The sequence below is a fragment of the Paenibacillus terreus genome (assembly GCF_042138595.1).
Lineage (GTDB): Bacteria > Bacillota > Bacilli > Paenibacillales > Paenibacillaceae > Paenibacillus > Paenibacillus terreus.
On the sequence record NZ_JBHIRX010000001.1, the window covers coordinates 288,357 to 519,042 of the forward strand.

229 protein-coding genes and 1 pseudogene (2 of these 230 only partly in view) are annotated in these 230,686 nt (G+C 51.4%); 197 read left to right on the plus strand and 33 right to left on the minus strand.

Features of this window, described 5'->3' with window-relative positions; genetic code table 11:
* On the plus strand, positions 1-2,302 hold the 3' portion of the coding sequence (gene yicI, locus ACE5KN_RS01300) for an alpha-xylosidase (RefSeq protein WP_375528282.1). It extends 17 nt beyond the left edge of the window; only the last 2,302 of its 2,319 coding nucleotides appear in the window; its start codon lies beyond the left edge, outside the window; it ends in the stop codon at positions 2,300-2,302.
* 85 nt (positions 2,303-2,387) lie between these two features.
* Here yicI and ACE5KN_RS01305 read toward each other — a convergent pair whose 3' ends face one another.
* Positions 2,388-2,915: a TetR/AcrR family transcriptional regulator gene (locus tag ACE5KN_RS01305; protein ID WP_375528281.1), complete on the minus strand. Its 528-nt coding sequence runs from the start codon at positions 2,913-2,915 to the stop codon at positions 2,388-2,390.
* Between the two features lie 181 nt (positions 2,916-3,096).
* On the opposite strand from ACE5KN_RS01305, the gene ACE5KN_RS01310 reads away from it, so the two are divergent.
* Complete coding sequence (locus ACE5KN_RS01310) at positions 3,097-4,398, plus strand: MFS transporter (protein WP_375528280.1); 1,302 nt, start codon at positions 3,097-3,099, stop codon at positions 4,396-4,398.
* Between the two features lie 109 nt (positions 4,399-4,507).
* Here ACE5KN_RS01310 and ACE5KN_RS01315 read toward each other — a convergent pair whose 3' ends face one another.
* The 3 genes from ACE5KN_RS01315 to fsa all read right to left on the minus strand — a co-directional run bounded on the left by ACE5KN_RS01315 (position 4,508) and on the right by fsa (position 6,989).
* Positions 4,508-5,698, minus strand: coding sequence for an MFS transporter (locus ACE5KN_RS01315; protein WP_375528279.1), 1,191 nt, complete (start codon positions 5,696-5,698; stop codon positions 4,508-4,510).
* Position 5,699: 1 nt separating this feature from the next.
* Entirely contained in the window at positions 5,700-6,155 is a 456-nt protein-coding gene (locus ACE5KN_RS01320; protein WP_375528278.1) for a MarR family winged helix-turn-helix transcriptional regulator, read from the minus strand.
* Between the two features lie 183 nt (positions 6,156-6,338).
* Positions 6,339-6,989 (minus strand): fructose-6-phosphate aldolase, encoded by a 651-nt coding sequence (gene fsa / locus ACE5KN_RS01325; RefSeq protein WP_375528277.1) that lies wholly within the window; start codon positions 6,987-6,989, stop codon positions 6,339-6,341.
* Positions 6,990-7,324: 335 nt separating this feature from the next.
* Between fsa and ACE5KN_RS01330 the strand changes: the two genes are divergently transcribed.
* Positions 7,325-8,038: a TraX family protein gene (locus tag ACE5KN_RS01330; RefSeq protein WP_375528276.1), complete on the plus strand. Its 714-nt coding sequence runs from the start codon at positions 7,325-7,327 to the stop codon at positions 8,036-8,038.
* Between the two features lie 80 nt (positions 8,039-8,118).
* Here ACE5KN_RS01330 and ACE5KN_RS01335 read toward each other — a convergent pair whose 3' ends face one another.
* Complete coding sequence (locus ACE5KN_RS01335) at positions 8,119-9,591, minus strand: methyl-accepting chemotaxis protein (RefSeq protein WP_375528275.1); 1,473 nt, start codon at positions 9,589-9,591, stop codon at positions 8,119-8,121.
* Between the two features lie 226 nt (positions 9,592-9,817).
* Here ACE5KN_RS01335 and rpiA point away from each other — a divergent pair, with 226 nt between their 5' ends.
* The 6 genes from rpiA (at position 9,818) to ACE5KN_RS01365 (ending at position 13,266) form a co-directional block, all read left to right on the plus strand.
* Positions 9,818-10,486 carry a ribose-5-phosphate isomerase RpiA gene (rpiA, locus tag ACE5KN_RS01340; RefSeq protein WP_375528274.1) on the plus strand — a complete coding sequence of 223 codons (669 nt, stop codon included), beginning with the start codon at positions 9,818-9,820 and terminating at the stop codon, positions 10,484-10,486.
* Entirely contained in the window at positions 10,483-10,929 is a 447-nt protein-coding gene (locus tag ACE5KN_RS01345) for a VanZ family protein (RefSeq protein WP_375528273.1), read from the plus strand. Before rpiA ends, ACE5KN_RS01345 begins: the two co-directional genes overlap by 4 nt.
* A gap of 58 nt (positions 10,930-10,987) precedes the next feature.
* Positions 10,988-11,437, plus strand: a complete 450-nt coding sequence (locus tag ACE5KN_RS01350) for a MarR family winged helix-turn-helix transcriptional regulator (protein WP_375528272.1) — start codon at positions 10,988-10,990, stop codon at positions 11,435-11,437.
* A gap of 99 nt (positions 11,438-11,536) precedes the next feature.
* A complete protein-coding gene (locus ACE5KN_RS01355; protein ID WP_375528271.1) occupies positions 11,537-12,082 on the plus strand; it encodes a nucleotidyltransferase family protein in 546 nt (181 codons plus the stop codon).
* Positions 12,083-12,126: 44 nt separating this feature from the next.
* Positions 12,127-12,555: a GNAT family N-acetyltransferase gene (locus tag ACE5KN_RS01360; RefSeq protein ID WP_375528270.1), complete on the plus strand. Its 429-nt coding sequence runs from the start codon at positions 12,127-12,129 to the stop codon at positions 12,553-12,555.
* 93 nt (positions 12,556-12,648) lie between these two features.
* Entirely contained in the window at positions 12,649-13,266 is a 618-nt protein-coding gene (locus tag ACE5KN_RS01365; protein WP_375528309.1) for a GDSL-type esterase/lipase family protein, read from the plus strand.
* 79 nt (positions 13,267-13,345) lie between these two features.
* Here ACE5KN_RS01365 and ACE5KN_RS01370 read toward each other — a convergent pair whose 3' ends face one another.
* The 3 genes from ACE5KN_RS01370 to ACE5KN_RS01380 all read right to left on the minus strand — a co-directional run bounded on the left by ACE5KN_RS01370 (position 13,346) and on the right by ACE5KN_RS01380 (position 17,473).
* Entirely contained in the window at positions 13,346-14,020 is a 675-nt protein-coding gene (locus ACE5KN_RS01370; protein WP_375528269.1) for a tetratricopeptide repeat protein, read from the minus strand.
* Between the two features lie 117 nt (positions 14,021-14,137).
* Positions 14,138-15,346: an MFS transporter gene (locus ACE5KN_RS01375; RefSeq protein WP_375528268.1), complete on the minus strand. Its 1,209-nt coding sequence runs from the start codon at positions 15,344-15,346 to the stop codon at positions 14,138-14,140.
* Between the two features lie 99 nt (positions 15,347-15,445).
* Entirely contained in the window at positions 15,446-17,473 is a 2,028-nt protein-coding gene (locus tag ACE5KN_RS01380) for a beta-galactosidase (RefSeq protein WP_375528267.1), read from the minus strand.
* Between the two features lie 115 nt (positions 17,474-17,588).
* Here ACE5KN_RS01380 and ACE5KN_RS01385 point away from each other — a divergent pair, with 115 nt between their 5' ends.
* The 3 genes from ACE5KN_RS01385 to kimA all read left to right on the plus strand — a co-directional run bounded on the left by ACE5KN_RS01385 (position 17,589) and on the right by kimA (position 21,246).
* Positions 17,589-18,416 (plus strand): AraC family transcriptional regulator, encoded by an 828-nt coding sequence (locus ACE5KN_RS01385; protein WP_375528266.1) that lies wholly within the window; start codon positions 17,589-17,591, stop codon positions 18,414-18,416.
* A 131-nt stretch (positions 18,417-18,547) separates the two neighbouring features.
* Complete coding sequence (locus ACE5KN_RS01390; protein WP_375528265.1) at positions 18,548-19,201, plus strand: SGNH/GDSL hydrolase family protein; 654 nt, start codon at positions 18,548-18,550, stop codon at positions 19,199-19,201.
* A 230-nt stretch (positions 19,202-19,431) separates the two neighbouring features.
* A complete protein-coding gene (kimA, locus tag ACE5KN_RS01395; RefSeq protein WP_375528308.1) occupies positions 19,432-21,246 on the plus strand; it encodes a potassium transporter KimA in 1,815 nt (604 codons plus the stop codon).
* Between the two features lie 63 nt (positions 21,247-21,309).
* On the opposite strand, the gene pssA is transcribed toward kimA, so the two are convergent.
* Positions 21,310-21,864 (minus strand): CDP-diacylglycerol--serine O-phosphatidyltransferase, encoded by a 555-nt coding sequence (gene pssA / locus ACE5KN_RS01400; protein ID WP_375528264.1) that lies wholly within the window; start codon positions 21,862-21,864, stop codon positions 21,310-21,312.
* 401 nt (positions 21,865-22,265) lie between these two features.
* On the opposite strand from pssA, the gene rsmD reads away from it, so the two are divergent.
* Both rsmD and coaD read left to right on the plus strand, forming a co-directional pair.
* Positions 22,266-22,901, plus strand: coding sequence for a 16S rRNA (guanine(966)-N(2))-methyltransferase RsmD (rsmD, locus tag ACE5KN_RS01405; protein WP_375528263.1), 636 nt, complete (start codon positions 22,266-22,268; stop codon positions 22,899-22,901).
* Positions 22,894-23,421: a pantetheine-phosphate adenylyltransferase gene (gene coaD, locus ACE5KN_RS01410; RefSeq protein WP_375528262.1), complete on the plus strand. Its 528-nt coding sequence runs from the start codon at positions 22,894-22,896 to the stop codon at positions 23,419-23,421. The genes rsmD and coaD overlap by 8 nt, the downstream gene beginning before the upstream one ends.
* On the opposite strand, the gene ACE5KN_RS01415 is transcribed toward coaD, so the two are convergent.
* Complete coding sequence (locus ACE5KN_RS01415; RefSeq protein ID WP_375528261.1) at positions 23,384-24,607, minus strand: nucleoside recognition domain-containing protein; 1,224 nt, start codon at positions 24,605-24,607, stop codon at positions 23,384-23,386. The genes coaD and ACE5KN_RS01415 overlap by 38 nt on opposite strands.
* Before the next feature lie 369 nt (positions 24,608-24,976).
* Between ACE5KN_RS01415 and ACE5KN_RS01420 the strand changes: the two genes are divergently transcribed.
* Positions 24,977-26,014 (plus strand): SepM family pheromone-processing serine protease, encoded by a 1,038-nt coding sequence (locus ACE5KN_RS01420; protein WP_375528771.1) that lies wholly within the window; start codon positions 24,977-24,979, stop codon positions 26,012-26,014.
* Here the strand turns inward: ACE5KN_RS01420 and ACE5KN_RS01425 are convergent.
* Positions 26,001-27,233, minus strand: coding sequence for a nucleotidyltransferase (locus tag ACE5KN_RS01425; RefSeq protein WP_375528770.1), 1,233 nt, complete (start codon positions 27,231-27,233; stop codon positions 26,001-26,003). The genes ACE5KN_RS01420 and ACE5KN_RS01425 overlap by 14 nt on opposite strands.
* A gap of 181 nt (positions 27,234-27,414) precedes the next feature.
* On the opposite strand from ACE5KN_RS01425, the gene ACE5KN_RS01430 reads away from it, so the two are divergent.
* The 29 genes from ACE5KN_RS01430 (at position 27,415) to ACE5KN_RS01570 (ending at position 55,021) form a co-directional block, all read left to right on the plus strand.
* Entirely contained in the window at positions 27,415-27,927 is a 513-nt protein-coding gene (locus ACE5KN_RS01430; protein ID WP_375528769.1) for a YceD family protein, read from the plus strand.
* Positions 27,928-28,053: 126 nt separating this feature from the next.
* Positions 28,054-28,227, plus strand: a complete 174-nt coding sequence (rpmF, locus tag ACE5KN_RS01435) for a 50S ribosomal protein L32 (protein WP_036645943.1) — start codon at positions 28,054-28,056, stop codon at positions 28,225-28,227.
* Between the two features lie 594 nt (positions 28,228-28,821).
* Positions 28,822-29,418: a transcription factor FapR gene (fapR, locus tag ACE5KN_RS01440; protein ID WP_355317469.1), complete on the plus strand. Its 597-nt coding sequence runs from the start codon at positions 28,822-28,824 to the stop codon at positions 29,416-29,418.
* Positions 29,402-30,394, plus strand: coding sequence for a phosphate acyltransferase PlsX (plsX, locus tag ACE5KN_RS01445; protein WP_375528768.1), 993 nt, complete (start codon positions 29,402-29,404; stop codon positions 30,392-30,394). Before fapR ends, plsX begins: the two co-directional genes overlap by 17 nt.
* Positions 30,395-30,402: 8 nt before the next feature.
* Positions 30,403-31,392 (plus strand): beta-ketoacyl-ACP synthase III, encoded by a 990-nt coding sequence (locus ACE5KN_RS01450; RefSeq protein WP_375528767.1) that lies wholly within the window; start codon positions 30,403-30,405, stop codon positions 31,390-31,392.
* A gap of 85 nt (positions 31,393-31,477) precedes the next feature.
* Positions 31,478-32,413: an ACP S-malonyltransferase gene (fabD, locus tag ACE5KN_RS01455; RefSeq protein WP_375528766.1), complete on the plus strand. Its 936-nt coding sequence runs from the start codon at positions 31,478-31,480 to the stop codon at positions 32,411-32,413.
* Between the two features lie 29 nt (positions 32,414-32,442).
* Positions 32,443-33,192, plus strand: a complete 750-nt coding sequence (gene fabG, locus ACE5KN_RS01460; RefSeq protein WP_375528765.1) for a 3-oxoacyl-[acyl-carrier-protein] reductase — start codon at positions 32,443-32,445, stop codon at positions 33,190-33,192.
* Positions 33,193-33,283: 91 nt separating this feature from the next.
* Positions 33,284-33,517, plus strand: a complete 234-nt coding sequence (acpP, locus tag ACE5KN_RS01465; protein ID WP_025334828.1) for an acyl carrier protein — start codon at positions 33,284-33,286, stop codon at positions 33,515-33,517.
* Between the two features lie 200 nt (positions 33,518-33,717).
* Entirely contained in the window at positions 33,718-34,956 is a 1,239-nt protein-coding gene (fabF, locus tag ACE5KN_RS01470) for a beta-ketoacyl-ACP synthase II (RefSeq protein WP_375528764.1), read from the plus strand.
* Between the two features lie 12 nt (positions 34,957-34,968).
* Positions 34,969-35,667 (plus strand): ribonuclease III, encoded by a 699-nt coding sequence (gene rnc, locus ACE5KN_RS01475; RefSeq protein ID WP_375528763.1) that lies wholly within the window; start codon positions 34,969-34,971, stop codon positions 35,665-35,667.
* A 152-nt stretch (positions 35,668-35,819) separates the two neighbouring features.
* Complete coding sequence (smc, locus tag ACE5KN_RS01480) at positions 35,820-39,389, plus strand: chromosome segregation protein SMC (protein WP_375528762.1); 3,570 nt, start codon at positions 35,820-35,822, stop codon at positions 39,387-39,389.
* 47 nt (positions 39,390-39,436) lie between these two features.
* Entirely contained in the window at positions 39,437-40,447 is a 1,011-nt protein-coding gene (gene ftsY / locus ACE5KN_RS01485; protein WP_375528761.1) for a signal recognition particle-docking protein FtsY, read from the plus strand.
* Between the two features lie 238 nt (positions 40,448-40,685).
* Positions 40,686-41,336: a PAQR family membrane homeostasis protein TrhA gene (trhA, locus tag ACE5KN_RS01490; protein WP_375528760.1), complete on the plus strand. Its 651-nt coding sequence runs from the start codon at positions 40,686-40,688 to the stop codon at positions 41,334-41,336.
* Between the two features lie 377 nt (positions 41,337-41,713).
* The gene (locus ACE5KN_RS01495) at positions 41,714-42,091 is read left to right on the plus strand and encodes a putative DNA-binding protein (RefSeq protein WP_375528759.1); all 378 of its coding nucleotides are present in this window, start codon (positions 41,714-41,716) and stop codon (positions 42,089-42,091) included.
* Positions 42,092-42,137: 46 nt separating this feature from the next.
* Positions 42,138-43,514: a signal recognition particle protein gene (gene ffh / locus ACE5KN_RS01500; RefSeq protein WP_375528758.1), complete on the plus strand. Its 1,377-nt coding sequence runs from the start codon at positions 42,138-42,140 to the stop codon at positions 43,512-43,514.
* Between the two features lie 54 nt (positions 43,515-43,568).
* The gene (gene rpsP, locus ACE5KN_RS01505; protein ID WP_355317373.1) at positions 43,569-43,841 is read left to right on the plus strand and encodes a 30S ribosomal protein S16; all 273 of its coding nucleotides are present in this window, start codon (positions 43,569-43,571) and stop codon (positions 43,839-43,841) included.
* Positions 43,842-43,864: 23 nt separating this feature from the next.
* On the plus strand, positions 43,865-44,095 hold the full coding sequence (locus tag ACE5KN_RS01510) for a KH domain-containing protein (protein WP_375528757.1): 231 nt from the start codon (positions 43,865-43,867) through the stop codon (positions 44,093-44,095).
* 104 nt (positions 44,096-44,199) lie between these two features.
* Entirely contained in the window at positions 44,200-44,715 is a 516-nt protein-coding gene (gene rimM / locus ACE5KN_RS01515) for a ribosome maturation factor RimM (protein ID WP_375528756.1), read from the plus strand.
* Between the two features lies 1 nt (position 44,716).
* Positions 44,717-45,526, plus strand: a complete 810-nt coding sequence (gene trmD, locus ACE5KN_RS01520) for a tRNA (guanosine(37)-N1)-methyltransferase TrmD (RefSeq protein ID WP_375528755.1) — start codon at positions 44,717-44,719, stop codon at positions 45,524-45,526.
* A gap of 1,035 nt (positions 45,527-46,561) precedes the next feature.
* Positions 46,562-46,906 (plus strand): 50S ribosomal protein L19, encoded by a 345-nt coding sequence (rplS, locus tag ACE5KN_RS01525; RefSeq protein WP_355317365.1) that lies wholly within the window; start codon positions 46,562-46,564, stop codon positions 46,904-46,906.
* Positions 46,907-47,081: 175 nt separating this feature from the next.
* Positions 47,082-47,714 (plus strand): signal peptidase I, encoded by a 633-nt coding sequence (gene lepB, locus ACE5KN_RS01530; protein ID WP_375528754.1) that lies wholly within the window; start codon positions 47,082-47,084, stop codon positions 47,712-47,714.
* A 41-nt stretch (positions 47,715-47,755) separates the two neighbouring features.
* Positions 47,756-48,616: a ribosome biogenesis GTPase YlqF gene (ylqF, locus tag ACE5KN_RS01535; protein WP_375528753.1), complete on the plus strand. Its 861-nt coding sequence runs from the start codon at positions 47,756-47,758 to the stop codon at positions 48,614-48,616.
* 305 nt (positions 48,617-48,921) lie between these two features.
* On the plus strand, positions 48,922-49,548 hold the full coding sequence (gene rnhB, locus ACE5KN_RS01540) for a ribonuclease HII (RefSeq protein ID WP_375528752.1): 627 nt from the start codon (positions 48,922-48,924) through the stop codon (positions 49,546-49,548).
* A 75-nt stretch (positions 49,549-49,623) separates the two neighbouring features.
* A complete protein-coding gene (locus tag ACE5KN_RS01545; RefSeq protein ID WP_375533022.1) occupies positions 49,624-51,606 on the plus strand; it encodes a TP0910 N-terminal domain-containing protein in 1,983 nt (660 codons plus the stop codon).
* Positions 51,603-51,911 (plus strand): EscU/YscU/HrcU family type III secretion system export apparatus switch protein, encoded by a 309-nt coding sequence (locus tag ACE5KN_RS01550; protein WP_375525697.1) that lies wholly within the window; start codon positions 51,603-51,605, stop codon positions 51,909-51,911. Before ACE5KN_RS01545 ends, ACE5KN_RS01550 begins: the two co-directional genes overlap by 4 nt.
* 18 nt (positions 51,912-51,929) lie before the next feature.
* Positions 51,930-52,292: a YraN family protein gene (locus ACE5KN_RS01555; protein ID WP_375525696.1), complete on the plus strand. Its 363-nt coding sequence runs from the start codon at positions 51,930-51,932 to the stop codon at positions 52,290-52,292.
* A 173-nt stretch (positions 52,293-52,465) separates the two neighbouring features.
* Entirely contained in the window at positions 52,466-53,020 is a 555-nt protein-coding gene (locus ACE5KN_RS01560) for a nitroreductase family protein (protein WP_375525695.1), read from the plus strand.
* Positions 53,021-53,115: 95 nt separating this feature from the next.
* The gene (locus ACE5KN_RS01565; RefSeq protein WP_375525706.1) at positions 53,116-54,720 is read left to right on the plus strand and encodes a YifB family Mg chelatase-like AAA ATPase; all 1,605 of its coding nucleotides are present in this window, start codon (positions 53,116-53,118) and stop codon (positions 54,718-54,720) included.
* A gap of 217 nt (positions 54,721-54,937) precedes the next feature.
* Positions 54,938-55,021, plus strand: a complete 84-nt coding sequence (locus ACE5KN_RS01570; RefSeq protein ID WP_375525705.1) for a putative holin-like toxin — start codon at positions 54,938-54,940, stop codon at positions 55,019-55,021.
* Positions 55,022-55,178: 157 nt separating this feature from the next.
* On the opposite strand, the gene ACE5KN_RS01575 is transcribed toward ACE5KN_RS01570, so the two are convergent.
* Positions 55,179-55,805: a hypothetical protein gene (locus ACE5KN_RS01575; protein WP_375525694.1), complete on the minus strand. Its 627-nt coding sequence runs from the start codon at positions 55,803-55,805 to the stop codon at positions 55,179-55,181.
* Positions 55,806-56,017: 212 nt separating this feature from the next.
* Here ACE5KN_RS01575 and ACE5KN_RS01580 point away from each other — a divergent pair, with 212 nt between their 5' ends.
* From ACE5KN_RS01580 to ACE5KN_RS01595, 4 genes are all read left to right on the plus strand, one after another.
* A complete protein-coding gene (locus tag ACE5KN_RS01580) occupies positions 56,018-56,962 on the plus strand; it encodes a hypothetical protein (RefSeq protein ID WP_375525693.1) in 945 nt (314 codons plus the stop codon).
* Between the two features lies 1 nt (position 56,963).
* A complete protein-coding gene (locus ACE5KN_RS01585) occupies positions 56,964-57,602 on the plus strand; it encodes a hypothetical protein (protein ID WP_375525692.1) in 639 nt (212 codons plus the stop codon).
* A 92-nt stretch (positions 57,603-57,694) separates the two neighbouring features.
* A complete protein-coding gene (locus tag ACE5KN_RS01590; RefSeq protein ID WP_375533023.1) occupies positions 57,695-58,531 on the plus strand; it encodes an imm11 family protein in 837 nt (278 codons plus the stop codon).
* A 35-nt stretch (positions 58,532-58,566) separates the two neighbouring features.
* Positions 58,567-58,965 (plus strand): hypothetical protein, encoded by a 399-nt coding sequence (locus tag ACE5KN_RS01595; RefSeq protein ID WP_375525690.1) that lies wholly within the window; start codon positions 58,567-58,569, stop codon positions 58,963-58,965.
* Positions 58,966-59,063: 98 nt separating this feature from the next.
* Here ACE5KN_RS01595 and ACE5KN_RS01600 read toward each other — a convergent pair whose 3' ends face one another.
* Complete coding sequence (locus ACE5KN_RS01600; protein WP_375525689.1) at positions 59,064-59,576, minus strand: helix-turn-helix domain-containing protein; 513 nt, start codon at positions 59,574-59,576, stop codon at positions 59,064-59,066.
* Here ACE5KN_RS01600 and ACE5KN_RS01605 point away from each other — a divergent pair.
* The 4 genes from ACE5KN_RS01605 to ACE5KN_RS01620 all read left to right on the plus strand — a co-directional run bounded on the left by ACE5KN_RS01605 (position 59,519) and on the right by ACE5KN_RS01620 (position 61,597).
* Positions 59,519-60,001 (plus strand): magnesium chelatase subunit ChlI family protein, encoded by a 483-nt coding sequence (locus tag ACE5KN_RS01605; protein WP_375533042.1) that lies wholly within the window; start codon positions 59,519-59,521, stop codon positions 59,999-60,001. The genes ACE5KN_RS01600 and ACE5KN_RS01605 overlap by 58 nt on opposite strands.
* Positions 60,002-60,496: 495 nt before the next feature.
* Positions 60,497-60,667 carry a hypothetical protein gene (locus ACE5KN_RS01610; RefSeq protein ID WP_375525687.1) on the plus strand — a complete coding sequence of 57 codons (171 nt, stop codon included), beginning with the start codon at positions 60,497-60,499 and terminating at the stop codon, positions 60,665-60,667.
* Positions 60,668-60,670: 3 nt separating this feature from the next.
* Positions 60,671-60,859 carry a PIN domain-containing protein gene (locus tag ACE5KN_RS01615; RefSeq protein WP_375525686.1) on the plus strand — a complete coding sequence of 63 codons (189 nt, stop codon included), beginning with the start codon at positions 60,671-60,673 and terminating at the stop codon, positions 60,857-60,859.
* 246 nt (positions 60,860-61,105) lie between these two features.
* A complete protein-coding gene (locus tag ACE5KN_RS01620; protein WP_375525685.1) occupies positions 61,106-61,597 on the plus strand; it encodes a hypothetical protein in 492 nt (163 codons plus the stop codon).
* 223 nt (positions 61,598-61,820) lie between these two features.
* Here the strand turns inward: ACE5KN_RS01620 and ACE5KN_RS01625 are convergent, their stop codons facing one another.
* The gene (locus tag ACE5KN_RS01625) at positions 61,821-62,249 is read right to left on the minus strand and encodes an organic hydroperoxide resistance protein (protein ID WP_375525684.1); all 429 of its coding nucleotides are present in this window, start codon (positions 62,247-62,249) and stop codon (positions 61,821-61,823) included.
* Between the two features lie 144 nt (positions 62,250-62,393).
* Between ACE5KN_RS01625 and ACE5KN_RS01630 the strand changes: the two genes are divergently transcribed.
* The gene (locus ACE5KN_RS01630) at positions 62,394-62,861 is read left to right on the plus strand and encodes a MarR family winged helix-turn-helix transcriptional regulator (protein ID WP_375525683.1); all 468 of its coding nucleotides are present in this window, start codon (positions 62,394-62,396) and stop codon (positions 62,859-62,861) included.
* 342 nt (positions 62,862-63,203) lie between these two features.
* Here ACE5KN_RS01630 and psiE read toward each other — a convergent pair whose 3' ends face one another.
* Positions 63,204-63,596, minus strand: coding sequence for a phosphate-starvation-inducible protein PsiE (psiE, locus tag ACE5KN_RS01635; RefSeq protein WP_375525682.1), 393 nt, complete (start codon positions 63,594-63,596; stop codon positions 63,204-63,206).
* A gap of 345 nt (positions 63,597-63,941) precedes the next feature.
* Between psiE and sucC the strand changes: the two genes are divergently transcribed.
* The 98 genes from sucC (at position 63,942) to ACE5KN_RS02125 (ending at position 165,320) form a co-directional block, all read left to right on the plus strand.
* A complete protein-coding gene (sucC, locus tag ACE5KN_RS01640) occupies positions 63,942-65,102 on the plus strand; it encodes an ADP-forming succinate--CoA ligase subunit beta (RefSeq protein ID WP_375525681.1) in 1,161 nt (386 codons plus the stop codon).
* 57 nt (positions 65,103-65,159) lie between these two features.
* Positions 65,160-66,089, plus strand: a complete 930-nt coding sequence (gene sucD, locus ACE5KN_RS01645; protein ID WP_375525704.1) for a succinate--CoA ligase subunit alpha — start codon at positions 65,160-65,162, stop codon at positions 66,087-66,089.
* Between the two features lie 194 nt (positions 66,090-66,283).
* Positions 66,284-67,396 carry a DNA-processing protein DprA gene (dprA, locus tag ACE5KN_RS01650; RefSeq protein WP_375525680.1) on the plus strand — a complete coding sequence of 371 codons (1,113 nt, stop codon included), beginning with the start codon at positions 66,284-66,286 and terminating at the stop codon, positions 67,394-67,396.
* A gap of 93 nt (positions 67,397-67,489) precedes the next feature.
* Complete coding sequence (gene topA, locus ACE5KN_RS01655; protein WP_375525679.1) at positions 67,490-69,595, plus strand: type I DNA topoisomerase; 2,106 nt, start codon at positions 67,490-67,492, stop codon at positions 69,593-69,595.
* 44 nt (positions 69,596-69,639) lie between these two features.
* Positions 69,640-70,980, plus strand: a complete 1,341-nt coding sequence (gene trmFO, locus ACE5KN_RS01660) for an FADH(2)-oxidizing methylenetetrahydrofolate--tRNA-(uracil(54)-C(5))-methyltransferase TrmFO (RefSeq protein WP_375525678.1) — start codon at positions 69,640-69,642, stop codon at positions 70,978-70,980.
* Between the two features lie 161 nt (positions 70,981-71,141).
* Positions 71,142-71,684: an ATP-dependent protease subunit HslV gene (gene hslV, locus ACE5KN_RS01665; RefSeq protein ID WP_375525677.1), complete on the plus strand. Its 543-nt coding sequence runs from the start codon at positions 71,142-71,144 to the stop codon at positions 71,682-71,684.
* A gap of 43 nt (positions 71,685-71,727) precedes the next feature.
* The gene (hslU, locus tag ACE5KN_RS01670) at positions 71,728-73,128 is read left to right on the plus strand and encodes an ATP-dependent protease ATPase subunit HslU (protein ID WP_375525676.1); all 1,401 of its coding nucleotides are present in this window, start codon (positions 71,728-71,730) and stop codon (positions 73,126-73,128) included.
* Between the two features lie 426 nt (positions 73,129-73,554).
* Positions 73,555-74,004, plus strand: coding sequence for a flagellar basal body rod protein FlgC (flgC, locus tag ACE5KN_RS01675; RefSeq protein WP_375525675.1), 450 nt, complete (start codon positions 73,555-73,557; stop codon positions 74,002-74,004).
* Between the two features lie 37 nt (positions 74,005-74,041).
* Positions 74,042-74,356, plus strand: a complete 315-nt coding sequence (gene fliE / locus ACE5KN_RS01680; protein ID WP_375525674.1) for a flagellar hook-basal body complex protein FliE — start codon at positions 74,042-74,044, stop codon at positions 74,354-74,356.
* 36 nt (positions 74,357-74,392) lie between these two features.
* Positions 74,393-75,976 carry a flagellar basal-body MS-ring/collar protein FliF gene (gene fliF, locus ACE5KN_RS01685; protein WP_375525673.1) on the plus strand — a complete coding sequence of 528 codons (1,584 nt, stop codon included), beginning with the start codon at positions 74,393-74,395 and terminating at the stop codon, positions 75,974-75,976.
* Positions 75,977-75,990: 14 nt separating this feature from the next.
* Positions 75,991-77,007, plus strand: a complete 1,017-nt coding sequence (gene fliG / locus ACE5KN_RS01690; protein WP_355317314.1) for a flagellar motor switch protein FliG — start codon at positions 75,991-75,993, stop codon at positions 77,005-77,007.
* Positions 77,000-77,842 carry a FliH/SctL family protein gene (locus ACE5KN_RS01695; protein ID WP_375525672.1) on the plus strand — a complete coding sequence of 281 codons (843 nt, stop codon included), beginning with the start codon at positions 77,000-77,002 and terminating at the stop codon, positions 77,840-77,842. Before fliG ends, ACE5KN_RS01695 begins: the two co-directional genes overlap by 8 nt.
* Complete coding sequence (gene fliI, locus ACE5KN_RS01700) at positions 77,829-79,148, plus strand: flagellar protein export ATPase FliI (RefSeq protein WP_375525671.1); 1,320 nt, start codon at positions 77,829-77,831, stop codon at positions 79,146-79,148. The genes ACE5KN_RS01695 and fliI overlap by 14 nt, the downstream gene beginning before the upstream one ends.
* 9 nt (positions 79,149-79,157) lie before the next feature.
* A complete protein-coding gene (gene fliJ, locus ACE5KN_RS01705) occupies positions 79,158-79,601 on the plus strand; it encodes a flagellar export protein FliJ (RefSeq protein ID WP_375525670.1) in 444 nt (147 codons plus the stop codon).
* Positions 79,602-79,640: 39 nt separating this feature from the next.
* Positions 79,641-80,582, plus strand: coding sequence for a MotE family protein (locus tag ACE5KN_RS01710; protein WP_375525669.1), 942 nt, complete (start codon positions 79,641-79,643; stop codon positions 80,580-80,582).
* Positions 80,583-80,626: 44 nt separating this feature from the next.
* Positions 80,627-81,940 (plus strand): flagellar hook-length control protein FliK, encoded by a 1,314-nt coding sequence (locus ACE5KN_RS01715; protein WP_375525668.1) that lies wholly within the window; start codon positions 80,627-80,629, stop codon positions 81,938-81,940.
* 19 nt (positions 81,941-81,959) lie between these two features.
* A complete protein-coding gene (locus tag ACE5KN_RS01720; RefSeq protein ID WP_375525667.1) occupies positions 81,960-82,511 on the plus strand; it encodes a flagellar hook capping FlgD N-terminal domain-containing protein in 552 nt (183 codons plus the stop codon).
* Positions 82,508-82,885 carry a TIGR02530 family flagellar biosynthesis protein gene (locus ACE5KN_RS01725; RefSeq protein WP_375525666.1) on the plus strand — a complete coding sequence of 126 codons (378 nt, stop codon included), beginning with the start codon at positions 82,508-82,510 and terminating at the stop codon, positions 82,883-82,885. Before ACE5KN_RS01720 ends, ACE5KN_RS01725 begins: the two co-directional genes overlap by 4 nt.
* A gap of 92 nt (positions 82,886-82,977) precedes the next feature.
* Complete coding sequence (locus tag ACE5KN_RS01730) at positions 82,978-83,796, plus strand: flagellar hook-basal body complex protein (protein WP_375525665.1); 819 nt, start codon at positions 82,978-82,980, stop codon at positions 83,794-83,796.
* Positions 83,797-83,851: 55 nt separating this feature from the next.
* On the plus strand, positions 83,852-84,076 hold the full coding sequence (locus ACE5KN_RS01735) for a flagellar FlbD family protein (RefSeq protein ID WP_355317299.1): 225 nt from the start codon (positions 83,852-83,854) through the stop codon (positions 84,074-84,076).
* Entirely contained in the window at positions 84,073-84,537 is a 465-nt protein-coding gene (locus tag ACE5KN_RS01740) for a flagellar basal body-associated FliL family protein (protein ID WP_375525664.1), read from the plus strand. The genes ACE5KN_RS01735 and ACE5KN_RS01740 overlap by 4 nt, the downstream gene beginning before the upstream one ends.
* A gap of 36 nt (positions 84,538-84,573) precedes the next feature.
* Complete coding sequence (gene fliM / locus ACE5KN_RS01745) at positions 84,574-85,572, plus strand: flagellar motor switch protein FliM (protein WP_375525663.1); 999 nt, start codon at positions 84,574-84,576, stop codon at positions 85,570-85,572.
* A complete protein-coding gene (gene fliY, locus ACE5KN_RS01750; RefSeq protein ID WP_375525703.1) occupies positions 85,562-86,818 on the plus strand; it encodes a flagellar motor switch phosphatase FliY in 1,257 nt (418 codons plus the stop codon). Before fliM ends, fliY begins: the two co-directional genes overlap by 11 nt.
* Before the next feature lie 27 nt (positions 86,819-86,845).
* Complete coding sequence (locus ACE5KN_RS01755; RefSeq protein ID WP_355317291.1) at positions 86,846-87,211, plus strand: response regulator; 366 nt, start codon at positions 86,846-86,848, stop codon at positions 87,209-87,211.
* 37 nt (positions 87,212-87,248) lie between these two features.
* Positions 87,249-87,770 (plus strand): flagellar biosynthetic protein FliO, encoded by a 522-nt coding sequence (locus ACE5KN_RS01760; protein ID WP_375525662.1) that lies wholly within the window; start codon positions 87,249-87,251, stop codon positions 87,768-87,770.
* Positions 87,767-88,525 carry a flagellar type III secretion system pore protein FliP gene (gene fliP, locus ACE5KN_RS01765; RefSeq protein WP_375525661.1) on the plus strand — a complete coding sequence of 253 codons (759 nt, stop codon included), beginning with the start codon at positions 87,767-87,769 and terminating at the stop codon, positions 88,523-88,525. Before ACE5KN_RS01760 ends, fliP begins: the two co-directional genes overlap by 4 nt.
* A 38-nt stretch (positions 88,526-88,563) precedes the next feature.
* Positions 88,564-88,833 carry a flagellar biosynthesis protein FliQ gene (fliQ, locus tag ACE5KN_RS01770; RefSeq protein ID WP_355317285.1) on the plus strand — a complete coding sequence of 90 codons (270 nt, stop codon included), beginning with the start codon at positions 88,564-88,566 and terminating at the stop codon, positions 88,831-88,833.
* A gap of 10 nt (positions 88,834-88,843) precedes the next feature.
* Positions 88,844-89,635 carry a flagellar biosynthetic protein FliR gene (gene fliR, locus ACE5KN_RS01775; RefSeq protein ID WP_375525660.1) on the plus strand — a complete coding sequence of 264 codons (792 nt, stop codon included), beginning with the start codon at positions 88,844-88,846 and terminating at the stop codon, positions 89,633-89,635.
* Positions 89,636-89,656: 21 nt separating this feature from the next.
* Positions 89,657-90,739, plus strand: coding sequence for a flagellar biosynthesis protein FlhB (gene flhB, locus ACE5KN_RS01780; RefSeq protein WP_375525702.1), 1,083 nt, complete (start codon positions 89,657-89,659; stop codon positions 90,737-90,739).
* A 23-nt stretch (positions 90,740-90,762) separates the two neighbouring features.
* Positions 90,763-92,796 carry a flagellar biosynthesis protein FlhA gene (gene flhA / locus ACE5KN_RS01785; protein ID WP_375525659.1) on the plus strand — a complete coding sequence of 678 codons (2,034 nt, stop codon included), beginning with the start codon at positions 90,763-90,765 and terminating at the stop codon, positions 92,794-92,796.
* Complete coding sequence (gene flhF / locus ACE5KN_RS01790; protein ID WP_375525658.1) at positions 92,793-94,160, plus strand: flagellar biosynthesis GTPase FlhF; 1,368 nt, start codon at positions 92,793-92,795, stop codon at positions 94,158-94,160. Before flhA ends, flhF begins: the two co-directional genes overlap by 4 nt.
* Positions 94,157-95,044 carry a MinD/ParA family protein gene (locus ACE5KN_RS01795; RefSeq protein WP_375525657.1) on the plus strand — a complete coding sequence of 296 codons (888 nt, stop codon included), beginning with the start codon at positions 94,157-94,159 and terminating at the stop codon, positions 95,042-95,044. Before flhF ends, ACE5KN_RS01795 begins: the two co-directional genes overlap by 4 nt.
* Positions 95,045-95,076: 32 nt before the next feature.
* Complete coding sequence (locus ACE5KN_RS01800; protein ID WP_375525656.1) at positions 95,077-96,507, plus strand: protein-glutamate methylesterase/protein-glutamine glutaminase; 1,431 nt, start codon at positions 95,077-95,079, stop codon at positions 96,505-96,507.
* Between the two features lie 33 nt (positions 96,508-96,540).
* The gene (locus ACE5KN_RS01805) at positions 96,541-98,631 is read left to right on the plus strand and encodes a chemotaxis protein CheA (protein WP_375525655.1); all 2,091 of its coding nucleotides are present in this window, start codon (positions 96,541-96,543) and stop codon (positions 98,629-98,631) included.
* A gap of 45 nt (positions 98,632-98,676) precedes the next feature.
* Positions 98,677-99,138 (plus strand): chemotaxis protein CheW, encoded by a 462-nt coding sequence (locus ACE5KN_RS01810; protein WP_375525654.1) that lies wholly within the window; start codon positions 98,677-98,679, stop codon positions 99,136-99,138.
* Between the two features lie 31 nt (positions 99,139-99,169).
* Positions 99,170-99,751 carry a chemotaxis protein CheC gene (locus tag ACE5KN_RS01815; RefSeq protein ID WP_375525653.1) on the plus strand — a complete coding sequence of 194 codons (582 nt, stop codon included), beginning with the start codon at positions 99,170-99,172 and terminating at the stop codon, positions 99,749-99,751.
* Positions 99,752-99,754: 3 nt separating this feature from the next.
* A complete protein-coding gene (locus tag ACE5KN_RS01820; protein WP_375525652.1) occupies positions 99,755-100,252 on the plus strand; it encodes a chemotaxis protein CheD in 498 nt (165 codons plus the stop codon).
* 2 nt (positions 100,253-100,254) lie between these two features.
* Positions 100,255-100,680: a hypothetical protein gene (locus tag ACE5KN_RS01825; protein WP_375525651.1), complete on the plus strand. Its 426-nt coding sequence runs from the start codon at positions 100,255-100,257 to the stop codon at positions 100,678-100,680.
* Positions 100,681-100,695: 15 nt separating this feature from the next.
* Complete coding sequence (locus ACE5KN_RS01830; RefSeq protein ID WP_375525650.1) at positions 100,696-101,484, plus strand: FliA/WhiG family RNA polymerase sigma factor; 789 nt, start codon at positions 100,696-100,698, stop codon at positions 101,482-101,484.
* Between the two features lie 34 nt (positions 101,485-101,518).
* Positions 101,519-102,928, plus strand: coding sequence for a flagellar assembly protein A (locus tag ACE5KN_RS01835; protein WP_375525649.1), 1,410 nt, complete (start codon positions 101,519-101,521; stop codon positions 102,926-102,928).
* Between the two features lie 65 nt (positions 102,929-102,993).
* Positions 102,994-103,317, plus strand: coding sequence for a hypothetical protein (locus ACE5KN_RS01840; protein ID WP_375525648.1), 324 nt, complete (start codon positions 102,994-102,996; stop codon positions 103,315-103,317).
* 81 nt (positions 103,318-103,398) lie between these two features.
* Entirely contained in the window at positions 103,399-103,932 is a 534-nt protein-coding gene (locus ACE5KN_RS01845; protein ID WP_375525701.1) for a DUF6115 domain-containing protein, read from the plus strand.
* Complete coding sequence (locus ACE5KN_RS01850) at positions 103,925-104,530, plus strand: endolytic transglycosylase MltG (RefSeq protein ID WP_375525647.1); 606 nt, start codon at positions 103,925-103,927, stop codon at positions 104,528-104,530. Before ACE5KN_RS01845 ends, ACE5KN_RS01850 begins: the two co-directional genes overlap by 8 nt.
* A gap of 181 nt (positions 104,531-104,711) precedes the next feature.
* Positions 104,712-105,410, plus strand: a complete 699-nt coding sequence (rpsB, locus tag ACE5KN_RS01855; RefSeq protein ID WP_375525646.1) for a 30S ribosomal protein S2 — start codon at positions 104,712-104,714, stop codon at positions 105,408-105,410.
* A gap of 146 nt (positions 105,411-105,556) precedes the next feature.
* Positions 105,557-106,207, plus strand: coding sequence for a translation elongation factor Ts (gene tsf, locus ACE5KN_RS01860; RefSeq protein WP_355317461.1), 651 nt, complete (start codon positions 105,557-105,559; stop codon positions 106,205-106,207).
* Between the two features lie 180 nt (positions 106,208-106,387).
* Positions 106,388-107,116, plus strand: a complete 729-nt coding sequence (gene pyrH, locus ACE5KN_RS01865) for a UMP kinase (protein WP_355317257.1) — start codon at positions 106,388-106,390, stop codon at positions 107,114-107,116.
* Entirely contained in the window at positions 107,116-107,670 is a 555-nt protein-coding gene (frr, locus tag ACE5KN_RS01870) for a ribosome recycling factor (protein ID WP_375525645.1), read from the plus strand. Before pyrH ends, frr begins: the two co-directional genes overlap by 1 nt.
* Before the next feature lie 85 nt (positions 107,671-107,755).
* The gene (gene uppS, locus ACE5KN_RS01875; RefSeq protein ID WP_375525644.1) at positions 107,756-108,526 is read left to right on the plus strand and encodes an undecaprenyl pyrophosphate synthase; all 771 of its coding nucleotides are present in this window, start codon (positions 107,756-107,758) and stop codon (positions 108,524-108,526) included.
* A gap of 15 nt (positions 108,527-108,541) precedes the next feature.
* Complete coding sequence (locus ACE5KN_RS01880) at positions 108,542-109,336, plus strand: phosphatidate cytidylyltransferase (protein ID WP_375525643.1); 795 nt, start codon at positions 108,542-108,544, stop codon at positions 109,334-109,336.
* A 54-nt stretch (positions 109,337-109,390) separates the two neighbouring features.
* Complete coding sequence (locus ACE5KN_RS01885) at positions 109,391-110,530, plus strand: 1-deoxy-D-xylulose-5-phosphate reductoisomerase (RefSeq protein ID WP_375525642.1); 1,140 nt, start codon at positions 109,391-109,393, stop codon at positions 110,528-110,530.
* A 112-nt stretch (positions 110,531-110,642) separates the two neighbouring features.
* Complete coding sequence (rseP, locus tag ACE5KN_RS01890) at positions 110,643-111,914, plus strand: RIP metalloprotease RseP (protein WP_375525641.1); 1,272 nt, start codon at positions 110,643-110,645, stop codon at positions 111,912-111,914.
* Positions 111,915-111,964: 50 nt separating this feature from the next.
* Positions 111,965-113,413, plus strand: coding sequence for a proline--tRNA ligase (gene proS / locus ACE5KN_RS01895; RefSeq protein WP_375525640.1), 1,449 nt, complete (start codon positions 111,965-111,967; stop codon positions 113,411-113,413).
* Positions 113,414-113,541: 128 nt separating this feature from the next.
* Complete coding sequence (locus ACE5KN_RS01900; protein ID WP_375525639.1) at positions 113,542-117,858, plus strand: PolC-type DNA polymerase III; 4,317 nt, start codon at positions 113,542-113,544, stop codon at positions 117,856-117,858.
* Between the two features lie 195 nt (positions 117,859-118,053).
* On the plus strand, positions 118,054-118,515 hold the full coding sequence (gene rimP, locus ACE5KN_RS01905) for a ribosome maturation factor RimP (protein WP_375525637.1): 462 nt from the start codon (positions 118,054-118,056) through the stop codon (positions 118,513-118,515).
* Positions 118,516-118,648: 133 nt separating this feature from the next.
* Positions 118,649-119,746, plus strand: a complete 1,098-nt coding sequence (gene nusA, locus ACE5KN_RS01910) for a transcription termination factor NusA (protein ID WP_375525636.1) — start codon at positions 118,649-118,651, stop codon at positions 119,744-119,746.
* A gap of 24 nt (positions 119,747-119,770) precedes the next feature.
* The gene (gene rnpM / locus ACE5KN_RS01915) at positions 119,771-120,079 is read left to right on the plus strand and encodes an RNase P modulator RnpM (protein WP_355317241.1); all 309 of its coding nucleotides are present in this window, start codon (positions 119,771-119,773) and stop codon (positions 120,077-120,079) included.
* Positions 120,072-120,395 (plus strand): L7Ae/L30e/S12e/Gadd45 family ribosomal protein, encoded by a 324-nt coding sequence (locus ACE5KN_RS01920; RefSeq protein ID WP_375525700.1) that lies wholly within the window; start codon positions 120,072-120,074, stop codon positions 120,393-120,395. The genes rnpM and ACE5KN_RS01920 overlap by 8 nt, the downstream gene beginning before the upstream one ends.
* Positions 120,388-122,916: a translation initiation factor IF-2 gene (gene infB / locus ACE5KN_RS01925; RefSeq protein ID WP_375525635.1), complete on the plus strand. Its 2,529-nt coding sequence runs from the start codon at positions 120,388-120,390 to the stop codon at positions 122,914-122,916. The genes ACE5KN_RS01920 and infB overlap by 8 nt, the downstream gene beginning before the upstream one ends.
* A gap of 20 nt (positions 122,917-122,936) precedes the next feature.
* Positions 122,937-123,287, plus strand: coding sequence for a 30S ribosome-binding factor RbfA (rbfA, locus tag ACE5KN_RS01930; RefSeq protein WP_355317238.1), 351 nt, complete (start codon positions 122,937-122,939; stop codon positions 123,285-123,287).
* A 25-nt stretch (positions 123,288-123,312) separates the two neighbouring features.
* Positions 123,313-124,290, plus strand: coding sequence for a DHH family phosphoesterase (locus tag ACE5KN_RS01935; RefSeq protein WP_375525634.1), 978 nt, complete (start codon positions 123,313-123,315; stop codon positions 124,288-124,290).
* On the plus strand, positions 124,287-125,210 hold the full coding sequence (truB, locus tag ACE5KN_RS01940; protein WP_375525633.1) for a tRNA pseudouridine(55) synthase TruB: 924 nt from the start codon (positions 124,287-124,289) through the stop codon (positions 125,208-125,210). The genes ACE5KN_RS01935 and truB overlap by 4 nt, the downstream gene beginning before the upstream one ends.
* A 300-nt stretch (positions 125,211-125,510) precedes the next feature.
* Entirely contained in the window at positions 125,511-126,461 is a 951-nt protein-coding gene (locus tag ACE5KN_RS01945; protein WP_375525632.1) for a bifunctional riboflavin kinase/FAD synthetase, read from the plus strand.
* Between the two features lie 136 nt (positions 126,462-126,597).
* On the plus strand, positions 126,598-126,867 hold the full coding sequence (gene rpsO / locus ACE5KN_RS01950; RefSeq protein WP_305755093.1) for a 30S ribosomal protein S15: 270 nt from the start codon (positions 126,598-126,600) through the stop codon (positions 126,865-126,867).
* A 253-nt stretch (positions 126,868-127,120) separates the two neighbouring features.
* A complete protein-coding gene (gene pnp, locus ACE5KN_RS01955) occupies positions 127,121-129,220 on the plus strand; it encodes a polyribonucleotide nucleotidyltransferase (RefSeq protein WP_375525631.1) in 2,100 nt (699 codons plus the stop codon).
* A 150-nt stretch (positions 129,221-129,370) separates the two neighbouring features.
* Entirely contained in the window at positions 129,371-130,360 is a 990-nt protein-coding gene (locus ACE5KN_RS01960; RefSeq protein ID WP_375525630.1) for a polysaccharide deacetylase family protein, read from the plus strand.
* Positions 130,361-130,627: 267 nt separating this feature from the next.
* Positions 130,628-131,893: a M16 family metallopeptidase gene (locus ACE5KN_RS01965; RefSeq protein WP_375525629.1), complete on the plus strand. Its 1,266-nt coding sequence runs from the start codon at positions 130,628-130,630 to the stop codon at positions 131,891-131,893.
* Entirely contained in the window at positions 131,871-132,320 is a 450-nt protein-coding gene (gene dut / locus ACE5KN_RS01970) for a dUTP diphosphatase (RefSeq protein WP_375525628.1), read from the plus strand. The genes ACE5KN_RS01965 and dut overlap by 23 nt, the downstream gene beginning before the upstream one ends.
* A gap of 136 nt (positions 132,321-132,456) precedes the next feature.
* Positions 132,457-133,356: a dipicolinate synthase subunit DpsA gene (gene dpsA / locus ACE5KN_RS01975; RefSeq protein ID WP_375525627.1), complete on the plus strand. Its 900-nt coding sequence runs from the start codon at positions 132,457-132,459 to the stop codon at positions 133,354-133,356.
* Positions 133,353-133,949 carry a dipicolinate synthase subunit B gene (locus tag ACE5KN_RS01980; protein WP_375525626.1) on the plus strand — a complete coding sequence of 199 codons (597 nt, stop codon included), beginning with the start codon at positions 133,353-133,355 and terminating at the stop codon, positions 133,947-133,949. The genes dpsA and ACE5KN_RS01980 overlap by 4 nt, the downstream gene beginning before the upstream one ends.
* 190 nt (positions 133,950-134,139) lie before the next feature.
* Positions 134,140-135,357, plus strand: coding sequence for an aspartate kinase (dapG, locus tag ACE5KN_RS01985; RefSeq protein WP_375525625.1), 1,218 nt, complete (start codon positions 134,140-134,142; stop codon positions 135,355-135,357).
* Between the two features lie 29 nt (positions 135,358-135,386).
* Complete coding sequence (dapA, locus tag ACE5KN_RS01990; RefSeq protein WP_375525624.1) at positions 135,387-136,256, plus strand: 4-hydroxy-tetrahydrodipicolinate synthase; 870 nt, start codon at positions 135,387-135,389, stop codon at positions 136,254-136,256.
* A gap of 514 nt (positions 136,257-136,770) precedes the next feature.
* Positions 136,771-138,450: a ribonuclease J gene (locus ACE5KN_RS01995; RefSeq protein ID WP_375525623.1), complete on the plus strand. Its 1,680-nt coding sequence runs from the start codon at positions 136,771-136,773 to the stop codon at positions 138,448-138,450.
* A 380-nt stretch (positions 138,451-138,830) separates the two neighbouring features.
* Complete coding sequence (locus ACE5KN_RS02000) at positions 138,831-139,649, plus strand: ClpP family protease (protein ID WP_375525622.1); 819 nt, start codon at positions 138,831-138,833, stop codon at positions 139,647-139,649.
* Positions 139,646-139,855, plus strand: a complete 210-nt coding sequence (locus ACE5KN_RS02005) for a YlzJ-like family protein (protein ID WP_375525621.1) — start codon at positions 139,646-139,648, stop codon at positions 139,853-139,855. The genes ACE5KN_RS02000 and ACE5KN_RS02005 overlap by 4 nt, the downstream gene beginning before the upstream one ends.
* A 96-nt stretch (positions 139,856-139,951) precedes the next feature.
* Positions 139,952-142,570, plus strand: a complete 2,619-nt coding sequence (locus ACE5KN_RS02010; RefSeq protein WP_375525620.1) for an FtsK/SpoIIIE family DNA translocase — start codon at positions 139,952-139,954, stop codon at positions 142,568-142,570.
* A 156-nt stretch (positions 142,571-142,726) separates the two neighbouring features.
* Positions 142,727-143,599, plus strand: coding sequence for a spore cortex-lytic enzyme (gene sleB, locus ACE5KN_RS02015; protein ID WP_375525619.1), 873 nt, complete (start codon positions 142,727-142,729; stop codon positions 143,597-143,599).
* A 130-nt stretch (positions 143,600-143,729) separates the two neighbouring features.
* Complete coding sequence (gene yfmF, locus ACE5KN_RS02020) at positions 143,730-145,010, plus strand: EF-P 5-aminopentanol modification-associated protein YfmF (protein WP_375525618.1); 1,281 nt, start codon at positions 143,730-143,732, stop codon at positions 145,008-145,010.
* A gap of 2 nt (positions 145,011-145,012) precedes the next feature.
* Complete coding sequence (gene yfmH, locus ACE5KN_RS02025) at positions 145,013-146,293, plus strand: EF-P 5-aminopentanol modification-associated protein YfmH (protein ID WP_375525617.1); 1,281 nt, start codon at positions 145,013-145,015, stop codon at positions 146,291-146,293.
* A gap of 1 nt (position 146,294) precedes the next feature.
* Complete coding sequence (gene ymfI / locus ACE5KN_RS02030) at positions 146,295-147,065, plus strand: elongation factor P 5-aminopentanone reductase (RefSeq protein ID WP_375525616.1); 771 nt, start codon at positions 146,295-146,297, stop codon at positions 147,063-147,065.
* Between the two features lie 114 nt (positions 147,066-147,179).
* Positions 147,180-147,437, plus strand: coding sequence for a DUF3243 domain-containing protein (locus tag ACE5KN_RS02035; protein ID WP_355317199.1), 258 nt, complete (start codon positions 147,180-147,182; stop codon positions 147,435-147,437).
* Positions 147,438-147,658: 221 nt separating this feature from the next.
* Complete coding sequence (locus ACE5KN_RS02040) at positions 147,659-148,405, plus strand: DUF3388 domain-containing protein (protein ID WP_355317197.1); 747 nt, start codon at positions 147,659-147,661, stop codon at positions 148,403-148,405.
* A 30-nt stretch (positions 148,406-148,435) separates the two neighbouring features.
* Positions 148,436-149,482: a RodZ domain-containing protein gene (locus tag ACE5KN_RS02045; RefSeq protein WP_375525615.1), complete on the plus strand. Its 1,047-nt coding sequence runs from the start codon at positions 148,436-148,438 to the stop codon at positions 149,480-149,482.
* A 158-nt stretch (positions 149,483-149,640) separates the two neighbouring features.
* Entirely contained in the window at positions 149,641-150,132 is a 492-nt protein-coding gene (locus ACE5KN_RS02050; RefSeq protein ID WP_375525614.1) for a YajQ family cyclic di-GMP-binding protein, read from the plus strand.
* Positions 150,133-150,580: 448 nt separating this feature from the next.
* Entirely contained in the window at positions 150,581-151,168 is a 588-nt protein-coding gene (gene pgsA / locus ACE5KN_RS02055) for a CDP-diacylglycerol--glycerol-3-phosphate 3-phosphatidyltransferase (protein ID WP_375525613.1), read from the plus strand.
* A gap of 105 nt (positions 151,169-151,273) precedes the next feature.
* Positions 151,274-152,539: a competence/damage-inducible protein A gene (locus ACE5KN_RS02060; RefSeq protein ID WP_375525612.1), complete on the plus strand. Its 1,266-nt coding sequence runs from the start codon at positions 151,274-151,276 to the stop codon at positions 152,537-152,539.
* Positions 152,540-152,764: 225 nt separating this feature from the next.
* On the plus strand, positions 152,765-153,826 hold the full coding sequence (gene recA / locus ACE5KN_RS02065) for a recombinase RecA (RefSeq protein WP_375525611.1): 1,062 nt from the start codon (positions 152,765-152,767) through the stop codon (positions 153,824-153,826).
* A 93-nt stretch (positions 153,827-153,919) separates the two neighbouring features.
* Positions 153,920-154,657, plus strand: a complete 738-nt coding sequence (locus ACE5KN_RS02070; protein WP_375525610.1) for a regulatory protein RecX — start codon at positions 153,920-153,922, stop codon at positions 154,655-154,657.
* 299 nt (positions 154,658-154,956) lie between these two features.
* Positions 154,957-156,498 carry a ribonuclease Y gene (gene rny / locus ACE5KN_RS02075; protein ID WP_375525609.1) on the plus strand — a complete coding sequence of 514 codons (1,542 nt, stop codon included), beginning with the start codon at positions 154,957-154,959 and terminating at the stop codon, positions 156,496-156,498.
* Between the two features lie 89 nt (positions 156,499-156,587).
* Positions 156,588-157,382, plus strand: coding sequence for a TIGR00282 family metallophosphoesterase (locus ACE5KN_RS02080; RefSeq protein ID WP_375525699.1), 795 nt, complete (start codon positions 156,588-156,590; stop codon positions 157,380-157,382).
* Positions 157,383-157,501: 119 nt separating this feature from the next.
* Positions 157,502-157,762, plus strand: a complete 261-nt coding sequence (locus tag ACE5KN_RS02085; protein WP_019005392.1) for a stage V sporulation protein S — start codon at positions 157,502-157,504, stop codon at positions 157,760-157,762.
* Between the two features lie 86 nt (positions 157,763-157,848).
* Positions 157,849-158,820: a dipeptidase gene (locus tag ACE5KN_RS02090; RefSeq protein WP_375525608.1), complete on the plus strand. Its 972-nt coding sequence runs from the start codon at positions 157,849-157,851 to the stop codon at positions 158,818-158,820.
* Positions 158,821-159,048: 228 nt separating this feature from the next.
* Positions 159,049-159,621 carry a phosphate propanoyltransferase gene (gene pduL / locus ACE5KN_RS02095; protein ID WP_375525607.1) on the plus strand — a complete coding sequence of 191 codons (573 nt, stop codon included), beginning with the start codon at positions 159,049-159,051 and terminating at the stop codon, positions 159,619-159,621.
* A gap of 210 nt (positions 159,622-159,831) precedes the next feature.
* Positions 159,832-161,385, plus strand: a complete 1,554-nt coding sequence (gene miaB, locus ACE5KN_RS02100) for a tRNA (N6-isopentenyl adenosine(37)-C2)-methylthiotransferase MiaB (protein WP_375525606.1) — start codon at positions 159,832-159,834, stop codon at positions 161,383-161,385.
* Positions 161,386-161,411: 26 nt separating this feature from the next.
* Positions 161,412-161,864, plus strand: a complete 453-nt coding sequence (locus ACE5KN_RS02105; protein ID WP_375525605.1) for a YlbF/YmcA family competence regulator — start codon at positions 161,412-161,414, stop codon at positions 161,862-161,864.
* Between the two features lie 79 nt (positions 161,865-161,943).
* Positions 161,944-162,354, plus strand: coding sequence for a PaaI family thioesterase (locus ACE5KN_RS02110; protein ID WP_375525604.1), 411 nt, complete (start codon positions 161,944-161,946; stop codon positions 162,352-162,354).
* A 67-nt stretch (positions 162,355-162,421) separates the two neighbouring features.
* Positions 162,422-163,213: an NUDIX domain-containing protein gene (locus ACE5KN_RS02115; RefSeq protein WP_375525603.1), complete on the plus strand. Its 792-nt coding sequence runs from the start codon at positions 162,422-162,424 to the stop codon at positions 163,211-163,213.
* 24 nt (positions 163,214-163,237) lie between these two features.
* Entirely contained in the window at positions 163,238-163,798 is a 561-nt protein-coding gene (locus ACE5KN_RS02120; RefSeq protein WP_375525602.1) for a cysteine hydrolase family protein, read from the plus strand.
* A gap of 61 nt (positions 163,799-163,859) precedes the next feature.
* Positions 163,860-165,320, plus strand: a complete 1,461-nt coding sequence (locus ACE5KN_RS02125; protein ID WP_375525601.1) for a nicotinate phosphoribosyltransferase — start codon at positions 163,860-163,862, stop codon at positions 165,318-165,320.
* A gap of 110 nt (positions 165,321-165,430) precedes the next feature.
* Here the strand turns inward: ACE5KN_RS02125 and ACE5KN_RS02130 are convergent, their stop codons facing one another.
* Entirely contained in the window at positions 165,431-166,783 is a 1,353-nt protein-coding gene (locus ACE5KN_RS02130) for a nucleobase:cation symporter-2 family protein (RefSeq protein ID WP_375525600.1), read from the minus strand.
* A gap of 152 nt (positions 166,784-166,935) precedes the next feature.
* Positions 166,936-167,451 carry a MogA/MoaB family molybdenum cofactor biosynthesis protein gene (locus tag ACE5KN_RS02135; protein ID WP_375525599.1) on the minus strand — a complete coding sequence of 172 codons (516 nt, stop codon included), beginning with the start codon at positions 167,449-167,451 and terminating at the stop codon, positions 166,936-166,938.
* Between the two features lie 196 nt (positions 167,452-167,647).
* Here ACE5KN_RS02135 and ACE5KN_RS02140 point away from each other — a divergent pair, with 196 nt between their 5' ends.
* Entirely contained in the window at positions 167,648-168,682 is a 1,035-nt protein-coding gene (locus tag ACE5KN_RS02140; RefSeq protein WP_375525598.1) for a CobW family GTP-binding protein, read from the plus strand.
* A 108-nt stretch (positions 168,683-168,790) separates the two neighbouring features.
* Positions 168,791-169,120, plus strand: a complete 330-nt coding sequence (locus tag ACE5KN_RS02145) for a four-helix bundle copper-binding protein (protein ID WP_375525597.1) — start codon at positions 168,791-168,793, stop codon at positions 169,118-169,120.
* Positions 169,121-169,128: 8 nt separating this feature from the next.
* Here ACE5KN_RS02145 and ACE5KN_RS02150 read toward each other — a convergent pair.
* Positions 169,129-169,299, minus strand: a pseudogene (locus ACE5KN_RS02150) (short-chain dehydrogenase); the annotation flags it as partial.
* Positions 169,300-169,525: 226 nt separating this feature from the next.
* Between ACE5KN_RS02150 and ACE5KN_RS02155 the strand changes: the two are divergent.
* From ACE5KN_RS02155 to ACE5KN_RS02200, 10 genes are all read left to right on the plus strand, one after another.
* A complete protein-coding gene (locus ACE5KN_RS02155; RefSeq protein ID WP_375525596.1) occupies positions 169,526-170,503 on the plus strand; it encodes a LacI family DNA-binding transcriptional regulator in 978 nt (325 codons plus the stop codon).
* Between the two features lie 171 nt (positions 170,504-170,674).
* Positions 170,675-172,003: an ABC transporter substrate-binding protein gene (locus ACE5KN_RS02160; RefSeq protein ID WP_375525595.1), complete on the plus strand. Its 1,329-nt coding sequence runs from the start codon at positions 170,675-170,677 to the stop codon at positions 172,001-172,003.
* Positions 172,004-172,061: 58 nt separating this feature from the next.
* A complete protein-coding gene (locus ACE5KN_RS02165) occupies positions 172,062-172,946 on the plus strand; it encodes a carbohydrate ABC transporter permease (protein ID WP_355317155.1) in 885 nt (294 codons plus the stop codon).
* Complete coding sequence (locus ACE5KN_RS02170; protein ID WP_375525698.1) at positions 172,946-173,773, plus strand: carbohydrate ABC transporter permease; 828 nt, start codon at positions 172,946-172,948, stop codon at positions 173,771-173,773. Before ACE5KN_RS02165 ends, ACE5KN_RS02170 begins: the two co-directional genes overlap by 1 nt.
* 292 nt (positions 173,774-174,065) lie before the next feature.
* On the plus strand, positions 174,066-175,529 hold the full coding sequence (locus tag ACE5KN_RS02175) for a glycoside hydrolase family 32 protein (RefSeq protein ID WP_375525594.1): 1,464 nt from the start codon (positions 174,066-174,068) through the stop codon (positions 175,527-175,529).
* A 772-nt stretch (positions 175,530-176,301) separates the two neighbouring features.
* On the plus strand, positions 176,302-176,658 hold the full coding sequence (locus tag ACE5KN_RS02180) for a nucleotidyltransferase domain-containing protein (protein WP_375525593.1): 357 nt from the start codon (positions 176,302-176,304) through the stop codon (positions 176,656-176,658).
* Complete coding sequence (locus ACE5KN_RS02185) at positions 176,648-177,070, plus strand: HEPN domain-containing protein (protein ID WP_375525592.1); 423 nt, start codon at positions 176,648-176,650, stop codon at positions 177,068-177,070. Before ACE5KN_RS02180 ends, ACE5KN_RS02185 begins: the two co-directional genes overlap by 11 nt.
* 464 nt (positions 177,071-177,534) lie before the next feature.
* The gene (locus tag ACE5KN_RS02190; protein ID WP_375525591.1) at positions 177,535-177,666 is read left to right on the plus strand and encodes a hypothetical protein; all 132 of its coding nucleotides are present in this window, start codon (positions 177,535-177,537) and stop codon (positions 177,664-177,666) included.
* Positions 177,667-178,119: 453 nt separating this feature from the next.
* Entirely contained in the window at positions 178,120-179,859 is a 1,740-nt protein-coding gene (gene argS / locus ACE5KN_RS02195; RefSeq protein WP_375525590.1) for an arginine--tRNA ligase, read from the plus strand.
* Positions 179,860-179,960: 101 nt separating this feature from the next.
* Positions 179,961-180,950 (plus strand): protease complex subunit PrcB family protein, encoded by a 990-nt coding sequence (locus ACE5KN_RS02200; RefSeq protein WP_375525589.1) that lies wholly within the window; start codon positions 179,961-179,963, stop codon positions 180,948-180,950.
* A 230-nt stretch (positions 180,951-181,180) separates the two neighbouring features.
* Here the strand turns inward: ACE5KN_RS02200 and ACE5KN_RS02205 are convergent, their stop codons facing one another.
* The 4 genes from ACE5KN_RS02205 to ACE5KN_RS02220 all read right to left on the minus strand — a co-directional run bounded on the left by ACE5KN_RS02205 (position 181,181) and on the right by ACE5KN_RS02220 (position 187,420).
* Positions 181,181-181,795, minus strand: a complete 615-nt coding sequence (locus ACE5KN_RS02205) for a TetR/AcrR family transcriptional regulator (RefSeq protein WP_375525588.1) — start codon at positions 181,793-181,795, stop codon at positions 181,181-181,183.
* Complete coding sequence (locus ACE5KN_RS02210) at positions 181,767-183,308, minus strand: phytoene desaturase family protein (RefSeq protein WP_375525587.1); 1,542 nt, start codon at positions 183,306-183,308, stop codon at positions 181,767-181,769. Before ACE5KN_RS02210 ends, ACE5KN_RS02205 begins: the two co-directional genes overlap by 29 nt.
* Before the next feature lie 245 nt (positions 183,309-183,553).
* Complete coding sequence (locus tag ACE5KN_RS02215) at positions 183,554-185,662, minus strand: ABC transporter ATP-binding protein (RefSeq protein ID WP_375525586.1); 2,109 nt, start codon at positions 185,660-185,662, stop codon at positions 183,554-183,556.
* Positions 185,663-187,420 carry an ABC transporter ATP-binding protein gene (locus ACE5KN_RS02220; protein ID WP_375525585.1) on the minus strand — a complete coding sequence of 586 codons (1,758 nt, stop codon included), beginning with the start codon at positions 187,418-187,420 and terminating at the stop codon, positions 185,663-185,665.
* Between the two features lie 483 nt (positions 187,421-187,903).
* Between ACE5KN_RS02220 and ACE5KN_RS02225 the strand changes: the two genes are divergently transcribed.
* A complete protein-coding gene (locus tag ACE5KN_RS02225; protein WP_375525584.1) occupies positions 187,904-188,197 on the plus strand; it encodes a HesB/YadR/YfhF family protein in 294 nt (97 codons plus the stop codon).
* A 93-nt stretch (positions 188,198-188,290) separates the two neighbouring features.
* On the opposite strand, the gene ACE5KN_RS02230 is transcribed toward ACE5KN_RS02225, so the two are convergent.
* The 3 genes from ACE5KN_RS02230 to ACE5KN_RS02240 all read right to left on the minus strand — a co-directional run bounded on the left by ACE5KN_RS02230 (position 188,291) and on the right by ACE5KN_RS02240 (position 190,505).
* Positions 188,291-188,797 carry an ADP-heptose synthase gene (locus tag ACE5KN_RS02230; RefSeq protein ID WP_375525583.1) on the minus strand — a complete coding sequence of 169 codons (507 nt, stop codon included), beginning with the start codon at positions 188,795-188,797 and terminating at the stop codon, positions 188,291-188,293.
* Between the two features lie 243 nt (positions 188,798-189,040).
* Positions 189,041-189,484, minus strand: coding sequence for a DUF441 domain-containing protein (locus ACE5KN_RS02235; RefSeq protein WP_375525582.1), 444 nt, complete (start codon positions 189,482-189,484; stop codon positions 189,041-189,043).
* A gap of 25 nt (positions 189,485-189,509) precedes the next feature.
* A complete protein-coding gene (locus ACE5KN_RS02240; RefSeq protein WP_375525581.1) occupies positions 189,510-190,505 on the minus strand; it encodes a YpdA family putative bacillithiol disulfide reductase in 996 nt (331 codons plus the stop codon).
* A 197-nt stretch (positions 190,506-190,702) separates the two neighbouring features.
* Here ACE5KN_RS02240 and ACE5KN_RS02245 point away from each other — a divergent pair, with 197 nt between their 5' ends.
* From ACE5KN_RS02245 to ACE5KN_RS02260, 4 genes are all read left to right on the plus strand, one after another.
* Positions 190,703-191,299 (plus strand): DUF2087 domain-containing protein, encoded by a 597-nt coding sequence (locus tag ACE5KN_RS02245; RefSeq protein ID WP_375525580.1) that lies wholly within the window; start codon positions 190,703-190,705, stop codon positions 191,297-191,299.
* Positions 191,300-191,688: 389 nt separating this feature from the next.
* A complete protein-coding gene (gene rsgA, locus ACE5KN_RS02250) occupies positions 191,689-192,771 on the plus strand; it encodes a ribosome small subunit-dependent GTPase A (RefSeq protein ID WP_375525579.1) in 1,083 nt (360 codons plus the stop codon).
* A gap of 49 nt (positions 192,772-192,820) precedes the next feature.
* On the plus strand, positions 192,821-193,159 hold the full coding sequence (locus ACE5KN_RS02255) for a L,D-transpeptidase (protein WP_375525578.1): 339 nt from the start codon (positions 192,821-192,823) through the stop codon (positions 193,157-193,159).
* A 112-nt stretch (positions 193,160-193,271) separates the two neighbouring features.
* Positions 193,272-193,424, plus strand: coding sequence for a hypothetical protein (locus tag ACE5KN_RS02260; protein WP_355317122.1), 153 nt, complete (start codon positions 193,272-193,274; stop codon positions 193,422-193,424).
* Between the two features lie 91 nt (positions 193,425-193,515).
* Here ACE5KN_RS02260 and ACE5KN_RS02265 read toward each other — a convergent pair whose 3' ends face one another.
* On the minus strand, positions 193,516-193,755 hold the full coding sequence (locus tag ACE5KN_RS02265; protein WP_355317121.1) for a hypothetical protein: 240 nt from the start codon (positions 193,753-193,755) through the stop codon (positions 193,516-193,518).
* A gap of 345 nt (positions 193,756-194,100) precedes the next feature.
* Here ACE5KN_RS02265 and ACE5KN_RS02270 point away from each other — a divergent pair, with 345 nt between their 5' ends.
* From ACE5KN_RS02270 to ACE5KN_RS02320, 11 genes are all read left to right on the plus strand, one after another.
* Entirely contained in the window at positions 194,101-194,421 is a 321-nt protein-coding gene (locus ACE5KN_RS02270) for a hypothetical protein (RefSeq protein ID WP_375525577.1), read from the plus strand.
* A 77-nt stretch (positions 194,422-194,498) separates the two neighbouring features.
* Complete coding sequence (gene essC, locus ACE5KN_RS02275; RefSeq protein ID WP_375525576.1) at positions 194,499-198,488, plus strand: type VII secretion protein EssC; 3,990 nt, start codon at positions 194,499-194,501, stop codon at positions 198,486-198,488.
* Between the two features lie 16 nt (positions 198,489-198,504).
* Positions 198,505-199,335 carry a hypothetical protein gene (locus tag ACE5KN_RS02280; protein WP_375525575.1) on the plus strand — a complete coding sequence of 277 codons (831 nt, stop codon included), beginning with the start codon at positions 198,505-198,507 and terminating at the stop codon, positions 199,333-199,335.
* Positions 199,335-199,874, plus strand: coding sequence for a WXG100 family type VII secretion target (locus tag ACE5KN_RS02285; RefSeq protein ID WP_375525574.1), 540 nt, complete (start codon positions 199,335-199,337; stop codon positions 199,872-199,874). Before ACE5KN_RS02280 ends, ACE5KN_RS02285 begins: the two co-directional genes overlap by 1 nt.
* A gap of 182 nt (positions 199,875-200,056) precedes the next feature.
* Entirely contained in the window at positions 200,057-200,332 is a 276-nt protein-coding gene (locus ACE5KN_RS02290) for a WXG100 family type VII secretion target (RefSeq protein WP_375525573.1), read from the plus strand.
* Positions 200,333-200,508: 176 nt separating this feature from the next.
* Positions 200,509-202,509 (plus strand): serine/threonine-protein kinase, encoded by a 2,001-nt coding sequence (locus ACE5KN_RS02295; RefSeq protein ID WP_375525572.1) that lies wholly within the window; start codon positions 200,509-200,511, stop codon positions 202,507-202,509.
* A 29-nt stretch (positions 202,510-202,538) separates the two neighbouring features.
* Positions 202,539-203,291, plus strand: coding sequence for a vWA domain-containing protein (locus tag ACE5KN_RS02300; RefSeq protein WP_375525571.1), 753 nt, complete (start codon positions 202,539-202,541; stop codon positions 203,289-203,291).
* A 12-nt stretch (positions 203,292-203,303) separates the two neighbouring features.
* The gene (locus tag ACE5KN_RS02305) at positions 203,304-204,143 is read left to right on the plus strand and encodes a hypothetical protein (protein ID WP_375525570.1); all 840 of its coding nucleotides are present in this window, start codon (positions 203,304-203,306) and stop codon (positions 204,141-204,143) included.
* Between the two features lie 133 nt (positions 204,144-204,276).
* Positions 204,277-204,645, plus strand: coding sequence for a winged helix-turn-helix transcriptional regulator (locus tag ACE5KN_RS02310; RefSeq protein WP_375525569.1), 369 nt, complete (start codon positions 204,277-204,279; stop codon positions 204,643-204,645).
* 293 nt (positions 204,646-204,938) lie between these two features.
* The gene (locus ACE5KN_RS02315) at positions 204,939-205,748 is read left to right on the plus strand and encodes an SDR family oxidoreductase (RefSeq protein ID WP_375527005.1); all 810 of its coding nucleotides are present in this window, start codon (positions 204,939-204,941) and stop codon (positions 205,746-205,748) included.
* A 27-nt stretch (positions 205,749-205,775) separates the two neighbouring features.
* Entirely contained in the window at positions 205,776-206,144 is a 369-nt protein-coding gene (locus ACE5KN_RS02320) for a DnaJ family domain-containing protein (protein WP_375526902.1), read from the plus strand.
* A 1-nt stretch (position 206,145) separates the two neighbouring features.
* Here ACE5KN_RS02320 and gluQRS read toward each other — a convergent pair whose 3' ends face one another.
* Positions 206,146-207,159, minus strand: coding sequence for a tRNA glutamyl-Q(34) synthetase GluQRS (gene gluQRS, locus ACE5KN_RS02325; protein ID WP_375526903.1), 1,014 nt, complete (start codon positions 207,157-207,159; stop codon positions 206,146-206,148).
* A gap of 210 nt (positions 207,160-207,369) precedes the next feature.
* Here gluQRS and hrpB point away from each other — a divergent pair, with 210 nt between their 5' ends.
* Both hrpB and ACE5KN_RS02335 read left to right on the plus strand, forming a co-directional pair.
* Positions 207,370-209,874 carry an ATP-dependent helicase HrpB gene (hrpB, locus tag ACE5KN_RS02330; RefSeq protein WP_375526904.1) on the plus strand — a complete coding sequence of 835 codons (2,505 nt, stop codon included), beginning with the start codon at positions 207,370-207,372 and terminating at the stop codon, positions 209,872-209,874.
* A 121-nt stretch (positions 209,875-209,995) separates the two neighbouring features.
* Positions 209,996-210,547 (plus strand): general stress protein, encoded by a 552-nt coding sequence (locus ACE5KN_RS02335; RefSeq protein WP_375526905.1) that lies wholly within the window; start codon positions 209,996-209,998, stop codon positions 210,545-210,547.
* A 95-nt stretch (positions 210,548-210,642) separates the two neighbouring features.
* Here ACE5KN_RS02335 and ACE5KN_RS02340 read toward each other — a convergent pair whose 3' ends face one another.
* Entirely contained in the window at positions 210,643-211,035 is a 393-nt protein-coding gene (locus ACE5KN_RS02340) for a YidH family protein (protein WP_375526906.1), read from the minus strand.
* A gap of 166 nt (positions 211,036-211,201) precedes the next feature.
* On the opposite strand from ACE5KN_RS02340, the gene ACE5KN_RS02345 reads away from it, so the two are divergent.
* The 4 genes from ACE5KN_RS02345 (at position 211,202) to ACE5KN_RS02360 (ending at position 214,748) form a co-directional block, all read left to right on the plus strand.
* On the plus strand, positions 211,202-212,386 hold the full coding sequence (locus tag ACE5KN_RS02345) for an acyltransferase (RefSeq protein ID WP_375526907.1): 1,185 nt from the start codon (positions 211,202-211,204) through the stop codon (positions 212,384-212,386).
* Between the two features lie 257 nt (positions 212,387-212,643).
* On the plus strand, positions 212,644-213,066 hold the full coding sequence (locus ACE5KN_RS02350; protein WP_375526908.1) for a VOC family protein: 423 nt from the start codon (positions 212,644-212,646) through the stop codon (positions 213,064-213,066).
* A gap of 293 nt (positions 213,067-213,359) precedes the next feature.
* Entirely contained in the window at positions 213,360-213,719 is a 360-nt protein-coding gene (locus ACE5KN_RS02355; protein WP_375526909.1) for a replication termination protein, read from the plus strand.
* 24 nt (positions 213,720-213,743) lie between these two features.
* A complete protein-coding gene (locus tag ACE5KN_RS02360) occupies positions 213,744-214,748 on the plus strand; it encodes a Gfo/Idh/MocA family protein (RefSeq protein WP_375526910.1) in 1,005 nt (334 codons plus the stop codon).
* A 113-nt stretch (positions 214,749-214,861) separates the two neighbouring features.
* On the opposite strand, the gene ACE5KN_RS02365 is transcribed toward ACE5KN_RS02360, so the two are convergent.
* Positions 214,862-215,428, minus strand: a complete 567-nt coding sequence (locus ACE5KN_RS02365) for a TraR/DksA C4-type zinc finger protein (RefSeq protein WP_375526911.1) — start codon at positions 215,426-215,428, stop codon at positions 214,862-214,864.
* Positions 215,429-215,618: 190 nt separating this feature from the next.
* Between ACE5KN_RS02365 and ACE5KN_RS02370 the strand changes: the two genes are divergently transcribed.
* The 4 genes from ACE5KN_RS02370 to ACE5KN_RS02385 all read left to right on the plus strand — a co-directional run bounded on the left by ACE5KN_RS02370 (position 215,619) and on the right by ACE5KN_RS02385 (position 217,399).
* Complete coding sequence (locus ACE5KN_RS02370) at positions 215,619-215,996, plus strand: DivIVA domain-containing protein (RefSeq protein WP_375526912.1); 378 nt, start codon at positions 215,619-215,621, stop codon at positions 215,994-215,996.
* A gap of 7 nt (positions 215,997-216,003) precedes the next feature.
* Positions 216,004-216,504: a metallophosphoesterase family protein gene (locus ACE5KN_RS02375; RefSeq protein ID WP_375526913.1), complete on the plus strand. Its 501-nt coding sequence runs from the start codon at positions 216,004-216,006 to the stop codon at positions 216,502-216,504.
* A 120-nt stretch (positions 216,505-216,624) separates the two neighbouring features.
* Positions 216,625-217,095, plus strand: a complete 471-nt coding sequence (locus tag ACE5KN_RS02380; protein ID WP_375526914.1) for a DUF6376 family protein — start codon at positions 216,625-216,627, stop codon at positions 217,093-217,095.
* 85 nt (positions 217,096-217,180) lie between these two features.
* Positions 217,181-217,399 carry a YczO family protein gene (locus ACE5KN_RS02385; RefSeq protein ID WP_375526915.1) on the plus strand — a complete coding sequence of 73 codons (219 nt, stop codon included), beginning with the start codon at positions 217,181-217,183 and terminating at the stop codon, positions 217,397-217,399.
* Between the two features lie 114 nt (positions 217,400-217,513).
* Here the strand turns inward: ACE5KN_RS02385 and metE are convergent, their stop codons facing one another.
* Positions 217,514-219,808, minus strand: a complete 2,295-nt coding sequence (gene metE, locus ACE5KN_RS02390) for a 5-methyltetrahydropteroyltriglutamate--homocysteine S-methyltransferase (protein ID WP_375526916.1) — start codon at positions 219,806-219,808, stop codon at positions 217,514-217,516.
* A gap of 248 nt (positions 219,809-220,056) precedes the next feature.
* Between metE and ACE5KN_RS02395 the strand changes: the two genes are divergently transcribed.
* Entirely contained in the window at positions 220,057-220,986 is a 930-nt protein-coding gene (locus tag ACE5KN_RS02395) for an NAD(P)/FAD-dependent oxidoreductase (RefSeq protein WP_375526917.1), read from the plus strand.
* Positions 220,987-221,042: 56 nt separating this feature from the next.
* Here the strand turns inward: ACE5KN_RS02395 and ACE5KN_RS02400 are convergent, their stop codons facing one another.
* A complete protein-coding gene (locus ACE5KN_RS02400) occupies positions 221,043-221,387 on the minus strand; it encodes a DUF3243 domain-containing protein (RefSeq protein WP_375526918.1) in 345 nt (114 codons plus the stop codon).
* 170 nt (positions 221,388-221,557) lie between these two features.
* Positions 221,558-221,860: a hypothetical protein gene (locus ACE5KN_RS02405; RefSeq protein WP_375526919.1), complete on the minus strand. Its 303-nt coding sequence runs from the start codon at positions 221,858-221,860 to the stop codon at positions 221,558-221,560.
* A gap of 368 nt (positions 221,861-222,228) precedes the next feature.
* Between ACE5KN_RS02405 and ACE5KN_RS02410 the strand changes: the two genes are divergently transcribed.
* From ACE5KN_RS02410 to ACE5KN_RS02435, 6 genes are all read left to right on the plus strand, one after another.
* On the plus strand, positions 222,229-222,801 hold the full coding sequence (locus ACE5KN_RS02410) for a cupin domain-containing protein (protein ID WP_375526920.1): 573 nt from the start codon (positions 222,229-222,231) through the stop codon (positions 222,799-222,801).
* A gap of 294 nt (positions 222,802-223,095) precedes the next feature.
* On the plus strand, positions 223,096-224,421 hold the full coding sequence (locus ACE5KN_RS02415) for an extracellular solute-binding protein (protein ID WP_375526921.1): 1,326 nt from the start codon (positions 223,096-223,098) through the stop codon (positions 224,419-224,421).
* 78 nt (positions 224,422-224,499) lie between these two features.
* Positions 224,500-225,381 carry a carbohydrate ABC transporter permease gene (locus ACE5KN_RS02420; protein ID WP_375526922.1) on the plus strand — a complete coding sequence of 294 codons (882 nt, stop codon included), beginning with the start codon at positions 224,500-224,502 and terminating at the stop codon, positions 225,379-225,381.
* A 22-nt stretch (positions 225,382-225,403) separates the two neighbouring features.
* Positions 225,404-226,285, plus strand: coding sequence for a carbohydrate ABC transporter permease (locus ACE5KN_RS02425; RefSeq protein WP_375526923.1), 882 nt, complete (start codon positions 225,404-225,406; stop codon positions 226,283-226,285).
* A gap of 295 nt (positions 226,286-226,580) precedes the next feature.
* A complete protein-coding gene (locus ACE5KN_RS02430) occupies positions 226,581-228,362 on the plus strand; it encodes a cache domain-containing sensor histidine kinase (RefSeq protein ID WP_375526924.1) in 1,782 nt (593 codons plus the stop codon).
* A complete protein-coding gene (locus ACE5KN_RS02435) occupies positions 228,343-229,920 on the plus strand; it encodes a helix-turn-helix domain-containing protein (RefSeq protein ID WP_375526925.1) in 1,578 nt (525 codons plus the stop codon). Before ACE5KN_RS02430 ends, ACE5KN_RS02435 begins: the two co-directional genes overlap by 20 nt.
* An 84-nt stretch (positions 229,921-230,004) precedes the next feature.
* Here the strand turns inward: ACE5KN_RS02435 and ACE5KN_RS02440 are convergent, their stop codons facing one another.
* Entirely contained in the window at positions 230,005-230,322 is a 318-nt protein-coding gene (locus ACE5KN_RS02440) for a winged helix-turn-helix transcriptional regulator (RefSeq protein WP_375526926.1), read from the minus strand.
* A 275-nt stretch (positions 230,323-230,597) separates the two neighbouring features.
* Here ACE5KN_RS02440 and zwf point away from each other — a divergent pair, with 275 nt between their 5' ends.
* Positions 230,598-230,686, plus strand: partial view of a glucose-6-phosphate dehydrogenase gene (zwf, locus tag ACE5KN_RS02445; RefSeq protein ID WP_375526927.1) — the start only. Its footprint extends 1,405 nt past the window's final position; the window shows 89 of its 1,494 coding nt (coding positions 1-89); it begins with the start codon at positions 230,598-230,600; the stop codon falls past the right edge of the window.

Sequence of the window (230,686 nt, forward strand, 5' to 3'; positions counted from 1 at the left end):
CTATTGGATGGTCCGTAAAGGCTATGAAATTCAAAACCCGGAGGATGTACGCGATATTGTCACGAACGGCGCTTCCATTACGGCGTATGCCGCTACCAGACGTATTGAACGTAAAGGAGACACCTTGAATGGAACTCTCCTGAAGGCAACCTACAGCTCTCCGATGCCCAACGTCATCCGGGTAAGATTGAATCACCATAAAGGACTTGTGAAAAAAGGACCTGAGTTCGATATCCGTACGCTGCCTACAGAAGTGCAAATTTCCGAGCAGGAGGAAGAGGTTGTTCTGCAAAGCGGCAAGCTCAGTGTCCGTGTTGGACGAGGCAAGGGCTGGAATGTCGGCTTTTATTATGACGGCAAGCGGATGACCGGCAGCGGCTACCGCGGGCCGGGTTATATCAAGGATCCTTCCGAAAAAGCGTACTTCAGGGAGCAGCTGGAGCTTGGGGTGGGCGAATATGTCTATGGCCTGGGCGAACGCTTTACACCATTTGTGAAAAACGGGCAGATCGTGGATATATGGAATGAAGACGGGGGAACAAGCAGTGAGCAGGCGTATAAAAATGTTCCTTTTTACCTGTCGAGCAAGGGATACGGCGTGTTCGTCAACCATCCTGAGCGCGTCTCCTACGAGATCGCATCCGAGAACGTATCCAAGGTACAGTTCAGTGTGGAAGGCGAAACGCTGGAATATTTCATTATCGGCGGCAAAGATCCGAAAGAGGTGCTGGATAATTATACGAAGCTGACCGGCAAGCCTGCGCTTCCGCCTGCATGGACGTTTGGTCTGTGGCTGACAACCTCCTTTACAACGGATTACGATGAAGCGACCGTAAACCATTTCGTGGACGGCATGGCAGAGCGTGATCTTCCGCTGTCTGTCTTTCACTTCGACTGTTTCTGGATGAAGGAGTACCAGTGGTGCGATTTTCAGTGGGATAAGGATATGTTCCCCGATCCGGAGGGCATGCTGCGCCGGCTGAAGGAGAAAGGCCTTAAAATCTGCGCCTGGATCAATCCGTACATTGCGGAAAAATCAATTCTGTTCGATGAAGGCATGGAAAACGGGTATCTGGTAAAAAGAGCCGACGGCAGTGTATGGCAGTGGGATATGTGGCAGGCGGGCATGGGACTTGTGGATTTCACCAACCCGGATGCGGTGGCGTGGTACCAAGGCAAGCTGGCAGCGCTGATTGACCAGGGCGTCGACTGCTTCAAAACGGATTTCGGCGAGCGTATCCCGACCGATGTTGTTTATTATGACGGCTCCGATCCTTATAAAATGCACAATTATTATACTCATTTATACAATAAAGCTGTTTTCGAGCTGTTGGAGCAGAAGCTGGGCAAAAATGAAGCCGCCCTGTTTGCACGCTCCGCTACCGCCGGAGGCCAGCAGTTCCCCATTCACTGGGGCGGCGATTGCTCCTCCACCTATGAATCCATGGCTGAATCCCTGCGGGGAGGGCTGTCGCTGGGCTTGAGCGGATTTGGCTTCTGGAGTCATGATATCAGCGGTTTTGAAAATACGGCAACACCTGATGTCTACAAGCGGTGGGTGCAATTTGGCTTGCTGTCCTCCCACAGCAGGCTGCACGGCAGTTCTTCCTATCGTGTGCCATGGCTGTTTGATGAGGAAGCGGTGGACGTGGTGCGCGTGTTTACGAAGCTGAAATGCTCTCTGATGCCGTATCTGTACAGCTCGGCTGTTGAATCCTCCGTACGCGGGCTGCCTATGATGCGGGCGATGCTGCTGGAGTTCCCGGACGATCCGACGACACATGCGCTTGACCGCCAGTACATGTTCGGCGACTCGCTGCTGGTCGCGCCGATCTTCAACGCGGAAGGCAGCGCGCAGTATTACCTGCCGGAAGGCCGCTGGACGAACCTGCTTACAGGGGAGGTCGTGGAAGGCGGGCGCTGGCGCACGGAAAATCACAGCTTCATGACACTGCCGCTGCTGGTGAAGCCGAACGGCCTGATCGCGATCGGGCGTGAAGACAGCCGCCCGGATTACGATTATGCCGATGGCGTACAGCTTCATCTGTTCGAGCTGGAAGACGGTGCTTCCGCCGAGAGCGTTGTGAGCAGCACAGCCGGAGAAGTAGAGCTGACTGTGTCCGTCAAGCGTGAAGGCGGAAAGCTGTCCATCGTGTCCGAAGGAGCCGGCAAGCCTTGGAGCGTCGTGCTGCGCGGAATCAGCGGGCTGTCAGGTATTGACGGGGGAAGCAGCGAGCAGGGAACCCAAGGGGTTGTCATCACACCGGCCGATCCGAATGGATCTGTAACAGTAACTCTTTAATACCGGATGTATGGAAATGGCCGTCCTGTTATCATGGATAACATTGGACGGCCATTTGTTCATCATCATGTAATTTCCTCAATCATCAATCATCTGTCTTCATTAATTCCGGCATATCCAATGCCATGGAAATGTTGCACAGCATCCCTCTTGCCAGAAAAAGCATCGTTCTTTCGGCAGGCTCGGGAATGCCTGCTTCCACAAAAGCATTAAGCACGATCTGTCTGATGTTGTCAAAGCCTTCCCGCATTACCTCAACGATCGGTGCATCCATAATCGTCTGGGCCTGCATTTGCAGCAGCACTTCATTGCGGTGTTCATACATAATCTTCTCATAGGCAGTTATGAGTTCTTTCTCCAGCAGTTCAGGCGGAACAGTACTCACAACCTGGTTGAAGGAATCTGCGATCCGAGTCCAGGATGTCTTCAATGCCGCACGCAGCAGCTCCTCCTTGGTAGAAAAAAACTTGAAAATGTACGGTTGTGAAATATTTGTCCGTTCCGCTACTTTCGCTGTGGTAGCCCTGTAAAACCCCATTTCCGCAAAAACTTCGATGGCTGCAGAAATGATTTCATTCTGGCGGCTGACGGAAACTGCTGAATTTTTGGCCATAGGCTGAATCATCCTTATCCTTGGTGTATAGTAATTAATCGATCACTAACTAAACTATACATGAGATTCATCCCAGATGCAAACAGTCATTATTCGCAAACAAAGGCAAGTTGCTGCCCTGTATAATAAAGACGTCGCCCAACCACAATAACTTTATTCTGTGCAAAGGTGGTTTTTGGGGATGCGTCATAACCAACTGAATTTGATTGCCCTTGGCTCCATCCCGCTCATGGCAACACTCGGGAATTCCATGCTTATTCCCGTTCTGCCCGAAATCGGCAGGGAATTGCATGTCGGCTCCTTGCGGGTAAGCATGCTGATTACGGTGTATGCGGTTGCGGCGATTGTGCTCATTCCTTTTGCAGGTTATTTATCCGATAAATTTGGTCGGAAAGCTGTGATTGTTCCTAGCCTGATTATTGCTATCGCGGGAGCGGGTGTTTCTGCCGTAGGTGCCTGGCTCCTGAAGGATGGCGCGGCGTACTGGACCATTATCGGGGGACGGTTGTTGCAGGGGATTGGCGCTGCAGGCGCTTTTCCGATTGTCATTCCTTTGGTCGGTGATCTGTATGAGGACGAGGAAGCGGCCAGCCGCGGCCTTGGAGTTATTGAAACCTACAATACGTTTGGGAAAGTGTTAAGCCCCATTCTGGGAGCAGCTTTGGGGGTTCTGCTCTGGTATCTTCCGCTGCTCGTGATCCCTGTATTGTTTCTCATTTCCATGCTGCTTGTGCTGTTCATTATCCGAGCTCCGAAGCGAAAGAAGGATTCTACAACCATCAAGGAATTTGCAGTAGGGATAAAAAACATCCTGGCTGAAAAGGGAAGATGGCTTTATGCCATTTTTGCTGTTGGCTGCATATGCATGCTCATTATTTTTGGAACGCTTTTTTATCTGTCGGAGACACTGGAGTCGGACTACGGGCTTCATGGTATTCTGAAGGGGCTTGTGCTGGCCATCCCGCTGGCAGCCCTATGTCTGTTCTCGTATCTTGGAGGGAAAGCGGCGGGGAAAAATAAGAAACGGATGAAATGGCTCAGCTTCGCAGGGCTTGCGCTTATGGCCGGAAGCCTTGCCGTTATCGGCTTGTTCCGCAATATTTATGCAGTTACAGGCCTGTTTGCCCTGGGAGGGGCTGGTATTGGCCTCGTGCTTCCCTGCCTGGATGCGCTGATTACGAAAGGAATCGGCAAGAAGGAGAGGGGGACCATCACCTCCATATACAGCAGCATGCGTTTTCTGGGAGTCTCCCTGGGTCCGCCGGCTGTATCGCTGCTGCTTGCAGGGGGGCACAGCCTCCTCTTCGGCGTGCTGGCCGGGATGGGCTGCGCTGCTGCACTGCTGATGCTGATGGCTGTCAAGCCAAAGCAAGGTGATCCGGAGAGGGGAGACAGCGGAGACCGCAGGAAAAGAAGGAGTCGTTTCCCCCATGGATCTGTCAACGCTGTCCCGGGAATGCGGCGCAAAACGTCGGTAAAATAACGAAAGCCCAGGTCTCCATTTGCTGGAAACCTGGGCTTTACTCGCAACAATTAAAATCGCTCACTCAGTGCGTCTGACTTCAGTGAATGTTCCTCGTTAGGCGTGTTTCTTATATGGTGCTTTTTTGCGGGGATGTCTGCTTGGAAGCTCCCAGAACGTAAATAACGATCATGATTACAATGGCAATGGCCGAAAAGCGGTACATGGCCGCGTAATCGGAGGCTTTGGCAATGACCCCCAGGATGAGTGCGCCTATGGCCACACCCAAATCAAGCGAGTTAAGAAACATGCCGTTAGCCATGCCCCGCTGCTTGGGAGACACAACCTGGATCATCCAGGTCTGCAAGGCCGGCTGCATCGCTCCGAAGCCAATGCCGTAACAGAGGGCGGATAGATACATCCAGGCATCCGTATGGGCAAAGGAGAGCAGCACCAGGCCACCGATCAGGAACAGGGAGCCGGGCAGCAGCAGTGCTTTATGACCGTAGCGATCATAGATTCGTCCGGAAAATGGTCTGACAAGCAGCACCGCCAGCGCATTAAATAAAAAGAAAAAGGCCGGATGAGCCAAATGGGCCTCTTCACCGTACAAGGCCATGAAGCCTATCAGGCCGCCGTAGGTGATGGACATCAAAAAATTAAGGGCCCCGGGGATGAGCAGGCGGCGGTTAAAGCCCGGCTTTTTCCCGTCTTCAAGCGGTACCATTGGCGGCTCGATATGCCCTTTTGGAAGCTTTCTAACTAGCCACAACGCGAGCGGGAAGATCACGGCAATGACAAATGCGGTCGAAAATACAAGCGTGTTAAATCCGCTGTATTGAAGCAGTGAAATCCCGATGGTCGGGCCGATGGACATCGCAAGGCTTGTGGACAGTCCGAAGTATCCCATGCCTTCTCCCAGGCGCTTTGCGGGAATAATATCGGAGGCCATCGTCGGAAAAGCGGTGCTGCTCATGCCAAAGCCGATGCCAAACAGCATGCGCATGGCCAGCAGCATAGCGATAGCAGGAGCCACACTGTAGCCCAGCGTTCCGACCAAGGCAAGCAGCAGGCCTATAAATATAAGCTGACTGCGGTGTCCTTTTTCAAGGAGCCGTGCGGAGAAAAGTCTCGCGATAATGGCACTCAGGGCAAATAGCGTGGTGACAAGACTGACCTGAACGGAGTTGGCGTTAAAGGCGGTTTTTACATAAGACGGAATGGAGGATACGATCATTTGCAATTCCAAAAATAAAAAAAGATTCGATACCGTCAGAACAATAAAACCCTTTGTCCACAACGGTTCTTTCACTTGCTGCATATTATTGTTTCTCTCCTTGTTGTTCTAACTCGGTGATGTTGGCTTGAATCTGGCGAAGGATGGTCATAAAGTGCTCAAAATTACGTTCGTCAATACCTTTCAGAAACTCGCTGCTGATCTGCTTTTCAATGGGCAAAGTCTCTTCTATCAGCTTGCGGCCGGCGTCGGTCAGGTACAACAGATACGCCCGGCGGTCCTGTGCGGACGGGGCACGGCGCGCCCAGCCCTTGCGGTCTAGAACATCCATCAACCGCGCGGTCGTCGGCTGATCCTTCGCCGAACGGTGGGCGATCTCCTTCTGATTCAGACCTTCTTCCCTGTAAATCTGATGCAGTACGGACCACTGTTCAGGTGTAATATCATAATCTTTCAATCTGTTCATTAGAAGCTGGCTCATGCGGCGGTAGGTTAAGCCAAGAATGGCGCCAATCGAACGTTCATGAGGAGTGATATACATAGCTGCTCCTTTCTGCTGGGGAAAATACTTGTCTTAACAAGTATATATGGAAGTTTATTCTTTTGTCAAAGAAAAAAAGAAAATAAAGAGTTGGGCTGTGAAAATTTTCATCGTATTACAGATAGGAAAGGTGATTTACAAAGAAAAAAAGGCTGCATGAAATGCAGCCTTGCTGATTATAAGTTACTTCGTTTGCGGAACTTTTTCCCAATCCTTCAGGAAGCGTTCAATTCCGATGTCCGTAAGCGGATGCTTCCAGAGGGAAGGAAGAAGGGAGCCGGGGATCGTTGCGATATGTGCTCCGGCCAGGGCGGCGTCCTCCACATGCTTGATATTGCGGATGGAGGCGGCAATGATTTCAGACTTGAGATCATGGAAATCGAGAATTTGTCTCAGATCACGGATCAGCTGCATGCCATCTACAGCAATATCATCCAAACGTCCGACAAACGGGCTGATAAAGGTAGCGCCGGCTTTGGCGGCCATCAGGCCCTGAGCGGCGGAAAAGATCAGTGTCACATTGGTCTTGATTCCGTTCTTGGTCAGCTCATTGCAGGCATACAGACCGTCCTCGGTCATCGGCAGCTTGATCACCACGTTGGAGGCCCATTTTGCGATTTCGTAAGCTTCCTCCAGCATCTGTTCCGCCTTAAGGCCGATCACCTCAGCGCTTACCGGCCCTTTGACGATGCCGCAGATTTCCTGAATGACTTCCTTGAACACTCTTCCTTCCTTGGCAATCAGGGAAGGGTTGGTGGTCACGCCGTCAACCAGGCCAAGACGCTCAATGCGTTTGATTTCCTCGATATTACCGGTGTCCAAGAAAAACTTCATGAAAGAACTCCTCCTCAGTGTTTGTGCTCGGTTTAGATTTTGCAAAATACCCGGAAAACAACCTACAATTCAGCAAAAATACTTAAAGTAGCAGTGTACAGGCTTAAAAACTATAATTTAGTATGTACCATATCTTAAATTGTGACATACTTTAAATTCCAAAACAAGATATGGTGATCTGCTTAGATGTAATTTAATATTGATTTTACATACATTTTCAGAAACCTTTGGCAACGTTATATTACCCATTTGGACAAGGAGGTAATCACCATAATGCTGCTGAAACGGCAGATTATAATTTAGGATATCCGAATAAGAAAACGGGAGGCATGCTATTGCACTGGATTGCGATGATCACGATGCTGATTGACCACATTGGAGCGGTGTTTCATCCAGATGAACTTGCTCCATGGCGAATTATAGGAAGGATTGCCTTCCCGATTTACACTTTTGCATTGTACCTGGGGTATCTGCACACCAGGAATATGAAACGCTACATGTTTCGTTTATTTGTGCTCGCTTTGCTGTCACAGCCGCCCTTTATGTTTGCGTTTGGTACAGCCGGGTTGAACGTTATTTTCACCCTGCTCGTGTCACTGCTTGCGCTGGCGGGTGCTGACAGGCTAAAGAGTCCGGGACTGATGATTCCTTTTTATGTTGTTGTCGGGGCATTAATGGAATGGTCCAATATGGATTACGGCGCATATGGGCTTGTGCTTGTGCTGATCTTCCGCTATACGCGGGGAGTGTGGATGGTGATCGCGCATTTTATACTGAATCTTCTGTATGAGCTATGGAATTATCGATATATCGGCTACATGTATTATCAGCCATTTACGATGGTTCAGCATTACAGCATTATCTCCACCGTTGTGATCAGTCTCTTTCAGTCAAGTCCAGGGGTGTTCCGCAGGACGGTTCCACGCTGGCTGTGGATCAGCTTCTACCCCGTTCATCTGGCAGTTATTGCGCTTGTTGTTATTTACCAGTCCGGTTTTGATCCGGTGCTGCAGAAAATTGCCAACGATTTCTATGCCGAGTACAGGTAGCATCGGGCGTTTTACCGCAAATGAAAAGAGCGCCTCAGGTCAACAGACCTTTTAAGGCACTCCCTTCTTCTGCAAACGGTTTATGTTTTTGGCGGCTCTTCCTCGGCGACCATGAAATAAGAGGTAAGTTCCTGCAGCTCTTCAGCCATCATGCTCAGTTTATTGGACGAAGCGGTGATGGCCGCGATGGATGCCCATTGCTCCTCCACGGACCGGGAAATTTGGCCACTGCTGGCCGCCGTACTGGTGATCATGGCAGACAGGTGATCGGATGAAGCCTTCATTTCCTGTATGCCGGCCGAAATTTCGGCTGTTGCCGCCCACGTATGCTGAACCTGCTCCGCCACCTGTGCGATGGCTTGCTGCATGTTCATAAAAACGTCGGTGGCCCTTTTTACCATTTCCGGCGCATCGTCCGCCGTTTGAACACTTTCTATCAAGCGGTGAACGATTTCCATGCCTTCCTCAGACCGCTGCCGCAGGAGCTCCGCTTCTCTTGCCAGACTGGTGGAATTTTCGGTTACGGACTGAATCACGGCGGCCATATCGGACATGGCGAGCGCACTGTCGGCAGTGGCTTTGGCCTGTACTCGCAAATTATCGGAAATTTCATTAATGTTCCGGTTGATAATATTGGCATTGCTGTCGTTTTGCTCACAGATCACCGACAGCTCCTTGGCCGATTCGCTTACTTCATCAGTGGTTTGTTTTACCTTTGCCATAATTTCGTTCATTCTGCAGATCATATGGTTAAATCTTTCATTCACCCGGCCAAGGTCATCCCTTCCGGTCTGAATGCGGATATCCAGCCTGCCGCGGCTGACCTCCTCAATGCCCGAGATCAGGGCCTTGACGGGAGCGAGCGTTCCTTTGACGACAAGATACTGCAGCAGCAGACAAATGACGAGGAAGCCCGCAAGAATAAGGATATTATGGACAAGCAGCCTCTGCAGGCCGTCGCGAATGGCGCTGGCATCGGCGTCTACGGCAAAATAGGCGAATTTTTTGTTCGTTTCGTCCATGATCGGATAGATAATGGTGGTGAATTCACCGAAGCTGTCCTGATAAATGTCGGTAAACACAGGCTGGCTCGTATCGAGCATTTTGCCCAAGGCCTGCGCTACTTCGGCCGGCTGCTGGTACATATCACCGACACCCAGTTTCCATTTCCGCTCCATATCCTGTCTCAAGGGGGTTGGCATGGCTACAATGGACGTACTGAGACGGTTTTTCCCGCCAAGCTCTGTGCCGAAAATATAAGCATGCTCGATATTGGGATTGTGCTCGGACACGGCATCCAGAAAGGCCCGCAGCTTTGTCTGGGCAGGACCGTCATAGCTTTGTTCCTTCACGGCTTTGCGGACAAGACCGGCATCCAATCCTGAAAACCATTCCGCCGTGTTTTTTTCAATTTGATTGCGCAGCTGATCCGTGAGCACGCTTCGCTGGTTAAAATAGCTTGAGCATATGAGCGCCGTACCGATCAGGATGATATTCATGAACGACAGCAATAGATTTTTGTGAAAAAAAGAAAGCGTACGCCAATTAAACACGAAATTCACTCCTAAAATTGCGATGAATCGACAATGGCCGACAAATTTATCATAATCGATCTTGACCAAAAAAACATCAATAAATGGTGGATAATTCTATGAAACACGCTATAATTAGCCTGAATCTAAAAGAAGACCAATAATATGTAGCAGAATGCTTGATGAAGGAACGGCAATAAACTAAGCTGTGTATTGATTGTACTCAATAAGCTCGGGAGTTGATAAGATGAATTTGAAAAAAACGGCCGCGGAAAAAGCGGTGGAAGCGATCAAAGACGGCATGTGCATCGGGCTTGGAACAGGCTCAACGGCATATTGGGCGATACAGAAAATCGGGGAACGGGTCAGAGAGGGATTGAAAATTGAAGCTGTTGCGACGTCTGTAGCTTCGGAAGAGCTGGCGGTTCAGCTCGGTATTCCCATCGTCCCCTTTGAAAATATTACGAGACTGGATATTACGATTGATGGAGCCGATGAAGTTAGCCCGCAGCTGCATTTAATCAAAGGCGGCGGCGGAGCGCTGCTGCGCGAGAAGATTGTCGCGGCCAATACGGATTATTTTATCGTAGTTGCCGATGAAAGCAAGGCCGTGGATACGCTGGGGAGCTTTGCGCTTCCGGTTGAGGTTGTGCCTTTTGCCAGCGAATGGACAAAGAGAAGGCTGGAGGCTTCCTGCCCGGACGTACAGTGGCGGGTTAAGGACGGTGTGAAGTATATTACCGATAATGGTAACTACATCGCCGACTGCAGGTACGGAGAGATCCATGATCCGGCGGAGCTGGAAGCCATGCTGAACAGCATTCCTGGTGTGGTGGACAACGGATTGTTCGTCGGGATGGCTGATAAAGTCATTATCGCCAAGTCCGACGGAGAGCTGGATATTCGGGTAAAATGAAAGCAGGCAGCTCCAAAATAGCGGCGGTGCTCCTGCTCGTCTATGTGATTCTGCTGATGTACTGGATGTTTCTGGGCTTTGGCAGGACATGGGATTTTTCAGCGCCTTACAGATACAATTTACATCCTTTGCGAACGATTCACAGCTACATAAGGTCGGCTGATATTCTCCCGTTCAGTGTATGGGGAGTTAATTTGCTGGGTAATGTTGCTGTATTTATTCCGGTCGGAGCGCTGCTTGCTGTCATGATGCGCCGCCGTCTGCGCCTGCTGCATATGCTGGCCGGTTTTCTTCCGGCCTTGCTTTTGCTTGAGCTGCTGCAAATGCTGCTCAGGGCAGGCAGTTTTGATGTGGATGATGTGCTGCTCAATGCGGCAGGGGCATGCTTGGGCTGGATTCTCGCGGCAAGAGTTTTTTCCGGGAAGAGACAGCGGCAAACTTGACAACTACATGCAATTGAGATATCTTCGAATGAAGATAATTGTATGGAGGATTTCTGATATGTCAAAAACTCTTGATGAACATGAATTAGCTCTCAATTTATTTGTCGTGCTCGCCCGGGCCTATAACTCGGTCACCTCCCGCACGAACCGTGATATTCAAAGCCATGGCCTGAACACGACGGAATTTGGTGTACTGGATCTGCTCTATCATCGGGGGCCGCAGCCTCTGCAGAAGATCGGGGAGAAGGTTCTTATTTCCAGCGGGAATATAACGTATGTTGTGGATAAACTGCAGAAGAAGAATCTGCTTAGACGGCGCGCCTCTCAGGATGACCGCCGGGTTATTTTTGCAGAGCTGACGGAAGAAGGCAGACACTTCTTTGAGCAAATTTTTCCGCAGCACAAGCAGGTTATTTTTGACACTGTCAGCGGTCTTTCGCCAGAGGAGAAGGAGCAGGCTGTGGCTCTACTGAAAAAGCTGGGGCTTTCAGCCGAAGGCTCTCTTTAAGGGTATCTGTCATATAACGTTTTTCTACCGTACCGGTTTGCATGACCGGTACTTTTTTTGCCAAACGGATTTGTGTGCCGCAATTGGAGGGGGATGGTCATGAAACATGAGGAGCTTCTGTATTCATATATGGATGATCCGCAGGTGATTGAGGATCTGAAGCGGGTCAGAGAACTTGGCCTTCCGCAGAGCTGCATCGCCGCCGGTTATGTAAGGAATCGGGTCTGGGACAAGCTGCATGGTTATGTAGCTCTGACGCCCTTGAATGATATTGATGTCATTTATTATGACCCCGACAATACGCTGGAGGAGAGGGATCATCATTTGCAGCAACTGCTGAACCGGGGGCAAATCAACCGCCACTGGTCCGTTAAAAACCAGGCACGCATGCATGAACGCAACGGCGATCCCCCTTATACTTCCGCAGAGGATGCCATGCGGTATTGGCCCGAGACGGCGACTGCCATAGGGATATACTTGGATGTTCAGGATGTTATGCATACTGTTGCGCCATTCGGCCTTGACGACTTGTTTGAGATGAGGGTCAGAAAAAGCCCATATTTCCGAAATACGACCGCGTTCCGTGTGCGTGTGTTTCAAAAGGAATGGCTTGACACCTGGCCGCTGCTCATTATGGATGTATAGAGATGAGTCAATTAGGAAGCACGATGAAAGGGGTTAAAGTACGAATGTTAAAAAATATTAAATCCGAAACGGACCGGCCCGAAGTGCGGGAGCTGCTCGGTTATGCCGATGTAGCGGGCAGAGTGGATGAAGATGAGCTCATCAACCGCTACAAGACGGATGACCGTCTGTATTTATATGGTTATGAGGATGACGGGCTCATTGTAGGATTGCTGGGGTTCGAGCGCAAGGAAGAAAGGATTATTCACCTGCATCATATCGCGGTGCTGCCGGAGAACCGGCTTAAGGGTTACGGGCGGGGAATGCTGCTGCAGGTGATCAAGGATCTTGATCCGCAGCAAATCATTGCGGATACTGACGAAGAGGGTGCGCAATTTTTCCGGAATCTCAGCTTTACTGTATACGGATCAGCGGACCCTTTGACAGGCCTGGAGTCTTTTCACTGTGTCTATAATATGGTGGACGAAGAATAAGCATATACCGTGCCGCAACTGTCTCTCATCTCATAAGCTAGGATATCGGGAATGAAAATCTGATGATCCGCCGGCCAGGAGGTGAGAGAGTTGGTGTACCGCTATACGGCCATTGGCGATTCACTTACAGCTGGGGCAGGGGCTTTGCCGGGAAATGGTTTTGCACCGTTATATTGGAGGTCCATTGAGAGATATTCGGGCCGCCGGGTTCTCTATCAAAATTTGGGCGTCAATGGAATGACTTGCCCTGAGCTGCTGCGGAATGTAACAAGCTCCCCTGTCTACAGAACCGCTCTGGCACAGGCTGATATTATAACGGTCTCCATTGGGGGAAATGACCTGATTCGTCTGGCGAGATCCTCCGGGGGCATAAATATCCGCTCCGAATTGGCTCGGCTGCAGGGATGCTTGCGTCAGACCCTTGCCGTATTATACAGCATAAAATCAGGCAGCCGTTCACCGTTTCTGATTCGCTTCGTCGGCCTGTACAACCCATTCCCGGGGCTGCCTGCAGCCGTCTGGGGAGTTCGCAGCTTCAATGCGTCTTTAAGCTCCTTGAGTGGTCCATACTGCCGTGTGGCTCATATTTATGACGAATTTGAGGGCAGGGAGCGGCAGCTGCTTTCGGTTGACAGGGTTCATCCTAATGGGCGCGGCTATCGCGTGATTGCTGCCCGGCTTGATAAGCTCGGCTTTGCGCCGTTGTTTTGAGGGGAACATAGTGAAGCACGGAAAAAAGGAAGTTCTTGCACAATGGCGAGAACTTCCTTTTTTTCGTGTTGCACACAGGTCAGCCTGTCAGCTTGCGGTACCAGCTGCGCAGCGCCCATTTGCGTTCGCTGCGCCGCCGGTATTTGGGCAGGGAGCGATAGACGGCCAAGGATTGCGCAAATGCCTCGGCCGCTTCGGGTTTCATGCCGAGGGAGCGGTACAGCATGCCTGACAGATAATAACCTTCGCTTGAGGAGCTCTGTATGTCCTGAAACTGCCCCAGGTAAGCGAGAGCCTTGTTATGGTCTGTGCCCCTGAATGCGGCTGCCAGGCGCAGGTAAGGCTCGCCATATTGTACACGCGGATTAATTTCGAGAGCTTGCAGCAGATGCGCTTCCCCCTGCTCCTTGTCGCCGTCCATCAGCTCGGCAGTCCCTACAGCGCACCAGTAATCTGCAGACTGCTCGTAACTTGAACGAATGTCATGCAGCAGCCTGAGCGCTTCGCCATGCTTCTTCCTCTCAAGCAGGCTGCGGGCAAGATCAAAACGGGCTGATACATCATTTGCGTTCAAGGCGATCTGCTGGCGCAGTTTGCTCTCATTGCGTCTTCGTTTCCAGGGCCGGGTCAGGCTCGGGAATATCCCGACAAATCTCCGGTCCAGCGCATAAATGACCACGACTAAAATCAGCAGCGCCAGAAAGGGATTGCCCACAAGCCACCATAACAGTGAGAACAGAATAAATTTGCTCATTTTTCTTGTTTCAGCTCCTCAGACCGGGTCAATAATACCAAATCGTTGGCTTCCATATTATAGCACAAGATTCTAGCATCTGGCCGGACTGAAAGAACGGACTGGATAGAAGAAGAACTAGCTGCTTTTGTTGAGCAATGTATGTTTGTTCGCGCTGCTGTTCCGCCGATGGATGGCAAACAGCACGATGCCCAGCAGGCACAGCGCGCCGCCGAATACGGCCAAGAGCCAGGCTGATGAGGCAGCTCCGCCAAGATCCATGCTTCTGCCCGTCCAGAGCGGAAGCAGCGCTCCTCCGACGCCGCCTGCCGCAATCAGCAGACTTGTCGTCATATCCTCGGTACCCGGCAGCATTCTGCTGGCAAACACGAGGGCAATGGAGAAAATGCCGGACATCCCCAGTCCCAGCAAAATGATGAGGGCAAAGGTGCCTGCGGTTCCGTTCGCAAGCGGAAACAGCAGAAACAGCAGTGCGGCGGCAGCAGAACTGATGACCACATAACGCCCGTATCCGTAGGCATCCGCAATTTTCCCCGAAAATACACGTCCCACCGACATGGCAAGCCAGAAGCAGGTCACGCTCAGGGCGGCCTGGGCTTCGCCAAGCTCCAGTCTTTCAAGCAGCATGGAAGGCAGGAAGTTGGCCAGACTCATTTCCGTACCGACATACAGAAAGAAAAACAGAATGAACAGCGCAAGCAGCGGCAGCATTCGCGATGTATATATGACCTTGCGCTCAGAGGCAGCAGCTATGGAAGACTGCCGTTCATTGAGTACAGGGTCAAGCTTCCCGAAGGATGCCGTCAACCAGAATACGGCCATGACCGCCGCCATCAGGGCGATGATCGGGAAAGAGAATCTCCACATGCCCAGCACGATCAGCCAGCCGGCAAGCGCAGGCATGGCCAGTGCCCCCAGACCGAAAAACACTTCAAGACGGCTCATCACCGAACCGGTGCCTTCCTTGACACCGCCAATGACAATGGTGCCGATAACGGCTTCGACCATGCCGAAGCCAAATCCGGACGCCGCGCCTATCAGGTACATCCAGCCCCATGGCGGAAGCAGGGCGTACAGCAGCTGCGCGGCGCAGAGCAAAAACAGAGCCAGCACGAGAGCGGGACGCTTCCCGTATCTGGCTGCGAGGGAAGGGGAAATGAGCACGCCGATCAGAAAGCCGGCAAATTGTGCAAATATAAGGGTTCCCCCATCCGTATAATCTCTGCCGTAATGTGTGAGCAGCACAGGCAGCAGAGATCCGATAATCACATGGGCAAGACCGATCAGCAGGTAGGAAAACCCGCCGATCCACAATAATCGTTTCAAAGAAGTTCAGCTCCTTTAATGATAATATCCCGCGCCATGGCAATGCTTGGCACGGGATACATAAATCAGCACTGGTTCACAGCTGTATTTCAGTGCTTGTTACGCAAGCTCCAGTATTTGCACATCTCTTCCGTTGATCGTGACTGAACCGGTTATTTCCGTGCCGCTAAGCAAATCACGGGCGCTTCTATTTCCAAAATGATAGGTTTGCGCTTCGGCGTTATGGTTCATGACGAACAAATACTGCTTGCCGTTCTTGGTCCGCATGCTTGCTTCGACGCCTGCCGGAGCTTCAAGCAGCGGATGAATGCCTTTTTCCTCACAAATTTCACCCAGCAGCCTGTCAAGGAACTCCTTGTCGGGATCGGTGGCCACATACCATGCACTGCCTTGGCCAAACCGGTTGCGGGTCAGCGCCGGCATGCCTTGATAGAAATCCTCGCCATATTCCGCGAGAACTTCGGCCCCTTCACTATGCAGCAGGTCGCACAGCATGCCGCATTCGTATTCGCCTTTGAGCAAACCGTATTCCTGAGTCACGACTATACGATTTTTCTGTTCAGGCAGGAGGGCGTCAATCTCTTCCACCCATATTCCAAGCAGCTTCCGCAGTTTTCCAGGATATCCTCCAAGTGTAACGAGATCGTTTTCATTAACAATACCGCTGAAGAAGGTCGTCAGGAAGCTACCGCCTCTCTCAACAAAGCGTTCCAGCCTTTCCGCTACCCCGGGCTTTACCATGTACATGACAGGGGCGATGACAAGGTCATATTTCTCAAAGTCAGTGTCGGTCCCGATCATATCTACTTGTATATTACGGTTGAAGAGGGCGGCGTAGTACTTATGAACCTGATCGACATATTTCAGCGCGACGGTTGGTCCGCTGGATTTTTCGACCGCCCACCAGTTATCCCAGTCAAAGAGAATCGCCACTTTGGCTTCCACAACCGTGTCCAGCGTCTGATCCCCCAGCTGCTGCAGCTCTTTGCCGAGCTGTGCGACTTCCCTGAATACTCTCGTATTCTCATGTCCGGCATGCTCAATGACCGCACCATGGAATTTCTCGCAGGCTCCCACTGACCGCCGCAGCTGGAAAAACATGATCGTGTCCGCACCGCGGGCAACGGATTGATAGCTCCAGAGGCGCATAACCCCCGGCCGCTTCAGTGAATTGTAAGGCTGCCAGTTTTGCTGGCTTGGCGTTTGCTCCATCAGCATGAACGGCTGCCCGTCCTTCAGTCCGCGCATCAGGTCATGGGCCATGGCCGTGTAGCTGTATGGCGTGTTAAGTCCAGGATAGCTGTCCCAGGAGACGATGTCCATATGACGGGCCCATTTGAAGTAATCGAGCTGCTTGAAAAAGCCCATCAGGTTGGTGGTCACGACAGCATCCGGAATATGCTTCTTGATTGCGTCATGCTCCAGCAGGTAGCATTCCAGCATGCTGTCCGAGTTAAAGCGCGCATAATCGAGCGAAATGCCCTGGAAGGAGGACTTGTTGTCTCCCCAATGCTCGCTGAGATTGCTGGGAAGCACAATTTCGCTCCAATCATAGAAGGTATGCCCCCAGAAGGCGGTGTTCCATGCCCGGTTGACTTCTTCAAGCGAGCCGTATTTGTTTTTTAGCCAGACTCGGAAGGCCTTTTCGCAATTGTCGCAGTAACAATCACCCCCGTATTCGTTGGAGACATGCCATACCAGCACGGCAGGATGATTGCGGTAGCGCTCAGCCAATTGATCGGCAATCCGTTCGGAATATTTGCGGTAAGTCGGGCTGTTCGGGCAGGAGTTATGGCGGCCGCCGAATTTGCGCTTGCGCCCGTCCGCGTCGACCCGCAGAACATCCGGGTATCTTGTCGCCATCCATGCGGGATGGGCGGCGGTGCTTGTAGCCAGGCAGACAAAGACACCGCTTTCATAAAGACTGTCGATCAATTCATCCAGCCACCCGAAATTATACGTATTTTCGTCCGGCTGATTTTTGGCCCAGGAAAACACGTTGATTGTGGCTATATCGATTCCGGCGAGCTTGAACAAACGAAGATCCTCTTGATGTGTCGCCTGATCCCATTGCTCGGGATTATAGTCGCCTCCGTAGAACATTTTTGGCAGTTTGCTGCTGATCACAATCTTCACCTCATCATATAAGAATAATTCCATGGTATATCAATTCAACATCTTTTTAAATATAATAAAAGTAATGATCAGTATAAAAATACGGAACTTACTAAGGAGAACCTTCATGGAGCCTGTGCATAAAAGATATTTTCTGGCCCACAGGGAGCAGCCCCTCCCTTTATATATGGAAAGCATCGGCTGGAACGGGGGACAGGAGGAGGTTGACCGTCCGGAGGGATATCCGCTGTATCATTGGCTGCAGACGGTGAAGGGGGAAGGACGCTTCCGGTTCGGAGGAGCTGAAGTGCAGCTTATTCCCCATACCGGAGTGCTGCTTCCTCCCGGCGAAGCGCATGCTTATCTCAGCACAACGCCGAATTGGCAGACACTTTATATTACTTTTGGGGGGCCTGCGGCAGCGGCTGTGCTGTCCTCGCTCGGCCTGAACCACGCCTCCTGGTATCATTGGGATGCAGGGAGCGGATTGGAAAGCTTCGGCATGGACATTGTGAATACAGCTGCTCCGGAGCGTGATTTGTCAGGGCTTGACGCTTCCGCAGATCTCTACAGATTTTTGACCCTGCTCAAAAAACACGGCCGGACCGGCTCGCTGCCCTCCTTGTCCGAGCACGTGGAGCGGATTTCGCCGGTGCTCGATTTTATGCAGAAGAATTACAGCCGGCCCGAGATCGGGCTGGAGGATATGGCGGCCGTTCTCAATATAAGCGTCCGGCATCTGAATACCCTTTTTAAGCAGTCGCTTGGGGTTACCGCCTACGCATATCTGATTGCGCTTCGTCTGCGCAAGGCCAAGGAGTTGATGACGAGCGACACCTCCTTGCCCGTCAAGGAGACGGCACGGCAGGTCGGCTTCCGTGACGCGAGCCATTTCGTCGCCACCTTCCGCAAAATGGAGGGGCTCACACCGCAGCAGTTCAGAACGCTGTATTAAACCTTTGTTTTGCCCACTTAAAATATGAAGAAAATCGCTTGAACATCTGCCGCCACTGTGCTTATATGTTATTTGGATTGATTTGTAATTAAATGATATACATTGGAAGATTTCGGGGAGGGACCAGAATCATGAAGCTGGGAAACAATGAAAAACTGATTTTTATCGGTGACTCGATTACAGATTGCGGACGGCAGCATCCTGTCGGTGAAGGCTCCAGCGGCGCGTTGGGAACGGGCTATGTGGCTCAGGTGGATGCGCTTATACGGGCGGTTTATCCCGAACTTGGCATCCGGGTTGTCAACATGGGCATCAGCGGCAATACCGTACGTGATCTGAAGGAACGCTGGAGTGGCGACGTTATCGCCCAGGAACCGGATTGGCTTTCGGTGAAAATTGGCATTAATGACGTGTGGAGACAATTTGACGCTTTCAGCCGTCCTGAGATTCATGTATATCTTGATGAGTACAAGCGCACGCTGCGGGAACTGCTTGCTGAAGTCCGTCCCATGGTGAAAGGGCTTGTGCTTATGACCCCTTATTATCTGGAGCCCAATCTTGAAGATCCGATGCGGGCGACGATGGACGTCTATGGTGCGGCTGTTATGGACATCGCCAATGAGTTTGATGCGAGCGCCGTAGATACGCAAAAGGCGTTCGACAGGCAGTGGGAGCATGTGTATCCGGCATCCCTGGCATGGGATAGAGTACATCCTGACCAGGCGGGCCATATGATCATTGCGCGGGCGTTTCTCAATGCCCTGGATTTCGACTGGAACAGATAACCTGAGGCCCTGCGCCGACCAGAATGATCCGCCATTTACGTGGCGGATTTTTCAGGTCCGGATTTTTTGGAATGACACGTGTAACGTAATTTTTTTCACAGTTTGATCCCCCTTAAAAAGGTATAAATAATAATTGTCCATTCGGAAAAAACTCGTATTAGCTGTCAGGATGAGACACGGCAGGGCGGGAATGGCGGCCGTTACTTCACATGAGAAGGCAGATGATTAGCATGTACAGCACGTTTAAACGGATTTTGATCGGGAAGCCAAGAAAGTCAGCCGACATCGAAGGGGAGAAGCTGGGCAAACTGAAAGCGCTGGCCGTTCTTTCATCTGACGCGCTGTCCTCGGTGGCGTACGGGACCGAGCAGATTTTGCTCGTGCTCATTGCGGCCGGCGCAGCTGCACTTTGGTATTCCGTCCCCATATCGATGGCGGTATTGGGGCTGCTCGTTATTTTAATCATTTCTTACCGGCAGACGATATTCGCTTACCCGAGCGGCGGTGGAGCATATATAGTAGCCAAAGACAATCTGGGCAGAGCGCCAAGCCTCGTCGCAGGCGGCTCACTGCTGGTCGATTATATTTTAACGGTGGCGGTCAGCTCATCTGCGGGCACGGATGCTATTACATCGGCGTTTCCTTCTCTGCATGAGCACCGAATCGCAATCGCACTGGTCATGATCATTTTTCTGACGATTATGAATTTACGCGGGGTAACCGAATCCGCTACCGTACTGGCAGTTCCTATTTATTTATTTGTGGTGGCCATCTTTGTGCTGATTATCAGCGGTGTTTTTCACTATGTTGTATACGGCGGCGGGGCTGCAGCTTCTCACCTGGAGGCAGCGGCATCGAATGTCAGTCTGTTTTTGGTGCTGAAGGCATTCAGTTCAGGATGCTCGGCGCTGACGGGAGTGGAGGCGGTATCTAATGCCATCCCCAATTTCCGCGACCCGGCTCCGCGCAATGCGGCGGCCACGCTCATGATGATGGGCATTATCCTGGGTTCCATGTTCATCGGGATCAGTCTGCTGGCATTCTGGTACGGGGTAAGGCCAAGCGCGACGGAAACGGTCATTTCGCAAATCGCAGCCACCACATTCGGCAGAAGCACGATGTATTACCTGATTCAGGGGGCAACGGCACTGATTCTGTTTCTGGCGGCCAATACCGCATATTCAGCCTTTCCGCTGCTGGCTTTCATGCTCGCCAAAGACAAGTTTATGCCGCATATGTTTATGGTCCGCGGAGACCGGCTCGGGTATTCCAACGGAATCATCTTTCTGAGTGTAATGTCGGCCGTTCTGGTCATTGCGTTTCACGGAAATACCGAAAATCTGATTCCCCTCTACGCCGTCGGTGTATTCATTCCGTTTACCCTGTCACAGCTTGGCATGATGCTGCGCTGGCTCAAACACAAGCCTGCAGGCTGGACCGTCAAATTGGCCATCAATACGGTAGGTATGCTGACAACCATGTCCATCACCCTGATTTTCATATTCACCAAGTTCAGTCAGGTATGGGTGGTGTTCATTTTCCTGCCGATTGTGCTGTATCTGTTTACACAGATCAACCGGCATTACAACAATACGGCCGAGCAGCTGCGTGTGAATCTCGATTCCGAGCTGGTGATTAAGGGCAATACTGTCATTATTCCAGTGGCCGGGCTAACCAAGGTGGTCGCCAATACGATCAGCTATGCCAAAACGATCTCTGACCAGGTCGTTGCGGTGTATGTCGGCTTTGACGATGAATCCATTGCGAAGATGGAGCGGAAATGGGAAAGGTGGAATCCGGGCATCAGGCTGGTGACCATCAAATCGAGCTATAGAAGCATTATCGGGCCTCTGCGCAAATTTATCGATACGGTGCAGTGGAAAAAAGGGAAGGAAGACCATATTACTGTTGTTATCCCGCAGTTTGTTACCAAGCACTGGTGGGAAAATATCCTTCATAACCAGACCAGTCTGCTGATTCGGGCCTACTTGATCAACTATAAAGATGTCATTGTTACTACAGTTCCTTTTCACTTGAATAAATAGTGCCGCAGGCAAAATTATAAATATGGCCAGCTCTTTCACAGGTTTGGAAAGGGCTGGCCTTGTTCATTTCCATTTACCGGACTCGGGGTCCCGGTAAGCTGCCGATGGTTTTTTCAGGGACGGAAACGGAAGACGGCTGATCATAAGCACGGAAAAAGCGAGCATGACGGCGGCAAAAACAATCTCCGACACACGGCTGCCGGCAAAGGAAAACAGGGCGAGCAGACTGCCTGCCGCGGTAATCGGCATGCCTGTGAAGGTTGTGCTGAAGGAGGACAGATTATAGCGAGCCAGTCTTAATGCGCCGCATAACGTAAACATGATTACAAGCACGGCTCCGAGCGCTTCGTTCCATCTATGGAAGATGGAGAGATAGATCAGGAAGGAAGGGGCCAGCCCGAAGGATACGATGTCGGCAAGGGAATCCAGCTGCTTGCCGAATTCGGCGTCTGCGCCGATCCGCCGCGCGAGCAGCCCGTCGAGCAGATCGAACAGCACGGACGCAAAAATGAGCAATGCGGCTGCTGCGTACCAGGACTGGGATATCGCGAGTACAGAACAGACGCCTGCGGCCAGATTGCATGCCGTAAGAAATGACGGAGTCCAGCTCAGCTGCATGACAGATTCTCCTTTTCTACGAAATTAATAAGGGCTTCAAAAGTCCTCTTGTATATATGTCCAAAAGTTTTATAATCTAATCCGGCTGGCTTGGAACACAAAAAAATTAGGCGCCTCATACGAGACGCCCATTGATGGGAGAGGAGAAACCGGACGAAGAGCTTATGGGGAAACGTAAGCCTTCTCCGCGGTTGTCTACGGCATTGGTTAAATGCCGATACTTCAATTGTGACCCGATTGCGAAAGGAATATACATGCAATGCGGGGGTTTTTGTGAAAAATCTTTTCGGCGGGCAGATATGAGCTATTTTCCATATAGATGTGCTATATGTTACGATAACGTCATATCGGTCTGTCAGGGACAGACGGTCAAGACTACATAGAGAATGGGTGAACATAGGGTGAGAGTCGTATCGGGCAGTGCTAAAGGCAGACCGCTTAAGGCAGTTCCCGGAACGGGAACGAGACCGACAACCGATAAGGTGAAGGAAGCGCTGTTTAGCATGATTGGTCCATACTTTGACGGGGGAACCGCACTTGATCTGTTCGCGGGCAGCGGAGGACTCGGCATTGAAGCGCTGAGCCGCGGCATGGAGAAAGCGGTTTTTATCGATATGGAGCCGAAAGCCATTGAGGTGATCAGAGAGAACCTCCGCAAAACCGGCCTGGACAGTCAGGCTGAAGTGTTCCGCAATGAGGCTGGGCGTGCCCTCAAGGCCCTAGCCAAGCGCGGGGCTGTTTTTGATGCCGTTTTTCTGGACCCGCCTTACCGTATGAAAAACGGGGATGAGCTGATGGGAAGGATGGACGAGCTCGGCCTGCTGCGGGACGAAGCCGTCATTGTCCTTGAATACGAATCCGGCTATAGCTATCCGGAGCAGTTCGGAGCCTTCAGCGGGATCCGCAAAGCCGTATACGGTGAAACGGCCGTGTCCATCTACAGGTATGAACGGGTACGGGAGCAGACAAGTGAACAAACAGAGGCCGCAGTTGAACCACACAGAGAGGCGGCAGACGAGGAGGAGCAGCATGAGTGAGCCAGCAAACAAAAAAAGGATCGCCGTCTATCCAGGGACGTTCGATCCGGTGACAATGGGGCATATGGACATTATTCAGCGGGCGTCCAAACAGTTCGACCACCTGATTGTGGCAGTGCTGAACAATATAAGCAAAAATCCGCTGTTCAGCGTGGAGGAGCGGATCGCCCTTCTGCGGCAGGCGACGGAGGATATGCCTAACGTTGAAGTCGATTCCTTTCGCGACTTGACGGCCAATTATGTCAGGCAGAAGGGGGCGCAGGTCATTGTCAGGGGCATTCGGTCCGTAACGGATTTTGAATACGAGCTGCAGCTGGCTTCCACCAATCATAAGCTGAACCCGGAGGCGGAGACGATCTTCATGATGACCAATCCGAAATATTCCTATTTAAGTTCGAGCATGGTGAAGGAGATTGCGCATTTCAACGGCAACGTCATCGACCTGGTGTCGCCTGAGGTGGAAGAAGCGCTCAGACGCAAAATCAGCGAGAAGAACGGCGGGTCCGCCAACGAATCATAAATGAAGCTGCCAGCAGCACTCCCAGAATTGCGATCAGTAAGGCGAACGGTGTTGCGGCAAGCGTGAGCAGCCGGTCGATGGAATGGTCAACAGTCCCTTCCCGAACGGGGAGCAGCTCCAAATAGGCAGGGACGGCAAACGAGGTGAGCTGCTGCCATGGCTTCCACAGAAGCAGCATAACCAGAAACGACATGCCTGCATGCAGAAAGCGCGTAACGGCAAAGGAAAAGCCTCTGTCAGCGGGCTTTGTTATGGCAATGATCTGCATAAGTCCGCTCATTCCTCCCCAGCCGAGGATGGCCCCGATCGCCGCAGCCTGCATGCGGGGATCGCTGAAAAAACGGACAGCTGCGTGGGCGCCAAGATGCTGCTCCAGCAGCGCCGGCCACAGCAGCATGGGAGCCTGTGGTGTCAAATAGACATTCAGAAGCCGAGTCATCACGGCGAAAAATATAATAAAACCGCCGATAAGCATCAGGGTTTGAACGGCGTTCGATACCGTTTCACCCAACAATCGGCCGAAGCTGCGTCCGTCCCTTTGCCGGGCGGCGGACATTTCAGCGTATAAAGCACGCAGCATGGAAGGGTGGAGGCCGGAGCCGCTGGAGGAAGCTGCGGCTTGTGTGCCCTGCTGTGCTGCTTTTTCTTTTGTCCCGAAAAGGCGGACGGAAACCATACCCGCGAGCATGCCGGTAATCCAATGGACAAGCAGCAGCATATAACCTGTGGAAGGGCTGTGCAGGAAGCCGGCTCCGATGACAAGCACAATTGTCATCGGATTGCAGAAGCTGGCGGTTCCTGCCAGCAGGCGGACCTGCCGTTCCCCGAGTCCGTCCCGTCCGCCCAGCTGTCTGGCTGCTTCCGCTGCTGCCTGCCCGCCTGCGGTCATACCAAGCGCAATCACCCATCCGCTGCGGCCCGGAAGGTGAAAGCAGGCGCGCATCAAAGGGGCCAGCAATACGCCCAGCCCATGTACAAAGCCGGAGGCAATCAGCATTTCGGACAGCATCAGGAAAGGGAGCAGGGCGGGGAAGACGATGCTCCACCACAGCTTCAGCCCTTGTCCTGAAGCCTCATACACCTGCTCGGGGGCGGCCACGACGGCGGCCACCAGCAGCAGCGAGCAGGCTCCGAGCAGCCAGGTCGCCCACAACCGGCCGGGTTGTTTTTCCTGTATTGTCTGCATATTCCTCCTCCTTTCCGGATGGATTCTTATAGAGGTAGTTCAAAAAGTCATCTTTTGATCACGAAGGAAGTCAGGAAGCGGACTCGACATCGAATCTTGAATTCAGCCGGGCCTTCCGGGGCTCACGTACCCCAAGTACGCTCCGCTCCTCAGTCCCTGGCTTCATCCAACTCCAGCGTTTTGAAAAAACGCACATCGGAAGCATAGGCTTCGGTGCTGAAAACCTGACTTTTTGAACTCTCACTATTATTCTAAAAGAACAAGCCAGTAATAAGGATATGCGGCCGAGGGCAGGGACAGACCGTGCTTGTCAGCATTGGCTGTTCTGCTGCCGGATTTACTGAAGTGATATCGAAGGGGGAAGTATATATGAAGAGGGCGGGAAACCGGCAATTATGGTTCACTCTGCTGTATGCCGCCGTGATCGCGGTATTGGCCTATGTGCTGATTTATATGCCGACCCCGTATATGATCTATCGTCCGGGCAGCGCCGAAGCAGTCAAGCCCATGGTATCCGTCAGAAATGGCGATCCTGCGGAAAGTGGAACCTTTATGATGACGACCGTATCGGGCAGTTACGCCAATCTGCTGATGCTGGGGCTGGCGAAGGCCGACAGCAATGCGGAAGTGCAGACCAAAGAAAGCCGTCTGCAGGGAAGCAGTGAAGACGAATATGCGGCCAGGCAGGTATATTATATGGACAATTCGCAATCCTCCGCCATTGAAGCGGCATATAAAAAGGCAGGAGTAGCCTACAGAATCGTTCCGCAGTACATTTATGTGCTGGAGACGGCTGCAGGGGCGGATCCGTTTTTTCATCCTGGAGATAAAATTGTGGAGGTTAACGGCGAAGCCGTGGCGGACAGCGATGATCTTCAGCATATTCTGGAAGGCAAAAAGCCGGGGGACAGTGCAGACGTCAAGCTGGACCGCAAGGGTGACACGGTGAGCGGAAAGGTGAAGCTTACGACAGTCAAGGACACGGCGTCCGGGGAAGAGCGTACAGGCTTCGGGGTAGGCATAGCTACACTCCAAAAAATCGTGCCAGAGGAAGCGGGGCATGAAATCACCTTCTCCTCAACTGATGTCGGAGGCCCGTCGGCAGGCCTGATGTTCACATTGGAAATCTATAATCAGCTTACGCCGGGAGATTTGTCCAAAGGATACCGCATCGCGGGCACGGGCACGATCGACGAGAACGGCAAGGTAGGTCCGATCGGCGGTGTTGTCCACAAAATCGTCGCGGCGGACAGGGAGCATGCGGACATTTTCTTCGTGCCTGTGGACAATGCGGAAGCGGCAGAAGCAAAAGCGAAGCAAATCGGGACAGGCATGAAGCTTGTGCCTGTCCGCACGCTGGAAGATGCCTTGAGCTATCTGGAGCAACTGCCGGTCAAGGCCAAATGACGGGAGGCCTGTAATAGTCCTCGTACAGGCTGCGCACGTCCGCCGCAGGCATGCCCGCGGTGTATACGGCCGCTGCGTTGATGTCCATCTGCAAATGCGGATGCTCAAACCCCGCAGGACGGGTCAGGACGGGAAGGGATGCGGCCTGCTTCATTTCGGCCAGCATGGCCTGGCCCGTCCGGTTAAAGCCGAGCACTCGGATGTAAGCGGGGCCCTCCGCAAGCCGGGCCGGAGACAGCTCGGACTTGGCATGGTTGAGCAGGATATGCGCCAGCATCCGCTGCAGCTTCACATGCGTATAGCGCTTCGTCTTCAGCGCTGACAGCAGGGCTGTGACCGAGGGCTGAGGCAGCGCTGGAAGCAGCTTCTTCAGCCTGTGCTCCAGCCCCTCGGTCACCTCGTGCAGCCCGGCCAGCTCGGCGGGGCTGCGTGTGATCAGGGCGTTCAGCAGCGGACGGCTGAACGCCTCCCATGTCTGCGGCGCACGGCCGGAGGCCCATTCACGCCGCAGAATGTCCAGTACGGCGCCCGGCACATAGGGCGCCGCGGCATCCGGTCCGCCCGCCAGCAAAAGGCGGCGGACCGCGGTGGCGCTGGCGATGCTGCCCGCCGCCAGCGTATCGTGATAGCCCGCGCCGGTGCGGGCTATCGTGAAGGGCTCGATCGCGCTCTGCAGCCGCTGCAGCGCGATCAAATAATGCAGCCCAAGCGTATTGTTGGGCTGCTGCATGAGGGCGGACAGCTCCGCGCCGTCCGCCTCTCCGCCGGCGAGCGCAGCCACCGCCCCCGCGTAAGCCGCGGGGTAGCTGGCGCCGCTCGCCAGCCGCGCGGCGATGCCGGCCTTGAGCTCGGCCGGCTCCGCCGCCAGGACGCGCGCGAGCCTGCGCAGCGGCGCGATGTCGCCGCTCTCGCTGCCGAAGCAGAGCGCGTCCACGATGCCGGTCGCGTGCAGCAGCGCGACCGCGCCGTAGGCGAACCACTCGGCCGCCTGCACGGCGTAGGCGGCCGGCAGCTCGATTACGAGGTCAACGCCCATGGCCAGGGCCATCTCGACGCGCGACCACTTGTCCGCAATGGCCGGCTCGCCGCGCTGCAGAAACGGGCCGCTCATGACTGCGACGGTCCGGTCCGCGGAGGTCGCGGCCCTGGAGGCGGTCCAGTGGTGAACATGACCGTTGTGGAGAGGATTATATTCCACGATCATTCCCAGCGTTTTCATGGTATCAGGCCAACTCCCTTGTCAATCGGGGTATAATAGTTGTATAACATTGTACACGAACATCGGCGCTTTTGCCCGCGCCCCGATAGGCACAATGCTCTCGAAGGTGTAAAGGAAAAGGTGTTGACAAACATCTCGTTCAATCGGTATAATAATTTTTGTTTGTTTGGAGTGATATATTATGCATTTGCACTTTCGCAAGATTGCCATGAATGACGGTCCGGTTTTGATCCGGGAGAGCTTGAATGTCGAGTCGCTGATTACACACCGCAAGGATATCACTTCTGTTTCACCGCTGACTGCAGACCTTGCAGCCGTGAGCGAGGGAGAAGGAAGGATTGATGTGAGCGGAACGCTGGCAGCCGAGCTGGACACGCTGTGCTCCCGCTGTCTGACTCCGGTTCACGAGCATATGAACATTCCTTTTTCGGAACGCTTCGAGCAGGGGCAGGAGCAGCCGGATGCCGAGGACGAAGATATGGAGTCCATTATGATCGAAGGGGAGTCGTTCGACACCGTTCCCTATTGTGAGGAATCATTCCTGTTGCATCTTCCGTTTGCACCGCTGTGCCGGCCTGATTGCAAAGGGCTGTGCCCGACCTGCGGCCAGAACTGGAACGAAGGCTCATGCAGCTGCAATAATGAGCGGATAGATCCGCGCCTCGCGGGCCTCAAAGATTTTTTTAAGAAATAAAATATTGAAATAACCGATGAGTTATTCACCGGCTGCGGTAGGATTGGCCATGAGTCGTCCTGCCCGGTCTTGAATGAGATAACACATATGCCCTTCGGGGTTGATCTCGATAAGGAGGTGGGAATGATGGCAGTACCACAACGCAGAACGTCCAAAACGCGCCGCGACAAACGTCGTACTCACTTTAAGCTGGCTGTGCCAGGCATGGTGAAATGTGAACAATGCGGAGAATTGAAGCTTGCTCACCACGTGTGCAAAGTTTGCGGAACATACAAATCTAGAGAGATTATCTCTCAATAACATTCGAAGCAGCGTGCTATGAGTTCGTGTTCAAAAAGTTAGGTTTTCAGCACCAAAGCGTATGCTTCCGAAGTGCGTTTTTTCAAAACGCTGGAGTTGAATGAAGATAGGGACTGAGGAGCGTACTTAGGTACGTGAGCACCTGAAATGTTTCCGTAGGAAACATACTTCGGAAGCATCCACTTAGTCCCGGCTGAATTCAAGATTCGATGTCGAGTCTGCTTCCTGACTTACTTCGTGATCAAAAGATGACTTTTTGAACAACCTCTATGATTAACAGCATGTCGTCTTGATGTTGAAAAGTAGTGCTTCACCCCGGTGAGGCGCTATTTTTTTTGCGGCCCGGCTTTCTTTTTGACGGGCGATGCTATATACTGGCTTAGTACCTGGTTCTAAGAAAAGGCGGGCGAGCGCCGCTTATACATATATTTCTATTAAAAAATGTCTATCGAAGCTTTCATAGAAGACAGGCCGCATTTGACAGAAGTTTTTCTGCGATTAAAGAAAACTGCAGCTCCGCTAAAACTTATACGTTCTTTAAGCCGGATGCTTTGCAATTGTGTGGGAGGAAGGAGGTGCTTGGCTATCGAGCGGCTGCCGAAGAGACTAAGACAGCAGAGACTGTCCCAATTAATTGAAGACAATCCGTTCGTCACGGATCAGGAATTGACGCGCCAGCTCAAGGTCAGCATTCAGACGATCCGTCTGGACCGGATGGAGCTGGGCATTCCCGAGCTTCGTGAACGGATGAAGCTGATGGCCGAGCGGTCCTACGATCAGGTCCGGTCGCTGCCTCTGCATGAGGTCATCGGGGATATCGTTGATCTGCAGCTGGATAAGAGCGGCATATCGATATTTGAGATCCGTGACGAGCATGTGTTTTCACGGACAGGCATCGCACGGGGACACTATGTATTTGCCCAGGCCAACTCACTGGCCGTCGCTGTCATCAATGACGAGATTGCGCTGACCGCTTCAGCCGATATCCGGTTTGTGCGGCCCGTACATTTGGGCGAGAAATGTATAGCCAAGGCCTATGTCCGCTCTCAGCCGGAGCAGAAGGGCAAGGCGAAGGTAGAAGTATTTACTTATGTGGGAGAAGAGATGGTCTTCCAGGGGAACTTTGTCATTTACCGTTCCACCGGGGAAGGATACAGCGAAGGAGGAAACCAGCATGCGGATCGCCATTGATGCGATGGGAGGAGACAACGCGCCGGAGGTTACAGTTGAGGGCGGCCTGGCCGCTGCGGCTGAATGGAAGGATACGGAGATCGTGCTTGTCGGTGACCAGAGCAGAATTGAGCCGTTGCTGGAGGGGAAGCAGGTGCCGGCGAATCTGACGATTCGACATGCTTCCGAGGTGATCGATGCGGAGGATGAGCCCGTACGGGCCGTTCGCCGCAAGAAGGACTCCTCCATGGTCGTTGCTGGACGGATGGTGAAAGAGCAGGAAGCGCATGCCATGATCTCCGCCGGCAATACGGGAGCGCTGATGACGACCGGACTGCTTGTTGTAGGACGGATGGAAGGGATTGAGCGCCCTGCGCTGGCGCCGATGATTCCGACGCTCGACGACCTTGGTGTGCTGGCTCTCGATCTGGGAGCCAATATGGACGCGAAGCCCGAACATCTCGCGCAGTATGCCCAGATGGGAAGCCTCTACCGGCAGAAGGTGCATAATATAGCCGAGCCGCGCGTCGGGCTGCTCAATGTAGGTACGGAGGCCGGCAAGGGCAATGAGCTGACCAAGCTGGCCTATCCGCTGCTGGAGCAGCTTCCGATTCGCTTTGTAGGCAACGTGGAAGCCAGGGATGTATTGACAGGCAACTGCGACGTACTCGTCTGTGACGGCTTTGCGGGCAATATTCTGCTTAAGGCGATGGAAGGGACGGCAGGAGCTGTTTTTTCGCTGCTCAAGGAGCAATTCACCAAGTCGCTGAAGACGAAGCTGGCGGCCGCCATGCTGATGCCTGAGCTGCGAGGCTTGAAGGGCAAGCTTGATTATACGGAGCATGGCGGAGCACCGCTGCTCGGACTTGGCGGTCTTGTTGTCAAAAGCCACGGTTCGGCGGACGCGAATGCCGTTAAAAACGCGGTGAGACAGGCGCGGATTGCATTGCAGAACCGTCTTGTCGAAAGCATATCGAAGGAAATCAGCGGGAAGTGAGTGACGAAATGAATACCTTGAAACCAGTCGGTATTATCGGTACCGGCAAATATGTACCAGAGAAAATATTGACCAACAGCGATTTGGAAAAAATGGTGGAAACAAGCGACGAATGGATTGTCAGCCGTACCGGCATCCGCGAGCGACATATCGCGGCCCCGGAGCAGGCGACCTCCGATCTTGCATATGAGGCGGCTATGAAGGCCCTCGCATCCGCTGGCATGACTGCCGAAGAACTGGATCTTATTATCATAGCCACAATTACACCTGATATGGCTTTCCCTTCAACGGCATGTATTCTTCAGGATAAGCTGGGAGCCAAGGGAGCGGCGGCATTTGACCTTTCGGCAGCCTGTTCGGGCTTTGTATACGGGCTGGCGACCGCCACGAGCTTTATCCAGGCTGGCATGTATAAAAATGCGCTGGTGATCGGAGCGGATTGCCTGTCACGGATTACGGATTACACGGACCGCAACACATGCGTGCTGTTCGGAGACGGGGCAGGAGCGGTCGTGGTGGGCGAAGTGCCGGAAGGCAGAGGGTTCAAATCCTTTGACCTTGGCGCCGAGGGCGCAGGCGGCCCGCTGCTGAAGCTGGAGGCGGGCGGTTCAAGACTGCCGGCATCAGCACAGACGCTTGAGAACAAGCTTCATTACATTTACATGAACGGACGGGAGGTATTTAAATTTGCCGTTCGTGTCATGGGTACGGCGACGGACGTGGTGCTGGAAAAAGCCGGGCTGGACAAGAGCGACATCGACGTGTTTGTGCCGCATCAGGCCAACATTCGTATTATTCAGTCCGCCATGCAGCGTCTCGATCTGCCTGAAGAGAAAGTAGTGATTAACGTGGATAAATACGCGAACACTTCGGCAGCGTCCATTCCGCTTGCACTTGTCGAGGCGGCAGAGGAAGGTCGCATGAAAGAGGGCGACCGGGTGCTGATGGTCGGTTTTGGCGGCGGCTTGACCTGGGGCGCCTCCGTACTTGTCTGGTAACGGGCATTATACTTTGATATTATCTGGCAATGGACATTTTACTTTGTTATGATCAGTAAACATTACAGAAGCGAGGTGAATACGAATGGGCAAAACGGCATTCGTATTTCCGGGACAGGGATCCCAAAGTGTAGGCATGGCAAAAGACGTATATGAAGCGTCCGAGGCAGCCAGGGAGGTATTCCGCCAGGCGGACGAGCGTTTGGATTTTTCGCTGAGCAAGCTTGTATTTGAAGGTCCTGATACGGAACTGAAGCAGACCTCCAATACGCAGCCGGCGCTGCTCACGGCCAGCACGGCCTTATATGGAGTTTTTAAAGCCAGCGGCATCAAGCCTGACTTCGTTGCAGGGCACAGTCTCGGGGAATACAGCGCCCTTGTTGCGGCAGAGGTGCTCTCCTTCGCGGATGCGGTCGAATTGGTTCGTTCCCGCGGCCTGTTCATGGAAGAGGCTGTCCCAGGCGGGCAAGGCGCGATGGCGGCTGTGCTTGGAGCTGACCGCAGTCTGCTTTCCTCTCTCTGCAGCGATATTACGGCTGGCGGACAGACGGTTGAGCTTGCAAATGTCAATTGCCCCGGGCAAATTGTCGTATCCGGAACGAAGGAAGGCGTGGCACAGGTGGCTGAAAGGGTGCAGGAGGCAGGCGGGAAGCGCGCCATTACTCTTGAAGTCAGCGGGCCTTTCCACTCATCCTTAATGAAGGGAGCGGCGGACAAGCTGTCAGCCAAGCTCGGAAAAGTGGATTTTGCAAGAGCTTCCGTTCCCGTGGTTGCGAATGTTACAGCCTCTCCGGTACAGGACGGCGCGGAAATCCGTACCTTGCTGGTTGAGCAGGTATACTCCCCAGTGCTGTGGGAAGACAGCGTGGCTTGGCTCCTTGGCCAGGGAGTGGATACTTTTGTGGAATTTGGTCCCGGCAAAGTGCTGACTGGCCTGATCAAAAAAATAGATAAAACGTTGACACTGATCAACGTAAGTGATATGGAATCGTTAGAGAGTGCAATTAAGGCGCTTTCCTGAACGGTGAGAGAATTGAAGGAGGGTAAATCATGTCCAAGCCTTTAAGCGGCAAAACGGCGCTGGTGACGGGGGCGTCCCGCGGGATCGGGCGCAGCATTGCCCTTGCCCTGGCGGAAGCTGGAGCAAATGTGGCTGTCAATTACGCCGGCAGCGAGCAGGCGGCAGCCGATACGGCTGACCTGATTCGGGCCAAGGGTGTGGAAGCCATTACGGTGCGTGCCAATGTAGGCAAAGCTGATGAAGCCGAGCAGATGGTCAAACAGGTGACCGACACGTGGGGCCGTATTGATATTCTGGTGAATAATGCCGGAATAACAAGAGATAATTTAATCATGCGCATGAAAGAAGAGGAATTCGATCAGGTGATCGAAACGAATCTCAAAGGTGTGTATAACTGTCTTAAAGCCGCCACGCGGCCGATGATGAAGCAGCGCTCCGGGCGCATTATCAATATCTCATCCGTCGTTGGCGTGCTTGGCAATCCGGGGCAGGCCAATTACGTTGCAGCTAAGGCCGGGGTGATCGGTCTGACCAAATCCGCGGCAAGGGAGCTGGCCTCCAGACAGATTACGGTCAATTGCGTAGCTCCGGGCTTCATTGATACAGATATGACGCAGGTTTTGCCGGATGAGCTGCGTGAAAAGCTTCTTGGAGATATTCCGCTGGCCCGTCTTGGACGGCCTGAGGAAGTAGCCGAAGTCGTGCTGTTCTTGGCGTCCGACGCTTCCTCATACATGACAGGCCAGACTCTGCATGTGGACGGCGGCATGTATATGTAGCCGGACGCATGTCCGTTTAGAAGAGGGAAATGTCTCTTCTATGGCATTTTTATTGTGTTTTTCGTATAATACCAAAGAGGAGGTGAGCCGGATGTCCGACGTATTGGAGCGTGTAAAGCGCATTGTCGTTGACCGTTTGGGAGCCGACGAAGCAGAAGTTACCCTCGAAGCATCTTTCAAAGATGATTTGGGCGCTGATTCTCTCGATGTAGTTGAATTGGTTATGGAATTGGAAGATGAGTTTGATATGGAAATCTCTGATGAAGATGCAGAGAAAATTACAACTGTAGGTGAAGTTGTAAACTACATACAATCTCATACCTAAGTCAACACAAGTCCCGTTCTGATTCAGGCGGGACTTTCTCCTAATTTAGGATTTTGCCATGGATGGCACAGCCATACAGACTGAACTAAAGCTCGAATTTTACGGTAATGATGAATTACTGACTTTAGTTGATTCTATATACATGCAGGCCAAGAGATTGTGACACTTACATTGCAGCTAAACTATTGAGGTGAATATCGTTGAAACAACGTGTTGTTATAACAGGAATGGGCGTAGTCACCGCACTCGGACAGGATTTGAATACGCTGTGGGACAACCTTATGGCGGGAAAATCCGGAGTCAGCACCGTAGACTCGTTTGATGTCAGTGAATACCCTACGAAAATCGCGGCTTCCATCAAGGACTTCAATCCGGAGGACTATATGGACCGCAAGGATGCACGCAAAATGGATCGTTTTGTTCAGTTTGCGGTGGCAGCAGGCAAGATGGCTATGAAAGACAGCGGAATTGAAATCGGAACCAACGCCGAAGCCGAGCGTGTCGGTGTATCGATCGGTTCCGGCATCGGTGGACTGGGCACCTGGGAGGATCAGCACAATACCCTGCTGGAAAAGGGCCCTAAACGGGTCAGCCCGTTCTTTATCCCGATGATGATCGCCAACATGGGATCGGGCCAGCTGTCCATTACTCTGGGCGCAAAAGGACCGAATACAACACCAGTTACGGCTTGCGCGACAGGAAGTCATGCGATCGGAGATTCATTCAGAATGATTCAGCGTGGGGATGCCGATGTCATGGTTTGCGGCGGAGCCGAGGCGACGATCCGTCCGACGGGCATGGCCGGCTTCTGCTCCATGCGGGCGATGTCGACCCGCAACGACGAGCCTGAGAAGGCGAGCCGCCCATTTGATACCGGGCGTGACGGGTTTGTTATGGGAGAGGGTGCCGGTGTGCTTATTCTCGAATCCCTGGAGCATGCGCAAAAACGCGGTGCTCACATCTATGCCGAAGTGATCGGCTATGGACTTTCCGGCGATGCCCACCATATGACGGATCCTGATCCGGACGGAGCTGCACGCTGCATGAAAATGGCGATCCGCGATGCGGGCATTTCCACGGCGGACGTGGACTATATCAATGCCCATGGCACATCCACTCCGGCCGGGGACAAGTCCGAGACGGAAGCGATCAAGAAGGCCCTGGGCGAGGATGCCTACAAGGTGGCCGTCAGCTCCACCAAGTCCATGACGGGCCATCTGCTCGGAGCAGCCGGCGGCGTGGAAGCGGTCATCTGCGGCCTTGCACTGAAGAACCAGACTATCCCTCCAACCATTAACCTGGAGAACCAGGATCCGGAGTGCGATCTCGATTACGTGCCTAACGAGCCCCGTCAGGCGGAACTGGATGTCGTTATGTCGAATTCCTTTGGGTTCGGCGGTCACAATGCTACGGTAATCTTAAAAAAATACGAAGCGTAAGGGGTCAGTTCGTTGAGTGGAGATTTGAAGCAGTTACAGCAGAAACTTCATATTCAATTCAACAACCGGCAGCTGTTAAAACAGGCCTTTACTCACGCTTCCTATGTGAACGAACACCGTTTCAGCCAGCACCAGGATAACGAACGTCTGGAGTTTCTGGGCGATGCGGTCCTGGAGCTGACCGTTTCGGAGCAGCTCTACAATCAGTACCCGAACAGGCCTGAAGGAGAGCTGACCAAGCTGCGCGCGGCCATCGTCTGTGAACCGTCGCTGGTGAAATTTGCGGTCGGTCTGGATTTCGGCCGGTATGTGCTGCTCGGCAAAGGCGAGGAGCTGACGGGCGGAAGAAGCCGCCCGGCCCTCCTTGCCGATGTGTTCGAATCTTTTATAGGGGCGCTGTATTTGGACCAGGGTCTGGAGGCCGTCCGGTCGTTTCTGGAGCGTCACATTTTCCCGCAGATCGCGGTGCAGGGCAAGCTTCAGATCAGTGATTATAAAACAGAGCTCCAGGAACTTACTCAGCATCATAATATGGGCATGTTGGAATATCGTATTGTCGAAGAACGCGGTCCCGCGCATGAGCGGGAATTTGTAGCCGAGGTGCATATGGGAAGCGAACGGCTTGGAACCGGTACGGGACGTTCCAAGAAAGAGGCCGAGCAGCAGGCGGCGGCCGTCGCTTTGAGCAAGCTTAAGCTTTCGGAATCCTGATGCTGCAGCATAAACCGCCAAGGACAAAGCAAGAGCAAAGAGCAGCCCGCGGGCTCGTCCCGGCCGAACGCTTGGACCGGACTGCTTTTTGCTCTTTTTTCGTTCAAGGGCTGACAGGGTGAAGATATTCAGTATTTAGAGGTGAGGCATACATGTTTTTAAAGCGCATTGAGCTGGCGGGTTTTAAGTCGTTCGCAGATAAGACGGAGATGGAGTTTGTGCGCGGCATCACCGCTGTGGTCGGGCCGAATGGCAGCGGAAAAAGCAATATTTCCGACGGCATCCGCTGGGTGCTTGGCGAACAGAGTGCCAAATCGCTTCGCGGCGGCAAAATGGAAGATGTTATTTTTGCGGGCAGTGACGCACGTAAAGCCGTCAATTACGGGGAAGTGTCATTAACGCTGGATAACGAGGATCAAGCCCTGCCGCTCGATTTCGGCGAAGTAACGGTAACCCGCAGGGTGCACCGCAGCGGCGAGAGCGAATATTTTATAAACCGGCAGGCATGCAGGCTGAAAGATATTACGGAGCTGTTCATGGATACCGGGATCGGCAAGGAGGCTTACTCCATTATCGGTCAGGGGCGCATCGAGGAAATATTGAGTACCCGCTCCGAAGACCGGAGAGGCATATTCGAGGAAGCATCCGGAATTGTAAAGTATAAATCCCGCAAGCGGGAAGCCGTGCGCAAACTGGACGATACCGAGCAAAATCTGCTGCGCATCCATGATCTGCTGACCGAGCTTGAGGACCAGATCGGGCCTTTGAAGGAGCAGTCCGAGAAGGCGATCCATTATAAAGAGCTGCGCGGCGAGTTGAAATCGAAGGAAATTTCGATGTATGTGCATCAGATCGAAAACATTCACTCTTCCTGGAGCACGGCGAGTGAAAAGCTGAAAACCCTGCAGGAAGAGCAGCTTCAGCTCTCTACCGTCGTATCCCGGCATGATGCCAAGCTCGAAAATGACCGCAATGAGCTGCGCCGGCTGGAGGAGGAAATAGAACAGCTGCAAAGCGAGCTGCTTCAGTACATCGAGGCGACGGAAAAAAGCGAAGGCTATGGCCAGCTGCTGAAAGAGCGTTTGCGCAATCTTGAGGCCAACCGCGAGCAGCTGCAGCAGGCCCTGGCCGCGAATGAAGCCCGCAGCGGAGAACGTAATACGGAGCTGGAAGCGCTGGAGGACAAGCTGGACCGGGTTACCGACGAGTTGGAACAGCTGCGGTCGCTTTTATCTGCCGAGCAGGCGAAACTGGAAGGCGTGACCGGCGGGATCAGCCAGGAGCAGGAGGAAAGTCTTAAGGGCAGCCTGCTGGAGCTGATGAACCAGATGGCCCAGGCGCGCAACGAGATCCGGTATGCCGATCAGCAGAAGGAGTCCATTGAGCGGCGGATGAACCGGGTCAGCGACGAGTCCGGGAAATGGGAGATCCGCAAAGCGGAGCTGGAGAAACGCAAGCAGGAAGTCGAAGCGGATACGGCCAGGATCGCAAAGGAAATCAGCGGGCTGCGTACGGGATACATCACGGAAAGCGAGCGCTATCAGTCGCTGCAGAAGCTGCAGGAGGAAAGCCTGTCTGCCGCGCGCAAATGGGAGCAGAAGCGTGAGGCACTCGTCTCCCGCCGGGATACGATGAAGGAAATGCAGGAGGACTTTGACGGCTTTATACTTGGCGTTAAGGAAGTTCTGAAGGCGTCCCGCAAAGGACAGCTGCAGGGTGTGCATGGAGCGGTGGCCGAGCTGATCCGCGTGCCGGAGAAGCTGGAGCAGGCGATGGAGACGGCACTTGGCGCTTCCGTTCAACACATCGTCATGGAGAACGAAGCCGTATCCAGACAGGCGATCGGCTTCCTGAAGCAGCGTCAGCTGGGCAGAGCGACATTTCTGCCGATGGACGTCATCCGCCCGCGCCAGATTGGCCCCGGAGAGCGCCAGATTATCGAAGGAGCGGAAGGTTTTGTTGGCATCGGCGCGGATCTGATCCAATACGACGAGCGTTATGCGGGGATCATCGGCAGTCTGCTTGGCAATGTCGTCATTGCCCGGACACTTGAGGATGCAAACCGGATTGCGGCCCGCTGCCAGTACCGCTACCGAGTGGTCACCCTGGACGGCGATGTCGTCAACGCCGGCGGTTCCATGACCGGGGGCAGCCAGTTCAAGAAAAATGCCAACCTGCTTGGGCGCAAGCGGCAGCTGGACCAGCTGGATCAGGAAATTGCCGATGCTGAACAGCAGGTGGAGAAGCTTCGTCGTGGCGTGCTGGATATCAAAAAGCAGCTTGAAGAGGCCCAGCTCCGGCTGGACGAGCTGCGGCAGGGCGGCGACATCAAGCGAGGCGAGGAGCAGCAGGCCGCCTCGGAGCTGAAGCAGATTGAGCATGAGCTGCGGCATGTGCTGGAGCAGGTTGCGGCTTCTGGCCAGGAGAAAAAAGGATTCGACCAGGAGCTCAAGGAGCTGGAGACGGCACGTGCGGAGGCTGTGCGCAAGCTGGCGGAGCTCGAAGAGGAAGAGAAGAAGACACATCAGGCCATTCAGGCGGCTGAATTCGCCCGGAAAGCAAACGAGTCGGCGAAGGAAGAGCTGCAAAGCCAGTTGACCGACTTACGGGTTAAGGAAGGCAAGCTTGAGCAGGAACGCTTCTCGCTGGAAGAGCAGGTTAAACGTCTGCAAGGGGACTACAATTCTCTATACAAGGATGCGAAGCAGAACCGTTCCCTGCTCGCCTCCGTCGAAGCTGACCTCCGCATCAATCAGGAGGAGAGCGTGAAACAGACGGAGGATTTGAATCGCTACCGCATTCTGAAGGATGAAACGGCGGCAAAGCTGGAATTCAAACGGGCCGCCCGCGCCCAGCTTTCCAAAAAGCTGGAGCTGGAAGAAAACGAAACGAGGGAGCAGCGCGTACAGCTCAAGTCGGTGGAAGAGCAGCTCAGACAGACGGAGATCGGTGTAAACCGGCTGGACGTGGAGCTGGAAAATATTTTGCGCAAGCTTGCGGATGACTATGAGATGAGCTACGAACTGGCGAAGCAGCGCTATCCGGTGCCTGAAGACGTGGAAGGCACACAGGCGGAGGTACAGAAGCTCAAACGGAGCATTTCCGCGCTGGGCGAGGTCAACCTTGGCGCCATCGAGGAATATCAGCGGGTGAACGAAAGGTTCACCTTTCTGAACGAGCAGAAGGCCGATCTGGTGGAGGCCAAGACGACCCTGTATGAGGTCATCAAAGAAATGGATGACGAGATGTCCAAGCGCTTCAAAACGACCTTTGACGCGATTCGTTCCCGCTTCGGAACCGTATTCTCCAAGCTGTTTGGCGGGGGACGGGCGGATCTGGTGCTGCTGGAGCCGGACAAGCTGCTGGAGACCGGGATCGACATCGTCGCCCAGCCTCCGGGCAAGAAGCTGCAAAATCTGCAGCTTCTCTCCGGGGGGGAACGGGCGCTGACGGCGATGGCGCTGCTGTTTGCCATTCTGCATATCAAGCCGGTGCCTTTCTGCGTACTGGATGAGGTGGAAGCGGCGCTTGACGAAGCGAATGTGGTAAGGTTCGCACAGTATTTGCGTGAATTCTCCGAGCAGACGCAGTTCATCGTGGTTACCCACCGGAAAGGCACGATGGAAGAATCGGACGTGCTGTACGGGGTAACGATGGAAGAGGGCGGCGTGTCCAAGCTGGTGTCCGTTAAGCTGGAGGATGATGAAGCGGAAATTGCCTGAAATCCGTAATTTATTTTGAATCAGGCTTACTATAGGAGGGAACGGACTTGAGTTTTTTCAGAAAGCTGCGAGAGAGCATTGCGAGCAAAACCGAATCGGTGACAAAGCAGTTCAAAGATGGGCTGGAAAAAACGCGTAAAGGCTTTGTGGAAAAGGTGTCAGATCTGATGATCCGGCGCAAGAAGATCGACGAGGAATTTTACGAGGAGCTGGAAGAAATTCTGATTGGCGCCGATGTCGGTGTGAATACGGTCATGAATTTGATTGATGAGCTGCGTGACGAGGTGCGGAAGCGCAAAATCGAAAACGCCGCCGAGCTGCAGCCGGTTTTGTCGGAGAAGCTGTCGGAGCTGCTGCGCGGGGAGGAGAACTCCGGTCTGAAAACAAATCCGGACGGTATTACCGTGATCCTGTTTGTCGGTGTCAACGGAGTTGGCAAGACGACTACGATCGGCAAAATGGCTCACCGTTTTAAGCAGGAGGGCAAGAAGGTGCTGCTTGCCGCAGGAGACACATTCCGTGCCGGCGCCATCGAGCAGCTCGAAGTCTGGGGGCAGCGCGCAGGGGTTGAGGTGATCAAGCAGCAGTCCGGCTCCGATCCGGCTGCCGTGATGTATGATGCGGTGCAGGCGGCCAAGCAGCGCAAGGTGGATGTGCTGCTGTGCGATACGGCCGGACGTCTGCAGAACAAGACGAACCTGATGGAGGAGCTGAACAAGATTTTCCGCGTCATTCAGCGTGAAATTCCTGACGCTCCGCATGAGGTGCTGCTCGTGCTGGACGCTACAACAGGCCAGAATGCGCTCAACCAGGCGAAGCTGTTCGGAGAAAAGAGCGGCGTTACAGGCCTTGTATTGACAAAGCTGGACGGTACGGCCAAAGGCGGTATTGTCATTGCCATCCGTCAGGAAATGAACCTGCCGGTCAAATTTGTGGGTCTCGGCGAGAAAATCGACGACCTGCAGCCGTTTGATTCCGATCAGTTTGTGCACGCGCTCTTTGCGGGTTTGATACAGGAAGCCACGGTCGAAGAGGGTGGAGCGGAACGGGCCGAATAACGAAAAGTAATTACAGCCAGCTAAATCTGGGGGTAATCACGAACAGGACTTTTCAGGTACTGTGCGCAACAACGACAGGACCGGGTCCTGTTCTTTTTTGTACACAGGCCTTTTCGACATCAAATTATGTGTTTAAGCTGCAGGCATAGTATAATGAGCATAGGCTAATATACAAAGTCTGCACGGGAAGAGCTGACGGCAAGACTTTATAATTTTGCGAAAACACAGGAGGAATGTTATGGCTAATACCTACACGTACAGCCGGAGGGAAGAAGTGGCCAATGCCATCACCCATGGAATTGGCGTGCTGCTGAGCATTGCCGCATTGGTTCTGCTCATCGTTGTATCCGCCACGGAAGGAACGGCATGGCATGTCGTCAGTTTTACGGTGTACGGGGTCACCATGCTTCTCCTGTATACGAATTCTACGCTTTTGCATGCCCTCAAAGAGGGTAAAGCCAAGGATCTGTTTGAATTTCTTGACCACTCGTGCATCTATCTCTTTATTGCCGGTACCTATACCCCGTTCTTGTTAACAGCAATCCGCGGTACGCTTGGCTGGAGCCTGTTCGGCGTCATTTGGGGGATTGCAGTGCTCGGTGTGGTATTTAAAGCTTTCTTCACCAAAAAATTTCTGTTCATGTCGACGATCTTCTATCTCGCCATGGGCTGGCTCATCGTCATTGCCTGGAATCCGCTGACAGCTGTTCTTCCGCATACCGGTATCGTGCTGCTTGTCGCGGGCGGAGTGCTTTATACGCTGGGCACCGTGTTTTATGTGTGGAAGGCGTTTCCCTACCATCATGCGGTTTGGCATGTGTTCGTTCTGGGGGGCAGCATATTGCATTTCTTTGCCGTCCTGCTGTATTTGACACCGCTGAAAATTTGAAAAAAGCTGCTTCAAGTGTGTGTTCAAAAAGTCAGCTTTTCAGCACCGAAGCGTATGCTTCCGAAGTGCGTTTTTTCAAAACGCTTGAGTTGGATGAAGATAGGGACTGAGGAGCGGAGCGTACTTAAGGTACGTGAGCACCTGAAATGTTTCCGGAGGAAACATGCATCGTAAGCATCCGCTTAGTCCCGGCTGAATTCAAGATTCGATGTCGAGTCCGCTTCCTGATTTGCTTCGTGATCAAAAGATGACTTTTTGAACTACCTCTTAAAATGTGACAAGGTTTAATGCTTGACATACGTTTTCCTTTTAGGTATGATAAGGAGCGTTGAAAAGAACTGTAAAGTGTTTTTCCTTGACGATGGGGGTTGTAATGAATGAGTCAGGAGAACCGGCTCGAGAAGACCAACCGCATCAACCTGCTGTTTGATTTTTATGAACCATTGCTCACTGAAAAGCAGCAGACATTTCTCAAATATTATTTCCATGACGATTTTTCACTTGGGGAAATCGCCTCGGAATTTGAAATTAGCCGCCAGGCGGTATACGAGCATATTAAACGGGCTGAGCAGATGCTTGAAATGTATGAAGACAAGCTCGGTCTGCTTGACAAGCATGAACGGCGCGACCGCGAGCTGGAGCAGCTGTCCGGGAAGATTGCGTTTTTAATGAACGGGCAGGAGCGTCCGGATCCGGATGTGCTTCAACAGATTAAGGATATTGTCGACCGGCTGCAGAGCATGCAGCGGTCCTGATTTGATACAATAGAGTCACAACATAGGTACAGGGAGGTGTGACTGCATGGCGTTTGAAGGATTGTCCTCAAGGCTGCAGAGCGTATTCAGCAAGCTCAGAGGCAAAGGGAAGGTATCCGAGGAGGATGTGTCCCAGGCGATGCGCGAGGTTCGTCTTGCGCTGCTGGAAGCGGACGTTAACTTTAAGGTTGTTAAAGATTTTATTGCCAAGGTGAAGGAGAAATCCGTCGGCAAGGAAGTGATGGACAGCTTCACTCCCGGCATGGTCATCATCGACATCGTCAACAAGGAACTGACGGAGCTGATGGGCGGGAGTCAGGCGAAGCTCGCCAAGGCCAACAAGCCTCCTACCGTCATTATGATGGTCGGTCTGCAGGGTGCGGGTAAGACGACAACTACCGGCAAGCTGGCCAAGCTGCTGCAGAAACAAAACCACCGTCCATTGCTGGTAGCGGGTGACATTTACCGTCCGGCTGCCATCAAGCAGCTGCAGATTTTGGGGGAGCAAATTAAAGCCCCTGTATTCTCGCTGGGAGATCAGACGAGTCCCGTTGAGATCGCACGGCAGGGCCTGCAACATGCCAAGGAAAACGGTAACGATTATGTGATCGTCGACACGGCCGGCCGTCTGCATGTGGACGAAGAGCTGATGGAAGAGCTGCGTCAGATTCATGAGGCGGTCAATCCGGATGAAGTGCTGCTTGTCGTGGACGCCATGACAGGCCAGGACGCCGTGAACGTGGCCGAGCATTTCAACAACCAGCTTCAGCTGACTGGTGTGGTCCTGACCAAGCTGGACGGGGATACACGCGGCGGTGCTGCGCTGTCGGTTAAAGCTGTTACCGGCTGTCCGATCAAATTCGCTTCACTCGGCGAGAAGCTGGACGCGCTGGAGCCGTTCCATCCGGAACGAATGGCTTCGCGGATTCTGGGCATGGGCGACATGCTGTCCCTGATTGAGAAGGCACAGTCGAACATCGATGCCGAAAAGGCGAAAGAGATGGAGCGCAAGATGCGCAATGCCGAGTTCACGTTCGAGGATTTCCTCGAGCAGATGGAACAGGTGAAGAAGCTGGGGCCGCTTGACCAGATTCTCGATATGATTCCGGGTATGGGTAATATGAAGCAAATGAAGGACATCAAAGTGGATGACAAGCAGATGGGCCGGATTGAGGCCATCGTACACTCGATGACGAAAGAAGAGAAGCAGCATCCCGAGCTGATCAATCATAGCCGCCGCAAGCGGATTTCCGCAGGCAGCGGAACCTCGATTGCAGAGGTGAACCGCCTCATCAAGCAGTTTGACGAGATGCGGCGCATGATGAAGCAGTTTTCGGATATGATGGGGCCGAAGGGCGGCAAGAACAAAGCGCTCAAGCAGCTTAAAGGCATGGGCAAAGGTTTGCGTTTTCCTTTCAGATAAGGCTTCGGCCTCATGTTTGAATATTCAGTCTATTTCTTGAAGGAGGTGAATTTCGTGGCAGTTCGTATTCGTCTGAAACGTATGGGTGCGCATAAAGCGCCTTTCTATCGCGTGGTGGTTTCTGATTCCCGTTCCCCTCGTGACGGCCGTTTTATCGAAGAAATCGGTTACTACAACCCTGTTGAAGTTCCTGCAGTGGTGAAAATCGATGAAGATAAAGCGCTGAAATGGCTTCAAAACGGTGCGCAAGCATCCGATACCGTCCGCAACCTGCTCAGCAAGGCTGGCGTATTGAAGAAGTTTCATGAGTCTAAATTGCAGAAATAAGCTGCTGATTCGGAGGGTCAACCATGGAAGAATTAGTAATTCATATTGCTAAGGCTTTAGTCGATCATCCGGAAGATGTGACCGTGAAGACTGTGGAGAAGGACCGGCTTGTCGTATATGAGCTTAGCGTACATCCTGATGATGTGGGCAAGGTGATCGGCAAACAGGGACGCATTGCCAAAGCGCTTCGCATTGTGGTTACATCGGCAGCTGTTAAGATGGATAAACGGGTAACCGTAGATATCATATCTTAAAAATATACGAAAGGGGGTTAGGATGAATGTCCTAGCCCTTTTTCGTACATGCTGATACATTGTATCCGGCTCTCATGAAACGTACCAAATGTAGGAGGAGCAATATGCACAAACTGTATAATGTCGGCAAGATCGTCAACACGCACGGCATTCGCGGAGAGTTGAAAATACTGCCGTCCACGGATTTTCCCGAGGACCGGTTTGCGAAAGGCAGCGAGCTCCTGATCATCCCGGAAAAAGGCGGGGCTCCGCTGCCCGTTACGGTGGAGCAAGCGCGCTTTCAAAAGAACGTCGTTATCGCTAAATTCAAGGAATATGGCAATATTAACGATGTGGAAAAATATAAGGGCAGCATGCTGAAGATTTCCGAAGAGCGGCTGGGTGAGCTCGAGCAAGACGAGTACTACTATCATGAAATCGTCGGCTGTGCCGTTGTTACGGAGGACGGGGAGGAGCTTGGCGAGATTAAGGAAATACTGAGTCCAGGCGCCAATGACGTCTGGGTCGTAAAAATGCCGAAGGGCAAGGAGCTGCTGCTACCGTACATCGATGATGTCGTGCTGTCCGTGGATGTGCAGAATAAAAAAGTGACAGTTCGCCTTATGGAAGGACTTCTTTAATATGAAAATCGATGTATTGACGCTTTTTCCGGAAATGTTCGATGGTGTCTTCGGCACCAGCATTCTAGGCAAAGCCCAGGAAAAGGGCATTGTCTCGCTCAGAGCGGTCAACTTCCGGCCTTATGCGGGCAACAAGCATAACACGGTTGATGATACTCCTTACGGCGGGGGAGGGGGCATGGTGCTCAAGCCTGATCCCATTTTTGCCGCCGTGGAGGACCTGTTAGGGGGACAAGTCAAGGAAGCGGTTGGCAGCGAGCCTGGTCAGAGCATGGATGAACAGCCAGAAAAGACGGCTAAACCGCCACGGGTTATTTTGATGTGCCCGCAGGGGGAGACTCATACCCAGAAAAAAGCGGAGGAACTCGCACGTGAGAAGCATCTGATTTTTATATGCGGTCATTACGAAGGCTATGATGAGCGGATTCGCGAGCATTTGGTGACCGATGAGCTGTCCATTGGGGATTATGTCCTGACCGGCGGAGAACTGCCGGCTATGACCGTTATAGACAGCGTCGTACGGCTTCTGCCCGGCGTGCTTGGCAATGAAACGAGCGCGGTGGCTGACTCGTTCAGCACGGGTTTGCTTGAGCACCCGCATTACACGAGACCGCTTGATTTTCGCGGGTGGAAGGTTCCAGATATTCTGCTTTCCGGCCATCATGCGAATATTGAGGAGTGGCGGCGCCGCGAATCGCTGCGGCGTACGCTGGAAAGGCGCCCCGATCTGCTGGAGCATGCTGAATTGACCGCCAAGGAAAAGGAATGGCTTCAATCCCTGCGCGATCAGACCGCTTCCAGGAGGATATAGATGCAAGACTGAAGACGGCTTCCCTCCGAGCTTATCGGGGTTGGGGCGGTCTTTTTGGGCTTGTCTGCCCTGCTGTCTTCTGAGAATTTACATCGGTGGACGTTTTTCTTAACTCAACTTCCGCAGCATGAAATCAGCAAACAGGCCTTGACGTAACTGGACAAAACAGGGATCCACTGTTGTCTCTCCATACAGCCTTGCATGATTATCCCTTTGACTCAGACTCTCGGGCAGTTTCACATCACCTAAACGCTCTGCTATTTCCTGAGATCGCCTCATGATCTCGAACCGATCTGTTTCTCCATAAGGCACGATCTCAAAAATAATAGACCCATTTGGTAGTCTTGAATAGCGTAACAACAGGCATTTTCGCGCCTCACTTGATCCGTTATTTTGTTTTACCCGCCTTAGAGCATATATTTTCGGTTCCCGGTTTCCTGTTTTTCTTTACCTGATCCAATGGGATAATGGTGCAAAGCTCCCGGCAGCGAGTTCACATGTCTTGCTACGATTGACGGGAAGCTTGACTGCCAGGCACGGACGATTAGGTGGAGTCCATAAAATGAGTTCACTTCACTCTCGCAGCATGAAATCGGCAAACTGGCAAGGAGGGAATCCGAATTCCTCAGAACCCAGCAGCTGCAAAGGTTTAATTGGATATGTGCTTTGGAAAAGTTGAGTTCTTAAGATTGCAGAAAATACAAACTTCTTCAGTGAATTTACATCGATAGATGTTTTTCTTTAGATTGCAGAAAGTATAAGCTTCTTGGTGTAGGATTCCTGGAATCGCAAGAAAAACTTCCGCTAAACGCGGTCTGTCTGCTGTGAATTTACATCGATAGATGTTTTTCTTATAATTAGATATAATTCAATATTTAAATGGTCAAGTCCCTTAATTTTTGTTGCGCAAACCAACTAATCCATGTTATAATTCTTTCGTTGTGTGTAATACGGTGGTCCTCTGTTGATGATGAAGGAAGCAGACGAGCTTCCGGAAGAGGCATGAACACCTGTAGCGGAAGGAGGGAGTCCTAGATGAATATCGTCCAAGCGATTACTCAAGAGCAGCTGCGCAGCGATCTGCCAAGCTTTCGTCCCGGTGACACTTTGAAAGTGCACGTTAAGGTTATCGAGGGTTCGCGTGAGCGTATCCAGCTGTTCGAAGGTGTTGTAATCAAGCGCCGTGGCGGTGGAATCAGTGAGACCTTTACAGTTCGTAAAGTTTCTTACGGTGTAGGTGTGGAAAGAACTTTCCCGCTTCATTCCCCGAAAATCGATAAAATCGAAGTGGCTCGCCGTGGTAAAGTGCGTCGTGCGAAGCTTTATTATCTTCGTGAACTGCGCGGTAAAGCAGCGAGAATTAAAGAAATTCGTCGTTAATACACGAATGGCGGAAGGGGCTTGTTCAGCAAGCCCCTTTTGTTGTTTCACTGAAGCTGCTCCGCGTGAGAACCGCAATACGGTTATCTGTGCTCACCGGAGGAAGAGACTGGATGTTTCTACATGAATTACATAGGGATCGTAGAAACTTGACCATAAGAGAGGACAGTGAACGATGGATCACGATTTGGAGCAGAGCTCTGCACAGCAGCCTGCTGATCAGGGCGGCGGAGCAAAAAAGAAAGAAAAAAACGAAGTTTGGGAATGGGTAAAAGCGATCGTCATTGCTTTGGTGCTGGTATTTCTCATCCGCTGGCTTCTCTTCAAGCCGTTTATCGTTGACGGACCGTCCATGCAGCCAAATTTTCATACCGGCGAGCGGGTGATCGTAAATGAAATCTTGTACAAGATTCGCCAGCCGGAGCGCGGCGAGGTTATCGTGTTCCATGTGCCTGAAGAGAACCGTGACTTTATTAAACGCGTGATCGCTGTCCCGGGTGATACGGTCACTGTCGATGGGGATGTTGTGAAGGTAAACGGCAAGCAAATTGAGGAGCCGTACATTCAAAACGCTATTCAGGAGGCGCATGCCAAAGGCGAGGAATACAATTCGTTGATGGATTTCCCGAATGGCATGAACGAGGAAACGAAAGTTCCAGAGGGCAAAATATTTGTCATGGGGGACAACCGTTCAAACAGTACGGACAGCCGCAAGCTGGGCTTTATCGATTTGAAAGAGGTCATTGGCCGGGCTGATGTCATTTTCTGGCCTGTCAACGATATGAAATGGATTAACCATGACGAATAGAGCATTCTAAAATAAATGCTTCTTTAGAGTGAGGTGATACGGTGACGATACAGTGGTTCCCCGGGCACATGACCAGAGCCCGGCGCCAGATACAGGAGAAGCTGAAGCTGATCGATCTGGTGATAGAGCTCATCGATGCGAGGCTTCCGCTGTCAAGCCGCAATCCCATGATCGACGAGATTTTGCAGGGCAAACCGCGGATGATTATTATGAACAAAGCGGACCTTGCGGATGCTGCGGTAACGCAGCAGTGGATTGCTTATTTTAAAGAGCAGGGGCATACGGCGCTGCCGGTCGACGCCCAGACCGGCACGGGCATTAAGGATATCCCGGTTCAGGCCAAGGTACTGCTCAAGGAGAAGATTGACCGCCAGATTGCGAAGGGCATGAAGCCACGGCCCATCCGCGCTTTGATCGTCGGCATCCCGAACGTAGGCAAATCGACGCTGATCAACCGTATGGCGGGACGAAGCGTGGCTGCGACCGGTGATCGGCCCGGCGTAACCAAGGCGCAGCAGTGGATCAGAATCGGAGAAATTGAGCTGCTTGATACACCGGGAATATTGTGGCCGAAATTCGAGGATCAGAATGTCGGTTACCGGCTTGCGGTTACAGGTGCAATCAAAGAGGAAATACTTAATGTTGAAGACATTGCCTTTTTTGCGGTAAAATACTTGGTAAGCTATTACTGGGATGCTTTGGCGGAACGCTTTGAGCTGACGGAAAGACCCCAGGATACCGAGAATCCTGAAGAAATTGTCGGCGTTATGGAAGCGATCGGACGGAAACGGGGCTGCATCGTCAGCGGCGGACGGGTTGATCTGGAGAAAGCGTCCAGTGTGCTGTTGCGTGAGCTGAGGGCAGGCAAGCTGGGACGTTTTTCGCTGGAAGCACCTTACTGAAGATTACAGAAAATTTACAATAGAGATGCACAATTCTGTAATCGCAAGAGCTTGCGTCGATGATGTTTTTCTAGTTTGAAAGAGCGGGCAAAGGCCCTTCTATGAACGGAAAGGAAGAACCTTCCGTGTCTCTGGTGGAGATGCGGGAGGTTTTTTTGTGGAGAAATCTGGTTTCGCCGAAATGCGGACTCCCCCTTTTTGACGAAGCAGCCGGTATGATAAGCTTAAGGATATGTCGTTATTCGTTACATATGGAAATCGTCCGGTATGGATGGAAGACTAGAGTGAAGCGGGTGTTGAATACAATGACGGAGATGCTTCGTTATGAACAGGATTGCTGGCAGCAGAATTATAAATATGTCGCGGGGATCGATGAGGTAGGCAGGGGCTGTTTATTCGGGGATGTCGTGGCTGCCGCGGTTATTTTGCCTACAGGGCTGGTGCTGGAAGGAGTGACAGATTCCAAAAAGCTGACCGACAAAAAGAGAGAGGCCTGTTATGACTTGATTATGGAAAATGCTCTTGCGGTCGGCATTGGCACTGTCGATGCGAAGGTGATCGATGAGATCAATATCAAGCAGGCCGCGCGATTGGCGATGAAAAAAGCGGTACAGGCCCTGGAACTGCAGCCGGACTATTTGCTGGTCGATGCGGAAAAGGTGGAACTTCCTTTGCCACAGCTGGCGATTATTAAGGGGGATGCGATGAGCCAATCCATCGCCGCGGCATCCATTATCGCCAAGGTGACAAGAGACCGGCTGTGCCGTGGAGAATGGGAAGCCAAATATCCGGAATACGGAATTGCCATACATAAGGGCTATGCCACCAAGCTGCACCGTGAACAGATTTTAGCCCTCGGGCCGACAGATATGCACCGGCGCAGCTTTTTGGGAAATCTGCTGGTTCAGCAGCCAACGCTGTTCGATCTATGAGCCTGGTCACGCTCATCGGGAAGCGGTCATGCGCCGATATATTATAAATAGAAGAAGGACAGGAGGATGGGCGGCATGAATATCGGGTCAGTGATCCGGGGACTGCTCGGGGATGCCAAGGCAGGAGAGACGAAAAAGCTGGAGCTGCAAACCGGACAGGTCGTCCGCGGAACGGTGGTGAAGGTCTCGGAGGACGGTGGAGAGGCTCTGCTGCAGATCCAGGGCACACAGGTGCGGGCTAAGGTGGAGACTCCGCTTCAGGAGGGGCAGAAGGTGCTGCTGCAGGTGCAGCCGCCGAGTGAGGATGGCACCACCGTATTAAAGCCGCTGTCCCAGCTGCCTGGCCAGCCGCTGCCTGCCATTGACATGGCTGAGGTGCTGCAAACGGTAAAGCTGCCGGATACGCCGCAGAACCGTGAGCTGATCCAGATGATGCAGCGCAGCGGCATTCCACTGACGGCGGAAAATGCGGCGATGGTGCGGGAAGCGGCAGATTACCTGCTGCCAAGTGGAGCCAAACCGGAGACGATTGTGCAGGCGGCCGGGGTGGCTTTCCAGCGGGGGCTGCCGGTCACACCGGAAGCGGTGGCAGGTCTGCATCAGGCCATTTTTGGTCCCCCGCTGGATGAGCTGCTCTCTTCTCTGGAGAAGCTTGTGGAGCAGGCTTTACGGCAGGGAAGCGGCGGGAGTGCTGGCGGGCAGTCTGCCATCGATACATTACCAGCGAAGGGGCAAGTAAACTCCGCCGGGCTACCGAATACAGCAAATGCTGCTGCAGGGACGGGGACAGCCGGAACTATCGCAGGAGATGAGGGCAAAGCCGGATCGGCCTCGGCTGTGGGGGTGGCGCTTGGTGCCGCAGCACAGCAGGTTACTGGAACGGAGGCAGGGGAAGCAGAGGGAGCTCCAGGGGCTGCAAGCGTGAAAATAACGAAGTCTGATGCGGAGGCAGGATCAGGCCAGGGAGCAGCCCGTTCTGCGGTTTCCGGGCAGAACGGTGGAGCGACTGCAGCGGCTGGCCGGGGGGGCGTGAGCACCCCAGAGGGCGGGTTGGCTGACGCGACGGAAAGAAGCGACGGTCAGAAGCGTGCAGGGGATGCTCCCATGGCAGGCAGTGCGGCGGGCGCGGCGGCCGATGCTGCATCGCGGCAGGACGCGCTGCCGAAGCTGCGCGCGCTGCTGCAGGAGCTGCGCGGCCTTGTGGCGCAGCAGGCCTTCCCGGTCCAGGCTGATGGACCGGGTGCGGGGCAGGCGCTTGCGCTGGCAGCTCCGCGGGAAGCGGCTGCTCCAGCGCAGGCCGCCCCGCCAGCCGCGGCATCCGCTGCACAGGCGGACGCCGCGGCGGCACCCGCAGCCACCCACCGGGAGGACCCGTGGGTGGGGCGGGTGCTGAAGCTGCTCGGTGCGGAGCACGAGCAGCAGGCGCTGCGCGCGGCAGCCGGGCTGGCGCCGGCGCGCGGGGAGCTGCCGACAGGGGCGGCGTCGGCAGGGCAGGGGGCGGTGGCGCAGGCGGAAGCCGCCACCGTCAAGGGGCTGCTGCTGCAGCTGATGGACAGCAGCAGCGTGCCGCCGGCCCTGAAGGAGGCCGCGCAGCAGGTCGTGCAGCAGCTGACCGGACAGCAGTTGCTGCTGAATACGGACCGGACGGCCCCTTTTGCGCAGGTGCACATGTTTATCCCTTTTGTCGGACCGGACGGCCGCGAGACGGCCTCCGTTCAGATTCAATCCAGAAGGGGAAAACGCGGGGAGCTGGACTCGTCCAATTGCCGGCTGTGGTTTGATCTTGATATGAAAGCTCTGGGGCTGACGATGGTCGATGTGCAGGTTGCGAACCGGATCGTCAGTGTTAAAGTGCATAATGACAGCGAGTGGACGGAAGCTTTGCTGGACAGCACACGCGAATCCATAACGGAGGCTTTGGATGGTATCGGTTATCAGCTGTTGACACTTAAAGCGGAGCCGCTCCCGGTCCGTTCGCAGACGGAAAACGGCATGCCCGCCAATATCGTCGGCGATTACAGCCCGCAGGTGTATAAAGGAGTCGATATCAAAGTATGAAAGAACGGACGGATGACGCTCCTTCCCTATCGCAAAAAAAAGTGGTCGCCCTTAAATATAACCCGGGTGAAAATGACGCGCCTGTTGTAGTAGCCAAAGGTCGCGGCAAAGTGGCGGAAACCATTTTGGAAAAAGCCAGAGAGCATGGAGTGCCGGTACAGGAGGATCCGTCGCTCGTGGAGGTACTGTCCAAGCTTGATTTGAACGAGCAGATTCCGCAAGAGCTATATCTGCTTGTTGCCGAGGTGCTCAGCTATGTGTATCGTATGGATCAGCTGGCGGGGGGCGGTTCGTATCCGGAGTGAGGAGGCAGGTGATCCGAATTGTCTGATAACCGCAGACGCAAAGGCGCGCTGGGTGAGGAAACGGCCGTACAATATCTAACCGCTAAAGGCTGGCGAATTATAGAACGCAATTGGCGCTGCCGCAGCGGTGAAGTGGATATTATTGCCAAGAAGGACGGAACACTCATTTTTATAGAGGTGAGGAGCAGAACGGGGGCTACTCACGGAACGGCTGCCGAGTCTGTAACTGCCCGCAAAATAGCCCAGGTTCGTCATATCGCTCAGATTTATTTGCATATGCACGGCGTGGCGGATACTCCGGTACGGTTTGACATGATAGCGGTCAGGCTGCTGCCGGACCAAAAAGCAGAGGTTATGGAGCATATCGAGGCTGCATTTTAGAAAAATTCAATAACAAGCGCGTGAAGAACACGGGCTGCTTCTCATATACTTGGTGGGGAGCAGTCTGTTTTGCTTTTCCGCATTTGACATGGAGACATGGAATGGGTATATTTAATTGAGAAATATTCTCATTTACTTACAATGCTGCAGGCTTACATAAAGGAGGAACTGAAATGAACGAATCAGCGGTATTTTCTAAAAATGTAATAGATGTCATTCAGGAACGCAGAACAGTCAAGAAATTCAAAGCAGACCCGGTACCGGTGGAGACCGTTACCAGGCTGCTGGATGCCGCCGTATGGGCTCCCAACCACAAGCTGCGTGAACCATGGCGCTTCCTGCTGTTCACGGGAGACGGGCGCCAGAAGCTGGCTGACGCGGTAGCAGCAGATCTCGGAGAGGATAATAAATTTGCCCCAACCATTTTGCATAATCCGGTGTCGTTGATTGTCGTAATGAAAGAAGATCCGCGCCAAGCCATTTGGGATGAAGATTTCGCCGCTGTCAGCGCCTTGATTCAAAACTTCATGCTTGCCGCCTGGAGCGAAGGAATCGGTACCTTCTGGATGACAAAGCCGTTCTTTTATTCCCCGGTGTTCCGCGAGCAGCTTGGCATTCAGCCTGGTGAAAAAATTGTGGGATTGGTGTACGCCGGGTATCCGGAGGTTGTGCCAAAAGCCCAGCAGCGCACATCCGCTGCCGAGAAACTGACCGTGTTTGATCGCTAAAACTGAAATATTGAAAAAGAGGAAGCACCCTTTTCGACCGATAAACCGCTGCATGAGGCATGTGGTATTTCAAAGGTGAAAGAGGTGCTTTTTTGATGTATGGAAAACTGAACAGCGCTTGTCTGTACGGGATTGACGGCGTGCTGATTGAAGTAGAGACGGATTTGTCCAATGGTCTGCCACAGACTTCGATCATCGGGCTGCCGGATTCGGCTATCCGCGAGGCGGTTGAACGGGTGCGTGCGGCCATTAAAAACTGCGGCTTCAAGTATCCTTCCCAGCGCGTGACCATCAACCTGGCCCCGGCCGATTTGCGCAAGGAGGGTTCTTCGTTCGATTTGGCGATTGCGGTCGGATTGCTTGCCGTGAGCAGCCAGATTATACTTCCTCAAGCTGAAAGAATATTATTTATCGGCGAGCTGGCCCTGGACGGCAGTGTGCGGCCGGTAAACGGTGTGCTGTCCATGGTTGATCTTGCCAAGCGGGAGGGTTTCGATTCGGTGATGCTGCCTTGGGAAAACGTGCAGGAAGCCATGCTGATCAAAGGGATACGGGTGTATGGTGTCAGACATCTGCAGGATATTATCCCTCAAGCTGATGGCTATTTACCGCTTAAACGGAAAGGAGCAGAAACTGAAAGAGCTCTGGTCCGTATCGAAAGCTTCGAGCATCTGCTGCCGGATAAAAAGGGGGTATTGTTGCTGAAAGACAAGGACAGTCTGTCCCTGTTTGGAAAGACGATTGAGGACTACGCCGATGTCCTGGGACAGCAGCATGCCAAACGCGCCCTGGTTATTGCTGCGGCGGGCATGCATAATATTCTGCTGATCGGCCCTCCGGGTACGGGCAAAACGATGCTGATCCGACGGCTGCCAACCATCATGCCAATGCTGGAAGAAGGGGAGGCACTTGAGGTGACCAAAATATTGAGCGCAGCGGGGAAACTGAAGGAATCCGCCTCCGGCCTGATTCGAAACAGGCCTTTCCGCGCTCCTCATCATACAATTTCTGCCGCAGGGCTGATCGGAGGTGGCGCGATTCCGAAACCGGGGGAGGTTAGTCTCGCGCATCGCGGAGTGCTTTTTCTCGACGAGCTTCCTGAGTTCAGCCGCCAGGTGCTGGAGGTGCTCAGGCAGCCTCTGGAGGACAAGCATGTGACGATCAGCCGCTCAAGGGCGGTGTTTACCTATCCGGCTCAATTTTTACTTGCAGGTTCAATGAATCCTTGCTATTGCGGATATTATGGGAGTGAAACGGACTCGCAGCGCTGTACATGCAGTCCGGGAAGAATAGCCCATTACCGGTCGCGGATTTCGGGACCGATGCTAGACCGGATTGATCTGCAGCTTGAGGTGCCGCGCCCCAAGGAGTGGTATCAGGAACAAGCTTCGATCAGCTCCGCCGAGATGAAACAGCAAGTTCTGGAAGCCCAAGCCATTCAAGCGGAAAGATATCACGAACTGCCGCTGTCCTGGAACAGTGAGCTTTCAGGCTCACTGCTGCGCAAATTTTGCAAAATGGAGCCGGGGGCATACAAACTTCTACAGCAAACAGTAGAAGTCCTGGGGCTCAGCATGCGATCCTATGACCGCATTTTAAAGCTGGCCCGCACGATTGCCGATCTGAGCAGCGCAGAGCAGATTGGCGTGGAGCATATGGCAGAGGCTATTCAGTATCGTAAATTGGATGTGAAAATATAGACAACAGTTGGGATTACTTGTGAAAGATATTTCGGGCCCCGTAGAGGTGTTTCGGGGCTTGTATATTTACATAGAATTTTTATAAAAGCATGTGCTATATTTATCCCAATACTAAAAGACTTAGTAATACCATAAGCAGAGCTTGTCTGATATATTATCCAGTACAACATAAACTAACAAGGGCGGTAGTCAAATCTCCCGGAAGGGAGATGAGGCTATGACAGTGTATGGAGCATTATCTTTAATGCTCGCATCTGGCATGTTTGTAGTTGCCGTGCTGTCTTTCCATAAAAGGAAATGAGCCGCCCTGTGGTTAGGATAACGGCTCATTTCTTTGAGTACTTCCTGGCTGGCCGCTCTTTTAGCGGTTGTTGTACAGGGGACCGGCGGCAACCGGTCCTTTTTCTATTTTTATGTTACCACATCGGAAATATTCAGGCAAACGGATTGCCAAATATTTAAGGGTTGTCTCCTAATCCGAGAACTATTGCAAATACCCCTTGTGCCTGATTCGACTTGAAAATAGCAATGAAAGTCCCAGGTTCAGCGTCTCCAAATGCTGTTTGGTCAAAACTTTTGCTTAGAGTATCACTGTTATAGACCACAACTGTCCTCAAATAATCTGTACTATTATCTTTTAATTCATATCTTTTAACTTCCTTGGCGTCAGGAGGGCTCATTGTTTTCACTTCATTTATGGTTTCATCGATGCTACCTGCATCGGTATTAATCGTAAGATTAGTACACTTGTTATCAAGTACCATACATAGATATTTCTCGTTGCTGTAACTAATAAAGATATCATCAGGGTCACTGCTTGAGGCTCCGTACGCTTGCTCAAATGAGGACAGATCAGTTCCTATACCAACCCAAGCTAATCTTGGTTTTGTTTCTGTAGACGGCTCTGATGTTACATCTACGCCTGTTGAATTCCCTGTCTCCTTAAATTCATTTTGTTCTACCACATTTTGAGAGGATGATTGTGTAGTTGTTACAGTTTCATTTTTGTTAAGATTTGCGATGACGCCAATCACTAAGATAACTATGAGCCAGAACCACCACTTTTTATGGATCGGTTTTTTCATTAACTTTTCCCTTCATGATTTTATTTTGTTAGTTCATATGTACTGTTATCGGTCACTCGAGATATAGAATTTAGCCGATTTAATTCAAGTCTATGTAGTTAATTCTGATTTTCAAGAGAATAATATAGTGTTTGGTAATCGGAAGTGGTATATTTATCCTAAATACTAAGCCTTTCTTACTAATCGTGGAATGAAAATAGGAGTGAGTTCATATGAAAGAAAAAAAAGTGCTTAACATTGCCAATTTTAATCTTACATTTGGGAAAGAAAATAAACCAATGTTGGAGTATTTGGAGGAAATTGTATTACCTGCTTTTAAGTCCAAAATAGAGAGGGAAGATGATGGGAACAGATATCTTTTTGATGATGTGCAGATTGTCGAGTTAAGAGGTTATTATTTTATCGTAGGTGAATTTATTAAACGAACTACTTTAGAAATTAGATCAAGATATAGCGAGAAAGATGGAATCAGAGATACAAATGAAAGAGTGCCATCAGACCCGTATTCTCTCTTTATTATATCATTAAACAATCACAGAATGATTTTAATTAAAAATCAAAAAGGAAGTCCTGACATTAGGAGCTTCAATACTACAGCTAAAATAATAATAGGGCAATATGTGAAAAACATGAACAAGGAGATTACTATACATAAAGATAAACTTCCTAAACCCAATCTGAACGTTGTAGCGATTCCATTTTCAGAGACAATTCAACAAGAGTTAAGAAAAGTCAAGAAGGTTAAATATATAAAATTAAAGTTCTATCCTCTGAATGGTGATATTCCTGTTAATAGTATATTTAACGCACTTAGAGAGGAAATGATTGAGGTGGGTAGTAAATCAGCTAGTACAACCATTAATACACCAAAAGACCATAAGAAATTAAGTAAATTAATAAGTGAGACTCAGGGAACTGTTCAACCTGTGTTGAGAGTAATTGATAAGAATGGAAGTGAGAAAACTTTAAATGATAAATCATTCACTGAGAATATAACAGTTGAAATCGATAATGAGAAGGATATTATCGAAAACATGGATACTGCACTTGGTAAAGTTATTAATAATAAGGACTTTAATGAAACTAGCGAAGAAAATAAAAGACTTTATGATAAATTTCTACATGTAATTAAAAAATTAAAAGGGCAGCAGGTATAAAATGAATGGAAATGATAAAAATGAAGCTCAAAAAAACGTTGAACAAATTTTAAATACGAGTACCTTTGACAGTGCTGTAAAGCTTTCAATAGGTGAATTGAGATTATCTGTAAAGCGAAAATGGATATTGGTTGTTTTTGGTTTGGTAGTTTTTTTATTGCTATACTATATAATATTCACAACGGGAATCATCTCCAAAACAATAATATTTGTTGAATTAATAAATACAATTGTTATTGCTCTACTAGGTAGTGTGATAACAGGGTACGCTATTTTTCAAGCGCTTGCTACAGGGAGTACCCTGAGAAGGCTTATTATAGCAAAGCATGAAGAAAAATCACTACTTATTAAATATAATGGTTTTTTTCTTGTATTAGCTGTTATGTATTTGTTTATCATATTCACGAATTATTTGATTTTGCTTTTCTTGAAAACTGTTCCTACAGACTGGTTCTTTCCTTTTTTACCATTGAAAACAAATAGGGTTGTATGTGTAGTCTTAGTTACTTTGTATCTTACAATAGTAGCAAATTCAATAATAGAGTTTAAATCTTTTATATACAATCTATATCAATGTTTCAATATTAACTCTGCAACCAATGTTTTGGATAGCATCAAAGAACAAAATAAAGATACTTAATGCAGAGTACCCTATGTCCTTTTATTATGTTTCTGTCTTCTTTTAATTCTTACTAAAATATTCTTAAGTTTGGCACCTATATAAGCCTAGCCATGATTAAAGGTGATGATCTTGATATGAAAATCTGGAAAATTAGTGCTGGTTATAAAACATTAAATATTGATGTTATAGATGAGCTAGCTCCTGAAATAGATGATATACTCCGAAGCATTTCATTTGCCCGCGAGATCAAGCATGAATGGGAACCACTCGGTATTCACTATGAAAAAGACAAAGGGAAACACACTGATTTTCCAAGATATGCCCCTGGCAGACTGGTCTTTAGTGATAAATCAATATCAGTTCTATCGCTTTTAATAAGTGAATTAGTAGAATTTTTACCGTTGAAGGATGAGAAATATAATTTTAGCTTCTGTAATGTTTTAAATGTACTGGATTGTGTAGATCAGTCCCTATCGGTCCCTATCATAAAATCTAATCGTGTGTTCGATTATAGCAAGATGTATCTTCATGAGGATATGCTAAAAGAACATAAAAGGCATATTTTCAAAATACCTGAGCTTATACGCACCAAGGTTTATGTCTCAGATGAATTCCGGAATGCTGTAATTGATGCCGGTCTGAAGGGTTTGGATTTTGATCTAGTATGGGACTCAGAGTTCACGAAAGAAGACGAGCTCGAGCAGCAGCAGAAGTATGAGCAGTATCTAGCGGATCTTGAGCGAAACAAGGGCCCAGAAATGGGCTGGAACACGGCCATGAATTTGCTCGACGAGGGAAAAGAAGTGGCTAGTGCTCACTGGAAGCTCAAAAAGGATAATAAAGGCGAACTTCTTGTTGGACAACTTACTCTTAACTGCGAATATGAATTTGCCGAACTGATCTTTATACCACCCTTACTTTTGGATCTAAAATGGCATGAAGCTTAAGGAACAAGGTATTAGTCTGGAGAGGGAGTTTGCTAATGAATTTTTCGGGAATCTTCGAAATAGCTCTTATTGCCTTTTATGTTATTGTAGGAGTGATTTGGCTTAGTTTTATGGTTTATCACATTAGAGACAAAATTAAAAGCCGCCGTGCCAAAAAAAGAAAAAGAGGCGGTTCTCGTGGAAGTTCCCGTTATTCTCGAAAAACATCATCAAGCAATTCATCCTCAAATAATTACAATAGCAATAACTATTATTATGATAATTCGTATGTAGCAGGGGCTGGGGTGGCAGCAACAGAATTTAACGATTACTGTGAAGATAATGAGATTGACGAGATAGATGATTATGAAGAGTATAATGATACCGAATATGACGATGATAATTCCGATTATAGTGACAGTAATGACAGCAGTGACAGTAGCAGTAGTGATTAATGTGATTTGGTTAGACATTAAACAGGTATCAGATAATTGATAACTTGTACATGCTCAGAAATTACATATACAAGTTATCAGAAATTTATTAAGTGAAATTAAAACTGTAGCACTTCTAAATACTCCTTCAGTAAACTCATGTACTCATCAGATATCCGAGTTCGGTTGCTTTCCCAGTTCCTCACCGTTTTTTCATTCACCTTTATCAATTTACTTAGCTCCAGCTTGGTCAGACCATGATAATGTCTGGCCTTTTTTATTTTATCTCCGATTGTGGTTTCTGGCATATTTTCATAACAGCCTAAATGAGAAATGGGCCTTTGCAACACTTTTGATAACTCATGAAGAATTGGAAGACTCGGAGGGTGTATGTTGCGCTCGATCATTCCCAATCCTTCGGGAGTCATTGAAACTCGGGAAGCCAGCTCACGAATGGTCATATCCATCTCTATACGGGCTTGTCTGATTCGTTCACCCGGGGTAGCTGCTGATTGGTCTTTTTTAATAGAAGAAACGCGTTCCCTCTTCGTTATGCCAATCCCAACGGTATTCTCTGCACGGTTGCTATTGCGGATACTATGGGAGCGAAACGGACTCACAGCGCTGTACATGCAGTCCGGGAAGAATAGCCCATTACCGGTCGCGGATTTCGGGACCGATGCTGGACCGGATTGATCTGCAGCTTGAGGTGCCGCGCCCCAAGGAGTGGTATCAGGAACAAGCTTCGATCAGCTCCGCCGAGATGAAAAAGCAAGTTCTGGAGGCACAAACCGTTCAGGAGGAAAGATACCGCGAACTGCCGCTGTCCTGGAACAGTGAGCTTTCAGGCTCACTGCTGCGCAAATTTTGTAAAATGGAGCCGGGGGCATACAAACTTCTACAGCAAACAGTAGAAGTCCTCGGACTCAGCATGCGATCCTATGACCGCATTTTAAAGCTGTCCCGCACGATTGCCGACCTGAGCAGCGCAGAACAGATTGGCGTGGAGCATATGGCAGAGGCGATTCAGTATCGGAAATTGGATGTGAAAATATAAACAACGGCTGGGACTACTTGTGAAAGATGTTTGGTTTCTGAACCAAAAGGGTTATGATGAGAGAAACTTGACGCTTTCTGTTTGATTTACGGGAAACAGACGGGGACAGTTTGGTATTCAAGCAGGGAAAAAGATGTAGGTGTGGTGTACGCCGAGTATCTGGAGATCATTAGCAGAGTACGTCGGCTGCCGAAAGGTTGACCGTGTTTGATAGATATAATGTAATTTTTGTCCCCTCTATACCTATTCCCTTGTGTGATTTTGAAGAGGTCCCTGAAGATTAGTGGGGCAAACTGTGATTGTAGAATCGCAAGCGGCAAAGAGTCTAAATATCACCGAGAGGTTTAATTTACTATAGAAACGGTATAATCCCACTGGTATAATATTCCTAGGAGACTTTAAGCGAACATTCAAAAGTTACTCTCTGAGTTTCTAGAATTTTCCTGAATAATCTATCATATATTTCCTTATCTTAATGGATAGGGAGTGATAGAAATGGCTGGGAAAAAAGGAGTGAAAAAGATGACTACAGTAGCTAATAAAAGCGCTAAGGTTACTGGTTGGAGACAAATGAAGCAAATTGCTGAAAACTCAATGAAGAAAAATGGAATTACTATTGATGATGTGAGAAATGAACTAAAGAAAATTAGAGCTAGTCGTGATTAAAGTATGGATTTGGTCGTTGTTGATACAAATGTTTTCGTTAATGCAATATTCTCTGATTATTTTAAAGACGACGAACGGATAATTGACCTGGAGGAAAACGAGCAGTTTAGATTTGCTTTCTCTGAGATTACAAAGAATGAACTATATAAAATCTTTGCCCGTACTATTGATCAGCAGAATGTTCGTACTTAATAACAAACGATTTCAGCAATGGCTTGGTCAAGTTGAAAACTTATAACAACGTAGAAGTACTAACCCCATCAAGCTATATAAAGAAATACATAAGAATGAATCGAAAAGCTAAATAGTTTGTAATTTAGAGTCGCAATTATGATAAGCGGCTCTTTTATTTAATAGTGCCTGTTCAGTGACTAATATTGCAAAAAGCAGTTAACAGGGATTATTTAGGGCAACGAATTGTCCACAAAGGAGGCTGAAATGAGGCGGTACATTGGTTTTTTTGTGCTTATTGCTCTGGCTCTTTTTACGCTCGGCTGCAATCAAAGAGAAGTGGCCGGCGATGAAAAAACAGCAAAAGAATTCATTGAGGGCAAGGGCTATAGAGTAACTTCACTTTTAGGGCAGCTTGATCAGTATAACCTCACTAAAAACATGCTTTATGGACAAGATACATTGATTTATCGGCAAATCTGGGGTGTTCAGGCATCGGAGCCCGATCGTTATTTTGGTAAAGAAATCTCGGTATATGGATTCATCGTCTCAAAACACCCTTTGGAAAAGCAATACAATGCCAAAACAAGATTGTATATCATGCTTACTGATGGGAAGGTGATTGGCGGTTATTCCTTTCCGGATATTGAGGGGCTGGTGGGCAGTGTGTACTCATTAGAAGGCAAAACACTGGAGGAAGTGACAGGCTTGACTTTCACGGAATGGAGAGAAAAATGGATCCAGAAATATGGCGATTAGCTGTTTCAAAAGCCATCCATGGTTACGATTCGGGATTGTTCCATAACTAAATATAGCCAATGGACGAAAGAACCCTCCATCCAACGGATGTGAGGGTTCTTTCGTCCATTATATATAAATGAACTGAGGCCGCGCTGCCTGAATTGTGGAGTGAGGGGGGGACAGTACGGCGCATTCAGGAATTTTTTAGTTCAAGTCAGGACAGATATTGAAGGAACATGGATTAAAGAACGTTAAATTCAACCACAATATTACCACGTGTCGCGCGGGAATAAGGGCACACCTGGTGGGCTTCTTCGACCAGTTTGGAAGCTGTTTCGCGGTCAACTCCCTTCACCAGCACATCCATTTTAACGGCGATGCCGAAACCTCCATCTTCAACTTTGCCAAAAGAGACGGTAGTGTTAATTTCTGTGCCTTCGTGTTTGATCCGCTGTGTGCGTGCTACCAGATTAAGGGCACTGTCGAAGCATGCGCCGTAGCCTGCGGCGAACAACTGCTCAGGGTTGGTGCCGTCCCCGCCAGCACCGCCCATTTCTTTTGGAGTACGAACATCAAGCCGGAGCTCAGGGGAAGAAGATTCTATGTAGCCTTCGCGGCCGCCTACAGCTTTTACAGTGGTTTCATACATTTTTTGTTGGATTGTCATCATATCAAGTCAACTGCCTCTCAAATATATTTTACACAACTTAAATTAACACAATAAAAATATGTTGTAAATATATTTTTTGAAATTTATATGCTTCTTTTTTTAATTTTGTGATAAAATAATGACGAAAGTAGGTGAATGACAGACATGGAAAGCAACACTGCAGATCAAGCTTTGAAATTGGAGAATCAGCTTTGTTTTACCATATATGCCTGCTCACGTGAGATTACGAAGCTGTACCAGCCTTATCTCGAGCAGCTGGGCGTTACTTATTCGCAGTATCTGGTGCTTATCGTTCTCTGGGAAAGAGGACAGTGTACGGTGAAGGAACTGGGGGAGGCTCTGTATCTGGATTCGGGTACCTTGACTCCGCTATTGAAGAGACTTCAGACAGCAGGTCTTATTCATCGTGAACGGTCAGCCCAGGATGAACGCAAGGTGCTGATTACTTTGACGGATGCTGGCAGCCAGTTAAGACATGAGGCGTTGAGCATCCCTGATTCAATCGGTGGTAAAATCTGCAAAGACACCGAGGAGTTCAGATCACTGCTGGAGCAGTTCAACAATCTGCTGGACAGAGTGCACCAATACAATAAGGACAACTGCAACAAGTAATCTCTGTATTAGATGAAGTTCAAAAAGTCATCTTTTGATCACGAAGGAAGTCAGGAAGCGGACTTGACATCGAATCTTGAATTCAGCCGGGCCTAAGCGGATGCTTCCGAAGCATGTTTCCTGCGGAAACATTTCAGGTGCTCACGTACCCCAAGTACGCTCCGCTCCTCAGTCCCTGGCTTCATCCAACTCCAGCGTTTTGAAAAAACGCACATCGGAAGAATAGGCTTTGGTGCTGAAAACCTGACTTTTTGAACACGTACTATTAGGTATCTGATTTGATCAGTCCCGGATGAGCCGGGACTTTTTTGTGTTCGCGTAAGTTACTCGTCAGCTCCCGCCTTATTTGCGGAGATCTGCAATAAATAATGTGACCACCATGATCAGGATGGCCCCTGAGTATAGAATGGTGTCCGTCGGATTTTTATGATCCACAATGATGAGCCGTACAATGGCTGTAATGCCGATATAGATGAAATAACGAAGCGGAAAATGAAAGCGGGCTTCAAAATATTTAATGATCAAGGCTATAAATTCGAAATACAGGAAAAAGTTAAGTATGCTTTCCAGCAGCTTGATCGTCGCGGCTCCGTCAGAGTTGAAAATAATCTGGTAAATGGTAAAGGTCTCTTTTACGAGAAAGACGGAGAGGATGAGAGCCAGCAGAGTTAAAAGGACATTGAGCACCCATTGCAGAAACAGCGGCACATAGCTGAATTTGCTATCCATTTTCATAACAAGTACCCCTCCGATCAATTGAAAGCCTTTATGTTAATATTGAATTTTTTCAGCGATAACATGTAAGCATCAGAAAAATTCCGTCCCGAACGAAAAAATTTCATTAAACGGGTAAAATACCAGGGCAGTATGAATAAAATGAAACTGTAAAGGGTTCATGAGCCGTTTTACATATTTATCCAAATATTCGCTTTTAGGAATGATACTGATATAAAAATGCTTGCATTTCATCTGTCTATTTTTAAGGAAAGCGTTTTAAAAACATGTTACAATAATGTGGGTTTATATCAGATTTCCTTGTAAACCGCCTTGCTGCAGTCATGTTGATAGGAGGATTCGAGAATGAATATCCATGAATATCAAGGTAAAGAAGTTTTAAAACAGTACGGGGTAGTGGTTCCGAACGGCAAAGTAGCCTATACGGTGGAAGAAGCGGTAGAGGCCGCCAAGTCCCTTGGAAGCGCTGTTACAGTAGTGAAGGCTCAAATCCATGCCGGTGGACGCGGTAAAGCCGGCGGCGTGAAGGTGGCGAAAAGTCTTGATGAGGTGCGGACCTATGCTTCCGAAATTCTCGGTAAAGTGCTGGTTACTCATCAGACAGGCCCGGAAGGGAAAGAGGTTAAGCGTCTCTTGATTGAAGAAGGCTGTGACATCCGCAAGGAATACTACGTGGGCGTTGTGGTTGACCGGGCTACCGGACGTGTCGTCATGATGGCATCCGAGGAAGGCGGTACGGAAATCGAAGAGGTGGCGGCAGCCACTCCGGAGAAAATTTTCAAGGAAGTCATCGATCCGGCCGTCGGCTTGCAGACGTTCCAGGCCCGGAAGCTGGCTTACAGCATCAATATTCCGAATGAGCTGGTGAACAAGGCTGCCCAGTTTATGATGGGATTGTATGCAGCATTTGTCGACAAGGACTGCTCCATTGCCGAGATCAACCCGCTGGTGGTTACCGGCGACGGCAACGTTATGGCGCTGGATGCCAAGCTGAACTTTGACTCCAACGCGTTGTTCCGCCATAAGGACATTCAGGCGCTGCGCGATCTGGACGAGGAAGACGAGAAGGAAATTGAAGCTTCCAAATTCGATCTGAGCTACATCGCCCTTGACGGCAACATCGGCTGTATGGTTAATGGTGCAGGTCTGGCTATGGCGACGATGGATATTATCAAATATTACGGCGGCGATCCGGCCAACTTCCTTGATGTAGGGGGCGGCGCCACAACGGAGAAGGTTACGGAAGCGTTCAAGATCATTTTGTCCGACCCTAAGGTGGAAGGCATCTTCGTCAACATCTTCGGGGGCATTATGCAGTGTGATGTCATTGCAAATGGTGTCGTGGAAGCAGCGAAGCAGGTCGGTCTGAACCAGCCGCTGGTTGTCCGTCTGGAAGGCACCAACGTGGATCTCGGCAAGCAGATTTTGTCTGAATCCGGCCTGAATATCGTTTCCGCGGATTCGATGGCGGACGGGGCACAGAAGATTGTTTCGCTTGTGAAGTAAGTTATATACATTTTTGCATTCCGGATGAAAGAATAATAGATAGGGGATGTGAGCAGCGTGAGTATTTTGGTCGACAAAAATACAAAGGTCATTACGCAAGGGATTACAGGGAAAACGGCATTGTTTCATGCCAAGGGTGCCCTTGATTACGGAACACAGATGGTCGGCGGAACCTCGCCGGGCAAAGGCGGCACGGAAGTGGAAATTACGCTGGAAAACGGCAGCACGGTAAAGCTGCCTGTCTTCAACACGGTTGAAGAGGCCAAAGCAAAGACTGGAGCTACTGCCAGTGTTATTTATGTACCACCGGCTTTTGCCGCGGATTCCATCATGGAAGCGGTAGACGCGGAGATGGATCTTGTGATTTGTATCACCGAGGGAATTCCGGTAATGGATATGATCAAGGTAAAGCGGTTTATGGAAGGCAAGAAGACCGTTCTGATCGGACCAAACTGTCCTGGGGTTATTACACCTGGTGAGTGCAAAATCGGCATTATGCCAGGATATATTCACATGCCTGGCCACGTGGGTGTCGTCTCCCGCAGCGGTACCCTTACCTATGAGGCTGTACATCAGCTGACTACCCGCGGTATCGGCCAATCCTCCGCGGTAGGTATCGGAGGGGACCCGGTGAAAGGGTCGGAATTTATCGACATTTTGCGCCGCTTTAACGAAGATCCGCAGACACACGCCGTCATTATGATCGGTGAAATTGGCGGAACGGCGGAAGAAGAAGCGGCAGAATGGATCAAAGAAAATATGACCAAGCCTGTTGTCGGCTTTATCGGCGGCGTCACAGCTCCTCCAGGCAAACGGATGGGCCACGCGGGTGCGATTATTTCCGGCGGCAAGGGTACAGCGAAGGAAAAGATCGAGAAGCTGGAGTCCTGCGGCATTAAAGTCGCTCCAACTCCATCCGAAATGGGCTCTACTCTGGTCAGCGTACTGGAAGAGCGGGGTATTCTCAACCTCTGCACTACCCATTAATAGACTTGAACAATCGGGTTATTGCTGGTATATAATGTAGTAAAGGTAAGCAACCTTTTTGTTTCCGCATGCGGGAATGAAAAGGTTGCTTTTTTGGCGTTTTCATTTTTTTGGATAGGAAACGCTTGCAAAAAAATGATCTCTGTCACAAAATAGGGAGGGCACAGCCTTCCCTTTTAGGGAGGAAACGGAAAATGGATGAACGTCAGGTATTGGTCGGGCTGACCATGCTGCAGGGGGTGGGCCGCAGAACGGTTGGCCGCATTTTTTCCAGCGGAATCAGGCTGCATGATCTGTTTGATTTCGGAGAGATGGAGTGGGCGGGGCTTGGACTTGCGGCGGAGCTGGCACGCCAAGCCTCAGCCCTGTTTACAAAGGATTGGGTCTCACAGCAATGGTTAAAGGTTCAGCAGGAGGGTATTGGTGTTATTACTTATCTGGATGATGATTATCCTATATTAATGAAGGAAACTTCCGATCCGGCATGGGTTTTGTATTTCCTTGGCGACAGATCATTGCTGGGTTCCGTATCGTTGGCAATGGTGGGTACCCGCGTGGCTACTGCCTACGGCCGGAAAATGGCTGAGATGCTGGCTGAGGAGCTGTGTGCGAACGGATATACCATCGTCAGCGGAATGGCGCGAGGAATCGACAGCATCTGCCATGAAGCCGCGCTCCGCTGCGGCGGCAGCACACTTGCTGTGCTGGGCACGGCGATCGACGTTGCATATCCTCCGGAAAACTCATCATTATATAGAGAGATTATCCGCAGGGGGCTCGTCATCTCCGAGTATCCCCCTGGGACGAAATCGAATCCCGGCTTGTTTCCGCAGCGCAACCGCATTATTGCCGGATTAACCCGGGGAACGCTCGTTGTGGAAGCAGATATCCGCAGCGGTTCGCTGATTACGGCCGATTTTGCCCTGGAGGCGGGCAGGGATGTCTTCGCGGTGCCTGGACCCGTTACATCGCCGAAAAGCCGGGGAACCTTGAATTTAATCAAGCAAGGAGCTAAGCTGGTTACTGAAGCTTCCGATATCATCGTGGAGTACGGCACGTGGCCTGCTGCCGTTGTGGAGTCAGATCCGACGTCTGTGTTTGCTCCGGGGCCGGACGCTCTTTTGCGCCAGATCTTTTCTTCTGATGAAGAACGGATTATTGTACTTCTGGAGCAGGGAACCCTTACGGTGGATGAGCTGCTGACGATGACTGGATGGGATTTTGGACTTTTGCACTCAGTTCTGTTATCGTTAATCATAAAAAAAAGGGTCGCTCAGCTTCCGGGTCTGAAATATGAGTTAATTTAATCAGCCTTAACGATATTAACTATAAATGGATAGGCACTGCTGAATAACGCCTAAATGAAAAAGCAAGACCAGTAATTGAGAGGAGGATGGTTTGTGGCGGATTCACTCGTCATCGTAGAATCGCCTTCCAAGGCGAAAACGATCGGCAAGTATTTAGGCAGCAAATATATCGTCAAAGCCTCAATGGGGCATGTCCGGGATTTGCCTAAAAGCCAGATCGGGGTTGAAGTGGAGAACGACTTCAATCCAAAATATATAACCATTCGCGGTAAAGGTTCTATTTTGAAGGAATTAAAGGATGCCAGTAAAAAAGTGAAAAAAGTCTATCTGGCAGCTGACCCTGACCGCGAAGGAGAGGCCATCGCATGGCATTTGGCACATGCGCTGGAGCTGGATGACAAGGCAGATTGCCGCGTCGTATTTAATGAAATAACCAAGCAGGCGGTCAAGGATGCGTTTAAAACACCGCGTAAAATCAATATGGACCTGGTGAACGCCCAGCAGGCACGGCGGATTTTGGACCGTCTTGTCGGTTATAAGATCAGCCCGCTGCTGTGGAAAAAAGTAAAGAAGGGTCTGTCGGCCGGGCGTGTGCAGTCCGTTGCGGTCAAGATCATCCTGGACCGGGAAAATGAAATCAGCGAGTTTGTACCGGAAGAGTACTGGACGATCACAGCCCGTTTGTCTGTAAACGACAGCAGCTTTGAAGCTAGATTTCACAAGCTGAACGGGGAGAAAAAGGAGCTTGCGAGCGAGGCGGATGTCAAAGAGGTATTGGCAGCCATCGAGAATGCTTCCTTCTCGGTCATTAGCGTGAAAGAGAAAGAACGGCTCCGCAACCCGTCGCCGCCCTTTACGACCAGCTCGCTGCAGCAAGAGGCGGCACGCAAACTGAATTTCCGCGCTTCCAAAACGATGTCCGTTGCCCAGCAGCTGTATGAAGGTGTGGATCTCGGCAAGGAAGGCACGGTCGGTCTCATTACCTACATGCGTACCGACTCCACACGTATCGCGGCTTCGGCGCAGGATGAAGCCAAAGAATACATTACAGGCAAATTCGGAGAGTCTTATGTTCCTGAAAGCCCGCGTCAATATTCGAAAAAAGCGGCCAATGCGCAGGACGCCCATGAAGCGATTCGTCCAACTTCCGCGCTGCGCGACCCGGACTCCATGAAACCGTATTTAAGCAGGGACCAGCTGCGGCTCTACAAGCTGATATGGGAAAGATTTATGGCAAGTCAGATGTCATCGGCCATTATGGATACTCTTTCGGTAGATATCGAGGCAGGTTCGGCCGTTTTCCGTGCAGCTGGCTCCAAAGTACGGTTTCCCGGATTTATGAAGGTATACGTCGAGGGCAATGATGACGGGAACACCGAAGAGGAGAAGCTGCTGCCACCGCTTGCGGAGGGCGATAAGCTGAGGACGGAAGAGATCGAGCCGAAGCAGCATTTTACACAGCCTCCGCCCCGGTATACGGAAGCACGGCTCGTAAAGACGCTTGAAGAGCTTGGGATCGGACGTCCGAGCACATATGCTCCGACGCTTGAAACCATTCAAAAGCGGGGTTACGTAGCTATAGAAGAGAAGAAATTTATGCCTACCGAACTCGGAGAACTGGTCATTGAGCAGATGGAGCAGTTTTTTCCCGAAATTCTGAACGTGGAATTCACCGCCAATATGGAGGAGGATCTGGACCATGTGGAGGAAGGGGAAGAAGACTGGGTCAAGGTGCTCAACGATTTCTATGAATCCTTTGAGAAACGGCTGGAGGTAGCCGAGGAAGAAATGAAGGAGATTGAAATCGAGGACGAAGTGTCTGATGAGGTATGCGATAAATGCGGCAAGCCTATGGTATACAAGCTCGGAAGATTCGGGAAGTTTCTTGCTTGCTCAGGATTCCCGGATTGCCGTAATACGAAGCCGATCGTAAAAGATATCGGTGTAACATGCCCGACCTGCAAGGAAGGCAGTGTCGTTGAACGACGCAGCAAGAAGGGGCGTATTTTCTATGGGTGCACACGTTATCCGGAATGTGACTTCGTGTCCTGGGATAAGCCTTCCGTCAAGCCTTGCCCGAATTGCGGCAGTCTGATGGTGGAGAAACGGAACAAACAGGGAACGAAGCTGCAATGCACGTCCTGCGATCACACGGAAATGGTTGAAGAGAACGACGATGCTGTAGAAGAAACGATGTAATCAGCATAGGAAAATGGAAGACAACAAAGCAGGGGGATATTGAAGTGGAGGATGTACAAAAGGTAACCGTTATCGGCGCAGGTTTGGCCGGAAGCGAAGCTGCCTGGCAAATCGCAAGCCGTGGCGTGCCTGTCAGATTATACGAAATGCGTCCGGTCGTCAAAACACCGGCTCATCATACGGATAAATTCGCCGAGCTGGTCTGCAGCAATTCGCTGCGGGCCAACGGCTTGACCAATGCGGTCGGTGTGCTGAAGGAAGAGATGAGAATGCTGAACTCGCTCATTCTGGGTGCGGCTGACCGCAATGCTGTCCCTGCTGGAGGAGCGCTTGCCGTGGACCGTGACGGCTTTTCCGGGGAGATTACGCGCACGCTTCATCAGCACCCGCTGATTGAGGTCGTGAATGAGGAACTTCAGGAAATTCCGCAGGAAGGGATTGTCGTTGTAGCGACAGGACCTTTGACCTCGCCAGCCCTTTCCGAGCAGATTAAAGCAATGATGGGTGAAGAGTATTTTTATTTCTATGACGCTGCAGCCCCGATCGTGGAGAAGGACTCCATTGATATGAGCAAGGTATATCTTGCCTCACGCTACGATAAGGGCGAAGCAGCTTATCTCAATTGCCCGATGAATGAAGAGGAGTTTAACGCTTTTTATGATGCGCTGATTACGGCAGAAGTGGCGCAGGTGAAAGAGTTTGAGAAAGAGATTTATTTTGAGGGCTGCATGCCGATTGAAGTGATGATGAAGCGCGGGAAACAGACCGCACTGTTCGGGCCAATGAAGCCGGTCGGCCTCGTCAATCCGCATACGGGGACGCTGCCCTACGCGGTTGTACAGCTGCGGCAGGATAATGCGGCAGGAACACTTTACAACCTGGTAGGATTCCAAACCCATCTCAAATGGGGGGAGCAGAAGCGTGTGTTTTCCATGATTCCGGGTCTTGAGAACGCTGAATTTGTTCGCTACGGGGTCATGCACCGCAATACCTTTATCAATTCCCCCAAGCAGCTGGAAGCCACCTATGAGTTTAAGGGACGCCGCGGGCTGTTCTTTGCCGGCCAGATGACAGGTGTTGAAGGTTATGTGGAGTCTGCAGCCTCCGGTCTGCTTGCCGGAATCAATGCAGCCCGCTCGGCACTGGGACAAGAGCTGCTTGTTTTCCCGGCGGATACGACCCTTGGAAGCATGGCCCGTTATATTACGACAGCCGATTTCAAGCACTTCCAGCCGATGAACGCCAACTTCGGCTTGTTGCCAAAGCTGGAAGCACGCATCCGCAACAAGAAAGAGAAAAACGAAGCTTTGGCCCAGCGTGCGCTGAACAGCAGCAGAAGCTATATCCGGGACACATACGTCATGCCTGCGGGCCAGGAAGCATAAAACATACATTCAAAAGAGGACAGACCACAGTTAGGGGAAGTTTTTCTTGCGATTATAGAATGGTTCAGCTTCGCTGAAAATATATAAGTTCTATAATCCTAATATACGGGGGGCTGCTGCATGGATTGTGCAGCGGCCTCAGCCATAAAGGAGGGCACCACATGGACATGTCATTTCATGCGACTACGATTTGTGCGGTTCGCCATAACGGCAAGGGGGCGATTGCCGGAGACGGTCAGGTGACATTCGGCAACAACGTAGTGATGAAGCAGACAGCCAAAAAGGTAAGAAGATTATACCGGGGACAGGTGGTCGCCGGTTTTGCCGGCTCGGTTGCCGACGCTATTACCCTTTTTGAAAAATTCGAGGGCAAGTTGGAGGAGCACCACGGGAACCTGCAGAGAGCTGCTGTTGAACTGGCCAAGGATTGGCGGCAGGACCGTATTCTGCGCAAGCTTGAAGCTCTTATGATTGTTATGGATAAAAGCGGAATGCTGCTCATATCCGGTGGCGGCGAAATCATCGAGCCTGACGACGATGTGCTTGCCATTGGTTCAGGAGGCAACTTTGCGCTTGCTGCCGCCCGCGCCTTGAAGCGTCATGGAAGTGGCCTTGAAGCCGTGGATATGGCGCGGGAAGCGCTGCAGGTGGCTTCAGAAATTTGTGTGTACACAAACAGCAACATCATTGTGGAAGAGCTTTAATATAGATATCGGCTTTGAGTACTCAGGGGCTGGAGGAATGGATATGAATAATCATGCTTTAACACCGAGACAGATTGTCGCTGAATTGGATAAATATATCGTTGGGCAAAAGCAGGCCAAAAAGTCGGTCGCCGTGGCGCTGCGTAACCGCTACCGCCGCAGTAAGCTGGCCGAGGACATCCGGGATGAAATTGTGCCGAAAAATATCCTGATGATCGGACCGACAGGCGTTGGCAAGACGGAGATTGCCCGCAGGCTGGCCCGGCTGGTCGGGGCCCCTTTTGTCAAGGTGGAAGCCACGAAGTTTACAGAGGTCGGTTATGTGGGACGTGACGTGGAATCCATGGTGAGGGATCTGATCGAAACCTCCATACGCATGGTTAGGGTAGAACGCACCGAAAAGGTGAAGGATAGAGCGGAAGAGCTGGCCAATGATCGAATTGTGCAAATTCTTGTGCCAGGCAGCCGCAGCAGCAAAAACCAGCGCAATCCGTTCGAAATGCTGTTCGGCGGCAATACCGGCCAGTCCCAGGAAGAGGAGCCGGAGCAGCAGGATGGAACGGTGCTGGAGAGACGGCGTAAGGTGAAGTTTGATTTGCTGTCCGGAAATCTGGAGAATGAAGTGATTGAAATCGAAGTTGAAGATACCGCTCCCAATATGTTTGATATGTTCGCCGGTCAAGGCAATGAGCAGATGGGAATGAACATGCAGGAGATGTTCGGCAGCCTGCTGCCGAAAAGAATGAAGAAGCGCAAGCTGACCATTAAAGAGGCGCGCAAGGTGCTGACTCAGGAAGAAGCAGCCAAGCTGATCGATATGGACGATGTCGTTCAGGAGTCTATTACCCGTGCCGAGCAGTCCGGAATTATATTTATTGATGAAATCGACAAAATCGCAGCCCAAGGCAAAGGTAACGGCCCGGATGTATCCCGTGAAGGGGTACAGCGTGATATTCTTCCGATTGTAGAAGGTTCGACGATCATGACGAAATATGGCCCGGTAAAAACGGACTATATTCTGTTTATCGCCGCTGGCGCCTTCCATGTGGCCAAACCTTCGGATCTTATTCCCGAGCTGCAGGGCCGCTTCCCGATCCGGGTAGAGCTGAGCAGCCTGACACTGGAGGAGTTTGTCTCCATCCTGACGGAACCGCAGAATGCATTGACGAAGCAGTATGTGGATCTGTTGCGCACGGAGGATATTGAAATTGAATTCTCTGAAGATGCGATTAGAGAAATTGCGAAAATTGCGGAATCTGTCAATAAAAACACTGAAAACATCGGTGCCCGCAGACTGCATACCATACTGGAGAAGCTGCTTGAAGACCTTTCCTTTGAAGCGCCGGAATTAACGCTGGACCGAATGGTTATAACCCCGGAATATGTGAAGGAAAAGCTGGGGAATATTGCGGAGGACCGGGACTTAAGTCAGTATATCCTGTAAAGCAAATGGTTTTCATGCTTTGTTTGGGACCAACAAGCCGGATTTTGCGGGATAACGAAGTTGCGTTGATCAGCAAAAACGAGAAAAATGACCCGATTCTCTGGTAGGAAAAATGAGCTTGTAAAGATGTTATGCGATAAAAACATTCGATTGATTTCACTAAAAAAGAACAAAATTTAACAAAATATCCTTCAAAAGCCCACTTTTTTCGAAAAGATAGGGCTTTTTTCTTATTGTAATTAGTCCCAAGTTCTACGAAACTTAGAATATACAAAAACATGGTAAATGTATCTACTTAAGTCCTAAAGAGGCATGTGTAAAAGCGAAAAAACTGGCACCTGGAAAAGCAAAATAAGCGGAATTTGTTGAAAATGCTTTTTCTTAGACATAAGAAGACATTTTCTGATATGGAAGGGAGAGGACAAGATGAAAATCAGCAACAGTTTTAGTATTAGTTCTTCAGCCCTAACTGCACAGCGTTTGCGGATGGATGTCATTTCGAGCAACATTGCGAATGCAGAAACCACCCGGGCGCAGGTAGTCAATGGGCAGGCGGTTCCGTATCGCAGAAAAATGGTAGTTCTTGAGCCTAATCAACCCAGATTTGCCGATATGCTGAATGCGCAGATGAACGGCGGTACAACGGCATCGGGGGTGAAGGTGGCAGAGATTCGGGAAGACACGTCGCCGCTCAAGCCTGTCTACAACCCTGAGCATCCGGATGCGGATGCTAACGGTTATGTATATATGCCGAATGTGGATATTGCAAAAGAAATGGTCGATATGATCTCCGCGTCAAGGTCCTACGAGGCGAACGTCACGGCGCTGAACGCTTCAAAGGCCATGATCAGCAAAGCATTAGAGATAGGAAAATGATCGCTAAGATCGTTTTATTAATGGAGGAGAGAAATACATGATTCAAAACACAATGTTCAATATCCAGTCCCCATCAGTTCAACAGACGGCAACTATGAACAATTCGAAGACAGGGGCGACTCCTGCGGAATCACTGCGTCAGTTTGGCGACTATTTGGGGGATGCGCTGAATCAGGTGAACCAGCAGGAAATCAATTCACAGGAAATGTCCAACAAATTCCTGACAGGTCAGGTGGATGTTGACCAGGTTATGATTGCTTCTCAAGAGGCTTTGCTGTCATTGCAGTTCACTACCCAAATACGGAACAAAGCGATAGAAGCCTACCAGGAGATTATGCGTACGCAGCTTTAATCACAGAATTAGCAAAGTTTCGGATGGGGTGACACAGTGAACGAGAGAATAGCCCAGTATCGCGACAGGCTAGTCGGATATTGGACCAATTTCAGCAAAAAACAAAAAATACTGCTCATTTCGACATTCGCATTTATCGTGCTTGCTGCCGCGGTACTGACCATGCAGTTCACAAAAACGGAATACGAGGTCGCTTTCCGGGATTTGAACGCCAATGATGCTGCGGCTGTTACTGAATATTTGAAATCGTCGGGCATCCCTTACCGGTTGAGTGCCAGCGGGACGGATATATCCATTCCGAGCGCTTCCGCGGCGGAAGCCAAAGTTGCTGTCGGATCACAGGGGCTTATTCAGAACGGGTCGATTGGTCTAGGGGCGTTCGACCAGTCCTCAAATGCCATCGGCATGACCGAGAACGAATTCAATGTGAAGTACAACAACGCACTGAACGGGGAAGTACAGAAGCTGCTGGAACAGATGGAAGGTGTCAAGAGCGCCAAAGCCGTTATCAATCTCCCGAAGGAGAATATATTTGCGGGTCTGGAAGAGGAAGACAAAGCGTCTGCCTCCATTGTCATGCAGTTTGAGCCGGGGTTTCGGCCTTCTCAGGAAGCGATAGACGGTTACTTTAATTTGGTGAAAACGGCAGTTCCGAATCTGCCAGTCGAAAATATTACCATCACGAATAACGAATATGAGCTGATACCGACCGTGAAAGGCGGTCAGGGCGGCATTTCCAACGGTGTTCAGGAAAATATGGCATTGCAGAAAAAATTTGAAAGTGATGTCAGAACAAAAGTTGAGCAATTTTTATCCCAATACGTAGGTGCTGACCGGATTCATGTGCTGGTCGCTTCCCAACTGAATTTCGACAAGATCACTTCCAAGGAGCAGCTGGTCACGCCTGTGGATCAGGACCGGATGAAAGGCATCGAAATCAGTACGCAGCAGACCTCGGAAACGACGTCAGGCTCAAGCGGCCAGACGGGAGGGGTTGCCGGTACGGGCCAGCAGGACGTTCCGGGTTATCCGGGCGGGTCTGCCTCGGGCACGAGCGAATCCGAGAAAACTTCCAGCACGATCAACTATGAAGTCAACAGAATCGCTAGGGATATTATCTCCAGCCCTTATACTGTAAAAGATTTAACCATTAATGTGGCAGTTGAAACAGGTTCGGGACAAACGGCTTTATCGCAGACTCAAATTGCTGACATGGAAACCGTACTTACGAATATTGTCGGCGCCTCATTGGCGAATTCCGGAACGCAATTCACACAGCAGCAGCTGGCGGCCAAAGTTAAAGTTATTAGTCAGGCGGCTGCGCCTGCACAACAACCGGCGACATGGCTGTCGCTTTCCAACCCATGGGTATGGGGGATCGGAGCGGCCGTGCTTGCACTGGTGGCCACTGCCATCATTCTGATTGTGCGGAACCGCCGCAAACAGGCAGAGGAAGAGTATGAAGATGATCTGATCCTGCCTCCACCGACGGAATTCCCGTCCATCAGTCTGGAAAGTGTGACAAGTGAAGATCAAGTACGCAAACAGCTTGAAAGTCTGGCCAAGAAGAAGCCTGATGATTTCGTCAACCTGCTGCGTACATGGTTGGCTGACGAATAGAAGAGGTGAATGCATTGGCGAAGTCAAGCGGACATGGATTATCCGGAAGGCAGAAAGCAGCGATCCTGCTGATCACACTTGGGCCGGAGGTATCCGCGCAAATATTCAAACACTTGAGAGATGATGAAATAGAGCAGCTGACCCTGGAAATTGCCAATGTGAGGACGGTAGCAGCATCCGAAAAGGATGCCATTATGACGGAGTTTCACCAGATTTGCTTGGCCCAGGAGTATATTTCGCAAGGCGGCATCAACTATGCCCGCGAGATTCTGGAGAAGGCGCTCGGCTCGCAAAAAGCGGTTGAGGTGATCAACAGGCTGACAGCGACGCTGCAGGTCAGACCGTTCGATTTTGCCAGAAAGGCTGATCCGAATCAGATTCTGAACTTTATCCAGAACGAAAACCCGCAGACCATTGCTCTGGTGCTTTCTTATCTGCAGTTTGAGCAGGCTGCTGCCATCCTCTCCTCTCTCCCGCAGGAGAAGCAGGCGGATGTGGCAAGAAGAGTGGCGGTAATGGACAGCACTTCGCCGGAGGTTATTGCCCAGGTTGAAAGAGTGCTGGAGCAGAAGCTTTCTTCCACAGTAACCCAGGATTACACGAACGCGGGCGGCATCGAGTCCATTGTGCAGATTCTGAACGGGGTGGACCGCGGTACCGAGAGAACCATTCTGGATTCCCTGGAAATACAGGATCCCGAGCTTGCCGAAGAGATTAAAAAGCGGATGTTCGTATTCGAGGATATCGTCAATGTGGACAACCGTTCCATTCAGCGTATTGTGCGTGATGTGGACAACGCCGATCTGCAGCTTGCACTCAAAGTATCAAGCGAAGAAGTGCGTGACGCTATTTTCCGCAATATGTCGAAACGAATGGCGGAAACCTTCAAGGAAGAAATGGAATTTATGGGCCCTGTCCGGCTGCGCGATGTGGAAGAGGCTCAAACACGTATCGTGGCTATCATCCGCAGACTTGAAGAGGCCGGAGAAATTATAATTGCCCGCGGCGGAGGAGATGACATCATTGTCTAATGTGATCAAGTCATTCCAGTATACCCCTGTCGAAACATTGAAGAAGCTTGAGCTGGCGCAGGCTTATCAGTCAACAGAAGCTGCCCATGAGGAGGAAGAAACAGCCTATGTGGAGCACCTTGAACCGCAAATCGACCGGGAAACCGAAAAGCTGAGAGACGAGATCCTTTCGGATGCCAAGGAATTTGCCGAAAAGCAGATCAGAGATGCAGCGGAGGAAGCGGAGCGCCTTCTCCAGGAGGCCCAGGAACAAATCAATGCCTGGTGGCAGGAAAAACGCGAGCAGGATGAACATCTGACGGAGGCTGTTAAGGCAGAAGGCTTTCAGCAGGGATACGAGGAAGGGCAGCGGCTTGCCGAAGCGGAATGGCAGGCCAGATCGGATAAGATGATGGAAGAAGCGCAGGAGGTGCTCCTTCATGCTTATGGGGTGAAAGAGCAGCTCATCCTGGAGGCAGAGCCTTTTCTGGTGGAGCTCAGCTGCGGGATTGCGGAAAAGGTCATTGACAGGCAGCTCAGCATCGAGCCGGATTACATGCTTGAACTTATCCGCAAAAACCTGGCCCGCAAACGGGAACAAGGGACGATCACCCTATGTGTTGCGCCCGCTCACTTCGCTTTTGTGAACGCCGCGCGCGAGGAGCTCTCCTTGGTGGTAGATTCGCAGGCCGAACTGCAAATTATCCCCGATGGAACGGTAAAAGACAGGGGAGTGGTCATTCGTTCCGCTTTCGGAAGCGTGGATGCCCGTATAGATACACAGCTCGCAGAAATCAAGAAAGAATTGCTGCGAGTAGCATTAGATAACGAGGAGCAAAGGCATGAAGGAATTTAATTCCGGTCGTTATCTGGACCATTTAAGAAGTTTGGACCCCGTAAGGGTAAATGGAAAAGTCACACAGGTCATAGGTCTGATGGTGGAGTCGGAAGGTCCTGACGCAAGCATCGGAGATGTCTGCTACATTTACCCGGGGAAAAGTGCCCAGCCTCTGCAGGCCGAGGTTGTAGGCTTCAGGGATAATAAAGTGCTGCTGATGCCGCTTGGCGAGCTGCACTCCATCGGTCCCGGCTGTGATGTCGTTGGAACGGGAAAACCTTTGAACGTTCAGGTGGGTTCTGAGCTGCTGGGCAAGGTTCTGGACGGTCTGGGTCAGCCTTTGGACGGGTCCCTGATTCCTTCGCGCATGGCCAGATATTCGACATTCAACACCCCTCCAAATCCGTTGAACCGGCCGCGAGTTCAGGAGCCGATCAGCATCGGTGTTAGAGCGATTGATGGTCTGCTGACAGTGGGCAAGGGACAGCGTGTAGGTATTTTTGCAGGCTCCGGGGTTGGAAAAAGCACACTGATGGGCATGATCGCGCGCAATACGGCTGCTGATGTCAATGTCATTGCGCTTGTTGGCGAACGGGGGCGTGAGGTGCTGGATTTCATTGAACGGGATCTCGGTCCCGAAGGCCTGGAAAGGTCTGTTGTCATTGTGGCCACCTCCGACCAGCCTGCCCTGATCCGCATTAAGGCGGCACTGATTGCCACTACGGTTGCGGAATATTTCAGGGACCGGGGGCTGAATGTGATGCTCATGATGGACTCTGTTACCCGTTACGCCATGGCGCAGCGTGAAGTCGGATTGGCTGTCGGCGAGCCGCCAGCGATGAGGGGCTATACACCGTCAGTATTCGCAAGCCTGCCCAAGCTTCTGGAGAGAGCGGGGACCGGTCCCGCGGGCTCCATTACCGCTTTTTACACCGTGCTGGTGGACGGGGATGACATGAATGAACCGATCGCGGATGCGGTGCGCGGTATTTTGGACGGCCATATTGTGCTGAACCGCGCCATTGCCAACAAGGGCCATTTTCCAGCCATCGATGTGCTGGCCAGCATCAGCCGGGTTATGAAAGATATTGCGCCCCGGGAGCAAATTGAAGCGGCTGAAAATGTAAAAAGGCTGATGGCCGTGTACAAAGATTCGGAGGATTTGATCAACATCGGTGCCTACCAGCGCGGTACGAACGCCGAAATTGATGAATCGATCGACCGGATCAAGGATGTGTGGGATTTCACCCGGCAAAGAACAGATGAAAAGGTCGAATTGCAGGAAGTGCAGGAGCGATTGATTTCCGAGTTTATGAGGAGTTGACCCTGAAAGATGAAGTTCCAGTATTCATTCCAGAAAGTCGTTGATCTCAAGTCGAATGAAAAGTCGCAGGCTGAATGGATGCTGTCAAGTGCATTAGGCAAGCTGCAATCCGAAGAACAAACGCTTCAGCAGCTCATCTCCGAAAAGGAGCGGGTATCACATGCCATCCAGAGCGCGGCGGAAGCCTGTGTCCCGCTTTCCTCCATCCAGCAATTACAGGCATATATCGGACATCTGGAGCAATGCATTGAACGAAAAAACAAGGATGTTGAGCATGCGCAGATGAATGTGCAAAGCAAACAGAGCATTTTGACCGATAAAATGATGGATGAGCAAGTTTGGCTTAAGGCAAAGGAGAAGGCGAAGGCAAGGTTTCAAAAGGAACTGCTGCTTCATGAACAGAACGAACTGGATGAGCTGGCTTCCGTTCGTTATGCAATGAGAGCCCGCTAGAACGCTCTGGGATGATGGTTCTGCTTGAGGAGGAAGAAAATGCCACAAAATGAAATGGAGCTTGATAAGGAATCGGCCAGCGGGGTTGAACGATTGTTATTCTTTCTGATTCCGATCGTTTTTACCATTGTGCTTATTGTCGTTCTGCTTACATTGTTTAACACAGACTTTAAGAATGGTCTGCTAAAGACAGCCGACAAAATTCCGCTGGTGAAGAATTGGGTTCCCGCCCCCGATTTGACGCCTGAAGAGCAAAAGGCCGCAGACAAGAAAGTCCAGACCGAAAGCTCTGAGGCCACTATTGAAAAGCTGAAAAGTGAATTGTCCCGGCAGGAGGCGGAATTGAAGCAAACCGCCGCAGCGAAAGCCGATCAGGACAAGAAGATGCAGGAGCTTGAGGCACAGCTTCAGAATGCAAAAGCTGAGCAGGAAGCGGCAGCCGCCGCTGCGGCCGCAGCGAATTCGGGTACGGATCAGGATCCGTATTTGAAACAGATCAAGAACCTGTCTTCGATGTATGAGACGATGAGCCCGAGCAAGGCAGCTCCCATTTTATCGAATCTGACCAATCCGGAGATCGTGCAGCTGCTGACGTATATGGCACCGGAGAACCAGTCGAAAATTCTCGCTAAAATGGACCCGCAGAAAGCTGCTGAAATTACAATGGACTTGAAGAATGCAACCAATTCCAGCGATCTGAAGGTAGCTGCGCTTCAGGCACGGCTGCAAAAGGATGAGCAGTCTCCGCCGGCGGCTGCAGGTGCCATTGATGACAAGGCGCTTGGCAGCACCTTTGCATCCATGAATCCGGCAGAAGGCGCCAAGCTCATATTGGAGACCTACAAGATCAGTCCGGATAAAGCGTTAAACATTTTGCGCACGGTGGATGACTCTACCCGTTCCAGTCTGCTTGGAGAGATGTCAAAAAGCAATTCGGCACAGACAGCCAAAATTTTGAACAAGCTGCTGGCCGGCAAATGATTTGTGTATGTGATACGCATGTCTGAGAAAGGGGGTGAAAACAAATGTCTACGATACCAATTAGTTCGAGTGCTCCTTCAACGGTCCAGACTGGTGCAACAGCAGGCTCATCACCAGCTTCTTCGGCTCAGGGAAACCCGGGATTTAACGAGGCCCTTGTGCAGGTTATGGGAGCAGAGCAGAATGCAGCTGCGGCGCCAGGCCTTGCGGCTTCGCCTCTTCAGATGCTGGCAGGTAACGGCGGTGGGCTTGAAGAAGGAACAGGAGACGAACTGCTTGACATTCTGCCTGATCTGGTCAAAGACCCTGATCAACTGGATGATCTGTTGGAAAGCAATCCGGAGCTCTTCACTGCTCTCCAGGCGTGGTTGGCCGAGGTGCAGCAATTTCTAAACGGAGCTAAGGGTAGTTCAGATGGGAGCTCTGATATCAACACTGCGTCCGGCCTGTCCGAAAACCCTGCGACCATTCGTTTTGCCCTGCAGGACAGCTTGGCTCAGCTGTTGGATGCTTCAACTGCGGGTGAGGATAAAGCACAGGTAACGAAGCTTTTGCAGTCCTTGCAATCGGTTATTGATCCGTCACAAGCGTCCAAGAATGGAGCAGCACCTTCGCTGGCAGCAGATCCATCCGATTCTGTACCTTTGTTCCAGCAAAAGATTCAGCAAAAGATTCAGCAAACCGGGCAGCAGACGGGACAAAGCGGCGACAGAGCTAATGGCAACGCCCAATCCGGACAGGCGAATGACGCAGCAGTTTCGGGACCGGCCGATACAGCTGCCGATAATTTCCCGGTGAACACCGTAACTACCGCCGGACAATTGACGGTGCAAAATAACGGTACAGCGCCAGTATTACATGAGAGTCCTGTGGTGCATATGAGGCATTTTGCCAAGGAAATGACGGAATTTATCGTGCAAAAGCTGGATATTGTCAAGCAAAACGGAATGTCTGAAGCGACCATCATGCTGCGTCCGGAGCATTTGGGCCATCTTGAAGTCAAGCTGAGCATGTCGAACGGCCAGCTTGTCGCCCAGTTTATGACTGAGCATGGCGGGGCAAAGGATCTGCTTGAGCAGCAGATGTCACATCTCCGTGCCAGCTTACATAACCAGGGCATCCAGGTGAACAAGGTGGAAGTCACGCACAATGAATCCTTGTCCTCCCATTTATACCAGCAGGGTCAGGGATCTGGAGCCAATCAGCAACAGCAGCAGGAGCGGCGTTCCAGAGCACACGGTAAAGAAGATAATGACGATGCCTTGAAAGCGGCGGAAATGGCGGAAGAGCTTCGCACCTGGACGAAGGAACAGCGTCTGAGCGATGCAGGCCAAAGCTCGTTTACCGCACAGGCATAAAAATGGAGGTGAACAACGAATGGCTGCGGACAGCATAGCATCAACTCCAAATGTTTGGCCGAACTATACCGAGCAAAACGTGAATAGGGCTGCAAGCAAAACAAAAGGCGACAGTACCGGCACAAGCTCGCTTGGCAAAGACGAATTTCTGAAGCTGCTGATTACCCAGCTGCAAAACCAGGACCCGATGCAGCCGATGGAGGATAAGGAGTTTATTGCACAGATGGCGCAATTCACATCCGTAGAACAGCTGACGAATATTTCCTCCCAGCTGACGGCGATGAGTGAGTCGCTCAGTGCATCTTCCGCCATGATCGGCAAGGAAATTACCTGGATCAATGAAGGCAAGACGGATCCCATTACTGGCGAAAAGCCGGAAGGCACTGTACAAAGCGGAATTGTTGATTCCATTGTAATACGGGATGGAAAACAGTATGCGACTGTAGGGAAAGAGAAAATTGCCCTGACGGATATTACCTCTATTAAAAACCCTGCAAGAGAAGAACCGGAAGAATCAACACCGGAGAAGCCGGCGGGTGAGCCCGAAGCGGAAAGCAGTGTAGCGCCATGAATGAATCCATCATCGTTGGGCGTCTATTCCCTGCCAACGTGCCCCCGGGAGCAGTATCAAAGCATAGTAGAACCCCCGTAGTCAACGAGGGCAAATCCTTCAAGCAGATGCTGCAGGAGCAGGTTCTGACATTAAGTAACCATGCAGCCAAACGTCTTGAACAGCGAGGCATTGAGCTGGGCCCCGAGCAAATGGCCAAGATTAATTCCGCAGTGGATAAGGCGGCAGCCAAAGGAGCAAAGGAGTCGTTGATCCTTATGCAGGATATGGCTCTGATCGTTAATATCAAAAATCGTACTGTCGTCACTGCAATGGACAAGCAATCCATGAAGGATAATGTGTTCACCCAAATCGACAGCGCCGTCATTATTTAACCGGCTGGCCCGACAGGAAGCCGGAAGCCCAACCGCGGATCGACGGAAGCGGTTGTGAGTCAACACCACCTATCTAGGAGGAATTCATACTCATGTTAAGATCCTTATACTCTGGCGTCTCCGGCATGAAAGGCTTTCAGACCAAACTGGATGTCATAGGTAACAACATCGCCAATGTGAATACGACAGGTTTTAAATCAAGCCGGGTTATGTTTAAGGATATGTTAAGCCAGACAACTGCCGGGGCGAGTGCTCCTGGCGATGCTGGCGGCGGTATCAATCCCAAGCAAATCGGTCTGGGAGTAACAGTTGGTTCTATAGATACGCTCCATTTGCCCGGCAGCGCGCAGACGACCAATAATCCGACAGACCTGCGCGTTAACGGGGACGGATTTTTCCTCATCAAAATGACGGGGGATCAAGAAATGCCTTACCTGACACGTGCCGGTGATTTCCATGTTGACGCTAACCGCAATCTGGTCACTTCGGATGGTATGTATGTATGTGATGTCGCTGGCGAGCCTATCCAAATCGGAGACACCACTACCTCCTTCACCATTCAGCAGGATGGATTCATTGCAGAAACATTGGATGACGGAACGATTGAGCTGAACACGCAAATCGGTCTGGCGAAGGTTCCCAACACCGAAGGACTTGAGAAAATTGGCGGTAACTTATATCGGCTTACCAATAATGCGATTGAAGGTGCCACAATTGATGAGTTTTTTGGCGGCAATGATGCTGCGGTTGGAACCGGTGCTATTGTTGCCGGCCAGCTTGAAATGTCCAACGTTGAGCTTACAAGCGAATTCGCCGAAATGATTATAGCCCAGCGCGGATTCCAGGCGAACTCCCGGATCATTACAACCGGAGATAGCATTCTTGAAGAAGTTGTAAATCTGAAACGTTAATTTTTGAACAGCGGGGGAGCCTGGCTCCCCTGTCAATCAGGAGGTAGAAGCAGCGATGATTCCTGTAACGCGGCTTAACGGTTCACCGATGTGGCTGAACGCATTGTTGATAGAAACCGTGGAAGAAACGCCTGATACGTATGTCACCCTGGTGACGGGAAAAAGGCTGATTGTGCTGGAGAAAGCGGCTGATGTAGTAGCCTTGATCAAGGATTACAGCCGTGAAATCGGCATGCATGCAGCCACCATAAAAGTGCAACAAACGGAGGAAGAAAAATGAAAAGAATGCTGCCTTGGCTCACAACAATGCTGCTAGGGATTACATTAATCGTAGTAGCCGCCTTTTTGCTCCTGCCCCAGCTGACAGGCGGGGAATCATCAAAAGCTGCTGCCGAAGAGCGCCCCGCTCCGAAGCTCTCTGCTGATGAAATTGTTGAAGTGACTTCTGAAATTACAGAAATCCGCACCAACCTGGCGGATTCGGATTATGTTGTTAAAGTCAATTTTGCTTTCCAATTAAATAACGGCAAGGCCAAGGAATCATTTGAAAAAATCAAGGAAATCAGCATTAAACCGATTGTGATCCAAACCTTTGCAGACACCAAACCGGAGCAGCTCAAAACGGCCAAAGGGCGTGAGGAGTTCACGGACAGGCTGACGGCCCTGATCAACAAGACTCTCCCTGAAGGCCGACTGACCAGCATCAAATTTACTGATTTTATGCTGGCCCCACTACTTTAATTTTGCGGCCGGTGAACATGCAAGGGGGTGAAAATATTGGTGGATGTACTTTCGCAGGGTGAAATTGACGCCTTGTTAGCTGCTCTCTCTTCAGGGGAGATGGATGCGGAGGAACTGAAGAAGGAAGAAACGGAGAAAAAGATCCGCTCCTATGATTTCAAACGGGCTGTCCGTTTTTCCAAGGATCATATCCGCAGCTTGACACGAATTCATGAAAATTTTGCACGTTTTCTGACAACCTACTTTTCTGCACAGCTTAGAACATTTGTACAAATCAGTGTCGTTCAGGTTGAACAGCTTCCTTATGACGAATTTATACGTTCCATTCCGAAAATGACGATACTGAATATCTTTGAAGCAGAGCCCCTGGAAGGCCGCATGGTGCTCGAGGTGCATCCGAACGTGGCCTTTGCGATGCTGGACCGCTTGCTGGGAGGCGTCGGGACCACACCTTCCAAAATCAATACGTTGACCGAGATTGAGACGACGATTATGGAGCGGATTTTCAGCAGGGCATTTCAAAGCTTGCAGGAAGCATGGAAAACGGTGCTTGATATAACACCAAGGCTTGAAGCAATGGAGACCAATCCCCAGTTTATGCAGATTGTGTCTCCTAACGAGACGATCGCCCTCATTTCGCTCAGCACCAAAATTGGCGATACCAGCGGCATGATCAACCTGTGTATTCCGCATGTTGTTCTTGAGCCTATCATGTCTAGGTTGTCCACGCATCAGTGGTTTACCTCGGAGAAAAAGTCCAGGGCGCCGGAGGAAGTGGATGCGCTAAAACAGCGCGTGAGCAAGGCAAAGCTGCCGATTGTAGCTGAATTGGGCGAGTCAAGTATTTCTGTTTCCGAATTTTTGGGCCTTTCTGTCGGTGATGTGATTTCTCTGAATTCATCCGTGAAAGATGGTCTGGCCATTAAGGTGGGGGACAAATTAAAATTCAAAGGAAGCCCCGGTGTGCTGAAGGAACGGGTTGCCGTCCAGATTGACGAAATCGTCAGCGAAGGAGTTGAAGAAATTGACGAGTAAGGATTATTTATCTCAGGAGGAAATCGACGCTCTCCTGAAGCAGACCGAAATGGGGGCAGGGACATCCTCAGCCGCGGATCAAACGGTTGACGATCTTCTCACTCCTTTGGAGCAGGACGCTCTCGGAGAAATCGGCAACATCACGTTCGGCAGTGCCGCTACGGCACTTTCAACACTGCTTGGCGTTAAGGTGGATATTACTACACCAAAAGTGTCCATTATTACACGTTCTGAATTCGAGTCGACATTCCCCAAGCCGCATGTGGCTGTGCATGTCAATTATGTTGATGGCTTTGAAGGGATCAACTCGCTCGTTATCAAGAAGCGGGACGCACAGGTCATTGCTGACCTGATGCTGGGCGGGGAAGGAAATCCGGCGGATGAAGAGCTGAATGAAATTCATATCAGCGCCGTTCAGGAAGCAATGAATCAAATGATGGGCTCCTCGGCCACCTCCATGTCGACCATATTTAACCGGTTTGTCAACATATCACCGCCAGGCATCGACATTCTCGATCCTACCCATGGAGATGGGGTGTCAAGCCTACCGGAAGATGCAGTTCTCGTGACAGTATCCTTCCGGCTTTTGATCGGAGATTTGATTGACTCCACCATCATGCAGCTGCTGCCTGTGCCTTTTGCCAAGGAGATGGTTCATACGCTGATCAGCGGCGGTGACGAGCCTGCTCCAGACCCAGCGCCAGCGTCTGCATCAGCACCACAGCAGAGCGCGCCGCCAGAGCCTCCTGCACCGCCTGTTCAACCGCAGCCGCAGCAGCCTGCACAAGCTGCTCCGCAGTATGCACAGCAGCCGATGGCGCCGCAGGATATGGGCTATATGCAGCCTCCGATGCAAGGGGCAATGCCGCCACAGCAAATGCCGTATGGAGCACCTCAGCATTACGGTTCTGCTCCAGGGCGGAATGTAAATGTGCAGCCCATTCAATTTGCGAATTTGCAGTCCGGCGGCTACGCCCAGGTGGATGAAAACAATCTGGGGCTGTTGATGGACATCCCGCTGAAGGTGACTGTAGAGCTGGGAAGAACCCAGAAGCAGATCAGGGATATTCTGGAGCTGTCCCAGGGCTCGATTATCGAGCTGGACAAGCTCGCCGGCGAGCCCGTAGATATACTGGTTAACAATAAGCTGATCGCAAAAGGCGAAGTCGTCGTTATCGATGAAAACTTCGGTGTGCGCGTAACGGATATTGTGAGCCAATGGGACCGGATTCAAAAAATACAATAAGCATAATTTAGGGAGGATTTATTTTACATGGCTAACCGAATTTTGATCGTTGACGACGCAGCATTTATGAGAATGATGATCCGTGACATCCTGACGAAGAACGGTTACGAGGTTGTTGGGGAAGCTCAGGATGGCGCGCAGGCTATCGAGAAATTCAAGGAGCTTCGTCCGGACCTGATTACGATGGATATCACCATGCCGGAAATGGACGGCATTGCCGCTCTGAAGGAAATTAAGAAAATTGACGCCAACGCCAAGGTCATTATGTGCTCTGCGATGGGCCAGCAGGCTATGGTTATCGATGCCATTCAAGCAGGGGCCAAGGACTTCATTGTGAAGCCGTTCCAGTCTGACCGCGTAATTGAAGCGATCAGCAAAACTTTGGGAGCTTAAAATTACAGCGATGAATGCAGGACAGGAGGGGACGGTAATGAATGGCGGCGGAGGGATTGAAGGCTTCAGTGCTTGGAACGCGGCAACGGTTTTCATTGCGCTTGCCTTCATTATTGTATTGATTCTCTACCTGATTCGCTTTCTGGGCAAAAAGAATCAGAGCTGGTTCGGCAGCAGGTCCATCCGGGTTCTGGGAGGTGTGGGCCTTGCTCCGAACAAATCTCTGCAGCTGGTTGAGATCGGCAGCAGCATCTATCTGGTTGGTGTTGGGGAAGAAATTCGTCTGATCGACAAAGTATCTGATCCGGAGGAAGTGGAGCGAATTGTGGCCGCCCTTGAGCAGGAGTCGTCTCTGCAGCGCGGTCCGCTTGCCCCGCTCATCTCCAAGCTGGGAGACAAGCTGCGCAAGAAGAGCCATGAGCCCCCGGAAGAGCTGGGTGACGACATCACATTTCATGAGCTGTTCGAATCCAAGCTTCGGCAGATGCCGAGCCGTAAGGACAAGCTGGACAAGCTGCGGAATGAGGACAATATTACAGATCGGTCGGGAGATGCATGAGAAAAAAGATTATACTAGCCAGCTTGCTGTTTGTCTTGTTCAGCTTCCTGTCCGTGACAGCGGCCTCCGCCGCTGCGCCGATTCCGGACATCAGCATTGACATCGGCAGCCAAGACAGCGGACAGCCCGGTACATCGTCGCTGTCCATTATTTTGCTTATTACCGTGATCAGCGTTGCTCCTGCACTGCTCATGCTGATGACGAGCTTTACCCGCATCGTGATTGTACTCGGGTTTGTAAGAACTTCGCTGGGTACGCAGCAAATGCCGCCCAATCAGGTGCTGGTGGGGCTTGCGCTGTTCCTGACCTTGTTTATCATGGCTCCCACGTTTTCGGCCATGAATGAGACGGCACTCCAGCCTTATCTGAAAGGGGAGCTCTCACAGTCGGAGGCGCTGGAGAAGGCGCAGGAACCCATTAAAACCTTTATGTTCAAACACACACGGGAAAAAGACCTGCTCCTGTTTATGAAATATACGAAAATGGAGAAGCCAAGCAATTATCAGGAAATTCCTTTGACCGTTATGGTGCCGGCTTATGCGATCAGTGAATTGAAAACCGCTTTTCAGATGGGTTTTATGATATTCATCCCTTTTCTCATTATTGACATCGTTGTATCAAGCACCCTGATGGCCATGGGGATGATGATGCTGCCGCCGGTTATGATTTCGCTTCCTTTCAAAATACTGCTGTTTGTTCTTGTGGACGGCTGGTATCTGGTTGTGAAATCACTGCTGCTCAGCTTCAATACATGACAGTTTATGGATTGTGATTTACTCCGGGGAGGACGGCCATGACATCAGAATTTATTATCTCGCTGGCGGGTCAAGCCGTTTATACGGTGCTTGTCGTGAGTGCGCCCATGCTTATTCTGGGACTGGTTGTGGGGCTGATCATCAGCATATTTCAGGCAACAACCCAAATACAGGAACAGACTTTGGCCTTCGTACCTAAAATCGTGGCGGTTCTGCTTGCTCTGCTGCTGTTTGGTCCTTGGATCCTGCAGACCATGGTCGATTTTACCTACAACATCCTTGATAATTTGTATCGATATATAGGATAGGTCGGACGGAATGGAGATGATACTGCAGAGTTTTCCTGTTTTTTTGCTGATCTTTTGTCGAATAACATCGTTTTTTGTGGTTGTGCCGGTCTTTTCCACCCGTGGGGTCCCCATGCAGTTTAGGGTCGGCATAGCAGCGATACTGTCCATATTGGTGTACTTGACCTTCGGAATCAAGGAGCAGGTGCCGGCTGATTTAAGCTACCCGCTTCTCGTTATCCGTGAAATTATGATTGGCCTACTGCTGGGTTTCGTCGCTTATCTGATGTTTATGGCGATTCAGACGGCCGGTTCGTTTATAGATATACAAATCGGACTTGGTATCGCCAGCGTCTTTGATCCGATGACAGGCGCTTCCGTACCGATTACGGGCAATTTCAAATATACCATCGCACTTCTGTTCTTTCTCAGCATGAACGGTCATCATTACCTGCTGGATGCCATTATGTACAGCTATAACTGGGTTCCTTTGGATAATGATTTCTTTCTCAGGTTGTATGGGGGAAGCATTTCAGATTTCCTAATTAAAACATTCAGCCAATCCTTTTTGCTGGCGTTCCAAATGGCTGCTCCTATTGTGGTGGCCACCTTTCTGACTGACGTCGGACTTGGTTTTCTTGCCAAAACGGCGCCGCAGTTCAACATTTTTGTGATCGGGGTACCGGTCAAGCTGATTGTCGGTCTGATTATGCTGTTTTTGTTAATGCCGGCGCTCGCTGTTTCCTTTGAACGTTTGTTTAATGTGATGTTTGAGGCGATGCGCACACTGCTGGACGTTGTGGGCAGCCGCCCGAATGGCTGATTTGGAGGTGCCTGTGGAGTGCTGAAATATTCCCTTGATCTGCAGCTTTTTGCCGGGGAAAAGACAGAAAAAGCTACACCCAAGAAGAAGCAGGAAGCCAGGCAAAAAGGCCAGGTGGCCAAAAGCCAGGAAATATCGACTTCCGCGGTGCTGCTGATTTCTGTACTGAGCCTGATGATGTTTGGCACCTATTTTAAAGATAGTACGGTCAGACTGTTTACAGATATTTTTACGAACAGGCTAACGATGGACGTCACGCCGGAAAATGTGATCACGATGTTTGGCCAGTATGGGATTCAGATTCTGTTAATATTGGCCCCCATCTTTGTGTCCGCTTTTTTGATTGCCATTCTGGCAAACTATTTACAGGTCGGTTTTCTGCTGACAGGTGAAGGCCTGGCTCCCAAATTCAGCAAGCTTAACCCGATCAAAGGCTTGAAAAATATATTTTCATTGCGTTCGGCCGTGGAGTTTCTGAAATCCATTCTGAAAATGACCATTATCGGCCTTCTTGTTTACAGTGTCATCTGGGGTACGAGAGGTGATATGTCCAAAATGTCCGAGCTGACAGGCGACCAGATCTTGTCCTATGCCGCCGGCCTCACCATGGAGCTTGGTATCAAAATCGGTGTCTGTCTGTTTGTACTCGCTGTTTTGGATTATATGTACCAAAGATACGAGCACGAAAAAAGCTTGCGGATGTCCAAGCAGGACATCAAGGATGAATATAAAAAAATGGAAGGCGATCCGCTGATTAAAGGGAAGATTCGCGAACGCCAGCGGCGTATGGCGATGCAGCGCATGATGCAGGAGATTCCCAAAGCGGACGTTATCGTCACCAACCCTACGCACTTTGCGGTAGCTCTCAAGTATGACGGCTCCGAGATGGAGGCCCCGCAAATTATTGCGAAAGGCCAGGATTATCTGGCGCTGCGCATCAAGGAGATTGCCAGGGAGCATGGCGTAGTAACGATGGAAAATAAGCCGCTGGCACGGGCGCTCTATGCAAGAACGGAAATCGGGGACACGATCCCCGGCGACTTGTTCCAGGCAGTCGCTGAGGTGCTGGCGTATGTATATAAATTAAAAGGCAAGACGAAATAGCGGGATCGGAGGGCAAGAGACCATTGAAAACAAAAGATATAGCTGTCCTTGGAGGCGTTATCGGCATCGTGCTGATGATGATACTTCCGATTCCTGCATGGCTGCTCGACATACTGCTTGTTATTAATATTGCGCTCGCGCTTATGATACTGCTGGTGGCCATGAATACGAAGGAAGCGCTGGAATTCTCCATTTTCCCGGCCCTGCTGCTGATTACGACGTTGTTCCGCCTGGCGCTGAACGTGTCCACGACCAAGCTTATTTTGGGGACCGGGCATGCAGGGGAAGTGGTCGCCACCTTCGGCAGCTGGATCGCCGGCGGTCAAATTGCCGTCGGGTTCGTCGTGTTTCTGATTCTGGTCGTCGTGCAATTCATTGTCATTACCAAAGGCTCGGAGCGCGTTGCCGAGGTAGGGGCACGTTTTACGCTCGATGCCATGCCAGGGAAACAGATGAGCATTGACGCGGATTTGAACGCGGGTCTCATCAATGAGCAGCAGGCGCGTGAGCGGCGAGGCAAAATTGAACGTGAGGCCGACTTTTACGGAGCGATGGACGGTGCCAGTAAATTCGTTAAAGGCGATGCTATTGCGAGCATCATTATTCTGATCATCAATCTGGTCGGCGGTTTTATTATCGGCATGGCTATCATGGGGCTGGGCTTTCAGGAAGCCCTGTCAACCTTCTCCGTATTGACAATCGGTGACGGGCTGGTCAGTCAGATTCCGGCGCTGCTTATTTCGACGGCGGCCGGTCTGATTGTTACCCGCGCTTCGTCCGAAGGCAATCTGGCCCAGGACCTGTCCAGCCAGCTGTTTTTATTCCCAAAGCTAATCTATATTGTGGCGGTTACCGTGGCTCTGCTCGGTTTTTTCACTCCGATTCATGTGATTACGACGCTTCCGCTTGCGCTGCTGCTGTTTTTTGTTGCACGTAAAATGCAGCAGAATATTGCGCGTAAATCAATCGAGGTCGAACAATTGGAAGAAGAGCAGCAGATTGAAGAAGTCCGCAGTCCGGAGAGTGTCATTAACCTTCTGCAGGTAGACCCGATTGAATTCGAATTCGGCTACGGTCTGATTCCGCTCGCGGATACCCAGCAGGGGGGAGACCTTTTGGACAGGATCATTATGATTCGCCGGCAATGCGCTCTGGAGCTGGGGCTGGTTGTGCCGGTTATCCGGATACGCGACAATATCCAGCTTAAGCCCAATGAGTATGTCATCAAGATTAAAGGCAACAACGTAGGCAGCGGTGAACTGCTGCTGAATCACTACCTGGCGATGAGTCCCGGCTATGATGATGATGCTGTATCGGGCATCGAAACGACAGAACCGGCTTTTGGGCTTCCAGCATTATGGATCGATGAGTCAACGAAGGATATTGCGGAGCTGTCGGGTTACACAGTGGTCGATCCTCCGTCCGTTGTAGCCACCCATTTGACGGAAACGATCAAGAAGCATGCCCATGAGCTGCTCGGCAGACAGGAGACAAGGGCGCTGATTGATAATCTGAAGGAGAATTATCCGGCATTGGTGGACGAGCTGATTCCTTCCGTGCTTGGTGTGGGGGATGTGCAAAAGGTGCTGGCGAAGCTGCTTCGTGAAAAAATATCGATCCGGGATATGGTTACGATCTTTGAAACGCTGGCCGATTACGGCACCTATACGAAAGATCCGGACGTGCTTACGGAATATGTAAGACAGGCGCTTTCACGCCAGATCACTCAGCAGTATTCCCAGAAGGGAGATACGCTGAAGGTTATCACGGTCGGTCCAGCCCTGGAGAAGAAGATAGCGGAAAGCGTGCAGCAGACCGAGCAGGGCAGCTATTTGGCGCTCGATCCGGTTTCCACTCAGACTGTATATCAAAAGCTCACTGAACAGATTAACCGCCTGATTCAATCAGGCCAGCAGCCGATTGTCCTGGCATCACCGACCATTCGCATGTATCTGCGCCAGGTCATCGAACGGACGATGCAGGATATTCCGGTTTTATCCTACAGTGAGCTTGAACCGAACGTTGAAATTCAAAGTGTCGGGGTGGTGAACTTATGAGAGTGAAACGATACGTTGTTGAAACGATGCCTGAAGCGATGCAGCAAATCAGGGGTGACCTCGGCAATGATGCAGTCATTCTAAGCACCAAAGAATTGAAAGTTGGCGGTTTCTTGGGGCTGTTTTCCAAAAAGAGAATCGAGGTCATTGCCGCGGTGGAGAAAGAGACCGACTCGTCTCCCCGTACGTCTTCTTCCAGCACAGCCGTCCAAACAGCGCAAAAGCTGCCCTCTGCTCCGCAGGCGGCCATCGCCCGTGTGACAGCACCTGACGCTTATAAAAGAACAGCGGCGCTGCTGAACAAGAGCAATGAAGGGGAAGACAAGCAGGGGCAGGCTGCCGCGCAACCGCAGCGTGAATCCGCTGAATCGTCGGAGAAGGGCATAGACATGAGCACGGGCCGTGAAGCTGCCCTGCCCGATTTGACGGCCGCGGGATTGGCTGACGAGCATGTCAACGGAAGAGACCGTGGGACCCTGTCCTCACTGCAGCAAGACGCGCTGCTTGGAGAGATCCGTGAAATGAAAGCGATGATGAGCCGGATTTCGCGTTATACACAAGTGTCATCATCTCTGCCCGAGCAAGTGCAGGCTCTGCATGAGCGGCTGCTGGAGCAGGAGGTTGAGCAGGAACTGGCGGACGAATGGCTGGGGCGGGTGCTGCAGCGTCAGGAGGAAAGCGGTGTTTCATTAGAGGAGTTCTCCTTTAAGAGCGCCCTGGAGGAAGAAGTCCAGCAGTTCCTCAGCGCCCGGTTTGGTGGAGGCATTTCTGCAAGTACCAAAATCGTGTACATTGCAGGCCCGACCGGGGTGGGCAAAACGACGACGATCGCCAAGCTGGCCGCCGAGCAGCTTTTCAAATTCCAGCGCAAGGTCGGCTTCATTACTTCTGATACGTACCGGATTTCGGCTGTGGAACAGCTGCGGACCTATGCCACGATTTTGAATGTTCCGCTGGAGGTGGTCCAATCTCCGGGGGATCTGCAGCGTGCGATGCACAGGCTTGAGCAGTGCGACCTCATCCTGATGGACACAGCCGGACGGAATTACAGAAACGAGCTGCTTGTGTCCGAACTGCAGAGCCTGCTGGCGCCGATCGAGGAAAGCGAAACCTATCTTGTCTTGAGCCTGACCTCGAAATCAAGGGATATGCTAGAGATCACCGATCACTTCAACAAGTACGGACTGGATAAAGTGATTTTTACCAAAATGGATGAAACAGGCAGCATTGGCGCCATATTTAATGTTCTGCAGCATTATCCTTTGTCTTTATCCTATATGACCAACGGACAGAATGTTCCCGACGATCTGCTGATGCCCGGCAAAGACATGATTACAGGAATGCTGCTGGGGGACCGTGTATGAGCGATCAGGCCCAATCGCTGAGACAAATGGCTTCGCTGCATGAGAAAGGCCGTCTCTCCAAACGAAGCTCACAGGCCAGGATTGTCACGGTGTCCAGCGGTAAAGGCGGTGTAGGCAAGTCCAACTTTACGCTGAATTTTGCCCTTGCGCTGCAAAGCCTGGGCAAGCGGGTGCTGGTGTTTGATGCGGATATCGGCATGGCGAATATCGATGTTCTTATGGGTTCCTCCTCCAGATACAATCTTGCTCATGTGCTGAAACGGGAAAAGACGATGGCGGAGATTGTTCAGAGCGGAGCAGGTTCACTTCCCTATATTCCGGGGGGATCCGGGATCAGCGAGCTGTTTTCGCTGTCAGAACAGGATCTGGCATATTTTGCGGAACAGGTGGAAGAGCTGGCGGCTGAGATGGATTATGTTTTTTTTGATACAGGTGCCGGCCTGTCCAAAGAAAATCTGAAATTCATCACCTCGGCTGACGAATGTCTAGTCATTACCACGCCGGAGCCTACTTCCATTACAGATGCCTATGCGCTCATTAAGGTCGTGAACGGGGTGCAAAAGGAGACGGCATTTAAGATTATCGTCAACCGTGCCGATAACGATAATGAGGCCCTGCAGGTTGCCGATAAAATTTCGCTGGTTGCGCACCGCTTTCTCGGGTTGAATATCCCGCTTCTCGGTTATATCCGTGATGACCAGCATGTTACGCAGTCTGTCAAAAAGCAGGTTCCTTTTTCACTCGCTTATCCGGGCTGCCCGGCCTCCAGGGACATTTTGCGTTTGGCGCACCGCTTTGCTTTAATGCCCGTCGCGGCGGAAACTGGAACCTTAGCCGGAATCAAAGGATTTATGCAGAAATGGCTTCGGCGCCCATCGAAATGATTCTGAGATAAGGGAAACAGAGGTGTTGAAAATTGGCAATTTTTCGGGTGCTGGTCGTGGATGATTCTGCCTTTATGCGGAAAATCATCTCCGATTTGATAGTAAAGGACTCTTCTTTTGAAATTGCCGGTACCGCAGCAAATGGCAGGGAAGCCTTGGACAAGATTCGGGAGCTTAAGCCCGATTTGGTGACAATGGATGTGGAAATGCCTGAAATGAATGGCCTTGAGGCATTGAAAATCATTATGCAGGAGCATCCGCTGCCGGTGATTATGCTGTCAGGGATCAACGAGCAAGGAATGAAGGAGACGATTATGGCCCTGGAGGCGGGGGCGTTCGATTTTATCCGGAAGCCATCCGTCTCCCATTCCCAGGATATTCAGCAGGTTGGGGCGTCTCTCCTTGAACAGATGAAAGCCGCCATGCAGGCGGTAAAGCGGCGGGCTGACCGGGAGGAAGCGCTGAAAAAGGCTATTCAGGAAAGAGCGGCCAAGGAGAAGGCTGTCAAGGAGGCTGCCAAGGCTCGCGTGGAGGAGGAAAGCAGCAAGCCGGAGCAGCAGGCGATCGAGCAAAAGCCGCCTGTACGTCCGTCCATTCCGCCAGCTTCACCGCCGGAGGCAGGTTCGCAGCTGAAAGGGACGAAACTGAACCGTCCTGGAGCAGCGCCTTCCTCTTCGGGCATTCATATCCGGAAAGCTTCCATTTCCGACATGCCTGCCCGTCAAACCGCCAAGGCAGCAGACAGCAATAGACCCCAGCCCGAGGCTGCGAAGCCAGCGGCACAGAACAAGCCGGAGCAGCCCAAAAAGCTTGCCGCTCCGCTTGCGAAGACGGGTCAGCCAGCTGCTGTGCCGGCTCAGGGCAAAGGCCCTGGAGTTGCCGCCGAGCTGCGCAGACTGGTAGCGGTCGGCTGTTCGACCGGCGGACCGAGGGCGCTCAAGACGCTGCTGGAAAGTCTTCCGGGTAATTTCCCGGCCCCGATCGTGATTGTGCAGCATATGCCGCCGAACTTCACCCGCTCCCTGGCCCAGCGTTTAAACTCTCTCAGCAGGCTTAAGGTGGTGGAGGCGGAGCAGGGAATGATTCTGGAGAACGGAACGGCCTACATTGCTCCGGGGGGATACCAGATGCAAATTGCCGGAGGAAATGGCGGCAAATACACGATTTCCCTTACGTCCGAGGAGCCGCGCAACGGCCACAGGCCTTCGGTGGACACCATGTTTGAATCCCTTGTTCCTTTTACTTCACTTGAGCGGCATCTTGTTCTGTTAACAGGGATGGGCAGCGACGGGGCCAGAATGATGAAGCTGCTGTATGACAAAGGCGTTCAATCCACCTTTGCGGAAAATGAAGAAACCTGCGTCGTATACGGCATGCCCCGCTCTGCAGTGGAATTAAATTGTGTAAAGCATCTCCTGCCTCTGCAGGAAATCGGCCCCAAGTTAATACAAGTTGTGAAATAATCGGAGTGTAACTCATTGAGGAGGTGTCTCACAATGGACATGAACCAGTATTTATCCATGTTTATTGATGAGTCGAATGATCATCTGCAATCTCTTAACGAAAACATGCTTCAGCTTGAAAGCAATCCGACCGATCTCGGAATCGTCCAGGTGATTTTTCGCTCGGCTCATACCCTGAAAGGGATGGCTGCAACGATGGGCTTTGAAGATCTGGCTTCGCTTACACATCAGATGGAGAATGTGCTTGATCTGGTGCGTAACGAAAAGCTGGCGATGCAGGAATTCATATTTGACACCTTGTTTAAAGGTCTGGACGCCCTGGAGTCGATGGTTCAGGATATCACTGCAGGCGGTGAAGGAAAAGCGGACGTCTCCTCTATTGTTGCTGCACTGCAATCCATTGTGAGCGGTGAATTTCAGTCCTCGTCAGCGAAGCAGGAGGCGGCTCCCGCTTCGGCTTCGGTCAGCGTGCTGGACACTGCGGGATTGGTATTAGACCAGTTCCAGTATTCCGTCCTTGAGCAATCCATCAAGGAAGGGCACCATGTGCTGTACGTTCAAGTATCCATCAGCGAAGAGAGCCAGCTTAAAGCGGCACGGGCCTTTATGGTATTCAACGCTCTTGAAAATGCCGGAGAAATCGTGAAAGCCAATCCTTCGGTGCAGGATATCGAACAGGAAAAATTCGACCGCAGCTTCTCGCTGTACTTCATCACACAGAAAGAAACGGACGAACTGAAGAAGGAAATTCTCGGCATCTCCGAAGTCGAGCAGGCGGAGCTTACGGAGCTGGATGAAGAGTCGCTGAAGCAGATGAGCGACGAGAGCATGGAAGCCGTGAAAGCCGCTTCTGCGGAAATGGCTGCAGCCGTTGCTGAAGCTGTACATACTCCTCCCGCGGATGCCGGTAAAAGCTCGCCTCAAGCCGCCAAGTCAGCGGCCAAAGCTCCGGTGAAAAATGCGGCTCCTGCACCAAACCGGACAATCCGTGTCGACATTGAACGCCTGGATGTGCTGATGAATCTGTTCAGCGAGCTGCTGATCGACCGTGTCCGGCTGGAGCAGCTCGCCAGTGAAGCGGGGAACTCGGCTCTGACCGAAACGGTTGAGCATATGAGTCGCGTCAGCGCAGACTTGCAAAATATCGTGCTGAAGCTGCGGATGGTGCCGGTGGATACAGTGTTTAACCGTTTTCCGCGGATGGTGCGCGATTTGGCGAAATCTTTGGATAAAAAGCTGGATTTGATCATCACGGGCGCTGAAACAGAGCTGGACCGTACGGTGATCGACGAGATCGGCGACCCGCTTGTTCACCTGCTACGCAACTCGGTTGACCATGGCATTGAATCCGTGGCAGACCGCATTGCTGCAGGCAAGCCTGAAACGGGAACCGTTCACCTGCGCGCATTTCACAGCGGCAATAACGTGTTTATCGAGATCGAGGACGACGGGGCAGGCATCAACCGTGAGAAGGTGCTGCGGAACGCCATTAATAAAGGGATTCTGACCCAGGAGCAGGCAGCGGCCATGACGGACGAGGAAGCCTACCAGATTTTGTTCGCTCCCGGCTTCAGCACCGCCGAGGTCATCTCCGATATTTCCGGCCGGGGCGTGGGACTTGATGTGGTCAAATCGAAAATCACTTCCCTCGGCGGGAATGTAACGATTTTCTCCACGCCTGGTAAAGGAACGAACTTCTCTGTGCAGCTGCCGCTCACCCTGTCGATTATCGCGGCCATGATGGTGCAGATCGGTTCGGAGAAATATGCGATTCCGTTGTCCTCCATTGTCGAAACAGCCATTGTGAAGCGCGATAAAATCCGTACGGTGCACGGGAATAAAATGATTGCCTTCCGTGAAACCCACATCCCGCTGATTTCACTGAGTCAAATCTTTGAGGTTCCGGATTTCAACGAGAATGAGGAAGAGGAAACCGAGGTGGTGGTCATTCGCAAAGGGGACAAGCTGGCTGCGGTTTCCGTGCAGGACTTTTTGGGACAAAGCGAAATTGTCATCAAAAATATGGGCAAATATCTTCCGGCCATTCCGGGCATTTCCGGCGCAACCATTCTCGGTGACGGGCAGGTTGCTTTGATTATCGATCCTAACGTCTTCATTAAATAAGGATGATTTCCGAATCGTGAATTTCATTGGGGAGGGTTTTTGAGCATGGGAGAAGAAATTAAAGTTATCGTCTTTAAATTGGGTGAGGAGGAATACGGGGTGGAAGTGGACAAAGTCCAGTCCATCGAGCGTATGGTTCCCATTACCCGGGTGCCGAAGACGTTTACGTTCGTAAAAGGTGTTTTCAACCTGAGAGGTGTGGTTATGCCTGTCATCGATCTGCGCGGCCGCTTCGGTCTGGAAGAGACGGAGCATACGGATCAGACCCGGATTATTATCGTTTCGGTCAATGAGATGCAGGTTGGCTTTATTGTCGATTCCGCGAACGACGTTATTGATTTGAACACAGATACAATTGAAACGCCGCCTGAAGTCGTGGGAGGCATTAAAGCCAAGTACCTGCGCGGTGTGGCCAAAATCAGCGAAGAGCGTCTCCTGATCATGCTGAACCTGTCCGAGGTGTTGAATAAAAGCGAAATCGTTCAGCTGGAAAGTATCGAGGACTAAGCCCGTGTTCAACAACTTAGAGGATTTCAAAATGGACGTTCTGAAGGAGGTCGGGAACATCGGGGCCGGCAATGCCGCCACCGCGCTGTCCCGGCTTCTGAACAAGCCTATAGATATGGGAGTTCCGAAAGTCCAGCTGCTACCGTTTGAGGCCATCGCCGATAAAGCGGGCGGACCCGAGCAGCTGGTCGTGGCCATCTTTTTTCGCGTGGAGGGAGATGCTCCCGGCAATTTGTTCTTCATCCTGGCTCCGGAAGCTGCGAAGGGACTGCTGCAGCGGCTGGCGGGCATAACTTCGGAGGACGAGGACAGCTTCACGGATATGGAGCAATCCGCGCTCTCGGAGATCGGCAACATTTTGGCTGGTTCTTATCTCTCCTCCCTGGCGGATTTCACAAAGCTGTCCATGTATCCTACCGTACCGGGACTTGCGATGGATATGGCTGGCGCGATCCTGAGCTACGGCCTGCTGCAGTTCGGGCAAATGGGGGATGACGCTCTTTTGATTGACACATCGTTTTTTGAAGGACAAAATCATATTGAAGGGCAATTTTTCCTCATCCCGGACCCGGAATCCTTCGAAAAAATTTTCGAGTCATTGGGAGTCCGCTAAGCTATGATAGAGGAGAAAAACATTATTAAAGTGGGCATGGCGGATTTGAATGTCGCGAGCTTCCCGGATGCCATCCGGACGACAGGTCTGGGATCCTGTGTCGGTTTGACGATGTATGATCCTCAGCTGAAGATTGCCGGTATGGCCCATGTTATGCTTCCGTCTTCCGATATTGCGCGGGAAGGGCAGATCAACATTGCCAAATACGCGGATACCGCCCTGCCTGAGCTGCTGGACAGAATGCTTCAGCTCGGAGCTGCGCGCAGCCGGGTTGTGGCCAAAATGGCCGGCGGCGCGCAGATGTTTGCTTTTGCGGGCGGGGGAGACACGATGAGGATCGGTCCCCGCAATGTGGAATCATGCCGCGCGATGCTGACGGAGCTGCGGATTCCCCTGATTGCTGAAGACACGGGCGGCAATGCAGGGCGAACCATTGAGCTCGATTGTCTTACCGGCGTTTTGAGTATTCGAAGCGTACAAAAAGGTGTAAAGGAACTATAAACATGTTATTTGGAAGCTTGCGCATGAACTTGTGGTCCGGAGCCGTCGGTTTTGTGCTGACATTCCTGCTGTCCCTGAACAGCAATTTGCTGATGACCAGCTTAATACGCGGATTAATCGCTTCTGCAGTCTGGTTTCTGCTCGCTTTTGCGGTTCGTTTTCTCCTGGGGTTCCTGACCCAGCCTGAACATCCGGCGTCCGCTTATCCGCAGGCGGACAGCGGCGCGGGACTGGGAGAAGGCCTGGGCACGCATCTGGACCTCACCACGCCTGACGAAAGCGAGGATTTGAACGATCTGCTGAAGCCGCAGCCGGATTCGGAGCCATCGAAGGCAGCGGACTTTAAGCCGCTCAATCCGCCCAAGCTGGTTACGAGCAAAGAGCCTGAAGAATTGGCGAAGGCAGTTCGTCACCTGACAGACAAATAGAGGAGGGTGAAGCCGATGACCGAGCGAAAAGCCGCTCACTTGAATTACTCTGAACTATGGGAGCGCTGGAAAGAGCATGGCGAGTTGGAGGCCAAAAAGCAGCTGATTGAAAACTATCTCCCTATTGTCGAATATGTTTCCGGCCGTCTCGCAGTTGGCTTGCCCAAAAATGTATCCAAGGATGATTTGGCCAGCAATGGTGTCATGGGACTGATTGACGCTATCGAAAAGTTTGATTATGAGCGTGGTCTGCAATTTGAAACCTATGCTTCCTGGCGAGTACGAGGAGCCATACTCGACGGGCTGCGTCAAGGCGACTGGGTTCCCCGTTCGGTCAGAGAAAAGGCCAAAAAGATCGAGGATGCCTATCAAAAACTTGAACAAAAATATTTGCGGACAGTCAGCGACGCGGAAATGAGCAGTTATCTTGATGTATCGGAAAAAGAGTTTCAGAGCATGCTGCAGGAGGTTGCCGTCATGTCCATCTGTTCCCTGGAGGATCCGATCCGGGAAGAAGAATCGGAGACAAGGCTGTCTCTTCTGATTGATGAAAAAGCCAAAAATCCCGACCATACAGTAAATGAGTTTTACCTGCGGGAAGCACTTGTACAGGGAATTGAGAAGCTTACTGAAAAGGAGCGGACGGTTGTTTCCTTGCTGTATTACGAGGACTTATCCCTTAGCGAAATTGCGGAGGTTATGTCATTGTCTCCTTCCCGGATATCCCAGCTGCATTCAAAAGCAATTCTGCGTCTTAGGGCGACACTGGACAAGCAGCGGGATTTGCTGATGCGGAAGGATTGAACCTCCACCACTTTAATCTGAGAGGAGAATGGGGTTGGAGCAGGAATACGCGTTGGATCAGTTTTTGAACATAACGATGACCGCGGACAAGAGTGAGGCTTACCTGGAGTTTTCCAAGCATGATGAGGGCTTTCATTGCTCTTTTCAGGAGCTGGAGAATTATTTGGAAAAACAAAATATACGTTATGGAATCAAACGTCAGACACTGCAGCAGCTTGCAGACCGTCCGGAGAAGTTCTTTCTCGCCAAAACCCTGATTGCTGAAGGAACGGCTCCGATCAGCGGGAAGGATGGCTACATAAAAATGGTGGAAATCATGAACCGGTCTGATGAGCACAGGCCGCTTGAGACCCAGGACGGTAAAGTGGATTACAAGGAATTGATTCGTTTGAGCAATGTCCGCAAGGGCCAGCTTATAGCCGAACGTTTTGATCCTGAACCGGGGGTGCCGGGCACGGGAGTAACCGGGGAGGAAATTCCTTTTCGCGCAGGCAGGGAAGCCAGGTTTAAAGTAGGCAAAAATGTCGTTGTGCATCCGGAAGGCTCTGCTTTATACGCTGCCATAGACGGAATGGTGACGACGACGGATAAAGATAAAATCAACGTTTTTCCCGTCTATGAAGTGAACGGTGATGTGGATTACAGCATCGGCAACATCGATTTTGTCGGAACGGTTGTCATCCGAGGCAATGTGCTTACAGGATTTCGCGTCAAGGCTGACGGCGACATCAGGGTCGTCGGCGGAGTCGAAGGCGCGGAGCTGGATGCTGCCGGTTCAATCGAGATCACGGGCGGTATTATCGGCTATCATAAAGGTCTGGTTAAAGCGGGCCATAATGTCAAATGCTCCTTTATCCAGGATGGCAATGTTGCAGCAGGCGCGAATATTGTTGTCTCGCAAAGCATTATGCACTCCAATCTGCGTGCAGGCAAACAGGTTCTGTGCAGCGGTGCCAAGGGACTCATCGTCGGCGGAAACATCCAGGCCGGAGAAAAGGTGGCGGCCAGAACGATCGGCAATACGATGTCGACCGCCACCAGCATAGAGGTTGGCGTTCTGCCCGAGCTTCGCAACGAATTGACGGAGCTGCGTAATCTCCTCAAAGAACAGGCCGTCAGCCTGGACAAGACGACCAAGGCGCTTAACATTTTGGATCAGCTCGCCTCCGCCGGTCAACTCACTCCTGACAAGACCGCCATGCGCATCAAGCTGAAGGCCACCAAGGCATCCACTGAGCGGGAGCAGGGTGAAAACCGGGCGAGAATTCTTGAAATTGAAAGGATGCTCGAAGACACCGATACGGCCAGAGTTGAAGTCAGAAGCATTATTTACAGCGGCTCTAAAATAGTTATCGGCAGATACACGAAATATATTAAAGATTCTGTACAAAGAATGGTGTTTCACCATCAGGATGGGGACATTACGATGTCCGCCTTGGTCTGATCCCTTGATGTTATGGGTTATCTTAGGCTGGCAAGCGCAGCTGCTGCTAAGAAAGGCGTGATCCTATGAGTTTGAAAGCCGTTGAGTTGCAAATTGCCGTCCCGCGTACGAGCGAGGCGGGGAAGGTACTAAGCGAAAACCGGCACAGAATGGTCAATGACCAGGCTCTTCTCGGGGAGCAGGCCGTGAAAGAGACCGAGACGGTCAGACAGCGCAGCGAAGCGGTCGAGCAGTCCGCCGACGCAGCTGTCCGCGACCGGGAAGGGCAATCGAACCACCGGGATCACCGGGACAAGCGGCGCGGTTCCGAGCCTACGCAGGATAATCCGCCTGCCGTACACCAGGCAGAGCATCCGTTTAAAGGACATCATATTGATTTATCGCTTTAATTGGCGATGAACGGGACATGAAGGAGACGATTTTTTTTGGATCCATGGTTATATATCATATTGCTGGGTCTTGCCGCCCTGATGTACGGCTGGATGCTGCCCAAGCGCGGAGGAAACAAAAATCCGGAAGAGGCATTGGTGAAAAACATGGAGGCTACACTTGAGCAGTATATGGCCGATGTCGGACGGGAAAACGATGAGCTGATTGATCTGGTCACGCAGATGAAACAGGATCATGCTTCACGGCTGACCGCCATGCAGGAGCAAATCGTTGAGCTAAGGCAGCGGATAGTGGAGCTGGAAAAGCAGGACCGCCGCGGCACGGACGTCCCGCAGCAGGCTGCGGCCCGCGTAAGTGAGCAGTTAAACCAATCGTCCTCCGGTGCCATTGTACAGGAAGCGGATCAGAATAAACACGGCCCTGCAATTGAGGATCATGCTGCTGAAGAGAAAACGGATGAGCCCCAGGAGACGATCCGGGACCGTTATGCCGAACTATTCACGCTGCACAGCCAAGGGAAGTCGCTCGACTCCATCGCCAAGCAGACAGGAATGCAGCGCGGCGAGGTGCAGCTGATCCTTCAGTTGGCCGAAAGGGAGGGCCGGCATGCTTAAAAACCGGACGTTTATGCTTGGAATGGGAACGGGAATGATTGTTGGAGCGCTGCTGCTTCAGCTGGCGATCATCGGTCAGGGGCAATCGAAGGGGGCCGACGCTCCCCGTGAACTTACTCGGGAAGAGGTGGAAACTGCCGCGCAGCGGCTCGGGCTGCAGATCAGCGACAGCACGGAACCTTTACTGACCGAGGAGCAGTGGCGTCAGAAGGTGATAGAGAAGGGAAGTCAAACGCCTGAGGAGCCGGCTGCTCCGGACAGCGCGGATGCCGCTTCCGGGCCGAAAGCCCCTCAGCAGCCTCAGACCGGCAGCCCCGAGACTGCAGCTCCGCTAGTCGGAAAAGACAAGGTACAGGCTCCTGAAAAGCCCGCAGCGCCGGAGGCTCCGCCCATCCGGTACCGCATCGTACCGGGCAGCAATCTAAGCAACGTTGCCGAAGGGTTGAAGCAGGCGGGAGTAATCGCGGATGCAGACGCTTTTCAGAAAGCGGCAAATGAGCAGAAAATCAATACGAAAATCCGCTCCGGAACCTACAGCTTCCGTGAAGGGGAAACCTTTAAATCTATCATTACGAAAATAACAACTCCTCCGAAATGACCGTTGGAAAGAGGCTCTCCAAAATCAGGTTGCAACGGTCTATGTCTTATGATATATTAATTGACGGTGTTAAAAACACACGCTGGTTAATTTCGTAAAGGGTGCTTCCGGAAGGGAGTTTTTACGGAAGATGATATCAGCGGAGGAACACACAAAAACCAAACTTAGGAGGTGCGTGAAGATGGCAGTAATCTCCATGAAACAGCTTCTGGAAGCTGGGGTACACTTCGGTCATCAGACTCGTCGCTGGAACCCGAAAATGGATCGTTATATCTTCACTGAAAGAAACGGTATTTACATCATTGACTTGCAAAAGACAGTGAAAAAGGTTGAGGAAGCTTACAACTTTGTGAAAAACGTGGCTGCTGAGAACGGAACGATTCTGTTCGTAGGCACTAAGAAACAAGCGCAAGACTCTGTTAAAGAGGAAGCAACACGCGCTGGACAATTCTACATCAACCAACGCTGGCTCGGCGGAACGCTGACGAACTTCCAAACAATTCAAAAGCGTATCGACCGTCTGAAGCAGCTGGAAACTTGGGAAGAAGACGGCACATTCGAAGTTCTTCCTAAGAAAGAAGTTATCATTCTCCGCAAAGAGAAAGATCGTCTTGAGAAATTCCTGGGCGGAATCAAGAACATGAAGGGTCTGCCAAGCGCATTGTTCATCATCGATCCTCGCAAAGAGCGTATCGCGGTTGCTGAAGCTCGCAAGCTGGGCATCCCAATCGTAGGTATCGTTGATACAAACTGCGACCCGGATGAAATCGATTATGTTATCCCTGGTAACGATGACGCGATCCGTGCCGTTAAATTGCTGACAGGTAAAATGGCTGATGCTGTTATGGAAGCTAACCAAGGCGAAGAAACTACTGCTTAATACCGCTTTTGCGGCACGTAATATATGAATTAAATGAAAAGGGTGGTTGGTAGGTGGATAACCTTTCACTGCCCTTTTTTTGGGAATAAAGCAAGTAGTGCAACCAATACTTAGAACAATCAATTCTTTTTGGAGGGAAATTTAATATGGCAGTAAATGCGAGCGCAGTAAAAGAGCTTCGTGAAAAAACAGGCGCAGGGATGCTGGATTGCAAAAAAGCGCTTGAAGAAACCAACGGTGATATCGAGAAAGCGATCGAGTTTCTCCGTGAAAAAGGTTTGGCTGCTGCCGCTAACAAAGCGGGCCGTATTGCAACTGAGGGTGTTGTTGAATCCTACATCCATGGCGGCGGAAGAATCGGTGTTATCGTAGAAATCAACTGCGAAACCGACTTTGTTGCAAAAACAGACCAATTCAAAGAATTCGCTCGTGACATCGCTATGCACATCGCAGCTTCCAACCCTCGTTACGTTCGCCGTGAAGAGGTTGCTGCTGACGAGATCGAAAAAGAGAAAGAGATTCTGAAAGCACAAGCGCTGAACGAAGGCAAACCTGAGAAAATCGTTGAAAAAATGGTTGAAGGCCGTATCGGCAAGTTCTATGAAGAGTTCTGCCTGATGGAACAAGCTTTCATCAAAGATCCGGACAAAACGATCGCAACACTGCTGAACGAGAAGATCAGCACGATTGGCGAGAACATCTCCATCCGCCGCTTCGTACGTTACGAACTGGGTGAAGGTCTGGAGAAAAAAGAAGATAACTTCTACGAAGAAGTTATGTCTCAGGTGAAACAATAATACCGTTTGCACGGGTTGTATAGGCGTCAGAAGGAAAATGGAACACGCCAGTGTTCCTTTTCTTTCAGATACGGACGGATTGTGCGCTCTTGTCCAGAAAAGCTACCTGCTTGAAGACAGGAGCTTTTCTTGCAAATGGACATTAAAATAGGTAGAAACTGAATAGTGGAGGGTGAGCATTTGGAACAGCCTGTATTTAAACGTGTCGTCTTGAAGGTAAGCGGCGAGTCGCTGGCGGGCAATAACGGGTACGGCATCGACGCCGATACGATTGCATCCATTGCACAGCAGGTCAAGGATGTTGTGGATTTGGGCGTAGAGGTCGCTATCGTGTGCGGAGGTGGCAATATCTGGCGCGGAATCGCCGGAAGCGCCAACGGAATTGACCGTGCTACCGCAGATTATATGGGGATGCTCGCAACCGTCATGAATTCACTTGCATTGCAGGATTCGCTGGAGCAAATTGGCGTTCCGACACGTGTACAGACATCGATCGCCATGCAGCAGATTGCGGAACCGTACATACGCCGCAAGGCCATCCGCCATCTGGAGAAGGGGCGTGTCGTGATCTTTGCTGCAGGCACCGGCAACCCGTTCTTTTCGACGGACACAACCGCAGCGCTGCGTGCGGCGGAGATTGAGGCTGAGGTCATCCTTATGGCTAAAAACAAGGTGGACGGCGTTTATTCGGCCGATCCGTTTAAAGACAGTACTGCCGAGAAATATGAGCAGCTTACTTATCTGGATGTGCTGAACAAAAATCTCGGGGTTATGGACTCGACAGCTTCGTCGCTGTGCATGGACAACAACATTCCGCTTATCGTATTTGCAATTACCGAGCAGGGCAATATCAAGCGGGTCGTGCTGGGGGAAAAAATCGGAACCATCGTTAAAGGGAGTGTAAATTAATGCCGCAATCCATTAAGAAAAGCGCAGAAGAGCGCATGGAGAAAGCCATTCAGGCGTTGAGACGCGATCTTGCGACACTTCGCGCCGGACGCGCTACACCAAGCCTTTTGGACCGCGTTCAGGTTGAATATTACGGAGCCATGACTCCGCTGAATCAGCTGGCTAACATCAACACACCGGATTCCCGCACATTGATGATCCAGCCTTGGGATAAATCCTCACTGGCTGACATCGAGCGTGCCATTCAGAAGTCTGATTTGGGATTGACGCCTTCCAATGACGGGAACGCGATCAGACTGGTGGTACCGGCACTGACGGAAGAGCGTAGAACCGAGCTGGTGAAGATGACGAAGAAGTTTGGTGAAGAGGCGAAGGTGGCCATCCGCAATATCCGCCGCGATGCCAATGATGATATCAAAAAACTTGAAAAAACCGATATTTCCGAGGATGAATCCCGCCGCCATCAGGACGATATCCAAAAGACGACGGACAAATTCATTGCGGAAGTAGACAAAGTACTCGCTGCGAAAGAAAAAGAGATCATGGAAGTGTAAGAGACTTGCGGCCCCTCCTTTACGGTGGGGTTTGTCTCTTTTCACGCCCATGCCTAATTTCCAGAGAACGCTTGGGGGAAATGGTATGATAAATCGGGTTCGGTCCTGGTGGGGTGCTGAGCAAAAGGATGAACAGCAGCCGGCCGTTTCAAAAGATAATATTCCGCAGCACGTAGCAGTCATTATGGACGGGAACGGCCGTTGGGCGAAGCGGCTTGGCATGCCAAGAGTGGTAGGGCATCAGAATGGAATGAAGGCAGTCAAAAGAACAGCCATTGCCGCTGATGAACTGGGAATCAAGTACCTGACCATGTATGCATTTTCCACAGAAAACTGGACCCGTCCAAAAGATGAAGTGGATTTTCTGATGCGTCTGCCGGAAGAGTTTTTGGCTATCGAATTGGATGAACTGATCGAGAAGAATGTACAGGTTCGCATGATGGGACATAAAGAGTATTTGCCTTCACATACGCAGGCGGCTTTCGAGGAAGCCATCCGGCGCACGGAGCACAATACGGGGCTTATCCTGAATTTTGCGGTCAATTACGGAAGCCGGCTTGAAATTACGGAAGCCATGAAAAAGCTTGGCCGTGAAATTGAGGGCGGTACGATCAAAGCGGAGGATATTACACCTGAGCTCATCGGCAAGTCGCTGCTGTCGGAAGGAATCCCTGATCCGGACCTGTTGATTCGTACGAGCGGTGAACTGAGATTGAGCAACTTTATGCTCTGGCAGTTAGCCTATAGCGAGCTATGGTTTACAGACATTTACTGGCCTGAATTCAACAAAGAGCACTTATACGAAGCAGTGGCCGAGTATCAACGCAGATCACGGAGATACGGCGGTCTGAAATAATGGAGGAGGAAGCCGTTGAAACAGCGATTGATCACCGGTATAGTAGCAGGCGTCCTGTTCTTGGGAATGGTCCTGTGGGGCGGCTTGCCTTATCATCTGCTCATTCTTGCGATGGCATGGATCGGATTTTATGAATTTTTGCGTATGATCGGACTTTCCTCCAGCAGCGGAAGCGCATGGGTGGGTTATCTGGGAGTCACGGTGCTGGTTTTTCCCTATCAGCCGCTGAATATTCAGCCGCCTTTGCCGCTTGCCAATATGCTGTGGCTGCTGCTGATTCTGTTCATGCTGCTGACGGTATTTACGAAAAACCAGGTCACGATCCGGACGTCAGCCCTCTTGTTTCTGGGAACCGTCTATGTGGGCATCGGCTTTTCTTATATTGCGGAGTCGCGCCATATGGACCACGGGGTGTTCTGGACATTTCTGCTGTTGGCCGGCATATGGGCAAGTGATGCAGGGGCCTATTTTGTGGGCAAGGCTTTTGGCAGAACGAAGCTTTGGCCTGCCATCAGTCCGAATAAAACGGTCGAAGGCGCTCTCGGAGGCATCGTTATGGCTGCGGTGGCGGCTGTTATTTTTGCCGTGATTTTTGGGGGGCTGCTGTCTTTCGGGAATGCGCTGATCATCGGCTTGTCCTGTGCGGTCGTCGGACAGCTGGGGGATTTGGTTCAGTCAGCTTATAAACGGGTGTACGGAATTAAGGATACGGGCAATCTTCTGCCCGGGCATGGCGGCATACTTGACCGGTGCGACAGCTGGATCGTCGTTTTCCCGTTTGTACATATGCTGATGCTGCTTCCTGCATGAACACAATAGATGCTGCAGAAGACCATGTGCTGATTTTCTAAAGGAAGGTGCGTCATGAAAAAGATTACTGTGCTTGGCTCAACAGGCTCGATCGGAACGCAGACACTGGACGTTGTCTCCATGCATTCCGACCTGTATCAGGTGGAGGGACTGGCTGCAGGCGCCAACACGGCGCTGCTGCTGGAACAGGTGCAGCGTCACCGTCCCAAAAAGGTGTCCGTGGCGACCAAGGAGCTGGCGGAGCAGATTCGTGAACAGCTGCCGCCGGGAACAGAGCTGTATTGGGGCGATGAAGGCCTGATTGAAGTAGCTGCAGGAACTGAAGCGGATACGGTTGTGACGGCTGTGATGGGCAGCATGGGACTGCCTTCAACACTTGCCGCAATCGAGTCGGGCAAGCATATTGCCCTGGCCAACAAGGAGGCGCTTGTCACAGCCGGACATCTCGTCACAGACAAGGCACAGAAGAAAGGCGTTAGCCTGCTGCCCGTCGACAGCGAGCACTCGGCCATCTTCCAATGTCTGAACGGGGAGCGGCTGCAGGATGTTGCCGGAATTACTTTGACAGCCTCCGGCGGCTCGTTCCGGGATTTAACCAGAGAGCAGCTGAAGGGTGTTACGGTGGAGCAGGCGTTGCAGCATCCGAACTGGTCGATGGGCGCGAAAATCACGATCGACTCGGCGACGATGGTGAATAAAGGGCTTGAAGTGATGGAAGCCCACTGGCTGTTCGGATTGCCATATGATCAGATTCACGTGCTGCTGCATCCGGAAAGCATTATCCATTCTTTTGTGGAATTCAAGGATACGAGCATTATCGCCCAACTGGGCAATCCGGATATGCGTGTTCCCATTCAGTATGCGCTCACCTATCCGGACCGCATGGCCTCTCCTTCCAAGCCCTTGTCTTTGGCGGAGGCGGGAAGCCTGCATTTCCGGGAAATGGATTACGAACGGTTCCCGTGTTTAAGACTTGCCTTTGAATGTGGTAAAATGGGGGGAACAGCGCCGACTGCGTTTAACGCGGCCAATGAGGTGGCGGTGGCCCGGTTTTTAAGAGGAGAAATCTCCTTTTTGGCGATTGAGGATATCATCGCGCGGGTGCTTGACCGGCACCACAATACGATGAATCCGGATCTGCAGGCCATTGAAACCTGCGACCGGGAGGTTCGGGCAGCTGCCGCAGCGCTGTAAAACCTTCTTCTTTCCAATTAAGACCCACCTGTGTGATTCTCTTGTACGGGATCGGAGAATAATGATAAATTAGAAGGACATACTCGATCTCACGAAAGGAGAAAGGAAACGATTGGAAACGATTCAAATGGTTTTACTGACGGTACTCATGTTCTTCGTTCTTGTCACGGTGCATGAATGGGGGCATTACTATTTTGCCAGACGTGCCGGTATCCTGGTTAGAGAATTTGCGATCGGTTTCGGTCCGAAACTGTTCTCCTATAAAAGGAATGAAACCCAGTTCACGCTTCGTCTGCTGCCGTTCGGCGGATTCGCGCGCATGGCGGGGGAAGATCCGGAGATGAATCAGATTGAGGCGGGTCAGACCGTTGCTGTCCGTGAAACGGATGGCTTGGTAAAGACCATCTATCTTGATCAGCTGGATAACCGCAAAAATGTAACCCGCGGGGAAGTACAGTCCGTTGATCTGGAGGACGCCCTTACGCTTACACTTGATGTGGACGGGGATTCCCAGCACTTCAAGGTTCACCGGCAGGCGATGACGGTGAGCAAGGGCCAATCCGTTCAGATCGCTCCGCGGGACCGCCAGTACGGCAGCAAGACGGTGGGGCAAAGAGCGATGGCTATTTTTGCCGGCCCGTTGATGAACTTTGTGCTTGCATTTGTGCTGTTTGCCATTCATGTACAGATGACCGGCATCCAGGTTGATAATCCGACGAATGTCATCGTGGGAGAAGTTACGAAGGGCATGCCTGCCGATAAGGCAGGAATCCGTGAAGGGGATATTATCGAATCCATTAACGGAGAGCAGATTGGAGCAGACCGGCAGAAGCTGATCGATCTGATTGCAGCGTCCCAGGATCGGCCCATGAGCTGGGTGATCCTGCGCGGGAATGAGCCGCTGAATCTGACGATCACACCCGTGGCGATGGAGGGGCAGCAAGGCGGCAAGGTCGGAATTGCGCCGGTGCTGCCGACAAGACAGGCCGGATTTGGCGAAATGTTCCAGGTTGCAGGCCGGTCGATGGTAGATACAACTGTAGCGATTTTTGACGGGTTCCGTCAGCTGGTTCAACATTTCTCCATCGATGATTTGGGAGGACCGGTTCGAACAGCTGAAGTTACGGGGCAGATCGCCAAGCAGGGCATCGATCAGCTCACATACTGGGCAGCTATTCTGAGCCTGTATCTCGGCATCTTCAACCTGCTGCCTATTCCGGCGCTGGATGGCAGCCGCTTGATTTTCCTTGGTGTGGAAGCTGTACGGGGCAGACCTATAGATCCGAGCAGGGAAGGCATGGTGCATTTCGTCGGTTTTGCCGTGCTGTTCCTGCTGATGATTGCGGTCACCTATAACGATATATTGCGTTTGATTAACGGTTAATTTATGCCAGGGGCGGCCATTGCCGCTCCTGATGGGAGGACGGCCTTTTTATGTCAAAAGATAAGCAATTCGTGTCTGAAATCACACCCCAGGGGGAGGACTTCTCCCGCTGGTACATCGATGTCATCAAGAAAGCGGAACTGATGGATTATTCGCCTGTGCGGGGATGCATCGTATTCCGCCCCGATGGCTTCGAAATCTGGGAGCATATCAAGGAAGCGATGGATGTCCGTTTCAGAGAGACGGGACACCGTAACGCATACTTCCCCATGTTTATTCCGGAGAGCTTTTTCCAGAAAGAAAAAGAGCATGTGGAAGGCTTTAATCCGGAGCTGCCATGGGTAACGGAAGCAGGGGGAGAAAAGCTGGAGGAGCGTCTTGCCATCCGTCCTACCTCCGAAACGATGATCGGCCATATGTACTCCAAATGGATTCAATCCTACCGCGATTTGCCTGTGCTCATTAACCAATGGGCGAACGTGGTGAGATGGGAGAAGCGTACACTTCCTTTCCTGCGCACAAGCGAGTTTTTGTGGCAGGAAGGTCATACCGCGCACGAGACGCAAGAGGAAGCGCGCGAGGAAACGATGAAAATGCTGGAGGTTTACCGCGAAGTTATCGAGGATGTGCTCGCTATTCCTGTTGTGGTCGGCGAGAAAACTCCATCCGAGCGCTTTGCAGGCGCCGTGAATACGTACTCGCTGGAAGCGATGATGCGCGACGGCCGTGCGGTGCAGGCGGGAACGTCCCATTATCTTGGCACAAAGTTTTCGGTTGCGTTCGATATCAAGTATTTGAGCCGTGACAACACGCTTGAGTATGTGCATACCACCTCCTGGGGGACGAGCACGCGCCTGATCGGTTCATTGATCATGGTGCACGGGGATGACCGCGGACTCGCGCTGCCCCCCAAGGTTGCACCTACCCAGGTCATCATGATCCCGATCGGCCCGCCGAAGACACGCGATGCGGTGCTGGCGCGGACGGATGAGCTTTATGCCGAATTGAAGAAGGCCGGTATACGTGTGAAGGTTGATGACCGTTCCGACGTCAGCCCCGGCTGGAAATTCAACGAATACGAAATGCGTGGTGTGCCTGTCCGTCTTGAGCTGGGGCCGCGCGACATGGAAAACGGAGTTTGCGTGCTCGTCTCCCGCATCAGCGGTGAGAAGAAAGTAGTACAGCAGTCCAACCTGGTTGAGGAAATCAACGCGATGTTGGCTCAGGTTCAGCAGGAGATGTATGACCGGGCCAAGTCCTTTATGCAGGATAACTTCTACTCCGTGAATACACTTGATGAAATGAAAGCCCTGATGGAGGAGAAGCGCGGCTTTACGCTGGCTGGCTGGTGCGGCTCCGAGGAATGTGAAGACAAGGTAAAAGAGGTTACCGGGGCAACAAGCCGCAACATTCCTTTCAAGCCGTCCGAAGAGAAGTCGGTCTGCCTGTGCTGCGGACAGCCTGCCAAGCATACCGTTGTATTCGCACGAGCTTATTAATCAGGTATAATAGCAGCATGATGTAACTAAATGAGCTTCTGATCGCAGAAATTGTCGGTGTGTCTGTTGCCATCGATGGCATTTGCGGACCAGGAGCTCTTCATGTTTTTGGGGAAGGTGGGAGAACCATGAGCGATGCTGCCGACAAGAGAAAGAGATTTGAGCTGCTGATGAAGCAGGCGAGCGTAGCCCCCGGTATAGTAGATCCTTACTTTCTGGATGGATGGATCGAAAGGGTGGAGATCAGCCGCAGCAACAAAGAGTGGCATATTATTTTAGCTAAAGAAACGCTGGTTCCCGCTCAGGTGTACCGGACGTTCTGCCTGCAGGTACAGGAAAAAATGAATCATATCGCCAAAATTACATTTGGCTTTCAATACAGTGAGGCTGTAAACAGAGCTGATGTTATCAGCGAATATTGGAAAATGTTCCTGGAATGGGTCCAACGCGAAATTCCTTCGGTTAACGGCTGGATGACCAGGGCTAGCCATGATTGGGACAACGGTTTGCTGCTGCTGACATTGACGGATGCTATGTCGCTGGAACTGGCTCGTAAAAAACAGATCGACCAGGCGATTGTACGTTTTTACGAGAGATATTTTCATCTCACGCTCCGGGTCAAGATGCAGGCTGGAGAGGGCAACCAGGAAGCGCTTGAGCAGTTCCAGCAGAAGAAGCTGGAAGAAGAGCGCGAGGTTATCCAGCGCATGATGGAGAGCATGGAGGCCGAGATGCCGGCGGCGGATGAAGAAGAAGGGGATGTGCGGCTCCAGTTCGGGTACGAAATTAAAGAACAGCCTGTTCCCATTCAGGAAATTCAGGACGAGGAAAAGAAGGTCACGCTGCAGGGAACGATTTTTGGCCTGGACAGCAAGGAGCTGCGCAACGGCAGCACCCTGTTCACTTTTTATCTGACAGACTTTACGGATTCACTGCAGATGAAAATGTTCGCCAAAACCAAGGAAGACCTGAAGATTCTCAGCCTGCTTGCCAACGGCAAATGGGTAAAGGTGCGCGGACGGGTGGAATACGACCGGTTCATGCAGGTGCCGGAGCTCGCCATGATTCCTTCCGATCTGGTGGAGGTGCAGGCTCCGCCATCGCGCAAAGACAATGCGCCCGAGAAGCGGGTGGAGTTTCACCTGCATTCCAAAATGAGCACCATGGATGCGGTAACCTCCATTGACACCTATATCAAAACAGCAGCCAAATGGGGGCATAAAGCGATCGCCGTAACGGATCACGGCGGGGTGCAGTGTTATCCCGAAGCAGCCAAAGCAGCCAAGAAGAACGGCATTAAAATGATATACGGGGTGGAAGCCAACGTCGTCAACGATGCCATTGAGGTGGTCCTGCAGGCTCAGCCGCTTGATCTCAAAACGGCTACATATGTCGTATTCGATATTGAGACGACAGGCCTCTCCATTACACAGAACAAGATTATAGAAATCGCAGCTGTGAAAATGCAGGAAGGCAAGGAAATCGACCGTTATGCTACCTTCGTCAACCCGCATGAGCGGATTCCTTATAATATCCAGCAGCTCACCAATATTACGGATGAGATGGTCAAAGACGCGCCGGACGTGGAGCCGGTGATGGAGGAATTCGTGAAATTTGTTGGAGATGCGGTGCTGGTCGCCCACAATGCGCGCTTCGATATCGGCTTCATCCAGGCTACCCTGAAGAAAATGGGACTGCCTGAGCTGACGAATCCGGTGCTGGATACGCTGGAGCTGGCCCGCCTGCTGTTCCCGACCATGAAAAATCACAGACTCAACACACTGACGGATAAATACAAGGTCGCCCTGGAAAGCCATCACCGTGCGATCGACGATACCGTAGCGCTCGGCGGAGTACTTAACGGGCTGCTGGCTGATGCCGCACAGCTTAAAGGCATGACGCGGCTGGACCAGCTTAATGATGATGTGGGCAAGGATTTATCCACGGCCCGGCCGTTTCACTGCTGCATTTATGCGCTGAACCCGGTTGGTAAGAAGAATTTATATAAGCTTGTTTCCCTGTCGCACACGGAATATTTTAAAAGGGTGCCTTGTATCCCGAAATCGAAATTGTCCGAGATGCGGGAAGGCCTGCTGATTATTTCCGGCTGCGAAAAAGGCGAATTTTTCGAAACCGTGCTGAACAAAACCGTGGAAGAGGCTGAAGAAGTGGCACAGTTCTATGATGTGTTGGAAATCCAGCCGCTCACAATGTACATGCATCTTGTAGAAAAGCAGCTTGTCAGCGACCCTGAAGCCATTAAAACGGCGCTGCGCAAAATATGCGATATCGGACAGCGGCTCGGCAAACCAGTCATCGCCACCGGAAATGTTCATTATCTGGAGACGCGGGACAAGCTTTACCGGGACATTACGATTCACGGTATTACCGGCTTCAGCCCGCTCAAAGGCATACGCAAGCCTGACGCCCATTTGCGTACGACGGATGAAATGCTGGCTGAATTCGAATTCCTCGGAGAAGAGAAAGCCTATGAAGTGGTCGTTACCAACACAAGCGAATTGGCGGACCGCTTCGAAGAGCTGGAGCTGTTCCCGGACAAGCTGTTTACACCGATCCTGGAGGGGGCGGATGAGGAAATCCGCAATACCTGTTACGAAACGGCCAGATCCATCTATGGGGAGGACCTTCCGGAGGTTGTGGTAGCCCGTTTGGAAAAGGAATTGGAGCCGATCATTAAATACGGCTTTTCGGCCAACTATCTGATCTCCGAGCGGCTTGTCAAAAAGTCGAACCAGGACGGCTACCTGGTCGGTTCCCGGGGCTCGGTAGGCTCATCGGTCGTGGCTACGTTCCTCGGCATTTCCGAGGTAAACCCGCTGCCCGCCCATTATATTTGCCTGAATCCGGAATGCAAGCACAGCGAATGGTTCCTGGACGGCAGCGTACCGAGCGGGTTCGACCTTCCCGACAAAGATTGCCCGCAATGCGGAGGCAAGCTCAAAGGGGAAGGGCAGGACATCCCGTTCGAGACATTCCTTGGTTTTAAGGGGGACAAGGTTCCCGATATCGACTTGAACTTCTCGGGTGAGTATCAGCCGAATGCCCACAATTATACCAAGGTGCTGTTCGGGGAAAAGTCGGTATTCCGGGCTGGTACGATCGGCACCGTTGCCGAGAAGACCGCCTTCGGCTTTGCGAAAAAATATGAAGAAGAGCATAACCAGAAATGGCGCGGCGCGGAGCTCAACCGGCTGGCTGCCGGCTGTACCGGCGTCAAGCGCAGCACGGGTCAACATCCGGGCGGGATCGTCGTCGTGCCGGATTATATCGAAGTCGAAGATATCACTCCGGTTCAATACCCGGCGGATGATACCTCCGCGGAATGGAAGACCACCCATTTTGACTATCATGCTTTTGACGCGAACCTGCTTAAGCTCGATATTCTGGGGCACGATGATCCGACGATGATGAGAATGCTGCAGGACCTGACAGGGGTTGATCCGACCACGATACCGATGAATGACCCCAAAGTCATGAGCATGTTCAACTCGACGGAAGCGCTCGGCGTTACGCCGGAGCAGATCCGGACGCCGGTGGCTACCTATGGCATCCCGGAAATGGGAACGAAATTCGTACGTCAGATGCTGGTCGAGTCACAGCCGTCCTCCTTTGCGGATTTGCTGCAGATTTCAGGTCTGTCGCACGGTACGGGGGTATGGCTTGGCAATGCGCAGGACCTGATCAAGAACGGTACGTGCAACATCAAAACCGTAATCGGCTGTCGTGACGACATTATGCTGTTCCTTATTTACAAAGCAGGGATGGACGCCAGTCTGGCCTTTAAAATTACGGAAAGCGTGCGTAAAGGCAAAGGCTTGACGCCGGAATGGATTGAAGAGATGAAGAGATGCAAAGTGCCGCAGTGGTACATCGACTCCTGTCTCAAAATCCAGTACATGTTCCCGAAGGCGCACGCAGCGGCCTACGTTATTTCTGCCGTGCGCACTGCCTACTTCAAGCTGTATCATCCGATTGAATTTTATGCAACCTACTTTTCGGTCCGCGCCGCCGACTTCGATATCGAATTATGCTGCCAGGGCTATGAAGCGATCGGCCGTAAAATTGTCGAAATCGAGCAGCTCGGCTTCCAGGCACCACCGAAGGAGAAAAACATGCTGCCGATTCTGGAGATGGCCTTGGAGATGACCGCACGCGGCTTCACCTTTAAACCGATCGATCTTTATCGTTCGGAAGCCACCCGTTTTAAAGTTGACGGGGATTCGCTCATTCCTCCGTTCGGCGCGCTGGCGGGAATCGGCGAAAACGCCGCCCGCAACATTGCCGCTGCCCGCGAGCAGGGTGAGTTTTTGTCGATAGAGGATTTCCAGCAAAAATCGAAGGCAAGTAAAACGATTGTGGAAATGCTGTCGCAAATGGGCTGCTTCCGCGGTCTTCCGGAAAGCAACCAGCTTTCTCTCTTTTAGGCTTGTTTTCTCCTTGAGCAGTCAAGCTTCAGCACTTGTCACTTACATCTGGTTATGTTATAATTTTTTTGGTAATCATGGAGATAAAACCGTTGCTAAAGAGTGGGGAAACCCACTCTTTAATCTTTGCTATGGTGGTTTTGTGACTGCAGCAAATACAGATATAGGAAACGATACTCTTGGAGGTTATAATCTTTGAGCACACCAAAGATCAAATCCATCGTGGAAGAAATGGTCCAACCCTACTTGATCGAGCATGGCTTCGAACTGGTCGACGTTGAATATGTCAAGGAGGGCAGCAACTGGTTTTTGCGCGTCTTTGTTGACAAGGACGGCGGTATTGACCTGGACGACTGCAGTATGATCAGTGAATATCTCGGCCAGAAGCTGGATGAGAAGGATCCGGTTTCAGATGCTTATTTTTTGGAAGTGTCATCTCCCGGTGCGGAACGTCCGCTGAAGAAAGCGGAGGATGTGGCTAAAGCGGTAGGCAAAGACGTATTTATTACTACATACGAGCCTGTCAATGGCCTCAAGGAATTTGAGGGCAGATTGCTTTCATTTGAAAATGATGAGCTTACGGTGCAAACCGGTAAAAAAGAGCATGTCATTCCGTATGCCAAAGTAGCGGGAGCGCGGCTGGCGATCATATTTTAAGTGCCTCTTTAAATGCTTGACTGCAACTAATGACTATTTGTCTCGTCTGAAACGGCCGGTCTCCTTGGCTGCAACAAGGAAACAAGCCGTTTCTGCGCAAGACGCCATGATTTGAAAGGGGGAGAAATAATCCATGAGTATGGATTTTATTGAAGCAATGAATGAGCTGGAAAGGGAAAAAGGCATCAGCAAGGATGTGCTGTTCGAAGCGATCGAAGCCGCTTTGATTTCCAGCTATAAGCGCAATTTTAACACGGCCCAGAATGTTCGTGTCGATATGAATCGCAACACCGGGGTTATCAAAGTGTTTGCACGCAAGCTGATCGTGGATGAGGTGCTGGATCCCCGAACTGAAATTTCCCTGCCGGCCGCACGTGAGATCAACCCGCATTTCCAGCTTGACGACATTGCGGAGATCGAAGTGACGCCGCGGGACTTCGGACGGATCGCTGCCCAGACGGCCAAGCAGGTGGTTACCCAGCGCATTCGCGAAGCGGAACGCGGGCTGATCTATAACGCTTTTGTGGATAAAGAGGAAGATATCGTCACAGGCACCGTGCAGCGCCAGGATCAGCGCAACATTTATGTCGATCTGGGCAAGATCGAGGCGGCACTTCCGCTCAACGAGTTGATGCCAAACGAGAAGTTCAACCATCTGGACCGCATCAAGGCATATATCACAAAAGTCGAGAATACAACGAAAGGGCCGCAAATTCTATTGTCCCGCACACATCCCGGCCTGCTCAAACGCCTGTTCGAGCTTGAGGTTCCGGAAATTTTCGACGGGGTTGTGGAGATTCGTTCCGTGGCCCGTGAAGCCGGATTCCGTTCCAAAATCGCCGTCTACTCGCGCAACGAAGAAGTCGATCCGGTCGGCTCCTGCGTAGGCCCGAGAGGCACACGCGTGCAGACCATCGTCAATGAGCTGCGCGGCGAGAAAATCGACATTGTTCGTTACTCCGAAAATGTCGATGAATATGTGGCCAATGCGCTCAGTCCTTCCAAGGTGCTGGAGGTGCAAGTATTTGAAGAGGAAAAAATGGCCCGTGTCATTGTTCCCGATTACCAGCTTTCCCTCGCCATCGGCATCAAGGGACAGAACGCGCGGCTTGCCGCGAAGCTGACTGGCTGGAAGATCGATATCAAGAGCGAAACCCAGGCGGAAGAAGAGTTCGGCAGACCTCGCACCAATGAGGGGGAAATGCATCAGGATTCCGTTTCCGTCGATTAAACGCAAGGTTAAGGGGGGAGTCGTATGAAACAGAGAAAGGTACCGCTGCGCAAATGCGTGGCCTGCCAGGAAATGATGCCGAAGAAGCAGCTTATCCGTATCGTCAAAACCCCTGAAGACGAAATATTGATTGATCTGACCGGTAAAAAGGCTGGCCGGGGGGCTTATTTATGCGGCAAGGACGCATGCTTTAAGCTGGCCCGGAAGAATAAAGCGCTGGATCGTGCTTTAAAGCATCATGTGGATCCGGAAATCCATGATCAATTGGCCCGGGATTTCGCTGCCGCCGAGGAAGAATTCCTGGCGGCACAAGGCAGTGCTGATGATGAATAAGGCGCTGTCCAATATAGGCCTGGCCATGAGAGCAGGCAAACTGGTAACCGGTGATGAAATCGTGCTGAAGGCTGTGCGCTCTTCCGAAGCCAAGCTGGTCATCCTTGCGAAAGATGCCTCAGTTAATACTCAAAAGAAATTCCGCGATAAATGCGGATCCTACAACATTCCACTGCTGATAGGGTTTGACCGGGAAAGCTTGGGCAACAGTGTCGGCAAGGCCGAACGGGTCGTGCTGGCGGTTACGGATCAAGGGTTCGCGCAGATGATCTTGAAACATGCGGGGATTATGTCGGAGGTGGAGTATATTGAGTAAACAGGAAAGCAAAGACAAACTGCGGGTTTATGAATACGCCAAGTCATTGAATATGAGCAGCAAGGAAATTATTACGATTCTTAAGAGGCTTGACATTCCCGTTAACAATCACATGAGCGTTATGGAGAACGATGCCGTAAGCAAGGTTGAAAACTTCTTCAAGGAAATCAAATCCAACGCGGCGAAGCAAAGCGGGACAGGTACGGCCCAGATCCATGCACAAAAGACAGAGCAAACCAAAATTCAACAGGAAAAGCAGGTAAGTATGAATAATAAAAAAAACAACCAAAACCAGAGCAATACCAATTCAAGACCGCAGAGCGGTCAGGATAGCAGGAGAAGCAGCTCCCCTTCCGGTCAGGGAGGCCAGAACCGGGGCGGTGGACAGCAGCGGCAAGGCAATGCGGGGGGCGGCAACCGCCAGCAGGGCGGTTCGGCGCCTCGCCAGCAGAGCGGCACAAGCGTAGGCTCCCGTCCGCAGCAAAACAGCGGACAGCGTGACGGCGGATCTGCAGTCAGAACGGCCGAGCGCAGCGGTGGCGGACAAGGCGGAGGACAAAACCGCGGCGGGCAAGGCGGCGGTAATCGCAGCGCCGGCAATAACCGCAATAGCGGTGGCGGCGGGCGTCAGGGCAACAACCGCTTTGACGACCGCTCCGGCGGTGGCCAAAACCGCGGTAATGGTGGACGCGGCGGCAAAGGCGGAAGGTTCAACAACAACCGCGGCCGTGGTGGACAGCAGGAACAACGCCGCGAGAAAATCGACAACACGCCGAAGAAAATTATCGTGCGTGGTGAAATGACCGTTGGCGAAACGGCTAAGCTCCTGCACAAGGACGCCTCCGAGGTCATCAAAAAGCTCATTATGCTGGGTACGATGGCAACCATCAACCAGGAGCTTGACATGGATACGATTCTCCTGCTCGCAGGCGAATTCGGTGTAGAAGTCGAAGTGAAGATTCCGGTTGAAGAAGATCGTTTTGAAACTATTGAGGAAAATGATGATCCGGAAAGCCTGACCACCCGTCCGCCGGTAGTAACGATCATGGGACACGTTGACCACGGTAAAACTACATTGCTCGATGCGATCCGCTCCACGAATGTTACCGGTGGCGAAGCAGGCGGCATTACGCAGCATATCGGCGCTTATCAGGTGGAAATCAACGGCAAGAAGATTACGTTCCTGGATACGCCGGGTCATGAAGCCTTTACAGCCATGCGCGCACGTGGTGCGCAGGTTACGGATATGACGATCATCGTTGTTGCAGCCGATGACGGTGTGATGCCGCAAACGGTGGAAGCGATCAACCACGCCAAGGCGGCAGGTTTGCCGATCATCGTAGCGGTTAATAAAATTGATAAGCCGGACGCAAACCCGGATAAAGTGAAGCAAGAGCTGACGGAATATGAGCTCGTTCCGGAAGAATGGGGCGGTGATACCATCTTCGTGAACGTGTCGGCGAAGCAAAAGATGGGTCTGGAAGACCTGCTGGAAATGATTTTGCTGGTTGCGGAAGTGAACGAATACAAAGCCAATCCTGACAAGCGCGCACGCGGAACCATCATCGAAGCAGAGCTGGACAAAGGCCGCGGTTCGGTAGCACGGATTCTCGTGCAGAACGGTACGCTGAAGGTCGGAGACGCGTTTGTGGCGGGCAACTGCTTCGGACGGGTGCGGGCGATGGTCAACGACAAGGGCCGCCGTCTGAAGGAGGCCGGTCCTTCCACACCGGTGGAAATTACCGGTTTGACGGAAGTGCCGCTGGCTGGTGATCCGTTCATGGTGTTTGAGGATGAGCGCAAAGCGCGCGCCATCGCCGACAAACGCGCAATCACACAGCGTCAGTCCGAGCTGGGCGCTCATACACGCGTGACCCTTGACGACCTGTTCCAGCATATTAAAGACGGCGAAATGAAGGATCTGAACGTGATTATTAAAGGTGACGTTCAAGGTTCCGTCGAAGCGCTGAAAGGCTCCCTGAACAAGATTGAAGTTGAGGGTGTACGCGTTAAGATTATTCACAGCAGTGTTGGCGCGATCAATGAGTCGGACATCATTCTGGCTGCGGCGTCGAACGCGATTGTCATCGGCTTTAACGTCCGCCCTGATAACCAGGCTAAAGCAACGGCAGAGTCCGAGAAAGTGGATATTCGTCTGCACCGTGTTATCTACAATGTGATCGAAGAAATCGAGCAGGCAATGAAGGGTATGCTTGACCCGGTTTACAAAGAGAACATTATCGGCCATGCCGAAGTGCGGAACGTGTTCAAAGTCAGCAAGGTCGGAACGATCGCAGGCTGTATGGTTACTTCCGGCAAAATTTCCCGTAACGCGGAAGCCCGCCTGATCCGTGACGGTATCGTCATTTTCGAAGGCAAAATCGATTCCTTGAAGCGCTTCAAGGACGATGCCAAGGAAGTAGCGCAAGGCTACGAATGCGGTATTACCCTTGATGGCTATAATGACGTTAAGGAAAACGACGTCATCGAAGCGTTCGTCATGGAGACGGTGGAACGCTGAGGGCAGAAAGGTGAGCTACAATGGCTAAAATACGAACAGGACGTGTCGGGGAACAGATCAAAAAGGAGCTGAGCCTGCTGATCCAAAGCGAGCTGAAGGATCCGCGCATCGGTTTTGTGACCGTGACGGGCGTTGAAGTGACCAATGATCTGTCCCAGGCCAAAGTATATTTAAGCGTACTGGGAGACGAAGAACAGAAGCAGGCCTCACTCAAGGGGCTGGACAAAGCCAACGGCTTTCTTCGCTCGGAGCTGGGCAAAAGAATACGGCTCCGCCATGTACCTGAACTGATTTTTAAAATTGACGAATCCATTGCCTACGGCAGCCGCATTGAGAAGCTGCTTAGCGACATCGGCAAAGAAGATCAATGATGAATTGAATGTAAAGGAGACGGCAATGCAGACTTATGAACGGGCGCTTCAGCAGGCGAAGAATTTCCTGCAGGAGCATGATGATTTCCTGATCGTGTCGCATGTACAGCCGGACGGAGATGCAGTCAGCTCGACCTTAACGGTGGGCTGGCTTCTCTCATGTCTGGACAAAAAATTCACGATGCTGAACGAAGGGCCGATTCCGCAGCGGATGAAATTTTTGTGGCATGCTGACAACATTGTCAATATGAGCCTTCGGCCTTTGGACCGCAAGTATAGCCGGGTGATCTGTGTGGATTGTGCGGATTTCCGCCGCGTTGGTCTGACCGAGCAATATTTTGCAGATGATGCGCTGATTCTGAATATAGATCACCATCCGACCAATGACGGCTATGGCAGCATCAATGTCATCAAGCCGGATGCGGCGGCCACGGCCGAAATTTTGTTTGATCTGCTGGAGCTGTCCGGCGTAAACTGGGATACAGAGATCGCATCCCTGATCTATACCGGCCTGTTAACGGATACCGGGGGTTTTCGCTATTCCAATACCTCTCCTCGGGTCATGTCCATCGCCTCTACACTGCTGTCTTATGGCGTGAATGGTCCGGATCTGTCAGAACGGCTGCTAGAATGCATGTCGCTGGCGCAGGTACAAATTTTGACACGCGCTTTGTCGACACTGGAAATGACCGCGGACGGCAAAATTGCCTGGGTAACCGTTCAGCCTGAGGACATGGCGGCTGCTGGAGCGGAAAACGAGGACCTGGAGGGGATTGTAAATTATCCGCGCAACATCCAGGGAGTGGAAGTGGGCATTTTATTTAAAGTTATCGATGGACAAGCGGTCAAAGCCAGTCTGCGCTCCGCGGGCAGAGTCGATGTGGCCGTTTTGGCCCAATCCTTCGGGGGCGGCGGGCATGTGCGGGCCGCCGGCTGCCGTGTTGAAGGTCCGCTTGAGCAAGTCGTTGAACAGGTTGTCAGCAGGGTGAAGGAGAAGTTATGAAGAAAACGTGGGAAGGGATATTGCCTGTCTACAAGCCTGCCGGTTTTACCTCCCATGATGTAGTGGCCAAGGCGCGTCGACTTCTGGGAATGAAACGGATCGGCCATACAGGCACGCTTGATCCGCAGGTCACCGGTGTGCTGCCGCTCTGCCTGGGGCGGGCGACCCGGGTTGTGGAATACCTGCAGGAGCAGCCGAAGGAGTATCAGGCCACGCTGCGTCTGGGTCTTGCAACCGATACGGAAGATATGACAGGCACGGTGGTGGAGGAAGCTGATGCGCAGGCGGTGACGGAGGAAGAAGCTGCAGTGGTGCTGCGGCGTTTTACCGGCGTGATCAGCCAGGTGCCCCCTATGTATTCGGCAGTCAAGGTAGAAGGCAAACGGCTGTACGAGCTCGCCCGTGAAGGGAAGACGGTGGAGCGCAAGAGCCGGGAGGTCACCATCTATGAACTGGAAATGAACAGTTTTGCGAAAAATGATACATATACCGATGTATCGTTTCGAGTTCTGTGCTCCAAAGGCACCTACATTCGTACACTTTGCGTTGATATCGGGCGTGAGCTCGGTTACCCGTCCACGATGGTCCGTCTTGAACGGACCATGTCCGCTGGCATCACAGCAGACCGCTGCCTGACGTTCGAAGATATTGAACGCTGTATGGCAGATGGAAGTTTGGAGGAGCGTTTGATTCCGGTGGACGAGGCGGTTGCGTTTATGCCTGCACACACGGTAGTCAAGCAAAAGGCTGCGGCAGCCATACAGGGACAGCGGCTGTCCCCGGGTGCTGTTCTTCCGCCGGTAGAGCACGACCTGCCTATCCGGCTTTATCGGGAAGACGGCCAGTTTCTCGGCATCTTCGGCCGTGATCCGGAGTCTCATGCCGTGACAGCCATCAAGGTGTTTCTTCCGGAGCAGTGAATAGAATTTGAAACTATATCAAGTGCGAGTTCAAAAAGTCAGGTTTTCAGCACCGAAGCGTATGCTTCCGAAGTGCGTTTTTTCAAAACGCTTGAGTTGAATGAAGCTAGGGACTGAGGAGCGGAGCGTACTTGGGGTACGTGAGCACCTGAAATGTTTCCGCAGGAAACATGCTTCGGAAGCGTCGGCTTAGGCCCGGCTGAATTCAAGATTCGATGTCGAGTCTGCTTCCTGACTTCCTTCGTGATCAAAAGATGACTTTTTGAACTACCTCTATAAGAAATGGCAGGTGAAATGCGAATGATAACTGTACCTCTGTCATACCCGCCGAAAGGTGAAGTTTTGCAGAAGCATGCCCTCCCCCAGGTCATGGCTATGGGGCAGTTCGACGGGCTTCATATGGGGCATCAAAGCGTAATCCGCACGGCAGTTTCACTGGCTGAGCGCCGGCAGTGTCCGGTATCTGTCATGACCTTTCATCCTCATCCGAAAGAAGTCATGAAAAAGGGCGATTATGAGGGTTATCTGACGCCAATTGCCGAAAAAAAGGAACTGCTGAAGTCGATGGGTGTTGACGTGTTGTATATTATGGAGTTTAATGAAGCTTTTTCGCGTGTATCACCGCAGCAGTTCGTTGAAGATGTGCTGTTTCCGCTGCAGGTGCAAACGGCGGTCGTCGGCTTTGATTTTCGCTTCGGACACCGGGGTGAAGGAGATGAAAGCATGCTGAGGGAGCTGGGCGGTGCCCGGATGACCGTAGAGACGGTGCCACCTTTCCAACTGAACGGGGAAAAAGTCAGCAGCTCCGGCATTCGTAAGGCGCTGCGGGAAGGCGATCTCGCCCGTGCTTTGGACTGGCTGGGACGCTCATACCGGCTGCAGGGGATCGTCAGCGATGGTGAAAAAAGAGGACGGACGATCGGATTTCCGACCGCCAATCTCCGGCTGAATGATAATTATGTTATTCCTATGAAGGGCGTATACGCAGTTCGGGCCACTGTAGACGGCGAGCAGTTGAAAGGGGTTATGAACGTTGGCGTGAAGCCGACGTTCCATGAAGGTGATCTTCAGCCCTCTTTTGAAGTGCATCTGTTCGATTTCGACCGGCAAATCTATGGAGAATGGATGGCTGTGGAGCTGTGCCACTTTATCCGGCCTGAGCGCAAGTTCAGCGGAGTTCAGGAGCTTGTGACCCAAATCCGGAATGATGCGGATACGGCAAGGCAGCTGCTTTCATCCTCAAGATTATAGAGCGGCATTTACAATAGGCATTTTGTTGTGCTATACTATTTTATGTTGCTCATGCAGCAGAGAACCTTAGCTTGGTTGCGCGCTTTCACCGGCGGTTACTCGGCTAATGGCGATTATAATGAAGGAGGTGAACAGAATGGCATTGACTCAAGAGCGTAAACAACAGCTGATTGACGAATACAAAACTCACGAATCCGACACTGGATCCGCAGAGGTTCAAATCGCAATCCTGACTGAGAACATCGTTAACTTGCAAAGCCACTTTCGTTCGCATAAGAAAGACCATCACTCCCGTCGCGGGCTGTTGAAGATGGTTGGTCAGCGTCGTAAGCTTTTGGCTTACCTGAAGAAAACTGATGTAAAACGTTACAGTGCACTGATCGAAAGACTCGGACTGCGCCGTTAATTTTACATGTAAGCCCAAAAAAAGAACCTGGTTGTTCACCGCATGTCCCTGAAATGGCGACGGCGGACAGCAGCCAGGTTTTTCTTGAATTTCCCGGGTTTCCGAATTTTAGCGAAGCCCTCCAGTTATGTCCTTTCTTAGGCTCGGCTTTGTCTTTACAGTAAGACATGCTGTCTTATGAATCGGCTTGGAGCAGGAAATACTGATTTTACGCAGAACAAGAACATACAGGTGTAAAGAATGGAGGGATACCATGGAACAACGTGTAGAAATGCAGCTTGGCGGCAGAAAGCTCGTGCTTGAAACGGGCCGGCTTGCGAAACAGGCTAACGCAGCAGTAATGGTACGCTACGGCGATACCGCGGTGCTTTGTACTGTTACAGCATCCAGCGAACCGAAGGATTTGGATTTTTTTCCGTTAACCGTCAATTACGAGGAAAGATTATATGCCGTGGGTAAAATTCCTGGAGGTTTCATTAAGCGTGAAGGAAGACCGAGCGAGAAGGCGATTCTTGCCAGCCGCCTGACAGACCGTCCGATACGGCCGCTGTTTCCGGAAGGCTTCCGTAATGATGTTCAGGTCCTGAACCTTGTGATGAGCGTTGATCAGGATTGTGAGCCGCAAATCGCGGCCATGATTGGCACCTCGGCGGCGCTGAGCATATCGGATGTGCCTTTTAACGGACCGATCGGCGGTGTTGCAGTCGGCCGGGTCAACGGTCAATTCATCATCAATCCAACCATCGAGCAGCAGGAGACAAGCGATCTGTATCTGGTAGTAGCAGGTACAAAAGAGGCGATTATGATGGTTGAAGCCGAAGCGAATGAGGTTCCTGAAGAGACGATGCTGGAAGCGATCATGTTCGGACATGACGAAATCAAGAATATCGTCGCGACGATTGAAGAACTGGTGAAGATTGCCGGCAAGGAAAAAATGCAGGTCAAGCTGCATGCCGTGGATGAAACGGTAAACAAGGAAGTGCGTGAATATGCAGCCGCCCGTTTGGTAGAAGCGGTAAAAATCGAAGAAAAGCATGCGCGTCAGGACGCGATCGATGCGATCAACGAAGAGACGGTTGCTTATTTTGAAGAAAAGTACATCGACACACCGGAGCTTCTGAAGGATGTTAACGAAGTGCTTTATGATATCGTTAAGGAAGAAGTGCGCCGTTTAATTACCCATGACAAGATTCGTCCGGACGGCCGCAAGCTGGATGAAATCCGTCCGATTGAGAGTGATACCGGCATCCTGCCACGGACGCACGGTTCCGGTTTGTTTACACGCGGACAGACACAGGCGTTGAGTATTTGTACGCTGGGAGCACTTGGCGATGTGCAGATTCTGGACGGTATTTCTTTGGAAGAGTCGAAACGCTTTATGCACCATTATAACTTCCCGCCTTTCAGTGTGGGTGAGGCTCGTCCTCTGCGTGCTCCAGGCAGACGTGAAATCGGTCACGGTGCGCTTGGCGAGCGGGCACTTGCCAAAGTTATTCCACCGGAATCCGAATTCCCTTACACAATCCGTCTTGTATCCGAGGTGCTTGAATCGAACGGTTCTACCTCTCAGGCGAGCATCTGTGCCAGCACACTGGCAATGATGGATGCGGGGGTTCCGATCAAAGCGCCGGTTGCAGGTGTGGCAATGGGATTGATCAAGGATCAAGAGCATGTATCCATTCTGACAGATATTCAGGGTATGGAAGATCACCTTGGAGACATGGACTTTAAAGTGGCCGGTACTGCTGAAGGGGTAACCGCCATTCAGATGGATATCAAGATCGACGGCATTGACCGCAAAATTTTGCAGGACGCGCTGACCCAGGCAAGAGAAGGGCGGATCTTCATTCTGAATAAAATGATGGAAGCGATCCAAGAGCCGAGGAAGCAGCTTTCACCTTATGCGCCAAAAATTATCACGATGTATATCAACCCGGATAAAATCCGCGACGTGATCGGCGCTGGCGGCAAGATTATCAACAAGATCATTGAAGATACCGGCGTAAAAATTGATATCGAGCAGGATGGCCGTGTGTTTATCGCTTCGTCCAACCCGGAAATGAACGAGAAAGCACGATCCATTATTGAAGGAATCGTAAGAGAAGTAGTTGTCGGTGAAATCTATGTCGGAACCGTTAAACGTATCGAGAAATTCGGCGCGTTCGTTGAAATTTTGCCGGGCAAAGACGGACTGGTTCACATTTCCCAGCTGTCCACCGAACGGGTCGGCAAAGTGGAAGACGTGGTATCGATCGGCGATACGATTACGGTTAAAGTTACTGAAATCGATCAGCAGGGCCGGGTTAACCTGTCCCGCAAAGCCGTATTGACTGCAGAGCAGCCGGCCAAGTAAACAATTCAATCCATCGAAGAAGAATCCGTAAAAGAGACAGAGTAATTTTCTGGCTCTTTTTTTAATACATAAGCAGGAAGAAACCGTGAGGCATAAAACCTGTCCGGCGCTCATAGGATGTGGACAAACGCGCTGGAAGGATGAGTGGGGATGAAAAAGGCGAAAATAGCCGCCGCTGCCTTAGGGAGTGCGATCGTGGTTTTGCTCGTAGGCCAAATCAGCGGTATCCGTGAGTATGTGCAAGAGGTCCGCAGCCAGTGGGAGGAAGCGACAGCAGTAGAAGTATGGGGACCTGCAACAGCAGGCGAGCAGCTAATGGAACTCATAAAGCTTGAAGCGGAGCGGCGCAAACAGGCTCCGGTTGATGCAACGGTTGACCGTGTCTGGAAGGCCATTCCCGGGTACAACGGGGTGGAAGTAGATATAGAAGCTACTTACCGGAGGGCTGCCGCCGCTCCGGGTATGCCTGTAAAGTACATATACAAACAAACTCCGCCGCAGGTAACGCTCGATGATCTGGGCCATCATCCGATTTACCGCGGCAACCCGGCCAAACCGATGGCTGCCTTCATGATTAACGTGGCCTGGGGCAATGAATACATCGGGCCTATGCTCGATACCCTGGATCGTGAACATGTCAAGGCCACCTTTTTCCTGGACGGAAGCTGGCTGAAGAAAAATCCGGATGTCGCCAAGGAAATTCAGAAGAGAGGACATGAAATCTCCAATCACGCTTACTCCCACCCGAACATGAGCAGGGTCAGCCGGGAGCGTGCGCTGCAGGAGATTTCAAAGACGGAAGCTCTGCTCAAGGAAACGCTTGGCGTTCAGAACAAGTGGTTTGCTCCTCCTTCGGGGGACTATGATCAGGAGACCGTTGACATCGCCGCAAGCCAGGGATTGAAGACCGTTTTATGGACACTCGACACTGTAGACTGGCGCAAACCGGCCCCCGCTTCCATCGTGCGTAAAATTGCGTCGGGTGTTGAACCGGGTTCACTTATTCTGATGCATCCAACCCAATCTTCAGCTGCGGCATTGGCCGATATGATCAAGGCTGTGCGCAGCAAAGGACTGACACTCGGCACCGTCAGCCAGACACTGTCGGCGGAGCGGATTATGGACAGTACGGTTGAGTAGTCTTCCTTTTTCTGTTACGATGAACATTATGGCGTCAGATGAATAAATGGGCACAGGCAAGTTTAAGAGGTAGTTCAAAAAGTCATCTTTTGATCACGAAGGAAGTCAGGGAGGGGACTCGACATCGAATCTTGAATTCAGCCGGGCCTTACGGTGCTCACGTACCCAAGTACGCTCCGCTCCTCAGTCCCTAGCTTCATCCAATCTTCTCGGTGCTGAAAACCTGACTTTTTGAACTCGCACTTTAGGTTTAAGGGGGCCAACTTAGTGAAACAAATACAACTGAACAACGGCCTTAGAGTGGTCATGGAAAAAATTCCGAACGTACGCTCTGTTTCCTTCGGGATCTGGGTCAAGACCGGATCACGGCATGAGGATGAATCCAGAGGCGGCATATCCCATTTTATCGAGCACATGCTTTTTAAAGGCACGGACCGGTTCAGCGCAAAGGATATTGCGGAGGAATTCGATGCCATTGGCGGCAACGTCAATGCCTTTACATCCAAGGAATATACATGCTATTATGCAAAAGTGCTTGACGAGCATTTGCCGATCGCGGTGGATGTGCTGTCAGATATGTTTTTTAATTCAAAGCTGGACCCGGAGGAGCTCGCCAGAGAGAAAAATGTCATCCTTGAGGAAATTTCCATGTACGAGGATACGCCTGATGATATGGTACATGATCTGGTTTCCAGAGCGGCGTATGGGAGCCATCCCTTGGCCTATCCCATTCTCGGTTCGGAGGAGCGCCTGCAGGCCATGGACAGCGATCATCTCCGCAGCTATATGAAAGAGCATTATACCGTTGAAAATACAGTGATCAGCCTGGCCGGTAACATCAGCGATGATGTGGTCGAGCTGCTGGAAAAACATTTCGGCCACTTTGACAATCATGGTCAGTCTTCGAAGCTGGACGTTCCTGCTTTTGCAGGACAGCTCCTGTTTCACGAAAAAAGCACGGAGCAGAATCATATCTGCCTGTCGTTCCCGGGCTGCGCTACGGGCGAGCCGCTGCAATATGCCATGATTTTGCTGAATAATGCGCTGGGCGGAGGTATGAGCTCCAGACTGTTCCAGGAAATCCGTGAAAAACGCGGGCTCGCATACTCCGTGTATTCTTATCACAGCTCCCATGCAGACAGCGGTCTGCTAACTATCTATGCAGGTACGGCGCCAAAACAGACCAAGGATGTGCTTGAGTTGACCCAGGAGCTGCTGCATGATGCCGCGGTGAAAGGGCTGACATCCACTGAGCTCAGCAAGGGCAAAGAGCAGCTTAAAGGCAGCCTGATCCTGAGCCTGGAGAGTACGGGCAGCCGGATGAACAGAAACGGGAAAAATGAACTGATGCTGGGCCGTCATTATACGCTGGACGAGATGATCCAAAATATTGAGCAGGTTACGATGGATGATGTGCAGGCCGTGCTGGATCGTATGTTCGCCCAGCCTTTCGCTGTCGCCATGGTCGGGTCTTCGGACGCGGCAGTTACAGGATTGAGGAGGGACCAATTTGCCTTATTACGTGGAAATTAACAAGCTTGCGGGCAATGAAGACATCGAATTGCCGCGTAAAATGTCGGAGCTTGCTTCCGGATTCGATTTGTACGCTGCGGTAACGGAGGATGTCGTGCTGGAGCCCGGGAAGCGCTGCCTGATTCCGACTGGATTAGCGCTGGCCATGCCTGCCGGCCTGGAGGCGCAAATCCGCCCCCGCAGTGGGCTTGCTTATAAGCACGGGATTACGTGCCTGAACACGCCCGGCACGATCGATGCCGATTACCGCGGCGAAATCAAGGTACTCCTCATCAATTTGGGGGATGATCCATTTACCATCGTACGGAACGAACGGATCGCCCAGATGGTGTTCCAGGAAGTGCCCCAGGTGGAGCTGAAGCAGGTTGAAGTTTTATCAGAGACGGTCCGCGGCTCGGGAGGCTTCGGACATACAGGCAGAAAATAGGCCAACCGACAAATAATACGAATATCAAAGTGCAAAGAGCCGCCCGTTATGGGCGGTTTTTTGCGCTTTCTATCACCCTTTCCGGGTAAACGCATAATATGAACCATACCGTGTCTGGAAAAGGAGTGAATACCAGATGCTCACAGGAATTCGGGTTTTGGTTATCGGTGGAGATGCCCGGCAGCTGGAGGTATTGAGGAAATGTGCCGCTTTGGGCGCTTCTGTCCATGCAGTGGGATTTGAACGCATTCCGGAGAAGATTCCCGGTGTGTTTTTCGTGCCTCTGGGAGAAGAAGTTCTGGAATCAGCGGATGCTCTCATATTGCCGGTTGTAAGCTGTGATAATGAAGGAAAGGTAAGTGCGTCATTTTCTGATGAACCGCTGCAGCTGCTGGAAGAACATATTTCGGTGCTTCCGGGGCACTGTACAATTTACACCGGAATGGCTAAGCCGTATTTGCACAGGTTGAGCGACAAATACGGTCTGCAGCTGGTTGAGCTCCTGAATCGGGATGATATTGCCATTCGCAACTCGATTCCTACGGCCGAAGGGGCCGTCATGATGGCGATCCAGCATACGGAAATAACAATTCACCAGTCCAAATGCATGGTGCTCGGTATGGGACGTACCGGGTTTACACTGGCTAAAACTCTGCAGGGGCTGGGAGCTGACGTAAAGGTCGGAATTCGCGGGAAGGATGAAGGGGCACGGGCTGCCGTGATGGGCTGGAAGCCTTTTGAGACAAGGGATTTGGCGGATGAGGTGTATGATATCGACTTGCTTTTTAATACGATACCCACTATGATTATCACAGCGCAAATCCTGTCCCGAATGCCTCGGAGTGCCGTCATTATTGACCTGGCCTCCGCTCCCGGCGGATGTGATTTCTCAAGTGCGGAGAAGATTGGAATCAAGGCACTTCTTGCACCTTCGCTTCCCGGCATGGTAGCTCCCAAAACCGCAGGTATGATTATGGCGGACGCATTGGTTCAGCAGCTTTTGCAAGATAATCCGAACCGGGAGGAAGGCGTATGAACTGGAGGGGCAAGACAGTAGGTTACGCGATTACGGGCTCACACTGCACCTTTGAGGAAGTGATGCCCGTCATTCAGCGCTTTGTAGATGAAGGCGCACGGGTCATTCCGATTATTTCAAGCTCGGTGCTGACGACGGATACACGTTTCGGCACCTCGCAAAGTTGGCAAAAACAGTTGAAAGATATAACAGGGAATGATATCATTTCTACAATTGTTGAGGCTGAACCGCTTGGGCCATCACGTATGCTGGATGTCCTTGTTATTGCACCGTGTACGGGCAATACAACCAGCAAGCTGGCCAACGCCATGACGGACAGTCCGGTGCTGATGGCTGCCAAAGCGCAGCTGCGGAACGGCCGTCCGCTGGTGCTTGCCATTTCAACCAATGACGGCCTTGGGCTGAATGCGGCGAATATCGCGAAGCTGCTTGTGGCCAAATCCGTTTATTTTGTGCCGTTCGGGCAGGACAATCCGGAACAGAAGCCCAATTCGCTTGTGGCCCAGATGGAACTGATTCCCGAGGCCTGTTATGCAGCTCTGGAGGGCAGACAGCTTCAGCCCATGATCATTCAGCGGCATCATACCGTATAATTGCCTGGCGGGCCTCCGGCTGTTGATGCAGCCGGGGGCTTTCAGAATATATGGTAGTTCACTGCAGCGTCAAAGGGAAAGAGAAGCGGGTTGGGAAGCCGGAAAATGATACAGTATGAGATTGTTTGGCAGGAACGGGTATTGATACAACATATCCTGTTCCTGAGGTGCACACGGTGGAGGAGAAATTATGGGAATTTTAGTACAGAAATACGGGGGAACTTCGCTTTCCACACCGGAAGCCAGAAATCTGGTCATCGGTCATATCAAGAGAGAGCTGAAGAATAAGTTTCAGCTTGTAGTGGTTGTATCGGCCATGGGCCGCAAGGGTGAACCGTATGCAACGGATACGCTGCTTGATTGGGCGGCAAGCAACGGAGACAGTCTTCCTGACCGCGAACGGGATCTGCTGATGTGCTGCGGGGAGATTATTTCTGCAGCCACGCTGTGCAGCCTGCTGGAGCAGGAGGGGATTTCCGCCACGGTATTGACAGGAGCACAGGCAGGTTTTGTAACCGACGGCCAGTTCGGGAATGCAAGAATTCTGGACATCAGGCCTGCACGTATTCTGAAGGAACTTGAGCAGGATCGTGTGGTAATCGTAACCGGTTTTCAGGGCCAGACGGAAAATGGAGATTTCACGACACTTGGCAGAGGCGGAAGCGATACATCGGCTACTGCGTTAGGGGCCGCCCTCCATGCGGAAATTGTCGATATTTATACGGATGTCAACGGAATTTTAACTGCGGATCCAAGAATTGTGGAAGATGCCAAACCGCTTGATTATGTCAGCTACACGGAAATTTGCAATATGGCGCACCACGGAGCGAAAGTGATTCACCCGCGTGCCGTGGAAATTGCCATGCAGGCGAATATTCCGGTTCGTGTGCGTTCAACTTTTTCCGAGAGTGAAGGCACATTGGTGACTCATCCGGAGGGCTTTAAGGATGTTCAATCAGGTGTAGTGGACCGGTATGTGACAGGTATCGCTTACGTTGGGAATGTGACCCAGATTACTGTGGAGTCGGAGGAACCGAACAACCATCTTCAGTTAAAGGTATTCAAGGCGATGGCCGTAAGCGGGATCAGCGTCGATTTTATCAATGTCACAACAACGGGCGCGGTATATACGGTCAGTGACAGTGAAGGCCCTAAAGCGGTTAAAATACTGCAGGAAATGGGCATGAACCCAAAGACTGTCTCCGGCTGCGCGAAGGTATCGGTGATCGGGGGCGGCATTAACGGTGTGCCAGGCATTATGGCGACAATTGTCGAGGCTTTGGCGGAGGCCGGCATTCAGATTCTGCAGTCTGCCGATTCCAATACAACAATTTGGGTATTGGTCAAAAAAGAGGATATGGTGCAGGCGCTGCGTGCGCTTCATGCCAAATTCGAACTTCACCGTTAACCAAGCTTGGGGCAATGAAAGGAGGCAGCATGATGGATTTTGGAAGATTGATCACAGCAATGATTACACCATTCGACGAGCAGGGCGAAATCAATTGGGACGCGACATCCGATTTGATCGATTATTTGATCGAGGTGCAAAAATCCGATTCTCTCGTTGTATCGGGGACGACAGGTGAAGCCCCGACTCTCAGCGATGAAGAGAAAATCAAATTGTTTTCTTTTGTGGTGGATAAAGCGGCCGGGCGCTGCAAAATTATCGCAGGCACGGGCAGCAACAACACGCGCCATTCCATTCATTTAACCAAGGAAGCTGAACGTGTGGGCGTGGACGGCATACTGCTCGTAGTTCCTTATTATAACAAGCCGAATCAGGAAGGCATGTACAGACACTTCGAAGCCATCGCCGGGTTCACTTCCCTGCCTGTCATGCTTTATAATGTGCCGGGAAGAACGGTGGCAGGCCTCACTGCTGAGACAACGCTGCGCTTGGCGCAGATTGGGAACATAGTGGCAACCAAGGAGTGTGCTTCCCTGGAACATGTTACACAGATCGCAGCTGCTGCACCGGACGGATTCAAGGTGTATTCCGGTGACGATGCCTCGGGGCTTCCCGCCATGGCTGTAGGCGCATATGGAATTGTCAGTGTTGCCAGCCATGTGGTCGGCTCGGAAATGAAGCAGATGATCCAAGCCTTTACGGGCGGGCGCCCTGAGCAGGCAGCCGCTTTGCATCAGTCGCTGTTTCCTGTGTTTAAGGGGTTGTTTACATGCCCGAATCCGGTGACTGTCAAATATGCATTGGAACTGAGGGGAGTTGCCGCCGGCCCGGTTCGTCTGCCGCTTGTGGCTCCCTCGGAGCAGGAAGCAGGCTTCATTCGCTCCTTGTTTAAAAAATAATTTTATAGAGGTAGTTCAAAAAGTCATCTTTTGATCACGAAGGAAGTCAGGAAGCGGACTCGACATCGAATCTTGAATTCAGCCGGGCCTAAGCGAATGCTTCCGAAGCATGTTTCCTGCGGAAACATTTAAGGTGCTCCCGTACCCCTAGTACGCTCCGCTCCTCAGTCCCTATCTTCATCTAATTCAAGCGTTTTGAAAAACGCACTCCGGAAGCGTAGGCTTCGGTGCTGAAAACCTGACTTTTTGAACATGCATTTATACGGCAAAACAGAAGCGTTTCCCATGAGGAGCGCTTTTTTTTGCTTTAATGGGCGTGGTAAAAGGGTGAAAACGGCTTGCCGTTCATGGTTTTTTAGAAAACGGGAACCCTAACTTCAAAGAAAAGGGCGACTTGTGTTTTCGCTTTTTAATCATGTATAATGGGGTCAAGTGACTGGGTGCGGTATTTTTTTGAAAATTAAATAACAAATTAAGGTACGACGTCCAACTACCATAGGAGGTTTAGATTCATTTGTCTAAAAAAGCCAACAACGATAAATTGATGATTTTCGCTTTGGGCGGCGTCGGAGAGATCGGGAAAAACATGTATGTCATCCAATATGCCAACGACATTGTAGTCGTGGATTCGGGACTGAAGTTTCCTGAGGAAGATATGCTCGGAATCGATATCGTCATTCCTGATATTTCCTACCTTACGGAGAACCGTGACAAAGTGAGAGGGATTGTGCTGACACATGGCCATGAAGACCATATCGGCGGTCTGCCGTATGTGCTCAAGCATCTGAACGTCCCTGTTTACGGGACGAGGCTGACCTTGGGGCTTGTGGAGAACAAGCTGAAGGAGGCGAATTTGCTCGGAGAAACGAAACGGATCATAATTAACGCCGACTCCGAGATCAAACTGGGATCGACCCTGAAAGTGTCATTTTTTAGTACAAATCACAGTATTCCGGATTCTGTCGGTGTATGCATCGATACACCAGAAGGTGCTGTTGTTCATACGGGCGACTTCAAGTTTGACCATACTCCAGTCAATGGTCAATACGCGGATCTGCAGCGGATGGCTGAGATTGGAAGCAGGGGGGTATTAGCGCTTTTATCAGATAGCACCAATGCCGAGAAGCCTGGATTTACACCTTCGGAGAAAAGTGTAGGCATCGTGCTTGAGGATATTTTCCGCAAATCCCGCCAGCGGGTGGTGGTTGCAACCTTCGCTTCCAACGTGCACCGGATTCAACAGGTGGTGAACGCCGCCGAGAAGACAGGCCGCAAGGTGGCCGTGATCGGACGCAGTATGGTGAATGTGGTGGGCATTGCCCATGATCTCGGATATTTGCAGATTCCGGACGGCATGCTGATTGAGCCTGAGGAAGTCGGCAAAATGGCCGCAGACCGGGTCGTGATCCTGTGCACCGGCAGCCAGGGAGAGCCGATGTCGGCGCTGACGCGCATGGCCCGCTCCACGCACCGCAAGGTGGATATTTTGCCTGGAGATACCGTCATCATTGCCGCAACTCCTGTACCGGGCAACGAGAAATACGTCGGCCGTACGATCGACGAACTGTTCCGTTTAGGCGCGGAGGTATATTATAGCGGAGCAAATTCAGGCGTGCACGTGTCCGGGCATGGCAGCCAGGAAGAGCTTAAGCTGATGCTTAACCTGATGAAGCCGCAGTTTTTCATTCCAATTCACGGTGAATACAGAATGCAGCGCAGACATGCCTTGCTGGCCGAATCAGTGGGCATTGATCATGACAACATTTTTATTACCGATATCGGCGATGTTGTTGAGATTCAGAACGGTGTCGCACGCAAAGCAGGAAAAGTAACTGCAGGCAATGTGCTGATCGACGGATTGGGAGTCGGCGACGTAGGCAATATTGTGCTGCGTGACCGGAAGCTCCTGTCACAGGACGGTATTCTGGTCGTTGTCGTTACGCTTAGCAAGCAGGATGGCACGATTGTCTCCGGCCCTGATATCATTTCCCGCGGTTTCGTTTATGTCCGTGAATCGGAAGGACTGCTGGATGAAGCCAACCGCATTGTTTCGAGCACTTTACAGAAGCTTATGAGCGAAAATGTAAATGAATGGGCTTCCCTTAAAACCAATGTCAAAGATGCGCTTGGCCGTTTCCTGTATGAACAGACACGCCGCAGACCGATGATTTTGCCGATTATTATGGAAGTGTAATCTATAGTCGAATAAGGCACACAGTCGCCTCCTTCTGCTGGAAATATTGGACGGTTTCCGCAGAGGGAGGCTTTTTTGTTTTGACAGTATAAAATCTTCCATTTGAATACCATACTATTCGTTATAAGTGTGTGTTCAAAAAGTCAGGTTTTCAGCACCGAGAAGATTGGATGAAGCTAGGGACTGAGGAGCGGAGCGTACTTGGGGTACCTGAGCACCTGAAATGTTTCCGCAGGAAACATGCTTCGTAAGCATCCGCTTAGTCCCGGCTGAATTCAAGATTCGATGTCGAGTTCGCTTCCTGATTTACTTCGTGATCAAAAGATGACTTTTTGAACTACCTCTATAACGCATTTATTAATGAAGGGATGGATTAAAGTATGGTATCTTATGGCGGCAATAAGGAAGAAGAGACGGAAACTCAAAATCCGCAAACCGAAGATAAAAAGATGACCCCTGTCATGGAGAGTATCCAGCAGCTCGGACAGACCGGAGTACCTGCTGCGGAATCCAATATCTTTTGCATGACCATTATCGGACAAATTGAAGGCCACTTCATCCTGCCTCCGCAAAACAAGACAACCAAGTATGAGCATATCATTCCCCAGCTTGTAGCTGCGGAGCAAAATCCCCGAGTAGAGGGGCTGCTGCTGGTGCTGAATACGGTTGGAGGCGATGTGGAAGCCGGATTGGCCATCGCGGAGATGATCGCCTCCCTGAGCAAACCGACCGTAACGGTAGTCATCGGCGGCGGTCACAGCATCGGCGTGCCTATCGCGGTATCGGCGTCTTACTCACTTATTGCGGAAAGTGCCACAATGACCATCCATCCGATCCGGATGAGCGGTCTGGTCATCGGGGTACCGCAAACATTTGAATATATGGAGAAGATGCAGGAACGGGTCGTGCGGTTTGTGACAAGCCATTCCCGCATCTCGGAGCAGCAGTTCAAAGAGCTGATGTTCAAGACAGGTGAACTGAACCGCGATATCGGGACGGCTGTGGGTGGCCATGATGCCGTAAAGTACGGGCTTATGGACGCGGTTGGCGGTATCGGAGATGCGCTGACCTATCTGAATAAAGCCATTGCTGAGAAAAGGCACACGATGCCGCAGGAAGCGATGCCATCCCTGAATGGCGGCGCCATGCAAGGTCATTCCAGAGCGGTTTCTGCTCAGCAAGGGGGATTGACGCAATGACGCACTATTCCATTGTGCCGATGGAGCTGGTGCTTGAGGGCATGTGGAGAGAAGCAGGCCCGTTGCAGGAAATCAGGGCAGAGGGATGCCTGATCCAGGTAAGGGCGGAGGGGGAGAGAAAAGGAACCATCGTAAGGCTGCTGGACTGTCCTCTCGATGCATACTTGAATCCTAAGCTGTCTCCGGGCACCGAGATAGAGTGGTAAATCATCCGTGCAGGCGGAAAAGCAAAAAGCTTGTCGAAAAAGAACATATGTGCTGATGCGGGTGGACGTGGTATAATATTCTTCTGGGGGGTGACCATGATGGCCAGAAGACGCAAGAAGAAGAAAACTACACTCGGGAGCGTCCTGAAATACGAAATATACGGCATTGTCCTGATTACACTTTCCGTTATTGCCTTGTCCGGTGAAGCGGCGGTCGGCCGCTCTTTATCCAAGATGTTCGGTCTTGTGCTGGGCAAGTTTTACTTTGTCATTCCCCTGATCGGCATTTTTTACGGCTTGATGGTAATGATACACCGGAAGTGGCCGAACAAATGGAATGGCCGTAAGAGCGGGTTGCTTTTATTCGTGCTTACATTAACGCTGATGAGCACCATTTCCTCCATGGAACAGCGGCTTGGCCCGATCGGAGCGCTGGAGCCGGGGAATGTGATGAATCAAATACATATTGATTTGCGGGACGAGCTGTTTGCCGCGGATGGAGATCAGCATTCCATGCTGAATAAGGAAATCAGCGGCGGATATGTCGGAGCCATAGAGCTGATGATCCTGCTTTGGCTGTTCGGACTGATGGGAGCCAAGCTCATTATGCTTGTCATGTTTGTGATCAGCTTTATGCTTGTTACGCAGCTGTCCTATGTGGATTTGGGGCGTATTCTGCGCACCAAGGTGCTGAATACAGGCAGCAGCCTGCAGCGCAAGTGGGAAGCAAGAAAGTCCCCGATCCCGGTTGCGGAAGGAGGCGGCAGAAGCAGAAGAGGCAAGCCTGTGCCTGTTCCGGAAGACGAGGAGGAACTGGAAGAGGATTATGAAGAAATGCCTTCGCTGCCCAAGCGGAAGCAGCCGTTGTTCTTTCAGCTGTTTGGCTCCCGCAAAGCGCCGGCTGATCATCATTTGACAGAGGAGCAGGCGGAAGGAGAAACGGCATTTAATTCATTGGCTTATGACCGGTATGATGACGTGGAAGGAGACGTGCACTCATCACCTTTTGTGGCTGCCGAGCCTGAAGCAGCCGAAACGAGGAGCTCGCCGATTATCAGGGATTTCCTGGAACAGGTCCACACTGATGAAAACGCGGAGCTTTACGACAAGGAAGAGGAGAGCAACCTGTCCATGCATGCGGATGCTGAAGCGGATATGTCCCCTGCTGATGAAGCGAGAGAAGAAGAGAACGGTCACTCAGACGAGGCGCCTGCGGACAGTGGACAGGCAGCCGGAGAGGGACTGCCTGGCGGTGAAACAGCCCCTCAGGCACCGCCTCCGCCGCCTCCGAAGCCTTACAAGCTGCCTCCGTTTAAGCTCCTGTCCAAGCCGCAAGGGGCGGGTAAGGGAGGCGGACAAAAGGATTACATGCAGACTGCGCGCAAGCTCGAGGCTACACTGGAGAGCTTCGGTGTGCGGGCCAAGGTGCTAGAGGTTGTTCGTGGCCCTGCCGTAACCCGCTACGAGATCCAGCCGGACATCGGTGTGAAGGTAAGCCGGATCGTGAGCCTGACTGATGATATTGCGCTGGCTCTGGCAGCCAAGGATATCCGGATGGAGGCCCCGATTCCCGGCAAGTCGGCGATCGGGATTGAGGTTCCAAACAGTGAGGTATCGGTGGTCACCATGCGCGAGGTTATGGAAACTCCGGTGTTTCAGGAGTCGGAGGCCAAGCTGTCCATTGCATTCGGCAGGGATATTGCGGGACAGACCATTGTCGGAAATCTGGCGAAAATGCCCCATTTGCTTGTAGCAGGAGCAACCGGTTCGGGTAAATCGGTGTGTATCAACGGCATTATAACCAGTATTTTGTATAAAGCAAAACCCGACGAAGTTAAATTTTTGATGGTTGACCCCAAAATGGTGGAGCTGAATGTCTATAATGGCATTCCTCATCTGCTGGCACCTGTCGTAACCGATCCGAAGCGGGCATCACTGGCCTTAAAGAAAATCGTCGTAGAGATGGAGAAGCGATATGATCTCTTCTCCAAATCGGGAACGAGGAACATAGAAGGTTATAATCTGCTGATGAAAGACAATCCGGCAGCTGTACTTCCATATATTGTAGTCATTGTGGACGAGCTTGCCGACCTGATGATGGTGGCTGCCGGAGATGTGGAAGATGCCATTGCCCGTCTGGCCCAAATGGCCCGCGCTGCCGGTATTCATTTGATCATTGCAACACAGCGCCCGTCGGTTGACGTTATCACGGGTGTGATCAAGGCGAATATTCCTTCGCGGATTGCGTTTGGCGTCTCATCCCAGGTTGACTCCCGTACCATTCTGGATATGGGAGGAGCGGAGAAGCTGCTGGGACGCGGGGACATGCTGTTTATGCCGATGGGTGCCTCCAAACCGGTACGTGTGCAGGGAGCGTTTCTGAGCGACCAGGAAGTGGAGAACGTCGTGGGTTATGTCCGCAATCAGGGAGAAGCCCAGTATGACGATACGCTGGTGCCGGAAGTCGAGGAGACGGCAGCGGAAGCGGATGATATGCTGGATGAGCTGTACGACCAGGCTGTGGGTATCATTCTTGAGGCGAAGCAAGCCTCCGTATCCCTGCTCCAGCGCCGCATGCGCATCGGTTATACCAGAGCCGCCCGCCTGATCGATTCCATGGAAGCGCGCGGTGTGATCGGCCCTTATGAGGGTAGCAAGCCGCGGGAGGTTCTAATGTCTCTGGAGCAGTATCAGCAAAATAAAATCAGTTCCTGACGGGAATATTGTCAGCCGTTCAAGCCAAGCGCTTGGACGGTTTTTTTGTCGTTCAAAACCTTGCAGGGTTACCAGTGAAGTGAATAGTCAGGCTTCTCCCTTGTCATAATAAGCGTAGCCATCCTGTTCATCCCACAAAGAAAGGTAGAGCGAATGATGAAAAAGACAGCCCTATGGATATGTACGGGTGTATTGGCGGTTACGGCCGTAATATATGCAGCCTTCCTTGAACCCGACGACAAACAGAGCAGCAATCCGCTTCCCCAACAAGCCGAGACTCATGAGACGGAACCTGCTGAAGAGGTCTTCAGCAGCAAGCCGATTGTTCAAGGCTCTTACGGTCAGGATGTCTATGAACTGCAAAGCCGTTTGAAGTTGCTTGGCTTTTATTACGGAAAGGTAGACAGTCAATTCGGAAGCAAGACTTTAGGATCAGTTAAATGGTTTCAAGACGAATTCGGCATCGATGCCGACGGTGTCGTTGGGCCCAAAACGAAATTGAAATTGGTGAATGCCACCAAGGATTGGAAGCCGACGGAAACGCCTCTGCACAAGCAGGGCGCTAATCAGCAGACGGGGAACAATGCCGGGACGGATACAGGTACAGAGACAGCCGACAAGGCAGCTTCAAAAGATGAGGATGCTTCGCTGAGTCCGGGCAGAGCGAACGGCCTGTCTGAAAACGAGCTGAAAATGATGGCTAATGCCGTTTACGGTGAGGCGCGCGGCGAGCCGTTTGAAGGGCAGGTTGCCGTGGCTGCGGTTATTTTGAACCGTGTGAAATCACCCAGTTTTCCAAATACACCGTCAGGCGTAATCTTTCAGCCCGGGGCTTTCACAGCCGTTGCTGACGGTCAAATCTGGCTGACGCCGAATCCGCAGGCCCGTAAGGCAGTCCAGCAGGCACTTAATGGCTGGGACCCAACGGGAGGCTGCCTCTATTATTTCAACCCGAAAACAGCGACTTCCAAATGGATCTGGTCCCGTCCACAAGTAAAAACGATAGGGCAGCACATCTTCTGTATGTAGCCCGCGATTAGAAACCGGCAACCGGGGCTTGTCTCCGGTTGCTTCTTGCCTTTTTGATCGTTACAATGAAAATTGGCACAGATTGCCGTTCGTTAAGGAATTAAAATGACGTCGCAAAGGAGTTTTGGACTTGATAAAAACAGAATTTGAGCGCGGCAGCCGGCGGCAGCTGCGTATTCACGTGATGCCGACCAAACGCTTTAAGACGTATGCGATATCGCTTTACGCTGGAATTCCCTTACAGGAGACCACCGTTTCAAGCGTGGCTTTAACTCCTTTCGTATTGAGACGCGGGACAGCTTCCTATCCGGAAACCGTTCAATTCAGGGAGCAGCTTGAGCAAATGTATGGAGCCGGCTTCGGGTTCGATATATATAAAAGAGGAGATTACCAAATCGTCCAGTTTCGGATGGATACCATTAATGACGGCTTCGTAAGCAGCACGGACAGCCTGCTTGACAGGTCTTTTTCGTTTCTCGGAGAGGTGCTGACACGTCCGGTCGTGGAAAATGGCGCTTTCCGCGAGACTTATGTGCAGCAGGAAAGAGAGAATGTGCGCAAAAAGCTCGAGGCGATCGTCAATGACAAAATCCGCTATGCAGGTGAACGCTGTATAGAGGAAATGTTCAAAAACGAACCTTTCCGTCTTCATCCGCTCGGGCAGCGCGCCGATCTTGATTCGATCAGCCCGGACAGCCTATACAAGGCTTATGGAGATTGGCTCGAAAACGCCAGCATGGATCTGTATGTGGTAGGAGACACGTCCCTGGAAGAGGTAGAAGGGCTCGTAGACCGTTATTTCAGTCTTGACCGCTCTTCTGCGGCACAGTACAGAAGGGCTGATGTATCCGCACAGTCTCGTGATGTTCAGACCGTTGTTGAGCGCCTTGATGTAAGTCAAGGGAAGCTGAATATGGGCTTCAGGACATCGATTACCTACAGCGACGATCAATATGCCTCCGCGCTGATGTATAACGGGGTCCTTGGCGGTTACCCTCATTCCAAGCTGTTTGTGAACGTAAGGGAAAAAGCCAGCCTTGCTTATTATGCTTCTTCCCGTTATGACGGGCATAAAGGCATTGCCACCATTCAGTCCGGAATTGAAATCCCCAACTACGAAAAAGCCGTAAGCATTATCCGGCAGCAGCTTGACGATATGCGGAAAGGCAGCATCAGTGAGCTGGAAATGTCCCAGACGAAAGCCATGATCCGCAATCTGCTCAAAGAGATGCAGGATTCCGCCTTCGAAATGATTGCATTTGACTTTAACAGACAGCTTTCCGGCAAGGAAAGAACGGTCGAGCAGCTGCTTGAGCAGGTAGAAGCGGTATGTGTCAAGGATGTGCAGGAGGCTGCTCAGACTTTTAATCTGGACACTATTTATTTCTTGAGAGATCAGAAGGAGGAGTAACCGTGCAGAGCATAACATATGATCATTTACAGGAGACACTGTATTTCGAGGTAATGGATAACGGCCTGCACGTGTATGTGCTGCCCAAACCGGGATTTCAGAAAACCTTCGCCACGTTTGCAACAAAATACGGCTCCATTGATAACCACTTCAAGGTGGAGGGGGAAGAAGCGATCAAGGTTCCGGACGGGATCGCCCACTTTCTTGAGCATAAAATGTTTGAAAAAGAGGACGGAGACGTATTTACGAAGTTCTCATCGAACGGGGCATCTGCCAACGCCTTTACCAGCTTTGAGCAGACCGTGTATCTCTTTTCCGCAACCGAGCATATTTACGACAATCTGGAGACATTAATTGATTTTGTGCAGTCACCGTATTTTACGGATCAGAGTGTGGAAAAAGAAAAAGGCATTATTGGCCAGGAAATTAACATGTACCAGGATAACCCGGATTGGAGAAGCTATTTCGGCCTGATCGAGGCGTTGTATTCCAAGCATCCGGTACATATTGATATCGCGGGTACGGTCGAGTCGATAAGCACGATTACAAAAGAAACGCTCTATACGTGCTATAACGCTTTTTATCATCCAAGCAACATGCTGCTTTTCGTGGTAGGAGGGGTGGAGCCGCAAAAGGTATTCGACCTTGTTCGTGAGGGCCAAAGCCGCAAGGATTACAAGCCTCAGGGCAATATCGAGCGCATATTTGAGCAGGAGCCGGTTGGGGTAGCCCAAAAAAGACGCGAAGCAAGGCTGGCGGTATCCCTTCCTAAATGCCTGTTCGGCTTTAAGGAGAAAAAGACGGGCCTTACAGGAGCGGAACTGCTGCGCCATGATCTGGAAAGCAAGCTGATGCTTGATCTGCTGCTTGGCTCCAGCACACAGCTTTATCAGAAGTTATACGATGAGGAGCTTATTTCAGACAGCTTCGGCCATGAATACAACAGCTCGAATGGTTACGCCTTCTCGGCCATCGGCGGAGATACCAAGGACCCGGACCGACTGCTGTCCCGCATCCGTGAAGAAATTGAGGCCGTCAAGGCCAGCGGATTTGCGGCTGAGCACTTCGAACGGGCACGCAAGAAAAAAATCGGCGGTTATTTGCGCATGCTCAACTCGCCGGAAAACATCGCCCATGAATTTACCCGCCACCGCTTCAGAGGAAGCGATTTGTTTGAGGTGCTGCCTGTTTATGAAAGCATCACGCTTGATGATGTGAACCGCCGTCTGCGGGAGCACACAGACTGGGAGCAGATGGCCGTTTCGCTGGTGGTGAGTCCTTAACATGGAGAAGGGGACCGGAGCGGTTAACAAAGCACTGGGGGAAATGACGGTTCTGGTGACCGGCGGAAGCCGCGGAATCGGTGCGGCCATTGCGGAGCGCTTCGCCTCAGTTGGCATGAATGTGGTGATTCATTACATGAAGTCCCACGAAGAGGCCAACGAAGTGGCACGGCGCTGCATGAAGGATGCCGGTTCCGTGATGACGGTCACCGCGGACCTGCGCAGTAAGGAGCAAATTTTACGCATGCAGGAAAAGCTGGAGAATCACGGATTGAAGCCTGATATTCTCGTAAACAATGCGGGAATATCCCACTACGGCCTGCTGACGGATGTGAGCGAGGAAGAATGGGACGATGTCATGGCCGTCAATGTAAAGGGCACATTTCTGTGTACGCAGGCTTTTCTGCCGCATATGATTTCACAGCGTTATGGCCGAATTATTAACGTATCCTCCGTATGGGGAATGTCCGGCGCCTCGTGCGAGGTGCTTTATTCTTCAACCAAGGGGGCTGTAAATGCCTTTACGAAAGCATTGGCCAAAGAGGCGGCACTTTCGGGAGTGACGGTTAATGCCGTTGCACCAGGGGCCGTGGATACGGCCATGCTGGAGCATCTTGACCCTGGCGAGCTGGCTGAGCTGGAAGATGAGATCCCCGCGGGAAGACTGGCGAAGCCTGACGAAATTTCTTCGCTTGTGTATTTCCTGGCGCTGCCTGAATCCGGATATATCAACGGCCAGATTATCAGTCCCAACGGCGGCTGGATAACCTGATGTACAGAAGAGGCGGGTCTGGCGGAAACCTCCAGCATAGCCGGGAATGGCACGGTGCATATTACATCTGTAGATTTTTTAAAAATCTCAATCCTTACCGAGGAGGATGTAATCATGGCGTCGACAGTGCTCAAAGATTTTGATACCTGGAAAAAGTTCCTTGGAGATCGTGTAGCCAAAGCGGAAAAAATGGGCATCAGCGAGGAAACCATTGCGGACCTGGCCTACGAAATCGGGGAATTTTTGGATGAAAAGGTCGATCCGGCAAACCACTCCAACCGTGCTCTGAAAGAGCTGTGGGGTGTGGCGGACAAGGATGAGCGTCACGTCATTGCCAAGTGCATGGTGAAGCTCGCCAAAGCCAACGCTTAAGCTGTAAATGCTGCGGAAAAGCTCCCATGAGGGGGCTTTTCTGCAATAGTTACAGACCTGTTCTTGTAATTCATAGCTATTTTATATATCATAAACGTGGTTGCAAAAACGGATGTCAATTAAATGCACATGAACGGAAGTATCATAGAAATATGTCGAATGTGCTAGAATAATGGCTTGAAGAGGGTGGCAAAGTGACGGCTGAAACCAAACAATGGTACATGGAATACAAAATACATAACAACCGTCCCGGACTGCTTGGTGATATTGCTTCCATGCTGGGGATGCTGGGAGTCAATATTCTGACGATTAACGGGGTAGAGGGCGAGCGGCGCGGCATGCTGCTTGAAACGGATGATGATGATAAAATCCGCATTCTGGGCGAGATGCTGCAGAAGGCCAGCAACATCACCATCACCGCGTTCCGTCCCCCCAAGCTGGTTGATATTCTCGCAGTCCGCCATGGCCGCTATATTGACCGTGATTCAGATGACCGCAAGACGTTCCGCTTTACGCGGGATGAGCTTGGGTTACTTGTTGATTTTTTGGGTGAAGTATTTAAGAGGGAAGGAAATCAGGTCATCGGCCTGCGGGGAATGCCGCGGGTCGGAAAAACAGAGTCCATTATAGCCAGCAGCGTGTGCGCAGCGAAAAGATGGACGTTCGTCTCTTCTACGCTGCTGCGCCAAACTGTCCGCAGCCAGCTTTCCGATGAAGAAATGAATCCTAACAATGTTTTTATCATTGACGGCATTGTGAGTACAATCCGTTCCAATGAGAAACACTATAATTTGCTGCAGGACATCATGAATTTGCCGAGCACGAAGGTCATTGAGCATCCGGATATTTTTGTCCGCGAATCGGGTTACAGTTTTGATGATTTCCATATTATCATTGAGCTGCGCAATAATCCGAACGAGGAAATTATATATGATACATTCACTACCAGTTACACAGACGATATTTAATAACGTGGAGAGAAATGAGGAGATGATGGCATGTCTGAACTGGGTCAGCAGTTAAGAGAGGCCCGGCTGCAAAAAGGGTTGAGCCTGGACGATGTCCAAGATATGACGAAAATTCGCAAAAGATACCTGGAAGCGATTGAAGCGGGGGACTACAAGGTGCTGCCAGGAACTTTTTATGTCAGAGCATTTATTAAGACCTACGCCGAGACGGTAGGATTAAATGCCGACGAACTTCTTGAGGGCCATAAAAAGGATGTTCCTGTGCAGGAGCAGGAAGCGACGATGGAACCGGTTATTCAGAAACGGGCTGCCCGCGCATCGGGTGAACGGAATATGAAATGGATGTCGAGCGCGCTGATGTGGCTGTTCCCGATTTTAATTCTTGTTTTGATTTATATATATATCGAGTCAAGAAATAATGGGACCCCCCCCCCAAACGACTTAGCCCAAAACAACAACCAAACCCAGACACCACCGGCCACCGGGGGCGGCAAGGGAACCGGGAGCCAGGATACCGGCAATCAGGGAACAACTCCTCCGGCGGATGGAGCAGGCAACGGTACTTCTGCTCCGCCACAGGGTGAGACTGGCACGACGAATGGCGAGACCGGCGGAGGTGGTCTGAATGACGGGCAGGGAGAGACTCCTCCGGACAATACCGGGACGGAACAGCCGGGAACGGATGAAGGAACTGGAACCACTGAAGGGGTTACGGTAACCGAAGACGGCAAGGCCGGAAAAACGACCATTTTCAGTGTGTCCAGCGCAAGCGGCGGTCCTGTCAAAGTGGAAATCCAAGCAACCGGAAAGAGCTGGCTTGAGGTATACAGGGGAGAAAATTCAAGCGGTGAGAAGCTGCAGTACGGGATGACCGAAGCTGGTCAAAATTATTCTTTCGACTTTGATGAACGGGGATTGTACATTAAATCGGGCGCTGCTTCCGCAACCTCGATTACGGTTGGCGGGCAACCGGTAACGGACGGCAAGGCGACGACGCGAATCCGGCTTGTTCAAGGCTCGACCGGCACAGCTGGTTCGAACTCTGCGGATTCGGAAACGGACTCGGCCGGGCAATAACGTCTGACGCAAGCCGTTTTCAAGCTGTATTGTTGGATGGGTGTTTTTTTCGGGTATACCCGTGAAAAGCACCTTTTTCCATGTGGAGAATTAGACATCCGGATAGCTTTTCCATATAATTAATGTTTGAACTTTCTTCCGAAAGGAATGTGATGGATATGGCTTCAGAAAATTCATTCGACATTGTTTCCAAGATGGACATGCAGGAGCTTGTGAATGCTGTCAACCAGGCGGAGCGTGAAATTGAGACACGCTTTGATTTCAAGGACAGCAAGAGCAGCCTCAAGCTGGAAAAGGATGCTTTGACGATTACGTCGGATGACGAATACAAGCTGAACGCGGTCATCGACATTTTGAAATCAAAAATGATTAAACGCGGGCTTGCCATCAAAAATATTGAATACGGCAAGCTGGAACCTGCCTCGATGGGGACGGTCCGGCAAAAATTGAGCTTTAAGCAGGGAATCGATCAGGAAAATGCGAAAAAGATCAATATCCTGATCCGCGACTCCAAGCTGAAGGTGAAGAGTCAGATTCAAGGAGACCAAATCCGCGTAACAGGTAAAAGTAAAAACGATCTTCAGGATGTCATTCAGATGCTGCGTAAGGCGGACCTTTCCATCGACCTTCAGTTCACAAACTTTAAGTAAAGATTCTCTCTGGTGTACCGTCGGCTGCGCCAGAGTTTTTTTACTTTTCGGCTCCCCGGCAAATGCAGGCGCAGCCTGCTTTGACACGTCTTTCAGCCGTATATTATACTTGAAGTCGATAATGCGGATAAGCCACCGCGCTGAGCCCGTTTCGAATTATATATATAAGTGCGAGTTCAAAAAGTCAGGTTTTCAGCACCGAAGCGTATGCTTCCGAAGTGCGTTTTTTCAAAACGCTGGAGTTGGATGAAGATAGGGGCTGAGGAGCGGAGCGTTCTTGGGGTACGTGAGCACCTGAAATGTTTCTGCAGGAAACATGCTTCGGAAGCATCCGCTTAGGCCCGGCTGAATTCAAGATTCGATGTCGAGTCCGCTTCCTGATTGACTTCGTGATCAAAAGATGACTTTTTGAACTACCTCTATAAAGAATGTCAGGGGAGAGTGTGCTGTGAATTTACCCAACAAAATTACACTGGCGCGGATTTGCCTTATTCCGCTTATGATGATCTCTCTGCTGGTGGAATTTGACTTCTATCCCGGCCCGCTGCAATGGGGATCATTCAGCCTGCCTTTCAACCAGCTGCTTGCCGCGCTTATTTTCATTGTGGCCGCAAGTACGGACGGTATCGACGGATACCTGGCCCGCAAACACAACATGGTGACCAATTTGGGCAAGCTGCTTGATCCGCTGGCGGATAAGCTCCTGGTTACGGCAGTGCTCATCTCCCTTGTGGAGATGGGGAAGCTGGATTCCTGGGTAGCCGTAGTGATTGTAAGCCGGGAGTTTGCCGTTACCGGACTGCGGCAGATTGCGCTGCTTGACGGCTCTGTGGTGGCTGCGAGCAATTGGGGCAAGCTGAAAACGGTCATACAGATCGTGGCGATCGTGGCTTTGCTGATCAACAACTTCCCTTTTGTCTTTATGGGAATTCCGTTTGATCAAATTTCGATCTGGGCGGCTGCTTTCATTACCATTTATTCAGGGTATGATTATTTTGTAAAGAATAGGCACCTGCTCCGTTCCTCCAAAGCTTGAGCACAGGCTTTCTGTGTTTGAAGATGAATGCAATAGGATGGCCTATTGCTTTTTCTTTTGGAGCAGCGGAAAGATACGATATGAATTGATATGGGAGGCAACGATATGAAAGCGGAAATCATCGCAGTAGGCACCGAATTGTTGCTCGGGCAAATTGTGAACACAAACGCCCAGTATTTATCCCAGGAGCTGGCGGCGATCGGGGTTGATGTCTATTTTCAAACCGTGGTAGGAGACAATATGACACGCCTTCAGGAGGCGATAAGAACGGCGCAAAGCCGGGCGGACATTATTCTGTTTTCCGGCGGGTTGGGGCCGACCCAGGATGATCTGACCAAAGATGCCATCGCTGCCGTGCTGGGACGCGACCTGCATATCGACAGATTATCAATGGATAAGGTCGAAGGTTTCTTCAGGGATCGCGGAGTTGAAATGACGGAGAACAACCGCCGTCAGGCCTTGACGATTGACGATGCCACACCGCTGAAGAATGAAACCGGGCTGGCTGTGGGCAATGCGCTTGTGCAAGAGGGGAAATATTATGTTATTTTGCCGGGTCCCCCCAAGGAATTAAAGCCGATGTTCGAACAGGAGGCAAAACCGTGGCTTCTTCAGCACGCATTGGGCGGCAGTGAAATGGCAATCTATTCTAAAATGCTTAAGTTTGCCGGCATCGGCGAATCTGCGCTTGAAACGAAGCTGATCGATCTGATTAAGGAGCAGAGTGATCCGACGATCGCCCCTTACGCCAAGGAAGGGGAAGTGACGATCAGGGTGTCTACGAAGGCGGCGAGCGAAGCAGAAGCGCTTATCAAGCTGAATGCGGCCGAGGTTCAGATTCAGCAGCGTCTGCCGGAGTACTTGTATGCGAGTGAAGATGTGCCGCTCGAAAAAGTCATTGTGGAATGGATGGGCAGACTGGGGCTGACGGTTGGAGCGGCGGAAAGCTGCACCGGCGGTCTCGTCATGGAGATGCTTACATCCATACCGGGCAGCGCTACGATTTTCAAAGGCGGCATCGTTTGCTACTCCAATGAGATCAAGAAGAAGCTGCTGAATGTGCCCCATGATTATCTTGAGGGAGAGAACAGCCCGGGAGCGGTGAGTCCGGAAGTGGCGCAGGTGCTGGCAGAGCAGGTCAGAATGATCATGGACAGCGATTTCGGGCTGTCGGTTACCGGCGTGGCGGGTCCCGGTTATTCCGAGCTCAAGCCGGTAGGGCTTGTCTATATCGGGATCGCGGAGCGGGGCAAGAAGACAGAGGTTCATGAGCTGCGCCTGAACGGCAACCGGGAAACGATCCGCATCCGCTCGGCCAAGGCCATTCTGTACAGACTGTGGCGCCGGCTTGTTGAAAATGAAAAAGAATGATATAATCTGAATCATACGGAAGAACCGTGGCAACAAAATTGCCAACGGTTCTTTTTTTGTCAAAGGAAGTGGTGCGGCTTCTTTTTCTCATTGAAATGGTCCGATCCACTATTGTCGGATGTTATCAGACTACGTAAAAAAACGAATGTATGTTCGAAAAAATGCTTGGCAAACGTGTCCAAACAAGGTATTATAATAATATAAACAATGAAGGATGTGAGCTAATTGTCAGATCGTCGTGCTGCGCTGGATATGGCGCTCCGTCAAATAGAAAAGCAATTTGGTAAAGGTTCAATTATGAAGCTGGGTGAATCGACTCACATGCAAGTAGAAACAATTCCCAGTGGATCGATTGCTCTGGATATTGCGTTAGGAACCGGCGGCTTTCCGAGAGGCCGAATTATTGAAATATACGGACCGGAATCTTCGGGTAAAACGACAGTAGCGCTGCACGCGATTGCTGAAGTACAGAAAACAGGCGGACAGGCTGCCTTCATTGATGCGGAGCATGCCCTGGATCCTTCTTATGCCAACAAATTGGGCGTTAATATTGACGAGCTGCTGCTCTCCCAGCCGGACACGGGTGAACAGGCTTTGGAGATTGCTGAAGCGCTTGTGCGCAGCGGTGCAGTAGATATCATTGTCATTGACTCGGTAGCGGCTCTCGTGCCGAAGGCTGAAATCGAAGGTGAAATGGGAGATTCGCATGTGGGTTTGCAGGCGCGTCTGATGTCCCAGGCTCTGCGCAAGCTCTCCGGTGCCATCAACAAATCGAAAACCATTGCGATCTTCATCAACCAGCTGCGTGAGAAAGTCGGCGTTATGTTCGGCAACCCGGAAACGACGCCAGGCGGCCGTGCTCTGAAGTTTTACTCCACAGTCCGGCTGGATGTGCGCCGTGTGGAAAGCTTGAAAATGGGCAACGACGTTGTGGGTAACCGTACCCGGATTAAAGTTGTTAAAAATAAAGTGGCCCCTCCTTTCAAACAAGCCGAAGTGGATATTATGTACGGGGAAGGCATTTCCAAGGAAGGCAGCCTGCTGGATATGGGTACCGAGCTTGATATCGTTGATAAGAGCGGCGCTTGGTATTCCTATGAAGGGGAACGCCTTGGTCAAGGTCGTGAGAACGCCAAGCAGTTCCTGAAAGAAAATCCGAACCTGACGAATGCCATTGAACAGAAAATCCGCGCTGCAAGCAACCTCACTACGACAGTTGCAGCTCCGAGCGCTGAGGATCTTGCGAAGGAAGCCAAAGAAGAACAAGAACTGCTTGAGCTTGAATAATAATCATATGGATTAAAATGGCGTCCTGCTCGATCAGCAGGACGTTTTCTTTTGAGCTAGAAAAAAGGTAAGTCAAGAAAGGGTCTTTGAGGAATGAAGCATGAGCCGACGGAAGAGGAGCATAAAATCCAGCAGGGCATAGAACATTTCCCGGCCGATGAGGAACTCGAAATTACCAGGGTAGAGCAGGGGAAGCGCCGCATGCGGGGCAGGTATATTATACATTTCGGACCGTATTCGCTGTCTGTTCTTGAGGATGTCATGATCAAATACCGTATGACCAAGGGGTCGGTTTTCAATAAAACCGAGCTGTCGGATATTGTCATGGCAGATGAGAGACAGCAGGCATATGTGATGTCACTGCAGTATTTGGCACGCAAGCCCCGTACACGTCAGGAGCTCTCAAGGCGTTTGCTGGAGAGAGAACTGGAACCGGCAGTCGTAGACGAAACCCTGGTACGTCTGGAGAAGGAGAAGCTGGTGGACGACGGGCTGTATGCGAGACAGTGGGCACAGCAGCGCATCTCCGGCCAAAGGAAAGGGAAATTATGGATCAGGCAGGAGCTGCAGCAAAAAGGAGTGGACAGGTCAATTATTGCCGAGGCGCTTGGTGATATCAGTGAAGCGGAAGAATGGGAGAGCGCATTGCAGGCAGGACAGAAGAAATGGAATCAGACTCGCGGTGAAGCGAGCGAAAAAAAGCGCAAAACCTATTCATATTTAATGAGGCGAGGCTATTCGGGCGAAATAACCAGAAGAGTGCTTCAGTCATTGCTGCGTGGTGAACAGGCAGCCCTGGAAGCAGAAGAAGATGAACTGTTTTGGGATTAGCTGCAGCGTGAATGTAAGCCTTCCCGGAGCTGGCGGCAGAGAGACGTATATAAGTTTGCATTCTCTTGACAATGCTGATTGTCAAGTAATAAAATGGACATGAATCCGTGCTCAAATTGTCCTCTTTTTCCTTCCAAAAAAGGGGGCGTATGGGACTGATTCTCATCGCCCATAACAAGTGAAGCCGCCCTCCGGGCGGTATTGTACATGTGAAAGCATGTTCACATTGATGAAGCGTAATGAACAACTGAACAAGTCCCAAGGAATGCCTTGGAGGAACCAACGAGGAGGTGAACAGTATGAGTCCTGGAATCTCGATCATTCTCGTTGTAGCCGCGTTATTCTTTGGGTTCGGGATTGGTTATTTTATTCGCAGATCTATTGCAGAAGCTAAAATTTCCAGTGCGGAGCAAGCTGCCGTACAAATTGTGGAGAACGCAAAGAAAGAGGCAGAAGCACTGAAGAAAGAGACGGTACTGGAGGCGAAGGACGAGGTCCATCGCATCCGTAACGAAGCTGAAAAAGAAACTCGTGAACGTCGGAATGAAATTCAACGGCAGGAGCGAAGATTGCTGCAAAAGGAAGAGTCGCTGGATAAAAAAATAGAATCGCTGGAACGAAAAGAAGAACAAGTGGCTAACAAAGAGAAAAGAATTGATGAAACCCAGCAGCAAATTGAGCTGATTTACAAAAGCCAGGTAACAGAACTGGAACGGATCTCCAACCTTACGATGGAGGATGCAAGAAGCATCATATTGTCTAATGTTGAGCAGGAGGTTCGTCATGAAACGGCTCAGATGATCAAGGAAATTGAGCAGCAGGCCAAAGAAGAAGCGGATAAGAAATCCCGTGAAATCATTACATTGGCGATTCAGCGCTGTGCTGCAGATCATGTGGCTGAGACGACAGTATCTGTTGTAACTCTGCCGAATGAAGAAATGAAAGGGCGCATTATCGGACGTGAAGGACGTAATATCCGTGCGCTTGAGACCCTTACGGGCATTGACCTCATTATCGATGATACGCCGGAGGCTGTAATCTTGTCCGGATTTGATCCGATCCGCCGTGAAATTGCACGGACCGCCCTGGAGAAGCTCGTCGCAGACGGACGAATCCATCCGGCCCGCATCGAAGAAATGGTGGAGAAATCCCGTCGGGAAGTTGATGAACGAATTAGAGAATACGGTGAACAGGCTACATTTGAAGTGGGAGTACACAGCCTGCACCCGGATTTGATCAAAATTCTCGGACGTCTGAAGTTCCGTACAAGCTATGGCCAGAATGTGCTTAAGCACTCCATGGAAGTGGCATACTTGGCAGGCTTGATGGCCGGAGAATTAGGTGAGGATGTTGTGCTGGCCAGACGTGCAGGTCTTCTGCATGACATCGGCAAAGCGCTGGATCACGAAGTGGAAGGGTCCCATGTCGAAATTGGCGTGGAACTGGCGAAGAAGTACAAGGAACATCCGGTTGTTATCAACAGTATTGCCTCCCATCACGGTGATGCGGAAGCAACCTCTGTCATTGCCATGCTGGTAGGAGCGGCAGACGCTTTGTCCGCTGCAAGACCGGGGGCCAGAAGAGAAACACTGGAAACGTATATCCGTCGTCTGGAGAAGCTGGAGGCCATCTCCGAATCTTTTGAAGGTGTAGAGAAATCTTATGCCATTCAGGCCGGACGTGAAGTCCGTGTCATGGTGCAGCCGGATAAAGTGGATGATGCCGAAGCGTTCCGTCTAGCGCGTGATATTACCAAAACGATCGAAAATGAGCTCGACTATCCTGGGCATATTAAAGTAACCGTCATTCGCGAAACCCGTGCGGTTGAATATGCCAAATAGATAAAATGATGAAGTGGCCCCGTGTGGGCCACTTTTCATGTGTTAAAATATAAATATGGGATATGTGAATCTGGTTAGGAGGAATTGAAATCAACGTACTATTCATAGGAGATATTGTAGGAAACGTCGGCAGAAAAGCATTGAAGGAGAATCTTCCCTTTCTGAAGGAAAAATACAAGCCCCACTTTATTATTGTTAATGGAGAAAATGCAGCCGCCGGACGGGGGATCACCGGAGCCATCGCCAGAGAATTTTTCGACTGGGGCGTTCACGGCATCACGATGGGAAATCACACGTGGGACAACAAGGAGATATTCGAGTTCATCGATGATGAACCAAGAATGATCAGACCGGCGAATTTTCCGCCGGGAACACCTGGCCGGGGATATACGGTTGTGCGTTCAGGCGGCAAAGAGCTAGCTATTGTCAATCTGCAGGGACGGACCTTTTTGCCAGCCATCGATTGTCCGTTCCGGGCTGCGGATGAGATTGTAGACGAGCTGCGGCGGAAGCACAAGCATATTCTTGTTGATTTTCACGCGGAAGCGACTTCGGAAAAAATCGCCATGGGCTGGCATCTCGATGGGCGGGCTTCAATCGTCGTTGGCACGCATACACATGTACAGAGCAATGATGATACGATTCTGCCGCAGGGAACGGCTTACCAGACCGATGTGGGCATGGTCGGGCCGTGGGAAGGCATCCTTGGCATGGAGAGGGAAGCCGTTCTGCGCAAGTTTAAAACTCAACTGCCCGTCCGCTTTCAGGTCGATAATGGCAAATGGCATTTTCATGCCGTATGTGTGGAGCTGAATGATGAAGATGGCAAGGCACGTAAAATTGAAAAAATACGGTTAAAGGAAGATGAGTGGCGTATGGACTGACCCACAAGCGCCCTGCCGTCAAAATATATTTCCAGAAAGCAGGAATTTTTTGCAGCCCCTCGAATATCATCTACTAGTGGAATCAAACCATCATCATATTCCCAGGGGAGGTACTTACTATGGAAGTATTAAAAGTATCAGCAAAGTCCAATCCCAATTCCGTTGCCGGCGCATTGGCTGGAGTCCTGCGCGAGCGCGGAAATGCTGAGTTGCAGGCGATTGGAGCGGGTGCACTCAACCAAGCAATCAAAGCAGTAGCCATTGCCCGGGGATTTGTAGCGCCTAGCGGGGTGGATTTGATTTGTATTCCTGCCTTTACAGATATTGTGATCGATGGAGAAGACCGTACCGCAATCAAACTTATTGTGGAACCAAGATAACCGAGGGATTGCTTATAAGCCTGTTTACGATCTTTGATCTGTAAACAGGCTTTTTTATTGTGCTCAGGGAAAGGAGTTTTTTGAAGATGTCAACCTCTCATCAACCGTGGCCGGTAGCCGATTTCCATTGTGACGTATTGAGTAAAATGATGCTGAACTCTGCGCTCGATTTTAATCATCCGGAGCTGGATGTGACACACAAGAGACTGCAGGCAGGGGGAGTAAAGCTGCAGACGTTTGCAATCTACATACCTGCCGGGGCGGGAAACCCGGGAATTGACCATGTTGCCAGGCAGATTCAAATCTTCAGGGAAAAAATAGCCGGTCCGGAAGGAGGGCTGAAAACACTGCTTTGGCGTGAGGAAGCGGAACAAATTGTGCAGCCTGACCGCCGGGATATATGGGGAGTGCTGTCCTTGGAAGGAGTGGACGGACTTGAGGGCAATCCTTTTTATGCCGATTTGTGCTTTGCGCTGGGAGTCCGGTTTATCGGGTTAACCTGGAACTTTGCCAATTGGGCTGCGGACGGTGTAATGGAGCGGAGAAACGCGGCGCTGACCAACAAAGGAAGAGAGCTGGTGCAGCGCTGCAATGAGCTGGGCTTATTGCTGGATGTATCGCATTTAAGTGAAAAAGGCTTTTGGGAGGTCATGGAGCTAAGCGCACGGCCGCCGATTGCATCGCATTCCAACGCCGCTGCTGTTTTTCCGCATCCAAGAAACTTAAACGATGAACAAATCAAAGCGCTGATCATCCGAAACGGAAGGATCGGGTTAACCTTTGTGCCCATGTTTTTGCAGGAGAAGAGCAGTCCCCCTATGAGCCGCTTGCTTGACCATCTGGAGCATATCTGTGTTTTGGGAGGGGCGGAGCATATTATGTTCGGATCGGACTTTGACGGCATTAAGGAGCATGTCATTGGGCTGGAGCATCCAGGCTGTTACCTCGCTTTGACAGAGCTGCTGCTGAAACACTTTCCCGAAGGGCTGGTCAAAAAGTGGTTGTGCGGCAGCGCTGTATCTTACTTACAGGAAAATCTCCCGAATCAATGCAATTAATAGCTAAAGCACCGAATGCGCAAATGGGCTTCCAGGCACTAGCAGTCTATTGATGCATCAACTGGCATCGATGCTGGTTAATATGGAGTGAGGCGTGTCTGGCGTAACGGCTGGCAAAAGCGACAGTTTAGGGAACATTTGTGCAATCCGGTTTTCTTTCTTTTGCAAAAAGGAGTATAATGGCATAGGTTTGCATGGATTGTTATAGAGAAAAAGGAGTGACACACGATGAGTAAAATCGTACCTGTAGGCGTTTCCGGACGCCACATTCACCTGACACAAGAACACGTTGAGGCTCTGTTCGGAGCAGGTTATCAATTGACTGAATTCAAGCCCCTGTCCCAACCTGGACAGTTTGCTGCCAACGAAACTGTTGCGGTGATCGGCCCTAAAGGCAAGTTTGAAACTGTTCGTATTCTGGGCCCGGCACGTCCTGAGTCCCAGCTGGAAATTTCCCGTACCGATTCTTTCGCTCTGGGTGTAAAAGCGCCTGTGCGCGAATCCGGCAAAATCGACGGTACGCCTGGCATTACGGTCAAAGGGCCTGCAGGCGAGCTTGAACTGGACAAAGGTGTGATCGTGGCTGCACGTCATATTCACTTCCATACGTCAGATGCCGAGAAATGGGGCATTCAGGACAAGCAGCTGCTGAAAGTGCGTGTAGGCGGCGAACGCGGCCTGGTGTTCGAAAATGTGCTGGCTCGCGTATCCGATTCCTTTGCGCTGGATATGCACATTGATACGGATGAAGCGAACGCAGCCGGCGCGAAGACCGGCGACTCTGCAGAAATCGTTGAATAGGTAACCGGCTTTCCATAAGATTCAGCCTTCGGGCTGGATCTTTTTTTAATTTTTATAAGGCTTGTGAGCTCCCGTCAGCTTGGCCCGCAGCTGCTGCAACCGCTCACCATGGCTAAGCTGTTCAACTCATGTTATAATATAGCGTAATGCCTATTTGTATATTATAAGCGCGCATGCGTGGAATAGATCGGATTAGGAGTGATCCGCCGTATGGCCAAAGAAACGAAAGACTACTCGAAATATTTTGATTTTTCTGATGCAAAAGTCATTTCAGAGGATGAGAACGGCAAAAAAATTCGCATTCGCGGCCGGGAAATCAATATCCTATCGGAGCCGAACCATCGTCAGGAAAAGCAGCGCGGCAAGGAAAGCATCAATGTGCTTTATGAAAATGCCGTGCCCGAAGAGCTCAAGCATCTTGGCAAAGGGAAAAAGTATATCGTCTACACCTATGGCTGCCAAATGAATGAGCATGATACAGAGACAATCAAAGGTCTGCTTGAACAGATGGGCTACTCTGCAACAGAAGAACGGAAAGAGGCGGACCTGATTTTGCTGAACACCTGCGCCATCCGTGAGAACGCGGAGGACAAGGTATTCGGCGAGCTCGGCCATCTGAAGCATCTCAAAACCGAAAAGCCCGATATGCTGCTTGGTGTCTGCGGCTGCATGTCGCAGGAGGAAGGAGTCGTTAACCGTATCCTGCAGAAGCATGGCTTTGTGGATATGATTTTCGGCACCCATAACATCCACCGTCTGCCTCATTTGATCAAGGAAGCGCTGTTCAGCAAAGAGATGGTTGTTGAGGTATGGTCCAAGGAAGGCGATATCATCGAAAACCTGCCCAAAAAGCGGGAAGGCATGCGGGCATGGGTCAACATTATGTACGGCTGTGACAAGTTCTGTACTTATTGCATCGTGCCGTTTACCCGCGGCAAAGAGCGGAGCCGCCGTCCGGAGGACGTCATTGCCGAGGTGCGGGATCTGGCCCGTCAAGGCTTTAAAGAAATTACGCTGCTGGGGCAGAATGTCAACGCGTACGGTAAAGATTTTGCAGATATCCAATACGGCTTTGGCGACCTCATGGACGATATCAACAAAATCGATATTCCCCGCATTCGTTTCACCACTTCGCATCCGCGGGATTTTGACGACCGCCTGATTGAAGCGCTGGCGAAAAGGGGCAATCTGGTGGAGCATATCCATCTGCCGGTGCAATCCGGGAACAGTGCGGTGCTGAAGAAAATGAGCCGTAAATATAGCCGTGAGCAGTACCTTGAACTGGTGGGGAAAATCAAACAAGCTATCCCGGATGTTGTGCTTACGACAGACATTATCGTTGGCTTCCCGGGTGAAACGGATGAACAGTTTGAAGATACGTTGTCCCTTGTGCGGGAGGTTGGCTTTGATTCTGCCTATACATTTATTTACTCTCCGCGTGAAGGAACGCCTGCGGCCGTTATGGAAGATAATGTGCCCATGGAGGTTAAAAAACAGCGTCTGCAGCGTCTGAATGATACGATTGCCGAATACAGCCGCGATGCCAACGAGAAGCTGCGCGGACAGATTGTGGAAGTGCTCGTTGAGGGTGAAAGCAAAAACAATGACAAGGTGCTTGCGGGTCGTACGCGGACCAACAAGCTGGTTCATTTTACGGGCACTCCGGATCTTATCGGCACTTTCGTCCATGTTAAAATCACGGATGTAATGACCTGGTATATCAAAGGCGAAATGGTTGCTGAACCGGTAGCTGTGGAATCCTAAAGAGCGACAGATTGGAGCGATAGACTGTGAAGGAAGATCGAGTGCAGGAAGATGTGCTGAATCCGGCGAAGAACGATCAGGAATATCCGGTCTTTCGCCAGGATATTTTGCAAAAAACACAAGAGCTGGCCAAATTGCTTCAGAACAGCGAGGAAGTGCAGCATTTCCGGAAGGCGGAAGACAAGATCAAAAACCATCAGCGCATACAGCAGCTGATTGCCGCCATGAAGAAAAAGCAGAAGGAAATCGTAGCCTTCGAATCGCTTAAAAATACAGCGATGGTGGCGAAAATTGAACAGGAGATCGACCAGCTTCAGGCGGAGCTTGACGGCATCCCTGTCGTGACTGAATTTCAGCAGAGCCAGGTGGAAATCAACGAGCTGCTTCAGATGATCATGGGGGCCATCCGCGACACCGTATCGGAAAAAGTGAGTGTGGAGACAGGCAAGGATTCACCTTCCTCCAGCTGCAGCGATTAACCTGATATCTCAGGTACGGAAGCATATGCTTCCGTGCCTTTTTTGCCATTTTCATTTTTTAACTAAGGAGAGAAACAGCATGGACGTACTGCGTAAGATGATTGAAGAAGGGGAAAATAAATTTTGGGGTTTTCTGGGCTGCCGCTTTCTGGGTGCCGAGAACGGAGAGATCCGGATCGGCCTTGAGGCGGGAGAGCAGCATACCAATTCCATGGGCATCATTCATGGCGGTGTGTTAACTTCCCTGATGGACCAGGCGATGGGCATGGCGGCAACCTCAGCGCGTGCTCAGGATGCATGTGTAACGACGAATTTGAATGTGCATTTTCTGTCCGCCATGCATAAAGGAAAGCTGGAGGTAAGAGCACGGGTCATCCACGAAGCAGGCAGAACGATCACAGCGGAAGCGGATATCCGTGATGAACAGGGCACGCTCGGCTGTATGGCTACGGCCACCTTCCGGGTGCTGCGCAGCAGTTCTTCAAAATAACAGGCTTGACATTTCATATTATTACTTCATAATGAAAATATCAAAATGATATAATATGGTGATGACGATGAGTGCAAATAACGATCAGGAATTGGGGCAAGAAGCCGGCTATGATGTGAAGAAATACAGAACTCCGGACGGAGCCCCCGCAGATATCGTTATGTTTACTCTGACGAAGCGGGAGCGGAAGACTGTAACCAAAACGCTGCCGATCCGTGAGCTCAAGGTCATGCTGATCAAACGCCGCCGCTGGCCCTTCGAGGGTCGCTGGGCGCTGCCGGGCGGATTTTGCCGGGAAAACGAGTCGATCGAAGGAGCGGCCAAACGCGAGCTGATGGAGGAAACGGGTGTCGACGGCGGGCATCTGGAATATTTGGGCGTTTACAGCAAACCGGGTCGTGATCCACGTGGCTGGATTATATCCCATGCGTTTTTTGCGCTGGTTGAGGAATGGATGCTGGAGGAGCGGCAGGCGGCAGACGACGCTTCCGAGGTCGGTCTGTTCACCATCCAGGAGGCGCTTGAGGAGCTGGAGCTGGCTTTTGATCATAAAGAGATTATTGAGGATGCTTACCGTCAGATTCAGCTGCAGATGCTGCAAACGACGATAGCGAAGCAGTTTTTGCCGCCTCATTTTACGCTCGGGGAGCTGTACCAGGTCATTCAGAGTGTTGTGCCGGATTTTGAGGAGCCCAATTTTATCCGCAAAATTACGTCTACCCGCAGCAGACAGGGCATTCTGGAAGAGGTGAGGGATGAGCAGGGCAATCCGCTCAGCTCCAATCAGTATTCACAGCGGCCAGCGCAGCTGTACAGATTCAGCGACAGAACGATTCCGCGGTTGTCCATATACACATGAAATCAATCATGGGGAGTGGGAGCTATGAAAGCATTGATTGTTATTGATTATACGAATGATTTTGTGGACGGAAGCCTGCCTGTCGGCCAGCCTGCGATAGATTTGGATGAGCGGATCGCTGATATTACACAGTGTTTTCTTGATCAGGGTGATTTCGTGGTCATGGCTGTGGACCTTCATGAGGAAGGGGACCCGTTTCATCCTGAAACAAAGCTTTTTCCGCCCCATAATATCCGGGGCACCTCAGGCCGTCTGCTGTATGGCAAACTGCAGCAGGTGTATGAACGCAACAAGGAATCGGTTTTCTGGATGGATAAAACCCGTTACAGCGCATTCTGCGGTACGCCACTGGAGCAAAAGCTGCGGGAACGGGGCATAACCGAGGTTCATCTGATCGGAGTATGCACCGATATATGTGTGCTGCATACGGCAGTGGACGCTTATAATAAGGGCTTTGATATAACGGTTTATAAAGATGCGGTGGCAAGTTTTAACCAGGCAGGCCATGAATGGGCCTTGGGGCATTTCAGCGGCAGCCTTGGCGCGCGCGTCGTATCGGCGGAAGAAGATCTTCTGAAGCGCTGAGCGGTATTACTCAGCAGAGAGTGAACACAGCAGCCGGGGATAGGAGAAAGGATGAAGAACGATGCAGACCAGTCTTGCTTTACATACGGACAAATATCAGATCAACATGATGTACGCCCATTGGGCCAATGGCACACACCAGCGCCGTGCAGTGTTTGAGGCTTATTTCCGCAAACTTCCATTCGGAAACGGTTATGCGGTATTCGCCGGTCTGGAACGGATTGTAAATTATGTTTCCAGCCTGAAGTTTACTGAAGAAGATATCCGCTATCTGGCAAAGCAGGAGGAGCAGTATGATGAACGCTTCCTGGAGGAGCTGCGCCAATTCAAATTCCGCGGAACGATCCATTCCATGAAGGAGGGGGCACTTGTATTTCCCAATGAGCCCCTCGTAAGAGTGGAAGGCACGATTATGGAAGCACAGCTGGTCGAAACGGCCTTGCTTAATTTTATGAACTACCAGACGCTGATCGCGACCAAGGCCTCACGGATCAAACAGGTGGCCGATGGGGACATTCTGCTTGAGTTCGGCACCCGGCGGGCCCAGGAAGCGGATGCCGCCGTATGGGGCGCACGTGCCGCATATGTGGCAGGATTCCACGCCACCTCCAATATGCTGGCTGGTGAACGGTTCGGAATTCCGACGGCGGGCACGCATGCCCACTCCTGGGTGCAAAGCTTTATGTCCGAGCAGGAGGCGTTTGATGCCTACGCGAAGGTGCTTCCGGATCAGGTTACACTGCTGGTGGATACGTTTGATACCTTGGAGAGCGGCGTGCCCCATGCCATTAAAACGGCCAAAATGCTGGAGGCGCAGGGGAAACGTATGAAAGCCATCCGCCTCGACAGCGGAGACCTTGCGTATCTGTCCATTCAGGCGCGCCAGATGCTGGATGAAGCGGGACTGGATTATGTGCAGATTGTTGCTTCCAATGATCTGGACGAGAACACGATCTTTAACCTGAAAGCGGAGGGCGCGCGCATCAATACCTGGGGAGTAGGAACCCAACTGATCACTGCTTCGGATCAGCCTTCCCTCGGCGGCGTTTACAAGCTGGTGGAGCGGGAAGAGAACGGGGAGATGGTGCCGACGATTAAAATTTCCGCCAATCCGGAGAAAGTGTCCACCCCCGGTAAAAAGGACGTCTACCGGATCGTCGATCAGAAGACCAAAAAAGCCGTGGCCGATTATATTTCATTCCCGGACGAAGACCGGCCGCGCAATGGCAAGAAGCTGAAGCTGTTCAACCCTGTCCATCCTTATCTGAAAAAGTATGTCGCCAATTACGACGCCATCCCGATGCTGGAGCCGATCTTCGTGGATGGGGAACAGGTCTACGACCTGCCGTCGCTTGATGAAATCCGCAGCTACCACCGCGAGCAGCTTGCTCTGTTCTGGCCGCAATATTTGCGCAAGCTGAATCCGGAAATTTACCGCGTGAACATCAGCCAGAAGGCTTGGGAGCTAAAGCAAAAGATGATTGACAGCTATATGGCTGCAGAACCGGAGCATGACGAATAATACACAATGTTTAAAGGCATCTGCCCGAAATGGGAACAGATGCCTTTTTTACTTTTTCGACAGCATTCATAAGACACCATAATGATTATCCATAAACTATTCTCAAACAACTACGCCTGCTCTCCGGTCGGAACGGTGGATGTATCCGTATTGGTGCTGGAGACAGTAATGCTATCAGCGCTCCTTAGGCGAGACGACAAGTGAAAAAAGAGGTTGAGGAAAATGGCGGAGAGACTGCCTGTGATTGTGCCGTCACTGACAATAATACGTAGAGATGAGGGAAGCCCGGAGAACAGCTCGGGTACGACCGTAGCGCCAACGCCAAGGGAAACTGAGCAGGCGACGATCATCAGATTGCGCTGGTCCTTGAAATCCACCTCGGTCATCATGCGGATGCCTGAGGCGACCACCATGCCGAAGAGCACGACCGTGGCCCCGCCCAGCACGGCAGGAGGAATAATAGTCGCAAGCGCTGCTATTTTGGGGACGAGTCCGAGCACAATGAGAATGCAGGCCGCCACTGCAATCACGTTGCGCGTCTTCACCCGCGACAGCTCGACCAGGCCGACATTCTGGGCAAACGTATTATACGGAAAAGCATTGAATAATCCGCCGAGCACGATGGCTGTTCCTTCCGAGCGGTAGCCGCGCGTCAAATCAAGGGGAGCAAGCTGTTGATTGCACACTCTGCCAAGTGCCAGAAAAACCCCCGTCGACTCCACAATAATAACGACACAGACAATCATCATGGTAAGGATAGGTGCAATCCTGAATTCGGGCAGGCCAAATGCAAAAAATTGCGGCAGATGAAACCAGGATGCCTCTGCGACAGAGACAAAGCTGACTTTACCCATCAAAGCGGCCGCCGCCGTCCCAGCAATGATGCCGATCAGCACTGCAAGGGAGCGCATAAATCCCGTCAGGAAGCGGTTAATGATGAGAATAAGCGCCAGCACGCCGAAGGATAAGAGAAAGTTCGGCAGGCTGCCAAAGTCGGGGTTGGACGCACCGCCTGCCATATTTTTGATCCCCGTCGGAATAAGGGACAGGCCGATGACCGTTACAACGGTCCCGGTCACAACCGGCGGGAACAGCTTGATAATTTTCCCGAATAAACCTGCAAACACAAGCACGACCAGGCCTGCCGCGATGATACCCCCATAAATGGCATTTAAGCCATACTGGCTGCCGATGCCGATCATGGGGGTGATCGCAACGAAGGAGCTGCCCAGCATCACCGGCAAGCCGATGCCCAGGTATTTGTTCTTCCACACCTGAAGCAGTGTGGCGATCCCGCAGGTCAGCAGATCAATGGCGACGAGATAGGACAGCTGCTCTCCTGTCAAATTCAGTGCACGCCCGACGAGCAGCGGCACCAGGATGGCTCCGGCGTACATGGCCAGCACATGCTGCAGTCCCAGTGAAAAAATTTTGCCCCCGCTTAACTTTACATTTCTCTCCATAATTCACTCTCCTCACGGCTCTTGAATTACAGCTATGATAAAAGGGAGAGTGAGGTTTTCTGCAATGCCGGCTTAACGTTTGTAAAAAATCATAATTTGATGTCCGGATTTTATGCAGAACCATGTTCAATATGTAAGGAAATACTACAGCATCAGGCTTTATAGATTTCCCGCATGACATGGCGCAGCTCAGGGATAATGATGCGTTCCATGGCCAGCTTGACGGCCTTCGGAGATCCCGGCATGGAGAAAACGGCGGTTCTTCCTATCGTGCCAGCAATCGCTCTGCTCAAAATGGCCGCAGGCCCGATATCTTTCGTAAAGCTTAAATAGCGAAAAATCTCCCCAAAGCCGGGCAGCTCCTTATTCAGCAGCGAAGCAACGGCCTCATAGGTGGTGTCCCGCGGCGAAATGCCTGTCCCGCCTGTCAACAGCACTGCTTCAATTTCATGGGATGTTGACGCCTCAAACACCAGCTGGCGGATGCCTTCGTAATCGTCCTTTACAATTACGTACTTAACCACGTTATATCCGTTTTCCGTCAGCAGCTGCTTTAGCAGTTGGCCTCCTGTATCTGTCTCTTCCGTACGGGTATCGGAAACGGTAACGACCATGCAAGCCACTTCATCCGGCGCTTCACGGCGGTGTTCCTCGACGGTTGAATTCATGAATATACCTCCTTGTAAGCTCAGTGAACATTTGCATTCATTACAATAATAGGAGCTGCCGCCCTCAATATCAACTTGGGCTGCAGTAGAGGAGCGCAGCTTGTTCCCGGCTTTCGGTTATAGTACACTCGTTACATTAACTTTTCATCAAAATTTGAGAGCTCGATATACAGATATAGCTTTACAGGAGGTTGTTATGGAACAGGCAGTACCCGTTTACATATTATCAGGTTTTTTGGGCAGCGGAAAAACGACATTGCTGCAGCGGATGCTCGCTGCTTTTCGCGCGGAGGGCAAACGTCCGGCGGTCGTCATGAATGAGCTCGGAGAGGTGAATCTGGACGGCCAGCTGGTGGATTCCCAGGTCCCGACGGCAGAGCTGCTTGGAGGCTGTATCTGCTGCTCTATCCGGGGAGACCTCAGCCTGCAATTGGCGGAGCTGGTGCAAAAGGAGGCCCCGGATGTCATTATCATTGAGGCCACTGGAGCAGCCAATCCGATGGATATTCTGGAGGGTGTGTCTGAAACTTCACTGTATGTCCGGCTGGAACTGCGCGAGCTGATTACGGTCGTGGATGCGGCACATTTATATGACCTGTATCAGGAGCAGCGGGGCAAAACCTACCGGCTGATGCAGGAGCAAATCCGGTGCGCATCGCTTTTGATTTTGAACAAAACAGACCGTGTTGGAGAGGAAGCCCGCGACAAGCTGAACGAGCTGCTGCGCAAATGGAACGCCTATGCGCCGGTATCGGAGGCGGTTCAATGTGATGTCTCTCTGGAGAACCTGCTGTATGCTGATACAGCTGGCACTGAGCTGAAGGAAGCGCAGGGGAGTGAGGCGCACCATCATCATGCCAAGTCCTGCGGACATGACCACGGAGAAGCCTGCGGCTGCAGTGACAGCCAGGAACAAACCAGGCATGAGCACCATCATTCCCATGCACATGTGATGGCATACACCCACTATTTTGCAGGGCCTGTCAACAGTGTGGAATTTGAGAAGCTGCTGCGGGAGCTGCCGCGAGATGTGTATCGGGCCAAAGGGATTTTGACGTTCAATGACACAAGCGGCAGATTCCTGTTCCAGTATGCCTACCGGGAGTCCGATTTTATGAAAATCAACCCGCAGGGCGAAGTGCAGGATGTGGCTGTATTTATCGGAGAGCATTTTGATAAGGAAGAAATGAGGCAGAGATTGTCCTCTTTGGAGACTTCGCCGGTGAATTGATCCATGCTTGGCGGAAAACCCTGTACTGATCCGCTGTGCTGATTAGCGGTCCGTCTGAACGGGTAAAGAAAAAACAAGGTCATTTTAACAATCGGGAGGTACCAGAGCATGAACCATTCCATAGAGAAGTGCATCGAAGCATGTCTTGAATGCATGAACGCCTGCAACGTTTGTTATGTCGCGAGCCTGAAGGAATATGAATTGGAAATGCTGCGGGAGTGCATCCGCTTGGACCGAGAATGCGCGGAAATTTGCTCCTACACAGCGCAAGCGCTGGGACGCGGAACGGAATTTGCGGCGGACATTTGCGCCTTGTGTGCCCGAATCTGCGAAGCTTGCGCAGCCGAATGCGGCAAGCACCAACACGAGCACTGCCAGCAGTGCGCGGAAGCGTGCCGCCGCTGTGCCGAAGCCTGCCGCATTATGGCCGTTGCCTGATTGGGAGATTAGCGATAACCCGCAGTGTTCGTCGGTCTGCCTGCGTCCTGTACTTTTACGAGATAACGCCAGCAGTCCGGCTGTGAGCCATCCAGATCATAAAAACTATACACCCGTGCGAGCTGGCCGCTCGAGACAGAGTGGCCGTTCCACCGCGCTGCAGCCGGGTCTCCAGCTAGAGGACTCCTTTCGTAACCCTTAATGATGTCATCTTGTGCCATATTAATATCCCCCTCTAAGCCCTGAAACTAAAGCCAAGGCGCTCCCAGGTTATCTGTCTCCGAAGTAATAAAATTGCAGGAAAAAGCAACCGTTCTGTGCAAGTAATGATAAGTAAGGTTGTATATGTGGAGTGGAGAGAGTATAGTTTTGTATGTATTTTATTTTGGGCGGAAAGAGGTTCATATGGCAACAATTCACGATGTGGCTATAAAAGCGGGCGTGTCGGTCACCACTGTATCCCGTGTCATGAATAACCGGGGTTATATCAGCGAAGCGACCCGCAAAAAAGTGTTTGACGCAATGGCTGAGCTTAATTACCAGCCGAATGAAATAGCGCGTTCACTGCTGCGTAAGCAGTCCAATATTATTGGTCTAATCATTCCGAATGTCGCGCATCCTTTCTTCAGTGAGCTTGCCAATCAAGTGGAGTATTATGCTTATCAGCATGATTGCAAGGTTTTGCTGTGCAATTCTCATATGGATCCTGTTAAAGAAAAAGTGTATATCGACATGCTGAAGCGCAATCGAGTGGATGGCATCATTATGGGCAGCCATACACTGGAAGTGGATGAGTATCGTCATCTGAACTCACCGATTGTGACGTTTGACAGGCAAATTGACCCGGATATTCCATACATATCTTCAGACAATTACCGCGGTGGTGAACTGGCCACAGAGCTGCTTATTCGCAAAGGCTGCCGGAAAATTGCCCATATATGCGGGAATCTGGAGCTGAACATGCTGTCCAATAAGCGAACTGATGCATTCCTGGATACTGTGAACAGGCATGGTGTACAGCATGTAATTGTGGAAACGGATTTGAACGTGTTCGCCCAGAAGGATTACGAACGGATCATCCGTCAGCTTGTTCACGAACATCCGGATGTCGACGGGGTCTTCGCAACGAGTGATATTATTGCCGCTGTTGCCATGAAAGAATTTATGCGCGCAGGCAAACGTGTGCCGGAGGACGTGCGCATTGCAGGCTTCGATGATGTAAGCGTTGCATCCTGGGTAACGCCAGAGCTGACATCCGTAAGACAGCCGATCGCGGAGATCGGCAGATTGGCCGTCGAGCTGATTCGCAAACAGGCGGAGGGAGAAGCTGTAGAGCCTGTGAATCTGCTGCCGGTTGAGCTTATTGAGCGTGCCACCACCTAGAGTGGCAAAAAGGTCGAGAACAGGGGGAAAGAGCACCCCTGTTTTATTTTTTCAAAGAATGTCAAAGGTTTGATATGTCAAACGATTGACATAGGTTAAACCTTTGACATATAATGCGTTTGTAAGCGCTTTATGAAATGCTCTGATATTGTACGAACAGGGGGATAACAAATGACGACGAAATTCAAAAGGTTTCAATGGATGGTCATGCTGCTTCTTTTGGTCATGGTGGTGTCCGCTTGCGGAGGCTCCGGAGGAGAAAGTAATTCGGCGTCCGGGGGAGGAACAGGGGATTCGGGAAATGTGAAAATCACGCTGCTGAACTCCAAAGGTGAAATTCTGTCTCAGCTTGAGGATGCCGTCAAGGCATTCCAGGAAGATCATCCGGGTATTACGGTGGAAATTCAGCCGGTTCCTGCAGGCGGATCTCCTTTTGAGCGTGCCTCCGCATTATACGCATCAGGCAACCCGCCGACCATGATCATGCTGGATACAGCCGATGTCGAGAAATTCAAGGACCGCATCCTCGATCTGAGCGGGGAGAAATGGAATGCGGATACGGTTGAGAACGCTACCACAGCAACCACATTTGACGGTAAAAACTATGCGTTCCCATTCGCAATTGAAGGTTATGGATTTATTTACAACAAAGCTGTGGTTGACAAAGCCGTTGGCGGGAGCTTTGATCCGGCCACAATCAAAACCAGAAACGATCTTGAGAAGCTGTTCGGGCAAATTGAGGCATCCGGTAAAAAAGCATTGGTGATCTCGCCAATGGACTGGTCGCTGGGCGCTCATTACCTGCCTCTGGCTTATGCCGGGCAAAGCAAAGACATGGCAGAAGTGGATAAATTCATAGCCTCACTGAAAGCAGGCCAGACTAACCTGGCCAACAATCCGGTTTTCAACGGACTTATGGATACATTCGACATGATGATGAAGTATAACATCGACCAGGCTTCCCCGCTGGCAGGAGCTTATGAACGCGGACCGGAGCTGCTCGGCAAGGGTGAAGTAGGTCTCTGGTTCATGGGCAACTGGGCATGGCCGCAAATCAGCAGTTTTGATACCGCTAACAAAGAATACGGTTTCCTGCCTGTACCGATCAGCAATAATGCCGATGATTACGGCAATCAGGAAATTTCGTCCGCCGTATCCAAACGTATTGTCATTGACAAAGAGAAGGCTACACCGGAGCAGCAGGAGGCAGCGAAGAGCTTCCTGAACTGGATCGTCTATGAAAACAAAGGTCAGGATTTCCTTGTGAATAAAGCGAACATTATCCCGGCATTCAAAAATATTACGCTGCCTGCGGCCGATCCGCTTGGCAAGTCCATCCAGGATTATATTGCAAGAGGCAAGTCAGAGCCGTCGATGAGCATGCTGCCTGCCGACCATTGGGCCAAGACAGGAGCGTCCATGCAAAAATATATGGCAAAACAGAGCGACCGCGCAACATTGGCTAAAGAGATCGAAGACTACTGGAAAACCGTGAAATAAGATTTTTTTACAAGCGCATTGAACAGGAGAGAAAACCGGAATAAAGAGAGGGATCACCATGATTGCGGAAAAAGGAGTGTTGAATCGGTTGCGGTTGCGGCTGCTGTTTACCGGGCCTACCTTGTTTGCCTTTACGACGGTAATGATCATTCCGTTTTTGTACGGCATCTACCTGACGTTTACGAACTGGGACGGTATTTCCACAACACAATCGCTGGTAGGCATGCAAAACTATCTGGCCGTTTTCCGGGATGCTGAGTTTTGGAAATCATTCGGCTTGACGCTGAAGTATGTGTTTTATACCGTCGTTCTGATCAATGTCATCGCCTTTATGCTGGCATACGTGCTGACCAAAGGGTTAAAAGGACAGAGCATTTTCCGGGCAGGATTTTTCCTGCCCAACCTGGTCGGCGGTATTGTGCTCGGTTTTATCTGGCAGTTTATTTTTAACTATGTGCTTGTTTATTTGGGGCAAAATGCCGGCATCCAGTCGCTCGCCGCGACCTGGCTGGCCGATCCTGATAAAGCGTTCTGGGCACTCGTCATCGTAACGGTATGGCAAAACGCAGGTTACATGATGGTCATTTACATCGCAGGATTGACCGGTGTGCCGAATGATATTATGGAGGCCGCCAGCATTGACGGAGCAAACAGCTGGGTCAGATTGCGGAAAATGGTGCTGCCCCTGATGGTCCCTTCTTTTATCGTATGTATATTTTTGTCCCTGCAGCGCGGCTTTATGGTCTATGACCTGAACCTGGCGCTCACGAAGGGCGGACCGTTCGACAGCACGCAAATGGTATCGATGCATGTATATGAAAAGGCATTCCTTTCCCGTGATTATGGTGTGGGTCAGGCTGAAGCATTTGTGCTTTTCCTGATGGTTGCGCTTATTACCCTGCTGCAGGTCTATTTCAGTAAAAAGCTGGAGGTGGAAGCATGATGACAGGCAAAAAAGCCGCTTCCGCCGTGCTCAAATTTATTGTGCTGACCGTCGTGCTCATTTTATTTATCGTACCGTTCGTTTTTTTGCTGATCAACTCGTTTAAGGAGAACGTGGCCATCACCTCCAATCCGTTAGCGCTTCCCGACAGCTTTAAACTGGCCAATTATACGTATGCGTTCGATAAAATGAATTATATCGATGCTTTTGCCAACTCATTGATCATAACGGTGCTGGGTGTTATGTGTATCTCGCTGTTTGCGTCCATGACGGCACATTATTTTGTCAGAAACAATACCAGATTCAATCAATATACGTTTCTGCTGATGGTGGCTTCCATGATCATTCCCTTCCAGGCCATTATGATTCCGTTAGTGAAAATATATGGATCACTGGATTTGCTGAACAGCAAGTGGTCGCTGATTTACATGTATATCGGGTTTGGCAGCTCATTGGCTGTATTCATTTATCATGGATTTGTAAAAGGGGTGCCGAAGGAGCTGGAGGAAGCGGCCCTGATTGATGGCTGCACACGGGTTCAGACCTTCTTCCGCATCGTATTTCCGGTACTGATGCCAACGACGGCAACCATCTCCATTCTGAATGTGCTGTGGATCTGGAACGACTTTCTGCTGCCTTCACTCATTCTGGTCGATCCGGAGCAAAGGACGCTGCCGCTGTCCACTTATAACTTTTACGGAACTTATACCGTGGATTACGGTCCGCTGATGGCAAGCCTGGTATTGACCATTTTTCCGGTTATTATTATCTATCTGTTCGCCCAGAAGTATATTATTCGGGGTGTCATGCAAGGTTCAATTAAATAACTTAAAAGTCGAGTTCAAAAAGTCAGGTTTTCAGCACCGAAGCTTATGCTTCCGAAGTGCGTTTTTGCAAAACGCTTGAGTTGGATGAAGATAGGGACTGAGGAGCGGAGCGTACATGGGGTACTTGAGCACCTGAAATGTTTCCGCAGGAAACATGCTTCGGAAGCATCCGCTTAGGCCCGGCTGAATTCAAGATTCGATGTCGAGTCCGCTTCCTGACTAACTTCGTGATCAAAAGATGACTTTTTGAATAACTTCTAAAAGGGTAGGATGCCTTATCAAACAGACTAAAATGTATACGAGAGAGCAGGCTGACCAATTTATTTCCCAATCGAAGCATTTGCTTCGTCCGGACTACAGGTTGAACTATCATCTGATGGCCGAGTTTGGCTGGATGAACGATCCGAACGGATTTATCCACTACAAAGGGCAATATCACTTGTTCTACCAGCATTACCCCTACGAACCGGTATGGGGACCGATGCACTGGGGGCATGCCGTCAGCCGTGATCTTATGAAATGGGATTACCTGCCGGTTGCTTTGGCTCCCGACGGAGTGTTCGACCGGGACGGCTGCTTTTCCGGCAGCGCCATCGAGCAGGACGGCAAGCTTGTCCTCATGTACACAGGACATGTCGTGACCGGACCGGACAAAGATCAGGATTACAAGCAGTCACAGGGCATCGCAGTGTCGGAGGACGGGGTAACGTTCGAGAAATGGGAGGGCAACCCGGTTATCGGTTATGATGCTGTCCCGGACACGGTTAGCCGTAAAGATTTCCGCGACCCTAAAGTGTTTAGACATGGCGATCAGTATTACGCTGTTCTTGGTTCCAATGACGCCAAGGGAAACGGGCTAGTGCTGCTGTACTGCTCCAAAGATCTGCGCAGCTGGACGTATGTCAATGTGCTTGCCAAGAGTGACGGACGCTTCGGTGACAATTGGGAATGTCCGGACCTGCTCCCGCTTGGGGGCAGAGACGTGTTTATGCTCTCCCCGCAGCGCATGCCGGCTCAGGGAGAAGCGTACCGGAATCTGCATTCAACCATGTACGGTATCGGTGATTTTGATCCGGTTGCGGGGACCTTTACAGCAGAGCGATATGCGCCCGTGGATCATGGCTTCGATTTCTACGCTCCGCAGTCGACGGTGGATGACAAAGGACGGCGTATCATCATCGGCTGGATGGATATGTGGGAGTCGGAGATGCCGACCCAGCAAGGGCATCATTGGGCCGGTGCGATGAGTCTGCCGCGCGAGGCGGTCCTCGACGGCAGCAGGTTGCTGTTCCGCCCGCTTGCAGAGACGGAGAAATACCGTTCCAATCTGTTCGAGCAGCCTGTTACGGTGCTGACAGGCGAGCAGACCCTGGAGACGGGTGGGGACAGCTATGAATTGCAGGCTGTATTTGAATTTGAAGCAGGCAAAACGGAGGAATTCGGCTTAAAGCTGCGGGTGGGCAGAGGCGAAGAGACGGTGCTGACGTACCGTCCTAACGACGGTCTGTTCCGTTTCAACCGCGACCGTTCAGGGATCGGACCGGGGGGCGAGAGGAGAGTACACCTCGGGTTGGATGAAGGACGTTTGGAGCTGCGCATTTTCGTCGATAAAAGCTCAGTAGAGGTATTTATCGGTGATGGCGAATATGTCCTCACCGGCCGCATCTATCCGGGCTCGGATTCCCTGGGTATTCAGGCTTTTGCCGAAGGAACTTGCTCGCTTGTCTCGTTCCGGAAGTGGGATATTTGTATGTAAGGGTATGACAGAAGGAGTCCGGCTGGTTGGCCGAGGCTCCTTTTTAGGCTTTGAAGTGTGGATAAGAGACTTGTATCCATCTTAACGAAAACCGCAAGAAGGAGACCGGAAATGACAATGATCCAATGTTAGAAGACTTTTCAGAATTTCTATCTGAATTGGAATTCCGTGTATACTAGCTTCAGTGCTGATAAAAATTGGGATCCTAGTGCACGTTTAAGGTTGCTTGGTCTGGTATAAATTATGCTATTATAAATAGTAAAGTGGCAGATTGGCTGATGTAGGGCTGGAGTGCGAACCCCAAGCGCACAAGAAATTCCCGGGAGATTCGCACCACCAGATTTTACGCGGCTTTTCACGGTTTTCATACAAAATGGTTTGCTTCAAAATGCTACCCGATTTGGGGTTCGCACTTTTAAGCCCTCAAACCCTTATGGGATAAGGGCCGAAACGGCCCGCTGTTACTCCCTGCACGGGAGTATGGATTGAAAGGATCTGGTAAAAGTGCGCTTGGCGGCAAAGGTGCGCGGTTACTCCCTGCACGGGAGTATGGATTGAAAGACTCCCCAGCTCCGGTTACCCCAGTCTACGCCTTGGTTACTCCCTGCACGGGAGTATGGATTGAAAGCGTTTGGCAATGAGATTGTTATTAGGCCGCCGTCCGTTACTCCCTGCGCGGGAATATGGATTAAAATAATGGTTGCTCTGCTGATTGCTGTGCTGGTTGCGTTACTCCCTGCACAGAAATAAGATAAGGTGGTGTGAGAAAACTATGCACAGCTCAGAGATATCTAACCTAAGCTTTCTTTTAGAAAAGGAAAAATTGGTCTTAGCAGAGGTATTACACAAAATTAAAGACCCTTTCAAAGTTAGACAAGCCATTCTTTTTGGATCAAAAGCTCGGGGGGATTTTGAATCGGGAAGTGACATAGATTTGTTGGTTCTGACAGATTTAGAGGACCGTCCTGAGAATAGACATTATTTGTCGGATATGCTTTTTGATATAAATCCGTACTACGAGCCGCCTATAAGCGTAACGTACTTTAACAAAGATGACTGGGACTCAGGCAAGGTACTGCCCACTTTTAAAAGTAACATTTTGAAGGATGGTGTTCAGATTGTCATTTAAAGATGAGGCAGTCAAATCGTTCCTGAAAAGGGCTAAGGGGAAATATTCAGCTGCTTTGTACTCTTTCGAGAATGAAGATTATCCTGCAGCTATAGCTTCCCTTTATTATTCTGCTTTCCAGTCTGTATCAGCTTTGATGATACATAGAGACGTTCCGGAAAATAAACACACTCAGGTTAGAGCGTGGGTAGGTAAGGAGCTTTTCAGAAAAGGTTTAATTAGCTCTGATTTAGCCAAGATGTATAACCGCTTAATGGATGATAGACAGGATGCGGACTATAAACCTACTGTTAACATAACTAGAGAAATGGTTGAGACTTACATCCAACCAGTGAAGGAGTTTCATTCTATAATACTAAAGATTGTACAGCAGGAGGGATTGAAGGATATCGACGCGTTCCATATAAAGTGATCCTATAATATACGGCTGGTGTCGAGATTCAATTGGCCTAGCAGGTTAGGGCAGGCTACATCGGGTATGCAAGCAATTACTCTTTACATGGTGTTTTCAAGCTCGCATGGAACGTATAGAAATAAGCTGCCCAAAGCCTTTTTCACCTCGCCGTCGTTACTTTTGTAATTTCACCAGCTAATTCTCAAGCAAAGAAGGACGGCATCCATGAGTGGTGGCAGTCCAGACCCTTAATGAGACTGTAATGAGTAACGTTGCTGCTTATTTGTAAATAAACTTATTCTCCAAGATAGAGAGGAATTTGGGCGGTAGGTGGCCGTGAGTGCGAACCCCAAGCACACATGAAAATCCCGGGAGATTCGCACTAGCAGATTCTACACGACTTTTCACGGTTTTTCATACAAAATGGCTTGCTCAAAATACTACCCGATTCGGGGTTCGCACTTTTAAGCCTCCAAATCCTTATGGGACAAGGGCTGAAACGGCCCGTTGTTACTCCCTACACGGGAGTATGGCTGCAGGCGCTGATCAACGCGCTGGCGGCGACGATCGTTACTCCCTACACGGGAGTATGGATTGAAATGAATATGTACTAGGAGCTATTATGAAGGACTCCCGTTATTCCCTATACAGGAGTATGGAGTGGAATCTGCCCGTCACTTAACACGGGCCATGGAGCGTAAAGTGTTATTATCAGCACGCTGAAAAAGATACAACTTGTGCCGGAGGCATAGAATCAGTATAATAATGTAAATTTAACGTCCGCGAACGGGAGAGTAGCCGTACAAGTCTCAAAGCAGCGAGCCGGGGTGGTGGGAGCCGGCATGGGGCACATGGTGAATCGCACCCTGGAGATGGCAGGTCCAGTACGGGAAACCGTAAGCAGATCTGTCCGGCTTACTGCCGTTATCAGTATCGAGGGGAGGAGCCTGAACAAAGGCTCTTCACGAAGAGTGGTACCGCGGAAGCACAGCTTTCGTCTCTTTTATGAGGCGAAGGCTTTTTTGTTTTATAGCTCATTTATTTCAGAAAAAAGGATGTGTTCGTCCATGATTATGAACATTGCCGCCCAGGTGCTGAGCGGACCTACAGGCCTGTCCGAGCATGAACTGCTGCAGCTGCTGGAGCAGCCTCCGAATCCCGAGTGGGGGGATGCTGCGCTGCCTTGTTTTGTGTTTGCCAAATCACGCCGGATGTCCCCGCAAAACGTAGCGGCTGAGCTCGCCGGGGCACTAGATCAAACCCATGGTGTAAGCGCGGAAGCAGCCGGACCTTATGTGAATCTGAAGCTTGATCCGGCCGTTTTCGCCCCGGCGCTGCTGGAACAGATCGGCTCAGAGGACTTTGGCAAACTTGATCTGGGGCAGGGCAAGCGGGTCGTAATTGACATGTCCTCGCCCAACATTGCCAAGCCGTTCGGAATCGGCCATCTTCGCTCTACCGTAATCGGTGCCGCCCTGTACCGTCTGTTGGCGGAAGCAGGTTATGAGACGATAAGCGTCAATCATTTGGGGGACTGGGGGACGCAATTCGGTAAACAAATTACAGCCTACAAGCGCTGGGGCAAGGACGAGGAACTGAACAGAGATCCGATCGGCGAATCGCTGAAGCTATATGTCCGGTTCCATGATGAAGCGGAGCAGGATCCTTCTCTTGAGACGGAAGCGCGCGATTGGTTCCGCAGGCTGGAGGCAGGTGATCCCGAGGCCCACCGGCTGTGGCGTTATTTTGTGGACATCAGCATGCAGGAATTTAAAAGGATGTACAATCGCCTTGGTGTTTCGTTCGATCATGTGCTTGGTGAAAGCTTTTATAATGACAAAATGAAGCCTGTCGTCGAAGAGCTGAGCGGCCTCGGGTTGCTGGAAGAAAGCGATGGGGCGATGGTGGTAAAACTGGATGACGAAGGCATGCCTCCATGTCTGATCCTGAAAACGGATGGTACCACCATTTATCCGACCCGGGATCTCGCAACGGCCATTTACCGCAGAAAAGAAATGGAAGCTGACCGCCTTCTGTATGTGGTAGGGGCTGAGCAGAAGCTGCATTTCCGGCAGGTGTTTGCCGTCCTGGGTAAAATGGGAGCCGATTGGGCGGTACAATGCGAGCATGTTCCCTTTGGGCTGATGCGCTTCGAAGGGAAGAAAATGTCCACCCGGCGCGGCAAAGTCATTATATTAAACGAGGTGCTGGATGAAGCGGTGTCCCGCGCCATGGCCGTCATCCAGGAAAAGAACCCTGATCTGTCCGACAAACAAATGGTCGCCGAGCAGGTCGGGATCGGAGCGGTCATTTTTGGCGATTTGAAAAACAACCGGATCAACGAGGTCGATTTTTCGCTTGAGGATGCACTGCGCTTTGACGGGGAAACGGGGCCGTATGTTCAATACACACATGCCCGGATTAAAAGTGTACTGAACCGCTTAAAGGGGCAGCCGACAGATGGCGAAGCCGACCTGAATACCGGGCTGAATACTGTACTAAATACCGGTCTGAATACCGAACAACTAATTTCGGTAGGAGACACAACCCTGCTCGGAGAGGCCGGCTGGTCTCTGCTCAAGCAGCTCAGCCGTTACCCGGAGGCGCTGGAACGCGCGGTGAACCGGCTGGAGCCGTCGGTTATGGCCCGTTTTGCATTGGATACGGCCCAGTCCTTTAACCGCTTTTACCATCATGAAAGAATCGAAGACGGCGGGCCCCTGCGAATGCGGGTTAGCGAACTAACGGCAGAGCTTCTGGCGCGCTCCTTGCGTCTGCTGGGTCTTCATGCACCTGATCGGATGTAAGGTGATCATGCAAAAATATGTTTTTTTCCATCTGGTGAAACCTTTTCACATAACAGGCCGTCTGAGAATACAGAGGTCAAGTCATTTTGGAGGTGCAGATTGTGAAGAAACATAAAAAGAAAGTGATCAGCTTTATTGCAGTTGCTTGCTCGCTCGCGGCAGCATCGTCTGCTTTTGCTTTTGGCGACTTATCCGGTACACAGCTCCAGCAGGTGGAAGCACTTAAAGCCAAAGGGATTGTGAACGGAGTATCTGCGGACAAATTTGCTCCGTCCCGCACGCTGACCGTAGCGGAAGGAGTACAACTGGCCGTGAAATCAATGGGCCTTGAAGCCAAACCGGATGTGACAGACGCATCTTATGCCAACATCCCTGCTGATGCATGGTATGCACAGGCGTTCCGAATCGCTGCCGAGAACGGGCTGACGGTTTCCGGGGATGTGAAACCCGCTTCGCCGATGACCAGAGAACAATTTGCGGACATGCTCTATGAAGCGATCAGTGCAACCGGACAGTATCCGGTCATTAAAATGTACATTGAAGTTGCGGATGAGAAGGACTTCGATGCGGACTCTCTTGAAGCCATTCAATTTCTGTTGCTGACGAAGATCACAAGTCTGGATGAGCAGAGAAACTTCTATCCGGACCGGGAAATTACGCGGATCGAGGCGGCGGAAATGGTGTATAATGCCGTCAAATATGTAGAAGAAATGAAGGCCATTCAACCGGCAGAACCATTGCCTACGCCGGAGCAACCAGAGCAGCCTGACCAACCGGACCAGTCGGATAACGTACAGGATCAGGTGACGATTTCCATCGAACCAGTCAGCAGCGCCAAGAACAAAGTCACCTTGACCCGTCATGAAGCCCCGAATCCGGGCTATGGCATCGCTGTAGACCGTGTGGATTATGTCAGTGATTCGGAAGCTGTCATCTATTACAAGCTGACCAGTCCGAAGCCGGGTGAAATGAACATCCAGGTGATTTCGAACACCGAGACAAGCGTAGAGCTCGACAGTAAGTATGAGAAGGTCAGCATCAAGCCTGCGGAAAGCAGCGCGGATGCATCCGTCTTTCATTTGGCCCAATAAGGCGAGTCTTTAAATCTGAAAGGCATGTCCTTAAGGAGGCAGACTGTAGCAAGCAGTCTCGAAGAAATAATATTGGATTTAAAAGAGCGAGTATCGGTGGTCGAAATTTCCACCAATACTCGCTTTTTCTGCTATATAGGGCACCGTCCATGAAGGGCGCAAAGCCGAAAACAACGGGTATCTGCTCTAATTCCCACCTTTCACGCGTTCCCATTTTCAGAAGATGGCGTTTACCTTGCCAGACCTCGGAAAAACGTATCAATGGTGAAGGAAATCAGCTCATCCCTGGAGTCCGCAAGCTGAGTATCAAAGCTCAGCAGCAGCGACGTCAGGCCGTGCAGCATGCTCCAGATGCTTCTTGCGGTCAGCAGCTCATCAGCGGTCATGATGTAGCCATCATGGACAGCGTGCCTGATTCCGCCTTCCAGCATCTCAAAACCTTTGAACCGGTCATTTTCATCCATGAGGATCGAGCTGGCGCCCTCCAGGTTGGTAATGAAGAGGACATTGTAATACTCCGGATGCTCAATTCCAAAACGGACATAAGACTCGCATACGGTTTTCAACACTTCAAAGGCGTTTAATCCCTCTGCGCTGGCTTCCTGCTCCCGCTGCCGGAGGGCCTGCAGGAATAATGCATAACCCTCCTTCAGCAGCTCGCTGACGACGGCTTCCTTATTTTCGAAATAATGATAAATGGTCGTTGGTGAGTATTCAATCCGGTCCGCAATTTTGCGCATGGACACCTCGGCATAACCCTGGCTCAGAAAGAGCGAGCGGGCGGCCTCGATAATTTTACGGCGGATTTCATCACTTTCACGTTCTCGGCGTTTGATATGCTTCATGAGTAATTTGATGTTCCCTTTCTGCCTGCCCCAATTTGGCGGCGATACGATCAGCTTCCATTATACCGGAGCTTATGGCCCCTTGAAAACCGCCCCCCGGCTGTGTCCAGGCGCCGACCAGGGAAAGGCGCTGCAGTGGCGATGTCCGTTTCAGACGCTTGATGCCGGACTGGGGGACGGTTTGCGCAAAGCCGTATACGGCACCCGCAGGATTGGCGGTATAACGCTGCATCGTGCGGGGTGTGCCCAATTCAGCAACCGCCACTTTGTCTGTCAGCCCCGGATAATGCTTTTCCAATTCATCCAGTATGAGGCGTGTTACGGCTGTTTTTTTAGCTTTGTATTCGGCGCGGTCTGCTGGCCAATTTTCTAAACGGTCTAGAAAAGTAACGGCAATACACCCTTTCCCCGGTTCGTTGAGCGTAGGGTCCATGGCGTTGTAATTGGTAATGCCCCAGTTGCATTTTGCATATTCACCGCGCATGGCCGCTGCGTAGTCCTGTTCGGAGTCCGGCTCATTGTTCAGAAGCAAATCCTCCTGCATAATGCCAAGCTCATGCGGTTCGCAGGTCAGCCCCAAGTACAGCTGGGTCAGCGAAGTCCCGATCTCAAGCTCCGTAAGTTTCTCCATTTCACGATTTGCGGCAGGATGACTCGGCAGCAGACGGCCGTAGGTCAGCAGCGGGCTGATGCCGGACACAATCCAGCTGGCCTCGCAGACTTCGCCTTTTTTCAATCTTATACCGGTTGCCTCATTGCCTGTGTAAAGAATCTCCGACACTTCGCTGCGCAGATGAACCTCCCCGCCGGCAGACTTGATGACGTCAACCAGGGCATTGGACAGCGCCTGGCCGCCGCCCTGAATATAATAGGTGCCCTCAAGATGATAGCCAAGCCATGGAATAAAAAAGTACAGAGCCGACAGTCTCTTCGGAGGCAGCCCATAATAGGGCCAAAGGGCAGTGAAAAATTCCGTGAATTTTTCGGACAGTCCGTACTGTTTTACTGCCTCCCACGTTGTCATTTGCGTCCAGCGGATGAAGGTGCCTGCTTTAAGCATCGCGGTGGCCTTCCGCCAGGCAGGCAAGGGAGAGGAGAAGGCCGAGAAGCCTTCGGCAAAACGGTGGATGCCTGTAAACAGCTTGTCGATGGCTTCCTGTTCGACCGGAAACATTTTTTTAAGAAGCAGCACGTATTCATTGGCATCGGATGGAATATCAACAATTTGTCCTTCCCAGCGGATGGAATAGGGGTGCTTTTTGCGCAAAGGCACGATGCCTTTGTCTGCTCCGCATGCTTGCAGCATTTGGCCAAAGCTGCCATTTTCCAGCCCGCCGACTCCGTGCAAGGCCACGTCAAACAGATAACCCTTCCTGCGGAACTCCGTTGCATAACCGCCAGGCAGATTGTGGCTCTCAAACACAGCTGTCCGGTAGCCGAGCGCGGACAATCTTGCAGCACAGGACAAGCCGCCGAGGCCTGCGCCAATGACGATGGCATCATATTTTCTCATCCATGTTCTCTCCTTTTTGTTAACGTTGTTATTTAAATTAACAGTGTTAAGTTGATTGAATTATAGATCATATTTCGTGAAAAGAAAAGCCCTGTTTTTTAAAAGTTTTTCTAATGACATGAAAAAAGCGCCCCTGGAGAGACATGGAGAACCTGGCTGCTTGCATGCATGTATCACTCCAAAGAGCGCATATTGTAGCGGTTGTTCACTTTATTTCATTCCTGCGATTACTGCAGCTTTGTAGGTTATGCCTGGTTCCCCGGAAAAGACACTTTACCGGAAATGCCGGCTGCACCTGCTGTCACGGGAAGCTCCTTTTCGGAAGCTGCGGTCTGCTCGCTAGCCCCCGTAGAGCCCTGCTGAAGCTGATACATTTGATAATAACGGCCGCGGAGCTGCATGAGCTCTTCGTGATCGCCTTTTTCGACGATTTGTCCGCGGTGCAGGACCAGAATTTGATCGGCGCTGCGGATCGTGGACAGGCGATGAGCGATGATAAAGGTGGTACGCCCTTTTTTGAGCACATCCAACGCGGATTGAATCAAGGCTTCCGTCTCCGTATCAATGTTGGCAGTCGCCTCATCCAGAATGAGAATGGCCGGATCGAACGCCAGGGCGCGGGCAAAGGAGATGAGCTGCCGTTGTCCGGCAGACAGGGTGCTGCCCTTCTCGATGACAGGCTCATCAAATCCTTGCGGCAAGTGGGAGAGCAGTTGGTCTGCTCCTACATCCCGTAATGCCTTTTCCACCTGCTCACGGGAGATCCGGCTGTCCCCGAGACTGACATTGCTCGCGATCGTGCCTGTAAACAGATAAGGGTCCTGCAGCACGATGCCCATATGGCGGCGAATCCACTGCTTCGGCAGCTCTCTGACGTTCTGGCCGTCAATCGTAATCGTTCCCTGCTGCGGATCGTAGAAGCGGAACAGCAGGTTGATGATGGAGCTTTTGCCCGAGCCGGTATGGCCGACCAGCGCCACGGTCTGCCCCTGCTTGGCGGAGAAGGAGATGTCCTTCAGCACCCAATCCTTTTTATAGGCAAACGATACGTTTTTAAATTCGACATTGCCTTTATAACGAGGCATTTCACCGTCCGTCACTGGCTCGCCCGTTTCATCCATCAGCTGAAAGACGCGACCGGCGGATACGATCGAGGTATCCAGGGCCGCCAATTGGTTAACCATACCGGTGACAGGCTGAAAGAGTCTGCTCAGCACATCGACAAAGGCGTACAGCACGCCAAGCGAAATGGCAGTGGACCCGGTGAGGGAGCCTGCTCCGAAATACCAGAGTACCACGGCAAAGGACAGATTTCTGAGCACATTAACCAGATTGTGGGAGGTCAGGGCGTTCAGGTTCAGCATTTTATTCTGATGCTTCATGTAATCATCGTTCAGGTCCTCAAATTCCTGCAGCGTTTTTTGCTGGCGGCGGAAAATGCGAATAATGGACATGCCCTGAATCGATTCGTTGATAATGGCATTAATCTCGCTCAAGCGTGAACGAATGATCGTATTATAACGGGTTGCCACCTTGCGGTATAAAATGATCCACAGAATGAGGGCAGGGACCAGGAACAGGCAGATCAGCCCAAGCCGGACATCGAGCAGAAAGAGGGCGATATACACCCCGGTAATGGTGACGATGCCTGAACAGAAATTGGACAGTACCGCGACGAACAGATCCTTTACCGCCTCCGTGTCATTGGTTACCCGGGAGACGACCTTGCCTGCAGGCAGATTATCGAAAAAATAAACCGGCAGCCGCTGAATTTGTGCATACAGGTCCAGCCGCAGCCGCTGAATCACCCGGTTGGCCGAGGATTGCAGCCAGTAGGTTTTGCCGAATTCCGCAATAATCGAGATGAACAGAAACACAAAGTACAAGCCGATTAATTGTGTTATGCCTGGCAGCTCCGGCTTGTAGAAGCCGTACAGCTCATCTGAACTTAACGGCTGCGCGGGATAAGAAGCGGTCTGCCCGCCGCGTGTAATGGTCATCGTACCATCCTGATAGCGGCGTTCACCGCTTGCCTCGGCAACGGGAGCGTCCACGAAGTAGAATGTCGTTCCCGCCTGCAGAATGCGCACCTCGCGCCCTCTGGCTTCCCCGATCGCAAAGCGGTCCCCGCGCTTGAACAGCTCATTGTTGTACTCGGCGGCACCCGCCGAATTATTCGTTTGATAATAAGGCCGTTCAATGGCCAGCATATGTCCGTCAATCATTTGTTTGGCGATGAAGGGACCGGCCAGCTCGGCGGCCACGCCGACGGCAAGGGCGATCAGGGCAACGATAAAAGTATATTTGGCTGTCATGGCATATTGGAACAGCCGTTTGCCAATGTTCGGTTTCAATCAGCTTACCTCCCCGGAGGAGAGACCCGATTCAAGCTGCTGCCGCTCATACTGCTGACGGTACCAGCCGCCCCGCTGCAGCAGCTCGCTGTGCGTGCCCTCCTCGATAATCCTTCCCTGCTCCAGCACGACAATCCGATCCGCATGCTCGACGGCGGAGAGGCGGTGGGTGGAGATCAGGGTCGTTTTGCCGGAGCGCTCGCTCCGGATATTGTTAATAATGCGCGCTTCCGTTCTGGCATCCACGGCGGAGAGCGCGTCGTCCAGTACTAAAATGTCGGGATCGCCGATGAAGGCTCGGGCAAGGGACACCCGCTGCTTCTGTCCGCCCGACAGGGCAATGCCCTTTTCACCGACGATGGTGTCAAGACCGTCGGAGAGCGTGCCGAGATCGTTATCGAAAGCGGCGGTACGGATGGCCTCCATAATGTCGGCATCCGTTGCGTCCGGCTTGCCGAAGCGGATGTTTTCGCGTACCGATTTGGAGAACAGAATCTGCTCCTGCGGCACATAGCCGACCCAGCTGTGCAGCTGTTCCGCCGCAATATGCTCAATCGGTGTGCCCGAGATCAGAATATCGCCGCTGCCTGACGGGTATTCCCGCAGCAGCTGCTTCAGCAGCGTCGACTTGCCGCTGCCGGTACGGCCCACGACGCCCAAGGTTTCACCGCGCCGCAGGCTGAGATGGATATGCTGCAGATTATCCGTCTGCGAGGTCGGGTATCTGAAAGTGACGTCTTCCATCACGATCGACTCGGCAGCCGTGACCGCTTCGGGATGCTCGATATCCTGAACATCCTGCGGGGAGGACAGCGTTTCATTGACACGGTCGAGCGAGGCGCTTCCGCGCTGCATGATGTTGATCAGCTCGCCGATGGCAAACATCGGCCAGATCATCATCCCCAGGTACATATTGAACGATACGAGATCCCCCAGGGTGATTTCATTGCGGAACACCAGAATCATGCCGTAGCCAAGACCGATCACGTAGCTTAAACCAACGAAGAGACGAATGGTAGGCTCAAACAGAGCATCCATGCGCGCGACCGCCAGGTTTTTGCGATACACATCGTCCGTAATATCCGCGAACCGTTTTTCATCCAGACGCTCTTGGACATAAGCACGGATGACCCGAATACCTGCGACTGACTCAAGTACCTGGTCGTTCATGTCGCCAAAAGCGTCCTGTGCCAGTGTATAGCGCTGATGCACTGCTTTACCGTAAATGCTCATGGCCAGTGCAATAAAAGGCAGCGGAATGATCGCCGCCAGCGTTAATTTCCAGCTGATCAGAAAACCCATCGCACCCAGCACCGTGGCAAGATATATCGTTGAGTCCGTCAGGGTAAGCATGCCGAAGCCCGCCGTGGCCGCAACGGAACGGAGATCGTTCGTGGCGCGGGCCATCAGGTCGCCTGTACGGTTGCGCTCAAAGAAAGGCGGCGTCATGCTCAGCAGATGCCGCATAAAGCGGGAGCGGAGCAGCCGTTCCACAAGGTTGGCACCGCCGAACAGCCGATGCATCCATATGTAGGTGATGTAGTAGATAAGCACCAACATTGCGAGGATGTACAGGATAGTCCGCATGAGTGAATCCCAGGTCACGGAGCCGCTCACAATCTGATCAATCGAGTCCCCGAGCAGGCGTGGAGGCACAAGCTCCAGGAAACCGACCAGGATCAGCATAGCGAGCCCTATGGTATAGCGTTTCCGTTCCCGGTGAAAGAACCAGCCCAAATCTTTTAAAACCGTAAACAAAGTATCCCTTCCTTTCATCATCAAGTCTCAACCGCATGCTGCGAACTGCTGAAAACAGCAAAAAAGACATACCGTCCGCAAACGATATGTCCTGTGTTCGACATCATATGGTATGCGCAGGTAAACTCGGCGGGAAACGCACAAGTCCTGCTGCAATTTAAACAGTACGCAGCTATAGCAGGGTCAGAAAATCCGACCAGCCCGTACGCGGCAGATGTGGCTCCTCCGGTATGAAGTTGAATATTTGGTTTGATTCAATACAATTGCTTTATCCAACACCGGAATCACCCTTTCTTGATCGTTGTAAGTATTTTCAAGTTTTGATCTCGTATGGTTGCATCTTACCATCAGGTTTTGCGAAATGTCAAACCTTTTTCAAATTTGCATGCTTCAGCAGGGAACGTGTGCTTTGGTGGGAATGCTATGATAGGATATGATTAAGGCTAAAGAATATGCACTTGGTTAAGGAGTTGAGCAGGATCCATGAGTATATACGTATCAGAACCCGCTGCCGAATGGTATAAAAAAGAGCTTGGTTTGAAATCCGGGGACCATGTCCGTTTTTTTGCGCGCTATAGCTCGGGCGGGGGGCTTCATCCCGGTTTTTCGCTGGGTATTTCCGTCGAGCCTCCTCAGCACCCGGCGCTGCGTACGGAATCAGGCGGCGTTGTTTTTTTCATGGAAGAACAGGATGAATGGTATTTGAAAGGGTATAAAATCGAAGTGAAATACCTGCCGGAGCATGATGATATCATTTATGAGTACAGTCCTGAATAAGCAAGCTTAGCTGCAAAAATTCAAAACGGCGGAGCTGCCGGCCACAGGCGGGGTATAAACCGCGCTGCGCTCGGCAGTCCGCCGTTTTTTGCGTCATGGTAAATAAATGCCTTCTACAGCAAAATCAAAATCCTCGATATCATAGACCTGTACAGGTACGGAAGCTTCAACAATACGTTCGATCCAGTCCGTCTGGTCCGTCAGAATCGGCAGGTTTTCCCGCTGTGCGGTCAACAGAAGCTCGGTTTCAATCGGGTCGAAATGCTCTCCGTACTGGGCGTTATCCACTCCATTGATGATAGTGAATGCCACGGAATTGCCGAACAAAATGGGCAGGCTTTTGGCCCAGGGTACCTGAAGTGCCCTGTTGATTTTCTTCTTGTTCAAGGGCTCCTCCAAATATTCGATCAGCTCGGCCACTTTCTCTTTCACATGCTTGTCTTCGGCCGGATTGTCCATAAGCGGCTCATCGCTGGAACGAAATTCGTACAATTCCAATATGGTGGTGTAGGGCACAATATATTCTACCGCTGCCGCCGGAGCCAGCAGCTGGCCGTAAATCGCTACCATGACGGCTTCGGTTACAAACTGTCGGGACATCGGCTTTCCTCCTGCGATGTGCAAATATGCGGTGTTAAATCGAATTGAGTATACCATAATGCTGTCCCAAAAACAGCATGGCAGCAGGCTATTCCCATTTTTATCGCTTCAAAATGCGCAAAAGCCCCGCTTCTTAAGCGAAATACATCGGACCTCTTATCCATGAAAAAAGGCACTCCAGACGGACGAGCCCCATGAAGCACCTTTCGCACAATCTATACTTTTGGCTTGCACCCCTGCGCCTTAGGACTTTCCAATCAAGAGTGAAAGGATTCCTGCAGCAATCAAAGGACCGACCGGGACCCCTTTAAAAAAGGCAACACCGAGAACGGTGCCGATCAGCAGTCCGTTGACAACGGCTGGCTGGGAGGACATCAGCGTCACTCCGCGCCCTCCCAGATAGGCGACCAGGACGCCAACCCCAATGGCCAGCAGTGATTTCCAGTGGAGGAATGATGCGAATACCTCCTGCACGGTAATGCGTCCGCTCGCCAAAGGGGTCATGACGCCAATCGTGAGCAGCACGATGCCGACCGTCAGGCCGTATTTCTCCAGCCAGGGGAAGGTTTGGTGCAAATTCATCACCCTCAGCAGCAGCAGGACAACCATGGCGATCGTTACGCTTGAATTGCCGCTGAAAATGCCGAGGCCTGCAAGCACGAGCAGCAGCAGGGCAGTGTAATCCATGGTAGCAACTCCTTTTCCGGCCTGCTTACGGATGTTCATGACCGGCATCTGTCTGTACAATATGCTCGGCAATCAGCTTGCCGTGCCACCGTCCGGATTCGATGAACACCTCATTGGCGTTCCGGCCGGATGCGATGACACCGGCGACATAGACACCAGGTATGTTCGTTTCCATCGTTTCCGGGTTAAAGACGGGTTTATCCAGATCCTCGGCCAGCTGCACGCCGACCGATTCCAGCAGCTTGCGGTCCGGGCGGAAGCCGGTCATGGCAAGCACGAAGTCGTTGTCCAGCTTGAACTCGCTGCCGTCATTAACGGTAACGGTAATATCATGCGGACGGATTTCCGTCACGCGTGAGCCCAGGTGAAGGGTGATTTTACCTTTATTGACCAGGCTTTCAAACAGAGGTCTGACCCATGGTTTGATGTGCTCGGATAATACGGAACCCCGATATACCATATCGATATGCGCACCTACCTTGACCAGTTCCATGGCCGCATCCACCGCGGAATTGCTGCCGCCGATAATGGCGACACGGGTGCCTGTATACGGATGTGCTTCCCTGAAATAATGGGTCACCTTGTCCATATCCTCCCCGGGAATGCCCAGATAATTCGGATGATCAAAATAACCCGTGGCCACGACGACATGGCGGGCCCGGTATTGGCAGGACTGTCCGCGTTTATCCGCTGTATGAACAGTGAAGGTTCCGTCTGCTTCCTTGATGATGGAGCCTGCTTCCTCATAGGGACGAATGTCGAGCCCGTAATGCGATGCCACCCTGCGGTAATATGTAAGGGCTTCATGCCGGAAGGGCTTGTCATTGGGGGAACTGAAAGGGATGCCTCCGATTTCGAGCAGCTCGGCAGTGCTGAAAAACTGCATATTGGTCGGATAAAGATAAATGGACTGCACAATATTGTGCTTTTCGATGATAAGCGTCTTCAACCCGCGCCGTCCGCATTCTATGGCCGCTGACAGACCGCAGGGGCCGCCGCCGATAATAATAATGTCTTCCACAGGATTACCTCCAATAAAACAAAATTGCCTCCAATAAGATAATGAAAAATTGCCCGCAAGCAGCAAGCAATTTTATCCTACCGCATTCATAGTGCAAATACCAGCCGATTTGCGGTAGCCACCGCTAAAATGGATTGACAATGAACAAATGATGCCATATTATTAGATACATATCTAATTAAAGGAACGTGAAAATAATGCAGCTGGATAAAATCGTGAATTACCACAAGGCCCTGGCCGATCCGACAAGAATGCGCATTCTGCTGCTGCTGGCCGGAGGCGAGATGAACGGGCAGGCGCTGGCGGAGAAATTGAACCTGTCCCAGCCGACCGTCACGCACCATGCGGCGAAGCTGCGCGAGGCGGCGCTCGTCAAGGAGCGCAGGGACAAGAACACGGTATATTTTACCCTGAATGAGGATTTTATCAGACAACATGCGGAAGCTTCCGTAAACTTCATCTTCGGCAAAGGAGGCAGGGAAATGGAGAAAGAAGGGGTGCAAGAGCCGCTGGCCGCTTCCGTCATGCGGAATTTTTTCGCCAAGGACGGCAGGCTGCGCCAAATCCCTGCCCAATACAAGAAGAAGCTGATCGTGCTGCAGCACCTGGCCGAACAGCTCGAACCGGGACGGAAATACAGTGAGCGTGAATTGAGCGATTGGATTAAAAATGTTCATGATGATTTTGCAACACTGCGCCGTGAGCTGATTATGCACCAGTTTATGTACAGGGAAAATGATGTATACGAACTGAACCCGCGGGAGATGTGGACCCGCTGGGAGGATGTCAGATAAACAAAATCAGCATTGACAAGAAAAGCCTGGAAGTCGTATAATCAAGGAAATTTTTGAAGGAGGCGATATTTTATGAGCAAGCACATCATCGGATTGGTTTTGCGTCGTAACGTCGTCTCCCTAACGGACACACTCGGGTAAGACCGCGGCAGCGGTCTGCCCGCCGGTCGAATCACCGGACATCCGCAGGGAGTTATTCCCTGCGGATTTTTGCATATACCGGGCATCTTTATGCCTGTTTATGGGCCTTTCAGGCCTTTTATGCGAGCCGCAGGAGCATCCCTGCGGTTTTTTTTGTGCTTGTCCGCGAGGTTAGGGAGACGATAGCAGGAGCAGGAAAATTGAACAGCAGCACGAAGCTGGAAAGCTAAAATGATCGGAGGACAAATATGCATTTGGAGAAATATGGATGGTCGGAAACATGGCAGCAGCAGTGGGAGCAGCTTGTGGATACGGTAGCTCGGGACACCGAAATAAAACCTGCCAGAGTAACCGCCGACTTTGGACAAAAAATGAAAATTATGACAAGCGAAGGAGAGCGCTGGGCGGCGCCTTCCGGAAAACTGCGTCATGAAACGCTTGAAGCCGCCGAACTGCCGGCGGTTGGGGATTGGGTGGCGGCTGCTTATTCGAATGCGGCGGATGATGCCGTTATTCATGCCGTACTCCCGCGCAAGAGCCGCATATCGAGGCAGGCTGCGGGATTTGAGACAAAGGAACAGATGATCGCCGCCAATGTAGATACGCTGTTTTTAGTGCAGGCGCTGAACGGGGATTTTAATGTGCGGAGAATGGAGCGTTATCTCGTGATGGCCTGGAACAGCGGTGTTGATCCGGTCATCGTGCTGAGCAAAAGCGACCTTTGTCCCGACCCGGACGGATATGCGGCGCAGATGGAAATGGCGGCGCCGGGAGTTCCGGTGCTGATTGTATCAGCTTGGGACGGAAGGGGAAGAGACCGACTCGAAGCGTACCTGCAGAAGGGGCGGACGGTAGCTTTAACCGGCTCGTCAGGCTGCGGAAAATCGACCATTGTAAACTGGCTGTCAGGGGAAGAGCTTCAGACGACCCAGGGGATAAGAGAGGACGATAGCAGAGGCCGGCATACGACGACACATCGGCAGCTGTTTCCGCTGCTGCATGATGCCGTCCTGGTCGATACGCCGGGGATGCGGGAGCTCAGCCTGTGGAGCGATGAGAGCGGTACGGAAGCCACGTTTGCCGATATCGAAAGCCTGGCGGCACAATGCAGGTTCGCGGACTGCCAACATATGCGTGAGGAAGGTTGTGCCGTCAAGGAGGCGGTCAGCAGTGGAGCACTCTCCGCCCCGCGGCTGGACAGCTACAGAAAGATGAAGCGGGAGCTGGAATATCAGAACCGCAAGGAGAAGGAGAAAGCCCGTAAGGTCAAAGCGGGAAAAAACTCCCGTTCCTACGGCTCAACAGGCTGGCGGCACGACATGGAGTGGTAAGGACATTTGCGGTGGTCCGTCATAGGATAAGGCAGAAGGAGGTAAGACCATGCCGAATTACAGCATTACTGTAGACCTGTCGGATCACCGCTTATATCTGATGGACGGAGGCCGGGTTGTCCGGAGTTACCCGGTTGGCATCGGCAAAATAGCCACACAGACCCCTCATGGGCGATTTACCATTGTGAACAAGCAGAAAAATCCGGGAGGTGCGTTTGGTGCCTTCTGGATGGGTCTTTCGGCTCCCCATTACGGCATACACGGTACAAATGCGCCGTGGAGCATCGGGCAATCTGTATCCCACGGCTGCATCCGTATGCAGAATAGCGATGTATTGGAGCTGTCCGGGATGGTGAGCGTGGGTACACCCGTAACGATCCGTCCGTAACAGAGCTGACAGTCTGCCTGTTTAGGGCTTCATAAGGGAGGTTAATTATGAGTTAACGGAGAAGGAAAAAATTCCCGAACCGGGCAGTATGATGCAAAGGAGCCTGAGAGATATGTCCATTGACCGATTTATTATTAAAAAATTGGACAACTGCCGGGACACACATACAAGAGATAATCTGCTGCAGCTGTTCAGAATCCGGATCGAAAACGCACAGAAGGCTGAAAGAGCAGGAATCGTCAAGCGGATTAAGAAGATCATATGAGCTTTTTGGGTGTGGTACAGAATCATTGGATATGCGGAAAATAGACAGGGAGAATCCGGACGGATTCTCCCCTTTTGTGCGTGATATAATCTTAGTAGAGAGACAGAGCCAGCGAGTCGTTCTCGCTGACGCTGTGCAGGATGGCTTCACAGCCAACAATTTCAATGCTGATCAGAGAGTTCAGGCACTTTTGCAGCGCCCGCTTGCCTGTCGCAATCTTGTTTTCCAGCGTGCTTGACAGCAATCTCAATGTCTTTTGGACAGGTTGTTTGTTTTCTTGATTAATATACACAGGAATTCGTTTGTTTTGAAAGGTTATTAGTGTTCTCATAGAAATCACCTCACTAGAGTTATTTCATGTTACTGATTGTAGATTCTCTTGCTTAAAATTACCTTAAAAAAACCTTATAAAAACATAAAGGTCAGAAAATTTTACAAAGTGTTCACATTTCAATGGAATTCAGTGCTTTTTGCCAAAAGAAAAAGATAAATAAAACTTTAGACTCTACTTCTATTAAAATATGTGCTATTAGTCATAAGACTTATGCTTAAGTGGGTAGTTTGTAACAAATTGACAGAATGAAAGCGGTCATGTAAAGTTACATTAATAGTTTTAATGGAGTCGTTTTGCTTTGAATCGACTTTTTTCTTAAGGATGACGGGAGGGGAATTTTTTATGATCCTGACCGTGCTTGCGGGACGACAGGAAACCGATTGGTTCGATATAGAAGTGGATGACATGTATTCTGTTCAGCATTTGAAGCTGATGCTTGGATTGCGCATATTTGGAGAAGCGCCTGGAGAGGGCGTACAATATATTATGGAAGCCAAATTTCCGGAAGGGTTATGGTTTCCTGTGGAGGATCACCAGCATCTGACGGGAGCGGGTCTGCGGGAGGGCTGCATGATCCGCATACAGCGCGCTTTCTCGACAACGGAGGAAGAGGCCCCGGTATTTGGACGCAGATCGCTGTTTCAAAATACGCAAAATGGGTAATATCACAGCAGTTAACACTAAAACTGGGTATTACAGATCAATTTCAGGAACCTGATAATGGAAAGGGGACTTTTGACGTGAACGCTTTGTATCAACGATCCCCGCGCATCCGCCCCGCTCTGGACGATGAGAAGCTGGAAATTCTTCGGCCCCCGGCCGAACCGGGCAAGCCTACATTTTCTATAGTATCCCTCATTATTCCTTTAATAATGACCCTGGTTACAGTCGGTTTTTATATATATATGAGCAGAACCGGGAAAATGGGCAACAGCAATTATTTTATGTTTCAGATTTTGACGCTCTTCATGATGGTTTCCTCTTATACCATTCCTTTTTTCGTATATCTGCATAACAAAAAAGAATACCGGCTCAAGCTTGCGGAGCGGGACCGCATGTACAGACAGCAGCTGCAGAAGCACAGGGAAGAGCTGGAAGAGAAGAAGAAAGAGCAAGTCCGCATTTTATATGAAATACACGGCGATCCGCAAGGTTGCACACAGATCGTGAAGAGCCGCAGCAGCTCCCTTTGGGAACGTTCGCCAGAGGATGATGATTTTTTGCAGGTGCGGATCGGAACGGGGGAGGTTCCTTTTCACATCAAGCTGCAGGTTCCCCGTGCGGAAGGTTATGAACGCGAACCGCTGCTGGAAGCGGCCCATGAATTGGCGGAGGACTTTCAGACGGTTGAGGACGCCTCGATTGCCCTCCCGCTGTTTCAATCCAAAGTCATAGGCGTTGTTGGCGAGCGTACAAATACGCTGGCTGCGCTGCGGGTCATCATGTCCCAGATTGCTGTCAGGCATTCGCCCGATGAGGTGAAGGTGGCGGCATTTTATCATGAGCGCGAGCAGCAGGAATGGGGCTGGATGCGCTGGCTGCCCCACGTGTGGGACGATGACCGCTCCACACGCATGATGTCGGACCGGGACAGCAGCGCACACCAGCTGGCCGATTATTTGTTTTCACGGTTAAACCGCCGCAGGAACCGCAAGGAGCGTGTAGGCAGAAATATAGAAATTCCGTGTTATGTTGTCGTGCTCTCGGATACGCAGCTGATTGAGGAGGAACCGCTGCTGCCTCTGCTGCTTGAAGACGGGGCGTACGCAGACACCTGCACCATCGTGCTGGCCTCGCGCAAGGAGGCCTTGCCGATGCAGTGCCAGCTGATTGTCGAAGCAGGACCGGAAAAGGGGGAGTATACCCTGAAAACGGAATCGTCGAATATTACACAAAAAAGCTTCCGCATGGACTGGCTTACTGTGGAAGAAGCCGATGTTCTGGCCAGATATATGGCCCCCATCCGGCTCAAGCGTTCCTCCGCTTCCGATATCCCACCGGTACTTCCGTTGTTTGACATGATGGGAGTAGAGCAGGTCGAAGAGTTGAATGTGCTTTCCAGATGGCAGGAAACGAGACATCCGGATACATTGCCTGTTCCCATGGGGGTCCGCGCAGGCGGCAAGAAGATTATGATTAATCTGCACGACAAAATTGAAAGGCAGGGGCATGGTCCGCATGGTCTGCTTGCCGGGACTACCGGCTCAGGCAAGAGCGAGGTGCTGCAGTCCATTGTCGCATCCCTTGCTGCCGAGTTTCACCCCCATGATCTGGCTTTCATGCTTATCGATTATAAGGGCGGCGGCATGTCCAACACGTTCATTGATCTTCCGCATGTTGTGGGGACGATAACGAATCTGGACAGCAATCTGATCGAGCGGGCGAAGATTTCATTGAAGGCGGAGCTCGTGCGCAGACAAAAAATACTGAACGAGGCAGGAAATCTGCAGCATATTGACGAGTACTACAGGCTTTTGCGCCAACGTCATGCCCAGCCTCTTCCGCATCTGGTCATTATCATAGATGAATTTGCGCAGCTCAAAAAAGACCAGCCTGAATTTATGGATGAATTGATCAGCATTGCGGCCATCGGCCGAACCTTGGGAGTACACCTTATCCTGGCAACCCAGAAGCCGGCAGGCGTAGTTGATGATAAAATATGGAGCAACTCGCGCTTTCGCATCTGTCTGCGTGTCCAGAGTGAAGGCGACAGCCGCGATATGATCAAAATTCCGAATGCAGCCTGGATTACGAAGCCGGGCAGAGGTTATTTCCAGGTGGGCAGCGACGAGGTGTTTGAGGAGCTGCAGTTCGCCTGGAGCGGCGCGCCCTACCGGGTCGATGACGGCAGCTCCAAGGTGCTGCCGGTCAATGAGGTCCGCCTGAACGGCAAGCGGGAGCCGCTGTTAACCGGCGAGCGGGCAGCATCGGCTTTGCAGGGGGGGGAGCCGCCCAAGCAGCTCCAGATATTTATCGACTATATCGCTGCCCAGGCCGCGGCGGCGGGCATCGAGCGGCTGCAGGGACCGTGGCTGCCGCCCCTGCCGGAGGTGCTCGATTTAACGGCACTGCCTGCGCGGGCCTCCGACGCTGGCATGTACGGACAGGCAGAGCTGCACCCGGTCGTGGGTCTTGTGGACGATCTGCCCAACCAGCGGCAGGAGCCGCTACATATTGCCATGGATCAGGGGCATTGGGCGGTATATGGAATGCCCGGCATGGGCAAGACGACCTTTGTGCAAACTCTGCTTGTATCCATGGCACGCACTTATACCCCGGACCAATGGAACGGCTATATTATCGATATGGGACGTATGATGCGTGATTTTGCGGATTTGCCGCACGTTGGCGGGGTCATGATGGGTGAAGAGGAGGACCGCATCAAGCGGCTGTTCCGCTTTTTGTTCAAAATGTCCGCACAGCGCAAGGAACTTATCGCCGAGGCCGGCGTCAAAACGATAAACGCATATCGCCGTGCCGCCGTAGGCACAGTGCCGCAAATTGTGGTTGTCATTGACGGCTATTTGAGTTTCAGGAATGCGTACCCGGATGAAAATGAGCTTCTGGAGGCTATTCTCCGTGAAGGGGGGAGCCTGGGTATTACATTCGTTATTACGGCCAATCGGATCACGGATCTGTTTGAGAAATTCCGGAGTAACATTCCGAATGCTGTCAGCTATGAGCTGTCGGATCCGAGCGATTATTATTATGCTGTCGGCAGGCCTGCCAAAACACCGGGACCGCTTACTCCCGGCAGGGGGCTGATCAAGGGGCAGGTGCCGCCGCTGGAGTTCCAGACGGCACTTCCTGCAGCAGGTGAAGACGAAGCCAGGCGTTCGGCCGAGCTGCGCCGGAGCATTGCGCAATCGGGACAAGCCTGGAGGGGGGATAGAGCGCCCGCCATTCTTCCTCTGCCCGACAAGGTTCCGTTGTCCGGACTTATCCGTTCATGGAAGCGCACTGAGGAAATGGAGAGGGAATATCCGTTCCAGGTGCCTGTTGCGATACAGACAGATGATCTTGAGCCATTTCTTCTGAATTTGAAGGAAGGCCCGCATTTTATAGTGGGAAGCCCGATGGAGGGCGGGAAAACGTCATTCCTGCTCACCTGGATGCTGTCACTTGCTTATTATAATTCGCCGGACAGGCTTGAGATATATACGGTGGACACAAGGTATGGAGGCGGGGGGTTGTCCAGGCTCCGGCATCTCCCGCATGTGAAGGCGGCCGCGGAAAGCGAAGAGGAGCTGGCTCCTCTGGCGGCCATGCTGTATGAAGCCGTTCAGCGCAGGACAAAGGACGGGAATGATCCCGAGTTGCTGCTTATTATTGACGATGCGGACATGCTCAGCAAACAGTTAAATGATTTTACGGTCAAGGACCAGCTTACCTCGATCGTCCGATTGGGACGGGACCGCAACGTGCATGTGGTGCTTTCAGGAGTGCCTCAGGACTTTCCGACATTTGGCGTGGACTGGTTCAGCGATGTGAAGGCAAGCCAGAGCGGGGTTCTTTTTGGAACTCTGGATCCTAACGATTTGTCCTTCTTCCGAATCCCTTATTCAGAGTCCAACAACGGCTCGGGAGGGTTGAAAGTCCTACCTCCGGGGCAGGGATATTACATCAGACGCAAATTCAGCAGGATTAAAGGGGCAATTCCGTTTGATGAAGGGCTTAGCTGTGAGGATTGGATCGTCAAAATTCGTGACCGATGGCATGTTGTAGTTTGAAGGGAGGTGGCACATAATGTTAACGTTTCAAGTTTCCCAGCAGAAACTGATTACGCTGAAGTCCAAAGAGTTGTTTTTTCTGGCCGGTGTACTGGGGTCTAACAGACTGCTTGGCGTTGAAGATCCCTTTCAAGGATTTCTTGCGGAAGAATTGACGGCCGAGTGGGACTTGGTAAAAGCTTCCTTGATGGATAAAGGCTACCTTCGTCAGGTGGAGAACGGGGGAGAGCTTGCCATCCCGCCGACAGTCTTTTCCAGAGTTGCTATAGCAGGCCTGTCCAGCAGAGCATGCCGGTACAGATATACGAAGGATGGCGCACAGTTTGAAGGATACCTTCACTGCACCAACGAAAGAGTGGTTGAATTGTCACCATCCGAGGAAAGCGACGACGAATACCGGCTCAGCGATCTTGGAGACGTAACAGCGGCTTGTGACACACTGACGGATAAAATGGGATGGCGTGAACAGGCCCAGGAAGAAGTGCCTGCCCTGATGTTCTCCCAAAAAAAATTCCGCGAGATCTATGATCATGCCGGAAAAGAAGATACACAATTTCTCGCTTCAAGCTTTACGGAAGCAAGCGGCGATTCCGAAGGCTCGTTGAAACTGGCGGAAACGCTGAATTCAAGAATTTCGGACGGAGAGCTGCAGCTGCTGGTATGGAATGGACGGGAATGGGAAGCGCAGCGGGCTGCTTTTGCCGTGAGCGAATCCATGAGCTGGCTGTTCCGAATGAGTTCGGGCGGTAATGGGGATTGGCTGATTGCTACTCTAACGACACGTGCCCAGTTTGTGGATTTGCTTCTGAATTGGTTAAGACAGTCTGCAGGTGAAGAGGAAAGGTGATGTACATGCGCATTCGAGTGGAGCCGGATGTGCTTCGGACGCTGAGTGGCCAGCTACAGAACGCGGCGGAGCAGATTCAACAGATTACAAGCGGGCTGGAGCAGGCGCTGCAGTCCTTGGAATGGGAAGTGTCTGCACGCGAGGCAGTCATGGACCAATGGAGACAGGGCAAAAGGTTGTCCGAGCAGATTCATGTTTGCCTGCGCACGCTCGGTTCGCAGCTGAGCAGCAAGGCGGATCAGTTCCAGGGGGCAGATCAAAGCTATAATACAATTTTGGGCAGCGTGAATCTGGGCCGGCCGACCGCTCTTTTTCTGCAGACCATCAGCAGCAGCCCTTCCATTCTGTCTGAATCGGATCACGATGCTGGCCGTATCTCAGACCCGCAGTCCGTGATCAGTGCAATTGGAGGAAAGGAAGCAGATTCGGATGCGCAAGTGAGCGACAGCATTCTTAAGCTGGCTTCGCTGCAGCAGCCTCAGGACTGGCATTTTGCTGATCCTGCCTATAACAGGAACGAGCCTGCCGCATCGGTCTGATAAAGAGTAGAGCCATTAAGCGGAAGCTGGTGAAAAATAACGACAAAAGTCTCGGGAGTAGTCCTGCTAATGGGGTAAAATGGATTAGGTCCTTCGCCATTTGTGACATGTGAGGACGCATAGTACAATTAAATCCAGACATTACCAAAACATTTTTTTGATTTTTAAGGAGGACTCATAACATGGCAGGACGCATTTTAATTACCCCGGAACAGGTCGATCAGGTGGCAAACCAATTTAAACAAAGTGGTGAGCAAAGCCAGCAAATCGTTTCCAGCCTGACTCAATCCATTCAAGGCATGGAGGGGCAGTGGGAAGGTATGACGAAGCAGCGCTTCTTCCAGGAGTTCCAGGAAGCCAGCAAGCAGATGCAGGCTTTTGTTCAAACCTTGAACAGCATCAGTCAAGAGCTGACAGCCATCGCCAACAAATTCCGTACGGTGGACCAATCGAAATAATTTTGTTTCTCGGTTTGCAAGAGAAACTTTGAAGATATCACAGTTTCATTATATAATGCTAGTAATGAAGTTTTGCAAGAAAACCGGGCGCTCCTAGGACACCCGGTTTTCTTGCCATCAGGAGAAAATATTCTCGCTTCAGCATGAATTGATTCATTCAAAGAGAGGGATGTCGCATGTCTTTTCAACCCAATCCGGGAGACGAACTGATCATAAATGATGAGGTCTATGTTGTCGGCAGCCACCCGGCGGCACCCGGTCTCGCGTATGCGCAGGCTGGCAGACAGGGCATAGTTTATCAGCTTCTGGATAAAAGCGGCGCGCCGCACAAGGCCAAAGCTTTAAAGGTGTTTTTTCCGAAATTCCGGATTCCTGCCATGGTGTACCAATCCGAGCATATGGAATCCTACGGTGATATTCCAGGCTTGCAAGTCTGTAAACGTGACGTGCTCACTCCAGAAAGAAACGGAGATTTAATAGCAAAACAGCCGGACCTGCTGTATGCGGTGTTAATGCCATGGGTATACGGCAAAACCTGGTTTGACTGCCTCACCGAGCAAAGCCGGCTTGAACCGTCAGATAGTCTGGCGCTGGCCAGATCACTTGCCGCCATTGGCTCTGCTATGGAGCAGAAAGGGGTGGCGCATTGTGATTTGTCGGCACCCAATGTGATGATTCCGTTTTTTTCTGAAGTTGAACTGCCTGAAGGAGTTTCTCCCGTTGAACTGGTGGATGTCGAGCAGATGTACAGCACAAAAATGGACCGTCCGGACACGCTGCTCGCAGGCTCTCCTGGATATGCCGCGCACAGGACGGTGCACAGCGGCTTGTGGAGCTCATACGCGGACCGCTTTGCAGGCGCTGTTATCATTGCTGAAATGCTGGGCTGGTCGGATCAAACCGTGGTGGACAGAGCCTGGGGGGAAAGCTATTTTGACCAGCACGAAATGCAAACCCCAAGCGAGCGGTATTACATATTGCGCAAGTCGCTTGAATCCCGCTGGGGCAGCCGCTTGTCCGAGCTGTTCGTCAGAGCGTGGGAAAGCCAGGATCTCAGCAGCTGCCCTACTTTCGGTGAATGGTTTGTCATCCTGAAGTCGCTCTCGCCTGAGCAGGTCCCTCCTGCCGAGCCTGAAGCGAAGGAGGAGGCACCTGTTGCGGCAGCCCCGCCGGTCGCCGTGGTTTCCCGGCCAGCGGTTGCGGCCTCAGCCGTTGTCGTGGAAGGTGCGCGCGGAGATAAAGCGATTATGGATCGCTTGTTCCGCGAGGCACGGGAGCTGGAGGAAGCCGGTAAGCCGGAAGCGGCTCTAGAGGTATATCGCTCATTGTATCATTTTACCGAGGAGGGGAGCCCGCTTCAGGTTGAAGTGCAGGCTGCCATTCATGGTCTGGAACAGCTGCTTGAGCCGCCGCATCCGGCTGAGCCTGCCAAACCGGTCTGGTACCGCTCCAAGAAAGTCATGATATCTGCAGCGGCAGCCGTGGTGATATTGGCCGGCACCATTCCGACGGTACAAATTTTGGCTGATCGTGCGAACACGAAACAGCTTGAAGCGGCCAGAGTCGCCGAGGAACAGAAGAAGCAGGAGGCGCAGCGGCAGGCCGAGGAGGCGGCCAGACTGAAGGCGGAGGAAGAACGGAAGGCCAAGGAAGCCGAAGCGCTTGCCCTTGCCGAGAAGAAAGCCGCGGAAGAAAAGGCACAGCAGGAGGCAGCTGCCGTCAAGCAAGCCCAAAATGGAGCTGAACTCACAGCACAGGAGAAGCAGCAGCAGGAGGCCGCCAGGAAGGAGCTTCAGGCCAAGTACGACCGGCAGGCCAAGTATGAGCAATATCTTGCCTGGAAGAAAGAGCGTGACGAGCGTCTGGCTGCCGAAGCCGCTGCTGAAGAGAAAAGAAAGGCCGAAGAGGCCGCGGCGGCCGTCAAAGCAAAGCAGGCTGCAGCCAAGGTAGCGTCTGAACGCAAACAGAAAGTGCTGGACCTCATTTCCCTGTATAACAAAGCATACAACTCACAGGAGGGCGGAAGAGAGGATAAGGCGCGCAGCTTTGCCTCCCAGTTCGCCAAGCTGTATGAAACCGATTCTTCCTATCTTCATTCTGTTGGAGAAATGGGATACAGGGCCTCATCTGTTTATAATTATTTAAGCGACAGTGATTTCAGGCTGCCGAAAATCTAGCAACGCTTGACCGAGGTGACAATAGTCGTATGAACTACAGTATTCAGGCATCCCAACGCACCCCTGCCTTAATTATTTATTTGATAGACATCAGCGCTTCCATGAATATGCTTATGGATGGCAAGCGGCGTATGGACGTCGTCTATGAGGCGCTCTCACTGGCGATACGCCAGATGGTTTTCCGGTCCACCAAGGGCAACAGGCTTACGCCAAGGTACCGGATCGCGCTTTTGGCCTACAGTGATGACGTTTATGATTTGCTGAACGGAATTAAAGGCATCGACGAAATTGCCGCTGTCGGCTCGCTGCCCGATTTGACGCCGAAGCGGTTCTCGGATTCCGCCAAGGCATTTTTGCAGGCAGAACGGATTTTGCAGGCTGAGATCCCACATATGCAGGATTGTCCTGCTCCCTTGGTCTGTCATATGACGGATGGGGTATCCACCGGTGATGATCCGGAACCGATTGCCAAAAGAATCATGAATATGAGCGTGCCTGACGGGAATGTGCTTGTGGAGAACATTTTCATTTCCGACAAGCTGCTTGATGATCCGATAACAGAGCCGCGCCGCTGGAAAGGCATTACAGCAGATATGGTGCTGCAGGATGAGCATGCGAAAAAACTGAGAAACATGTCCTCCGTCCTGCCTGAAAGCTACCGGGAAATGCTGTTCGAAGCCGACTATCAGCTGGGCGAAGGTGCAATGATGATGCTGCCGGGGACATGCGCCGAGCTGGTGTCCATCGGATTCCAGATGTCGGCCGCCACACCCGTAAGGTAAGGAGGTTATGGCATGATGCCACTGCTGTCCCTGCTCTCCATGGTGAAAAAAAGAGGGAATACAACGAAGAGAGATTATTTTACTTATATAAGCTCCCAAACCTCGGAACAGCCGCTCAGCAGTTATGAGAGCAGATTCCGGTGCCGGTACGGCTATGGCCGTTCATCTGACTCTGCGAATGCCGGAGAAAGCGGCCAGGACTATGCTGCCCTCCATATTGAGGGTCACGTGTGTACCTTTGTATTATGCGACGGAGTGGGAATGAGCTACCGTGGGGAGTTCGCAGCCCGTTATCTGGGGCAGTCCCTGCTGGCATGGCTGAATGACGATGTGGAGTTAAATCCGGCATGCCTGAACGAGCGTCTTCAGCTGTGGGCTGTTTCTGCGGCGGAAGAGCTGGAGAAGGAGCCGATCACCCACAGGTCGGGACTGCTTCGCAATGTGCTTGAAGAGAAGCGCAGGCAGGGCAGCCAGACAATGTACATCTGCGGCAGAATCGAGCTTCCGTCCCGTGGAAAGAAAGGAAAAATGACGCTAGCCTGGCAGGGAGACTCCCGGATCAGACTGTGGAAGGGCCCTGAAGAAGCGGGAGATATTTTCGGGAATACGTTCCGGACTTCAGAGCGCTGGTCGACGGCCCGCGGGCCAGTAGGCGGCCAGCCGCACTGGTATGAGACCAGGCTGTCGGCAGGGGAACAGATGAGATTGCAGCTGTATACGGACGGCCTGGCCGATCTCGACCCGATCCGGGAGCAGCTTCCGGATGACCAGATTCAAATCCTGCTTGATTCCAGGCATACGGACGGTCTGGATGATGATGCGGCCTTTCTTGAGCTGCAGTGGAATGAATAACCTGATATGAGCTTCACACGCCGGCAGCATGAATCCGCTGCCGGCGTTTTTTTGCATGAATCTAACCTAATGTAGTATACTTTTTATACTGAGTAACAAAAAAGCTCTTATGGAGAAGGAGGAGTACGGCGGTATGCGAAATCGAAAAGGCAGCTACGGGTCCTGTCCTGCCGGTTGTCCGGTGGAAACTACGCTCGATGTGATCGGCGGCAAATGGAAGGGAATTATTTTGTACCATCTGATCAGCGGAACGAAGAGATTTAATGAATTCCGGCGGTTAATGCCGGCCTTGACGCAGCGAATGCTGACACTGCAGCTGCGCGAGCTTGAAGAAGATGGGGTTGTGCACCGGGAAGTATATCCTGTCGTCCCGCCCAAGGTGGAGTATTCACTGACCGAATTCGGAATGACTTTAAAGCCGATTATCATGCTCATGCAAGAGTGGGGAACGAAGTATGAGAAAATGAAACCGCGAAAATTCACGGAGGACAAAACTGTATAACCACCTATGTTTCATTCAAACAGGCTCAGGAGAGTTTATATAAGGGTTCTTTTTGGGTAATCTTGAGAATACCGCTGTTCTCAGCATTATATTTAAAATGCGTGTTCAAAAAGTCAGGTTTTCAGCACCGAGAAGATTGAATGAAGCTAGGGACTGAGGAGCGGAGCGTACTTGGGGTACGTGAGCCCCGGAAGGCCCGGCTGAATTCAAGATTCGATGTCGAGTCCGCTTCCTGACTTCCTTCGTGATCAAAAGATGACTTTTTGAACTACCTCTAAAAGGAGCGTGTACATATGAGCTACTCTGTGGCAGATGGAGCCGCGTTTGAAGGAAAGATGGCCATCGTAACCGGCGCGGCTTCGGGAATTGGCAGGGCCGCTGCGCTGCGGCTGGTAAAAGAAGGAGCCAATGTCGCCCTGTTTGACCTGGACCATGACCGCACCAAAACAGCCGAGATGGAAATGAACAGCATCCGTCCAGGTGCCGCACGTGCCTTTGAAGTGGATATTTCTGATCCGATCCGGGTGGAGAAAGCCGTGCTCGAAGCGGTTGAGCTCTTCGGAGGGCTGGATATTGTCTTTGCCAACGCAGGCATTAATGGCGTGGTCGCTCCTATTGAAGAAATCAGCATCGAGGATTGGCGCAGGACGCTGGCCACCAATCTGGACGGGACGTTCCTGACGATGAAATACACGGTCCCCCATTTGAAAAAGCGGGGCGGGGGCAGCATCATCATTACGAGCTCCATTAACGGAAATACACGCTTTACAAGCTTTGGCATGTCCCCATACAGCGCCTCCAAAGCTGCGCAATCCGCTTTTGCCAAAATGGCCGCTTTGGAATTGGCGAAATTCCGCATCCGGGTCAACGTGATTTGTCCGGGGGCGATTTCCACCAATATCGATGATTCTACAATGAAGACAGAAGGGCTGAAAGAAATCATCATTCCTGTTGAATTTCCGGAGGGCGGCCAACCGTTAGCGGATGGCCCGGGCCAGCCGGAGCAGGTAGCTGATCTCGTGTGCTTCCTGGCATCGAGACAATCCAGTCATATTACGGGGGCGCAGATTGTGATCGACGGAGCGGAGTCGCTGTTGTTTTAGCTGTTGTTTAAAGAGGGGGGGACGGAGATGTTTTCACGAATAGCCGAAGAAAAAATTGCCGAGGCGGTGGCAAGAGGCGAACTGGACAACCTGCCGGGAGCCGGCAAGCCGCTGGTGATCGAGGATTTGTCCATGGTGCCGGAGGATTTGCGAATGTCCTACAAGCTGCTGAAAAATGCCGGTGTGCTGCCGGAGGAACTGCAGCTGCAGAAGGAATGCGTGCAGCTCAGGGATCTGCTTCATGCCTGCAGGTCGGAAGGCGAGAAGAGCGAGGTCAGCAGGAAGCTGACGGAAAAGTCGCTCAGACTGCGTATGCTGCTGGAGCAGCGCGGCCTCGACTCCTCCGCCGTATTTCGCGAGTATGAGCAGGCGGTGCGGGCGAAGCTGGAGGAATAGGCTACCGCTTCGGCTGCTCGGGCAGGGAATAGGCCTGCAGCGCCCGCATGTCCTCCTCGGTCAGCCTTACCGGCTCTGCAGACAGCCTGCTCATATCGAAGAGCGGCACCAGTTCTGCGGCCGCAAGGGGAACAGGCTCGAGAGTAAGACCGCTCATGAAGGCAAGCCAGCCCACGACCGCCTCGGGACGGACACCGCGCTCGCGCATGGCCTGCAGGGCAATGCCTCCATGCCGCTTGGCGAGGCGGCGCCCATCCGGGCCATAGACGAGTGGTACATGCGCAAAGCTGGGCGGGGTGTACCCGAGCGCTTCATACAGCAGCAGCTGGCGCGGCGTGGAATCCAGCAGATCACTCCCCCTCAGAACATGGGTAATCTTCATCTCGGCGTCATCCACCACTACGGCAAGCTGATAGGAGAACATGCCGTCCGCGCGCTTGACAATAAAATCACCGCCGGCAGAGGCAGGGACGGATACGCTGCCTGCCACTTGATCGTGGAAGGTGATGACACGTTCAGGGTCATCCGGAACTTTCATCCGCAGAGAGGGCGTTTTGTGACGCTCTTTTTCTTTTCTTTCCTCCTCGCTGAGACAGCGGCAGGTCCCGGGATATGCGGGGCCTTCCCCGGCAAGCCCATGGGGCGCGCTGGCCGCCCCCAGAATGTCCGCCCGGCTGCAAAAGCAGGGATACAGCAGCCCTTGCTCCCGCAGCTTGCTCAGGGCTGCCTCATAACCCTCCAGCCTTTCGCTTTGCGTATACGGCCCGTAAGGCCCCCCTTTATCAGGCCCTTCGTCCCAGTCCAGGCCCAGCCATTGCAAATCCTCAAGGATGGCCTTGACCAGATGGCTGCGCGAACGGGTCATATCTATATCTTCAATCCGCATGACATATGCGCCTCCTGCGGCGCGAATCTGCAGCCAGGAGAGCAGCGCTGTCCGTGCGTTGCCAAAATGCATCAGTCCCGACGGCGTAGGGGCGAAGCGGCCCCTGACCGTATTTTTGCAATCATTCATTTGTATACCCCGTTTCATGATATGGACTACATAACCTTATTATAAAGTGAGCGCCTGCGGATTGCATGCGGACAGGCCGGGAAGGAAGCTTGAACTGGGCCTGAAAAAGGCTCTGCCCGCGGCGCATACAGTTTCAAGGTGCTCCATGTTACGGATTTCGATATAATAGACAGACAGAAAGAAGACCATTTGAAGAGGTATCATAAGATGATGTTGAAAGAAGAACTGCCTATTTATCATATACTGCCGGAAATAAAGGAAACGCTGCGGAGCAGGTCATCTGCCGTGCTGGTCGCCGAGCCGGGTGCCGGCAAAACGACCGTGGTTCCGCTGGCTCTGCTTGACGAGCCCTGGCTTGCTGGCAGAAAAATCATCATGCTTGAGCCGCGGCGCCTGGCCGCCCGCTCGGCTGCGGCCCGCATGGCTGACGCCCTGGGAGAAAAAGTCGGGGAAACGGTCGGCTACAGGGTTCACATGGATACGAAAATTAGTCCGTCCACACGAATTGAGGTCGTCACCGAGGGCATTCTGACCCGGATGCTGCAGGGAGATCCGGCGCTGGAAGAAGCGGGGGCCGTCATTTTCGATGAATTCCACGAACGCAGCCTGCATGCCGATCTCGGTCTTGCTCTGGCCCTGCAGACGCAAAGTCTGCTGCGACCGGATTTGCGCCTGCTGGTCATGTCGGCTACGCTCGAAGCAGAGCCGGTAAGCCGCCTGCTCGGCGGAGCCCCTCTGCTGCAGAGTTCAGGCCGGACCTATCCGGTGGAGACGGTCTACGTCCCGAAGTCGAAGGCAGCCCCCTTGGAAAGCTTTGTGGCGGAGCAGATCACGAGGCTGCTCTCCAGGCATGAAGGAGATCTGCTTGTATTTCTGCCAGGAGCACGCGAGATTCACCGTACTGAAGCCGAGCTAATGGCCTGCGGTTTGCCGTCCGGCACGTATGTGTGCAAGCTGTATGGCGCTCTTTCGCTGAGAGAGCAGGATCAGGCGGTGCGCCCTTCACCGGCGGGACAGCGTAAAATCGTACTCGCCACCTCCATTGCCGAATCCAGCCTTACGATCGAAGGCGTGACGGTTGTCGTGGACAGCGGACTGCGGCGGGAGCCTGTATTTTCCCCGCGCACAGGCATGAACCGACTTGAAACGGTCAAGGTGTCCAAGGCTTCGGCGGATCAGCGCCGGGGGAGAGCCGGACGGCTGGGCCCCGGCACATGCTACCGGCTGTGGAGCATGGAGGAGCACGGCGGGCTTGCCGACGCCGGACGGCCGGAAATTTTGTCGTCTGATCTGGCCCCCCTCGTGCTTGAAGCGGCGCTGTGGGGAGCAGAGGATGCGTCAGAGCTGGACTGGATCGATCCTCCTCCCGTGCCTGCGCTCAGACAGGCCGGGGAGCTGCTGGAACGGCTGGGATGTCTTCGTGAAGGGAAAGTCACGGAGCATGGAAAAAGAGTAGCGTCCATTGAAGCCCATCCCCGGCTTGGCCACATGCTGCTCAAGGCCGCGGAGCTGGGATATGCGGGACAGGCGTGCTGCCTGGCGGCTTTGCTGCAGGAGCGAGATCCGTTCAAATCCGGGGCCGATCTGCGTCCACGGATGGAGAGGGTCTGGAGCAGCCTTGCCGACAGCCCACGCAAACCGGAAACCAATGCTTCCGTTGACGGGGAGCTGCTGAACCGGATTGTGCAAAACAGCCGCCATTTGCTGTCCGGTCTGCAAGCTGTGATCGGGGAGCGGCGCCAGGATCTGAAGCCTGCTGCCTGCGGGCTGATGCTGTCCTTTGCTTATCCGGACCGGATCGGACGTTCCCGCGGCGGAGGCAAATATTTGCTGAGCAGCGGCCGTGGAGTCAGACTTGCCGGTGAAGAAATGCTTTCCAGGTCAGAGTATCTGGTAGCCGCGTCGGTTGAGGATGCGGGCGCCGACGGGATCATCAGACTCGCTGCGCCTGTAGAGGAGCAGGAGCTGACGGAGCATCAGCAAGGGCTGATCCGCGAGCAGGCAGCGGTGTATTGGGACGCTGCCGCGGGAAGCGTGCGGGCACGCAAAACCGTCAGGCTTGGCGCCATCGTCCTGAAAGAGCTGGCGTACGAAAATCCGCCGCAGGACCAGGTTGCTGCAGCCTGGATGGACGGGCTGCGGGACCGCGGGCTTGAGCTGCTGACCTGGACCAAATCGGCGCGGCAGCTGCAGCAGCGCCTTACTTTTATGCACTGCAAACTGAACGATTGGCCTGCGGTGGAGGATGCGGAGCTGCTGGATCGTCTGGAGGACTGGTTGCTGCCATATGCGCAGGGGGTACGGAGCTTGTCCGATTTGAAGAAGCTTCATGTAGAGGGACTTCTGCTTGGCATGCTCAGCTGGGAGCAGCGGCAGGAGCTTGACCGTGAGGCCCCGACTCATATCCGTGTGCCAAGCGGCTCCAACATCCCCGTGGATTACAGCAATCCGGATGCCCCGGTGCTGTCCGTACGGCTGCAGGAGCTGTTCGGCATGAGCGCAACCCCGCGGCTCGGCAGAGGACGTGTGCCGGTCGTTCTGCATCTGCTGTCCCCTGCGCAGCGTCCCGTGCAGGTGACCTCAGACCTTGCAAGCTTCTGGAAAGAAGCTTATTTTGAAGTGAAAAAAGATCTGAAGGGCAGATATCCGAAGCATTACTGGCCGGATGATCCCTTGCAGGCCGTTCCGACCAGCAGGGTCAGACCGGGAAAATAACTCAGAATCCTTGGAGTGCTTGCATGTTTGCGAAGGACGGCTGCAGGGAAGCTCGTTTCGCCGTCAGCCGCACAGGGTAATACAATGACGAACCACTTCAAAAAATGAGGAGGTATCTGTCATGGAAACAAAGAAAATTGTCGGTGTTTTTGATACGGAACGAGAAGCTTCCCGGGCAATTGAAGATCTGAAGCTTCAGGGAATCCCAAGGGATGAAATTTCAGTCATCACGAAAGACCGCGATGATCTGAATGCCATCAATGAAGAGACAGGCACCAAGGCGCCGCAGGGAGTTGCGACCGGGGCTGCCACAGGCGGAGTGCTGGGCGGTGTGGCCGGTCTGCTGGCCGGTATCGGGGCATTGGCTATTCCTGGCATCGGGCCGATTCTCGCTGCAGGCCCCATCGCTGCAACCCTGACCGGAGCCGCGGTCGGCGCCGGTGCAGGCGGTCTCGTCGGCGGATTGGTGGGCCTGGGGATTCCCGAGGATGAGGCTCGCGAATATGAGAGCTATGTGGATCAGGGCAAAATTCTGGTGCTGGTGGATTCGAACAGCAGCAGCAACCAGGTGTATGATATCTTTCGCACGAACCGTTCGCTGAATGCGGACCGTTATACGCTGCGTGATGATGTTACGAACAGCGCCCGTACAGATCTGCCGCGGAAATTGTAATGCCTGGCGATTCAATTTAATAGATTCATAGCTTTCAAAAGAGGGCGTCCCATGATCATTCCAATGACGGGGACGGCCCTTTTTTGCGGGATAAGCTAAGATCCCTGCTTCCCCAACAGCACATACATCATAACAGCCAGCAGCGCTCCGATCACGGTCATCAAAATCAGCAGAAAATGAACGAGATGAATGGTGGAGCGAAACTGATCGCTGTTAATCTGCATTCGTCTGCGGCGGTAGCTGAGTGCAGAAAAAATGATCGTCCCGAGTCCGCACAGCAGGGATACGCTGCCTGCCAGCACGGAAGCCGTGTGCGCAAGCCGGCTGTAGGGGGAGGAGCCGAACGTCAGGCCAGAAGCGATAAATCCTACCCCAATGATCGCAATGCCGGTTCGTACCCAGGCCAGAAATGTCCGCTCATTGGCCAAATGCTGCTGAACGTATTTCGCTTCCTTATTTTCTTCTGCCTTGCTCTCTGAAGCAGTCATCACAGTCACCTCATTTTCAGCAAAAGAGCTCTTAGTTATTTTAAACATGTCAGTCAATTTATAACATGGAAAATGTTTTGTGCTATTCCCGACGCTCTTTTTATTTACGGAATGCAAACAGCAATTATAATGGATGGGTAGGCATCAAGAGATTTGGGGGAAAACAATGAGCAAAAAGGAGAGAGTGCCGGAGATCGGAGTTTTGCGCGGACTTGCGTTTGCAGCCGTGGTGCTGCAGCATTCCATAGCGCATTATTCCATTGTGCCGGGGGTGACCCTGGCGGATGGGGTGCTGATGGCAATTATGCTGCTTGCGGCGAAATTTGCTGTGCCTGTGTTTATTTTTATTACCGGACTGGTGCTGTTCTACAACTACGATGGCAGATTTTCTTATGGAACATTTCTTGCCAAGCGTTTTAAAGATATCGTGGTACCTTATATCATCTGGTCTGCGGTTTTTGAGGCCATAAACCTGCTGTCCGCAGGGGGAGCATTGAGCTGGGACGCGCTGCTGCTGTATGGGCAAAAGCTGCTGACCGGCAAAACAAGCTATCATTTTTGGTATATTATCATGATTATTCAATGTTATCTGTTGTTCCCGCTGCTGCGGAAAGCAGTTCGAGCCATTGCGGCCGCCATTCCGGCAAGAATGGGGCCAGCGGCGATTATCGCCACAGGTCTGCTGTACACGGGACTTATGTTTTGCATTGGCCCCGTTTCCCGTCTGTTCGAGGCGGCGGATATCCCCGTGCTGACACCGATGTTTACCGATTATGCGGACCGGAATGTCCTGTATTTCCTGTTCTATTTCATTCTCGGTGCGTCCGCCGGGATGAACATAGGCCGCTGGAATGAATGGGTCCGCAAAATTGGATGGGTGTACTGGAGCCTCTTTGCGCTGCTGACCGGAATTCTGCTGTTCAGGCTTGTCGGCACCTTTCAGACCGATGAAGGGCTGCTCATCCGCTTCAATTCGGTATCGCTGCTGCGTCCGTTGATGGCGGTGTACTGTATCGTTTTGATATTTGCGGCATACCGGGCAGCTATGGTCATCGTTGCGACAGGCTCCAGCGTGGTGCGCTGGATTTCATGGCTGGGTACGGTCTCCTATGGCGCATACCTGATGCATCCGTTAATGCTGAGGCTTACTTACCTGCCTGACCAGCAGTGGTTTGCTGGCTGGAATGTCACGGTCCGAGCATTGATTTCCTTAATGCTCTGCACTCTGCTCTCGGCAGGAGGCGCCTGGCTGTTATCCCGGCTGCCGTTGGGGCGCTGGACGGTGGGGCAGCAGACGCGTCGGCCATCCACAACGCCCCGCAAGCCGACAGGCTTGCCGGGGCAAGCTTGACTGCTGATGTCGGCAGGAGGCGCGGCGCGCGACCGCTCCTTTGCAGGAGCGGTTATTTTGCATCCTGAAGATTCAAAATTCAATATATGAAAATTTCATAATAGATGGCTTAGAAATGTAAAACTATCACTGAAGGCGGGCATATCTTTCTTTATTGCGCCAAGCATCTCCACAGGATGAATTAAAAGCTATGAGGCTTATTTAGGAGTATAGTATGATAAGCGTATACTATCTCTCCTAATGGAAGGGGCCACAGCATGATTCAATCCATTGTCCATGTTGCTATTGTCGTAAAGGATTATGATGAAGCCATCGAATTTTATACAAAGAAGCTGAGCTTTACTTTAATTGAAGATACATATCAACCCGAACAAGATAAAAGATGGGTTGTAGTATCGCCGCCAGGTTCAGTGGGGACCACATTATTGCTTGCAAAAGCATCAACGCCGGAACAGGAGGAGTTTATTGGAAACCAGACAGGTGGCAGAGTTTTTCTTTTCCTAAACACCGATAATTTCTGGAGAGATTATGAGGACATGCGATCAAAAGGAATCGAATTTATCCGTGAACCCATTGAACAACCTTATGGTACGGTTGCCGTTTTTAAAGATCTGTACGGGAATTTGTGGGATTTGCTGGAGTTAAATAAAGAGCATGTGATTTCTGCAAGAATAAAATAGTTTTTTATGGTGAATCTATCGTCACATAATAAAACAGCGGCAGCCAGGGACTTATTTTTCGTTTAAGGCTGCCGCTGTTTTAATTTGGAAGCGATAAATTGCGATATATGTTAAAATTTCAATATATGAAAAATTCGAAATAGAAACACCTTCCCACCGTTCTCCCTTTATTCCGAAAAGTTACCCCGCCGCCCGCTCAACTCTATGAAAAATTAGAATAGTGGCAATGTGGAAATTACTATATAATGGATGAAGGGAATGGTCCAAACAAGAGATGGGAGGGAGGACGAGAAATGGCGTTCATGATTTCACAGCGGGCGTTTATCAAGCTGTATCTGATTACAATGGTAGAACAGCACCGGGAATACGGGTATCAGATGCTGGAGACGATGAAAAGCGAGTTTAAGAGCTTCGGTTATGTCCCACCGCAGAGTGAAGTGTACCGGGCTCTGCATGAACTGGTTCAGGAGGGGATCTTCTATCGTACGAAAAAGCTGAAGGGCTCCGACCCGCGCGTGGACTTTCAGGAGATCGTCCTCTACCATTTTACGGACGGGGGAGCCGAGAAGGCCAAATTGTACAAGAAGCAGATCAAGGCGGATTTGGACAGATGTCTCGGTATATTGCACAAGGCTGAACAGGACAACTACTAAACCAATACGGGAAGGATGATGAAGATGACCCGGAAATTGAAGTGGGGAGTTATCAGTACAGCGGATATTGCGAGAACAGCCGTGATTCCGGCCATACAGGAATCGGAGCGAGGAGAAGTCGTCGCCATTGCGTCCCGGAATGCGGATAAAGCGCTGGAGATGTCCAAGCAGTATAACATAGCAAGATCGTACGGAAGCTATGAGGAGCTGCTGCAGGACCCTGAGGTGGAAGCCATCTATGTCCCGCTTCCCAATCATTTGCACAAGGAATGGACAATTCGCTCGGCCCAGGCCGGCAAGCACGTATTGTGCGAGAAGCCTTCCTCTCTAAGCTCCGCCGAGACTGCCGAGATGGTTGATGCCTGTAAAAAGGCGGGTGTGCTCTTCGCAGAAGCGTTCATGTACCGTTATCATCCGAAGCATCAGCGCATTAAGGATATTATCGCCAGCGGCGAGATTGGCGAAATTCGCAGCATCCACTGCACGTTTACCTTCAACAGCTCCGACCAGAAGGATAACGTGCGCTTTAACAAGGAAATGGGCGGCGGTTCTATTTACGATGTCGGGGTCTATCCGATTTCAGCAGCACGTATGTATTTAAAAAGCGAGCCGGAGGCCGTGAGTGTGCGTGCGCTCTATTCCGAGAAGCACGGCGGCGTTGATATGATGGCTTCAGGTCTGGTGGAGTTTCCCGGAGACATCACCCTTACCTTTGATTGCGGCATGTGGGCAGCAAGCCGTTCCAATATGGAAATCCTGGGGACCAAAGGTACGATCGCCATGCCGAAAATGTTTGGCTGGGAGAAGACGTCTGTCGTTCCGCAAATCTTCGTCCATGTGGGGACGATGACTCGCGAGGAAAGACTGAAGGGCCATAACTCCTTCAAGCTGCAGGCCGAAGCATTCGCGGCAGCCGTGCTGGATGGAACGCCGCTGCCTTATGAGCCGGAGGATTCCATTTTGAATATGAAGGTGGTTGACGCCTGCCTGGAATCGGCCAGAAGCCGTAAGAGAGTTGTTGTGGGCTGATTGCCACTTTTCTTATTGTTGTATCAGATAAATTAGAGGATACAGAGCAAAAATAGACGAACTTAAACAGGCTGTCCAGCGGACAGCCTGATTTGCACAATCATTATCTGAGATTACATATCGTCATAGTCTTTCACATTCCGCTTGGCGGCCATGGCAGGCGTGTTGGAGGTCCCGTAATCTTCCACGGCCTCCCATGCATCGGCATCATCGAATTTGCCGGCATTGCGCTGTCTAACCTCGCCTGCGCCTCTGGGGGGCAGGGTCATAACCTGCTCCTCCACCGGGCGGCTGCCCGAGACCTCGCGGTCAGGGGTGTAGTCCATATGATGGTCCGTAAAAGGAATAGCCTGCAGACGCTCGAACGGGATTTCCTTGCCTGATGCGATGCAAATGCCATAGGTTCCATCCTTCATCCGCTGCAATGCAGCGTTAATTTGATCAAGCTGGCTGTGGAGCGTCCCGTTGATGGCCATGTCGCGGCTGCGCTCGAACGTTTCCGTACCGAGATCGGCCGGATGGTTGTCGTATGAGGTCAATTCTCCGGTGGACACCTCCAGAGATTCGCCAAGACTTGAATTTTCCTGGCCGTTAAATTTAAAATGATCTTCCAACTCTTTTTTCTGCTCCAGGAGCATTCGCTTCAATTCTGCAATTTGTTGAGGCGTCAAATGGTTCATGATCACATCTCCCTTCGATATCATGGACCTGATTTAAAGGCCCGTTACGGAACGAGGCCTGTAATGATCTTTTACCCGGTGCGGGTGAATTGAAATCAGTAAGGCCAAGGCGTCGCCAGGGAGAGGAACAGATTTTATCTCCGTGTCGAAATATGTTATAAAAATAAAAGGAGAGAAGGAGGTCGTACTGATGGATGAATATATGAAACGCAGGCTGGAAAAGCAAAAGCAGCTGTTTAAGCAGCTTGGCATACATTTAGACGCGCTTTCCATTCACCAGAAGCAGTTTAAAACCAAGATGCGCGGTTATGATCCGGATGAGGTCGATGCCTTTTTGGATGAAATCATTAAGGACTATGAACGTTTTTACGCCAATATTGCAGATTTGATGGATAAATGGCAGGAGCAGCAGGCTTTGATCAAGGAATTGAAAAGCGCTCCCAAACCGGCTTCCGATTTCAGCACAATTGACCGCAGGCAGCTTGAAGAGGTTGTTAAGCAAATGGAAAACAGCCTGCGGCTGCTGAAGGTGCGTTTGCGGCCGGAAAATGACTACTTCCCGGAGTGAAGAGACTATGAAAATCATCGTAATTTCCGATACACATATTTCGTCGGCAGCGCGCGGGTTGCCTTCCGGTCTGCTGAAGAAGCTCCCGGGCGCGGATCTGATTCTTCACGCTGGGGACTGGACGGATTGGAGCGTATATGAGAAGCTGTCCGCTTTCGCGCCTGTGGAAGGGATTGCAGGCAATAATGACGGACCGGATATCGTGCAGCGGCTCGGTTATGAGCGGATCGTGGAGGTCGGCGGCAAGCGGATCGGCATTGTGCATGGAGACGGCTTTCGTGGCACGACGGAGGACCGGGCTATTGCCGCTTTTGCCGGCCGCCAGGTCGATTGCATTATTTACGGCCATTCCCACATCCCGGTCGTAAGAACAATAAACGGCGTATTGGTGCTGAATCCGGGCTCGCCTACCGATAAGCGGAGACAGGCGCAGTATTCTTTTGCAATATTGAATTTGAATAACGGAGGCTTTGAAGCAAAGCATATCTTTTATTCTGACAAAAGCTGAACCTTTCTTGCCCCCATTATAACAATAGGTACTTTACTGGCGCCAAGGAATGTATCTGAAACGTTCAGGGATTTCATCCGTAAGCACTCATAAAGCTTTGATGCAGAGGAGTGCTCGCTAATGAAAATCTACAAGAGAAGAATCGGACAGGCGACTGCAGCGGTTGTTATGGGGATCAGTTTGGCACTGGCTGCTGGCTGCGGAGTCGTTGACAGTGTCAATCAATCCCTGGATTATGCGAATGAAGCAAGCGGATTTGTTACCGACATCAGCTCGGCTGGCACGGAGCTGCAGCGTCTGGCGGAGCAGGCCGTATCCGATCCGCAGGCGCTTGCAGATCTAAAGAATCAGCTGCAGGCATTGCGTGACGAGGCACAGCAGTTTGCACAGACAGAAGCGCCTGCATATGCACAATCGATCCATGAAGAGATCAGCGGTTATGCCCAATCCCTGAGTGAAGCGGCAGATTCTTTCCTGCAGCGAATGGAGGAGCAGGGGTTTACCATCGAAGCCTGGCAGCAAACCGAAATTGCGCAGCTGATTCAGCAAATTACGGACCTGAAGGACCAGATTAACCAGTTGGGCGGTTGAGACATTGTTTAGAATCTCCCTGGAACAGGTAAAAATATAAAGAGTGCATTTGTATCACCATCACGATACCAGGGAGGCGAAGACGATGTCCCAATCCGAGAAAAAAGCAGAAAAGCTGCAGCAGGCAGGCAACCGCGATCATCCCGAGCAGTATCCGACCGATCAGCCAAGCCTGTTCGACCTGTTTGAAAGCGAACAAAATGTGGACCCCATTCCGATGGAAGACCTGACGCTGGAACAGCGGGAAGAAAACCGTCATGGGGAAACAAAGCATCAATCTTCCAGCGAGAACAAATATAAGTGATTTTTCGTTGCCCTTCCCGAGTTCCTTTCCCTTGGTCGTACAAAAAAATGAGACCGCATATAAACAGCGGTCTCATTTTTTGAGTTCTGGTTTTGAGTTCTTGTGGAAAAATACTTATATGCCCTGAGCTTTCACGGCATATTTCTCGCGCGCCAGTTTGGTTGCGTGCACCATATTGCGCAGCGCAGCGATCGTTTCCTCTGCCTTTCTCGTTTTCAGACCGCAGTCCGGATTGATCCAGAACTGATCAGGAGACAGCACCCGCAGGGCACGGTCGATCATCACCGTCATTTCCTCAGATCCCGGAACGCGGGGGCTGTGAATGTCATATACACCGAGGCCGATGCCCTTTTCGTACGTATGCTTTTCGAAGCTTTCAATCAGCTCCCCGTGGCTGCGCGAGGTCTCGATGGAGATTACGTCAGCGTCCAGGGCGTCTATCGCTTCGATAATGTCGTGAAACTCACTGTAACACATATGTGTATGAATTTGCGTCTCCGGTTTCACGGTCGAAGTGGACATCCGGAACGCACGCACAGCCCAATCCAGATAGGCTGGCCAATGCTCCCGCTTGAGCGGCAGCCCCTCACGCAGCGCCGGCTCATCCACCTGAATCATACCGATACCCGCTGCCTCCAGCGCCTCCACTTCTTCGCGCAGTGCCAGCGCAATCTGGTAAGCAACCTCTTCCCGCGGCTTGTCATCACGCACGAACGACCAGTTCAAGATGGTTACCGGACCGGTCAGCATACCCTTTACCGGCGCATCCGTCAATGATTGGGCATACACAGTTTCCGCGACTGTCATCGGCTCCGTAAGCTCGACATCGCCATATATGACCGGAGGCTTCACGCAGCGTGATCCGTAGGATTGTACCCAGCCGTTCGCCGTAAATGCAAAGCCTGACAGCTTCTCGCCGAAAAACTCTACCATGTCGTTGCGTTCGAATTCGCCGTGCACGAACACGTCGAGCCCAAGCTCCGACTGCAACCCGATCCAGGTCTTGATTTCCGCTTTGATAAAAGCGTCATACTGCGTATCGCTCCATTCTCCCTTGCGCCATTTCCGCCGGGCGCTGCGAATTTCAGGCGTCTGCGGAAAGCTGCCGATCGTCGTTGTTGGCAGCAAGGGCAGATTCCAGCGTTCCCGCTGCGCCTTACGCCGCTCTTCGAAGCTCTCCGCACGGGATGAAGGCTGCGAGGCCAGTCCGGCGATTCGCTCTTTCACCTGCTTGCTGTTACGGGAAGGGGACTGCTGCAGCGCACTGCGGCTCTGTTCGGCCGCTTCCAGCTCCCTGCGGATCGCGTCCGGCCCCGAGCTGCCCGCTTTTGCCAGAAGCGCGAGCTCCTCCAGCTTCTCGTCGGCAAAAGCAAGAGCCTCGCGCAGCGTCGGCTCAAGCGCCAGCTCCTGTTCTGCGCTGACGGGCACATGCAGCAAGCTGCAGGATGGCTGCACGATGATGTGGTCAGCGGCAACGATGCCGGTCAGCGCCGTCAGTGTCCCAAGCTTGCTCCCCAGGTCAGCCCGCCAAATGCCGCGTCCGTCGATCAGACCCGCGCCAAGCAGCTTGCCGCCAGGGAAGCCGTGTTGGCTGATCGCCCGCAGATTGCGCCCGCCATCATGCACGAAGTCCAGTCCGATGCCATGCACCGGCAGCGCAGAAATCGCTTCATAATGCTCGGCCGCTTCGAAGTATGTCTGCAGCATAAGCTTGATACCGGGCGCAGCCGCGCTCAGCCTGCTATAAATATACGAAACATGCTGCAGTTCCTCCGCATCAAGCGTCGTGGACAGGATCGGCTCGTCAATCTGCACCCATTCCGCTCCCGCCGCCTCCAGCTCGTGCAGCACCTGCCCGTACAGGGGCAGCAGCCGGTCGATCCAGCTCTTGAGCTGCTCTGCAGCATAACCTTTGGATAGCTTTAGAAAGGTGTACAGCCCGACAAGAACCGGCCGGCCCTCAATGCCGAGCTCCGCCTTCGCCTCAAGATAGGCATCGAGCGGTTTGTTCCCGGTCAGTCTTGGCTCGATGTCCGACAGTTCGGGCACGATATAGTGATAATTCGTATTAAACCATTTTGTCATTTCACATGCTGTCGCTTCACGGGTACCACGAGCCATGGCGAAATATACGGATAAATCCGGCTTGCCTCCGGTAAAACCGAAGCGTTCGGGAATAAGGCCAAACATGACAGCCGTATCCAGCACATGATCATAATAGGTGAAATCGCCGACAGGGATGACGTCGATTCCCTTTTCCTTCTGGGTCTGCAGCCCCCGCAAACGGATCGCTTTCAGCTCCGAATGCAGCTCCTCTTCCTCCAGGCGGCCTGCCCAATAGGTCTCCAGCGCCTTTTTCCATTCCCGTTCCCGGCCAATGCGGGGATAGCCCAAATTACCGCTCTTCATATACGCTCGCTCCTCTGTTTTCCTTGTTCATATCGATAAGAGAAAGATAGCATATCTTGTAAATCAACCCGTAACTCCAAATAACTATAGCCGATTATAGCCGGAAGCTATAGTGAGAATGTGCGCCTTTCATTTGCGGTTATTTCCTGTCTGGATCGGTGAAAATAAGTTTGAAAATGCATGAGCGGTGTACATAACCATTACAGGATTGTTCACAGAATGTGGTTTTCAGAGGAGGAAAGCAAAAAGTGAAGTCTTATGACACGATCATTGTAGGAGGGGGCATCGCCGGCTTGCAGGCCGCCATCCAGTTAGGCCGGTATTCCACCATTCACACCCTGGTCATTGATTCGGGTTATGGCAGGTCCACGTTATGCCGGAATTATCATAACCTGCTTGGTTTTCCTGATGGCGTATCAGGCGAGGAACTAAGAAAGAGAGGTCAAGAAACGGCAGCTGGCCTGGGTATTGAATTTTTGCGGGGCAGGGCTGTTAAAGCTTCCAACCAAGGCGGTGAATTTCACATCACGGTGGAAGAAGGAGAGGTTTATCAAGCACCCACCCTTCTGCTGGCAACCGGGGTGACGGACCGTTTTCCCGATCTGCCAGGACTTGTTCCTTGTCTGGGCAGCAGCATTTATATATGCCCTGATTGTGACGGCTATGAAGTCCAGAACCGCCTTACGGTTGTATTGGGTGCGGGGAAAGCGGGGGCGGACATGGCCCTGGTATTGTCAGACCGGACGGACAGATTGATTTACATTAACCATGAAATGACCGAGGTGCCTGCAGTCATGCTGGACAAGCTGCAGAGTAAAGGAATTCGTTATGTTGAAGCCCCCGCGTCCCAGGTGGTTTGTCCCAGGGAGGGCCAACTGTCAGGCATCAAGCTGGAGAACGGAGAAATGATTGAAGCAGAGCGTGGTTTTATCGCTTTTGGTGGAAATCATGTTCATTCCGGGCTTGCCGAGCAATTGGGCGTCAAGCTTATTCATAACCGGCATGTGGAAACGGATGCCCGCAGCAAAATGACCAATATCGAAAATGTGTGGGTTGCAGGTGATCTTGGGGCGCATTCCGAGCAGGCGGCAGTGGCCATGGGGGAGGGATTGCTGTCCGCAATCTGGATCCATAAAGCGCTTGTAAAAATAAAGCAAAAATCCGCTGCATCCCAGTAAGCAGCAAAAAAATAACCGTTCGCGCATCCATGCAATGCGAACGGTTATTTTTCGGTTCAACCCGCCGTTTGAGCCAGCTTGACCAGCATATGGGCCAGCTTGTGACGCTGTTCCTCGTTGCCAGCCTTCCACAGCTCCTGCAGAAGCTTTTCCTCACGGTTGCGCGGCTCCTCAGTCGCAGCGAGATAATCGGCCACATGCTGGGCAACGAGGGCCATCTGCTCCTCATTGAGACCGATGCTTTGGCCCAGCTTGATTCTTTTTTTCAGATAAGCCTTGAAGGTGTCGAAGCTTTGCAAAATTTCATCCTTATGCTCGGGGGGCATCCGGTCCAGCGTCTCGTCCACATGATCCAGCTTGAGCTCGCCTTCTTTGGTGACTACATGCGACTTTTCACTCATAACCATTTCCTCCTTGTATGTTAAGTACAGCTTTTGAATATGGGGCTGCTCTCCCGGGATGCAGAACCATTGATGTTATAGTTATATTTTAACCATGCTGACTGTTCTGAATCCCGATTGCTGTACAATAGGAAATGGGAACAGAGTCGTTCCGGCTCTCTGTTCATCGATCATGATAAATGGAATCTGCTGATATGGTCGTGCAATCCGCACTTGCGGAGGATTTCGAGCTGCTTCTGTCCTAGTAGATCGAAATGGGGAAAGCTTGCGCGTTTATGAATATAGCGGGGATTCAAGCCGTTCTCACTGCACCATGCACTGAGCCGCTTCTCATCCGAGCAGCCCACCTTGGTGACGGTGCGGATTTCCGGAAAACGGGGGTCCAGCCAGTAGTGGGTGAGAAAAGCAATTTCACCGCGGCTGACCGCCTGCTTCCATTCATTGAGCTCCCTGCGGTTTATCCCGAAAGCCATGGAGTGAATTCATCCTTTCAAAGCGTGAGGTCGTCCGTTTCTGCAATAAAACCAACAATTCATCCTAGCATGCAGTCATAAGAAAGCGCAACCTGGCGTCTGTTTTTCCCGTATATATTTTTTTGGAATGCGAAAAGCTTGTTAAAAGAGTCCTCATTTGGCAAATGATCCGCTATTCTTTTCTTTTGGGACTGAATTTCGAGGTGTTGGCATTGGCATGCGGAGCAACGCTCGTATACAGTCTGTTCAGCAAGTGAAGCAGAAGACTGCAGGACTCATATAAAACAATCAGATAAAACAGTACGGCACGTCTTTCTGGGCACCTGAATATATTTATTCCATCATCCAACCCAGAAAGGCGGGATACCGTGCGGCCCGACAATATTACGACAGCGCTGCAGTCCCCTTCGTTGAATTTGTCTTTTAATTTAAGAGCAACGCCGTTTTTCGTGCAAAATCCGCAAAACTTCATTCTTCAGCAGTTCGCCGGACAGATGCCAGTGATGCAAAATCTCGGTCTTCTTGACATCTATCTGAGCAAAGGATACAGTGTGGAAGCCCATTGGCATCCGAATGCTGCCGAGCTTGTGTACGCTATACAGGGAGAAGCGGATATCTCCATTCTTAACCCGTTTACCCTACAGATCCTTAGTTACCGCATTAAACCGCCACAAACGGTTTATATTCCCATGGGGTGGTGGCATTGGGAGATTGCAACGATGGATCAGACGCATCTGCTGGCTATTTTTGATCATCATGCAGCACAGGTCGTATTCGGGTCTGATGTTCTGAGAAGAACTCCTCCTGAAGTATTCCAGAAAATATATGGTGTGAATGCTTCCCAGATGGCAGAGGTGCTCAAGCCAATAGATCGGACGGTAGTCATCGGTTCACCGGTTTCAGAGGATGTTCAATGGCGGATAGGGTCGCAACAGTCTTAACTGTTTGCGTTAATCCAGCTGTCAACAGGGCAGCTTTTGACCCAAGCCGATTCATCCCATGCCAGAAGCCATAATCGGGGTATGATGGGGAAAGGTTATGTTGTTCTTATGATGGTCAGCCAGAAGCTTCTGGTTGGCCTTTTCTTTTAGGTATGGACAAACACGCAGCAGCTTCGTTCTCGGAGCGTCCAACAAGAGCTGAAGTATTTCTACCCTATGCTTGAAGTTTTTCACCTTAAAAATTGAAAGCGATGCCAATATAATTAAAATCACTAAAACAGGGGAGGTCAAATGATGAAAACGTCACTTTTCAGACAAAGATTTATACAAATCATTGGTGTCGTCCTGTCCATCAGCCTGTTAGCCGGGTGCGGGGGGCAGGCAGCCGAAGAAGAAAGCGGCGCGGACGGCAAGGTAACGCTGACCGTATGGCATAACTGGACAGGGCAGGATGCAAAGGCGACAGCCATGCGCAAGCAGCTTGAGGATTTCCAGACCAATAATCCGGATATTGTTCTTGAAGAGGAGGGGCTGCCGACAGACGGACTGAGAACCCGGCTGCGCACCGTGGCAGCCGCCGATGAAATGCCGGATTTGTTCGTCATGTTTCCCGATGCAATGACCAAGGAATTTGTCAAAGGTGATCTGCTGCAGCCCATTAATGAGGAACTGGACAAGAACCCGGAATGGAAGAACGGTTTTATTCCCGGTGCTCTTGATGGTTTTACCGTCGACGGGAATATTTATTCCGTGCCGATGAACCTGGCGCCAAGCTCGTTTATTTATTACAACAAGGCTTTATTTGACAAGCACGGAGTCAAGGTGCCGGAGACATGGGACGAGCTGCTCGCAGCGGTCCACACCTTCAATGAAAAAGGCGTCATTCCCATTGCCTTGGGCAACAAAACCAACTGGGTAGCCCAATCGACCATTTTCAGCACGATTAGCGACAGAATTACAGGAACGGACTGGTTCCTCAAGGCTGTAGCGCAGGACGGGGCGAGCTTTACCGATCCGCAATTCATTGAAGCGCTGGCCAAGCTGCAGGAGCTGGGCAATGAGAAGGCGTTTCAGGAAGGCTTCAACAGCATTGACGAAACACAAATGATGCAGCTCTACTTCCAGGGCAAAGCCGCAATGGTGATCAACGGCGGGTGGGCGCTCGCCAATCTGGTGAACAACGCGCCGCCTGAGGTGCTGGATAATACCCACATCACCATCATTCCGCCGATCGAAGGCGGAAAGGGAGAGCCTGCCACGACTTCCGGCGTGGTGGGAACCGGGATGGGTGTAAGCAAAAAGCTTACCGGCGCCCGCAAGGAAGCAGCCATGAAGCTGCTATACGCGCTGTCGGGTCCTGAAGGGCAGCAGGTGACACTGAACAGCAGCACGCTTGTCAGCTATGATATTGCGCTGGATGAAAGCAAGGCACACCCGCTGTTTGTCGAGCTGTACAACCTGATGAAAAACATCAAGATTGTCCCTGTGTACGATTCCAAGCTTGCATCGGCGACCGTAGAGGTGACCAACAATGGGCTGCAGGAGCTGCTGATGGGCGGAGATCCAAAAGCGATTGCCCAGAAAATTCAGGACGCACAGGCCGCGGCAGTGGCCCAGTAACAAAAACAAAAACAAAAAACGCCTCCCGCTTGAAATACGACTCCGGCGGGGGGCCGCTTCATAAAGGATGTGGAAACGATGAATGCATTAAGCAACCGGAGATTTATAACGCTCGGGCTGCTGCCCGCTCTCCTGATCTATGCGCTGTTTGTATTCGTACCTGTCGTCTGGTCCGCTTATTACGGTTTTTTCAACTGGTCCGGGATTGGAGAGGCGAAATATATCGGCCTGCAAAATTATAACGAGATTGTCAGAGATCCGATTTTCTGGCGGGCGTTGAAAAACAATATTATTTTCGTGCTGGCGTCGGTCTTCGGCCAGATTCCAATCGCTCTGGCGCTTGCCGTGCTGCTGCACAAGAGCAGCTTTCTTCAGCGCTTTCTCCGTTCGGCCATATTTCTGCCCATGGTGCTGTCCACGGTCGTAATCGGAATGGTATGGCAGTACATTTATCATCCCCAAATCGGAATTCTGAACTTTCTGCTTGATACGCTCGGACTGCAGAGCTGGAAGCTGCAATGGCTGTCCGATGCCGGCATTGCCATCTATGCCCTCATTCCGCCGCTGATCTGGAGCTTTGTGGGATTGTATCTCATTATATTTATATCGGCCCTGCAAAACATATCAAGCGATATTCATGATGCCGCCAGGCTGGACGGAGCCACCGGCCTGCGCAAGCTGGTGTCCATCTCCCTGCCCATGATCCGCGAGACCGTGCAGGTGGCCGTCATCCTGTGCATATCCGGCAGCCTGAAATCGTTTGATCTGGTCTATATTATGACGAAAGGCGGCCCCGCTCATGCAACCGAGCTGCTGGCCACCTATATGTATAATTCCACCTTTACAAGCTACCGCTACGGATTCGGCAGCGCCATCTCGACCACCATTGTGATCGTAAGCCTGCTGCTGATTGGAACAAGCCAGTGGCTTGCAAGCCGCAAAAAAGAAAGCATGATTTAATGGGAGAGAGGAGAAAGCACACATGAGCGACACTGCCGCTCCGCTCGGGACGCCAGCAGACCATCGCAGAACTGTCCGAACACGTCCGCGGTACGGGGCTGCCATTCTTTGGACTCTGCTGACGGTTTATGGTATTTTAACGTTGTATCCGTTCTTTTGGCTGGTTATCAGCTCGTTTAAAACAAATACAGAGTTCTATGAACGTCCCTTTGCGCTTCCCGCTCAGTGGCAATTTGCTAATTTCATCAACGCCTGGGAAAGCTCTCGCCTCGGCAGTTCATTCATGAACTCCATTATTGTTTCCGCCGGATCACTGCTGCTGACACTGTTTATTGCATCCCTGGCCTCATTCGTGCTGGCCCGCTTTCGCTTTAAAGCCAAGGCATGGGTGATGGCTTTCTTTGTCATCGGCATGCTGATCCCCATTCACAGCACGCTTGTGCCGCTCTTTATTTTGATGAAGCAAATGTCGCTGCTTAACACCTATTGGGCCTTGATTCTTCCCTATACGGCCTTTGCGCTGCCGACGGCCATTTTTATTTTGACGGCTTATCTGGTCTCTGTCCCCCGCGATATTGAAGAAGCCGCATTTATGGACGGAACAGGGGTATGGGGACTGTTTCTGCGCATTATGCTGCCGATGTCCACCCCCGCGCTGGCGACCGTAACAATCTTAAGCTTTCTGCATGCCTGGAATGACTTTTCGTTTGCACTGGTGTTCATCAGCAAGACGGATATGAAAACCCTTCCGCTAAGCATCGCCAATTTCGCCGACGGATATCAGACGGATTACGGCTTGACGCTGGCGGCTATGACACTGGCGGTGATTCCGACCGTCATCATGTATCTGCTGTTCCAGGAGCAGATCATGAAGGGCATGACGGCCGGAGCAGTGAAAGGTTAAATATTTCTATATTAATGCGTGTTCAAAAAGTCAGGTTTTCAGCACCGAAGCTTATGCTTCCGAAGTGCGTTTTTTCAAAACGCTGGAGTTGGATGAAGCAGGGACTGAGGAGCGGAGCGTACTTGGGGTACGTGAGCACCTGAAATGTTTCCGTAGGAAACATGCTTCGGAAGCATCTGCTTAGGGCCGGCTGAATTCAAGATTCGATGTCGAGTCCGCCTCCTGATTTACTTCGTGATCAAAAGATGACTTTTTGAACATCCTCTATTTGATATTTTGTGCAGGAGGATGAACTATGAAGGGCTGGATCCGGTCTTCCCTGCACCGCAAGCTTTCCTTTCTGGTGGCTGTTTGCATTCTGGTGCCACTGCTTCTGCTTGGCATATTTGCCTATGTGATTTCCGCAGGATCTACAGAAGACAAGATGAAGCTGGCTGGTCTTGATGCGCTCAGGCAGATGGACGCCAATCTGCGGTTTATCAGCGGTGATGTTGAGAATATGTCCGTTTTTTTGACAGGCCAGCAGGAAATTCAGCAGTATATGGCATCTGCTGCACAGGATGAGAAGAGGATTAGTGAGATCAACGGCATGCTGGCCAATCTGGCCGCATCAAAACGTTATATTCTTGACATTGCCGTTGTCCCCGTGCGCTCCATCCCCGTATTGTCCACAGGCCGCATTGAGCCTTCCCCCCGCCTTTCCGTACAGCGATTGAGAGGGGTGAAAACCAAGACATGGACGGGAGTGTATCATGTTCGTGGTTATGCCAAGAAGCAAAATGCCATTACCTTCATAAGGCCGCTGCGGAGCGTTCATGATTATAAGCTGCTGGGCTGGATATGCATCAGTCTCAATGAGCGCGAGTTGTCCAAGTATTGGTCATCTCCGCGACTGGGGAATGACGGGAATGTGATGCTCGTGGACCGGAACAGAACCGTCCTGTCATCCCCTGCCGATACACACCTGGCGCAGCCGCTCGAGCTGATCTACCCCGGAAGCTCGTCCATGGAGTGGCCTTCCGTAAGCGGAACAGCCGAAATGAACACTGAGGGCGGACGCAAAACGCTATTGTATCACCGGAGTGAGAATACGGGCTGGTCGCTCGTCGGGATGATCGACAGCGAGGATTACTTGTCTGAAAACCGTTATATTTTGATGCTGACGCTGGCAGCCGTGCTGGTGGCTTTCGGCCTTGGAGCGGGAATTATCTGGTTTGTCGTGCAGCGGATCACCCGGCCGCTCCGTTCGTTGGAGCTTCTGTTGTCACACCTGGATCCCGAGCGGCCGCTACCGGCTTTTCCTGTCATTGGGCAGGATGAAATTGCCCGGCTTGGCGGCAGCTACAACCGGCTGGGAAGGCATATTGACCGACTGAAGGAAGAGCTTATTCTTCAGGAATCCCGTAAAAAGGAAGCGGATATCCGTGCGCTGCAGTATCAAATCAACCCTCACTTTTTGTACAATACCCTGTCATCCATTCACTGGATTGCCTTGATGTCAGGAGAACATAAAATGGCGGATATGGTGGAATCCTTGAGCGATTTTCTGCGCTTCAGCCTGAACAAGGGACGTGACTTTTGTCGTGTGGAGCAGGAATTGGCTCATATCAGGAGTTATGCCAAGGTGCAATCCATCCGTTTTCCCGACCGCTTCAGGATCGAGATACTGGCTGATGCTTCCGTCATGGACCACTACATGCTCAAGCTGCTGCTGCAGCCTCTGGTTGAGAATGCGATTACCCACGGCCTACGGGATCAGGGAATGCACGGGTTGATTGTGCTGAGAATAGACCAGCAGGGAGAATTTCTGCACTTTACGGTTGAGGATAACGGCAGAGGCATGAATGATGACCGTCTTGCGGAAGTGATTGCAGGCTTGCGCTCCGGCAAGCCCTTGGCGGAAACAGACAAGGAAGCGCTATCAGGCTATGGCTTGCGCAATGTAAATGAACGGTTGCTTTTGTACTACGGACCGGAATCAAGCTTGAGCATCACCAGCCGCGAAGGGGCGGGAACAAAGGTGACTTTTGGCATTCCCTATGCAAGGAGCTGGTTACATGAAGGTTCTGATCGTTGATGATGAGGTCATTATACGTACAGGCCTGTCCAAGGTTATTCCGTGGAAGGAGCTTGGCTTTGAACTGCTGGCACCTGCGAGCTCCGCCGAGGAAGCGATAGAAGTCATCAGGCAGGAACGTCCAGACATCCTCCTGACGGATATCCGGATGTATGACATGAGCGGACTGGAGCTTGCCGAGAAAGCTGTCAGTATTCACCCGGATACAGAGGTTATCATTCTCTCGGGTTACGATGACTATCAGTATACCCGGCAGGCCATTAAACAGAGGGTATCCGACTATCTGCTTAAAACGAGCAGGAAGGAGGATATTATCCGGACCGTTCTGGAGGCGAAAAAAAGGATCAGGCAAAAGCGGCATTTTAGCAGCCAGGTTCATTTTGACAGGAAGAAGGAGCAAAGCCGCCAATTGCTGCAGTGGCTTGCCTATGAGGATGTGCAGCAGCTAGGGGGGGATGGCGTCACTGCAATATTAAATGATTTTGGATTGCCCCTTGCAGGCAAGTATCGTGTCTATCTGATCGAAGCGGAAGGCTGGGGGGAAAACAAGCAGGAGGAATCGCTGCTGGTGTTCGCCGCCGCCAACTTTCTTGGGGAATCACTGCCCGGGATCATCCTGCCGCACAGGCAGCAAATTGTCTTTATCATGGCAGAAGAAGCTTCGGACGAGGAAGAGGGACACGCGGCAGTCCTATCTTGCCGGCTTGAACTGGATAAAACGGAACAAATGTTGAAATGCCGGCTGTATATGGCGCAGGGGGGCACAGTAGATCGGCCGGATGAATTGCCAGCTTCTTATCGCATGGCGAAGCATACCTTACGCAGCCGGAATTGGTTGAAAGGGAACGTCTGGTGTTGGGATGAGATGAATCGGCGCAAGGGTGGACTGTCCATCTGTACGGCGGAAGAGGAGCGCAGTCTGTCCGCCGTTCTGTTGACCCGTAATGCAGGCAGCCTTGAGTCCTGGGTCGCCGGTTTTGTGGAGGCGAGGCTGGCGGACCCGGACACCACGGTAGATACACTGGAGGCTTCCGTAAGGTCGGCCGTTCTGGCCGCCTGCCGCTGGCTGCGCAGCGTCACATCCGATCTTGGCTTCGAACAGGATAAAGGGCTTGTGCTCCCCGATATGGTGCAGCAGGCTCCAAAATCCAAAGACCAACTGTTTCGCCAGCTGTATACCATTATGGAACAGTACCATGAGATGGCTGCAGAAGGACAGGAAAGCCATGTACGCAGGGCCATGGCCTATATCACTGAGTATGTAGGGGAAGGCATCGGCCTGCAGTCGGTAGCGAGCCATATTCACGTGCACCCCCACTATTTGAGCGAAATTTTCAGAAAAGAAACCGGGATGACCTTTGGCGATTTCGTAACAGGCTGCAAAATACGGCATGCCATGCATCTGCTGGCTTCTTCACCAATAAAGGTCGGCGAGGTGGCCGTCCGTGTCGGCTTTGAGGATGTAAAATACTTCAGTAAGCTGTTCAAAAAGCATACGGGAGTAACCCCGAGCGTTTATCGGGACACCGTGCCCGGGCAGCCAGACGGCAATACTTAGCAGCAGCACGTATGATGCAGAATGAATATCGCAACAGAAGCAGGGGGACCCTATTGCTGAATAAGGTCTCCCTGCTTCTTGCTGTTACAGCCATTTTTCGGCCCAGGCTTCAATGGAATTCAAAGCATATCCCAATTCTTTCCCTTTCCGGGTTAAAGAATACTCGATTCGAACAGGTCTGCCAGCGATCACATTACGGATGACGATTCCCGATTCTTCAAGTTCCCTGATGCGTTCCGTCAGCATGCGTTTGCTGAGATCGGGAATGAAGGCCTGGATCTCGCTGAAACGTTTAGGATGTTCCATTAACGTGTGAATGATGAGGGCAGCCCATTTTTTGCTGATCATTTGATAGGACTGTTCCACTTTGCCGCACAACAATTTCGGCTTTTGACCATCCATCGTGTTGTCCCCTTTTTTTAATTTAGGTTATTATACATCCCTAGGGTACAAATAGTAACCTCAAGTTTTTGCTTAAACTATGATAAATATTACAAGAAATTGAAGGTGTTACAGACAATTTATCAAAGAAAGCGCAATCATTCAAGGCTTGTTATAAAATTCACAAATTAGACAAATTTTCGTTGACTACATGTTTTAATGGGTGTATCATGGTTACGTTAATTTAACGGGTAACTTTTAATAACCTTAACACATGTTAGGAAGAAGGAATATCCATGGAATCAATGACTTTTATCTTGTTTGGAGCCACAGGAGACCTGGCCAAGCGCAAGATTTACCCTGCATTATATAATCTGTTTGAAGA

What these genes read in the sequence shown, in the direction of transcription:
- ACE5KN_RS02380 (WP_375526914.1), top strand. Translation starts at nt 216,625, where the DNA reads ATGAAAATCTACAAGAGAAGAATCGGACAGGCGACTGCAGCGGTTGTT.
- ACE5KN_RS01385 (WP_375528266.1), top strand. Translation starts at nt 17,589, where the DNA reads ATGGAGCCTGTGCATAAAAGATATTTTCTGGCCCACAGGGAGCAGCCC.
- ACE5KN_RS02245 (WP_375525580.1), top strand. Translation starts at nt 190,703, where the DNA reads ATGCAGCTGGATAAAATCGTGAATTACCACAAGGCCCTGGCCGATCCG.
- ACE5KN_RS01560 (WP_375525695.1), top strand. Translation starts at nt 52,466, where the DNA reads ATGAACGAATCAGCGGTATTTTCTAAAAATGTAATAGATGTCATTCAG.
- ACE5KN_RS02140 (WP_375525598.1), top strand. Translation starts at nt 167,648, where the DNA reads ATGGAACAGGCAGTACCCGTTTACATATTATCAGGTTTTTTGGGCAGC.
- rsgA (WP_375525579.1), top strand. Translation starts at nt 191,689, where the DNA reads ATGCATTTGGAGAAATATGGATGGTCGGAAACATGGCAGCAGCAGTGG.
- ACE5KN_RS02190 (WP_375525591.1), top strand. Translation starts at nt 177,535, where the DNA reads ATGGGACAAGGGCTGAAACGGCCCGTTGTTACTCCCTACACGGGAGTA.
- ACE5KN_RS01390 (WP_375528265.1), top strand. Translation starts at nt 18,548, where the DNA reads ATGAAGCTGGGAAACAATGAAAAACTGATTTTTATCGGTGACTCGATT.
- trmD (WP_375528755.1), top strand. Translation starts at nt 44,717, where the DNA reads ATGAAAATCGATGTATTGACGCTTTTTCCGGAAATGTTCGATGGTGTC.
- acpP (WP_025334828.1), top strand. Translation starts at nt 33,284, where the DNA reads ATGTCCGACGTATTGGAGCGTGTAAAGCGCATTGTCGTTGACCGTTTG.
- rny (WP_375525609.1), top strand. Translation starts at nt 154,957, where the DNA reads ATGAGTCCTGGAATCTCGATCATTCTCGTTGTAGCCGCGTTATTCTTT.
- ACE5KN_RS01805 (WP_375525655.1), top strand. Translation starts at nt 96,541, where the DNA reads ATGGACATGAACCAGTATTTATCCATGTTTATTGATGAGTCGAATGAT.
- ACE5KN_RS01355 (WP_375528271.1), top strand. Translation starts at nt 11,537, where the DNA reads ATGAAACATGAGGAGCTTCTGTATTCATATATGGATGATCCGCAGGTG.
- ACE5KN_RS01900 (WP_375525639.1), top strand. Translation starts at nt 113,542, where the DNA reads ATGAGCGATGCTGCCGACAAGAGAAAGAGATTTGAGCTGCTGATGAAG.
- ACE5KN_RS01810 (WP_375525654.1), top strand. Translation starts at nt 98,677, where the DNA reads ATGGGAGAAGAAATTAAAGTTATCGTCTTTAAATTGGGTGAGGAGGAA.
- ACE5KN_RS01305 (WP_375528281.1), bottom strand. Translation starts at nt 2,915, where the DNA reads ATGGCCAAAAATTCAGCAGTTTCCGTCAGCCGCCAGAATGAAATCATT.
- ACE5KN_RS01850 (WP_375525647.1), top strand. Translation starts at nt 103,925, where the DNA reads ATGCTTAAAAACCGGACGTTTATGCTTGGAATGGGAACGGGAATGATT.
- ACE5KN_RS02320 (WP_375526902.1), top strand. Translation starts at nt 205,776, where the DNA reads ATGTTTTCACGAATAGCCGAAGAAAAAATTGCCGAGGCGGTGGCAAGA.
- fliJ (WP_375525670.1), top strand. Translation starts at nt 79,158, where the DNA reads ATGAAGTTCCAGTATTCATTCCAGAAAGTCGTTGATCTCAAGTCGAAT.
- ACE5KN_RS02430 (WP_375526924.1), top strand. Translation starts at nt 226,581, where the DNA reads ATGAAGGGCTGGATCCGGTCTTCCCTGCACCGCAAGCTTTCCTTTCTG.
- trhA (WP_375528760.1), top strand. Translation starts at nt 40,686, where the DNA reads ATGGCTAATACCTACACGTACAGCCGGAGGGAAGAAGTGGCCAATGCC.
- proS (WP_375525640.1), top strand. Translation starts at nt 111,965, where the DNA reads ATGTCAAAAGATAAGCAATTCGTGTCTGAAATCACACCCCAGGGGGAG.
- ACE5KN_RS01580 (WP_375525693.1), top strand. Translation starts at nt 56,018, where the DNA reads ATGAAAGAAAAAAAAGTGCTTAACATTGCCAATTTTAATCTTACATTT.
- ACE5KN_RS02440 (WP_375526926.1), bottom strand. Translation starts at nt 230,322, where the DNA reads ATGGATGGTCAAAAGCCGAAATTGTTGTGCGGCAAAGTGGAACAGTCC.
- ACE5KN_RS01420 (WP_375528771.1), top strand. Translation starts at nt 24,977, where the DNA reads ATGAAGAGGGCGGGAAACCGGCAATTATGGTTCACTCTGCTGTATGCC.
- ACE5KN_RS01570 (WP_375525705.1), top strand. Translation starts at nt 54,938, where the DNA reads ATGACAGTGTATGGAGCATTATCTTTAATGCTCGCATCTGGCATGTTT.
- ACE5KN_RS01725 (WP_375525666.1), top strand. Translation starts at nt 82,508, where the DNA reads ATGAATGAATCCATCATCGTTGGGCGTCTATTCCCTGCCAACGTGCCC.
- ACE5KN_RS02135 (WP_375525599.1), bottom strand. Translation starts at nt 167,451, where the DNA reads ATGAATTCAACCGTCGAGGAACACCGCCGTGAAGCGCCGGATGAAGTG.
- ACE5KN_RS01450 (WP_375528767.1), top strand. Translation starts at nt 30,403, where the DNA reads ATGAATACCTTGAAACCAGTCGGTATTATCGGTACCGGCAAATATGTA.
- fliI (WP_375525671.1), top strand. Translation starts at nt 77,829, where the DNA reads ATGAAGGAATTTAATTCCGGTCGTTATCTGGACCATTTAAGAAGTTTG.
- ACE5KN_RS01425 (WP_375528770.1), bottom strand. Translation starts at nt 27,233, where the DNA reads ATGAAAACGCTGGGAATGATCGTGGAATATAATCCTCTCCACAACGGT.
- ACE5KN_RS02175 (WP_375525594.1), top strand. Translation starts at nt 174,066, where the DNA reads ATGTATACGAGAGAGCAGGCTGACCAATTTATTTCCCAATCGAAGCAT.
- dprA (WP_375525680.1), top strand. Translation starts at nt 66,284, where the DNA reads ATGGATGAACGTCAGGTATTGGTCGGGCTGACCATGCTGCAGGGGGTG.
- ACE5KN_RS01360 (WP_375528270.1), top strand. Translation starts at nt 12,127, where the DNA reads ATGTTAAAAAATATTAAATCCGAAACGGACCGGCCCGAAGTGCGGGAG.
- ACE5KN_RS02305 (WP_375525570.1), top strand. Translation starts at nt 203,304, where the DNA reads ATGATGCCACTGCTGTCCCTGCTCTCCATGGTGAAAAAAAGAGGGAAT.
- ACE5KN_RS01615 (WP_375525686.1), top strand. Translation starts at nt 60,671, where the DNA reads ATGGATTTGGTCGTTGTTGATACAAATGTTTTCGTTAATGCAATATTC.
- ACE5KN_RS02110 (WP_375525604.1), top strand. Translation starts at nt 161,944, where the DNA reads ATGGACGTACTGCGTAAGATGATTGAAGAAGGGGAAAATAAATTTTGG.
- flhF (WP_375525658.1), top strand. Translation starts at nt 92,793, where the DNA reads ATGAGAGTGAAACGATACGTTGTTGAAACGATGCCTGAAGCGATGCAG.
- ACE5KN_RS02160 (WP_375525595.1), top strand. Translation starts at nt 170,675, where the DNA reads ATGACGACGAAATTCAAAAGGTTTCAATGGATGGTCATGCTGCTTCTT.
- ACE5KN_RS01980 (WP_375525626.1), top strand. Translation starts at nt 133,353, where the DNA reads ATGAACTGGAGGGGCAAGACAGTAGGTTACGCGATTACGGGCTCACAC.
- ACE5KN_RS02340 (WP_375526906.1), bottom strand. Translation starts at nt 211,035, where the DNA reads ATGACTGCTTCAGAGAGCAAGGCAGAAGAAAATAAGGAAGCGAAATAC.
- ACE5KN_RS02365 (WP_375526911.1), bottom strand. Translation starts at nt 215,428, where the DNA reads ATGAACCATTTGACGCCTCAACAAATTGCAGAATTGAAGCGAATGCTC.
- rplS (WP_355317365.1), top strand. Translation starts at nt 46,562, where the DNA reads ATGAATATCGTCCAAGCGATTACTCAAGAGCAGCTGCGCAGCGATCTG.
- ACE5KN_RS02360 (WP_375526910.1), top strand. Translation starts at nt 213,744, where the DNA reads ATGACCCGGAAATTGAAGTGGGGAGTTATCAGTACAGCGGATATTGCG.
- ACE5KN_RS01760 (WP_375525662.1), top strand. Translation starts at nt 87,249, where the DNA reads ATGAATGGCGGCGGAGGGATTGAAGGCTTCAGTGCTTGGAACGCGGCA.
- ACE5KN_RS01415 (WP_375528261.1), bottom strand. Translation starts at nt 24,607, where the DNA reads ATGCAGACAATACAGGAAAAACAACCCGGCCGGTTGTGGGCGACCTGG.
- ACE5KN_RS02180 (WP_375525593.1), top strand. Translation starts at nt 176,302, where the DNA reads ATGCACAGCTCAGAGATATCTAACCTAAGCTTTCTTTTAGAAAAGGAA.
- ACE5KN_RS01830 (WP_375525650.1), top strand. Translation starts at nt 100,696, where the DNA reads ATGACCGAGCGAAAAGCCGCTCACTTGAATTACTCTGAACTATGGGAG.
- ACE5KN_RS01310 (WP_375528280.1), top strand. Translation starts at nt 3,097, where the DNA reads ATGCGTCATAACCAACTGAATTTGATTGCCCTTGGCTCCATCCCGCTC.
- ACE5KN_RS01885 (WP_375525642.1), top strand. Translation starts at nt 109,391, where the DNA reads ATGAAAAAGATTACTGTGCTTGGCTCAACAGGCTCGATCGGAACGCAG.
- kimA (WP_375528308.1), top strand. Translation starts at nt 19,432, where the DNA reads ATGTACAGCACGTTTAAACGGATTTTGATCGGGAAGCCAAGAAAGTCA.
- ACE5KN_RS02400 (WP_375526918.1), bottom strand. Translation starts at nt 221,387, where the DNA reads ATGAGTGAAAAGTCGCATGTAGTCACCAAAGAAGGCGAGCTCAAGCTG.
- ffh (WP_375528758.1), top strand. Translation starts at nt 42,138, where the DNA reads ATGGCGTTTGAAGGATTGTCCTCAAGGCTGCAGAGCGTATTCAGCAAG.
- ACE5KN_RS01315 (WP_375528279.1), bottom strand. Translation starts at nt 5,698, where the DNA reads ATGCAGCAAGTGAAAGAACCGTTGTGGACAAAGGGTTTTATTGTTCTG.
- ACE5KN_RS02010 (WP_375525620.1), top strand. Translation starts at nt 139,952, where the DNA reads ATGATGGCCAGAAGACGCAAGAAGAAGAAAACTACACTCGGGAGCGTC.
- ACE5KN_RS01625 (WP_375525684.1), bottom strand. Translation starts at nt 62,249, where the DNA reads ATGATGACAATCCAACAAAAAATGTATGAAACCACTGTAAAAGCTGTA.
- fliQ (WP_355317285.1), top strand. Translation starts at nt 88,564, where the DNA reads ATGACATCAGAATTTATTATCTCGCTGGCGGGTCAAGCCGTTTATACG.
- ACE5KN_RS01620 (WP_375525685.1), top strand. Translation starts at nt 61,106, where the DNA reads ATGAGGCGGTACATTGGTTTTTTTGTGCTTATTGCTCTGGCTCTTTTT.
- dapG (WP_375525625.1), top strand. Translation starts at nt 134,140, where the DNA reads ATGGGAATTTTAGTACAGAAATACGGGGGAACTTCGCTTTCCACACCG.
- ACE5KN_RS01720 (WP_375525667.1), top strand. Translation starts at nt 81,960, where the DNA reads ATGGCTGCGGACAGCATAGCATCAACTCCAAATGTTTGGCCGAACTAT.
- rnhB (WP_375528752.1), top strand. Translation starts at nt 48,922, where the DNA reads ATGACGGAGATGCTTCGTTATGAACAGGATTGCTGGCAGCAGAATTAT.
- ACE5KN_RS02435 (WP_375526925.1), top strand. Translation starts at nt 228,343, where the DNA reads ATGAAGGTTCTGATCGTTGATGATGAGGTCATTATACGTACAGGCCTG.
- ACE5KN_RS01345 (WP_375528273.1), top strand. Translation starts at nt 10,483, where the DNA reads ATGAAAGCAGGCAGCTCCAAAATAGCGGCGGTGCTCCTGCTCGTCTAT.
- argS (WP_375525590.1), top strand. Translation starts at nt 178,120, where the DNA reads ATGATTATGAACATTGCCGCCCAGGTGCTGAGCGGACCTACAGGCCTG.
- ACE5KN_RS01630 (WP_375525683.1), top strand. Translation starts at nt 62,394, where the DNA reads ATGGAAAGCAACACTGCAGATCAAGCTTTGAAATTGGAGAATCAGCTT.
- ACE5KN_RS02300 (WP_375525571.1), top strand. Translation starts at nt 202,539, where the DNA reads ATGAACTACAGTATTCAGGCATCCCAACGCACCCCTGCCTTAATTATT.
- ACE5KN_RS02120 (WP_375525602.1), top strand. Translation starts at nt 163,238, where the DNA reads ATGAAAGCATTGATTGTTATTGATTATACGAATGATTTTGTGGACGGA.
- uppS (WP_375525644.1), top strand. Translation starts at nt 107,756, where the DNA reads ATGATAAATCGGGTTCGGTCCTGGTGGGGTGCTGAGCAAAAGGATGAA.
- ACE5KN_RS01740 (WP_375525664.1), top strand. Translation starts at nt 84,073, where the DNA reads ATGAAAAGAATGCTGCCTTGGCTCACAACAATGCTGCTAGGGATTACA.
- ACE5KN_RS02315 (WP_375527005.1), top strand. Translation starts at nt 204,939, where the DNA reads ATGAGCTACTCTGTGGCAGATGGAGCCGCGTTTGAAGGAAAGATGGCC.
- ACE5KN_RS02350 (WP_375526908.1), top strand. Translation starts at nt 212,644, where the DNA reads ATGATTCAATCCATTGTCCATGTTGCTATTGTCGTAAAGGATTATGAT.
- pssA (WP_375528264.1), bottom strand. Translation starts at nt 21,864, where the DNA reads ATGCAGCTGAGCTGGACTCCGTCATTTCTTACGGCATGCAATCTGGCC.
- rpsB (WP_375525646.1), top strand. Translation starts at nt 104,712, where the DNA reads ATGGCAGTAATCTCCATGAAACAGCTTCTGGAAGCTGGGGTACACTTC.
- ACE5KN_RS01575 (WP_375525694.1), bottom strand. Translation starts at nt 55,805, where the DNA reads ATGAAAAAACCGATCCATAAAAAGTGGTGGTTCTGGCTCATAGTTATC.
- metE (WP_375526916.1), bottom strand. Translation starts at nt 219,808, where the DNA reads ATGAAGAGCGGTAATTTGGGCTATCCCCGCATTGGCCGGGAACGGGAA.
- fabD (WP_375528766.1), top strand. Translation starts at nt 31,478, where the DNA reads ATGGGCAAAACGGCATTCGTATTTCCGGGACAGGGATCCCAAAGTGTA.
- rpsO (WP_305755093.1), top strand. Translation starts at nt 126,598, where the DNA reads ATGGCATTGACTCAAGAGCGTAAACAACAGCTGATTGACGAATACAAA.
- ACE5KN_RS02170 (WP_375525698.1), top strand. Translation starts at nt 172,946, where the DNA reads ATGACAGGCAAAAAAGCCGCTTCCGCCGTGCTCAAATTTATTGTGCTG.
- hrpB (WP_375526904.1), top strand. Translation starts at nt 207,370, where the DNA reads ATGTTGAAAGAAGAACTGCCTATTTATCATATACTGCCGGAAATAAAG.
- ACE5KN_RS02285 (WP_375525574.1), top strand. Translation starts at nt 199,335, where the DNA reads ATGTACATGCGCATTCGAGTGGAGCCGGATGTGCTTCGGACGCTGAGT.
- ACE5KN_RS01510 (WP_375528757.1), top strand. Translation starts at nt 43,865, where the DNA reads ATGGAAGAATTAGTAATTCATATTGCTAAGGCTTTAGTCGATCATCCG.
- dpsA (WP_375525627.1), top strand. Translation starts at nt 132,457, where the DNA reads ATGCTCACAGGAATTCGGGTTTTGGTTATCGGTGGAGATGCCCGGCAG.
- ACE5KN_RS01350 (WP_375528272.1), top strand. Translation starts at nt 10,988, where the DNA reads ATGTCAAAAACTCTTGATGAACATGAATTAGCTCTCAATTTATTTGTC.
- rimM (WP_375528756.1), top strand. Translation starts at nt 44,200, where the DNA reads ATGCACAAACTGTATAATGTCGGCAAGATCGTCAACACGCACGGCATT.
- ACE5KN_RS01710 (WP_375525669.1), top strand. Translation starts at nt 79,641, where the DNA reads ATGCCACAAAATGAAATGGAGCTTGATAAGGAATCGGCCAGCGGGGTT.
- ACE5KN_RS02235 (WP_375525582.1), bottom strand. Translation starts at nt 189,484, where the DNA reads ATGGATTACACTGCCCTGCTGCTGCTCGTGCTTGCAGGCCTCGGCATT.
- ACE5KN_RS01610 (WP_375525687.1), top strand. Translation starts at nt 60,497, where the DNA reads ATGGCTGGGAAAAAAGGAGTGAAAAAGATGACTACAGTAGCTAATAAA.
- fliR (WP_375525660.1), top strand. Translation starts at nt 88,844, where the DNA reads ATGGAGATGATACTGCAGAGTTTTCCTGTTTTTTTGCTGATCTTTTGT.
- nusA (WP_375525636.1), top strand. Translation starts at nt 118,649, where the DNA reads ATGAGTATGGATTTTATTGAAGCAATGAATGAGCTGGAAAGGGAAAAA.
- ACE5KN_RS02375 (WP_375526913.1), top strand. Translation starts at nt 216,004, where the DNA reads ATGAAAATCATCGTAATTTCCGATACACATATTTCGTCGGCAGCGCGC.
- ACE5KN_RS01820 (WP_375525652.1), top strand. Translation starts at nt 99,755, where the DNA reads ATGATAGAGGAGAAAAACATTATTAAAGTGGGCATGGCGGATTTGAAT.
- rpiA (WP_375528274.1), top strand. Translation starts at nt 9,818, where the DNA reads ATGAATTTGAAAAAAACGGCCGCGGAAAAAGCGGTGGAAGCGATCAAA.
- ACE5KN_RS02255 (WP_375525578.1), top strand. Translation starts at nt 192,821, where the DNA reads ATGCCGAATTACAGCATTACTGTAGACCTGTCGGATCACCGCTTATAT.
- ACE5KN_RS02335 (WP_375526905.1), top strand. Translation starts at nt 209,996, where the DNA reads ATGGAAACAAAGAAAATTGTCGGTGTTTTTGATACGGAACGAGAAGCT.
- ACE5KN_RS01495 (WP_375528759.1), top strand. Translation starts at nt 41,714, where the DNA reads ATGAGTCAGGAGAACCGGCTCGAGAAGACCAACCGCATCAACCTGCTG.
- ACE5KN_RS01430 (WP_375528769.1), top strand. Translation starts at nt 27,415, where the DNA reads ATGCATTTGCACTTTCGCAAGATTGCCATGAATGACGGTCCGGTTTTG.
- ymfI (WP_375525616.1), top strand. Translation starts at nt 146,295, where the DNA reads ATGGAGAAGGGGACCGGAGCGGTTAACAAAGCACTGGGGGAAATGACG.
- fabG (WP_375528765.1), top strand. Translation starts at nt 32,443, where the DNA reads ATGTCCAAGCCTTTAAGCGGCAAAACGGCGCTGGTGACGGGGGCGTCC.
- ACE5KN_RS02035 (WP_355317199.1), top strand. Translation starts at nt 147,180, where the DNA reads ATGGCGTCGACAGTGCTCAAAGATTTTGATACCTGGAAAAAGTTCCTT.
- hslV (WP_375525677.1), top strand. Translation starts at nt 71,142, where the DNA reads ATGGACATGTCATTTCATGCGACTACGATTTGTGCGGTTCGCCATAAC.
- sleB (WP_375525619.1), top strand. Translation starts at nt 142,727, where the DNA reads ATGAAAAAGACAGCCCTATGGATATGTACGGGTGTATTGGCGGTTACG.
- fliE (WP_375525674.1), top strand. Translation starts at nt 74,042, where the DNA reads ATGATTCAAAACACAATGTTCAATATCCAGTCCCCATCAGTTCAACAG.
- ACE5KN_RS02070 (WP_375525610.1), top strand. Translation starts at nt 153,920, where the DNA reads ATGAAGCATGAGCCGACGGAAGAGGAGCATAAAATCCAGCAGGGCATA.
- ACE5KN_RS02050 (WP_375525614.1), top strand. Translation starts at nt 149,641, where the DNA reads ATGGCTTCAGAAAATTCATTCGACATTGTTTCCAAGATGGACATGCAG.
- ACE5KN_RS02355 (WP_375526909.1), top strand. Translation starts at nt 213,360, where the DNA reads ATGGCGTTCATGATTTCACAGCGGGCGTTTATCAAGCTGTATCTGATT.
- ACE5KN_RS02090 (WP_375525608.1), top strand. Translation starts at nt 157,849, where the DNA reads ATGTCAACCTCTCATCAACCGTGGCCGGTAGCCGATTTCCATTGTGAC.
- ACE5KN_RS01545 (WP_375533022.1), top strand. Translation starts at nt 49,624, where the DNA reads ATGAATATCGGGTCAGTGATCCGGGGACTGCTCGGGGATGCCAAGGCA.
- ACE5KN_RS02060 (WP_375525612.1), top strand. Translation starts at nt 151,274, where the DNA reads ATGAAAGCGGAAATCATCGCAGTAGGCACCGAATTGTTGCTCGGGCAA.
- ACE5KN_RS01370 (WP_375528269.1), bottom strand. Translation starts at nt 14,020, where the DNA reads ATGAGCAAATTTATTCTGTTCTCACTGTTATGGTGGCTTGTGGGCAAT.
- ACE5KN_RS02370 (WP_375526912.1), top strand. Translation starts at nt 215,619, where the DNA reads ATGGATGAATATATGAAACGCAGGCTGGAAAAGCAAAAGCAGCTGTTT.
- ACE5KN_RS01600 (WP_375525689.1), bottom strand. Translation starts at nt 59,576, where the DNA reads ATGTACAGCGCTGTGAGTCCGTTTCGCTCCCATAGTATCCGCAATAGC.
- ACE5KN_RS02205 (WP_375525588.1), bottom strand. Translation starts at nt 181,795, where the DNA reads ATGAAGCATATCAAACGCCGAGAACGTGAAAGTGATGAAATCCGCCGT.
- fsa (WP_375528277.1), bottom strand. Translation starts at nt 6,989, where the DNA reads ATGAAGTTTTTCTTGGACACCGGTAATATCGAGGAAATCAAACGCATT.
- ACE5KN_RS01825 (WP_375525651.1), top strand. Translation starts at nt 100,255, where the DNA reads ATGTTATTTGGAAGCTTGCGCATGAACTTGTGGTCCGGAGCCGTCGGT.
- rnpM (WP_355317241.1), top strand. Translation starts at nt 119,771, where the DNA reads ATGAAACAGAGAAAGGTACCGCTGCGCAAATGCGTGGCCTGCCAGGAA.
- ACE5KN_RS01715 (WP_375525668.1), top strand. Translation starts at nt 80,627, where the DNA reads ATGTCTACGATACCAATTAGTTCGAGTGCTCCTTCAACGGTCCAGACT.
- ACE5KN_RS02295 (WP_375525572.1), top strand. Translation starts at nt 200,509, where the DNA reads ATGTCTTTTCAACCCAATCCGGGAGACGAACTGATCATAAATGATGAG.
- ACE5KN_RS01920 (WP_375525700.1), top strand. Translation starts at nt 120,072, where the DNA reads ATGAATAAGGCGCTGTCCAATATAGGCCTGGCCATGAGAGCAGGCAAA.
- ACE5KN_RS01595 (WP_375525690.1), top strand. Translation starts at nt 58,567, where the DNA reads ATGAATTTTTCGGGAATCTTCGAAATAGCTCTTATTGCCTTTTATGTT.
- ACE5KN_RS01320 (WP_375528278.1), bottom strand. Translation starts at nt 6,155, where the DNA reads ATGTATATCACTCCTCATGAACGTTCGATTGGCGCCATTCTTGGCTTA.
- ACE5KN_RS01945 (WP_375525632.1), top strand. Translation starts at nt 125,511, where the DNA reads ATGATAACTGTACCTCTGTCATACCCGCCGAAAGGTGAAGTTTTGCAG.
- fliP (WP_375525661.1), top strand. Translation starts at nt 87,767, where the DNA reads ATGAGAAAAAAGATTATACTAGCCAGCTTGCTGTTTGTCTTGTTCAGC.
- ACE5KN_RS02145 (WP_375525597.1), top strand. Translation starts at nt 168,791, where the DNA reads ATGAACCATTCCATAGAGAAGTGCATCGAAGCATGTCTTGAATGCATG.
- ACE5KN_RS02270 (WP_375525577.1), top strand. Translation starts at nt 194,101, where the DNA reads ATGATCCTGACCGTGCTTGCGGGACGACAGGAAACCGATTGGTTCGAT.
- gluQRS (WP_375526903.1), bottom strand. Translation starts at nt 207,159, where the DNA reads ATGAATGATTGCAAAAATACGGTCAGGGGCCGCTTCGCCCCTACGCCG.
- ACE5KN_RS01755 (WP_355317291.1), top strand. Translation starts at nt 86,846, where the DNA reads ATGGCTAACCGAATTTTGATCGTTGACGACGCAGCATTTATGAGAATG.
- ACE5KN_RS02260 (WP_355317122.1), top strand. Translation starts at nt 193,272, where the DNA reads ATGTCCATTGACCGATTTATTATTAAAAAATTGGACAACTGCCGGGAC.
- ACE5KN_RS02085 (WP_019005392.1), top strand. Translation starts at nt 157,502, where the DNA reads ATGGAAGTATTAAAAGTATCAGCAAAGTCCAATCCCAATTCCGTTGCC.
- ACE5KN_RS02130 (WP_375525600.1), bottom strand. Translation starts at nt 166,783, where the DNA reads ATGGAGAGAAATGTAAAGTTAAGCGGGGGCAAAATTTTTTCACTGGGA.
- ACE5KN_RS02290 (WP_375525573.1), top strand. Translation starts at nt 200,057, where the DNA reads ATGGCAGGACGCATTTTAATTACCCCGGAACAGGTCGATCAGGTGGCA.
- ACE5KN_RS01845 (WP_375525701.1), top strand. Translation starts at nt 103,399, where the DNA reads ATGTACGGCTGGATGCTGCCCAAGCGCGGAGGAAACAAAAATCCGGAA.
- ACE5KN_RS02155 (WP_375525596.1), top strand. Translation starts at nt 169,526, where the DNA reads ATGGCAACAATTCACGATGTGGCTATAAAAGCGGGCGTGTCGGTCACC.
- tsf (WP_355317461.1), top strand. Translation starts at nt 105,557, where the DNA reads ATGGCAGTAAATGCGAGCGCAGTAAAAGAGCTTCGTGAAAAAACAGGC.
- ACE5KN_RS01730 (WP_375525665.1), top strand. Translation starts at nt 82,978, where the DNA reads ATGTTAAGATCCTTATACTCTGGCGTCTCCGGCATGAAAGGCTTTCAG.
- flgC (WP_375525675.1), top strand. Translation starts at nt 73,555, where the DNA reads ATGAAAATCAGCAACAGTTTTAGTATTAGTTCTTCAGCCCTAACTGCA.
- ACE5KN_RS01795 (WP_375525657.1), top strand. Translation starts at nt 94,157, where the DNA reads ATGAGCGATCAGGCCCAATCGCTGAGACAAATGGCTTCGCTGCATGAG.
- truB (WP_375525633.1), top strand. Translation starts at nt 124,287, where the DNA reads ATGAAGAAAACGTGGGAAGGGATATTGCCTGTCTACAAGCCTGCCGGT.
- ACE5KN_RS01960 (WP_375525630.1), top strand. Translation starts at nt 129,371, where the DNA reads ATGAAAAAGGCGAAAATAGCCGCCGCTGCCTTAGGGAGTGCGATCGTG.
- ACE5KN_RS02040 (WP_355317197.1), top strand. Translation starts at nt 147,659, where the DNA reads ATGGAATACAAAATACATAACAACCGTCCCGGACTGCTTGGTGATATT.
- ACE5KN_RS02045 (WP_375525615.1), top strand. Translation starts at nt 148,436, where the DNA reads ATGTCTGAACTGGGTCAGCAGTTAAGAGAGGCCCGGCTGCAAAAAGGG.
- ACE5KN_RS02115 (WP_375525603.1), top strand. Translation starts at nt 162,422, where the DNA reads ATGAGTGCAAATAACGATCAGGAATTGGGGCAAGAAGCCGGCTATGAT.
- smc (WP_375528762.1), top strand. Translation starts at nt 35,820, where the DNA reads ATGTTTTTAAAGCGCATTGAGCTGGCGGGTTTTAAGTCGTTCGCAGAT.
- ACE5KN_RS02425 (WP_375526923.1), top strand. Translation starts at nt 225,404, where the DNA reads ATGAGCGACACTGCCGCTCCGCTCGGGACGCCAGCAGACCATCGCAGA.
- psiE (WP_375525682.1), bottom strand. Translation starts at nt 63,596, where the DNA reads ATGAAAATGGATAGCAAATTCAGCTATGTGCCGCTGTTTCTGCAATGG.
- ACE5KN_RS02210 (WP_375525587.1), bottom strand. Translation starts at nt 183,308, where the DNA reads ATGAGAAAATATGATGCCATCGTCATTGGCGCAGGCCTCGGCGGCTTG.
- ACE5KN_RS02420 (WP_375526922.1), top strand. Translation starts at nt 224,500, where the DNA reads ATGAATGCATTAAGCAACCGGAGATTTATAACGCTCGGGCTGCTGCCC.
- ACE5KN_RS02280 (WP_375525575.1), top strand. Translation starts at nt 198,505, where the DNA reads ATGTTAACGTTTCAAGTTTCCCAGCAGAAACTGATTACGCTGAAGTCC.
- ACE5KN_RS02265 (WP_355317121.1), bottom strand. Translation starts at nt 193,755, where the DNA reads ATGAGAACACTAATAACCTTTCAAAACAAACGAATTCCTGTGTATATT.
- ACE5KN_RS02225 (WP_375525584.1), top strand. Translation starts at nt 187,904, where the DNA reads ATGAGTATATACGTATCAGAACCCGCTGCCGAATGGTATAAAAAAGAG.
- hslU (WP_375525676.1), top strand. Translation starts at nt 71,728, where the DNA reads ATGAATAATCATGCTTTAACACCGAGACAGATTGTCGCTGAATTGGAT.
- sucC (WP_375525681.1), top strand. Translation starts at nt 63,942, where the DNA reads ATGAATATCCATGAATATCAAGGTAAAGAAGTTTTAAAACAGTACGGG.
- ACE5KN_RS02405 (WP_375526919.1), bottom strand. Translation starts at nt 221,860, where the DNA reads ATGGCTTTCGGGATAAACCGCAGGGAGCTCAATGAATGGAAGCAGGCG.
- lepB (WP_375528754.1), top strand. Translation starts at nt 47,082, where the DNA reads ATGGATCACGATTTGGAGCAGAGCTCTGCACAGCAGCCTGCTGATCAG.
- rpmF (WP_036645943.1), top strand. Translation starts at nt 28,054, where the DNA reads ATGGCAGTACCACAACGCAGAACGTCCAAAACGCGCCGCGACAAACGT.
- ACE5KN_RS01590 (WP_375533023.1), top strand. Translation starts at nt 57,695, where the DNA reads ATGATTAAAGGTGATGATCTTGATATGAAAATCTGGAAAATTAGTGCT.
- dapA (WP_375525624.1), top strand. Translation starts at nt 135,387, where the DNA reads ATGATGGATTTTGGAAGATTGATCACAGCAATGATTACACCATTCGAC.
- rbfA (WP_355317238.1), top strand. Translation starts at nt 122,937, where the DNA reads ATGGCTAAAATACGAACAGGACGTGTCGGGGAACAGATCAAAAAGGAG.
- ACE5KN_RS01840 (WP_375525648.1), top strand. Translation starts at nt 102,994, where the DNA reads ATGAGTTTGAAAGCCGTTGAGTTGCAAATTGCCGTCCCGCGTACGAGC.
- ACE5KN_RS01585 (WP_375525692.1), top strand. Translation starts at nt 56,964, where the DNA reads ATGAATGGAAATGATAAAAATGAAGCTCAAAAAAACGTTGAACAAATT.
- ACE5KN_RS02230 (WP_375525583.1), bottom strand. Translation starts at nt 188,797, where the DNA reads ATGTCCCGACAGTTTGTAACCGAAGCCGTCATGGTAGCGATTTACGGC.
- ACE5KN_RS02385 (WP_375526915.1), top strand. Translation starts at nt 217,181, where the DNA reads ATGTCCCAATCCGAGAAAAAAGCAGAAAAGCTGCAGCAGGCAGGCAAC.
- coaD (WP_375528262.1), top strand. Translation starts at nt 22,894, where the DNA reads ATGAGTGAGCCAGCAAACAAAAAAAGGATCGCCGTCTATCCAGGGACG.
- ACE5KN_RS02415 (WP_375526921.1), top strand. Translation starts at nt 223,096, where the DNA reads ATGAAAACGTCACTTTTCAGACAAAGATTTATACAAATCATTGGTGTC.
- frr (WP_375525645.1), top strand. Translation starts at nt 107,116, where the DNA reads ATGCCGCAATCCATTAAGAAAAGCGCAGAAGAGCGCATGGAGAAAGCC.
- ACE5KN_RS01565 (WP_375525706.1), top strand. Translation starts at nt 53,116, where the DNA reads ATGTATGGAAAACTGAACAGCGCTTGTCTGTACGGGATTGACGGCGTG.
- ACE5KN_RS02000 (WP_375525622.1), top strand. Translation starts at nt 138,831, where the DNA reads ATGGTATCTTATGGCGGCAATAAGGAAGAAGAGACGGAAACTCAAAAT.
- pnp (WP_375525631.1), top strand. Translation starts at nt 127,121, where the DNA reads ATGGAACAACGTGTAGAAATGCAGCTTGGCGGCAGAAAGCTCGTGCTT.
- ACE5KN_RS02165 (WP_355317155.1), top strand. Translation starts at nt 172,062, where the DNA reads ATGATTGCGGAAAAAGGAGTGTTGAATCGGTTGCGGTTGCGGCTGCTG.
- ACE5KN_RS02005 (WP_375525621.1), top strand. Translation starts at nt 139,646, where the DNA reads ATGACGCACTATTCCATTGTGCCGATGGAGCTGGTGCTTGAGGGCATG.
- pduL (WP_375525607.1), top strand. Translation starts at nt 159,049, where the DNA reads ATGAGTAAAATCGTACCTGTAGGCGTTTCCGGACGCCACATTCACCTG.
- ACE5KN_RS02345 (WP_375526907.1), top strand. Translation starts at nt 211,202, where the DNA reads ATGAGCAAAAAGGAGAGAGTGCCGGAGATCGGAGTTTTGCGCGGACTT.
- ACE5KN_RS01935 (WP_375525634.1), top strand. Translation starts at nt 123,313, where the DNA reads ATGCAGACTTATGAACGGGCGCTTCAGCAGGCGAAGAATTTCCTGCAG.
- ACE5KN_RS02310 (WP_375525569.1), top strand. Translation starts at nt 204,277, where the DNA reads ATGCGAAATCGAAAAGGCAGCTACGGGTCCTGTCCTGCCGGTTGTCCG.
- ACE5KN_RS01550 (WP_375525697.1), top strand. Translation starts at nt 51,603, where the DNA reads ATGAAAGAACGGACGGATGACGCTCCTTCCCTATCGCAAAAAAAAGTG.
- plsX (WP_375528768.1), top strand. Translation starts at nt 29,402, where the DNA reads ATGCGGATCGCCATTGATGCGATGGGAGGAGACAACGCGCCGGAGGTT.
- ACE5KN_RS01815 (WP_375525653.1), top strand. Translation starts at nt 99,170, where the DNA reads ATGGACGTTCTGAAGGAGGTCGGGAACATCGGGGCCGGCAATGCCGCC.
- ACE5KN_RS01735 (WP_355317299.1), top strand. Translation starts at nt 83,852, where the DNA reads ATGATTCCTGTAACGCGGCTTAACGGTTCACCGATGTGGCTGAACGCA.
- miaB (WP_375525606.1), top strand. Translation starts at nt 159,832, where the DNA reads ATGGCCAAAGAAACGAAAGACTACTCGAAATATTTTGATTTTTCTGAT.
- ACE5KN_RS02125 (WP_375525601.1), top strand. Translation starts at nt 163,860, where the DNA reads ATGCAGACCAGTCTTGCTTTACATACGGACAAATATCAGATCAACATG.